Origin of the sequence: Collinsella sp. AF36-3AT (genome assembly GCF_003475205.1) — a bacterium.
In the GTDB taxonomy this organism is placed as follows: Bacteria; Actinomycetota; Coriobacteriia; order Coriobacteriales; family Coriobacteriaceae; genus Collinsella; species Collinsella aerofaciens_AF.
In genome coordinates this window covers 115,343-335,922 of record NZ_QROZ01000002.1, presented here as the reverse complement: position 1 = coordinate 335,922, position 220,580 = coordinate 115,343, and the positions used below count along the sequence as shown (strand labels likewise).

General features: G+C 60.4%; 167 protein-coding genes, 8 tRNA genes and 1 other RNA gene (1 of these 176 cut by a window edge). 41 read left to right on the top strand and 135 right to left on the bottom strand.

Annotation, left to right across the window (positions count from 1 at the left end):
- Positions 1–54 precede the first annotated feature (54 nt).
- Positions 55–1,434: a hypothetical protein gene (locus DW003_RS03795; protein WP_147352178.1), complete on the top strand. Its 1,380-nt coding sequence runs from the start codon at positions 55–57 to the stop codon at positions 1,432–1,434.
- Positions 1,435–2,557: 1,123 nt separating this feature from the next.
- On the opposite strand, the gene guaA is transcribed toward DW003_RS03795, so the two are convergent.
- Positions 2,558–4,156, bottom strand: coding sequence for a glutamine-hydrolyzing GMP synthase (guaA, locus tag DW003_RS03785; protein ID WP_118387621.1), 1,599 nt, complete (start codon positions 4,154–4,156; stop codon positions 2,558–2,560).
- Between the two features lie 268 nt (positions 4,157–4,424).
- On the opposite strand from guaA, the gene DW003_RS03780 reads away from it, so the two are divergent.
- Complete coding sequence (locus tag DW003_RS03780) at positions 4,425–5,438, top strand: asparaginase (protein ID WP_118387619.1); 1,014 nt, start codon at positions 4,425–4,427, stop codon at positions 5,436–5,438.
- 22 nt (positions 5,439–5,460) lie between these two features.
- On the opposite strand, the gene DW003_RS10135 is transcribed toward DW003_RS03780, so the two are convergent.
- Complete coding sequence (locus tag DW003_RS10135; RefSeq protein WP_035136926.1) at positions 5,461–5,679, bottom strand: helix-turn-helix domain-containing protein; 219 nt, start codon at positions 5,677–5,679, stop codon at positions 5,461–5,463.
- A 76-nt stretch (positions 5,680–5,755) separates the two neighbouring features.
- Here DW003_RS10135 and DW003_RS03770 point away from each other — a divergent pair, with 76 nt between their 5' ends.
- A complete protein-coding gene (locus DW003_RS03770) occupies positions 5,756–6,145 on the top strand; it encodes a hypothetical protein (RefSeq protein WP_118387617.1) in 390 nt (129 codons plus the stop codon).
- A gap of 9 nt (positions 6,146–6,154) precedes the next feature.
- On the opposite strand, the gene DW003_RS03765 is transcribed toward DW003_RS03770, so the two are convergent.
- The 4 genes from DW003_RS03765 to DW003_RS03750 all read right to left on the bottom strand — a co-directional run bounded on the left by DW003_RS03765 (position 6,155) and on the right by DW003_RS03750 (position 10,859).
- Complete coding sequence (locus tag DW003_RS03765; protein ID WP_118387615.1) at positions 6,155–6,538, bottom strand: DUF1648 domain-containing protein; 384 nt, start codon at positions 6,536–6,538, stop codon at positions 6,155–6,157.
- Between the two features lie 11 nt (positions 6,539–6,549).
- Entirely contained in the window at positions 6,550–7,626 is a 1,077-nt protein-coding gene (gene ychF / locus DW003_RS03760) for a redox-regulated ATPase YchF (RefSeq protein ID WP_035136922.1), read from the bottom strand.
- 127 nt (positions 7,627–7,753) lie between these two features.
- A complete protein-coding gene (locus tag DW003_RS03755; protein ID WP_118384796.1) occupies positions 7,754–9,097 on the bottom strand; it encodes a 6-phospho-alpha-glucosidase in 1,344 nt (447 codons plus the stop codon).
- A gap of 154 nt (positions 9,098–9,251) precedes the next feature.
- Positions 9,252–10,859 carry an alpha-glucoside-specific PTS transporter subunit IIBC gene (locus DW003_RS03750; RefSeq protein ID WP_255413730.1) on the bottom strand — a complete coding sequence of 536 codons (1,608 nt, stop codon included), beginning with the start codon at positions 10,857–10,859 and terminating at the stop codon, positions 9,252–9,254.
- Positions 10,860–11,217: 358 nt separating this feature from the next.
- On the opposite strand from DW003_RS03750, the gene DW003_RS03745 reads away from it, so the two are divergent.
- Together DW003_RS03745 and DW003_RS03740 are read left to right on the top strand one after the other, a co-directional pair.
- Positions 11,218–12,243 (top strand): zinc-dependent alcohol dehydrogenase family protein, encoded by a 1,026-nt coding sequence (locus DW003_RS03745; protein WP_118387611.1) that lies wholly within the window; start codon positions 11,218–11,220, stop codon positions 12,241–12,243.
- Positions 12,244–12,308: 65 nt separating this feature from the next.
- Complete coding sequence (locus DW003_RS03740; protein ID WP_118387609.1) at positions 12,309–13,064, top strand: GntR family transcriptional regulator; 756 nt, start codon at positions 12,309–12,311, stop codon at positions 13,062–13,064.
- Between the two features lie 131 nt (positions 13,065–13,195).
- Here DW003_RS03740 and DW003_RS03735 read toward each other — a convergent pair whose 3' ends face one another.
- The gene (locus DW003_RS03735; RefSeq protein WP_118387607.1) at positions 13,196–14,449 is read right to left on the bottom strand and encodes a 4Fe-4S binding protein; all 1,254 of its coding nucleotides are present in this window, start codon (positions 14,447–14,449) and stop codon (positions 13,196–13,198) included.
- 153 nt (positions 14,450–14,602) lie between these two features.
- Between DW003_RS03735 and DW003_RS03730 the strand changes: the two genes are divergently transcribed.
- Positions 14,603–15,559, top strand: a complete 957-nt coding sequence (locus DW003_RS03730; protein ID WP_118387605.1) for a 2-hydroxyacid dehydrogenase — start codon at positions 14,603–14,605, stop codon at positions 15,557–15,559.
- A 132-nt stretch (positions 15,560–15,691) separates the two neighbouring features.
- Here DW003_RS03730 and DW003_RS03725 read toward each other — a convergent pair whose 3' ends face one another.
- Together DW003_RS03725 and DW003_RS03720 are read right to left on the bottom strand one after the other, a co-directional pair.
- Positions 15,692–16,792 (bottom strand): glycerol dehydrogenase, encoded by a 1,101-nt coding sequence (locus DW003_RS03725; protein WP_117563611.1) that lies wholly within the window; start codon positions 16,790–16,792, stop codon positions 15,692–15,694.
- Between the two features lie 83 nt (positions 16,793–16,875).
- Complete coding sequence (locus tag DW003_RS03720; protein ID WP_118256180.1) at positions 16,876–18,099, bottom strand: iron-containing alcohol dehydrogenase; 1,224 nt, start codon at positions 18,097–18,099, stop codon at positions 16,876–16,878.
- A gap of 498 nt (positions 18,100–18,597) precedes the next feature.
- On the opposite strand from DW003_RS03720, the gene DW003_RS03715 reads away from it, so the two are divergent.
- The 4 genes from DW003_RS03715 to DW003_RS03700 all read left to right on the top strand — a co-directional run bounded on the left by DW003_RS03715 (position 18,598) and on the right by DW003_RS03700 (position 23,117).
- On the top strand, positions 18,598–19,674 hold the full coding sequence (locus DW003_RS03715) for a hypothetical protein (RefSeq protein ID WP_118387603.1): 1,077 nt from the start codon (positions 18,598–18,600) through the stop codon (positions 19,672–19,674).
- Positions 19,674–20,717: a hypothetical protein gene (locus DW003_RS03710; RefSeq protein ID WP_118387601.1), complete on the top strand. Its 1,044-nt coding sequence runs from the start codon at positions 19,674–19,676 to the stop codon at positions 20,715–20,717. Before DW003_RS03715 ends, DW003_RS03710 begins: the two co-directional genes overlap by 1 nt.
- A gap of 45 nt (positions 20,718–20,762) precedes the next feature.
- Positions 20,763–22,940 carry a MurT ligase domain-containing protein gene (locus DW003_RS10055; protein ID WP_233545482.1) on the top strand — a complete coding sequence of 726 codons (2,178 nt, stop codon included), beginning with the start codon at positions 20,763–20,765 and terminating at the stop codon, positions 22,938–22,940.
- Between the two features lie 100 nt (positions 22,941–23,040).
- Positions 23,041–23,117: transfer RNA gene (locus DW003_RS03700), tRNA-Glu, on the top strand.
- Positions 23,118–23,312: 195 nt separating this feature from the next.
- On the opposite strand, the gene DW003_RS03695 is transcribed toward DW003_RS03700, so the two are convergent.
- Positions 23,313–25,400 (bottom strand): glutamine synthetase III, encoded by a 2,088-nt coding sequence (locus DW003_RS03695; protein WP_118387599.1) that lies wholly within the window; start codon positions 25,398–25,400, stop codon positions 23,313–23,315.
- A gap of 423 nt (positions 25,401–25,823) precedes the next feature.
- On the opposite strand from DW003_RS03695, the gene DW003_RS03690 reads away from it, so the two are divergent.
- The 6 genes from DW003_RS03690 to DW003_RS03665 all read left to right on the top strand — a co-directional run bounded on the left by DW003_RS03690 (position 25,824) and on the right by DW003_RS03665 (position 33,184).
- Positions 25,824–26,696 (top strand): methylenetetrahydrofolate reductase, encoded by an 873-nt coding sequence (locus DW003_RS03690; protein ID WP_117805959.1) that lies wholly within the window; start codon positions 25,824–25,826, stop codon positions 26,694–26,696.
- A complete protein-coding gene (locus DW003_RS03685; protein WP_118387597.1) occupies positions 26,696–27,484 on the top strand; it encodes a hypothetical protein in 789 nt (262 codons plus the stop codon). The genes DW003_RS03690 and DW003_RS03685 overlap by 1 nt, the downstream gene beginning before the upstream one ends.
- A 9-nt stretch (positions 27,485–27,493) precedes the next feature.
- On the top strand, positions 27,494–30,049 hold the full coding sequence (locus DW003_RS03680) for a homocysteine S-methyltransferase family protein (protein WP_187361888.1): 2,556 nt from the start codon (positions 27,494–27,496) through the stop codon (positions 30,047–30,049).
- Positions 30,050–30,157: 108 nt separating this feature from the next.
- Positions 30,158–31,522, top strand: coding sequence for a PFL family protein (locus tag DW003_RS03675; RefSeq protein WP_035136908.1), 1,365 nt, complete (start codon positions 30,158–30,160; stop codon positions 31,520–31,522).
- Between the two features lie 520 nt (positions 31,523–32,042).
- Positions 32,043–32,726: a hypothetical protein gene (locus DW003_RS03670; RefSeq protein ID WP_117736251.1), complete on the top strand. Its 684-nt coding sequence runs from the start codon at positions 32,043–32,045 to the stop codon at positions 32,724–32,726.
- 158 nt (positions 32,727–32,884) lie between these two features.
- Positions 32,885–33,184, top strand: coding sequence for a YhbY family RNA-binding protein (locus DW003_RS03665; protein WP_006234690.1), 300 nt, complete (start codon positions 32,885–32,887; stop codon positions 33,182–33,184).
- A gap of 69 nt (positions 33,185–33,253) precedes the next feature.
- Here the strand turns inward: DW003_RS03665 and DW003_RS03660 are convergent, their stop codons facing one another.
- From DW003_RS03660 to ssrA, 8 genes are all read right to left on the bottom strand, one after another.
- Positions 33,254–36,253 carry a BTAD domain-containing putative transcriptional regulator gene (locus DW003_RS03660; RefSeq protein ID WP_117805963.1) on the bottom strand — a complete coding sequence of 1,000 codons (3,000 nt, stop codon included), beginning with the start codon at positions 36,251–36,253 and terminating at the stop codon, positions 33,254–33,256.
- A 448-nt stretch (positions 36,254–36,701) separates the two neighbouring features.
- Positions 36,702–37,430, bottom strand: a complete 729-nt coding sequence (nagB, locus tag DW003_RS03655; RefSeq protein WP_055251013.1) for a glucosamine-6-phosphate deaminase — start codon at positions 37,428–37,430, stop codon at positions 36,702–36,704.
- A 272-nt stretch (positions 37,431–37,702) separates the two neighbouring features.
- The gene (locus DW003_RS03650) at positions 37,703–38,170 is read right to left on the bottom strand and encodes a PTS glucose transporter subunit IIA (RefSeq protein ID WP_316242808.1); all 468 of its coding nucleotides are present in this window, start codon (positions 38,168–38,170) and stop codon (positions 37,703–37,705) included.
- A gap of 101 nt (positions 38,171–38,271) precedes the next feature.
- On the bottom strand, positions 38,272–39,609 hold the full coding sequence (glmM, locus tag DW003_RS03645; RefSeq protein ID WP_118387595.1) for a phosphoglucosamine mutase: 1,338 nt from the start codon (positions 39,607–39,609) through the stop codon (positions 38,272–38,274).
- A gap of 123 nt (positions 39,610–39,732) precedes the next feature.
- Positions 39,733–40,128 carry a 30S ribosomal protein S9 gene (rpsI, locus tag DW003_RS03640; RefSeq protein WP_022094634.1) on the bottom strand — a complete coding sequence of 132 codons (396 nt, stop codon included), beginning with the start codon at positions 40,126–40,128 and terminating at the stop codon, positions 39,733–39,735.
- Positions 40,129–40,130: 2 nt separating this feature from the next.
- Complete coding sequence (gene rplM / locus DW003_RS03635) at positions 40,131–40,574, bottom strand: 50S ribosomal protein L13 (protein ID WP_022094635.1); 444 nt, start codon at positions 40,572–40,574, stop codon at positions 40,131–40,133.
- 157 nt (positions 40,575–40,731) lie between these two features.
- Positions 40,732–41,610 (bottom strand): patatin family protein, encoded by an 879-nt coding sequence (locus tag DW003_RS03630; RefSeq protein ID WP_118387593.1) that lies wholly within the window; start codon positions 41,608–41,610, stop codon positions 40,732–40,734.
- A gap of 678 nt (positions 41,611–42,288) precedes the next feature.
- Positions 42,289–42,652: a transfer-messenger RNA gene (gene ssrA, locus DW003_RS03625) on the bottom strand.
- A gap of 237 nt (positions 42,653–42,889) precedes the next feature.
- Between ssrA and DW003_RS03620 the strand changes: the two genes are divergently transcribed.
- On the top strand, positions 42,890–43,324 hold the full coding sequence (locus DW003_RS03620) for a hypothetical protein (RefSeq protein ID WP_118387591.1): 435 nt from the start codon (positions 42,890–42,892) through the stop codon (positions 43,322–43,324).
- A gap of 58 nt (positions 43,325–43,382) precedes the next feature.
- Here the strand turns inward: DW003_RS03620 and DW003_RS03615 are convergent, their stop codons facing one another.
- From DW003_RS03615 to DW003_RS03595, 6 genes are all read right to left on the bottom strand, one after another.
- Positions 43,383–43,898: a PIN domain-containing protein gene (locus DW003_RS03615; protein ID WP_158568512.1), complete on the bottom strand. Its 516-nt coding sequence runs from the start codon at positions 43,896–43,898 to the stop codon at positions 43,383–43,385.
- Complete coding sequence (locus DW003_RS09915) at positions 43,895–44,248, bottom strand: hypothetical protein (RefSeq protein WP_158573182.1); 354 nt, start codon at positions 44,246–44,248, stop codon at positions 43,895–43,897. Before DW003_RS09915 ends, DW003_RS03615 begins: the two co-directional genes overlap by 4 nt.
- A 142-nt stretch (positions 44,249–44,390) precedes the next feature.
- Positions 44,391–46,406: a heavy metal translocating P-type ATPase gene (locus tag DW003_RS03610; protein ID WP_233545480.1), complete on the bottom strand. Its 2,016-nt coding sequence runs from the start codon at positions 46,404–46,406 to the stop codon at positions 44,391–44,393.
- 78 nt (positions 46,407–46,484) lie between these two features.
- Positions 46,485–46,730 (bottom strand): DUF6110 family protein, encoded by a 246-nt coding sequence (locus DW003_RS03605; protein WP_055250999.1) that lies wholly within the window; start codon positions 46,728–46,730, stop codon positions 46,485–46,487.
- A 195-nt stretch (positions 46,731–46,925) separates the two neighbouring features.
- The gene (locus DW003_RS03600; protein WP_118387585.1) at positions 46,926–48,683 is read right to left on the bottom strand and encodes an ABC transporter ATP-binding protein; all 1,758 of its coding nucleotides are present in this window, start codon (positions 48,681–48,683) and stop codon (positions 46,926–46,928) included.
- Positions 48,684–50,507, bottom strand: coding sequence for an ABC transporter ATP-binding protein (locus tag DW003_RS03595; RefSeq protein WP_187361887.1), 1,824 nt, complete (start codon positions 50,505–50,507; stop codon positions 48,684–48,686).
- 120 nt (positions 50,508–50,627) lie between these two features.
- Here DW003_RS03595 and DW003_RS03590 point away from each other — a divergent pair, with 120 nt between their 5' ends.
- Positions 50,628–51,626, top strand: coding sequence for an AraC family transcriptional regulator (locus tag DW003_RS03590; RefSeq protein WP_118387583.1), 999 nt, complete (start codon positions 50,628–50,630; stop codon positions 51,624–51,626).
- 224 nt (positions 51,627–51,850) lie between these two features.
- Here DW003_RS03590 and gatB read toward each other — a convergent pair whose 3' ends face one another.
- The 15 genes from gatB to DW003_RS03510 all read right to left on the bottom strand — a co-directional run bounded on the left by gatB (position 51,851) and on the right by DW003_RS03510 (position 75,164).
- A complete protein-coding gene (gene gatB / locus DW003_RS03585) occupies positions 51,851–53,527 on the bottom strand; it encodes an Asp-tRNA(Asn)/Glu-tRNA(Gln) amidotransferase subunit GatB (protein ID WP_118387581.1) in 1,677 nt (558 codons plus the stop codon).
- On the bottom strand, positions 53,527–55,041 hold the full coding sequence (gatA, locus tag DW003_RS03580; RefSeq protein ID WP_118387579.1) for an Asp-tRNA(Asn)/Glu-tRNA(Gln) amidotransferase subunit GatA: 1,515 nt from the start codon (positions 55,039–55,041) through the stop codon (positions 53,527–53,529). The genes gatB and gatA overlap by 1 nt, the downstream gene beginning before the upstream one ends.
- Positions 55,041–55,352, bottom strand: a complete 312-nt coding sequence (gatC, locus tag DW003_RS03575; protein WP_055250987.1) for an Asp-tRNA(Asn)/Glu-tRNA(Gln) amidotransferase subunit GatC — start codon at positions 55,350–55,352, stop codon at positions 55,041–55,043. The genes gatA and gatC overlap by 1 nt, the downstream gene beginning before the upstream one ends.
- Positions 55,353–55,656: 304 nt before the next feature.
- Entirely contained in the window at positions 55,657–56,574 is a 918-nt protein-coding gene (locus DW003_RS03570; RefSeq protein ID WP_158573181.1) for a class C sortase, read from the bottom strand.
- A 1,040-nt stretch (positions 56,575–57,614) separates the two neighbouring features.
- A complete protein-coding gene (locus DW003_RS03560) occupies positions 57,615–59,324 on the bottom strand; it encodes an isopeptide-forming domain-containing fimbrial protein (protein ID WP_158573180.1) in 1,710 nt (569 codons plus the stop codon).
- A gap of 114 nt (positions 59,325–59,438) precedes the next feature.
- Positions 59,439–61,109: a SpaA isopeptide-forming pilin-related protein gene (locus tag DW003_RS03555; RefSeq protein WP_118387571.1), complete on the bottom strand. Its 1,671-nt coding sequence runs from the start codon at positions 61,107–61,109 to the stop codon at positions 59,439–59,441.
- Positions 61,102–64,185 (bottom strand): Spy0128 family protein, encoded by a 3,084-nt coding sequence (locus DW003_RS03550; RefSeq protein WP_118387570.1) that lies wholly within the window; start codon positions 64,183–64,185, stop codon positions 61,102–61,104. Before DW003_RS03550 ends, DW003_RS03555 begins: the two co-directional genes overlap by 8 nt.
- Positions 64,186–64,351: 166 nt before the next feature.
- Positions 64,352–64,546 (bottom strand): hypothetical protein, encoded by a 195-nt coding sequence (locus tag DW003_RS03545; protein WP_118387568.1) that lies wholly within the window; start codon positions 64,544–64,546, stop codon positions 64,352–64,354.
- 414 nt (positions 64,547–64,960) lie between these two features.
- Positions 64,961–65,872, bottom strand: a complete 912-nt coding sequence (locus DW003_RS03540; protein WP_233545479.1) for an HAD family hydrolase — start codon at positions 65,870–65,872, stop codon at positions 64,961–64,963.
- 206 nt (positions 65,873–66,078) lie between these two features.
- Entirely contained in the window at positions 66,079–67,359 is a 1,281-nt protein-coding gene (locus DW003_RS03535; protein WP_158573179.1) for an MFS transporter, read from the bottom strand.
- 288 nt (positions 67,360–67,647) lie between these two features.
- Positions 67,648–68,949 carry a molybdopterin-guanine dinucleotide biosynthesis protein B gene (gene mobB, locus DW003_RS10110; protein WP_118387565.1) on the bottom strand — a complete coding sequence of 434 codons (1,302 nt, stop codon included), beginning with the start codon at positions 68,947–68,949 and terminating at the stop codon, positions 67,648–67,650.
- A gap of 4 nt (positions 68,950–68,953) precedes the next feature.
- The gene (moaA, locus tag DW003_RS03525) at positions 68,954–70,009 is read right to left on the bottom strand and encodes a GTP 3',8-cyclase MoaA (protein WP_233545478.1); all 1,056 of its coding nucleotides are present in this window, start codon (positions 70,007–70,009) and stop codon (positions 68,954–68,956) included.
- A gap of 235 nt (positions 70,010–70,244) precedes the next feature.
- Positions 70,245–71,282, bottom strand: coding sequence for a hypothetical protein (locus DW003_RS03520; protein WP_118387563.1), 1,038 nt, complete (start codon positions 71,280–71,282; stop codon positions 70,245–70,247).
- 215 nt (positions 71,283–71,497) lie between these two features.
- Positions 71,498–73,396, bottom strand: a complete 1,899-nt coding sequence (locus tag DW003_RS03515) for an ABC transporter ATP-binding protein (protein WP_118387561.1) — start codon at positions 73,394–73,396, stop codon at positions 71,498–71,500.
- Positions 73,389–75,164 (bottom strand): ABC transporter ATP-binding protein, encoded by a 1,776-nt coding sequence (locus tag DW003_RS03510; RefSeq protein WP_118387641.1) that lies wholly within the window; start codon positions 75,162–75,164, stop codon positions 73,389–73,391. The genes DW003_RS03515 and DW003_RS03510 overlap by 8 nt, the downstream gene beginning before the upstream one ends.
- A 315-nt stretch (positions 75,165–75,479) precedes the next feature.
- Here DW003_RS03510 and DW003_RS03505 point away from each other — a divergent pair, with 315 nt between their 5' ends.
- Positions 75,480–76,826, top strand: coding sequence for an MATE family efflux transporter (locus DW003_RS03505; protein ID WP_118387559.1), 1,347 nt, complete (start codon positions 75,480–75,482; stop codon positions 76,824–76,826).
- 64 nt (positions 76,827–76,890) lie between these two features.
- Positions 76,891–77,730, top strand: coding sequence for a MerR family transcriptional regulator (locus DW003_RS03500; protein ID WP_070097163.1), 840 nt, complete (start codon positions 76,891–76,893; stop codon positions 77,728–77,730).
- A 57-nt stretch (positions 77,731–77,787) separates the two neighbouring features.
- On the opposite strand, the gene ligA is transcribed toward DW003_RS03500, so the two are convergent.
- The 5 genes from ligA to DW003_RS03475 form a co-directional block, all read right to left on the bottom strand.
- Positions 77,788–80,016, bottom strand: a complete 2,229-nt coding sequence (ligA, locus tag DW003_RS03495; protein WP_118387557.1) for an NAD-dependent DNA ligase LigA — start codon at positions 80,014–80,016, stop codon at positions 77,788–77,790.
- A 247-nt stretch (positions 80,017–80,263) separates the two neighbouring features.
- Positions 80,264–81,724 carry a S1C family serine protease gene (locus DW003_RS03490; RefSeq protein ID WP_118387556.1) on the bottom strand — a complete coding sequence of 487 codons (1,461 nt, stop codon included), beginning with the start codon at positions 81,722–81,724 and terminating at the stop codon, positions 80,264–80,266.
- Between the two features lie 208 nt (positions 81,725–81,932).
- Positions 81,933–82,595 carry a response regulator transcription factor gene (locus DW003_RS03485; RefSeq protein ID WP_118226216.1) on the bottom strand — a complete coding sequence of 221 codons (663 nt, stop codon included), beginning with the start codon at positions 82,593–82,595 and terminating at the stop codon, positions 81,933–81,935.
- Positions 82,596–82,645: 50 nt separating this feature from the next.
- Positions 82,646–83,983, bottom strand: coding sequence for a glutamine synthetase family protein (locus tag DW003_RS03480; RefSeq protein ID WP_117634197.1), 1,338 nt, complete (start codon positions 83,981–83,983; stop codon positions 82,646–82,648).
- Positions 83,984–84,116: 133 nt separating this feature from the next.
- Positions 84,117–85,139, bottom strand: a complete 1,023-nt coding sequence (locus tag DW003_RS03475) for a LacI family DNA-binding transcriptional regulator (protein WP_158573178.1) — start codon at positions 85,137–85,139, stop codon at positions 84,117–84,119.
- 235 nt (positions 85,140–85,374) lie between these two features.
- Here DW003_RS03475 and DW003_RS03470 point away from each other — a divergent pair, with 235 nt between their 5' ends.
- Together DW003_RS03470 and eda are read left to right on the top strand one after the other, a co-directional pair.
- Positions 85,375–86,409 carry a sugar kinase gene (locus DW003_RS03470; RefSeq protein WP_118387552.1) on the top strand — a complete coding sequence of 345 codons (1,035 nt, stop codon included), beginning with the start codon at positions 85,375–85,377 and terminating at the stop codon, positions 86,407–86,409.
- A gap of 254 nt (positions 86,410–86,663) precedes the next feature.
- On the top strand, positions 86,664–87,305 hold the full coding sequence (gene eda, locus DW003_RS03465) for a bifunctional 4-hydroxy-2-oxoglutarate aldolase/2-dehydro-3-deoxy-phosphogluconate aldolase (protein ID WP_117758206.1): 642 nt from the start codon (positions 86,664–86,666) through the stop codon (positions 87,303–87,305).
- A gap of 379 nt (positions 87,306–87,684) precedes the next feature.
- Here eda and DW003_RS03460 read toward each other — a convergent pair whose 3' ends face one another.
- Positions 87,685–88,377 carry a GntR family transcriptional regulator gene (locus tag DW003_RS03460; RefSeq protein ID WP_118387550.1) on the bottom strand — a complete coding sequence of 231 codons (693 nt, stop codon included), beginning with the start codon at positions 88,375–88,377 and terminating at the stop codon, positions 87,685–87,687.
- 463 nt (positions 88,378–88,840) lie between these two features.
- Here DW003_RS03460 and DW003_RS03455 point away from each other — a divergent pair, with 463 nt between their 5' ends.
- Positions 88,841–89,524 (top strand): YitT family protein, encoded by a 684-nt coding sequence (locus DW003_RS03455; RefSeq protein WP_118387548.1) that lies wholly within the window; start codon positions 88,841–88,843, stop codon positions 89,522–89,524.
- Between the two features lie 223 nt (positions 89,525–89,747).
- On the opposite strand, the gene DW003_RS03450 is transcribed toward DW003_RS03455, so the two are convergent.
- On the bottom strand, positions 89,748–91,001 hold the full coding sequence (locus DW003_RS03450; RefSeq protein ID WP_158548901.1) for an ATP-binding protein: 1,254 nt from the start codon (positions 90,999–91,001) through the stop codon (positions 89,748–89,750).
- 447 nt (positions 91,002–91,448) lie between these two features.
- Here DW003_RS03450 and DW003_RS03445 point away from each other — a divergent pair, with 447 nt between their 5' ends.
- Positions 91,449–92,258 (top strand): gluconate 5-dehydrogenase, encoded by an 810-nt coding sequence (locus DW003_RS03445; RefSeq protein ID WP_118387546.1) that lies wholly within the window; start codon positions 91,449–91,451, stop codon positions 92,256–92,258.
- A gap of 266 nt (positions 92,259–92,524) precedes the next feature.
- Positions 92,525–93,166, top strand: a complete 642-nt coding sequence (locus DW003_RS03440; protein WP_118270439.1) for an RpiB/LacA/LacB family sugar-phosphate isomerase — start codon at positions 92,525–92,527, stop codon at positions 93,164–93,166.
- A 138-nt stretch (positions 93,167–93,304) separates the two neighbouring features.
- On the opposite strand, the gene DW003_RS03435 is transcribed toward DW003_RS03440, so the two are convergent.
- The 20 genes from DW003_RS03435 to DW003_RS03340 form a co-directional block, all read right to left on the bottom strand.
- Positions 93,305–95,254 (bottom strand): NAD(P)/FAD-dependent oxidoreductase, encoded by a 1,950-nt coding sequence (locus DW003_RS03435; RefSeq protein WP_118387544.1) that lies wholly within the window; start codon positions 95,252–95,254, stop codon positions 93,305–93,307.
- A 197-nt stretch (positions 95,255–95,451) separates the two neighbouring features.
- A complete protein-coding gene (locus DW003_RS03430; RefSeq protein WP_118387542.1) occupies positions 95,452–96,669 on the bottom strand; it encodes an FAD-dependent oxidoreductase in 1,218 nt (405 codons plus the stop codon).
- Between the two features lie 103 nt (positions 96,670–96,772).
- Positions 96,773–97,678 carry a sugar phosphate isomerase/epimerase gene (locus DW003_RS03425; protein WP_158548902.1) on the bottom strand — a complete coding sequence of 302 codons (906 nt, stop codon included), beginning with the start codon at positions 97,676–97,678 and terminating at the stop codon, positions 96,773–96,775.
- Between the two features lies 1 nt (position 97,679).
- Positions 97,680–98,918, bottom strand: a complete 1,239-nt coding sequence (locus DW003_RS03420) for a glycoside hydrolase family 105 protein (protein WP_099432661.1) — start codon at positions 98,916–98,918, stop codon at positions 97,680–97,682.
- A gap of 107 nt (positions 98,919–99,025) precedes the next feature.
- Positions 99,026–99,694, bottom strand: coding sequence for an SGNH/GDSL hydrolase family protein (locus DW003_RS03415; protein WP_233545476.1), 669 nt, complete (start codon positions 99,692–99,694; stop codon positions 99,026–99,028).
- 68 nt (positions 99,695–99,762) lie between these two features.
- Entirely contained in the window at positions 99,763–101,928 is a 2,166-nt protein-coding gene (locus DW003_RS09910; RefSeq protein ID WP_158573177.1) for a pectinesterase family protein, read from the bottom strand.
- 131 nt (positions 101,929–102,059) lie between these two features.
- On the bottom strand, positions 102,060–103,655 hold the full coding sequence (locus DW003_RS03405) for a glycoside hydrolase family 28 protein (RefSeq protein ID WP_118387538.1): 1,596 nt from the start codon (positions 103,653–103,655) through the stop codon (positions 102,060–102,062).
- A gap of 114 nt (positions 103,656–103,769) precedes the next feature.
- Positions 103,770–105,329, bottom strand: a complete 1,560-nt coding sequence (locus tag DW003_RS03400) for an MFS transporter (RefSeq protein ID WP_157758022.1) — start codon at positions 105,327–105,329, stop codon at positions 103,770–103,772.
- A gap of 379 nt (positions 105,330–105,708) precedes the next feature.
- Positions 105,709–107,193 (bottom strand): UxaA family hydrolase, encoded by a 1,485-nt coding sequence (locus DW003_RS03395; RefSeq protein WP_117817686.1) that lies wholly within the window; start codon positions 107,191–107,193, stop codon positions 105,709–105,711.
- A gap of 78 nt (positions 107,194–107,271) precedes the next feature.
- On the bottom strand, positions 107,272–108,786 hold the full coding sequence (locus DW003_RS03390) for a tagaturonate reductase (protein WP_118387536.1): 1,515 nt from the start codon (positions 108,784–108,786) through the stop codon (positions 107,272–107,274).
- Between the two features lie 96 nt (positions 108,787–108,882).
- Entirely contained in the window at positions 108,883–110,310 is a 1,428-nt protein-coding gene (uxaC, locus tag DW003_RS03385; protein WP_118066407.1) for a glucuronate isomerase, read from the bottom strand.
- Between the two features lie 461 nt (positions 110,311–110,771).
- The gene (locus DW003_RS03380) at positions 110,772–111,851 is read right to left on the bottom strand and encodes a LacI family DNA-binding transcriptional regulator (protein ID WP_117563666.1); all 1,080 of its coding nucleotides are present in this window, start codon (positions 111,849–111,851) and stop codon (positions 110,772–110,774) included.
- Between the two features lie 145 nt (positions 111,852–111,996).
- Positions 111,997–112,197 carry a hypothetical protein gene (locus DW003_RS03375; RefSeq protein WP_035136858.1) on the bottom strand — a complete coding sequence of 67 codons (201 nt, stop codon included), beginning with the start codon at positions 112,195–112,197 and terminating at the stop codon, positions 111,997–111,999.
- Between the two features lie 175 nt (positions 112,198–112,372).
- Positions 112,373–114,700, bottom strand: a complete 2,328-nt coding sequence (locus DW003_RS03370; protein ID WP_118387534.1) for a ferrous iron transporter B — start codon at positions 114,698–114,700, stop codon at positions 112,373–112,375.
- A 123-nt stretch (positions 114,701–114,823) separates the two neighbouring features.
- Positions 114,824–115,045 carry a FeoA family protein gene (locus tag DW003_RS03365; RefSeq protein WP_006234774.1) on the bottom strand — a complete coding sequence of 74 codons (222 nt, stop codon included), beginning with the start codon at positions 115,043–115,045 and terminating at the stop codon, positions 114,824–114,826.
- Between the two features lie 39 nt (positions 115,046–115,084).
- Positions 115,085–115,327 carry a FeoA family protein gene (locus DW003_RS03360; protein ID WP_231500839.1) on the bottom strand — a complete coding sequence of 81 codons (243 nt, stop codon included), beginning with the start codon at positions 115,325–115,327 and terminating at the stop codon, positions 115,085–115,087.
- A 233-nt stretch (positions 115,328–115,560) separates the two neighbouring features.
- Positions 115,561–115,809 (bottom strand): HPr family phosphocarrier protein, encoded by a 249-nt coding sequence (locus DW003_RS03355; RefSeq protein ID WP_158573176.1) that lies wholly within the window; start codon positions 115,807–115,809, stop codon positions 115,561–115,563.
- A gap of 420 nt (positions 115,810–116,229) precedes the next feature.
- Positions 116,230–117,693, bottom strand: a complete 1,464-nt coding sequence (locus DW003_RS03350) for an amino acid permease (protein ID WP_118387530.1) — start codon at positions 117,691–117,693, stop codon at positions 116,230–116,232.
- Between the two features lie 153 nt (positions 117,694–117,846).
- Positions 117,847–118,302 (bottom strand): hypothetical protein, encoded by a 456-nt coding sequence (locus DW003_RS03345; RefSeq protein WP_117765414.1) that lies wholly within the window; start codon positions 118,300–118,302, stop codon positions 117,847–117,849.
- Between the two features lie 3 nt (positions 118,303–118,305).
- Positions 118,306–121,314 carry a glycoside hydrolase family 2 TIM barrel-domain containing protein gene (locus DW003_RS03340; RefSeq protein ID WP_118387528.1) on the bottom strand — a complete coding sequence of 1,003 codons (3,009 nt, stop codon included), beginning with the start codon at positions 121,312–121,314 and terminating at the stop codon, positions 118,306–118,308.
- Between the two features lie 376 nt (positions 121,315–121,690).
- Here DW003_RS03340 and DW003_RS03335 point away from each other — a divergent pair, with 376 nt between their 5' ends.
- A complete protein-coding gene (locus DW003_RS03335; RefSeq protein ID WP_118387526.1) occupies positions 121,691–122,707 on the top strand; it encodes a LacI family DNA-binding transcriptional regulator in 1,017 nt (338 codons plus the stop codon).
- Between the two features lie 305 nt (positions 122,708–123,012).
- Here DW003_RS03335 and aspS read toward each other — a convergent pair whose 3' ends face one another.
- Positions 123,013–124,800 (bottom strand): aspartate--tRNA ligase, encoded by a 1,788-nt coding sequence (gene aspS, locus DW003_RS03330; protein WP_118387524.1) that lies wholly within the window; start codon positions 124,798–124,800, stop codon positions 123,013–123,015.
- A gap of 256 nt (positions 124,801–125,056) precedes the next feature.
- Between aspS and serB the strand changes: the two genes are divergently transcribed.
- From serB to DW003_RS03310, 4 genes are all read left to right on the top strand, one after another.
- Positions 125,057–125,692, top strand: coding sequence for a phosphoserine phosphatase SerB (gene serB / locus DW003_RS03325; protein WP_118387522.1), 636 nt, complete (start codon positions 125,057–125,059; stop codon positions 125,690–125,692).
- A gap of 114 nt (positions 125,693–125,806) precedes the next feature.
- Complete coding sequence (larB, locus tag DW003_RS03320; RefSeq protein ID WP_099432648.1) at positions 125,807–126,589, top strand: nickel pincer cofactor biosynthesis protein LarB; 783 nt, start codon at positions 125,807–125,809, stop codon at positions 126,587–126,589.
- Positions 126,590–126,599: 10 nt separating this feature from the next.
- Complete coding sequence (locus DW003_RS03315) at positions 126,600–127,517, top strand: LarC family nickel insertion protein (RefSeq protein ID WP_118387520.1); 918 nt, start codon at positions 126,600–126,602, stop codon at positions 127,515–127,517.
- A gap of 2 nt (positions 127,518–127,519) precedes the next feature.
- Complete coding sequence (locus DW003_RS03310) at positions 127,520–128,059, top strand: TetR/AcrR family transcriptional regulator (RefSeq protein WP_118387518.1); 540 nt, start codon at positions 127,520–127,522, stop codon at positions 128,057–128,059.
- 323 nt (positions 128,060–128,382) lie between these two features.
- Here DW003_RS03310 and larD read toward each other — a convergent pair whose 3' ends face one another.
- From larD to DW003_RS03215, 19 genes are all read right to left on the bottom strand, one after another.
- Complete coding sequence (gene larD / locus DW003_RS03305) at positions 128,383–129,114, bottom strand: D/L-lactic acid transporter LarD (protein ID WP_118387516.1); 732 nt, start codon at positions 129,112–129,114, stop codon at positions 128,383–128,385.
- 49 nt (positions 129,115–129,163) lie between these two features.
- On the bottom strand, positions 129,164–130,441 hold the full coding sequence (larA, locus tag DW003_RS03300; protein WP_117778829.1) for a nickel-dependent lactate racemase: 1,278 nt from the start codon (positions 130,439–130,441) through the stop codon (positions 129,164–129,166).
- Between the two features lie 374 nt (positions 130,442–130,815).
- Positions 130,816–133,629, bottom strand: a complete 2,814-nt coding sequence (locus tag DW003_RS03295) for a phosphoenolpyruvate carboxylase (protein ID WP_370448108.1) — start codon at positions 133,627–133,629, stop codon at positions 130,816–130,818.
- Between the two features lie 258 nt (positions 133,630–133,887).
- A complete protein-coding gene (gene hisS / locus DW003_RS03290; protein ID WP_117645931.1) occupies positions 133,888–135,201 on the bottom strand; it encodes a histidine--tRNA ligase in 1,314 nt (437 codons plus the stop codon).
- 304 nt (positions 135,202–135,505) lie between these two features.
- Positions 135,506–135,775 carry a hypothetical protein gene (locus tag DW003_RS03285; RefSeq protein ID WP_187361886.1) on the bottom strand — a complete coding sequence of 90 codons (270 nt, stop codon included), beginning with the start codon at positions 135,773–135,775 and terminating at the stop codon, positions 135,506–135,508.
- Between the two features lie 262 nt (positions 135,776–136,037).
- Complete coding sequence (locus DW003_RS03280) at positions 136,038–137,333, bottom strand: M20 family metallopeptidase (protein WP_118387513.1); 1,296 nt, start codon at positions 137,331–137,333, stop codon at positions 136,038–136,040.
- 116 nt (positions 137,334–137,449) lie between these two features.
- Complete coding sequence (locus DW003_RS03275) at positions 137,450–138,433, bottom strand: DMT family transporter (protein WP_117634248.1); 984 nt, start codon at positions 138,431–138,433, stop codon at positions 137,450–137,452.
- Positions 138,434–138,766: 333 nt separating this feature from the next.
- On the bottom strand, positions 138,767–140,956 hold the full coding sequence (locus DW003_RS03270; protein ID WP_118387511.1) for a YhgE/Pip domain-containing protein: 2,190 nt from the start codon (positions 140,954–140,956) through the stop codon (positions 138,767–138,769).
- A complete protein-coding gene (locus DW003_RS03265) occupies positions 140,957–143,731 on the bottom strand; it encodes a YhgE/Pip domain-containing protein (protein ID WP_233545475.1) in 2,775 nt (924 codons plus the stop codon).
- Positions 143,732–144,130: 399 nt separating this feature from the next.
- Positions 144,131–146,155, bottom strand: coding sequence for a molecular chaperone HtpG (htpG, locus tag DW003_RS03260; RefSeq protein ID WP_118387507.1), 2,025 nt, complete (start codon positions 146,153–146,155; stop codon positions 144,131–144,133).
- Between the two features lie 202 nt (positions 146,156–146,357).
- The gene (locus DW003_RS03255; RefSeq protein WP_117637372.1) at positions 146,358–146,858 is read right to left on the bottom strand and encodes a GNAT family N-acetyltransferase; all 501 of its coding nucleotides are present in this window, start codon (positions 146,856–146,858) and stop codon (positions 146,358–146,360) included.
- Positions 146,859–146,897: 39 nt separating this feature from the next.
- Positions 146,898–147,548, bottom strand: a complete 651-nt coding sequence (locus tag DW003_RS03250) for a tyrosine-protein phosphatase (RefSeq protein WP_055250497.1) — start codon at positions 147,546–147,548, stop codon at positions 146,898–146,900.
- A 17-nt stretch (positions 147,549–147,565) separates the two neighbouring features.
- Positions 147,566–148,303: a CpsD/CapB family tyrosine-protein kinase gene (locus DW003_RS03245; RefSeq protein WP_117736214.1), complete on the bottom strand. Its 738-nt coding sequence runs from the start codon at positions 148,301–148,303 to the stop codon at positions 147,566–147,568.
- A 2-nt stretch (positions 148,304–148,305) separates the two neighbouring features.
- Positions 148,306–148,962 carry a YveK family protein gene (locus tag DW003_RS03240; RefSeq protein WP_118288828.1) on the bottom strand — a complete coding sequence of 219 codons (657 nt, stop codon included), beginning with the start codon at positions 148,960–148,962 and terminating at the stop codon, positions 148,306–148,308.
- A gap of 195 nt (positions 148,963–149,157) precedes the next feature.
- Complete coding sequence (locus tag DW003_RS03235; RefSeq protein ID WP_117634258.1) at positions 149,158–150,582, bottom strand: cell wall metabolism sensor histidine kinase WalK; 1,425 nt, start codon at positions 150,580–150,582, stop codon at positions 149,158–149,160.
- 3 nt (positions 150,583–150,585) lie between these two features.
- Positions 150,586–151,314, bottom strand: a complete 729-nt coding sequence (locus tag DW003_RS03230; protein ID WP_118387505.1) for a response regulator transcription factor — start codon at positions 151,312–151,314, stop codon at positions 150,586–150,588.
- Between the two features lie 64 nt (positions 151,315–151,378).
- Positions 151,379–152,254, bottom strand: a complete 876-nt coding sequence (gene pstB, locus DW003_RS03225) for a phosphate ABC transporter ATP-binding protein PstB (RefSeq protein ID WP_199665659.1) — start codon at positions 152,252–152,254, stop codon at positions 151,379–151,381.
- Between the two features lie 103 nt (positions 152,255–152,357).
- Positions 152,358–153,596 carry a sensor histidine kinase KdpD gene (locus DW003_RS03220; RefSeq protein ID WP_118387504.1) on the bottom strand — a complete coding sequence of 413 codons (1,239 nt, stop codon included), beginning with the start codon at positions 153,594–153,596 and terminating at the stop codon, positions 152,358–152,360.
- A 25-nt stretch (positions 153,597–153,621) separates the two neighbouring features.
- On the bottom strand, positions 153,622–154,317 hold the full coding sequence (locus DW003_RS03215; RefSeq protein WP_118387502.1) for a response regulator transcription factor: 696 nt from the start codon (positions 154,315–154,317) through the stop codon (positions 153,622–153,624).
- A 197-nt stretch (positions 154,318–154,514) separates the two neighbouring features.
- On the opposite strand from DW003_RS03215, the gene DW003_RS03210 reads away from it, so the two are divergent.
- Entirely contained in the window at positions 154,515–155,855 is a 1,341-nt protein-coding gene (locus tag DW003_RS03210) for a D-alanyl-D-alanine carboxypeptidase family protein (RefSeq protein ID WP_158573175.1), read from the top strand.
- Between the two features lie 130 nt (positions 155,856–155,985).
- Here DW003_RS03210 and DW003_RS03205 read toward each other — a convergent pair.
- From DW003_RS03205 to serS, 7 genes are all read right to left on the bottom strand, one after another.
- Positions 155,986–156,076, bottom strand: a tRNA-Ser gene (locus tag DW003_RS03205).
- A 92-nt stretch (positions 156,077–156,168) separates the two neighbouring features.
- Positions 156,169–158,610: a lipopolysaccharide assembly protein LapB gene (locus DW003_RS03200; RefSeq protein ID WP_118387498.1), complete on the bottom strand. Its 2,442-nt coding sequence runs from the start codon at positions 158,608–158,610 to the stop codon at positions 156,169–156,171.
- 374 nt (positions 158,611–158,984) lie between these two features.
- Positions 158,985–159,061 (bottom strand) — tRNA-Arg (locus tag DW003_RS03195).
- Positions 159,062–159,250: 189 nt separating this feature from the next.
- A tRNA-Arg gene (locus DW003_RS03190) sits at positions 159,251–159,327 on the bottom strand.
- 164 nt (positions 159,328–159,491) lie between these two features.
- Positions 159,492–159,568 (bottom strand) — tRNA-Arg (locus tag DW003_RS03185).
- A gap of 77 nt (positions 159,569–159,645) precedes the next feature.
- Positions 159,646–160,023, bottom strand: a complete 378-nt coding sequence (locus tag DW003_RS03180; RefSeq protein ID WP_117583806.1) for a hypothetical protein — start codon at positions 160,021–160,023, stop codon at positions 159,646–159,648.
- A gap of 171 nt (positions 160,024–160,194) precedes the next feature.
- Positions 160,195–161,478 (bottom strand): serine--tRNA ligase, encoded by a 1,284-nt coding sequence (serS, locus tag DW003_RS03175; protein WP_118387496.1) that lies wholly within the window; start codon positions 161,476–161,478, stop codon positions 160,195–160,197.
- A 111-nt stretch (positions 161,479–161,589) separates the two neighbouring features.
- Between serS and DW003_RS09990 the strand changes: the two genes are divergently transcribed.
- Positions 161,590–161,763, top strand: a complete 174-nt coding sequence (locus tag DW003_RS09990; RefSeq protein WP_168170424.1) for a DUF6724 family protein — start codon at positions 161,590–161,592, stop codon at positions 161,761–161,763.
- A 157-nt stretch (positions 161,764–161,920) separates the two neighbouring features.
- Here the strand turns inward: DW003_RS09990 and proC are convergent, their stop codons facing one another.
- The 25 genes from proC to DW003_RS03050 form a co-directional block, all read right to left on the bottom strand.
- Positions 161,921–162,691 (bottom strand): pyrroline-5-carboxylate reductase, encoded by a 771-nt coding sequence (gene proC, locus DW003_RS03170; protein WP_117655499.1) that lies wholly within the window; start codon positions 162,689–162,691, stop codon positions 161,921–161,923.
- A 74-nt stretch (positions 162,692–162,765) separates the two neighbouring features.
- On the bottom strand, positions 162,766–163,236 hold the full coding sequence (gene rlmH, locus DW003_RS03165) for a 23S rRNA (pseudouridine(1915)-N(3))-methyltransferase RlmH (RefSeq protein WP_035136824.1): 471 nt from the start codon (positions 163,234–163,236) through the stop codon (positions 162,766–162,768).
- A gap of 6 nt (positions 163,237–163,242) precedes the next feature.
- Complete coding sequence (locus DW003_RS03160; protein WP_117757556.1) at positions 163,243–164,181, bottom strand: SPFH domain-containing protein; 939 nt, start codon at positions 164,179–164,181, stop codon at positions 163,243–163,245.
- Between the two features lie 289 nt (positions 164,182–164,470).
- A tRNA-Leu gene (locus DW003_RS03155) sits at positions 164,471–164,557 on the bottom strand.
- Between the two features lie 43 nt (positions 164,558–164,600).
- Positions 164,601–165,518 carry a TatD family hydrolase gene (locus DW003_RS03150; RefSeq protein ID WP_118387494.1) on the bottom strand — a complete coding sequence of 306 codons (918 nt, stop codon included), beginning with the start codon at positions 165,516–165,518 and terminating at the stop codon, positions 164,601–164,603.
- Entirely contained in the window at positions 165,508–166,368 is an 861-nt protein-coding gene (gene rsmA / locus DW003_RS03145; RefSeq protein WP_118387492.1) for a 16S rRNA (adenine(1518)-N(6)/adenine(1519)-N(6))-dimethyltransferase RsmA, read from the bottom strand. Before rsmA ends, DW003_RS03150 begins: the two co-directional genes overlap by 11 nt.
- Positions 166,369–166,478: 110 nt before the next feature.
- Complete coding sequence (gene metG, locus DW003_RS03140; RefSeq protein WP_089572678.1) at positions 166,479–168,080, bottom strand: methionine--tRNA ligase; 1,602 nt, start codon at positions 168,078–168,080, stop codon at positions 166,479–166,481.
- Positions 168,081–168,149: 69 nt separating this feature from the next.
- The gene (gene rsmI / locus DW003_RS03135; RefSeq protein ID WP_089572680.1) at positions 168,150–169,028 is read right to left on the bottom strand and encodes a 16S rRNA (cytidine(1402)-2'-O)-methyltransferase; all 879 of its coding nucleotides are present in this window, start codon (positions 169,026–169,028) and stop codon (positions 168,150–168,152) included.
- 6 nt (positions 169,029–169,034) lie between these two features.
- The gene (locus DW003_RS03130; protein WP_055309641.1) at positions 169,035–170,096 is read right to left on the bottom strand and encodes a glycoside hydrolase family 5 protein; all 1,062 of its coding nucleotides are present in this window, start codon (positions 170,094–170,096) and stop codon (positions 169,035–169,037) included.
- A gap of 482 nt (positions 170,097–170,578) precedes the next feature.
- Positions 170,579–170,651: transfer RNA gene (locus tag DW003_RS03125), tRNA-Phe, on the bottom strand.
- Positions 170,652–170,774: 123 nt separating this feature from the next.
- Positions 170,775–171,059 carry a ribbon-helix-helix domain-containing protein gene (locus DW003_RS03120; RefSeq protein ID WP_117637384.1) on the bottom strand — a complete coding sequence of 95 codons (285 nt, stop codon included), beginning with the start codon at positions 171,057–171,059 and terminating at the stop codon, positions 170,775–170,777.
- Between the two features lie 324 nt (positions 171,060–171,383).
- Positions 171,384–171,743, bottom strand: coding sequence for a DUF192 domain-containing protein (locus tag DW003_RS03110; protein ID WP_233508931.1), 360 nt, complete (start codon positions 171,741–171,743; stop codon positions 171,384–171,386).
- Positions 171,740–172,216, bottom strand: coding sequence for a TadE/TadG family type IV pilus assembly protein (locus tag DW003_RS03105; RefSeq protein ID WP_118387488.1), 477 nt, complete (start codon positions 172,214–172,216; stop codon positions 171,740–171,742). Before DW003_RS03105 ends, DW003_RS03110 begins: the two co-directional genes overlap by 4 nt.
- On the bottom strand, positions 172,216–174,276 hold the full coding sequence (locus DW003_RS03100) for a hypothetical protein (protein WP_118387486.1): 2,061 nt from the start codon (positions 174,274–174,276) through the stop codon (positions 172,216–172,218). Before DW003_RS03100 ends, DW003_RS03105 begins: the two co-directional genes overlap by 1 nt.
- Positions 174,277–174,340: 64 nt before the next feature.
- Entirely contained in the window at positions 174,341–174,877 is a 537-nt protein-coding gene (locus tag DW003_RS03095) for a TadE/TadG family type IV pilus assembly protein (protein WP_089572690.1), read from the bottom strand.
- Positions 174,813–175,031 carry a hypothetical protein gene (locus DW003_RS09855; RefSeq protein ID WP_006235089.1) on the bottom strand — a complete coding sequence of 73 codons (219 nt, stop codon included), beginning with the start codon at positions 175,029–175,031 and terminating at the stop codon, positions 174,813–174,815. The genes DW003_RS03095 and DW003_RS09855 overlap by 65 nt, the downstream gene beginning before the upstream one ends.
- Before the next feature lies 1 nt (position 175,032).
- Positions 175,033–175,596, bottom strand: a complete 564-nt coding sequence (locus DW003_RS10040) for a hypothetical protein (RefSeq protein WP_147352177.1) — start codon at positions 175,594–175,596, stop codon at positions 175,033–175,035.
- On the bottom strand, positions 175,560–175,793 hold the full coding sequence (locus DW003_RS03085; RefSeq protein ID WP_089572694.1) for a hypothetical protein: 234 nt from the start codon (positions 175,791–175,793) through the stop codon (positions 175,560–175,562). Before DW003_RS03085 ends, DW003_RS10040 begins: the two co-directional genes overlap by 37 nt.
- A gap of 10 nt (positions 175,794–175,803) precedes the next feature.
- A complete protein-coding gene (locus DW003_RS03080; RefSeq protein WP_118066130.1) occupies positions 175,804–176,445 on the bottom strand; it encodes a type II secretion system F family protein in 642 nt (213 codons plus the stop codon).
- Entirely contained in the window at positions 176,442–177,368 is a 927-nt protein-coding gene (locus DW003_RS03075) for a type II secretion system F family protein (RefSeq protein ID WP_118066132.1), read from the bottom strand. The genes DW003_RS03080 and DW003_RS03075 overlap by 4 nt, the downstream gene beginning before the upstream one ends.
- On the bottom strand, positions 177,341–178,669 hold the full coding sequence (locus DW003_RS03070) for a CpaF family protein (protein WP_118387483.1): 1,329 nt from the start codon (positions 178,667–178,669) through the stop codon (positions 177,341–177,343). Before DW003_RS03070 ends, DW003_RS03075 begins: the two co-directional genes overlap by 28 nt.
- Positions 178,666–180,315 carry a P-loop NTPase gene (locus DW003_RS03065; RefSeq protein WP_117759579.1) on the bottom strand — a complete coding sequence of 550 codons (1,650 nt, stop codon included), beginning with the start codon at positions 180,313–180,315 and terminating at the stop codon, positions 178,666–178,668. Before DW003_RS03065 ends, DW003_RS03070 begins: the two co-directional genes overlap by 4 nt.
- Entirely contained in the window at positions 180,315–180,974 is a 660-nt protein-coding gene (cpaB, locus tag DW003_RS03060; protein WP_226790441.1) for a Flp pilus assembly protein CpaB, read from the bottom strand. The genes DW003_RS03065 and cpaB overlap by 1 nt, the downstream gene beginning before the upstream one ends.
- A gap of 251 nt (positions 180,975–181,225) precedes the next feature.
- The gene (rsgA, locus tag DW003_RS03055) at positions 181,226–182,179 is read right to left on the bottom strand and encodes a ribosome small subunit-dependent GTPase A (RefSeq protein WP_187361889.1); all 954 of its coding nucleotides are present in this window, start codon (positions 182,177–182,179) and stop codon (positions 181,226–181,228) included.
- 596 nt (positions 182,180–182,775) lie between these two features.
- On the bottom strand, positions 182,776–185,457 hold the full coding sequence (locus tag DW003_RS03050) for a cation-translocating P-type ATPase (protein WP_118387481.1): 2,682 nt from the start codon (positions 185,455–185,457) through the stop codon (positions 182,776–182,778).
- 442 nt (positions 185,458–185,899) lie between these two features.
- On the opposite strand from DW003_RS03050, the gene pyk reads away from it, so the two are divergent.
- Both pyk and DW003_RS03040 read left to right on the top strand, forming a co-directional pair.
- Positions 185,900–187,360 carry a pyruvate kinase gene (gene pyk / locus DW003_RS03045; protein WP_117637393.1) on the top strand — a complete coding sequence of 487 codons (1,461 nt, stop codon included), beginning with the start codon at positions 185,900–185,902 and terminating at the stop codon, positions 187,358–187,360.
- Positions 187,361–187,781: 421 nt separating this feature from the next.
- Positions 187,782–188,855, top strand: coding sequence for a hypothetical protein (locus DW003_RS03040; RefSeq protein WP_147352176.1), 1,074 nt, complete (start codon positions 187,782–187,784; stop codon positions 188,853–188,855).
- On the opposite strand, the gene DW003_RS03035 is transcribed toward DW003_RS03040, so the two are convergent.
- The 6 genes from DW003_RS03035 to pheS form a co-directional block, all read right to left on the bottom strand.
- Positions 188,852–189,700, bottom strand: coding sequence for a hypothetical protein (locus DW003_RS03035; RefSeq protein WP_118387477.1), 849 nt, complete (start codon positions 189,698–189,700; stop codon positions 188,852–188,854). The two genes, DW003_RS03040 and DW003_RS03035, sit on opposite strands and share 4 nt — an antisense overlap.
- 80 nt (positions 189,701–189,780) lie before the next feature.
- Positions 189,781–190,551 (bottom strand): energy-coupling factor ABC transporter ATP-binding protein, encoded by a 771-nt coding sequence (locus tag DW003_RS03030; protein ID WP_233545474.1) that lies wholly within the window; start codon positions 190,549–190,551, stop codon positions 189,781–189,783.
- 44 nt (positions 190,552–190,595) lie between these two features.
- Positions 190,596–191,432 (bottom strand): energy-coupling factor transporter transmembrane component T, encoded by an 837-nt coding sequence (locus DW003_RS03025; RefSeq protein WP_118387473.1) that lies wholly within the window; start codon positions 191,430–191,432, stop codon positions 190,596–190,598.
- Positions 191,410–192,495: a cobalt transporter CbiM gene (cbiM, locus tag DW003_RS03020; RefSeq protein ID WP_118387471.1), complete on the bottom strand. Its 1,086-nt coding sequence runs from the start codon at positions 192,493–192,495 to the stop codon at positions 191,410–191,412. The genes DW003_RS03025 and cbiM overlap by 23 nt, the downstream gene beginning before the upstream one ends.
- A gap of 244 nt (positions 192,496–192,739) precedes the next feature.
- On the bottom strand, positions 192,740–195,193 hold the full coding sequence (pheT, locus tag DW003_RS03015) for a phenylalanine--tRNA ligase subunit beta (protein ID WP_118387469.1): 2,454 nt from the start codon (positions 195,191–195,193) through the stop codon (positions 192,740–192,742).
- Between the two features lie 160 nt (positions 195,194–195,353).
- On the bottom strand, positions 195,354–196,430 hold the full coding sequence (pheS, locus tag DW003_RS03010) for a phenylalanine--tRNA ligase subunit alpha (protein WP_118387467.1): 1,077 nt from the start codon (positions 196,428–196,430) through the stop codon (positions 195,354–195,356).
- A 507-nt stretch (positions 196,431–196,937) separates the two neighbouring features.
- Between pheS and DW003_RS03005 the strand changes: the two genes are divergently transcribed.
- Positions 196,938–198,512, top strand: a complete 1,575-nt coding sequence (locus tag DW003_RS03005; protein WP_118387465.1) for a carboxypeptidase M32 — start codon at positions 196,938–196,940, stop codon at positions 198,510–198,512.
- 286 nt (positions 198,513–198,798) lie between these two features.
- Here DW003_RS03005 and glmM (DW003_RS03000) read toward each other — a convergent pair whose 3' ends face one another.
- The 3 genes from glmM (DW003_RS03000) to DW003_RS02990 form a co-directional block, all read right to left on the bottom strand.
- Positions 198,799–200,130 carry a phosphoglucosamine mutase gene (glmM, locus tag DW003_RS03000; protein ID WP_118387463.1) on the bottom strand — a complete coding sequence of 444 codons (1,332 nt, stop codon included), beginning with the start codon at positions 200,128–200,130 and terminating at the stop codon, positions 198,799–198,801.
- Between the two features lie 83 nt (positions 200,131–200,213).
- Positions 200,214–202,526 (bottom strand): DUF4012 domain-containing protein, encoded by a 2,313-nt coding sequence (locus tag DW003_RS02995; RefSeq protein ID WP_158573173.1) that lies wholly within the window; start codon positions 202,524–202,526, stop codon positions 200,214–200,216.
- Between the two features lie 149 nt (positions 202,527–202,675).
- Positions 202,676–203,698 carry a DMT family transporter gene (locus DW003_RS02990; protein WP_187361884.1) on the bottom strand — a complete coding sequence of 341 codons (1,023 nt, stop codon included), beginning with the start codon at positions 203,696–203,698 and terminating at the stop codon, positions 202,676–202,678.
- Positions 203,699–203,987: 289 nt separating this feature from the next.
- Between DW003_RS02990 and DW003_RS02985 the strand changes: the two genes are divergently transcribed.
- Positions 203,988–204,062: transfer RNA gene (locus DW003_RS02985), tRNA-Val, on the top strand.
- Positions 204,063–204,397: 335 nt separating this feature from the next.
- On the top strand, positions 204,398–205,084 hold the full coding sequence (locus tag DW003_RS02980) for a DUF5710 domain-containing protein (protein WP_118387459.1): 687 nt from the start codon (positions 204,398–204,400) through the stop codon (positions 205,082–205,084).
- Positions 205,085–205,403: 319 nt separating this feature from the next.
- Here the strand turns inward: DW003_RS02980 and DW003_RS02970 are convergent, their stop codons facing one another.
- Positions 205,404–205,973 carry a hypothetical protein gene (locus DW003_RS02970; RefSeq protein WP_117797210.1) on the bottom strand — a complete coding sequence of 190 codons (570 nt, stop codon included), beginning with the start codon at positions 205,971–205,973 and terminating at the stop codon, positions 205,404–205,406.
- Between the two features lie 11 nt (positions 205,974–205,984).
- Here DW003_RS02970 and DW003_RS02965 point away from each other — a divergent pair, with 11 nt between their 5' ends.
- On the top strand, positions 205,985–206,476 hold the full coding sequence (locus DW003_RS02965) for a hypothetical protein (protein ID WP_118387457.1): 492 nt from the start codon (positions 205,985–205,987) through the stop codon (positions 206,474–206,476).
- Between the two features lie 100 nt (positions 206,477–206,576).
- Here DW003_RS02965 and DW003_RS02960 read toward each other — a convergent pair whose 3' ends face one another.
- Positions 206,577–208,043, bottom strand: a complete 1,467-nt coding sequence (locus DW003_RS02960) for an ATP-binding protein (RefSeq protein ID WP_117816992.1) — start codon at positions 208,041–208,043, stop codon at positions 206,577–206,579.
- 544 nt (positions 208,044–208,587) lie between these two features.
- Here DW003_RS02960 and DW003_RS02955 point away from each other — a divergent pair.
- Complete coding sequence (locus DW003_RS02955) at positions 208,588–211,626, top strand: insulinase family protein (RefSeq protein WP_118387455.1); 3,039 nt, start codon at positions 208,588–208,590, stop codon at positions 211,624–211,626.
- A gap of 124 nt (positions 211,627–211,750) precedes the next feature.
- Positions 211,751–212,347 (top strand): 5-formyltetrahydrofolate cyclo-ligase, encoded by a 597-nt coding sequence (locus DW003_RS02950; protein ID WP_118387453.1) that lies wholly within the window; start codon positions 211,751–211,753, stop codon positions 212,345–212,347.
- Between the two features lie 218 nt (positions 212,348–212,565).
- Here DW003_RS02950 and DW003_RS02945 read toward each other — a convergent pair whose 3' ends face one another.
- Together DW003_RS02945 and metA are read right to left on the bottom strand one after the other, a co-directional pair.
- The gene (locus tag DW003_RS02945; RefSeq protein ID WP_147352175.1) at positions 212,566–213,528 is read right to left on the bottom strand and encodes a hypothetical protein; all 963 of its coding nucleotides are present in this window, start codon (positions 213,526–213,528) and stop codon (positions 212,566–212,568) included.
- Positions 213,529–213,983: 455 nt separating this feature from the next.
- Positions 213,984–214,910, bottom strand: coding sequence for a homoserine O-succinyltransferase (gene metA, locus DW003_RS02940; RefSeq protein ID WP_118387449.1), 927 nt, complete (start codon positions 214,908–214,910; stop codon positions 213,984–213,986).
- 211 nt (positions 214,911–215,121) lie between these two features.
- On the opposite strand from metA, the gene DW003_RS02935 reads away from it, so the two are divergent.
- Positions 215,122–216,099, top strand: a complete 978-nt coding sequence (locus DW003_RS02935) for an L-lactate dehydrogenase (RefSeq protein WP_117563734.1) — start codon at positions 215,122–215,124, stop codon at positions 216,097–216,099.
- A 133-nt stretch (positions 216,100–216,232) separates the two neighbouring features.
- Here DW003_RS02935 and DW003_RS02930 read toward each other — a convergent pair whose 3' ends face one another.
- The 4 genes from DW003_RS02930 to DW003_RS02915 form a co-directional block, all read right to left on the bottom strand.
- Positions 216,233–217,201, bottom strand: a complete 969-nt coding sequence (locus tag DW003_RS02930) for an SIS domain-containing protein (RefSeq protein WP_118387447.1) — start codon at positions 217,199–217,201, stop codon at positions 216,233–216,235.
- Positions 217,202–217,345: 144 nt separating this feature from the next.
- A complete protein-coding gene (locus DW003_RS02925) occupies positions 217,346–218,110 on the bottom strand; it encodes a GntR family transcriptional regulator (RefSeq protein ID WP_118387445.1) in 765 nt (254 codons plus the stop codon).
- A gap of 2 nt (positions 218,111–218,112) precedes the next feature.
- Positions 218,113–220,095 carry an ATP-dependent DNA helicase RecQ gene (locus DW003_RS02920; RefSeq protein ID WP_118387443.1) on the bottom strand — a complete coding sequence of 661 codons (1,983 nt, stop codon included), beginning with the start codon at positions 220,093–220,095 and terminating at the stop codon, positions 218,113–218,115.
- Positions 220,096–220,446: 351 nt separating this feature from the next.
- Positions 220,447–220,580: the 3' portion of a GntR family transcriptional regulator gene (locus tag DW003_RS02915; RefSeq protein ID WP_055252132.1), read on the bottom strand. The gene runs 586 nt beyond the window's last position; the window shows 134 of its 720 coding nt (coding positions 587–720); the start codon falls outside the window, past its right edge; its stop codon occupies positions 220,447–220,449.

The window sequence follows — 220,580 nt, the reverse complement described above, 5'->3', positions numbered from 1 at the left end:
GCTGGCCGCTGCGCGGCCAGCAGACTAAAGTCTTGAAAAATTAAAGCAGGCTGCGTGCATGACGTTGACTACGTCGTGGGCAACCCTCCTTGGGTCAAATGGAGCGACCTTCCTCGTCCGTATGCTGAATTCATCAAACCTCTCTGCGAACGAATGGATATTTTTAGCGAGGATAACTGGGTTGGCGGCATTCAGTCAGACATCTCCACCGTTGTCACATACCACGCCTTGGATAGGTTTGTCCGTCCAGGGGGATTGCTTGCATTCCTCATTACAGGAACGGTTTTCAAAAATGAATCGAGCCAGGGTTTCAGACGCTGGACTCTTCACCATGAAAATGGAACTTCAGAGAATATGAGCGTCGAACTCGTTGAAGACTACAAAGCGATTCGCCCGTTCGAAGGCGTAGCAAATTGGCCCTCACTTCTCATAATTAAACGTAATGGCGAAAATACAGCTTATCCAGTCACATATCGCGAATATCGCAAGCCTCAAGGGAAGCCAGTAGATGGCGAGCTTCTATCTATGCCCATACAGAAACAAGCCATTCCCATCCCCGGAACCATCGATGGCCCGTGGCTCGTCGGGTCGAACGGCCAACTCTCTGCTTGGTCGCAGATAATGGACGCCACCTCATCCGACAAGAGCTATTCCGCACGAAAAGGTGTCACAACAGATGCAAATGGCATCTACTTCGTAAGCACACATGCGACCAATGTGCCTGATGTTGTGAGGATATCGAACGATCCGAGAAACGGGAGGCGCAGCCTGCCCCGCATAACCGCCGATGTTGAGAGTTCCTATATCTATCCACTCCTTCGGGGTCGTGAAATATCGCGTTTTAACGCAACACCATCCCCTGGAAGCTGCGTCATCGTACCTCAGACGGGCATGTTTGGTGACGATAAGCTTCCCGCAACGTCACCTCAGCTTTTTCAATATCTCGCCCGCTTCAAAAATGTTCTTGAAACCAGATCCAGCTACCGCCGCTTCCAAAAAGGCAAGCCGTTCTGGTCCATATGGACCGTTGGTAAGTACACATTTGCTCCGTACAAGGTGGTTTGGAAGGAGATGTCAGGCTCCAGCTTCGTTGCGGCTTATATTGGCTCCGAGACGATGCCCGGTGGAACGATGAAGACGGTTGTTCCGGATCACAAGGTTTATTTCATCCCTGTGCAAACCGAACCAGAGGCTGCTTATCTCACAGCATTCCTTAACTCCTCTTTGGTATCGGGAGCAATCGGGGCGTATGCATCGGCGTTAAGTCTCGGAACGAGCGTAGTCGATTATCTCACTGTTCCAAAATTCGACGCCAACGATAAACAAATGGCTGAACTCAGCGAGATGGGAAAACGCTTTAACAGCGGCATCGAGCCAACAGCTGCCGATGAACAACGACTCGATGAACTGGTCACCCTCATCGTGTGCGGATAGAGACGACGAAAGCAAAAGCAGTGTAGGGACTTGAGTGAAGATATGCCGAAAGGAGCGGTCAATAAGGCACTATGGGATTTGCGCGGGTGCGCGCCCGTCGAAAGCACCCGCCTAGCAGCAGCGGCACGCCTCCGCATCACCATCTTCCGACTAAGAAAATGAGCGCGCGAAGGACGCGCTTCCATAAGAAACAGTCTATTCAAAAAGGTGCCCAAACTCGAGCGCACCGTCATCGAGAACAGTGTGATCGAGGGCGATTTCATAATTGTCCCAATGAGGCGCAGGAGGGCTATCCCGCGGTGCACGACGTGCAGGCGACGCCGCCTGAAACTACCGACAGGCTCACGCCCAGACGCTGGAGGGCACCCGCCCTCGACAACGCCCGCCAGCTACTAGTCAGGTGCTCGTATGGGCGTCTTTCTCCACTTCCCTCTTGTATTCAGCGCCAGCGCAGGCTATAAGGTTATTGGTGGCACATTAAGCTACCTCCAAGTGCCGGGGGAGTCCCCCGGCTTTTTTATTCCTTTAGGCGTCTCCATTGGCCAAGGAGCTCAGCATCTTTGTCGATGAGAGCAGTGACCGCGGCGGCAAGGCTCGTTACTATCTGCTCGCACTCGTCTACCGCCGTAGCCAGCTCAACGACCTGGTAAGGCTAATAGAACGCATGGGCGCGATATCTCCCCCGCCATCGAACTCGCCCTGGTCAAGTTCGATGGCGGGGAGGGCGGCGAGACGTACGGCAAGTTCTTCGGCGGTGTCGGCCCTTTCAAAAGGAACTGGCTCAAGCAAGCCCGCAGTAAGCAACTTTAGCTGGTTTCGAGACTCCAAAAGAACGGCCACCCCTCCTCCAGCGAGAAGACAGATTGCCGGCGAGGAACCCCTTGCGATGCATTTCGAGCGGCGAGGGCCGAAGCGCAGGCAAGAATATTGCAGGCACCGATCACAAGCACCACCACATATACAGCAGCGGCACAGATTCTATTGAAACCGTGCCCGCTATCTTGCATTATCAAATCTATATCGAACGTCTGCCCTACTATTTGAGGCAGCAGATCAATTCATTTATTAATGGGAGCATATCCTATAGGAAATCAAAATTCTACCCCCATAACTTAGGAATTTACTATTCCCACTCGATGGTCGCGGGCGGCTTGGACGTGATGTCGTAGCAGACGCGGTTGGCGCCGGGAACCTCGGCAACGATGCGGCCGGAGATGCGGGCCAGCACGTCGTAGGGCAGCTTGGCCCAGTCGGCGGTCATGGCATCGCTGGACTCGACAGCGCGCAGGATGATCGGGCGCTGATAAGTGCGCTCGTCACCCATAACGCCGACAGACTTGATGTCGGGCAGAACCGCGAAATACTGCCAACAGCTGTGCTCGGAGTTGCGCTCGCCGGTCTGCTCAAACAGACGCTGGTTGTAGGCGTCGAGCTCCTCGCGCACGATGGCGTCGGCGTTCTTGAGAATCTCGAGCTTCTCCTTATCGACCGCACCGATGATGCGGATGGCCAGACCCGGGCCCGGGAAAGGCTGACGGAACACGATATGACCCGGCAGGCCCAGCGCCAGACCAAGTGCGCGGACCTCGTCCTTAAAGAAGTGGTCGAGCGGCTCAATGAGGTCGAAGTGCACGCCCTCGGGGAACGGGATCAGGTTGTGATGGCTCTTGATGGTGGCCGTCTTGCCGCCCGTCTTGCGAGCGCCAGACTCGATGATGTCGGGGTAGATGGTGCCCTGAGCCAGATACTTGACCGGCTTGCCGTCGGTCTCGAGCTGCTGAGCAACCGCGAAGAACTCTTTCCAGAACTGCGTGCCGATGATGCGGCGCTTCTCCTCGGGCTCGGTCACGCCGGCCAGAAGCTCGGCATAACGGTCCTCGGCGTGGACGTGGATAAAGTCGACATCGAACTGCTTGGTGAAGACCTCCTCCACCTGCTCGGGCTCGCCCTTACGCAGCAGGCCGTGGTTGATGAACACGCAGGTCATCTGCTTGCCCACGGCGCGAGCGCCCAGCGCAGCCACGACGGAGGAGTCGACGCCACCGGACAGGGCCAGAATCACGCGGTCGTCACCGACCTTCTCGCGGAACTCGGCCGTCATGGTCTCGACCAGGTTGTCCATGCTCCAGTTGGGCTCCAGGCCGCAGATCTCAAACAGGAAGTTGCTCAGCAGCTGCTGACCGTACTCGGAGTGCTTGACCTCGGGGTGGAACTGCGTGGTGAAAATCTTGCGCTCGACGCACTCCATGGCGGCAACCGGGCACACGTCGGTGCTGGCGGTAACGGTAAAGCCCTCGGGCACCTCGGAAACGGCGTCGCGATGGCTCATCCACACGGTCTGCTCCATGGGCGTGGAGTTAAAGAGCTTGGCACCGGCCGTGCGCGTGATGGTGGCGCGGCCGTACTCGCCCACCTCGGAGTGGCCGACCTTGCCGCCGAGCGTCACGGCCGTGATCTGATGGCCGTAGCAGAAGCCCAGGACGGGAAGGCCCAGGTCAAAGATGGTGGGGTCGATGGACGGAGCGTCCTCGGCGTACACGGAGGCCGGGCCGCCAGAAAGGATGAGCGCAGAGGCGTTCATCTCGCGAATCTCATCGGCCGAGATGTCGCAGGGGACGATCTCGGAATACACGTTGAGGTCGCGGACGCGACGGGCAATGAGCTGACCGTACTGCGCACCAAAGTCGAGTACGAGGACCTTTGCGGAAGCCTTTTGATCCATGGTTTCCCCCTCTTGTTGGCGGGGAGCCGGTGCCCACCCGCGCGAATAAACGAAAACAGCTTACATAGTGTACACGTTATATGGGGCTTCTCGTCCCTCGCAGCCATCAGCGCACGGCAAACGCACGACCTGGGCCCCTATTTGACAACAATTGAAGTGTTACCAAACGTTACAGATGATGTAATACATTTGAACATTGGACGCCCTGTGCCACAATACTGACGAACGACTCCGCCTCTGCGGCGGCAAATACGATAGGAATTCCAGCATGAAGCGCATCCTTCTCATCGCCACGGGCGGCACCATCGCATCGACCGAGGACGGCAACGGCCTCTCCCCCGCCCTGACCGGTGAGGAGCTCGCCCAGAGCGTCCCCGAGATCTCGGGCCTCTGCGAGCTCGACGTGGTACAGCCCATGAACATCGACAGCACCAACATGCGCCCCAGTGACTGGATGCGTATCCGCGACGTCATCGTCAGAGGCTATACCGACCACGACGGCTTCGTAATTCTGCACGGCACCGACACCATGAGCTACACCGCGGCGGCGCTTTCCTATCTGATTCAGGACAGCCCCAAGCCCATCGTACTCACCGGCTCGCAAAAGCCCATGGGCAATCCCTTTACCGACGCCAAGCTCAACCTGTACCAGAGCCTGCTCTATGCGCTCGACGAACACTCGCACGATGTGTCGATTGTGTTTGGCGGCGTCGCCATTGCCGGCACGCGTGCCCGCAAGCAGCGCACCATGAGCTTTAATGCGTTCATTAGCGTCAACTATCCGCCCATTGCCTACATCCGCAACGACCGCATCGTGCGCAACGGGCTCCACGGCACTCGTCAGGGCGAAAACCCGGTGCGTTTCTACGACAGCATCGACCCGCGCGTATTTGTACTCAAGCTTACGCCCGGCGTAAACCCGGGCATCCTCGGCGCCCTTGCCGATAGCTACGATGCTGTAATCCTGGAGACCTTTGGCATTGGCGGTATCCCCGAGTTTGGTGAGTCGGGCGAGTCGTTCCAAGAGGCGATTTTCCGCTGGGTCGATTCGGGCCGCACCGTCGTTATGACCACGCAGGTCCCCGAAGAGGGCCTCGATCTGGGCGTTTATGAGGTCGGCCGTGCTTACGCCGATCATCCGGGCATTCTGCGCGGCGACGACATGACCACCGAGACGCTCGTGGCCAAGACCATGTGGGCACTCGGCCAGTCACGCGATGCCGCCGAGATCCAGCGCCTGTTCTACAGCCAAGTCAACCACGACCGCATCCCGATGGCGTAATCCGGTTGTCGACGGGTATCCCCTATTCGATACCTTCGAGAAGTTCTGACACCGTCATGCCGAGTGCGGGCGCGATCTTAAATAGAACCTTGAGCGTGAAATTTGCCGTCCCATCTTCGATTCGGTCGAGGTAAGGTCGGCTGATTCCTGTCGCCACACAAAAATCAACCTTGGAGATACCAAGGTCTCTGCGTGTCTCTTCGACCCGCCTGCCAAGAATCTGTTTCGCACGTTCGTCCATGCAGCCGAGTTTGAAATGGAGCCGAACATAAACGTAAACTATAGTTTACGTTTTGCCGAATACACAGGAGTTTTCTATGTCGGGTTCTTCGGTCCGCATGTACCGAGCCACGCTTCGCACAAACAGCGCGCCGCCCAAGCTCGTCGTCGTTGAAGCTGAATGTCTTTCGCCCGATGAGCGCACAGCATTTGCATTGCTATCAAGTCGCGTCTCCGCCGTTCTGGTCCCTTGCCCGGCGCAAGGTGAACTTGCCATCCAATGCCAGGCGCACAGTTGCTCGCTCAATCAGGCTGCCGTAATCGCAACCAGCCAACGCGGCCTGCCGCTCCTTTTAGAAGCCGGTATCGCACTCGCCCTTCGCGGCGCCGGATACGAAAACGAGGCCGCCGCCGACATGGTATTTAAACCACGATCGAGCGGCGGCCTCGCAGCAGCCATTGAATATGCGTGCAGGCTCGTTGCCTAAAAGGACAAGCTAAAAGCCCAAGCCAAAACCCGTTCCGGTAATCGCCGAGTACATAAAGTAAACGTTGATCACGTTGAGGAACACACCCGCGATGCAACCGTTGCGCAGGTAGCGCTCGCACGTAAGACGTGCCATCACAGCGGAGTCTTCGTTGTTCTTTGCTTGACGACCGGCAGTAAAATACGTCGCCACGCTCAGCAGCAGGTTGAGCACCGGCAGCGCCAGCAACTCGTAGCTCTTGCCCCAGCGCGTCACTTCGCCGGCGGCATTAAACTTTGTTGCCACCTCGGGACCAATGTTGGGGATAACACACGCTGCAACCACCAGCGGAATCACCGCAAGTACGAGCAGCGCAATACCCATGTAGCCAGCTTTTTTGCCATATTTAAACATATGCGTCGTCCTTACACGTTAAAGCGGAAGTGCACGACGTCGCCATCGGCCATGACATAGTCCTTGCCCTCAATACGCAGCTTGCCGGCGGCCTTGGCGCCCTGCTCGCCGCCGAGCTCGATGTAGTCGTCATAGCCAATGACCTCGGCCTTAATAAAGCCGCGCTCAAAGTCGGTGTGGATGACGCCGGCAGCCTGCGGGGCAGTCGCGCCCTGGCGAACCGTCCAGGCCTTGACCTCCATCTCGCCAGCCGTAAAGAACGACTGCAGGCCGAGCAGCTTGTAGGCTGCCTGCGCGAGCACGTCCAGACCGGGCTGCTCCAGGCCTAGGCTCTCCAGGTAGTCGGCGGCGTCCTCGGGATCGAGCTCGGAAAGCTCGGCCTCAATCTTGGCGCAGATGGGCAGCGGCTTGACGCCATCGATGGGCGCCAGGTCGTCGTTGAGCATATCCTCGTCCACGTTGGCCACATACAGGATGGGCTTCATGGTGAGCAGGAACAGGCCCTTGGCAGCGGCACGCTCCTCGTCGGTCATCTCCATGGACGCGGCGCGCTTGCCCTCGTTGAGCCAAGCGAGCAGGCGCTTGGCGACCTCAAACTTGGGCATGAGCTCCTTGTCGCGCTTGGCCTCCTTCTCGAGCTTAGGCAGCTGCTTCTCGAGCGTGCCCATGTCGGCCAGGATGAGCTCGGTCATGATGGTGTCGGCATCGCCGGCGGGATCGACGAACTCGCCCGTGCGGCCCACCTCACGCATGACGTTGGGGTCCTTAAAGTAGCGCACGACCTCGCAGATGGCATCGGTCTCGCGGATGTTTGCCAGGAACTGGTTGCCCAGACCCTCGCCCTCGTTAGCGCCCTTCACCAGACCTGCGATGTCGACGAACTCGACCGTAGCCGGCACAATGCGACCCGGGTTGACGATGTCGGCGAGCTTTTGCAGGCGGCTATCGGGCACGTCGACGATACCCACGTTGGGGTCGATCGTGGCAAACGGGTAGTTGGCGGCAAGGCCGGTCTTTTTGGTAAGCGCGGTGAACAGCGTCGACTTGCCCACGTTGGGCAGGCCCACGATACCGATGGAAAGGGACACGACAGCTCCTTTTGATACAGGTACTTCAAACTGCATAAGTATAGCGCCGCCGCAGCATCCGGGCGAATCCGGACACCGCGGCGGCGCAAATGAAGCAGAGATGCGTGAGAGTTCGAGACAGCAGTCCTTACTTAAGCTCGGGCCAGAAATCCTTGTTGGCCTCGATGAGCTCGTCCAGGATCTGCTTGGCAACGCTCGCCGAAGGAATGGTCTTGGAGAGCGTGAGTGCCTGCCAGAGCTTCTGGTAGCTGCCCTCGACCCAAGCCTGGACAACGAGCTTCTCGACGGAAACCTGCTGCTCCATCAGGCCCTTCTGGAACTGCGGGATCGGGCCCTGGCAGATCTTCTCAAAGCCGTTGGAGCCAACGATGCAAGGCACCTCGACCATGGCCGTCGGGTCGAAGTTGGGCACAGCGCCATCGTTGGGGACAATCAGCAGGAAGCGCTCGAGCGTGTTCTCGGCCAGCGCGCAGGCAAGGTCGACGATGTAGTTGGCGTGTACGTCGGGCTCAAAGCCGCCGTCCTTGGCAGTACCCTTGGCGATGATGTCGCGGCAAGCACCAAAGACCTTCTTCTCGCGGCCGTCCATAACCTCATTGGCGCGAGTGTAGTTGGGGTCAGACGTCTCGACAACATAGTCCGGGTACAGGTAGTACTTGAGGTAGGTGTTGGGAATCGTCTCGGGATCGACAGCATAGACATCCTTGGCCTTGCCGAAGGTGTGAATCCAGCTCTCCTCGACGTGCTGCTCCTTACCGGCCTCGTGCTCAATGCCGTCCAAGTAGCCGTTCTTTGCCATGTGCTCCTTGATCTGCGGCATGAGGTCGTTGCCCTCCTTGTCGTAGATCTTGCTCCACCAACCAAAGTGGTTGAGGCCGTAGTAGCTGTACTGCAGCTCGCGACGATCCTTGATGCCGCACATACGGCTCATCTTATCCATGAGGTCAATCGGCATGTCGCAGATGTTGATGATGCGGCTGTTGGGGCGCAGCACGCGGCAGGCCTCGGCGACGATGGCCGCGGGGTTGGAGTAGTTGAGCATCCAGGCGTTGGGGCTGTACTTCTCCATGTAGTCCAGGATCTCGATGACACCGCCGATGGAGCGCATACCGTAGGCGATGCCGCCAGCGCCGCAGGTCTCCTGACCAACGCAGCCGTACTTGAGGGGGATCTTCTCGTCGAGCTCGCGCATAGCGTAGAGACCCACGCGGATGTGAGCAAGGACGAAGTCGGTCCCGGTGAATGCGGTCTCGGGATCGGTGGTGTAGTTGAACTCAACCTCGGGAGCGTTCTCGTGGAAGTAGATCTCGCAGGCCTTGGCCACGGTCTCCTGGCGCTCGGCGTTGTTGTCGTAGAAGGTCACCTTGTTGACCGGGAAGCGGTCGCGCTCCTCAAGCAGCATCAGGGCAATGCCCGGAGTGAAGGTAGAGCCACCGCCGGCAATGGTCACGGCATAGTTTTTCTTGGACATGATGTCCTCCTCATTCTGGCCGCTTGCTCAATCCATCCCCGCACGCGGCCTGTACGGTTTGGAATTGTTACCTAGAAGTGAAGTTTTTATCTCTAGAATCGGCCCTGCGGTGCATACCGGCTCTGCAAGGCCGATTGTTTCGATGGACGATGGTTTACAGAAGACTCTCGAACTTCAGGAGACTCTCGAACTTCTCGCGAACCTGCGGGACGGTAAGGCCGATGATGACCTGGATTGACTGACCTTGGACCACCAAGCCATGCGTACCGATCGCCTTGAAGGAAGCCTCGGGTGCAACGACGCCCTTGTCCTTGACGTTAACGCGCAGACGGGTAGCGCAGTTAGTTACATCGATGATGTTATCCGCGCCACCGAGCAGATCGAGGATTTTCTCGGCAAGCACCAAGCGCTCATCATCTTTACTCTGGGCGACCGATTTGCCAGCAGCAGCACCGCCCTGCTTTTGCTTGTAGTCGGCCTTGGACTTGAGCTCGACCTCAACATCGTCATCCTCGCGACCGGGGGTCTTAAAGTCGAACTTGACGATCAGGAAACGGAAGACCACGACCCAAAGGGCGGTAAAGCACAGACCGACAAGGATGGAGATGGCGTACTGCAGACCGTGTGCGGCCCAAAGGGGCAGCCAGTCCCACGAGAGCATCGAGATGATGCCGCCGTCGAAGATGCCCACGACGCCAAGGAGGTTTTGAGCCATGCAGCCAAGCGCTCCGAGCACGCAGTGGACGACGAACAGGCCGGGCGCGATGAACAGGAAGGTGAAGTCAAGCGGCTCGGTAATACCGCAAAGCATAGCGGTAAGGGTGACGGGAATGAGCAGAGCCTTGACGCGCTGCTTGCGCTCGGGTTTGGCGGTCATATAGAACGCAATGGCGACGCCAAGCGAGCCGAAGACTTTAGTCCAACCAGGGCAGGTATAGGCAGCCCAGGGTGCGGCATCCTTAAGAGCAATGCTCGGATCGGCAGCCAGTTGGGGCAGGATGTTGGCCCAAGCAGCAAAGATGCCGCCGTTGACCGCCGCGTTGTCGTAATAGAACGGCGTATAGATAAAGTGGTGCAGGCCTGTAGGAATCAGCACGCGCTCGAAGAAAGCAAAGACGCCCACGCCAAACGTACCGGCGGAAAGGATGAATCCCTGGAAGGCGGAGATAGCAGCCTGAACATGCGGCCACACCAGGCAGGCGATAATAGCGACCGGAACCATAACGAAGAAACCGATCATATAAATGAACACGGAGCCCGAGAACACGCCCAGCCACTCAGGAAGTTCGGTGTCGAAGTACTTGTTGTGAAGCATCGTGGCGATACCAGAAATGATAAGCGCGCCCATGATGCCCATATCAAGCGTTTTGATGCTTGCGATAGTGGCAAGACCAGTACCGCTGCCCGCCTCGACAGAGTAGTCGACCCCAAAGACAGGGCCCCACTGCCCCAAGATTGTGCTTACAAAGTAGTTGAAGGTAAGGTAGATGGCCAAAGCCTCCATGCAGCAGCGAGCGTTCTGCTTGTTCGCGAGCGAGATTGGCAACGCTACGCAAAACAGCAACGGCATCTGGTTAAAGAGCGTCCAACCACCCTGGAGCAGCACATTCCAGCAATCAAACCAAAGATGACCCGCTGTGGCCATCTCGCCAAAGATCGCCTCGGTGGTAAACAACGTACCCAGGCCGACGACGATTCCGGAAAATGCGAAAAGAATTGCAGGCGTGTACATTGCACCGCCGAAACGTTGTATCTTTTGCATCATGACGGGGAATCCCCCTCTCTTCATTCGGAGCGCTGCGGTTTTGGCTTCACTCGAGACCGCAGACGCGCCGTTTGCGTGTACCTCGTGCAATAGGACGGGTGGGCCCGTGTCCCTGACTTCTTGCACTTACGTTTTATCACATCACTTATCTAGACAAGTTAGCATAAAGACTACGGTCGGTAAACGGTTGATTATTGGCCGTAAACGGTATATGTCCAGTATTTCACCTGCTAAATCTGACATAACTGATGGCTGCATTTTAAATTTCTTTTCTACTTGTCTAGATGTGCTTGTCTATATCTATATACATGCCTATACTTCATTACAACATTCACCGCCACGTTAAGGAGTCACCATGAAAAGCGCGGTCTTCTATGGAAAGCACGACCTCAGAGTCGAGGAATCGGCAAAGCCGGCCGTGGGCAGGCGCGACGTTCTGATCAACGTCAAAGCTTGCGGCGTCTGCGGTACCGACGTTCATATCTATGAAGGCGACAAGGGTGCGGCCGACGTTACCCCGCCCACGATCCTTGGTCATGAGTTTGCCGGCGTTGTCGAGGCCGTGGGCAGCGACGTCGCCGGCTTTAAACCGGGCGATCGCGTGTGCATCGACCCAAACCATCCCTGCGGCTGCTGTGAACCCTGCCGCGACGGAATCAACCACTACTGCGAGCATATGACCGGTTACGGCACCACCGTTAACGGCGGCTTTGCCGAGTACTGCTCCGTCGATATGCAGCAAGTCTACAAGTTGGGCGATCACACCAGCTTTGAGCAGGGTGCTATGACCGAGCCCGTCGCCTGCTGTCTGCACGGCATCGATATGTGCAACATCAAGCCCGGCAGCACAGTTGTCGTTATCGGCGGTGGCATGATCGGTCTGCTCATGATGCAGCTCGCCAAAAACGCCGGCGCCACCAAGGTTGTCTTGCTCGAGCCTGTCGAAGGCAAGCGCGAGGTTGCGCTCAAACTCGGCGCCGACCTGGCAATTGATTCCATCCACGAGGACGTCCCGGCCCGCCTGAAGCAGGAGGGCGTCGGCAACGTCGACGTTGTAATCGAATGCGTCGGCAAGCCCGTCACCATCGAGCAGGCCATCCAGATCGCCGGCCACAAGGCTACGGTCATGATGTTCGGCCTCACCAAGCCCGATGAGACAATCACCGTCAAGCCCTTCGAGGTCTTCCAGAAGGAGCTCGTGCTCACCTCGTCCTACATCAACCCTTACACACAGCGTCGCGCGCTCGAGCTCATCGACTCTGGCAGGCTCGACGTATCCTCGATGGTCGCCAAGGTGGCTTCCCTCGACGAGCTCGGTGCCATCCTGTCAGACCCAGCCCTGCGTGCCATGGGCAAATATATAATCGACCCCAGCAAGTAAATCGATTGACACCTGCGTGGGCGGCCCTCATCCGTCGTTCACGCACCCAGCTCTAGGAGACCGTCATGGCGCGAGCCATCTTCCAAACTATTTATGACAACGTGAAGCAGTCGATTGACGACGGCACATACGCTTATCAGAGCTATCTGCCTTCAGAGACTGAGCTCACGCAGCTGTTTGACTGTTCGCGCATGACGGTCCGTCGCGCCATCTCGATGCTTGCGGCAGATGGCTACGTGCTCCCCCAGCAAGGCAAAGGCATGCGCGTCATTCGCAACATCAATGACGAGACGAGTCGTGGCGGCGGCGGACTCGAGACCTTTAAGGAAATCGCAGCCAGTCGAGGCTTTGAGCTCAAAACGGTTACCACTGTCTTTGAGCTCCTCGTCTGTAACAAGGCGCTCTCCAAGATTACCGGGTTTCCTGAAGGCTGTGAGCTCACGCGTGCCAAACGCATCCGTTATGCAGACGGACGGGCCGTGTGCTCCGACGACTCCTATTACCTAAGCTCACAGGTACCGGGGCTGACACCCGAGATTGTCAACGACTCGATCTATCGTTACCTCGAAGAAGATCTTGGCATTAAGATTGCCACGGGCAAACGCGATGTAACGATTGAGCATCCCACGCCCGAGGATGCACGCGTGCTCGATCTCGACGACTTTAACGCACTCGCCGTTGTACGCGGACAGACCTACAACGCCGACGGCATCCTTATGGAATACACCGAGACAAAGCAGGTCCCCAGCTTCTTTTTACTCCACGAAACGGTCACCCGCCGCAATAACGGCAGCGAGACCCATCAGAGCAGTATGAGCTAACCATCTATTAGTTGCGGTGGGATAGTTCCTAGAATGGCCAGCTTAAGGCCAAAACGGGAACTATTCCACCGCAACTTTTTTGGCCGGCGGGGCAATACCTGTCCCGCCGGCCATCATTTACGCTCTTTTAGCTAGTCCGCGAGCTTTTCCACTTGGTCGAGCATCTTGTTGAGCTTTTCCTTTGCCTCGGCCTTGACCTTCTCGGCCTCTTCGTGAGCCTTCGCCTTCTGGGCGGCCTTTTCCTCGGCCTCGGGGTCGACGACGACCAGATTGGACGCGTCATGCTCAACCAACTTGAGCGCATGCTCGGGGCACACCTTGACGCAGGCCCCGCAACCTAGGCAATACGTGGACTCCAGTGCAAAGCGACCGCTTCCCACCAAATCGCAGGCAAACGTGGGGCACACGTTGACGCATTCGCCGCACGACGTGCACTTGTCAAAATCGCATTCCGGCGTGCTCACCTGCATGTTCTGGGCAAGCTCGGGGTGGTTCTGCAGCGTCGAGAGCACCAGCTGCCGCCCGTGCGTAAGCGAACGGCGACGCTTAGTCGTCGTGGTGCCGCACATGGTGTTGAGTGTGCGCTCGAGCTGCGTGATCTGGTGACGGTGGGCCTTCAACTTCTGCGTCACCGAGGCCAGTGCCGCAGTCGCCGGGTTGAGCTTAGTCACGGTTAGGCCCGTGGTGCGGGCGATCTTTTCCATATACTCCTTGCGCTCGTACTCGCGTCGCTTATGGCATTTGAGGCTCTTGGGGTCGACCTCCAGGCCCATGCCCGTACCGGCCCACTCCTCGGCAGTGGCGATGGCCTCGCCAAGAATATCCTCGCCACCGGTGTTGCGGCACTTATCGCACACGCCCAGTGGCAGGTAGACGCTCACGTTGGGATAGTCGGCCAGCACCGAGAACCAGGTCTCGGCAGTAATATCGCCCACGCAGGCAACGACAACCTCGTTCTCGCGCGGCATGCGCTTAAGGGCGCGCGTGCAGGTAACGTAGGCGGTTTCGTGACTCGTAGCCGCCGAGACAATGTCGTCGTAGACGTTTTTGGGCGCAAGGCGCGGAGAGATGATCGCCTCAGTCGGGCAGGCAGCGGCGCACAGGCCGCACTTGCGACAGGAGTCGAGGATCTCGATGGCGTCTTCTTCGACCTCGATGGCGTTGACCGGACACACGTCCATGCACACGGTGCAGCCGCTCTTTTCGTTTTTGCAGGTCAGGCACGGAATGGTGTTGCCGCGCGGGCGCTCCTTGTAGTCGGCAGGATTCCACTGCGGCGCCGACGGATCGAGTGCATCGGTCACGCCGCCAAGCGGGTTTTTAAGAAAGTCGAAACCCTTGCTGATCTCGATAATGTCATCAAACAGATCGTGTTCCTGCGCCATGCGCGGCCCCTCCCTGAGCAGTGCAAACAAGCAAGAGATAATGATACGCTATCGGCCCACACCTCGGGCAAATTACACGCGGTGCACCTTGAGGGAAATAGACCTACAATTTATTGCCAGCCTAATCGCCTAGGTTTATTGAGGAGTCACAAGATGAAGATTGTCCTGATCGAGCCGCTGGGAGTTCCCGAGCAGACCATCGACGAGCTCTCTGCACCCCTTAAGGACGCCGGACACGAGTTTGTCTATTTCGATACCAAAACCACCGATCCGGCCGAGCTCGCTCGACGCAGCGAGGGCGCCGAGGTCGTCATGATCGCCAACAACCCCTACCCCGCCGAGGTCGTCGCCGGCGCCGACGCGCTCAAGATGATCGCCGTCGCCTTTACGGGCATCGACCACGTGGGGCTTTCCGCCTGCCGTGAACGCGGTGTTGAAGTTCGCAACTGCGCCGGCTACTCCGACGTTTCGGTCGCCGAGCTCACCCTCGGCCTGGCCATCGACGTGTTGCGCAAGGTGAGCGCCGCCGATGCCGTCGTCCGCACCGGCAAGACGAGCGCCGGCCTTATGGGCACCGAGATCTGCGGCAAGACCGTGGGTATTGTGGGTTGCGGCAAGATCGGCTGCGCCACGGCTCGACTCTTTAAGGCCTTTGGTGCCCGTGTGCTAGGCTATGCCCGTCACGAACATCCCGAGGCTGCCGAGGCGGGCATTGAGCAAGTCTCACTCGAGCAGCTGCTTGCCGAGTCCGACATCGTGAGCCTGCACCTGCCCAACAACGACACCACGCGCAAGAGCTTTGGCGCCGAGCAGTTCGCTCAGATGAAGGACGGCGCCGTGTTTATCAACTGCGCCCGTGGCGCCATCGTGGACAATAACGCCCTTGCCCAGGCACTCAGCGACGATAAGCTCGCCGGTGCCGGCATCGACGTCTTTGATATGGAGCCGCCCATCCCCGCCGACTACGTGCTCATCAACGCCAAGAACTGCATCTTCACGCCGCATGTGGGCTTCCTTACGCACGAGGCCATGCAGCGCCGCGCCAGGATCGAGTTCGACAACGTCGTCGCCTACGTTGAAGGCCGCGCGCAGAACGTTTGCGAGCTGTAGGCAAACGAGGGCGGGGCAAAACCTCATCGCAGGCCTACCCCGCCCTCTTTGGTACAAAGTAACCTGACCCCTTTGCACCATAGCAAAAAGGGGCAAAGCCATCTGCTGGCTTTGCCCCTTCCTTAGCTTGATTTACTCATCCATAAGATAGTAGTGGCCCAGCGCGTCGGCACCCAGGATGGCGTTTGCGACCATCTCGGGCGTCACCTCAAACGGCATGTTGCACATGGTGTCATCGGGCGCGCAGGCGGCCTCGGCAACAATCATGGCCTGCTCGCGCGTAAGCTCGGCAACGCCAAGTTCCTTCATCGTAACCGGCAGGCCCAGCTCAATGCAGAAGCCCAAGACTTCCTCGAGCTTCTCGGTCGGGGCATCCTCGAGTACCAGCTGGACGATGGTGCCAAAGGCGACCTTCTCGCCGTGATACATTCCATGGCACTCAGGCAGCATCGTCAGGCCATTGTGGATGGCATGAGCAGCAGCAAGGCCCGAGCTCTCAAAGCCAATGCCGGAAAGCAGCGTATTGGCCTCGATGATATGCTCAACGGCAGGCGTGAGCGCACCCTTCTCCAGCGCGACCTTGGCCTTGACGCCATCGGCCATAAGCGTCTCGTAGCAGAGCTTGGCGAGCGCCAGACCAGCCATACCGCCCTTGCCGCCGGCGCAAGTGCCACCGTCGGCATCGTGCGTCGCCTGGGCCTCAAAGTAGGTTGCGAGCGCATCGCCCATACCGGAAACCGTCAGGCGCACCGGGCTCGCCGCGATAACCGTCGTATCCATCAGGACAATGTTGGGGTTTGCCTTAAGGAACAGATACTTATCGAACTGGCCGTCATCGGTGTAGAGCACCGAAAGTGCCGAGCACGGTGCATCGGTCGAGGCGATGGTGGGGCAAATGATAACCGGGGACTCCAGGTAGTAGGCAACGGCCTTGGCGGTGTCGAGGATCTTACCGCCACCGACGCCGACGATGATATCGCAACCGTTGTCGCGCGCGAGCGCCACCAAACGGTCGACCTCGCCCTTGGAGCACTCGCCATTAAAGTCCTCAAACAGCAGCTCGGCCTTAGCCTCGGCAAAGCCGCCCTCGATCTTGGCACCGACGCGCTTCTTGCCCGAAGGCGTCACGATGACGAGGGCCTTAGCGCCGAGCGGCTCGACATAGGAGCCGAGCTTGGCGAGCTCGTCCGGACCCTGAATGTACTTGCTGGGGCTATTGAAAATTGCAGCCATAACTATCCCATTCTCTAAAAGAAAAAAGAAAGGGGCTCCGTACGGATACGTGCGGAGCCCCTCGTTACGATAACAAGAGTCGATTAGAAATCGATGTCGGTGTCGTAGTAGCAGGCCTTGAGAATCTTCTCGAAGTCGGCAGCCTTGGTCTCACGCGGGTTCTCGGGCGTGCAGGCGTCCTGCTCAGCGTTCGCGGCAATCTCGGGCAGCTTGGCGAGGAACTCCTCCTCGGAAACCATCTGCGGGTTCTCGGCGTCGACCTTCACGCCGCCATTCGCGTAATCCTTGATGGACTGCGGAATGTTGAGCTGGTCGTTGAGGTCGCGAATCTTCTGGACGAGCGCAGCGATGAGTTCCTCGTTGGTCTCGCCGGGAAGGTGCAGGATCTCCTTGGCCACGTAAGCGTAACGCTCGGCAGCACGCGGGTCCTTGGAGTTCCACTGGATGACCTTGCCCAGGTACATGGCGTTAGCAGCACCGTGGATGATGTGGCCGTTCTCGAAGGCAGCACCGGTCTTGTGAGCCATGGAGTGAACGATGCCGAGCAGGCCCGAGGAGAAGGCGATACCGGCGATGCACTGAGCCTCGTGCATGTGCTGACGGGCCTCATGGTCGCCAGCATAGGACTTGGGCAGCCACTCGACGATCTCGCGGATGCCGTGCAGAGCGTTGGCGTCGGTGAACATAGAGGCGAAGGTAGAAACGTAAGCCTCCATGCAGTGGGTCAGAGCGTCCATGCCGGTGTGAGCGCACAGCTTGGCGGGCATGGTGTAGGTGAGCTCGGGGTCGACGATGGCGACATCAGGGGTGATGTTGAAGTCGGCCAGCGGGTACTTGATGCCCTTGGCGTAGTCGGTGATGACGGAGAAGGCAGTGACCTCGGTAGCGGTGCCGGAGGTAGAGGAGATGGCGCAGAAATGAGCCTTCTGACGCAGCTCGGGGAAGCTGAACGGCTGGATGATGTTATCGAAGGACTCCTCGGGATACTCGTAGAAGACCCACATGGCCTTAGCGGCATCGATGGGCGAGCCGCCGCCGATGGCGATAATCCAGTCGGGCTCGAACTCGCGCATGGCCTCGGCGCCCTTCATGACCGTCTCGATGGACGGGTCGGACTCGACGCCCTCGAACAGCTTGACCTCGAAACCGCCTTCCTTAAGGTCGTTCTCGACGTCCTGCAGGAACCCGCCGCGGCGCATAGAGCTGCCGCCAGAAACGATGATGGCCTTCTTACCCTTGAGGTTCTTCACCTCGTGGCGAGCGCCCTCACCAAAGTACAGATCGCGAGGATTGGTAAAACGTCCCATACTGTGCCTCCTAAACAAGCCCCTCTTAGACTTGCGTATATAACGGAGCACCCGATTGGCTCCGTTAGGACCATTTTGTGCGTCGCCGGCGATAGCGACGCAATGTCTAAACGTCTCAACGCTCAGACAAACACTATTTTACCGTTCTGGTTGGTCAGTTATTCACCTAAAGCCAACAATGATGAAACGTTTTTTCTATCCCTGAAGACCCTTGTGGGGCATTCATACTCCCAAGCTGGGCAAACGTTTTATCAGAGTTAACCACATATCCCGGGCAGGGCTGTGCCCCTCCAAAATGTGCCCCGTTCGCCGCCAAAAATCGACCGTTTACGGCACTGTGATACCACCCGCGCAACCGAGGTGCCGACATTTGTGCGACATCCGTCTTCGTGGTGCAAAGGTGCAAGTCCAAGTGCGGCACCCCCGGTGTGCCACATGCGGGTAAACTAGAAGCTTATATAGAGACATTTGAACCCTAACCGCAGCAAAGGAGGCCCCATGGCATTCGATCCCATTCAAGAGGATTGCCATCGCCTCGTTCTTGAGGCCTTGCGCCGCGACAATATCCCGCTCACCGACGGCACCGCCGTAGAACGTCTGATGGAACAATTCACCCGCAACCCCGCGCCGCTCATCGTGCACGACCGTGACCGCGCCGGGCATCTCATTGCCAAGGTGGTCGAGGCTGTCGACTACCGCATTCCCTTTATCCCTGACGATACCCAGGCAGAGCAAGAAGAGGGCGCTGCCGAGAACATGCTTCGCGAGGCAGCCGCGCTCGACCCCACCAACTGGGACGCCCAGCGCATGCTGACCGCCCTCACCGCCAACTCCAACGAGGAGTACGTACAGTACTTGGTATCTAAGCGCGATGAAGTCGAGCACGACCTGGCACTCAAAATCGCCTCGGCGCAGGACCCCTACGAGCGCGAGGCCGCTGGCGACCTTATGCGCCGCCCCTACCTGCGCTGGCTTGCCGCCCTTGCGTCGCGCGCCCTCATTAGCGGCCGCTATCGCATGTCGCTCGAAGCCGCAAACCGCAGCCTCGACTTTGCCCCCAACGATCCGGCCGGCGTCCGCCACACCGCGATGCTCGCCATGGCAAAGCTCGAATACCCCGCCGAGGAGCTCAAAAGATTTCGCTCCGCCCACTCCGTACCCTATCTCGCGAATACCCCGCTGCGCCGCCGCCCCAAAGATCCGGAGCGCGACTTGGACCCGTGGACGCTCATCGCACTGATGAGCGCAGCCTGGCGCGAGCTGGACTACGAGGGCGCCGAGCACTACCTGCGTATCCTTGCGCGCTCGTGTCCGCACGCGGCCGAGGCGCTCTACTTCCAAACCGAGTTTCCCGATGGCGTCTATGCCCGCGTCAACGTGGGCGTGGGCTCCACCGACGAGCTTGTCCTTGCGCTGTCCGAGGCGACGCCGGTACTGCAGGAGGGCCTGGGCGCTCCCGACAACGCCAGCTTTGCCGCCTGGGTCGCCACCAACGACATCGTGCGTTCCCAGATCGACGAGCGCATCCTGCGCGCAGCCGAGCAGGGGCTTCCATTTAAGGGAGGGGACCTCTAATGGATCCGAGCGTCTACATCCCCGCCTACTTGGAGCGCACCTATCTGGCGTCGCACCCCGAGCTCACCGATGCAGCACGCGAGCTTGTCCATAACGACATGAGCGCGAATCCCCAAAAGTATGCGCAGTCCGAGCATGCCCAGGCGCTGCTGTCCTATGCCGGTGTTCATCGCCACCTGCTCGACGAGCTCCATCGCATCGAGGACATGGGCAGCGACGAGGAGTTCGAGCAGACGCGCAATCGCCTGTTCGACGATATGCGCGATGAGCTGCTCAAGATCGTCCGCGTCGATGCACTGGCCGTCGACGCGCAGCTGCTCGCCATCATCCTGGCCGACACACCCGTTGACGCCTGCCTGGGCGACCTGATGAAGCTCGAGGCGAGCGCGGCCGACTACCTGCAACAGAGCGTGCCCGGGTTCGACATGGAGGCCCCACACTACTGGGCCAATAATGTTTTGGCCGACGGTGTCACCGCAGCGGACCTTACCGTGAGCGAGCCGGCCCTTATCGGGTGGCTCCACACACTCGAGGCCATCTCGCAGCTGTGCATGGCAAGCGCCCGCTACCGCGCTGCTGCCAACTACGCCCGCCGCGTCCTTAAGGCAGAAGGCTATCCCACCCGAGCTGCCGGCACCGTGTTGCTCGCTCTCGCTCGCCTGGAAGACCAGGACGGCTTTTTTGCCCTAGCCCACCAGCTCGAGGAACAGATGGGGGCAGACGCACTCGAAAACTCTCCTTGGTACCTGCTCGCCCGCACGATTCTGCTGTTCAAAACAAACAAGATGCGCCCGGCGACGCGCGCGCTGCGTGAGTTCGCTAACCGTTGCGAGGGCGGCGCGTTCTTTTTGCTGAACCCCATGTATCAGACACCGTACCTTCCCTGCCGGCCCGAACCGCACGACCCCTGGGACCTTTCGCATCAGGCAGTTTGGGAAGCCGACGGCATCATCTCGGACACCCCCGACTTTGCCCCCTGGGCCAACGCCTGCGAAGATGTATCGCAGCTTGCCCAGGAATTTGCGCGCCGTTACGGCTTTTAACGGCGCAAACGCCACGACCATGTCATTCACGTTAGGAACGGCTTCATGAACTTCCGCTCATCTCTCGCCTGTGCCTCGAGCGATATCGCCCGCTGGGGGCTGCGCTCCGTCCTTAAGCGCCAGGGCGGCGTACTCCCCGGCCGCATCGCCATGAAGATCGACCCCGAGCTGCTAAGCGACCTCGCGAGCCTGGTCGACCGCAGCGTGGTGATCACCGGCACCAACGGCAAGACCACCACCTCCAACCTCATCGCCGACGCCGTTGCTGCCAGCGGTGCTACCGTGGTGTGCAACCGTGCCGGCAACAATATGGAGCCTGGTGTGGTGGGTGCTCTGCTCGAGGCCCGCGGCGGCCTTAAGCACACCAGCAGTGGCAAGCGCGTAGGCGTTTTTGAATGCGATGAGCTCTACACTGTGCGCGTCCTGCCCAAGCTCAAGCCGACGTACTTCGTGCTGCTCAACCTGTTCCGTGACCAGCTAGATCGCTATGGCGAGATCGATCACACCCAGGAGGTCATCGCCCACGCGTTGGAGCTTTCGCCGGCAACGACGCTCATCTACAACGCCGACGACCCGCTGTGCGCCTCGATTGCCGCGCGCGTTCCCAACGCGAGTATTGCCTTTGGCATCGACGGCGCCACGGGCACCGAGTCCGACCGCATTAGCGACTCGCGCTTTTGCTCGCAGTGCAACGCCCCGTTGGAGTACGACTACGTACAGTATGGTCAACTCGGCGCCTACCATTGCCCCTCGTGCGGCTGGGCCCGCCCTGCGCTTGTCCGTCGCGTGACGGGCGTGGAACTCGGCTGCGACGGCTACGGCTTTGACCTTGTCTTTGGACCCGATACCGACGCACCCGCAACGCACATCGCCACGCGCTACAACGGTCTGTACATGGTCTATAACGTTGCCGCCGCCTTCTTTGCCACACACGAGTTGGGCGTGAACACGGCGCTTCTACAGCCTACGCTCGATGCCTATGTGCCTGCCGGCGGTCGTATGGGGCGCTGGGATATCGCCGGCCGCACCGTCGAGGCCAACCTGGCCAAGAATCCCGTAGGCTTCGATCGACAAATCCAGTCCATCAAGACGGCAGACGGCAGACTCTGCGCTTTCTTCCTCAATGACAACGACGCCGACGGCCACGATGTCTCGTGGATCTACGACGTCGACTTCGAGCGCATCGCCGATACCTCGGGGCTTGTCGCCTTTGCCGGCGGCACGCGTGCACACGATATGCAGGTGCGCCTCAAGTACGCCGGCATCGACGCCGCCATTATCTCGGACGTCGCGCAGGCAATTGGCGCCATGGCAGACGAGGCCGCCGATGACACCTTCTACGCCGTCGCCAACTACACGGCCTTCCCGCCGCTGGTCAAAGAACTCGACGGGCTCAAAGGCACCGATGCAAGTTCGGTCGCCTCCCACGCCGTAACGCGCGCCGATGGTAGCGCTGTCCCCACCGATATCGCGCCAGTCGAGCTCTCGCGCCCGCTGCGCATCGTCTACCTGTATCCCGATGCCCTCAACCTCTATGGCGACGGCGGCAACGTCATCGCCCTCGAGCGCCGCTGCGCCTGGCGCGGCATCCCCGTTCGCGTGGATGAGGTCCGCATGGGCGAGGTGCTCGATCTGCATGATGCCGATATCGTCATGATGGGCGGCGGATCCGATCGCGACCAGCTAGCCGTGGCACACGAGCTGCTCGCCCAAAAAGACAAGGTCGCAGCCTATGTTGAGGACGGCGGTTCGCTGCTCGCCATCTGCGGCAGCTATCAGCTGCTCGGCCGTTCGTACTATATGGGCGAAAATCGCATCGAGGGCCTGGGCGTCATTGCCGCCGAGACCGTACGCGGCTCCGACCGCCTGATCGGCAACGTCGCCGTCAAGACCGACCTGGCACCCGAGCCCTTTGTGGGATTCGAGAACCACGGTGGCCGCACGCTTTTGGACGCCGATGCCACGCCGCTCGGAACGTCCGTCGTCACGGGCACCGGCAACAACGGCGACGATGGCTTTGAGGGTCTCATCTACAAGGGTGTCATCGGCACGTACCTGCATGGCCCGGCGCTGCCCAAGAACCCCGAACTCGCCGACTGGCTCATCGCGCACGCCCTCGAGCGCCGTGGCGACACACAGGCCGCCGCCCTGCTGCCGCTCAAACCCCTCGACGACACCTACGAGCACGCCGCCCACGACGCCGCCATGAAGCTCCTCTCCTAGCACCTCACCACCACAAAGGGGACAGGCACCTTTGTGGTGGTTTTCCAGTTTGCCAACGATATACGCGCCGGCAAAAAAGTCTGCTATACTCTTCCCCGCTGTCCCCATCGTCTAGCGGCCAAGGACGCCACCCTTTCAAGGTGGATATCGCGGGTTCGAATCCCGCTGGGGGCACCACAAAATCTGAGAAGCCCGTTACCAATTCGGTAGCGGGCTTTTTGCTACCGATATGCCGGGATTCGAACCCGACAGGGTGCGGATCCCGGCAAATCGGCGGCAAAACGGACTCCAAAGCGTCCTTCGCAAACAAATAGCCGGGGCCCGCGCGATGCGGACCCCGGCTCAATACCGTGACGATATGTCAGTTACGCCCTACACGTAGAACAGGATGTCGTCGTAGGTCGGAACCGGCCAGTAGTCGGCTGCCACGATCTCCTCCATGGCATCCACGGCGGCGCGCAGCGTATCCATAGCAGGAACGACCTCGTGCGCGTACACGTTGGCCTGCTCCTGGCCATCGAGAGCCTCGGCCTTCTGATGTACGGCGTCGAGCGCCTTGATGGAGTCGTTGATGGCGGTGATGCCGTTGCAGAGCTTGTTGAGCGTGTTCTGCTCGCACTGCATGGCGGCCTCAGCACCGGCGGCACGAATAGTCTCAAGGCCCTTAGCGACCTTGGTGGCATAGGCGGTAATGACCGGACGATAGGTACGACGCGCCTCGCGAACCATCGTGGTGGCCTCGATGTTCATGAGCTTGTTGTACTTCTCGAGCTTGCAGTCATAGCGGCACTGGGCCTCGGCGCGGGTCAGAACGCCCGTCTCCTCAAAGAGCGCGATAGCCTTATCGGAAACAAAGGCGGGAAGAGCGTCGGCCGTGGTCTTGTTGTTGGCAAGGCCGCGCTTCTCGGCCTCGATGGGCCACTCGTCGGAGTAACCGTCGCCGGAGAACAGGATGCGCTGGTGATCGGTCAGCACCTTCTTGCAGTACTCGAGCGCGGCGTCCTGGAACTTATCCTCGGGCGTACCCTCGAGTGCGTCGGCGAAGGACTTGAGCGACTTGGCCACGGCGGCATCGAGCACCAGGTTGGAGTCGGAGACGTTCTGCTCGGAGCCGCAGGCACGGAACTCGAACTTGTTGCCGGTGAAGGCAAACGGGGAGGTGCGGTTGCGGTCGGTGTTGTCCTGCATCAGCTTGGGCAGGGTATCGGCGCCCAGGTCGAGCACGCCGCGCGTGGCATGGACGGAAGCCTTGCCATCGATGATCTTCTCGACGACCTCGGTAAGCTGGTCGCCCAGGAAGATGGACATAATCGCCGGAGGAGCCTCGTTGGCGCCCAGACGATGATCGTTGCCGGCCGAGGCAACGGAGGCACGCAGGAGCTCCTGATAGTTATCGACGGCCTCGATCACCGCGGTGAGGAAGACGATGAACTGCAGGTTGTCGAGCGGGGTGTCGCCCGGGTCGAGCAGGTTCTCGGACTCGGTGCCAAGCGACCAGTTGTTGTGCTTGCCCGAACCGTTGATGCCCTCAAAGGGCTTCTCGTGCAGCAGGCAGACCAAGTCGTGACGGGAGGCGATGAGCTTCATCTTCTCCATCATGACCAGGTTCTGGTCGATGGCCTCGTTCACCTCGCCATAGACAGGAGCGAGCTCATGCTGGCAGGGAGCGACCTCGTTGTGCTTGGTCTTGGCAGGAATGCCAAGCGCCCACAGTTCATCGTCCAGGTCCTTCATATAGGCCGAGACGGTGGGGCGGATAGCGCCAAAGTAGTGCTCCTCGAGCTCCTGGCCCTTGCAGGGGGCAGCGCCAAAGAGGGTGCGACCGGTGATGACCAGGTCCCTGCGCTTGCGGTAAGCGTCCTTCTTGATCAGGAAGTACTCCTGCTCATCGCCCACGGAAGGAACGACCTTCTTGGGGGTCTTGCCAAACAGCGCCAAAACGCGCTTGGACTCACGCGAGAGCGCAGTCATGGAACGCAGCAGCGGGGTCTTCTTGTCCAGGGCCTCGCCCGTGTAGGAGCAGAAAGCCGTGGGGATGCACAGGACATCGTCCTTGATAAAGGCGGGGCTGGTGGGATCCCAAGCGGTGTAGCCACGGGCCTCGAAGGTGGCGCGCAGGCCGCCGTTGGGGAAGCTGGAGGCGTCCGGCTCGCCCTGAATGAGGTTCTTGCCCGTAAACTTGGTAATGGCGGTGCCGTCGTGGTTGGGCTCGAGGAAGCTGTCGTGCTTCTCGGAAGTAATGCCCGAAAGCGGCTGGAACCAGTGCGCGTAGTGCGTAGCACCCTTGGAGATGGCCCAAACCTTCATGGCGTGAGCGACGGCGTTGGCCACATCCAGGTCGAGCGGCTCACCCTCCTCGAGGGTTGCGGCAAGGCGCTTCCAAATGTCCTTGGGGAGGTAGTCCTTCATGACTTCCTCAGAGAACACCATGGTCCCGAAGCGGTCAGTAAGATCGGCCATACGGAACTCCCTTCGTATCGGCACCGCGTGAGAAGCGGTGTTGATTACTAACGAACGAGTCATAGCTTAGGCTCGCCGTGTTTCCGCGACATTACCGTTGTGTTGCTGTCGCGAAACCAATCAATGAGGTTACCGCATCGCGGCAGTATTGCCACCCTTAACAGCCAATGAACTGTATAAATTGCAGACCTCCCCGCATGGTTTAAGGGTAGTCAATTTAGGACGGGGCTAAATTGACTGGTATTTCGCATCAGATACCAGTCTTTATAACCCCGCACCCAATGAGCTGCGTTGTTATAGGGAATGCCGATAGCAAGGCATCTTTGATTGGTATCCCTAGATAGCGAGTAAAACTCCACCGTGACACAGTGGTGCTGTAGAATCCTTACAATACATCGCACTAAATATCTAAAGGAGCACGATATGCGCGTCGACGAGGTTTTTAAGCAGGCAGCATCCCAGGGCACTGCACCCGTTTCGTTTGAGATGTTCCCGCCCAAGGGCGAGCTTACCCTCGACACGGCTCGCGAAGTGGCAGGCAATCTGTGCAAGCTTTCGCCGAGCTTTGTCTCGGTCACCTGCTCGGCTGGCGGCTCGGGCAACGGCGCCACCACCGCCCCCATCGCGCATATGATTACGAGCGAATTCGATACGCCCTCGGTGGCGCACCTCACCTGTGTGGGCCGTACCCACGCCGATATCGCCGCCAAGATCGATGAGTACCGCACCGCCGGCGTGGAAAACATCCTGGCCCTGCGTGGCGATCTCCCTGCCGGCGCGACCGAGGACGACAAGCCCGCCTCCGACTACGCCTACGCCCGCGACCTCATCCCCGAGCTCGTCGACGCCGGCTTTTGCGTGGGTGCCGCAGCCTACCCCGAGGGCCACATTGCCTGCGAGGATCTCAACCTCTCGGTCGAACACCTCAAGCAAAAACAGGACGCCGGCGCGAGCTTCTTTGTGACGCAGCTCTTCTTTGATAACGAGTGCTTCTATCGTTTTCGCGAGCTTGCCGACAAGGCCGGCATCACCGTGCCCATTACCGCAGGTATCATGCCGTTTATGGGCAAGTCGCAGATCAGCCGCATGGTCTTTATGTGCGGCGCGTCACTGCCCTCCCCCGTCATCAAGATTCTCGCCAAGTACGAGAACGACCCCGAGAGTCTGCAGGCAGCCGGTGTAGATTATGCCGCCCGTCAGCTTTGCGACCTTAAGGAGCACGGTGCCGCCGGTCTGCACCTGTACACTATGAACCGTCCTGCAATCGCCGCAACCATTATGGAGCGCTTGGGGTAATGGAAAAACCGCACATCGATACAACCGCTGTCGAAGTGCCGGCCGACCTTGCGTCGCCGGCGCTTTATCGTATCGATGATGCCCACCATCCCCGCGTCGATCGTGCCGAGATGCTGCGCTATCTGGGCTACGGCGGTCAGCAGATTGAGCCCGAGCTGTCGCAGCGTATTGAGCTTGTCGTTGAGCGTCTGGAACTGGACATTGAGCCCCGTGGCGTGCGCCGCGCATTTGCCATCGATGCCATGGGCGTGGACGAGCAGGGAGAGCCTTGCATTCGCTTGGTCGGCACCAACGTTGAGCTGCGTGGTCGCGATATCTATCGCCATCTCAAAGACGCCCGCTTTGCCGCGCTCATAGCATGCACACTCGGCATGGACGCCGAGCGTCGTCTGCGCACCACGGGAGCCCAGCAGCCCCTGGAGGGAGCCGTGCTCGACGCCGCATGCTCTGCCTATGTAGAAGCCGCCGTCGAGCAGATGGACCAGCAGGTCAAGGCTGCGGCCGCCGCACACGGACTCGCCGGTAACTGGCGCTTCAGTCCCGGCTATGGCGACTGCCCGCTTACGGCCCAGCGCTCAATCGTGAATGCGCTCAACGCCACGCGGCTCATCGGGCTTACCGTCACGCCGACCAGCCTGCTCATGCCCACCAAGAGCGTGACCGCGGTGATTGGTCTGTTTGACGGCGAAGTCCACGACGCCCAGAGCCGCCCCACCTGCAATATCTGCCGCATGCGTGAGCACTGCCGCTTCCGCGCCGCCCACACCACCTGCTATTCCAGCCATTAGGAGCCATCGATGTTTACTCCGCTTATCACTCATGATCTGGACGGTGCCGCGCTGGCGGCACCCGTTGATGCCGCACGCCGTAATGGCGCTGTATACAAGACGCGCACGATCGACGACCTTCGCATTAAGGACGATCGTCTGCGCGCCGCCATCAAGGGCACCGGACACCTGCTGTTCGACGGCGGCATGGGTACCATGCTGCAGGCGGCCGGCATGAAGGCCGGCGCCCTGCCCGAGCTGCTCAACTTTGAGGAGCCCCGAGTCATCACCGACATCCAGCGCCAATACGTCGAGGCCGGATGCGACGTGATCACCGCCAACACCTTTGGCGCGAACGCCCACAAACTCGACGGCGCCGCCACCGTGGCCGATGTCTTTGCCGCCGCCGTCGCCCGCGCCCGCGCGGCCGGCGCGGGCTATGTCGCCGGTGACATCGGCCCCATCGGCGCGCTGCTTCGTCCCCTGGGCACCCTGAGCTTTGACGAGGCCTACGACCTCTTTGCCGAGGAGGTGCGCGCCGGCGTCGCCGCGGGCGTGGACCTCTTTATTATCGAAACCATGACCGACCTAGCCGAGATCAAGGCTGCCGTCCTCGCCTGCCGCGAGAACTCCGACCTGCCCGTTTTTGCCACCATGACCTTTGAGGAAGACGGCCGCACCTTCCTGGGCACGAGTCCCGAGGTCGCTGCCATCACGCTCGACGCGATCGGCGCCGACGTCCTGGGCATCAACTGCAGCCAGGGACCGGCCGAGCTCCGAGGACTCGCCGCTCGCATGCTCACCGTTACGGACAAGCCCGTTATGGTGCAGGCCAACGCAGGACTGCCCCACGTGGACGACGACGGCAACACCGTCTTTGATATCCAGGCGCCCGAGTACGCCGTGGCCGTCGCCGGTATGATTGAGGACGGCGTAAGCGTCGTGGGCGGCTGCTGCGGCACCACGCCGGCGCACATGGCAGCGCTGCGCACGCTTATCGATAACCACACGCCCAGTCCGCGCCACCGCAAGCCCAGCATGTCGGTCACAAGCGCCCAGACCGTGGTGGACCTCCCCTGCGACGGCCACAAGATCGCCGTCATCGGCGAGCGCATCAACCCCACCGGCAAAAAGCGCCTGCAGCAGGCCCTGCGCGACGGCGACCTGGACTACGTGGTGAGCCAGGGCATCAGCCAGCAGGAGCAGGGCGCCGACATCCTGGACGTCAACGTGGGCCTGCCCGAGATCGACGAGGTCAAGATTATCCAACAGGCCACCGAGCAGCTCCAAGGCTCCACGCTGCTGCCGCTGCAGATCGACTCCACCGACCCCGCCGCCGTCGAGGCCGCCGTACGTCGCTACGCCGGCAAGCCCATCATCAACTCGGTCAACGGCAAGCAGCAGATCATGGACGAGATCTTCCCGCTGGTCGCCCACTACGGCACCAACGTTGTCGGCCTTACGCTCGACGAAGGCGGCATCCCCGATACCGCCGAGGCCCGCTTTGCCATCGCCGAGCGCATCGTGGCCGAGGCTGCCCGCTACGGCATCGGCCCGGACCGTATCCTCATCGACTGCCTGGTCATGACCGCCTCGACCAATCAACGCCAGGCCGAGCAGATCCTGCGCGCCATGTCCCTGTGCAAGGAGCGCCTGGGCGTCAAATGCGCGCTCGGCGTGTCGAACATCAGCTTTGGTCTGCCTGCCCGCCCGCTGCTGGGCTCGGTCTTTTTGGCCGCCGCCTTTGGCGCGGGCCTCGATGCCCCCATCATGAACCCGGGCTCCAAGCGCTTTATGGACACCGTCTACAGCTATCGCGTCCTGAGCGTTGAGGACGAGGGCTCGACCGGATACATCGAGCGCTACGCCGGCTGGACCGATCCGTATAAGATTGCCGCCAACCCGGCGGCCGCCCAGTCAGCATCGATCGATGCCGCGCCTACCGCAAGCACCACCGCAAGCGCCGATGACGACCCCATCCGCCACATGGTCGTCTCGGGACGCAAGGGCGAAATCGCGGCCGAGACCGAACGCCTGCTGGCCGACCACGACGCCATGGACCTCATCAACGACCACTTTATCCCCGCCCTCGATGAGGTCGGAGTCCTCTTTGACCAGGGCAAGTTCTTCTTGCCGCAGCTCATGGCCTCGGCCGAGGCCGCGCGCGTGGGCTTCGATACCATCAAACGCCTGATGCCCGCCGGCGAGATTGCCGACAAGGGTAAGATCTGCGTGGCCACCGTCAAGGGCGACATCCACGACATCGGTAAGAACATCGTCAAGATGCTGCTCGATAACTACGGCTATACCGTCTTTGACCTGGGCCGCGACGTCGATCCGCAGGAGGTACTCAAGACCGTCAAGGAGCGCGATATCAAACTCGTCGGCCTCTCGGCGCTTATGACCACCACCGTCGTCGCCATGGAGGAGACCATCAAGCTGCTCCATGCCGAGGTTCCGGGCGTCAAGATCATCGTGGGCGGCGCCGTGCTCACCCCCGAATACGCCAAGCAGATCGGCGCGGACTACTACGCCAAGGATGCCGCCGAAAGCGCGCGCATCGCCGAAGAGGTCTTTGGGCAGTAACACAACGGAAACAACCGAGCACCAAAACGTGCCGCATGCGCCACTTGGCACGTGCGGCACGTTAGAATAGATAAGACTATGCTCGTTTTGGCAGATAGGAGCGCAAGGATGGCGATCACGCCCGCAGAAATCGCGGAAACCCGCGGCATGGTTGAGGAGCAGAACCTCGACATCAGGACCATCACCATGGGTGTTTCGCTCATGGGTTGCGGTGACGAGAACCTCGACCGCATGTGCACGAAGATCTACGACCACGTGACGCACACGGCTGAGCATCTGGTCGAGACCGCCGAGAACCTCGAGCGCGAGTACGGTATCCCCATCGTCAACAAGCGCGTTTCCGTCACCCCGGTGGCCCAGATCGCCGCATGCTGCAAGGATGAGGACCTCACCCCCATCGCGCATGCCCTCGACCGCGCGGCCGAAACGCTCGGCATCGATTACCTGGGCGGCTTCTCCGCACTCGTCCAGAAGGGCATCGGCGACGCCGATCGTCGCGTTATACAGTCCATTCCGCAGGCGCTCGCCACCACGAGCCGCGTCTGCTCCAGCGTCAACGTCGCCAGCCTGCGCGCCGGCATCAACATGGACGCCGTGCTGATGGCCGCCCAGACCATCATCGATGCCGCTAAACTCACGGCCGACCAGGATTCCGTCGGCGCTTCCAAGTTTGTCTGCTTTGCCAACATGGTCGAGGACTCCCCGTTTATGGCGGGCGCCGTCCACGGCGGTGGCGAGGCCGACGCCGTCATCAACGTAGGCGTCTCGGGTCCCGGCGTTATGGCCGCAGCCCTGGAGACGCTGCCCGATTCCGCCTCGATGATGGAAGTCGCCGAAAAGATTAAGCAGACCGCCTTTAAGATCACCCGTGCCGGCGAGCTCATGAGCCGCGAGGCCGCCCATCGTCTGGGTGTCGAGAAGGGCATTGTCGACCTGTCGCTGGCTCCCACGCCTGCCATCGGCGACTCCGTCGCGCGCATCCTCGAGATCATCGGCGTGGGCACCTGCGGTGGCCCGGGCACGACCTGCGCGCTCGCCATGCTCAACGATGCCGTCAAGAAGGGCGGCGTCATGGCCAGCTCCAGCGTGGGCGGTCTTTCCGGCGCCTTTATCCCCGTGTCCGAGGACGCCGGCATGATCGCCGCCGTCGAAGCCGGTGCGCTTTCGCTCGAGAAGCTCGAGGCCATGACCTGCGTGTGCTCCGTTGGCCTGGACATGATCGCCATCCCCGGCGACACCCCGGTCGAGACCATCGCCGGCATCATCGCCGACGAGATGGCCATCGGCGTCATCAACAACAAGACCACGGCCGTCCGCGTGATTCCTGCCATCGGCAAGGGCGTGGGCGACTGCGTCGAGTACGGCGGCCTGTTTGGCCGTGCACCCATCATGCCGGTGAACCCCAACGCCGGCACTGTGCTTGCCCACCGCGGTGGACGCTTCCCGGCACCACTGAACTCGCTGAAGAACTAGCTGAGGGGTTCGGGCGAGGAGCCCCGGGGAGGGCAAATATATAAGGTCGCCTGCTCGGACAGTCCTGGCTCGCACGGAGAGCACATTAAGTGCTCTCCGGCTCGTGCGGAACTCGCGATCGACCTTATATATTTGCCCTCCCCGGGGCTCCCGCACAACGGGCCCTCGGTTGGGTTCTATCCCTTTGGCAGTCGCTTCGCTTCTGCCCTACTTTGCTGGTATGGCGGTTTGGCGTTGGATCGGTTCTTTCTGATATATGCTGGTTGCGGCTCTTCTTTTGGGAGGAGTCGCTTTTTTGTTGCTAGGAGGTTGGCCCGTGGTTGATGGGGAGATTCGTTCTGATCTGCTTTCTGCGGATTGGAATGGCGAATGGATGCGTCTGCAAGCTGATCGGCGGCGGGCTGATGATTCTTTTGAATGGGATAAGCGGGCTCGGCATTTTCGGCCGTTGGAGACTGCCCCGTATGCCCGGGACTTTATGAAGCTGTTGGCGTTAAAGCCTGGTGAATCGGTGCTTGATATGGGGTGTGGGGCTGGGTCGATTGCTATTCCGCTTGCTCAGGCTGGGCATCCTGTGATTGCAGCCGACTTCTCCCCCGCTATGTTGGGCACCCTTGATGCCGGCATTGAGTATTACGGGCTCGAGGGGCGCATAACGCCGCTTGAGCTTGCTTGGGATGATGATTGGGATTTGGTTGGACCGGTCGCGAAAGCGGTGGATGTTGCCTTTGCCAGTCGGTCGGTTACGACGACCAATCTAAAAGATGCGCTTGCCAAGCTTAATCGAACGGCTCGTCGGCGTTGTGCTGTCACGATGGTCGCCAACTCCAGCCCGCGCTATGATCTGCACTTGATGAACGCCATCGGCGCCTCGGTTACCTGCAGCAATGGCTTTGTGTACGCCTTTAACATTCTCATTCAGATGGGTGCCCTGCCGCAGGTCACGTACTTTGAATCGCCTCGTCGCGATACCTTCGATAGCCTTGAGGCAGGCGTGGCGGACTTTTCCCGCATGCTTGAGCATGGCAACGAGGATAAGGTCGACCGTCTGCGCGACTACATCGCCCAACACATGATCGAGAATCCCCATGCCGGTGAGCCGGGCTCCAAGGGCGTGCCGCAGGGGTGCTATATGCTCGACCATATCCGTAAGGTTCGCTGGGCGTTTATTGCATGGGAACCGGTCTCTGAATCCCGCTCGTAGCCCGTTCACAGCCCGAGCTGCCCATCACCTCGGCATCCGCATTCTTTGCGAACTGGGCAAACGCGCCCCACACCGCGCCGTTCCTGCGCTATCGTAGGACAGCTCACGTAGATTAAGGCCCCGTCGCGGGGCGCCCCATACATAGAAAGCGAGAACCCATGGCACTGACAGGAGCCCAGGTCAAGCAGCTTCGCAGCATGGCCCATCACCTCAACCCCGCCATCATCATCGGTAAGTCCGATGTCAACGAGGGCACCGTCGAGCAGACGGTCGCCTACCTGGAGAAGCACGAGCTCGTTAAGTGCTCCGTGCTCGATGGCTCCAGTCTTTCCGCCCGCGAGGCCGCCGAAGAGCTCGCTGAGCGCTGCCACGCCGAGGTCGTCCAGGTCATCGGCCGCAAGTTCTCGCTGTATCGCGAGTCCTCGCGCAAGGACATCGAGAAGATCAAGCTCGTCTAAGAGCCAATGATCCGGCGAGCCAACACATAGCAAGCTTACGGGTGCCCAAGTACTTCGGGCGCCCGTTTTTTATCGCTCGACCAGCACGCGATTGAGCCGTCCCTCCACCAAGCGCTCGTATAGACGCCGCGTCTCGGGCTCGGGCACGCCATTGACCTGCTCCCTCAGATGGTGCATATGCCCGCTGTACAGCTCGACGATATCGCGCCGCCGCCCCGCCGCACTGTAGACGCGCATGGCGCAGCGCACCATATCCTCACGCGCCGTTTCCTGCCGAAGCCCCGACTCCGCCAGCCAAATCGCCGACTGCAGGTCGTTTTCTTCTAGAGCGGCATTTGCCCCCTTAATCATGCAATCGATGTACTTTGACTGCATAATGCGCCGCATGCGCAAAAAGTAGGTTGGATTACAGCCATTGGGAACATACAGCGGTCCGGCATAAAGCTGCTCAATCTTAAGGCACAGCTCAACTAAATGGGGCCCGCGCGCACCCGTGCGATTTCCCAAAACCTCGCGGCTTATCTGGTCAAACAGCCGTACATCGGTCTTGACGTAGTCGCCGTTGAGTCCGATGCATTCATTTTGGATGAGCACACACGACTTGCCATCCGGCGTCGGTCCCAAAGCCGACCGCAAGCGCGATATCGTCGAGTACAGGTTGTTGCGGGCGCTATTGAACTCGGCATGGGGCCACAACTCCATTGCCAGCGTCTCGCGGTCGACGAGCGCATCCATGCCCAGTGCAAGCCGCTCGGCAAGCGTCGCCGCCTTCTTGCGGCGCCACATTTTGTCCGTGATGGGAAACCCGTCGCGCTCGGCGCGGAACGCACCAAACATGCGAATCTCGATATGGTCGATGGTATCAACGGCTTCAACCTCGCCAGCCTGGAACAGGCGCTCGCCCTCCCCTTCCAAATCGTCGCGCAGCGAGTACCGCGACAGCTCGCGCACGGGAAGCTTCTTGCGAATCCTGGTCGCCGGCTCGCCCAGACAATGCATGGCAAGGCGCGCAAAGAGCCGATACGATGGTTCCAGAATCCCCGCGCGATTCATGGACATCCAGGCCGCAAGATCGCTATCTCGCCCCGCGCAAGCCAAATGCAGCGCCACCATCCAGGCTTCTGCACCACCAACCTGCGTCTGGCTTATATCGAGCAACTCCGCTTCCTCGCGTACCGAAACCATCGAGGTGTTACGCAGATACGCCGCGCGCTCCAGCAGCAATGCGTTATCGCGCATGTACGCAATCGACTCCTCGGCAAGTTTGAGCACTTGGACCGCACGGAACTTTGCATTAACCGGCCGTCCCTCTGCCAGCGACTGCCAGCCTTCTAGCAACAGGCCAAACAGCTGAATCTGGTTGTCGCGCATGCGCACGGCAAAACGATCGAGCTCGTTGAACGCCGCGTCGTCGGTTACCGGCAGGCCGGAAAGGAGCCGCCGTGCCGCCAACACCATGCGCACCCAGATAGCCATCGCCTTAAGCCCACGCACGTCGAGCGCCTCCCGCACCACCGTCATCTCGTCGTCGCGCTCGTCGGTTCCCGTAAACGACCCGTCAAAGAGCTCCACCAGCATGCTATCGGCCCGTATAACAATCCCCGCGATGTCGAGCTCACAGTCGTAGGCCTTGCTCGTTTTGAGCTGCTGTAGAACGCCGCCGTCATCTCCCCGTTCGGTCAGGCATCGCTTGACCTCGATATGCGCGGACAGCATGTCGAGTGCGGTGTGGGACGTCTCTATTTCTGGCACGGCCAGGTTCGTAGGAAGCCCAAGCCCGTTGTCCCCATAGCAAACAGCCGTCAGTGTCTGGGCCACCCTCCATGAAACAGGGTCTATTTCGCAGGCCGCCCGTTCGCCCCCGCGCTCGATGACCGATGCCATATAGCGAGCGAGCTTTGTATTGGACACGCTGACCGCCGCCAGATATACGCCGAGCGCCTCAGCAGGCGTTGGCTCTGGAGCCGGATCGTCGGCATCGATCGTGCCCAGCGCTGCCCGGCAGATATCGGCCCCGTGCCCCGTCAGAGCCAGATCGACCCCATACTGCCCAGCAAGTTCAAGGACCGCTTCACGGTCCAAAAAGGCGTCCGCCAGGCCCATCGCCGCATCGCATCTACCCGCCTTAAGCAAAATCCGGGCCGCCCTCGGAACAAGCTCGGGGCGAACCTCGGCCACCAACTTGCGCAAGCGCAAGCGTCCGTTATCCTCCGTGCCCAGACACGTAAAACTCCGCTCGGCGGGATCCAAGCCAAAGATCGGGTAGTCGCGTACAAAGTAGGACTGGTCGACCATCGACAACCTCACCCCACAAGCCTCGAGTTCTGCGATATTGCCCTCGCCCATCAAAACCATGAGACATGCCACGCAAAACAGCGCATTATTGTCGAGCGAAGCCAGATCGACAAGTGCCGCGCCATATACGTTGACAATCTCGTTTTCGAGCAGACCGGCTACGTCGCCTTGGCCATACAGACCCGTCTGCAATGCCGAGACGAGCTCGGGCACGCCCTGCGTAAGCTGATAAAAGTCGAGCGATGTGCTGATCGAAAACGCCGATGCCCACGCCGAATACTCATAGGCATGCACCTTGAGCATCTGCGCATTGATCTTAACCGAATCGCCCAGCCCATGAATCAGCTGACGATTTGAAGGACGGCAGGAGATAAAGACCCCTATCCCCATAGCGCGCAGGCCGCGAATCCTGTCGATGAGGTCTTCGGTATCGTGCTGATCGAGGTTTGGCACATTATCAATCGCGATAAGGGAGTGCGGTTTGTCTTTGAGTTCTTCGGTAACCACCTCGAGCTGCATAAACACCTCGCGCCCAATGGCGCGATCGGCCTCGATAATCCGCACGGGGCCTCGCGTCGGGTCGCATTTAACCTCATGGGTGTACTGCAGCAGCACCGAGGTCTTCCCAAACCCGTCGGGCGCATAAAGAACCACGATGCCGGCTTTTCGGCCCTTGGCGATAAGCTCATTCATCAAGCGTTCGCGTCGCACCATATAGCCTCCGCCCAGCGGCATCAGCTCGAGGTCGTCTATACCGCTCAAATCGTTTACCATGCCCGCTCCTCAACTCGACCGTATGGACACTGTAACCGCAAGACCATACAAGCCGCGCTATGAATAGAGCGACCTTGCGTTTTAGGTTGTCTTTTGGTACGCAAGCGGCAAGTTTTTGTACAGCGAGGGCCGATTGTTATTAATCCCCCGACTAATCGGTCTTTAAGCAGGTAAATGAGCTTGTCAGCTTGTCCCATCTAAGCGGCAGTGTAACGCAAATGAACAAGGTTCAGCTATGTCATTCAACTCGCCTAGCACCCGCTACCGTCTACGACCTTTTGGTGGCATTTTTGCATAGAATCTGGTATGGAATGAATCAAACTGTTGGGCATCCGGCATTCGTCAAGCTTGCGGCAAGATTTTGGTCAAGCGGGCGGAGAGGGATAACAAAAAGGCCCCCGCAAAGCGGAGGCCTTAGGCAAGGCTATGTCGAGATGCAGGATTCGCGCTACTCGCAGAGCGAAAGGGCGGCCTCGTCGGCAACGACAACGCAGTTGGTGTGCAGCTGCAGGATCGAAGCCGGGCACGCGGGCGTAACCGGACCATAGCACATGTCATGCACGGCCTGAGCCTTGGCCTCGCCGTTGGCGACGACTAGGATCATGCGGGCATACATGATGGTCTGGGTACCCATGGTGTAGGCCTGACGGGGAACATCGTCGATGCTGTCGAACAGGCGGCTGTTGGCCTGAATGGTGCTCTCGGTGAGGTCGACGCAGTGCGTGCCCTTGGAAAAGTGGTCATCGGGCTCGTTGAAACCGATGTGGCCGTTGTTGCCAATGCCGAGCAGCTGCAGATCCGGGTAACCGGCGGCGGCGACGATCTTGTCGTACTCAGAGCAGGCAGCGGCGGCGTCGGGGTTGGAACCGTCGGGCACATGCGTGTTGTTCAGGTCGATGTTGATGTGATCGAAGAAGTTCTCACGCATGAAGTAGTGATAGCTCTGGGGATCGTCGTGCGAAAGGCCGCGATACTCGTCCAGGTTGTAGGTGCTGACCTCGGCAAAGTCGACGTCGCCCTTCTCGTACCAAGCAGCGAGCTGCTTGTAGGCACCGATCGGGGTGGAGCCGGTGGCAAGACCCAGCACGCAATCGGGCTTGAGGATAACCTGCGCCGAGATGATATTGGCGGCCTTGCGGCTCATATCCTCGTAGTCTTTAGCTTTAATGATCTTCATTACGCGTCCTTTCTCGTACAAGAGAGGCAAGGCTCCCCTTACAAGCACTTGCCCGCGGCCCGCGTCGGCCGCAACCAACGTGTGCGGCCACCAGGGCGAGGTCGCGTAATGTATGTGTCTCGTGTCTAGCCGCGTCGAGGCCCCTGCCCGTCCACGGTGACCCAAAGCCGTTTAGCTTCGGACAAATCCCATCTTGCCACGGAGGGCGCCCTCTTTCAAGGGCGCCCTCCATAAACGTGTTTGAATTGTAGGCTAATGGCCACGTGCACTTGCTAGCGCTCGCGAGCAACGATGAGCTGGTCCATCTCTTCGACATGCGCACCAACGGAGCCCTTGATACTCGAGAACTCAACGGAGTTGCACACCAAGATGGGGACCGTCACATCGTAGCCCTCGGCAGCAATTGCCTCACGATCGAACTCAATGAGTACATCGCCCTTGTGGACGATGTCACCCACTTGCGCATGTACGGTAAAGTGCTTGCCCTCGAGCTGAACAGTGTCCAAGCCAACGTGGATGAGCACGTCCAAGCCATCGACCGTGTTAAGCGCAACGGCGTGTCCCGTGGGAAAAATAGCCTCGACCTTGGCGTCTGCTGGCGCAATCACGCGCGTACCCGTAGGCTGAATCGCCACGCCCTGGCCCAACAGGCCGGTGGCAAATGTCTGGTCATTGACCTCGGACAACGAAATGACGTCGCCCGAGATGGGAGCATCCAGCGTAAGGACTCGACCACGCATACCAAAAGACCTTAGGACTTTAGTGAACATGCTCCCCCTCGGACATACCAATCGACCAAAATAGCCTTAACAGTTTACCACTTGGCACTCGTTTTTGACCATTAGGGAAGTTCGCGCTTGACAACCTCGACGATGTCGTCGACAACGCGCTGGGTCAGCTCGTGCGTCTCGGCCTCGGCCATAACGCGGACCAGCGGCTCGGTACCGCTCGGACGCACCAGAATGCGGCCGCGACCATTGAGCTCCTTCTCGGCGGCAGCGACGGCATCCCAGATAGGCTGGCAATCGTCCAGACCAGCCTTGTTGTCGGAATGCACGTTGACGAGTACCTGCGGGTACTTCTTCATGATGCCGGCAAGATCGGTGAGGGTACGACCGGTGCGCTTGAGCACGGCCAATAGCTGCAGTGCCGTCACCAGACCGTCGCCGGTGGTGTTGTGCTCCAGGAAGATGATGTGGCCGGACTGCTCGCCGCCGATGACGGCGCCATCCGCGAGCATACGCTCCAGAACGTAGCGGTCGCCCACGGCGGTCTGAACCATCTCGAAGCCCTGCTCCTTCATAGCGATGGAGAAGCCCAGGTTGCACATGACGGTCGAGACGATCTCGGAGTTGGCGAGCTTGCCGCGAGCGGCCAGATCGGAGCCGCAGATAGCCAGGATGTAGTCGCCGTCGATCTCGTTGCCCTCGCTGTCCACGAACAGCACGCGGTCGGCGTCGCCGTCGTGGGCCAGGCCGATATCGGCGTGGGTGCGCAGCACGAGCTCGCGCAGGGGCTCAAGGTGAGTGGAGCCGCACTCAACGTTAATGTCAGTGCCGCAGTAATCGGTGTTGATGGCATGGACCGTGGCACCCAGGCGCTGCAGCGCGGCGGGCGTAGTCTGGCAAGAAGCACCATGGCCGCAGTCGACGGCAACGACCAGGCCGTCGAGCCTCAGGCCATCAAGCGTATCGATGGCGTGGTCGACGTACGCCTTGCGAGCGTCCTTCATCTTGATGATGTGGCCCACGCCGGCACCGGTCGGCAGCGTATCGGCAGCCATGGCCTCCTCGGACATGACCCAAGCGCTGATCTCTTCCTCGACAGCATCGGGAAGCTTCATGCCCTTGCGGCTAAAGAACTTGATGCCGTTGAACTCCGGAGGATTGTGCGAAGCAGAGATGACGATGCCGCCGTCGAGCTCATTTTGGACAGTGAGCAGCGCCACGGCCGGCGTAGGGATAACGCCGCAGCAATGCGGACGGCCGCCCTCTGCCATAATGCCAGCGGTCAGAGCACTCTCGAGCATGGTACCCGAAAGACGCGTGTCGCGGCCGATGCAGATGTCCGGGCCAAGGAACTTGGTCGCCGCGCGGCCCAGGCGAAACGCGAGGTCGCACGAGAGGTCGGCATTGGCGACGCCACGGACGCCGTCGGTACCGAAGATGTTCTGGGGCATAGGATCGCTCCTTCCCTAGCAGGCGATATACAACCGCCCACCCTAGTCGAAAAAGAAAAGCGGGACCCGCCGAGGAATCGGCAGGCCCCGCTTGTACATTGTATCTCGAAAGGAGATAAAACCTTAGCGCTTGGAGAACTGGGGAGCGCGGCGGGCCTTCTTGAGGCCGTACTTCTTGCGCTCGACCACGCGAGCATCGCGCGTAAGGAAACCGGCCTTCTTGAGGTCAGCACGGTAGTCGCCAGCGTTCAGAAGAGCGCGAGCGATGCCCAGACGCAGAGCGCCGGACTGACCGGAGATGCCGCCGCCATCGCACAGAGCGATAACGTCGAACTGACCGGCGGTGTCGGTCACCTTGAAGGGAGCAAGGGCGTTCTCAACGAGCTGATGACGGCCGAAATACTGCTCGGCGTCACGCTTGTTGATGGTCACCTTGCCGGTGCCGGGGACGAGACGGACGCGGGCGACGGCGTTCTTACGACGGCCGGTACCCTGGTAGACAACGGTGTTCTCAGCCATCTTTAAGCCTCCAGCTCAATCTTCGTGGGGTTCTGGGCAGCATGCGGATGCTCGGCACCAGCGTAGACCTTAAGCTTGGTCATCTGGGCACGGCCGAGGGTGGTCTTGGGCAGCATACCGCGAACGGCGCGCTCGATGACCTTCTCCGGGTGCTTCTCCATAGCCTGGCGGAAGCTCTCAGCCTTGAGGCCGCCGTTGTAGCCGCTGTGGCGATAATAGGTCTTCGTGTCGGCCTTGTTACCGGTAAGCTGGACCTTATCGGCGTTGATGACGACAACGAAGTCGCCGCAGTCGCTGTTGGGCGTGAACTGGGGCTTGTTCTTACCGCGCAGGATCATTGCGATCTGGGTGGCAAGACGGCCCAGGACAGCACCATCGGCGTCGACGAGAACCCAGTTGCGCTGGACCTCGCCCTGCTTGGCGTAGTGAGTCGATTTCGAAATCACTTAGACTCCTCCATGTACAGTACGTGTTGTTACAGAGATTCACGGGGCTCTGCAAGTAACCCGTCCATATTACCCCGCTCGCCGCCCGAGTCAACAGGTATTTTGGCTCCGACCAGAGTTTCTGCACATGTCATCCACGAGCCGTGACGTTGCAGCGCTAGCGCTCGACAAATGCCTCGATATCTCCCAGCAAGCGCTTTGCCTCCTGGCGGCCCTGGATATACAGGTCGAGAAGCTTGGCCGGATCATGCTCGACATGGCCGACCTCGACCGGCTTTTGCGGAGCGATGACCAGCGCGCGGCCCTCGCGCTCATACTTCCACAGGTGCATGCGCTGGAGGTTATAGCGGTCGTGGCGCGTCTCGATAGCCTCGAGCAGGTAGGGGTAGTCGGCATAGCGGGCGCGCGCGGCAGGCATAAACTCGTAGGGCTTTTTCTCGTACGAGCGGTCCTGGGTGACGATGACGACCGCACGGTCGAAGCCCGCCTCCTCGAGCACATGCTCGATAGGAACCGAATCGGCCACGCCGCCGTCGACGTATTTGTGCCCGTCGATCTCGACCGGCGGCGTCACCAGCGGCAGCGAGGTGGAGGCGCGCACAGCATCGAGGTCGAGCACGGCGCTTTTGACCGGCAGGTAGGCAGCGGTTCCAAACAGCATGTCCGTCGCGACGGCGTACATCTCGATGGGGCTCGCGTCGAACGCCTCGTTGTCAAAGGGATCCAGGCGGTCCTGGATATCGTTGAAGATAAAGTCGTAACCCACGATGGAGCCCGTGGATGCGAAGGATGCGGCACCCATGTAGCGGTTGTCATTGCAGAAGGTCAGGTTGATGCGATTGACGCGACCGATCTGGTGTGACTTGTAGTTGACGCCGTTGAGCGCACCGGCCGATACGCCATATACCGCCGGAATTTCGACACCGGCCTCCATGAGAACGTCGAGCACGCCGGCGGTAAACTGCCCACGAAAACTGCCACCCTCCAAGACGAGCGCGACCTTGCCGGCGTTCTTTGCCTTATCTTCTGCAGTCATATTGACCTCCTGCGATTGCGTTTTGGCTTTCTTCTACCCAGTTTTGGGATGGAGGGCGCGCAGGTTTTTCGAGGCGGCAGGTGCAGCGGAAAGTGCGTCCCAGTTTGAGGCGGGATTACGGGATGCGCTTTCCGCTTGGACCGCCGTTGGGAAAGCGCGACCCGTTCTGAGCGCGGATTCCGGGATATACTTTCCGCTAGCCATTCATTTGGAAATTGCATCCCATTCCGAATGAAGATTCCGGGATGCAGTTTCCGCTTGAGGCGTCATCCGGAAACTGCACCCCAGTCTGAGCCGGAATTCCGGGATGGATTTTCCGCCTGGGCCGCCGTTAGGAAAGCGTGTCCCACCCTGCGTTGCCGTAGCGTTTGCTTAACGTCCGCGCCCTAAACAGAGTTCGATTCTCCGCGGATGAAGGGGATCTGTCGGCGCGGGGCACAGCCAGCAGAAATGCCGTCGGCAGCACATCTGTTTTGGCTGGGGCTTTGCGCGGAGAATCCGCGTATTTGCTTCGCAAATCCGCACCGGCTTCGGCCGCCTGCCGGCGTCCTCGCCCGCGGGCTAAAAACGCTTACGCGTTTTCTTTACGCCCGCGCCCTGCACAGAGTTCGATTCTCCGCGGTGCGGACAAGAAATAAAAAGGCAGGTAGATATGAGTATCTACCTGCCTGTTACTTATGGTGGAGGCGCGGAGAATCGAACTCCGGTCCACGAAAGCCCCCTGATTGGCATCTCCAAGCTCAGTCGCTGGTTTAGTCTCGGACGCTTTGCGCGCAGCGACACGCTCGCGGCGTCCTAACCGGTTCGGTCTTAGCCCGCGCCATACCGATTACGTGCGCAGGGGCATTCCCCTAACATGACGTCGCGCCGGTGTCGGGGAAATCACCGGGTTGACGCGCCGCTATAAATTAAGCAGCGAGAGCCATAGGCTCAAAAGAAGAGTTGTTGTCAATTCAATTTGACGGTACCCCTGTTTAACGAGGCGAGGAGACCTCGGCTTGCTTCCTCTCTCAGAGCTATCGTGTCGAAACCAGTCGCCCCCGAATGTTGGGAAAGTCTGGATGGCATTGGGCACGAGTACCCAACACCCGTCGACTTTTCAAGGAACATGCAGGGCAAGCCCCGCTTGTGGAGTGTTATCTTACCACGTTCTGAAAGCGGACAGCTGTTCTATGCACGAGCTGTGAAGACCCTAATGTGCACCATACTTCGCACTTTTGTTACCGATCGCGTCACGTATATTTTCGCCAAGCAAAATTGACCCGTCGAAAGGACCGTTATGGATACCAAGCAGCAACTCGTCAATGCCCTCGCAGGCCTGGGCTCAACCATTACCGAAGCTATGGATGTCATCGAAGGCTTTGTCCCCTGCGGACATCCCGCCCTCACGGTTTCGAACGCCCTTGTTGCGCTGGACGCTGACGATGATGCAGCACTCGCCCAGCAGCTTGAGACCGTCGAGGGCTTTATCGACCACGTGAGTGAGAACCGCGGCGTGGCCGCCTACCACGGCATCGAGGTCGAGCTCGCGGGTCCCAAAGCCGATCTGCTCGCAGCAATCCGCGGGGTAGGCGCCCTTATGCAGACCGCAGGCGTCAAGAACACCCAGGTCAACGAGTGGGTCTACCGCAGTCTGGCAGCACTCGACAGCTCCGACGAAAAGGCAGCCGAGCAGCTCGCAGAAAGTCCCGCCATCAAGGCCGAGCTTTTGTAAATAGCAGACGCGGGCCCCTTGGCGCATCGTCGTCCAAGGGGCCCGCAAACAGTTCGCGTCAACCGATAACCGCGCTGCCGCGTTTGGCCAAAGCAAGAATCGGCATCATTTGGCGCGGGGTCTTTGCTGCAAGATCGGCATGTTCGAGCAGCTTGCGATCGTTGGTCACCAAGTAATCGACCTGCGCGCGTTTGCATGCGGCGAGTACCAAGTTGTCCTCGTAATCGCGATGGAGCGCTAAGTATTTGTCGGCCAGCCAAAGGTCCGACGCATCTGCACCCACGGCCGTGGCGTTTTCGGTCATGTTCCGAACAAACGCCAGCGCCGCATCGCCAATTGCACGGGCAGATGCCTCGTCGAGCGCTCCCCCACTGGCAAGAACGCTACGCTTCAGCTCGTGTTGGACAACGTACAGCACGTCCTTGGCGATATGCACCGGAAAGAACATCAATGCCCCTGCCTCCGCCGCCTGCCCAATAAAGGCACGAGCAGCGAGCGACTCGGCATGGTCGGCGCAAAACGAATCGACCCAAACGTTGGCATCCACCATGATCTTAAGAGGGGCTCCGCTCACAGGATCATCCCCTTTTGGCGATAGCGCTCGTCCATGGCTTCGGAATAGATTGTGTCCCAATCGCGATCGTCGGATACGGGCGACGTAGCGATGCCCAGATCTGCATAAAGCCGGTCTGCCACCGCCCATGATGCGGCGAACGGAGTATCGGACGCGACGGTCTGCCGCCGGTCGCCGATGGCCGCAAGCACTTCCTCGCACTGCCCGCCGCCCTGCGCGACCTTGGCCACCACCTTTTTGATGAGCTCGGGCAGTGACCCGCCCGAAAGCCGCAACGCTTCCTCCGCATGGTCCTTGACCTGGCGATCCACGCGAACGTTCACCTGCGCCATGCCGCTAACAGCACCCACGTTGACCCGCTCCCTTCAATTGCTAGCCATGCTAGCACCACTATATAGAGAAGCTAGCACTTGGTCAAACGCAAAAGGCCTGCGCCCAGACGACACAAATGCCGTCTGGGCGCAGGCCAGATAACGTGGGCGAACACGTCTGCTAACGCAGGTAAGCCTTCGCGTTGCTCAGACTGTAGGCAATCGTCGAGCCGTTGTGCAGCAGCGACGACGTCTGCGGGGTAATCGCGCCGGTAATGCCCAGCGCCAGGAGCGCTGAGTTGGTAAGCATCACCTTAGAGTAGGAGCTCGTCAGACGATCAATGAGGCCCTGGCTCATGCGGCGCAAACGCACGATCGCGGCCAGATCCGTGTCGGTCAGGATGATATCGGCGACCTCCTTGGCGATGTCGCTTCCGCCACCCATTGCCAGCCCCACGTCGGCCAAACCGAGTGCCGGCGAATCGTTGACGCCGTCGCCCACCATGGCAACGTGGCGCCCCTCACCCTTAATGCGCTCCACATAGGCGTACTTGTCCTCGGGCAGCAGCTCGGCCTTAAACTCGTCGACACCCGCCTCGCGCGCAATGCGCTCGGCCGTGCGCTCCGAATCGCCCGTGAGCATAACGACATGCTTGACGCCCAGCGCATGTAGGTCGGCGATGGCCTCACGGACGCCGGGCTTGAGCGGATCCTCGATGCCGAGCACGCCGACGACCTTGCCGTCGACCGCCAGATACAGCGGCGACAGGCCCTGCATCTGGGACTCAATGCGCTCCTTAATGTCGGAATCGAGCTGCGCGCCCTCATCCTCAAACACAAAGTGTGCCGAACCGATAATCGCGCGACGCCCTTCGATGGAGGAAGCGATGCCGTGCGCCACGATGTACTCGACGGCGGCATGGCGCTCGCGGTGCTCGAGCCCACGCTCGCGAGCAGCGTTGACGACGGCGCGCGCCACCGGATGCGGGAAATGCTCCTCCAAGCAAGCAGAAAGGCGCAGGACCTCGTCCTCGCTCCAGCCGTCGGTGGTGAGCACGCAGGCAAGACGCGGCTGCGCCTCGGTGAGCGTGCCGGTCTTATCAAACACAATGGTGTCGGCCTTGGCAAACGACTCAAAGTACTTCGCGCCCTTGACCATGACGCCCATCTTGGCAGCATCGCTCATGGCAGTCATGACGGCGACGGAACCCGTGAGCTTGAGTGCGCACGAGTAGTCGACCATCAGCGCCGCCGAGGTCTTAATGAGGCTACGCGTGGTGAGAGCGACAAGGCCCGCGAGCAGGAAGTTCCACGGGACGATCTTGTTGGCGAGGTCTTCCATGTGCGACTGGCCCTCGGACTTGAGCGAGTCGGCCGTCTGCACGAGTGAGACAATCGAGCGCAGCTTGGTCTGTGCCGTGTTGGCGCGCACGCGCACCAGGATACTGCCGTCCTCCACGACGGTGCCGGCGAACACGTCGTCGCCCACGCTGCGCTCGACGGCAAGCGGCTCGCCGGTCAGGGTCGCCTGGTTGACCATGGCGCTCCCCTGCTCGACAACACCGTCGATGCAAATGGACATGCCGGTGCGCACGGCGACCAGATCGCCGGGCTCGAGCTCGGTCGCGGCAACGCTTACCTCGGTGTCGCCGACGATCTTTTGCGCCTTGTCGGGCACATCGAGCAGCGAGTTGATGAGCTCGTTTTCGCTCATGGCGCGGGTGTAGTCCTCGAGCAGCTCGCCCACGTTGAGCAGGAACATTGTCTGGCCCGCGGTGTCAACATCACGCTTGACGAACGAAATGCCGATGGCCGAAGCGTCGAGCACAGGAACGGTCAGGCGTGGCTGCGCCAGCTCATGAAGGGCAGCGCGCAAAAATGCCATGTAACCGGCCACGACAAACACCGCACGTAGAGGCGTCGGCAGGAACCAGCGACGTGCGTAATGGGCGCCGACGAGTGTCGCCAGGTCCATAACGAGTTTGTGCTTGCGCGGCTCGAGTTGCATCACGTAGCCCGACTTGGCATCGGCGATAGCTTGAGCATCGAGTGCGCCCAAGGCGTCGAGCACGCTCGCGCGGCGCGGCTCGTCGTACTCCAGCGCCATCTGGCCAATGCGGCCATACACGCGCACCTTGTGCACGCCGTCGATATCGCCGCTGAGCTTAAGAAGTGCATCGAGATCGCTCTCTGGCACAGGACCCGCCAATTGAAGACGGGTCCTGCCGGGGATCTCGCTAATAATCGAGAATCTCATAGTTTGTGCCTGGGAGCGTTACTCGGCTGCCTCGTCAGCAGCGGCCTCGCTCTGGGTGATGTAAGCAGCCTCGGCAACCATGTCGTCAACATTAGCCTTGGCCTGCTCGACCATGTCCTGGTAGCCGTTCTTGATGCGCATGCCGCACGCAATGCCCTGAACGCAGGCATTCTTGACCGGAGCGCTGGTAAGCAGCTTGATGCCGGCCGTGCCAAGCAGAAAACCGCCACCGACAAGCAGGGTATTGAACGTCGACTTCTTCATGTTGCTTCTCCCTTTTGCCGCATTGGACGCGGCATGGTGCTTCAGCACCCGAGTAAACAAGTTTGCTCGAGCACGCTTTTGAAATATCTCAATTTTATCTAACTATCTAGGTCAGCCATGGCTAACCTTTTGAAAATTAACGATGCGGAGTAACCGATTGTCAATGTGAGAAAGGGACTGTCCCTTTGCCCCTTCTTACAACTGCCAGGTAGCTGCTTCCTTTTGCAGCGCCACCATGCGGGCGAATTCTCCACCTGCCGCCTTGAGCTGCGCCGGAGTGCCCTGCTCGGCAACCACACCATCCTTGAGTACAACGATTTTGTCGGCATTTTCCACCGTACGCATACGGTGGGCAATAACGATAACCGTCTTGCCTGCGAGCAGGCGGGAGAGCGCCTGCTGCACCACGGTCTCGTTCTCCACATCTAAACTCGCCGTCGCCTCGTCCAGCAACACGATCGGCGCGTCTTTGAGCAGCGCGCGGGCGATAGAGATGCGCTGGCGCTCACCGCTGGACAGCTTGGAGCCGTTCTCGCCGATCATGGTGTCATAGCCCTGCGGCATGCGGCTCACAAACTCGTCGCAGTTGGCGGCACGCGCGGCAGCAAGCACTTCCTCATCGGTGGCATCGCGACGACCAAGACGGATGTTTCCCATCACCGTGTCGTCAAAGAGCAGCACGTCTTGGAACACAATGGCGTAGTCGCGCAGCAACACCTCGGGATCCACGCTCGCAACATCCACGCCGCCCACGGTGACCGTGCCTTCGGTGGCGTCCCAAAAGCGCGCGGCCAGGCGGCTCACCGTGGACTTACCGGAACCCGAAGGACCGACCAGTGCCGTGACCTCCCCTTCTTTGGCGGCAAAGCTCACATCGGTAAGAACTTTCTCGCCGGAGCGGCCGTCCTCGCCCGCACCATAACCAAATGCCACGTGATCGAACACCACGTCATGACCTACGGGCTCAAACTGCTCGCTGCCCCGCGCCACGGGCTCTTCCATGATGGAGCGCATGCGCTTGGCCGACGACTCGGCGGCAAACAGCTCGGACATCAGCATCAGTGCCTGATCGAAGGGCGCATAGATGCGGCTCACCATGAGCAGGAAGGCAAACATCACCAAAAAGTCGACCCGGCCGGAGGCGACCATCGCAGCGCCCGTGACCAACGTGGTGGCAATCCCCAGGCGCAGGATGGCAAAGGCGGAGTTGACCAAAAGCCCGTTGGCGAGCTCGCCTTTGGTGGTCTCGCGCTCCTCGGCATCGATCACGGCGTTGAGCCCCTCAAGATAATGGGCCTCCTGGTTGGTGGCGCGGATCTCGCGCACGCAGTCGAGCGTCTCCTGGATCGCCTCGGTGACCTTGACCTTCTCGGCGCGCACATGGTCGAACACCGGGGTCATGGGCCCGCGTGTCAGATACAGCACGACAAAGGCCACGGGCACGCTCCAAAACGCCGCAATCGCCAGCTGCCAGCAAAAGAACAGTGACGCCACGAACACGATGGCACTTGCGATGATGGCACCCCAAAGCTCTCCCAGCACGTGGCTGTAGGCGTGCTCCATGGCCTGGACGTCGCCCATGATGGTCTCGGTTAAATCGGCCAGATCACGACGGCCAAAAAACGACAGCGGCAGCTTGCGCAAGCGCTCGGCGATCTCCATACGCTGCTTGCCGCACTCCTCGTAAAAGATGCAGTAGGTGTAGTAATACTGCTGCCAGTTAGAGGCAAAGAGCAACACGAAAAAGACCAGGAGGCCGCCCACAATCGGCAGGGCATCCGGCAGGTCGGCACCGGTGGCGAGATGTTCGACAAAACCGGCCATGACCAGGAACAATAAGCCCATGCCGGCCATGGTAATGAGATTGGTGAGCGCGGTCCAGAAAATGCCGCGTTTTACGCCGGCGACGCCTTTATCGGATAGGAAATACTTCTTTTGGAATGAGGCGAACATTTAGGCCTCGCCTCCCTTCGTGACGGCGGCATCCGCGGCAGCAGTGATCTTCCAGCTCGCGGTCTGTTCGTATTCGGCCCACATCTTGGCGTATAGACCGTTTTGGGACAGCAGCTTGGCATGGGTGCCAGTCTCCTGCACGCTACCTTGGTTGAGCACCACGATCTTGTCGGCCCCCACCACGGTCGAAAGCCGGTGCGCGATCATAATGACTGTGCGACCCGCCGCCAGCTTGCTAAAGGCACGCTGGATGAGCGCCTCGTTCTCGGGGTCGGCAAACGCCGTGGCCTCATCGAGCACCACGATAGGCGCGTCTTTAAGGATCGCGCGGGCGAGTGCTACGCGCTGCACCTCGCCGCCCGAAAGATATGCCCCTCCAGCACCGAGCATGGTGTTAATACCCTGCGGGAGCTTGGCCACAATGTCGTCGCACTGAGCTGCGGAGAGGGCCGCACGCACTTCGTCGTCAGTGGCCGTGGGCTTGGAGGCACGCACGTTATCGGCAAGTGTTTGCCGGAACAGCTGGTTGGTCTGGAACACGAAGGCAACCTGGTCCATAAGCTCGTGCGGGTCCATGTCGCGAACGTCCACACCGCCTACGAGCACTCGACCCGAAGAAACATCCCAAAAACGCGGGATCAGGCTGGCGCAGGTTGACTTACCGCCGCCCGAGGGACCCACCAGGGCGAGGGTGCTACCCGCGGAAACGTTAAAGCTCACATGGCTAACGGCAGGTGCTTCGGCACCTTCGTAGGTAAAGCTCACGTCCTCAAAGCGCACATCGCTACCGGCGGAGTGCTTGGGCTGGGCAGGCACGGAGAGCTGTTTGGAACCCATGACGCTTCGAATACGAGCCAGCGAATCGGCACTCATCTGAGAGGCCTCGCCCACAAACATGAGCTTGGTCATGGCCGTCGGCACCACGGCCGAAAAGATCGCGTAAAACGTAAAATTGACCATAAAGTGCGCGAAGGCCGTCTCGCCCGGCGCCAGCAGCAGCGCCACAGGCAAAAGAAATGCCACAAGGCCGTTGAGCGCGGTAAGGTTGAGCACCTGCGGACCCCGGCAAAACGTACCCGCATAGTTTTGCGCCATATCGGCGTATTCGGCGATTGCATCGTGGAAAGCCTTAAAGGAGTAGACCGTCTGCTGGAATACCTTGACCACGGGGATGCCGCGTACGTATTCGGTGCCGGTCTTGTTCATCTTGACCAGCGCGCCCATGTAAGCCTTCATAAACTCGGCGCCCTTGCCGCTCATCATGGTGGCCATGGCACAAAACGAAACGACGACCGAGATTAAGCATGCCGCACCCAAACGCCAATCGAGGGCAAATAGCAGCACAAGCAGGCCCACGACCATGGCGGTGGCACCGGCGATATCGGGCAGCATGTGCGCGAGCAGCGTCTCGGTGGAGGCGGCGCAGCCGTCGACGATACGGCGCAGCTCACCGGTGGCGTGCGTGTCAAAGTAGCCGAGCGGCAGCTTAAGCAGATGCTCGCTCGTAGCCTTGCGGATATTGGACGCGCAGCGAAACGCGGACAGGTGCGTGCACATGAGTCCCACGAAATAAACCACAATGCTCGCCAGGGCAAAGCCCACAGCCCACCAACCATACATCGCGATGTCGGTGGCCTCGCTCCAGTTGGGCGCCACGGCGATAAGATCTCGCGCAACAAACCAGATGCAGACGTACGGGCCAAAGCCCAGCAGCTGCGAGAACGCCGAGAGGGCCATGCCCAAATACGTTAGGAATTTACGGTCACCGGCATATGCAAGCAGCTCGCCGATGCCGCCACCTTCCTTTTTTGATCCCTTTGCCATGAGATTCCTTTCTAACGGCTTGAGAGTTAACCGTAAGAAACTTATCATTGGCGTGTTAGCCGAGGCACACAATTGAGCCAGGCATGGACGTTTCCGCAAAGGAAGGGGACGCTTTTGAAAATGCGGCGGGCAGCAACCGATATAACCGAGCTCTACGCACCGCAGTTTGAGCAGTTTGGCCTGCAACTTTCCGGCAAGGGCGCCGTCTTTACCGGTGAGGTGGCAAACGATCGGGCGCACGGACGCGCATGGATCATGCCCCTCTCCCCCACTTGCATCGTCATGGAGCATTTCATTACCCCGATGCACAACATGCACCTAGCCGAATACACGCCCGAACCGTACGCGTGCGTGAGCGAGGTCAGCGCGCCCACGCTCATGTGCATGCCCGAAGCCGGCATAACGCCTGCGAACCTCAAGCCGCTGCGTGGGCCGTGGCCGAGCAGCGCAGTCTGCAGCTTTATCCAAGACAGCTGCGGCGAGGAGCTAAGCCCGCTGTTTGCAGGGCAGCTCTACCACTCGCGCTCGGTCCTCTTTTTGCCCGGTTATTTTGACGAGTTGGAGCATCGCTATCCCGCCGAGTTCGCGGGGGTCTTTGAGGCGTTTGCCGAGTCGTGGCACGAGGAGGCAGCATCTGCCATCTGCCACACACTACGTCGAATCAACGAGGACCGCGCTCGCGCCGTAGGCGGACACGTCTATATGCAAGGCATCGTGGAGACCATGGTCGCGGAGCTCGCCTGTTCGCGCGCGGCCCACAAGCAGGCGCAGCAGGCGGCAGACACACGCGCCAGCGTGACCATTGCCGAGGAAGCGACGGCGATGATTGAGTGCGCGCTCGACAAAGGCAGGCGTGTGGGTGTCAACGAAGTGGCCGAGAGGCTCTACACAAGCCGCTCCAAGCTATGCGCCACCTTTAAGGCCCAAACTGGCGAGTCCCTGGGCGCCTACATCCGCAGACGCCGTATGAAGCGAGCACAGGACCTTTTGGCCGACAGCTCGCTGACGATAGCGCAGGTGGCAGAGCGTCTAGGCTACCCTCAGCAGGCCGCCTTCGCCCAAGCCTTCAAGCAACACACCGGCACCACCCCCACCGCTTGGCGCTCCCAACATATATAAAGAATGAGGGCGCCATCGGCGCCCTCATTCACCAAATTCAATCCAGCCCACCTGACCCGAACGGCCGAGTCGTCTGGCCGGGGAAGCCCCGAGTCGCCGGGGTATTTCCTCCAAATGAGTTCCGCATGCAAAGAAGGCCACTAAATGTGGCCTTCGTCTTGCATAGGACTGTTTGAAATTTGGAGGAAATACCCCGGCGACTCGGGGCTTCCCCGGCCTCGCAGCTACGAGAGCGACGTTCTCAGCAACTCGTTGAAGAGCTTCGGGTTGCCCTTGCCGCGGCTCGCCTTCATGCACTGGCCCACCAAAAAGCCGATGACCTTCTGGTTGCCGTCACGATACTGCTGTGCCTGATCGGCACAGTTTGCCAGCACCTCGTCCACGATCGGCTGCAGCGCGCCGGCATCGCTCACCTGACGCATACCGCGCTCGTCGACGATCTTATTGGGGTCGTCGCCGGTCTGGGCCATGGCCTCAAAGACCTCGTGCGCCTGGTTGGAGCTGATGGCGTCGGTCGCCAGCAGCTTAGCCAGCGCTGCCACCTGAGCCGGCGCGATGCCGGACTCGGCGAGCGACACACCCGCTCCCTTAAGGTAGGCGATCATCTCGTTGACCAGCAGGTTTGCGACCGTCTGGGCCTCCTTGCCAGCCATACCGGCAGCGGCGGCCTCAAAGAACTCGGCAAACTCCGGGTCGCCGGCAATCTGCTCGGCGTCGGCCGTCTTAATGCCAAAGTCGGCCTCAAAACGAGCGCGCTTGGCATCGGGCAGCTCGGGGATCTCGCCACGGCAACGATCGATAAACTCGTCGTCCAGGTCGAACGGCGCCAAGTCGGGATCGGGGAACAGACGATAGTCGTCGGCCGTTTCCTTCACACGCATGACCACGGTGCGCTTGCGGCTGGGCTCCCAGTGGCGGGTCTCCTGATAGATGATGCCGCCCTCCTCGAGCACCTCGGCCTGACGGCAAATCTCGTAGGCAAGGCCGTCGTGCAGGCTCTTAAACGAGTTGAGGTTCTTGAGCTCGGTCTTGGTGCCCAGCTTGGTCTCGCCGCGGCGGCGCAGCGACACGTTGCCGTCGCAGCGCATGGAACCCTTCTCCATGGAGCAGTCCGAAATGCCCAGCGTCACAAAGATGCGACGGAGCTTCTCCATAAACAGGCGCGCTTCCTCGGGCGTGCGCAGATCGGGCTCGGTGACGAGCTCAATCAGCGGCGTGCCGCAGCGGTTGTAGTCGACGAGCGACTCGGCCGCGGCGGTAATGCGGCCCTCGGCGCCGCCCACGTGCACCATCTTGGCGGCGTCCTCCTCCATGTGGATGCGCAGGATGCGAATGGGCACCGTGTAGGAACCGTCCTCGCGGCGCTCGGGCATCTGCAGGTTGGACGCGTCATAGCTGGCCAGGTGACCGGATCGCTGGTTGCCCTCGCGCATGGTCGACGTCATGGACGTGGACAAGCCCTCGGCGTTGGCCGAAGCGCTCGCCAGACTCTGGGCCTCGGCCTCGCCAAACGCGCAATCGGGGCGCTCGGCGGCACCGCGACCGGTCACATCCAGATCGAGGTGACCGTACATGGCAAAGGCGACCGGACCCTGCGTAGTCTGGAAGTTCTTGGCCATATCGGGATAGAAGTAGTGCTTGCGGTAGAACATCGAGTGGCGCTGGATCTCGCAGTTGGTGGCGAGACCGGCCTTGACGATGCTCTCGATGGCGCGCTTGTTGGGCACCGGCAGCGCACCGGGCAGGCCCAGGCACACCGGGCACACGTTGGCGTTGGGCTCGTCATCGTGGCTAAGCTTGCAGTTGCAGAACATCTTGGTATCGAGTGCGGTGAGCTCGGTATGGATCTCCAGGCCGATCACGGCCTCCCAATCCTGCAGGACCTCGGAAAGCTCCTTCATTACAGCTCGCCTCCCTTCCCGGCAAAATCGGGCGCGACGGAAAGCGCGGGCGCACCCGTGGCGGCATCGGCAAAGCCGCGCTCCAAGGCGCGGGCAAACGTGAGCAGCTGACGGTCCTTAAAGGCCGGACCCACCAGCTGGGCAGAAACGGGCAGATGAGTATCCTCGCCCAGGCCCAGCGGCACCGAGATACCGCCGTTGCCGCAAATGTTGAGCGAAATGGTGTACAGGTCGGAGAGGTACATCTGCGTGGGGTCGCTGATCTCGCCAAACTTAAAGGCCGTGCGCGGCGAGGCGGGCATGAGGATGGTGTCCACCTTGGCATACGCGGCGTCGTAGTCCTGCGTGATGAGCGTGCGGGCCTTTTGCGCGGCGTAGTAGTACTTGTCGTACACGCCCGAGCTCAGCAGGTAGGCGCCGAGCATCTGACGGCGCTTGGCCTCGGCGCCAAAGCCGTGGGCGCGCGACAGCGAGCTCTGGTCGGACAGGTTGGCGCAGCCCTCCTCCTGGTAGCCGTAGCGAATGCCATCGAAGCGGGCCAGGTTGGAGAACGCCTCGGCCGGGCCGATGACGTAGTAGGCGGCGATGGCGGCATCCAGGTGCGGCAGGTCGACCTCGACCAGCTCGGCGCCCTGGTTCTGCAGCTCCTGGGCGGCGCGCTGAACGGCGGCCTTGACCTCGGGCGTCAGGCCCTCGGCCTCCATAAATGCGGGGATGATGCCCACGCGCTTGCCCTCGATGCTGTCGTTGAGATGCTCGGTAAAGTCGACGGCGCAATCCTGGCTGGTGCAGTCGTACGGATCGTGGCCCGCGCCGGTAAGCGCGTTCATGGCCAGCGCGACGTCCTCGACCGTGCGGCCAAAGGGGCCCACCTGGTCGAGCGACGAGCCAAAGGCAACCACGCCGTAACGACTCACGGCACCATACGTGGGCTTAAAGCCCACCACGCCGCACAGCGACGCCGGCTGGCGAATGGAGCCGCCGGTATCCGAGCCCAGCGAGAGCGCGACCTCGCCCGCGGCGACGGCGGCAGCGGAGCCGCCCGAGGAGCCGCCGGGCACGCGCTCGGTATCCCAAGGGTTGTTGGTGCGGTGGAACGCCGAGCTCTCGGTGGAGCTGCCAAAGGCAAACTCGTCCATGTTGGCCTTGCCCATGGGCAGGCAGCCGGCATCGAGCATGCGCTGGACGCAGGTAGCGGTGTAGACGCTCTGGTAGTCCCCGAGCATGCGAGAAGCGCAGGTAGTGCGCGTACCCACGAGATTCATGTTGTCCTTGATGGCCAGCGGCACGCCCACAAGCGGGGGCAGCGGCTTGCCTGCGGCACGGTCGGCGTCCACGCGCGCGGCGGCCTCGAGCGCAAGCTCGGGCGACACCTGCAGGAATGCCTGGACCCCGCCCTCGCGCGCCTCAATGGCAGCAAGGGAGGCCTGGGCCACCTCGGTAGCGGTAAATTCGCCGGCGGCAACGCCTGCGGCGATCTGGGCGGCGGTAAGGGAATCGAAGCTCTGAGCCATTACTCGCTCTCCCCCTCTCCCAAAATGGACGGCACGCGGAAGTAGCGGTCGCGCGCGCTGCCGGCGTTTTCCAGCGCAACGTCGAGCGGCAGGTCGCGCTCGGGCTCGCGTAGGTCGTCGCCCATCACGTTGGACAGGCTTCCGATAGGATGGAATGTGGGCTCCACGTCGGGTAAGTCATATTGCAGGACGGGCTCGAGCATCTGGACGGCGTCGTTCATGTAGGACGTCATCTGGGTGAGCTCGTCATCGGTCAGTGCGATCTTTGCGTACTCGGCGATGCCGCGCACGTCTTTCTCGCTGAGTGCCATAGGCGCTCCCTTCCGCATAACAGATAAACCGCTCTAGTATACAAGGCAACGCCGCTTGGAGCAGGTGCTTTACCCAAATGCAGCGAAAACGTAACGAGGGCGGCGGATTGGCGGGCGACGGGCTGGCAGCTCTGCGGCAAAACCGCACCGTCCATAGCGAAAACCGCGCCGTCCGCAACGAAGACCATCACAACATTCGACGCTTTTCGCCAAAATCGCGATTTTCATCGAATGTTGTGATGGTTTGGAAGTCCCGACCACCACAAAGATGCCTGTCCCCATTGTGGTGGTTCTGGAGAATGTCTTATGCCGAGGCCTTGGCCTTGCGGCGCTTGCGGACCGCGTGGATCACGATGTCCAGCAGCAACAGCACAATGGCTACGACCACGATAAGCACGGCAAACTCACGCTTGCCCCAGTGGCGGCCGGCCAGCGACTTTTGCTTGTCGACGTCCTTCTTGTTGTACTTGGTGCGCACGCAATGCACCAGCAGGCGATGGTCGTTCACACCGTAGGGCGTACAGGTGACGAGCGTCACCTTGTCGGCGCCGGGCTCGATGGTCAGTGACTCCATCTCCTCGGGCAGCACCACCTCGGAGTCCACCATCTTGTAGGCGAGCGTCTTGTTCATGGTATGCAGCAGCACCAGGTCGCCGGGCTCCAGCGAATGGATGTCGTCGAACATGCTCAGGTTGCGCATGCCCGAGTGCGCGGTGAGCACGCAGTGCGTCGAGGTGCCGCCCACCGGCAGGCTCGTGCCTTCCAGGTGGCCGACGCCCGCCATAAGGACTTCTTCGCTCGTGCCGTGGTAGATGGGCATGCTCACATCGATGGAGGGGATCTCGACCCAGCTCATCATGGGGTCGCGGTCAAAGATGAGCTGCTGAGCGTAGGGCTCGATCTGGTCGGCGGGAAGCTCGGTGGCCTCGCCGGCAAGCTGCTCGTTAAAGGAGCGCGCCTGGAGCAGGATGCGCTCGCGCTCCTCGGCAGACAGCGCGTCCACGGTGCTGGACACGGTGCTGATCTGGTTGAACACGCCCGAGGCCTCGAGCCGGTCCAAGATCCACGGCCAGGTCATTAGGCCCACGCCAATAAGGATGATAACGATGGTGATGAGGCGGTCGGCCCAGCGCGGCAGCCGCTTGCGACGGCGCTTGGGCTTTGGTTGAGGTTTGGGCTGGGGGCTTGAGCCGCCGTTGGCCGCGGCGTTATTGTTCTTCATATGTTTGGCGCCCTGCACCATCGCCGTTCACTCCTCTACAGCTCAAGTTGTCTAAACAAATAATAGCCGATTAGCAGGCTCCCCCGCCCGACAACACAGCTAGACCGCACCGTCCAGTCGAGGATAAGCCAGCATTTGAGTTTTCAAAATGTCCCGAATCGGCGGGGAGATTCGGGATACAATAGCTACAGGAAACGACGCACCCCGCGTAAGTGATCGAAAGCGCGGGCGACCAGTTTCCGGTGTTGTTAAATGCCCGGGCCTCTAACCCCGGGCATTCTTATTTGCGCTTGTTGCGGCGCAAATGCCTTCTACCGTCCGCACCGCGCGTGCGCCTACGGACCTTAAACCGAACTTCATACGAGTCAAGAAACGCGATGACGAACGAGCCCACCGCCGCGAGGGCGGCGAGCGCGTTAAGGAATTTCAGCATTTGGGGACCTCCGATCGAGTCGTCGGCCGCCCGCGCACGGGATGCGTCGCAAGGGTATTTTACTGCGAGTGCATGCACCCGCAGCTGCTAAACGCAATAATTGCAAACATTTGTTCGATAGTTACACACACGGTTCCTCGTCCAGCGGAGCCTGGCCGCATTGTCCGGGTTTGCCCGACGTGTTTGCGTTTTCAAATGTCCCGAATCGGCGGGGCGATTCGGGATACAATCGTTACAGGAAACGACACGCCCCGCGTAAGTGTTCGAAAGCGCGAGTGAGCAGTTTCCGGTGTTGTTAAATGTCCGGACTCCGAACCACGGGCATTTTAATTTGCACGCGCGGCGCAAATGCCTTCTACCGTCCGCACCGCGCGTGCGCCTACGGACCTTAATCCGAACCTCATACGAGTCAAGAAACGCGATGACGAACGTACCCGCATCGGACGGTGGAGGCTGGCTGCGTTGTCCCAAAAAAACGGGGCAGACTCCAGTGCGGAGTCTGCCCCGAAAAGAGAATGGCAAAGCAAGAACGTGGATGGACGAGAAAAGTGTCCGCAAGTCTCAAGGCCATCACATCCCACCTGCCAAAGGGATGGGTGAGCGAGCGTTACCCCTGCTCGGACTCCTCAGCCTGCTTACGGCTGCGGATGAGGTGCGCCACGCCGATGCACAGCACCGCGCCACCAGCAATCCAAGTGAAGGTCACGCCATTGAGACCGGTCAGCGGGAGGCCGGAGCCCTTCTTGTTCTGGATGGTGACAGGAATGGTCGCGTCATTTGTAGCACTGGAAGTAACCATTTCGGTATTGCTGGACGTTACATCGAGACTCTGCAGGCTACCGTCTGCGTTGTACTTCGGCTTCACCGTAATGGTAAACGGAGCAAGGGTGTTGTAACCAGCAGGAGTATTGCATTCGGTAATCTCATACGTTCCCTCAACAAGACCAGGGATATAAATCTTGCCAGTTTCCTTGTCGGTCTTGAATTTTCCGGCATCTTTCTCATTTTCGGTAATGCCGCCAGTTTGGGTCAGCCACCTATTAGTCTTAAGCGAAGTATCTCCCTCTTTGGTCATTTTGACTTGGAAGGTAGCTTCAAGTTTTTGATTCTGGTTGTCCTTTTCGACCTTGGTCACATCCAGGCGGAAGACATGGTCAGTAACTCGCTCCGGCGTGGAGGTGCCAGTACCTTCAACCATGGGGTTATTCGAATAGACGAGTTTGACATCATTGGTGTTGCCGGTGGCAGTGTATTCAGCCTTATCGGTCAGTTTTGCTTTATAGGTCACAACGACCTTAGAGTCGCCCCTAAGCGTCACGCCTGCAGCTGCTGCAGCATCCTTAAGATTGGAGAAGGAAATCGTCAGGTCTTGACCGCCAGTAAGGTTCCCAGAAGCGTTCTTAGTGTCCACAAGGTCTACCGTGTAGCCATTTGCAGGCTGGATAACTTGACCGTTAATTTTCACCTCAACGGAGCTCTTGATAGCCTCCAGTCCAACAGAAAGATGATCCTGGAACGTATATTCGTACTTGGTGAAGGTGTCGATGTTACTAGCAACGTGGCCAGTCAGTTTATATTCGACCTCCTCGCCAATATACGAGTCGCTTACCTTTCCCCAGTTACCGCCCTCGAGGACCTCCTTCTCAACGGTAGGAATGCTGGTCTTCTCGGTAACGGTCACGCTGCTACCGCCGACAACGGCGAAGATGGGCGAGGTGCCCGTGTTCTTCTTTGCCGCTTCGGAAGTGCTCAGTGAAGATTCATCGGTCAGGAACAGGTAGTAACCCGTCTTGGGGGAATTATTCTCATCGTTAGGCACAGTGAAACTATTGCCTGCCAAGAACGAACTGCCCGTAGCGGTAACGCCACTTTTCACAATACCGGCAATCTTGTTGAGAAGGTGATCCTTATTAACAGCAGTCTCAGCATTAGTACCGGTAACGTTCTTAGTCAACCAATCGGCCACGTCCTGGGCGGTAGCCTTATTGGGCAGCTTAGGATTAGAAGTCTCATACTTCGAATCCGCTTCAATAGCCGCGATAATGGCATTCTGAACACTCGGCTCCACGTCGTCTGCCCACTTGACGTTGGAGACGATCTTATCAGCCGTCCCCTCCTCAGTAGGATCTACGACATCGGCCTTAAAGATCTGATATGCCTTGAACGTAGTGGATGCGTTACCCTCCGACTGCGTAATGGTGATGCTGTTGTCGCCATCATCAGCAAACGCCATGGTCACCGGGGCCATAACGCCGCCGAAGCTCAGGGCTGCTGTGAGGCCGGCGGTTACTGCCAGGCGTGCGATGTTCTTGCTCATGCTCATCTTCTTTTCCTCCGTTTTCCGGTTGGTTCTCATTCGATCGGTCATCATCTGTCTGCGTCTTAGCATCTACTTCGCTACGTCTCGCCCCGCTCTCTGTGGGGCTGCCAGCTATTCTTTATGGCTGCCACCTCCCCGCTTGACCAGGAGCGCGACCACGATGAGCGCGGCTCCGGCGACCGCTGCGGCGGCCGCGGCGTACATTGCCATATCGCCAGTCGAGGGCATAAAGCCTCCGGTGGTAATGCTAGGGGGTGTGCCGGTGGGCGTGTTGATGAGCGACGCCTCCAGGCTGCCCGTCGACCCGTCCGCGCTGTCGGCACGCAGGGGCGACTCGGCCGTGATGGTGAGTTTGGGCTTGGCGGCGGCCACCTGGTCGACGTCCAGGCCCTCGGCCTTGACCGTCACGGAGCGCGTACCCTCAAAGGCGGTGTAGCCCTTGGGCGCCTTGAGCTCGCGGACCTCCAGCTTGCCCGAGTCCACGCCCGAGACGGTCACGCGGCCGTCCTCGCCCGTGGTGACGGTGGCCTTGCCCTCCGCATCCCACGTGCCGTCGGCCGACAGCGTGCGGCCGCGGTCGTCGGCGATGCTCAGGACCGCCCCGGCAAGCGGCTTGTCGCCGTCGCTGCCGCGCTTGGTGAGCGCGAGATCCCAGGTGTAGGCGCACGCGTCGTCGCTCGGCGTGCGGGTGAAGCCGGCATCGCCGGACTGGTCGGCAAAGGGAGAGCGCGGGTAGCGCAGGTAGACCTCGTTGGGGTTGCCCTTCGCGATGCCGTGGTTGCACGCGCTGTTGAGCGGCGCATTGTACACGGCGACCACGCGGGCGCCCGCGGTGAAGGCGTCGGCCCCGCCGAGCGCGGCGATCAGGTCGCCGGTGCGCACGGTGAAGGTCTTGCCGTCGGTCGCTACCTTGGTGGCGCACTGGGCCGTGATGTCGGTCCAGCCCTTCGCGGACTCGGTGCCGGCGCGGCCGTCCTTGCCGGCCGAGACGGCGTCGAAGCCGCCGTCCGTGCCCGCCGCCACGTACACGCGCATGCTCGCGGCAACCTTGGAGGGTTCGAGTCCCGCGCTCATGGTGTCGACGAACCGCACCGTATAGGTGTCGTAGGCCGTGAGCCCCGCCGGGACCGTGGCAGAGAGGCGCCAGTACAGGTCGTCGGCGACCGTGGCGTCGGCGGCCTTGCCCCAGGCGGCGGCGCTGTCCTCCAGCACGTGCTTGGCGACCTTGGGGGTCGCCGCCTTGGGCTTGACGGTGACGGCGCTGCCGCCGACCAGGGCCATGATCGGCGCGGTGCCGGCCTCGTTCTGGGAGATGGCGTCGTCTTTGGCGACGATGAGCCAGTAGCCACAGGGCAGATCGGCCGCCGTGCCCGCGTTAAGGGGCACAGACACGGCGCCAGAGCTCTGGAGGGAACGAGCGAGCTGTGCGCTCAGCGCGCTCGTGAGGTGGGAATCGGTGTTGAGCCACTCGGCAGCTTCCTGCGCGGTGGTCTGGGAATTGGGCATACCGGCGCTGTGCAGCACAGGCAACACGGCATCGCGCGCGGCGTCGCTTGCCCAGGCGAGGTCGGTGGCGATCTTGGCGTCGCTGTCGCCGTCGACGACGTTGGCGCTAAAGATCTGGTAGGCGTCGTAGCTGCTCGCCACGGTGCCGCTCACCGTGATGGAACCGGTCGAGGTCGGCGCGGCCTGCGCGGATGCGGGGAACACAACCGCGCAGGTGCCGATCAGGAGGGCAAGCAGCGCAAACAAGATCGGGAAGGAGCAAACTTTCTTATTCACGACGCTCGCCTCCCTTCGCATTCGCCTTGCGACGAATGTGCATCCAGGCCGCAGCAGCGCAAAGCACCGCCGCGCCGGCAAGGTACGTCAGAGTGACGCCCGACATACCAGAAAGGGGCAAAGAGGTGGAGTAGGTGTTGGTGAAGGTGGGAGTGGACTCGGTGAGGTCGTGGGGCTTGTCGGTGGTCACTGGATTGCCATCACGATCCTGAATCTGCTTGTAGGTCGCATTGACGTTGATATGGTGGTCAGAGTCGTCAGTCGCGTTGACCGTAATCTTATAAATCGACTTGTCGTACGTATAGTTCGTAAACGGCGTGGCTGGCTGCTGCTCGCGAACGTAATAAGTAAAGGTCTTGCTTGCACCGCGGCCAGTGGAGTCAGTCGGAAGTTTGTTGAGTTGATCGAGTTTGTACTCGATCTTGTCGAAGCTCAGGGTCTGGGACTTGCCGCCGTCGGCAGTGGTGATAATCTCGCCCTTGGGGTTGGTCACAACCGTCTTGGCATTTTTGAAGTCCGCGTTATCCGCAAACTCGAGCGTAAACTCCTTCATCTCGCCGCCCTTTACGACCTTGGTCACCTTAGGAGTCCAGGTGCCGGTAGAGGTGTACGGAGTGTACTTGTTGGTGAAGGTCTTTTCCCCGTCGGGACCGTTAATCGAATAATAGCCTTGGTCGTCCTTTTCCAGCGAGTTAGTTGAATCTCTCGGACTCACGCTTGTGATCGTGTAGTTGTGAACGTAAAGAGGAACGTCCGAGTTTGGATTTTCCCTGCTCGGCACCTTCATGAGTAGCGTTTGGTTGTCCTGAACCGTCACCACAATCTTGTACACGGCTGGGTCGTACGTGATGTCGAGATCATTGCCAGCATTTTCGACCAAGTAGTATGTAATCTTGTTAGCCTCAACAGTCTTATCAATGAACTGTTCGCCAAGGTCAAAGGTGATGTTACCGTCCGCATCATTCTTGGCGGTTCCGACCAAGGTGCAGCCGCCACTGTTGAATGTCTTGTCATTCCAAGAGGGCTCCGTCGCGCCATCCGAATCCTTACGGTAGACCGAGAAGGAGAACTGGTCTTTGGCGAGCGCTATGCTTTCCTCGGTCTGCTTATTTTTCATTTTCAGCGCCTTGGTTGCCTTCAGCTTAAGGCTCGGATAGACATACGTATCCGCAGGCACGCCCAAGTACAGGTCGCCGTTCGACATGATGCCGCCGCCATGGTTCCAGGAATAATTGCCCGTGATGAAGGTTGTCGCGGCTGTCTGCGCAGCAGTTGCCGCGGCGTCTCCAGCTTGAACACCCGAGCTCAGACCGATGCTGTTATATACCTGCACGCCACCGTTAGCAGGGATAGTAATGGCTTGCGTAAGCTCTTTACTTCCCGAGTATTCGGCGTCACCGCCGCCGAGCATTTTGCCAATCACCGCCGCGATTGGCTCGCGGTGACCCTCCGCTGCAAGGAAGAAATCGGCGTGACCGTTTTCGCGAAAGTCAGGACTATTGTAGGCGTCAGTATCCTGGTTCTTTTTGTGGACAAGGTCTTTGTAGCCACCAGCGGATAGGTGAGGGGTGCCTTCGTTGCCGCTATTATTCTCAGATTTATAATCATCTTTTGCGTCATGCTGATCTTTGGCAGACGTATTTCCAAAGATCGCTGTGCCGTAGGTGTTCGTCACCAAGGTCTTGCCCGTCGGGCAAACCGCAACGCCGCCACCGTAGCCACCGGCCTCATTGCTGCTTATATAGGAGTTATAGACAAATAGCCTGCCCGCATTAGATGCGGTATCCGAATCGCCCTGGACAAAGATACCGCCTCCGCCCCAGTCAAAGCGAGACATGCAGGAGTTATTAGTGATATAGACTGGAGTAGATTTTGACGCACCTTCTATCATCGCGTCAACCATCTGGCCCACGCGAATGCCAGCACCCTCGGAACGGTTGCTCACATTTGCGGCAATAGTTCCCCCCGTAATGTTGAGCCATGCCATTGTCTCGCGAGAACTCGCCCCGTGTCGATCGACATCGGTAATGTAAACGCCACCGCCAGCTTCCTCAGAATAGTTGCCCGTAATCTGGCCGCCCGAAATGGTGACATGAGTACCGTTTTTAGCGGCAAGTCCAGCACCGCCATGATCGCCATAACCATCTTGGCCACAGAACTTGGCATATTTATTGTTAGTGATGTAGCCGCCGGAAACAGTAGCGCTGCCGCCCGAAGCCATGATGCCGCCGCCGAAACCAGCACCAGAAGGAAGCGTGCTGTTGCCGGAGATTACGCCACCAGCTATGGTGACCGTGGAACCTTCAGCATACACACCGCCGCCATTAGGAGCACTGTTGCCGGCAATTACACCACCGGTCAAATTAAGGGTCGAAGCGTCGCCTTTCGCGTTGGATACCTTAATGCCCGCGCCCGCGCCCGAGCTAGAAGCGCCACAAACGTAGCCGCCGCTCATGTTGACGGTAGAGCCGTTCTCGGCAAAGACCAAGCTGCTAACGCTGCTGCCTTGTTTTTGCGTGATCACGCCGCTCACAAGGTTAAACGTGCCACCCTTGCCGTTGTTGTTATACAGATTGATGAGCTTTAGATTTGCGTTGCCGTCGCACGCCACGATGGCGCCCTTAATATCGACGTTATGTCTGACAAGTGTCTCGGTTGTACCTGTTCCGTTCGGGGACGATTCGGTCACGTAGTAGGTAAAATTAGATGGAATGTTATCGTTATCGTAAATCAGTTCGGCATTCTTGCCATAATTGGCGGCATTCAGGCTCTGCCCCTGATCAGCTAGCTGCTGGCCCTCGCTGACCGTCTCACCCACCTGTGCAGAATCCCTAATTGTAAGTGTCGCACCACCGGCAACATTGAATAACGGCTTGTCGGCGCTGGAGTGCTTAATCTTATGACCACTTAGGTCAAGGGTGATATTGCTGCCGCCTTTGTTAAGTGTGATTTCACCAGGAAAGTCAATATCAGCCGCAAGCGTAAAGCTGGCGGTTTGATTTTCCTCAACGCCTAGAAGCTTTGTCTGCAAATCATCGGCATTTTTGATGTCCGTGGCTACCTCTTCGCTCGCCACAGCCTCCTCGGCTGACGAACCAGCGGCATCGTCAATCGCTTCATTTTCTTCTGCCTGCGACTCGTCCTTGGGCTGCTCCTCCTGCTGGATTTCGTCGTCGCCCGCAGCATCGTCATTATCCTGGTTCTCGGCATCCTCGTTAGTAGTGTTGTCTACATCAGTAGACTCAGTTGAGGAACCCCCCCCCCATCACAGTTTCCTCGGTAGAAACCGTCTGGGCATCGTTGGCAATAGCCTGCGAGATCGGGGGCATGACGAGCGACAGTACCAGGCTCAAAACGGAGGCTCCGCACAAAACGCCTGCCAGTACACGGCGCGTCGCTTTATTACTCTGCTTAGATTTGTCCGAATTCGCTTTCATCGATGTCTCCTCCCCAAGAGACCGCGATCTTGCTCTTTCACCATCAAACGTATCTGCGCAATCTGTAATTGCGCTCGTTTAGTAATGCAATTATAACGATTGTTTAAACATCTGAGCAACAAAACCGACATTTTTGTAGCGAGTTCTCAATTCTCTTGACATTTGCTCAGATTTACCTTCGTTTATTCGCTATCTATTTTTTGTTTCTGCTGGTAATTTAGTTGCGTATTATTTTTTAATGGCATTAGATTTATTTGCACAACATTTTGCTCAAGAGCAAACATCCTGTGAACGGTCAAAAATCGACCGTGAGCGGTAGGTCATCAACCGGGATGAATATCCTACCAAACTGATGAGAATATCTTTAACCCATCGGTGGTTAGAAGCGTGATGTTTAAACGACGTTATTTGAATTTACGCGAAGATTTTAGGCATCAATTCGCCCAAATCGCCTGAGGCCACCGCAAAGGCGCCTGTCCCCTTTGCGGTGGTTCTCCCCCGGCGCCACAGCAGATGCTCCTCGATAAAGATCGCGATGCCGTCCTCGTCGTTGCTGGCGGTTACAAAATCGGCGGCGGCACGGGTGGCGTCGCTGCCGTTTGCCATGGCCACGCCCACGCCGGCGTCAGCCACCATGCAGGTGTCGTTGTCCGCATCGCCAAACACGCAGATGTTCTGGAGCTCCATGTCGTTGAGCTCCGCCACACGCACAAGGCCGCGCGTCTTGGACACGCGCGGATCCATGAACTCGTAGAGCCGCTGCGTGGTTTGCAGAGCCGCCGCCTTAACGGTGTCGTCGGCAAACGTCGATGCTCGCTCGATGACCTGCGGCATCACCTCGGGCGCCATGGTGAACATCACCTTGGGCTGCGGATCGCGCAAAAACTCGGCAAAATCGACCACCTGGTAGGGCACGCCGTCGACGCGCGACAGGTGCTCGACGCACGCGTTGCTCTCGGGCACGTAGAACACGCCGTCTCGGGGACAGACGGGCGTTGCCGGAAGGTCCGCCATGTGCTTGCAGATGCGCGCGATGGTCTCGCCCGGCAGCGGATAGCTCAGCTCGTTGATGTTGTGCGCGCGGTCGATGACCTCGGCACCACCGCAGCCCACGAGCACGTCCACCAGGCCTTCGATGCCCCAGAGCTCGTACATGGCCTCGGTCGCGTGGGCGTCGCGCCCGGTGCACAGGCCAAAGAGCACGCCGCGCTCGCGCAGGGCGCGGATCGCCGCCACGGTGCGCGGGGACACCGTGTGCTGGCTCGTGAGCAGCGTACCGTCGATATCGCAGAACACGGCTTTGATGTGGCTGAAGGTGGTGTCCATGGGGGCCTTTCTGGGTTGCGCGGCGGCGCTGGATGAATTCGTAAGCGGCGTACATGGTATACCAAGGTGCAGCCGCGGCCCGTCAAAGCAAAACCACCACAAAGGTGTCTGGCCCCTTTGTGGTGGCCTGGCCCGGGGCGCAAACCATCACAACATTCGACGTTTTTCGGCAAAATCGAGGTTTTCATCGAATGTTGTGATGGTTTTTACTGCTTTGCGGCACGATCCAAATGCCGGCGTCCAAACAACAGCAGCGCCGCGGGAACTGCCGTCACGACCATGCCCGCCCCTACGAGTGTCTGCTGCACGCCAAATGTCGCCGCCAGCCACGGGGCAATCGCCAGCGGCGCCACGCCGGCGAACATGTTGCCAAAGCCCATGACCGAGTTCACGCGACCGAGTTGCTCGAGCGGGGCCGTCGTTTGCACGATCGTGTTGTGGAGCGGGTTGACGATGCCCCAGGCCACGCCAAGGACAATCTGGCCGACAAGGGCCACGCCCACGTACGGCGTCCCCACATAGAGCAGGCTTCCCAGGCCCACGGACATAAGCGCCACGAGCAGTGTTTTAAGGTTGACTAGGTGCGGCGGCATCCGAAGCGCAACCACGGCGCCCAGCACCGCGCCCACACCGCAGGCCGACGAAAGCCAGCCCATCCACTCAACGCCGACGTGCAGGACATCGCGATAGAAAAACGACTCGAGCGGATCGAAGGCCCCGTAGCCAAAGTTCGAAAGAAAAATGATACAAAACAGCAGGGCAAGAACGCTGTTGGTAAAGACCGTCTTGATGCTGGTCGCGAAGGTGACGCGGGAGGATATGCTGGGGTTGGAGCTTTGTCCCGCACGCTCCCCTTCCTCTGCCGAATCGGCATCCACATGTCCGGCGACATGGCTGGCCTGCGGCCTAAAGCCCCAACTGACGACGAACGCCAACACGGTAAAGAGCATCATGAGCACGAACACCGCACGCGACGACGCAGCCGCCGCGACAAAGCCGCCCAGCGTGGGTCCGACGATAATGCTCACGTTTGAGAACATGGCGATGGCGGAATTGATGTCTTTGAGTTCGGCGGGGTCGTCGGTGAGGTAAGCCGGATAGGACGTGGCGATGGGTTGGGCAAATCCCATCGTAAAGCCTAGGAGCACCGCGCCGAGCAGGACAATGCCGGTCGCATCACCAAAGGCAATGATTGCCGTGCCGGTTACAAGCGTGCCGACGATGCTCAGCAAGAAATGACGACGCGGGCCCCAGGCGTCGAGCGCCGCGCCTCCCGCAAAGGACCCCAGGATCACGAAAACATTCATGAACAGGACGGCCAGCGATGTCGCGACGACCGAGGCATCGTCCGCATAGGTAAGCGTTCCGATGACGCCGATAAAGTAGCTGGTCTGAAACCCGGTGTAGATGAGAAAGCGCATCGCTACCAGGCGCTTGGCCTGCATGGACAGCGAAGGTTGAGGTTTTGAGAGAAGAGATGCGAGCATGGAGACTCCTTGTTTCATACGAATACGGGCGGTGGGTATTCGCCACCGTCTGTCAAATCAATCTATCCGCATGAAACATTAAGGACGCATCAGGACCCTTCTCTCCGTTTTTCGCTCAGTATGAACTACTTGGTAGATTGTAAGGCATGTCCCAACCATCTACCAAAGCAAAACCACCACAAAGGTGCCTGGCCCCCTTTGTGGTGGAAATGACGTTTGCCCAGATAAAACCTGCCAAAACAAACCTGTCCCTTTTTGGCAGGTTATGGCAGCGCAGCGAGCCGGCCCTTAAAGGTGATCTTGGATAAGATCGCAGATGGCTCGGGCGTCGTTGATGTTGATGGCTCGGGTCGCGAGGCCGGCGTCGAAGCCCTGACGTGCCAGGGCCTCGTTGCAGGCAAGGGCCAGCGTGTGGCCGTCGACCAGGTCGAGCGAGCTCTTGCCGCGCAGACGGTCGACACCCGAGCGCGCGACCACGATGTTGTCGAAGCCCTCGGTCTTGTAGCCCTCGATGATCACCACGTCGACATCGTTGTAGCGCGACAGCAGCTCGCGCGCGGGCATCTCGTCTTCCTCGCGCGTGTCGGCGTACTCCGCCCAGCGCGTAGCGCAGATGAGCCCCACGTGCTTGGATCCGGCCTGGTGATGGCGCCACGTATCCTTAGCGGGCACGTCGATATCAAAGCCGTGATGCCCGTGATGCTTGAGCGAGCCCACGCGCAGGCCGCGGCGGGTGAGCTCGGCAATGACCTTCTCGACGAGCGTGGTCTTGCCCGAGTTTTGGTAGCCGATAAACGCGATCGCGGGGACGGCTGGGGTGGGAGCTGCGGGCGTGACGGCGACGGGCGCGCTTGTGGGTGCGTTACCGTCGGCGGCCACGGACTCAACAGCAGCGGCCTGACGCTCTGCGCGATCCCACACGCCCGAGCGGCCGCCCTCCTTGTGCAGCAGGCGCACGTCGACGATCTCCATGCCGCGATCGACCGCCTTGCACATGTCGTAGATGGTCAGACACGCGGCACTCGCGCCGGTCAGAGCCTCCATCTCAATACCGGTCTTGCCCGTCACACCAGCTGTAACCAGTACGTGAAAGCCAACCTGCCCGTCCACGCGCGCCGGCGCCCAGCCCTCGGGCACGTCCTCGGCCGGCGTCCCCGCCGGAGCGATGGGCGCAATGTCGCACTTGCTCTTGGTAATGAGCAGCGGATGGCACATGGGGATGATGTCGCTCGTGCGCTTGATGGCCATGATGCCCGCCACGCGCGCACAAGCAAGCACATCGCCCTTTTTAGCGCGGTCCTGCAGCACCATGGCCTGCGTCTCGGGGTGCATGAGGATGGTGCCCTCGGCGATGGCAATGCGATGGGTCTCGGCCTTGTCGGACACGTCCACCATACGCACCTCGCCCTTGGCGTCCACGTGCGTCAGCTCGTCGCGACGGGCGTCACGGGCGGGCTCGGTGGCAGCACCGGCAGTCGGCTGCGCGGACGCGTCGGCGTTGCCAGCATTCGCCGCAGCCGTGACTTTGTGGGCAGACATCGCGGCCCTGCGAGCGGCCTTGGTGGCATCGGCGTACCTGCTCTTGGCCATATGATCATCCTCCGATTTGGGACATAAATCGTTGCGTGCCCTCAATTATCGCGTGTTCCTGCGGTTTGTGGGCGACGGCATCGCGCCAAATCGAAAGTACCTGCATATCATCACCACGGCGCAGGGCGTCGCGCACCGAATACTCGGCATCGCTGAACAGGCACGGGCGCACGTTGCCATCGGCCGTCAGGCGCAGACGGTTGCAGTTCGCGCAAAAATGGTTGGACATGGCGCTAATAAAGCCAACCGTTCCCGTCGCACCCGGAAAGTGCCAATAGCGCGCAGGGCCCGCGCCGGCAGGAGCGTCGTTGATGTCGAGCGGCTCGAGCTCGCCCAGTCCCGCCGCCGCGGCCCCGGCATTGATGCGCGCCCGCAGCTCGTCGCTCGGCACGGTGTCACTCGCGTCCCACAGCTCGGGATTGAGCGCGGGCGCATGCGGATCCACAGCGCAATGCGAGCTCGTATGTTCGTCGCCAATGGGCATGTATTCGATAAAGCGCAGGTGGATGGGGCGGTCGACGGTCAGCCGCGCAAGGGCCGCCACATCTTGGTTGAGCCGGCGCACCACAACGCAGTTGACCTTAACGGGCTCAAAGCCCCAAGCCAGCGCCGCGTCGATGCCTGCCACGGTCTGCTCGAGCCGACCCAGGCGCGTGATCTTTCCAAAGAGCGTAGGGTCGAGTGTGTCGAGCGAGATGTTGACGCGGTTAAGCCCGGCATCTTTGAGCTGTGGCGCCAGCTTGGGCAGCAGGGCGCCGTTGGTGGTGAGCGAGATGTCCTCGATCTGCGGGATCGCGCGGATGTCGCGAATGAGCGGAATGATACGGCGGCTGACCAGCGGCTCGCCGCCCGTCAGGCGCACGCGGCGAATGCCCTCTCCCGCCACCAAGCGCACAAAGCGGGCGATTTCCTCGGCACTGAGTAGCTCGTCGTGCGCGCGGGGCGCCACGCCATCGGCCGGCATGCAGTAAATGCAGCGAAAATTGCACTTGTCGGTAACGGCAATGCGCAGGTAGTTGATATCGCGGCCAAAGCCGTCATGTTGCACGTGCCCGTCCACGCAGCCCTCCCCTCACGCGGCGTTTTATTCTTCGGAAAACATAATACCCCACGGGAGAATCATGCCGACACCCGTACGACAGGACAGGTCGCTTCGAGCAAAACGGACTTTCCAAGCCCATCCTCAGCATACAAACCATCACAACATTCGATGCTTTTCCCGTTTTTGGCAAAAAACGTCGAATGTTGTGATGGTCTGCCTGCCCACGGCACCCCGCAGAAGGACCGGAACGTCCCTAAAGGCCGCCGTCCCAGTGTCGAATCACGAATTCTCGCAGGTCGTTCTGCCGCTTTTGGAACGCTTCGCTTCGGTCGCACTTAAGGCCCATCGCGAGTGCGATGGCGTTCATAGCCCGGTGCAATTGCAGCTGGTGGGCAAACTGAGTCCCGGTGAGGACGATCATCTTAAAGCCCAGCGCGCTCAGCACGGTCATACGCTCCGCATCAGATGCGCTGCGCTGTTTATCAAGATGGTCCGAGCCGTTGTATTCAATTCCCGTACCGCTCGCAGGCGCATATACGTCGATCTCGAAATACCCGGCCTTTGCGAGATACTTGAACTCGTTGGGAACATCGACCCGATGGTTGAGCTCAACCTTGACGTATCCTAGCCCGCCCTGAGAACGTTTTGCTACGACCATGATTGCGGTGGCCGTCTCCATGGGCGACCGTGCGCCATCGTGCACGCGCTTGAGCACGGCGGCCGCGCGTACAGCCCCCTGACGAGATCGGTTCTCATTACAATAAGCAATCAAGTCGGCAACGGTGTGCCTCTGCCCCATCTCGATATAATCGTCTGTCGACAGATGATTCAAATGGTATCGGGCGCAGATTTCGTAGCCATATTCCAACTGCTCGGGCTCACTCATCCACGAACCCGCCTGGACAAAGCACATGGCCTCATCAACCACCAGAAGGCCCTCTGCCACCTCGATAAGATGGCCTGGAGGTACCGGTGCTCCAAACACATGGCACCTAAATCCAGCCGGCGTCGAGCGCTCAAAATCGAAGTTGACGAGCGTGTCGATATGATCGAGCTCTTCTCGTGGAATACCAAGCGAAACCAGATAGTCGGTAACGATCCCAACTGCCGTTGAAGCCCTCAGCCCCTTGGCATCGAGCCCCAATTTGGGCAGGCTCGCGGTCGGCTCCGCCTCGCCAGCAAGCGAGTCCTCATCGTATAGGCTGCTTGCTCGCGAGAGCGGCTCGAACGGGCGCGCCACGTTGTGGTACAGCCAGGCAGTCTTATGGGACAGGACGATCGGCAGGTCCATGAGCCCTCCAATGGAGTCGGATAACCAACCTTATTCCCCTGCCCACGGGTCCGCACACCTTCGTGCGCAAGAAAGCGATTCCACCCGATCGAGTGGTAGAAAAACCATCACAACATTCGATGCTTTTCCCAATTTTGGCAAAAAACGTCGAATGTTGTGATGGTTTGAGGCGAGGTGAGGAGCATGGAGGGGTCAAAGCATCGTGCTCGAACAGGTTAATCCAGCTCTTTTAAGCCATGCGCCAGTTGCCAGTACTCGCCGTGCTGGGCGAGCAGCTCCTCGTGGGTGCCGCGCTCGATGATGCGGCCGTGTTCAAGGACCATGATGGCGTCGGCGTCGCGGACGGTGGACAGGCGGTGCGCGATCATAAACGTGGTGCGTCCGCGCATGATGCGGTCCATACCGCGCTCGATAAGCTTTTCGGTGCGCGTGTCGATGCTCGAAGTGGCCTCGTCCAGGATGAGCACCGGTGGGTCGGCGACGGCCACGCGCGCAATGGCGAGCAGCTGGCGCTGGCCCTGCGACAGGTTGGCGCCGTCGGCCGTGACCGGCGTGTCGTAGCCTCTAGGCAGGCGGCGGATAAACGAATCCGCGCAGGCAGCCTCGGCGGCGGCGCGCACTTCCTCGTCGGTCGCGTCGAGCTTGCCAAAGCGGATGTTCTGCGCAATGGTGCCGCTAAACAGGTGCGTGTCCTGCAGCACAATGCCGAGCGACCCGCGCAGGCTGGCCTTGGCAATGTGCTTGACGTCGATGCCGTCGTACGTGATCTCGCCGTCATCGACCTCGTAGAAGCGGTTGATGAGGTTGGTGATGGTCGTCTTACCTGCGCCTGTGGAGCCCACAAAGGCGATCTTTTGGCCCGGCTTGGCAAACAGGTTGAGATCCGTGAGCACACGGGTGCCTGGCACGTAGGAAAAGTCCACGGCATGGAAGCGCACGTCGCCGGCAAGTGGGACCAAGCCGCACGTGAGCTCGGTGCCGTCGGCAGCCACCGCACGGCCCGACTCATCAACGGCAGCCATATCATGCAGGTGCCCGTACGCGCCCACGCCCTGGCCCTCGGGAATCTTCCATGCCCACGCGGCGTCCCCCGTCTGCACCAGCTCCACGCAGCCCTCGTCCACCTCGGGCTTAAGGTCCATGGCGGCAAACAGGCGCTCGGCACCGGCCAGCGCGTTGAGCAAAAAGTTGCCCAGCTGCGTAAACTGGTTGATGGGCATGGCCGCCTGGCGTACAAAGACCAGGTAGCTTGCAAGCGCGCCTACGTCGGCGAGCCCCTTGATGCAGAGCATGCCGCCCGCCACGGCGACGATGGCGTAGTTGGCATAGCCGATCACCACGGTCATGGGCACCATGGAGTTGGCGTAGGCCTGCGCGGCACCACCGGTGCGGCGCAGCTCTTGGTTGCGTGCGTCAAAACCAGCCACATTGGCCTGTTCGTGATTAAAGACCTTGATGACCTTTTGGCCCGAGACCATCTCTTCGATATATCCGTCCAGGTCGCCAAGCGATGCCTGCTGGGCGGCAAAGAAGCGCTTAGAGCGCGCGCCCGAGTAGCGCGCGTACAGCACAATGGCCGCGTCGCACACGAGCGTGATAATCGTGAGCTGCCAGTTGAGGATGATGAGCATGGCCGTGGTGCCGACCACCTGGATGCTCGCCTGAATCACGTTGGCAAAGCTGTTGTTGAGCGCCTCGGAGACAGTGTCGACATCGTTGGTGAAAAAGCTCATGATGTCGCCCGAGCGCGTGCTGTCGAAGTAGCTCAGCGGCAGCATCTGGATGTGCGCAAACAGGTCGCGGCGGATATCGGAGACCACGCGCTGGGCCGCGCGCACCATAATCTGCGAGTAGCCCAGAGCCGAGAGCACGCCCGCGGCGTAGATGGCAGCGGTAAAGATAACCTGCTTAGCGAGCAGTTCCTCGCCGCCCGTTGCCAAACCGTTGACGATGGGGCGCACCATGTAGGTACCGGCAAGGCTCGCGATGGCCGCAACAGAGGCAAGCACACCCACTGCGAGCAGCGAGAACTTGGCGTGTCCCATGTAGGAGAGCAAGCGGCGGAGCGTCTGCGCCAGATTGGCGGGACGGGCCTGAGCGGATGTCTTAGGCATGGCGCTCACCCCCTTCCAAGGGCGATCCGCTGGGAACGCAGGAAAACGGATCATTCGCGCAGCCATCGTCGCAGCCGTCGCCGGTGTCCGCGTTCCCTGCAAATTCCATCTGCGAGGCGTAAATCTCCTGGTAGATGCTATCGCCCGCCAGCAGTTCCTCGTGCGTGCCCACGCCGTGGACACGACCGTCGTCCAACACAATAATGCGATCGGCATCCATGACGCTCGCAATGCGCTGCGCAATGACAATCACCGTCGTGTTGGGAATCTGAGCGATATGCTCGCGGATCTTGGCGTCGGTCGCCATATCGACCGCGCTGGTCGAATCGTCAAAGATGAGCACACGCGGATGCTTGAGCAATGTACGCGCGATGCACAGGCGCTGCTTCTGCCCGCCCGAGACACCGGCACCGCCCTGGCCCAGATAGCCGTCCAGCCCGCCGATGCGATCGAGGAACTCATCCACGCACGCCGCGCGGCAAGCCGCGAGGAGCTCATTGTCCGACGCCTGTGGATTGCCCCACTGCAGGTTCTCGCGCACGGTACCCGTAAACAGTACGTTCTTTTGCAGCACGATACCCACGGCGTCGCGCAGGGCGGCCAGGTCGTAATCGCGCACATCGCGCCCGCCCACGAGCACGGCGCCTTCGGTGGCGTCGTACAGGCGCGCGATTAGCTGCACAAGCGAACTCTTGCCCGAGCCCGTGCCGCCGAGCACGCCCACCGTGGAGCCCGCCTCAATGCAAAGGTCAATATGCTCGAGCACATCCTCAGCAGCATCCGCGCGGTACTTAAACGACACGTCGCGAAACTCGATGCTTCCGTCGGCCACCCCGTGCACGGCAGTGGCAGCGTCGGGTGCCTGGATAAGCGAACGCTCGTCGAGCACCCGCGAGATGCGCTCCACGCTGGCAAGTGCGCGGGTGAGCAGCAAAAACACGTTGGAGATCATCATGAGCGAGTTCATGATCAACAGCACATAGCTCATAAAGCCCGTGAGCGAGCCCACGCCGAGCTCGCCGGCAAGGATCATGCGACCGCCGATCCACAGAATGGAAAGCGCCGCCACGTACATCGACAGCTGAAACACCGGCAGGTTGAGCACGGCGTTGCCGAAGGTCTTGGTCGCCGTATGCGCGAGCTCGGTATTGACGGCGTCGAACTTGGCCTCCTCGTGCTCGGCACGCACGTACGCCTTGACGGCGCGCACGGCGGTGAGGTCCTCCTGCACCACACCGTTGAGATGGTCCATCGAGGTCTGCAGCTGGCGGTAGAGCGGACTGACGCGATAGGTGATAACGCCCAGCACGATCGCCAGCACCGGCAGGATGATCGCGAAAACGGTGGCGAGCGGACGCGACAGCACCAGCGCATAGACCAAGCCGACGATGAGCGTCACGGGGCCGCGCACCATGGGGCGAAAGCCGTTGCCGATGGCGTTTTGGATGACGGTGATATCGGTGGTCATGCGCGTGACGAGCGAGCTGGCATCGTAGTTGTCCAGATTGCCAAAGGCGAGCGTCTGAATCTTGCGATACTCCGCCTCGCGCAGGTTAGCGCCCAGCCCCGAGGCAACGCGGGCAGACGTGCGCGCATAGCCCAAGCCAAGTACCAGCGAAAATGCAGCGCATATCAACATATACGTGCCCTGCAACAGCATATAGTTGATGTCGCCCGCGGGCACGCCCACGTCGATGATATTTGCCATGATGACCGGGATAAACAGCTCGAGCGCCGTCTCGGCCGTCACAAAGAGCACGCCGAGCATGGCATCGCGGCGGTATGCCCCCAGATAGGAAAACAGAATCTTGAGATTGCGCACGCAGGTTCATCCCCCATCAAACGTTGTTCGCAAACCCACGTATTATGGCGCGCCGTGCGGCGGTGTCAAGTGTTCCGAAATCGATTTCTGCAAGGCTAGTGCAGGCACCAAGCTCGCAGGACGCGCCCCTGTATTCAATTGGAAATGAACGCGTGCGTGACTTTTTCGCCCCACCGCCAACACAAACCTTGACTCTACAATCGTTGTAGGGTTTTCACTACACTGGTACGTAAACGATCTAAGCCAGAAAGTGCCCCGCCCATGGAACACGACCTCACACGCGGCAATGTCCTCAAGACCATCGCGGTCTTTGCCCTGCCTTATATGCTCTCGTACTTTTTGCAGATGCTCTACGGCATGGCCGACCTGTACATGATGGGGCAGTTTAGCGGCGCCGCCGGCATCACCGCCGTGGGCAACGGCGCGCAGACGCTCTATATCATTACCGTGACGCTCGTGGGCCTGGCCATGGGAACGACGGTCATCGTCGGCCACGCCGTGGGTTCGCGCCGCTTCGACCGCGCCGAGACCGCCATCGGCAACACCATCACGCTCTTTATGGGTGTCTCGGTGGTGCTGGCCGCTATCTTGCTCGCACTGTGCCCGCAGATCGTGGCGCTCATTGGCACGCCGGCCGAGGCGGTCGAAGGCACCGCCGCCTACCTGCGCATTTGCTTTATGGGCATTCCGTTTATCGCCGCATACAACATTCTTTCGGCCATCTTTCGCGGGCTGGGCGATTCGCGCTCGCCCATGTACGTGATTGGCGTGGCATGCATCATCAACATCGCGCTCGATTTTCTGTTTATCGGCCACATGGGGCTCGGCCCCGTGGGCGCGGCGCTCGGCACGGTGACCGCGCAGACGGCCAGCGTTGCCCTCGCGCTCGTGTGGCTCAAGAGCCGCCGCACGAACATCCACGTTAAGCGCAGCGACCTGCGCCCCCAGCCCGAGGTGCTCGGTAGCATTCTTAAGATCGGCGTGCCCGTGGCCGTGCAGGACGGCTGCATCCAGGTGGCGTTTATGTTCATCACCGTCATCGCCAACCACCGCGGTCTGGTCGACGCCGCCGCCGTGGGCCTGGTCGAAAAGATGATCAGCTTTTTGTTCATTGTGCCGAGTTCCATGGGCGCTACCGTCAGCGCGCTCACGGCGCAAAATGCCGGCGCGGGCAAGGGCGATCGCGCGCGTCAGGTACTCAAGGACGCCATGACCATCTCGGTGGTGTACGGCTGCCTGATCACGGTGCTGATGTGGCTGGTGGCGCCGGCGTTTATCGGCTTTTTTGCCAAGGACGCTGCAGTAGTCGCCGCCGGTACCGGCTATATGCGCAGCTATATTTTCGACGCGATCTTTGCCGGCATCCACATTTGCTTTAGCGGCTTTTTCGCTGCGTATGGCAAGAGCTACATTGGCTTTGCGCACAACGTGCTGGCCGTGGTGCTCATTCGCGTGCCCGGCGCATGGCTGCTGTCGAACGCCTATTCCGACACGCTGTTCCCCATGGGCATCGCCTCGCCGTGCGGGTCGATTCTGTCGGCGGGCATCTGCGTGATTGCATTTACCGTGCTCAACCGGCGCGGGGCTTTTGACAAGCTGGTGGCGTAGCGGGGCGACGCAGGCCTAGCGCCTCTCCCCTGTTTTTACCGAAAGGAGCGGTCCTGTGACCGACATGCCAAGTGAACACACCGAGGGCCTGCTCCGCATTGGCGAGGTGGCGCGCCTGCTCAATTTAAGCGTGGGCACACTGCGTCATTACGAGCAGATGGGGCTGTTGGAGCCGGCATATGTCGATCCGGCAAGTGGGTACCGCTACTACGGATCGCGGCAGCTCTCCACCCTCAACACCATCGGCAACCTGCGCGTTCTCGACTTGCCGCTGGCGCAGATTCGCGAGTTTGTCACTACGCGCGATATGGATTTGATACAACGGCAACTGACCAAGCAACAGGAGTTAATTGAGCACAGGCGGCGTGAGTTGGAGCGCATGTCGCGCAAGATTGACCAGCGGCTTGCCTTGCTTCATGGCGCTTTGAATGCTGATCTCGACACCATTAGCGAAATCGAGGAACCCGAACTTCGCTGCGCCACGCTGCACGAGCGCGTCAATCCCACCGACGCCTATTCGCTGGGATGGCATATCCGCCAGCTTCAGCAGGGGCAGCACGAAACCTTTGCCTATCTGGGCAATCTGGGTGTGGGCATCGCGCCCGAACGCCTCGCCGCCGGCGACTTTGATGGCTACGACGAGGTCTTCCTGCTGCTCGATGACACCGATGATTACTTGGGCGACGTTGAGACGCGACCTGCCGCGCGCTGCCTGACCATAAGCTTCCGCGGCACGCACGGGCAAGCAGCCCCGCGCTATAAGCAGCTGCTCGGCTATATGCGCGAGCACAACCTGGCGCCCACCGGGCCTTCGCGCGAGATCGCCCTTATCGATGACATCATCAGCGACGACCCGGCAACCTACGTAACGCAGATCACGGTGCCGGTTGCCCCAGCAAAGTAAGAACCGCCCGGAAGGCATCGTGCTTCCGGGCGGTTCTTCAATTTGGCTATCGATGCCTTACGCCTCAGGCACCTCGCCAGTAGCCAAAATCTGCTCGAGTGCGTCCTCATCCAATACAGGCACGCCCAGCTGCTCGGCCTTGGTGAGCTTGGAGCCCGCTTTGGGGCCGGCGACCAGATAGCTCGTCTTCTTTGAAACACTGCCCGAGACCTTGGCGCCGAGCACCTTGAGCGCCGCGCCCGCCTCGTCGCGTGTGCGGTTGACGAGCGTGCCCGTGAGCACGAAGGTCAGACCCGCAAGCGGCTGTGCGTCGGCGAGCTCGCCCGCCACGTCAGCTTCGGCCGCGGCTTGCGCATGAGCGGCGCCCAAGTCGACCTCGAGCGAAAGGCCCGCTTGGCGCAGACGTTCCAGCACGGCGAGGTTCTCGGGCACGGCCAGGAACTGCTTGACGCTCGCCGCAATCTTGGGACCGATGCCCTCGCACTCGGCGATATCCTCTTCGCTCGCCAAGATGAGCTTGTCGATCGACAGGAATCGCTCGGCGATGACCTCGCCCACACTCTTGCCCACATGGCGGATACCCAGGGCAAACAGCACGCGACCGAGTGGCTGGCTCTTGGACTTGTTGAGCTCGGCGATGATTTTCTCGGCCGTCTTGAGGCCCACCGGAATGGGGTCGCCCTTCTTGACGCCCTTTTTGCTGTTGGAGCTGGCATAGGTGCGCCCTGTGTCCAGGCCGGCGATATCGTCGACCGTGAGCTGGTAGAAGTCCGCGACATCGTGGATAAGACCAGCGGCGATCATCTTGTCGACGATCTCGTCGCCCAGGCCGTCGACGTCCATGCAGCCGCGGCTCACCCAGTGGAGCAGGCGCTCCTTGAGCTGTGCGGGGCAGTCGATGGACACGCAGCGGTAGGCCACCTCACCGTCCTCGTGGACCACGGGGCTACCGCACACGGGGCAGACCTCGGGCATCTGCCAGTCAACGCTGTCGACCGGGCGCTTGTCGAGCACGGGACCCACGACCTCGGGGATCACGTCGCCCGCCTTGTGCACGATGATGGTGTCGCCCTCGCGCACGTTTTTGCGGCGGATCTCATCGATGTTGTGCAGCGTGGCGCGCGCGATGGTGGAGCCGGCGACCGTCACCGGGTCGAACTCGGCGACCGGCGTGAGCACACCGGTGCGGCCCACCTGAATGCGAATTTCGCGCAGGACGGTCTGCTTTTCCTCGGGCGGGAACTTAAAGGCGATGGCCCAGCGCGGTGCACGAGCGGTAAAGCCCAGGTCGAGCTGCTGCTGGAAGCTGTCGACCTTTACGACCACGCCGTCGATGTCGTAATCCAGGTCGCCGCGGTGCTCGAGCGCCTGGGCACAGAACTCGTGGACCTCGGACGGCGTGGCGCAACGAGCCACGTTGGGGTTGACGCTGAAGCCGGCGCTACGCAGCCAGTCGAGAAACTCGCGCTGGCTGTGGACGTGCAGCGGATCGGTATCGGCGATGGCATAGATAAAGGTGGCCAGGTCGCGGCGCGCCGTGACCTTGGGGTCCTTTTGGCGCAGGGATCCTGCAGCAGCGTTGCGCGGGTTGGCAAAGGGGTCGCGGCCCTCGGCATCGGCCTCTTCGTTTAGACGGACAAAGCTGCCCTTGGGCATGTAGACCTCACCACGCACTTCGATGGTACGCTCGCGATCGGCGCCCATGTGGGCGAGCGCCGGCTCGGACAGGTGCATGGGCACGTCCTTGATGGTACGGACGTTGAGCGACACGTCCTCGCCCGTGGTGCCATCGCCGCGCGTGGCGGCGCGTACGAAGGTGCCGTTTTGGTAGGTAAGCGCGACGCCCAAGCCGTCGATCTTGAGCTCGCAGGTATAGGTGACGCTACCGGCGCCGAGCGCATCCTCGGTGCGCTGGAGCCACGCGTCAAGTTCGTCCAGGTCCATGGCATCGTCCATGGAATACATGCGCGCCATATGCGTGACCGGCGTAAATTGCTCGCTCACGTATCCGCCCACACGCTGGGTATAGCTGTCGGGCGTCACCAGGTCGGGATAGGCCGCCTCGATCTGCTGGAGCTCAACGAGCATTTTGTCGAAGGCGGCGTCCGTGATCTCGGGCGCGTCGAGCATGTAGTAGCGATAGGCGTGGTAATCGAGCTCATGGCGCAGCTCGGCCGCGCGCGCTGCCGCCTGGGCACGGGCGTCGGCCGGTGCAGCGGCATCCGCGCTCGCGGGCGTTTCGGTATCGATGTCCACACCGTCACCAAACAGGCTCGATTGCTCCATAGCGGCACTCCTTCGCTCGATTTCAAACGGATACTAGAGTACCACCGGTCACCATGGCGCCGAATAACCCTTTCGAACCGCACCGAATCGGCAGCGGCCGGACCGGGGCGGATCGCGCGATCAACTCATGCCCTTGCCATTTCTAAATGATCCGTTTCCCCGTCCCCAACGGATCAATAAGAAAAGAGGGACTGTCCCGCGTTGGCGGGACAGTCCCCTCTGGCTTCGATATGTGCAATACGGTTCGTTAGAAACCCTGGCCATAGCCTTGGCCTTGGCCCTGTTGGCCCAGCAGCTCCTCCAGATACTGGCGCAGCTGCTCGTCGGTAATACCGCCGTTGCCGGTGTCGGTCGCGCTGTCGTCCTGCTGCTGGTTCTGCAGCTCCTCGTCGGAGCCCAGCTCGACGGTGACCTTCTTCTCTTCCTTGCCGCGCATGAGCGTGATCTCGACCTTCTCGCCCACCTCGTGGCTGCGCAGTGCGATGATCAGGCCATCGGCGCTCGTGATCTCGTCGTCGCCCAGCTTGGTGATGACGTCGCCCTCCTGAATGCCGGCCTTGGCAGCAGGACCATCCTCAACGACGCTCGCCACGTACGCGCCGCTATCGGTGCTCAGCTTGTTGGTGCGGGCGTTGAGCGCATTGACGCTCGAAAGCGTAGCGCCCATGTACGGATGCACCGGCGTCTTGCCGTCGATGATCTGGTCGGCAATGTTCTTGGCGTAGTTAACGGGAATAGCAAAGCCCACGCCCGAGCTGGAGCCCGAGTAGCTCTCGATGAGCGAGTTGATACCCACCAGCTCGCCGTTGTCGTTAACGAGCGCGCCACCGGAGTTGCCCGGGTTGATGGCGGCATCGGTCTGGATCATGTTGGCATAGATGGTGTTACCGTTGGTAGAGCTCATGGCCGTGGAGCGATACAGCGCCGACACGATACCCGTGGAGACAGACTGCTCGTTGCCGAACGGCGAGCCGATCGCCATGACCCACTCGCCCACGTTGAGCTTGGAGGAGTCACCGATCTCGATCGGCGTGAGCTTGGAGGCGTCGGCGTCCTTGAGCTTGATGACGGCCAGGTCGCTCGAGGCGTCGTTGCCCACGAACTCGGCCTCGTAGGTAGTGCCGTCGTCCATGGTCACCACGTACTGGTCATAGCCATCGACCACGTGGTTGTTGGTAAGGATGTGACCCTCGGTATCGAGCACCACGCCCGAACCGACGCTGCCCGAGTTGTCCGACTCGTCGGCAGACTGCGAAAGCGAGCCATTCTGGCTGCCGCTCGAAGTGGCGGTGATGGAAACCACGGAGGGCAGGGCCTTGGCAGAAACGGCCTCGGCCAGCGTGGTGTCCTCGGAATCAATCGTAATCTTTTGCGTCGACGAACCCGAAGCACCCGCCGTCACGGCGTTCTTGCCGCCGCCAATGTTGAGCGTGCCACTCATGATGAGCGCAATGACTAGCAGGGCGCCGCAGGCACAACCGGCGAGCGCCGTAATAAAGATCGGCAGCTTTTTGGTCTTGGTCTTGACCACTGTGTGCTTGTTTACAACCTGCTGGCTGCCCAGCGGCTTTCCGGTCTGCGTGTCGTAGGCCTGCACGTAGGGAATGTTGCTGTCGGCAGGCGTCGACTCCACCTGCACACGCGGCTGCTGCTGGGTCTCGCCGGCGTTGCCCGCATCCTGGGGACGCTGGGAATCGTTCTCGCTCATAGCTGCGATCCTTTCGTCAAATAACCAAAGGCCCGCCAAACATGTGGCGGGCCATCATTGTTCACGTTGAGTTGTACCCCAATATGCGGGCGTGCGTGTACGAGAACGCAATCTTTTAGGAAGGCTTAAGTTCTGTTGCAGATTCGAGAGGGACCCGCACCTGCGTCAAAACCACCACAAAGGTGCCTGTCCCCTTTGTGGTGGAAATCTAGTCCTTAAACAGATAGCCCACGCCGCGGACGGTGGTGATGTGCGCCGCGATCTGCGGGCCCACCTTGGAGCGGATGCGTCGAATGTGCACGTCGACGGTGCGCGTGCCGCCGCAGTACTCAAAGCCCCACACGCGGTGCAGCAGCACCTCGCGGCTGTAGGCGCGGTTGGGGTGCGTCGCCAAAAAGCTCAGCAGCGAGTACTCCATCAGCGTCAGGTCGATGGGCTCGTTATCGAGTGTCACCTGGTAGGTAGCCAGGTTAATCTCGAGGTTATCGATATTGAGTACATCGTCGGCGGTAACGGTCTCCTCCTCGCCCATCAGGCGCTGCGCGCGAGCCTTGAGCTCGTTGGGTGTCGCCGTGGGGCATACAAAGTCGGTATGCGCGTGATTGGGCAGGCGCAAGGTACCGAGTGCCTCGTCGTCAACGATCACCAACATGGGGACGCCACCACGATCGTCAAGCCACTTGGCAATCTGATCGATGCGGTCGCTGCGGATGCCATCTGAATCGAGAATCAGCAGGTCAAAGTCGTGCGCCGCAGTTGGCGAATCGGGGGTTGCCAGGCTCACCTCGACACCCAGGGTAGTCGTCAAGCTGCGGGCAAACTCGTGGAAGCGCGTCGTGCGCGCCATGAACAGGGCACTCTTTTCGGACATATCGGCCTCCAAAGAAATGAGCTCAATCGTACTGGAACAAGCCAGCGCGATTAGGAGTTCGCCAGGTAGTGCTTGATCTCCCACTCGGTGATCGTAGACTCAAACTTATGCCACTCGTCGCGCTTCTTTTTGAGGAAGAAGCTGTGGATGTGCTCGCCGAGGGCATCCTTCATAAACTGCGAGTCCTCAAACACGTCGAGCGCCTCTTTGAGCGAGCGCGGCAGCGGCGCGTAGCCGGCCTCGACCATCTGACGGTCGGTAAGCTTGAGCGTCTCGGCCGTTGCCTCGGGCGGGAGCTCCAGCTTGCGCTCGATGCCGTCCAGACCAGCCGCCAGCGTGACGGCGTTGACCAGGTACGGATTGGCCATGGGGTCGGGGCTGCGAAGCTCGATGCGCGTGGACAGCTGCTTGCCGGGCTTGTAGACCGGAATGCGGACCATACTCGCGCGGTTGCGCAGGCCCCACGTGGCGTACTGTGGCACGGAGTCGCCGCCCGTCGTGATGCGCTTGTACGAGTTGACCGTGGGGTTGGTGATGGCGCTGATCTCGCGGGCATGCGCCAGGATGCCAGCCATATAGTGCTTGGCGACGTCGGAGAGATGGTACTTCTCGTCGTCCTCGCCCCAAAACACGTTGTTGCCGTCGTGGTCGAATAGCGACTGGCACAGGAACATGGCACTGCCGTCCTCGCCCGCCAACGGCTTGGGCATAAAGGAGGCGTGGCAACCGCTCTCGTAGGCCTGCTGCTTAATGATGAGTTTGGCCGTAGTGATGGCGTCGGACATACTCAGGGCCTCGGCATGGCGCAAGCTCATGCCGTGCTGCGAGCGGCCGGCGGCGTGGAAGGTGTACTCCACGGGCACGGACATCTTCTCGAGCGTGAGGACCGTGTTGCGACGCAGGTCGCGGGCGGCATCGCTCACCGAAAGATCGAAGTAGCCCACGTTGTCGAGCGGCTCGGGGGTGTGCTCGTCGGGGAAGTAGTAATACTCCAGCTCGGCACCCACGTTGAGCAGATAGCCAGCCTTCTCGGCCTTGCGGAACATGCGGCGCAGGGCATCGCGCGGGTCGCCGGCAAACGGCTTGCGATCGGGAGTGCACACATCGCAGAACACGCGGGCGACGCCGTTGTGGCTCGGGCGCCACGGCAGTATCTGGAAGGTCGAAGCATCGGGGAACGCCAGCATGTCGGCTTCCTCGGGCGTGGCAAAGCCCTCGATGGCGGAGCCGTCAAAGCCAATACCCTCCTCAAAAGCGACCTCGAGGTCCTCGGGGCTAATGGCAAAGTTCTTGAGGCGGCCGAGAATGTCGACAAACCACAGACGCACAAAGCGGATGTCACGCTGCTCTACAGAGCGGAGTACGTAATCGATGTTCTGCTGGTTCATGTCGCTCCCCTTTCTTTCGGGCGGGTTTCGACTGATCTATATCGCAGATACTATCGCAGAAAAATGTTTCCGCAGGGTTAAAGCGTATCAAGCGCCCAAAAAACGTGTGCGAACAGGCCGTGAGGCCAAGAGACTAGCGCGAGGTCGAAGCGCGGTGTTCGATGTGGCCGGGGATCTCGATGCGCTTGGGGGCGAGCTTTGCGGCATCGCCCACCGTAGTGGTAACGATGTCGATGCGCTCGGACAGGCGCTCGACTACGCGCTCGGCAATGGTAAGGGTGTCTTGCGCGGCCGTGGTCACACCGCCAAAGAGCACGTGGTTCCAGGGATAGTCGTCAAACGTCGCAATCTTGAGGCCAGCCGGCAACGAGGGTCCCAACTGTGCCAGTGCCTCGGTCAGACGCAGAAAGACCAGACCGTTGACGGCAATGAGGCCGAGCTTTTTTCCCGCATACTCGCGGATGGTCTCGTCCAGGTGACTGACGCCCTCGACACCACCGTCGGCCAAGGTGACGACCTCGCCCGCAAGACCGCGGCGCGAAAGCTCGTCGGCAAAGGCCTCGGCACGCTCGCGACGCACAGGGCTGTCGTCGCTTGCCTCGGTGAGCAGGCACAGGCGCTCGCTGCCCGCAGAGGCCAAGGCGTCTACCAGGCCGGCGACCAGCTCACGGTTGTTGGAGGTCACCAGATCGATGCCACCGTCGGCAACATCGCGGTCGAGCAGCACGACGGGCAGGCGTCCCGCAGCCGCGGCAATCGCCTTGTCGTTGCCGCCACAGGTGTTGACGACCAGGCCGTCCACACCGGCATCGATAAGTCTGGTGAGCGACTCTGCTTCCTTGGCGGAATCATTGCCGCTAATGGCAGTCATAAGCGAGCAGCCGCGCGCGGCGGCACTAGCGGAAAGCCCTTCGAGCATGGCGCTGGAGAACGGGTTAGCAATGTCGGCCAAGATCACGCCGATGAGGTTGGTGCGCGAGCTGCGCAGATTGCGCGCGGCGGCACGTGGACGATAGCCGGTGCGCTCGATAACCGCCGCGATGCGAGCGCGGGTTTCCTCGGTCATCTGCCCGGGACGGTTGTTGAGATAGCGCGAGACCGTGGCCGGGCTCACGCCCGCCTCGGCGGCAATGTCCTTGATTCTCATCTGCGCCATAGCGCACCCCGTTTCCCAATTGTCGGCAGTCTGAGCCATTTTAGGCATTTTTTTAAAAATCTCGCTTGCAAAACGCTGTAGGTGAGTATACTACAACTCGAAACGAAACCGATTTCGTAAACCGATTTCGGCAAGCGTTGGCACGGAGGTGCAAAGATGTACCCTACCGTCTTGGCACCTCCGTGCCAACGCCATATCAAAGGTGTACGCACGAGTAAGAAGGAGCTGCGCGACCATGGGTAAAACGGTTCTTACCTTCGGCGAGATCATGATGAGGCTCTCGCCCAAAGACCATCTGCGCATTGAGCAGGCGACCGAGTTTGATGTCCGCTACGGCGGCGCCGAAGCCAACACCGCGCTTTCCCTGGCCTACCAGGGTGACAAGGCAGCTTACGTCTCCGTTGTCCCGGCCAACCGTCTGGGCGAGTGCGCCCTGCGTTCGCTGAAGGTCTACGACGTCGATACCTCGCGCGTCGTGCGCCAGGGCGACCGTCTTGGTTCCTATGTGTTTGAGGTCGGCGCCTCGCAGCGCGGCAACGGCTGCGTCTACGACCGCAAGTACTCTGCCATCAACATGGCCAAGCGCGACGTCTTTGACTGGGACGAGATCCTCAAGGGTGTCGATGTCTTCTACTTCTCCGGCGTGACGCCCGCCGTCTCCGACGAGATGGCCGCCGCCTGCAAGGATGCCCTCACCGCCTGCCGCGCCAAGGGCATCACCACCGTTTGCGACGTGAACTATCGCGGCAAGATGTGGTCGCCCGAGAAGTCGCAGGCCACCATGAAGGAACTCCTGCCGCTCGTTGACATCTGCATTGCCAACGACGAGGACGCTCCTGCCGGCCTCGGTATGACCTGCGTCTCCGGCTCCCTTGCCCACGGCATCGAGGAGCGCGACACCTACGTCGAGATGGCCCGTCAGATCTGCGCCGAGTACGGTTGCAAGAAGGTCGCCTCGGTCGTCCGCAACATCTCCTGCGTCGAGCGCTCCATTTGGATGGGCATGCTCTTTGACGCCGAGAGCGGCGAGCACTGGTTCTCCCCTGCTCACGACGTGCACGTGCTCGAGGGCGTTGCCGCCGGCGACGCTTTCAATGCCGGCCTCGTCCATGCCCTCATCAACGACTTTGCCCCGCAGGACGCCGTCAACTTCGCCATCGCCGCCTCGATCCTCAAGCTCACCATCAAGGGCGATTCCAACCTGGTGACCGCAGACGAGATCGCAGCCGTGGCATCCGCCGCCGACGGTGGCACCCGCGTCGCGCGCTAAGCCGTCCCCATTCCGCGGGCCGCAGCTTTTTATACCCATACCTCTGCAGCCCGCTCCCCGATTCCTCCGGCCAGGTAGAACCACTTAGTCCCATTCCGGTTTTGTCTGGCATTCCTTCACGACTGGCCTCGTAGCCGGTTCCGAAATTGCTTGTGACCCAAGCAGTGCCTCCGATAACCAATCCGGAACCGGCTCATGGCCAATCTTCTTTGGCAATCACGCGCCCGTGCGCGCCTCACATCGAAAGGAACACTATGTTCGATCAGTTCTACACCACGCTTGAATCCCTGGGCATCGTGCCGGTCGTCGTGCTCGACAAGGTCGAGGACGCCGCACCGCTCGCCCATGCCCTTATGGCAGCCGGCATGAAGTCCGCCGAGGTCACCTTCCGCACTGCCTGCGCCGCCGAGTGCATCGCCGCTATGGCCGAGGCCGAACCCGAGATGTGCGTCGGCGCCGGCACTGTCCTGACCGTCGAGCAGGTTGAGCAGGCCCGCACCGCCGGTGCCAAGTTCATCGTCTCGCCGGGTTACAACGAGGACGTCGTGAAGCACTGCATCGACATCGACCTGCCCGTCCTTCCCGGCACCGTGACCCCCTCCGAGGTCACTGCTGCCGAGAATCTGGGCCTCAAGGTCACCAAATTCTTCCCCGCGGCTCAGTATGGCGGCCTCAACACCATCAAGGCCCTCGCTGCTCCGTTTGTCGGCCATCGCTTTATGCCCACCGGCGGCGTGAACACTGCCAACGTCGAGGAGTACCTGAGCTCCTCCGCCATCATCGCCTGCGGTGGCACCTGGATGGTCAAGCCCGCCCTGTTCGCCGACGGCGACCTCTCCAAGGTCGAGCAGATTGCCCGCGAGGCCATGGACGTCGTCAAGAAGGTCCGCGGCTAGGTTTAGCTCTCTATCGTGAAAGGAGGCGTGTCCTAGACCTCGCCCCCTTTCTTTTAAAGCGGCTCGGAAGCGCGCCGTTTCCGTCACGAACAAGAACCGAAACCGTCTTGTATGCTGATAGAACGTGACGGAAGCGACACGCCCCCAAGCCGCTTTGCTTTCCCGGTCAATCAACCGACTCAACATAATCCAGTCCACCAAAACAGCTGCGGCGCCGTCTGGAGGAATGGACCCTTGCTTCCGGTCTTTTCCTCCAAGCGGCGCCGCAGCCTTTTCATGCCCCGATTGCACCCCCGCACTTGCGGTGAAATACGGACTGCCTACGTCGTCAAAGCCGCAAAACAGTCCCTATTTCACCGCAACTAATGTAGGGAACGAGTTAGATGGCCGAGTCTTTGGACAGCTCGAAATAGTCGGGATGCAAGACGATAACCGGGCCCTGCTCCTCGGGCATCAGATGCAGGTGCGTCTCTGCCAGGTAGCTCGCCGTGTCGGTATCGCCCTTTTTAATGGCCTCGAGAATCCGGCGATGCTGCCGACGAATCGGCTCCCAATCCAGATCCTGCGACACCATACGCAACCAGTTGTATCGCTCAAAATGCGTGTTGACGCTCTTCATCCAATCCCACAACATGTGGCGGCCGGCAATCTCAAAACATGTCTCATGGAACAGGTTGTCCAGATCGAAAAAGCGACGCGTTTCACGATGATCGAGCGACTCGGACTCGGCAAGAATCTGCTCGAGCCGATACTTTTGCTCGGGCGTGGCGGCAGAGCAGCATTTAATGAGCACGCTTCTCTCGAGTTTCTCGCGCAAGAAACAGGCGTTCTCAGCGCGCTCCATGCTGATTTTTGAGACATAGGTGCCGCTTTTGGGACGCGTTTCCACCAGCTCCTGTTCACGCAGACGCACAAAGGACTCGCGAATGGGCGTGCGCCCGATTCCCGTCTCCTTTTCCAGACCAATCGCCGAAAGGCGCGTGCCAGGCTTGAGCTCGGCATAGATGATCTTGGAGCGCAATGCGTTGTATGCCTGATCTTGCAGGCTCTGATAATGCTGGTGCTGTTCCATAAAGCCCTCGAATGAAGCCCACGGTTTGTCGAATAACTCCACGTAATACTATCGCATCCCCCATCCCACGGCGATGTTTGAGGGGTAGGGCCGGGATTCGGCTTTTGACCGATAAGTTGTTGCAATTAGGTGAACGTTCACCTAATTTCTTCTATTTCGCTTTGCAAATGGATTCCCATACGTATACTAAATCTCAACGAAACCGATTTCGTCAAGCCTGGGCAATAGGATGCTAAGACGCACCCTACCATCTTGGCATCCTATTGCCCATGCCATGCCATTTGCTTTCTTCCCGTCTCGTTGAGCCCTTCAGTCCCATTCCGGCACAACGAGACATTCCTAGACGACTGACCATGGGGCCGGCTTTTCTGCCGTTGAGGCAGTGCCTCCGATAACCCTCTTTTTGCCGGCCCAGGTCAGACATTTCTCTTTAAATATCCTTCAATCGAAAGGATGCAGCAGCATGCGACCGCTCATCATCATGCATGGCGAGAAGATCGACTGGCGTCATACCGTCATAAGAATGCTGATGTATCTGGCGGGCGTTGCCGTGCTGGCACTCGGTATGAGCCTCCAGACGGCATCTGGCCTGGGCGTCGCCGCGCTCACGTGCTTTGCCACGACCCTATCCATGCTCACGGGCAAGACGCTCGGCTTTTGGATTACAACTACCTATGTCGCTTACATCGCGGAGCAGCTCGCCATCTTGCGACGCGAATTTCAACCGCGCATTTTGCTCGAGCTTTGCTTTTCAACGCTAATGGGCGGCTTCACCGATCTGTTCATGGCGTTCAACCCGCTGCATCCCACGGCGCTCCCCGCGCAGGTTGCGACCATGCTGCTCTCCCTCGCTATCACCGCATTTGGCGTCAGTCTCGTCGTCAACATGGGCGTTGTCCCCAACGCACCCGACGGCTTGGTGCAGGTCATTGCGGAAAAGCTCAAGCGCCGTTTTGGAGACGTAAAGGTCATGTTCGATTGCTCGCATGTCGCCGCCTCGCTCACGCTGTCGCTGGTATGCATGCACAACTTAGGCGGCTTTGGCGTAACCACCGCCATCTCGGCACTGTTCTTGGGCCACATCATCAACTTCGCCAACAAGCTGTTTGCCCAGCGATTCGTCCGCATGGCGTTTGGCGCCAAATAGCGAACAGCCGCGGAGCAAACGAGGCTCGAGTGCCCGGCATATCGATGTCGCAAATAACGACGCACGCGCTATACGGACGATGAGGAATAGCCCGTCGCAAACCCCGCAAGCGGAGCTATATGTTGCTATAACTTGACATAAATTGATCCATTGCCAGCCGGCATGCAAAAGGCCCCAAGCCATTCGCGGCTTGGGGCCTGCCTGGTAACACAGGTCTTTCGGACTACGCTCGCTCGTATTTCGTGGCGCGGCCTGTCCCCTGTTTCATGATCGCGTTTCGGCTGAGCAGAGATTCGAGCGCGGACAGTGTTCGCGCACGGCTCAGCCCCGTCTGTTTCTCAATCTCACTTCGCGACATAATTCGTCCGCCCGACAAGGCCTTAAGAACCTGAGCCTCTTCTCCAGACCCTTCAAAGGCATCGGTAACGGGCAACGCGACAGCTACCACGCCGCCACGAATATCAAAGACCGGCTGATTAATCGAATCGCGATAGGCACGCCTAATGCGCGCAATTCCCGTTCCAAACTTCTCGATATAGTCCAACTTTAAGAAGACCTCGGCAACGATGGGATTTCTGAGCACGGATATCTGTCCATACAGGTATTGCTCCGTCGTCAAGCCAGCGGGCAACGACCCGGGTGAAGTCACAACGACGCGATCATCATACAGAGCAACCTGAACATTCGCTTGCACGTCCCACGTCCGATGCACTAGAGCGTTTGCAACTGCCTCGCGGAATGCCTCGAGGGGAATCCGGTCGGTCTGAACACGCTCGACACCTTCGATGCGCTCATAACGATAGTAGCGCGCGAACATGGCAACTGCTCTATCAACCTGCTCAATTGCAGACAGGCCCGTCGTCGTCTCACGATCTAAAAGCACGTCCTCGGTGTCGCCAAAACGAACGCAGTCGATGCCCGGAAATTCGTTGTTATCCGCCAATATCGCCGCGGCATTGGTATAGCCATCCTTGCCGAGCAGGCGAAGCGTTCGCATAATATCCGACGTGAGCTCAGAAATGCCTAGATGCTCGATGCACTTGTGTTCGAGCGTGTGAAAACTCAGGTCCTGGCGAGCCGAGGTGAGCGCATCGAACGTCAGATTGCTGCCTTCGAGCGTCAGCCTGCCGTACTCAAAACGGTCGACCTCTACCGTCGCCGAATCATTTCGCCTGTAGGCCTTCCCCTTGCTTCGATAGGGCTTGTCCTGCCCCTCGTAAACCGTAAGCGTTACAGTTCCGCGGTTCTCGTCGAGCTCGAGCGTGTAACGAGGCGCAGGATCCAGACTGTCATTAATCATGTTCTCGATGCGCAGACACTCCGCAACCGGGTCAGAAAGACCGACTGCAACACCACCGTCGTCAACGCCAAACTCTATCTTGCCCGTCCCGTAGTTTGCATAGGCGCTCACCGTTTTAAGAAACGTCGGCGTTACGCTTTCCTTGTATTCGACGGTAGGACTCTCTCTGACAACCATACGTACGGTCCTTCTCCTTTTCATGCTCATCTGAACCGTATTATAAGACGAAAAACATTTGCGTACGGCTTAGAACCAGACGCAAACTGTTTTCGTCTTATTTGCGTACGGAAACTAGATACAAATTTCACGTTCATACGACTATTTACCAAACGCATAGTGTTTTCGTCCGGCAATGCGTCCGTAATCCAAACAAAAAGGCCCCGAGCTCGTGTTGAACTCGGGACCTCTTGCGCCGCGCATCTATGAGAGGAGAAATGCGATGCGCACGGGCGCTACTCCATGTAGCAGATATCGCGACGAGCGGCTGCAACCGTTCACCTTTTAAAAGTGAACGTTCACCTGATTCTAGGAAAACCTGACTTTTAATTCCTCCGCTTCTCCTATACTGAACTTGTAATAGAAGCAAGACTTATATAGATGAACGTTTCTTTTGGAAGGATTGTAATGTCTAACCTTATGGACAGCTTCCGCCTGGACGGCAAGGTCGCGCTCGTGACCGGCGCCACCTATGGCATCGGCATGGCCATTGCCGAGGCGCTCGGAGAGGCAGGCGCCAAGATTGCCTTTAACGCCCGTCACGCCGACAAAGTTGCCGAAGCCGAGAAGCACTACCGCGAGCTGGGCTTTTATGCTCACGGCTATGTTGCCGACGTCACCGACGAGGCTGTCGTCGCCGAGCTCGTTGCCAAGATCGAAGCCGATTTTGGCACCACGCCCGACATCCTGGTCAACAACGCCGGCGTCATCCAGCGCACCCCGATGCTCGACATGAGCGCCGAGGACTTTCGTCGCGTCGTCGACATCGACCTCAATGCCCCGTTTATCGTGTCCAAGGCCTGCCTGCCGGGCATGATCGCCAAGGGTCACGGCAAGATCATCAACATCTGCTCCATGATGAGCGAGCTCGGCCGCGAGACCATCGTCGGCTATGCCGCCGCCAAGGGCGGACTCAAGATGCTCACCAAGAACATCTGCTCCGAGTTTGGCGAGGCCAATATCCAGTGCAATGGCATCGGGCCCGGCTACATCGCCACGCCGCAAACCGCGCCGCTGCGCGAGACGCAGCCTGACGGCAGCCGTCATCCGTTTGACCAGTTCATCATTGCCAAGACGCCCGCAGCCCGTTGGGGCACGCCCGAGGACCTGAAGGGTCCCGCCGTGTTCCTGGCTTCCGATGCTTCGAACTTCGTCAACGGGCACATTCTGTACGTGGACGGCGGCATACTCGCCTACATCGGCAAACAGCCGCAATAGGCTGCGGCCGCGCGGAGCACGGCACCTTGGCGCTCAAACCGTCGCTCGCGTACCGAAGTACGCTTCGCTCCTCTTTCACGCCAATCTGCCGCACTCCGCGCGCCCTCGCCACCGTCACGCACCAGCCAACACAGGCGCTTCGGTTTGTGCGGAACTCGCGACAGACTTAACTGCCGACCGCCCGCATAGCTCATCGCGGGTTGGCTTTGCCGCCGCCCGCGCACAGAAACAAAAAACTGGAAGATTTAGTTGAAAGGTTAACTCAAATGAAGATCGCTCTAATCAACGAGAATTCTCAGAACTCCAAGAACCCTATGATCGAGGCTGCCCTTAAGAAGGTTGTCGAGCCCATGGGGCACACCGTCTTTAACTATGGCATGTATGCCGACGCCGACTCCAAGCCCCTCACCTACGTGCAGAACGGCATTCTTGCCGCCGTGCTGCTCAACTCCGGCGCTGCCGACTACGTCGTGACCGGTTGCGGCACCGGCGAGGGCGCCATGCTCGCCTGCAACTCCTTCCCCGGCGTGCTGTGCGGCCATGTTGCCGACCCGCTGGATGCCTACACCTTTGCCCAGGTCAACGATGGCAATGCCGTCGCCATGCCCTTCGCCCTCAAGAACGGCTGGGGCCAGGAGCTCAACCTCGAGTACACCTTCGAGAAGCTCTTTGGCTTTGGCTCGGGCAACGGCTACCCCGCCGAGCGCGTTGAGCCCGAGCAGCGCAACAAGAAGATCCTCGACGGCGTGCGCGCTGCGACCATGCGTCCGCTCGTCGACGTCCTGGGCGAGATCGATCAGGATCTGGTGAAGGGCGCCCTCGCTGGTGAGCACTTCCAGGAGTACTTCTTTGCCAACGCCACCGACGAGGCCATCATCGCCAAGGTCAAGGAGATCTTGGGCCTGTAATAAGGCCCACGGGGCGCACCGACCCCCAACAAACCGCCAGACAAAAGGCGCCGCGACGATCCATGTGTCGCGGCGCCTTTTTAGATTGGCTATCGCTTAAGTCACCGCAAGGCGGCCGCTCCCCTATTTGCCAAGAGCCTACAGCTCGCAGGCGACCTTGTAGCCGTCGCCGATGGCGTCGCGGATGTTGCCGCACTTCTGGGCATCGCCCAGCACGTGGGTGGCAACGCCGGCAACGGCAAGGTCATCGGCCAGCTTGGTGTTGGGGCGGTAACCCATGGCAAGCACCAGCGTGTCGGCGTCGGCGATGGTGTGGACCTCGCCGTCCTTTTCGTAACTGATGGTGTCCTCGGTAATCTCGGTCACCTTGGCCTCGGTCAGCACGTGAACGCCCTTGGAAAGCATACGCGTGATGAGGACCGCGCGACCGGCGCCGCCCTCGTTGGCGGCGAGCGTCTTGGTCATCTCGATAACGGTGACGTCGCGGTTTGCCGGCGACAGATCGTTGACCAACGGGGCCAGGTAATCGGCCGTCTCGCAGCCAACGGTGCCGCCGCCCACAATGACAATCTTCTTGCCCGGGAAAGCCTTGCCGCCCAGCAGGTCATCAGCCGTCATGACCTGCTTAAAGCCCTGCATAAAGGCCGGGGCGATGGGTTCGGCGCCATAGGCCAGGACAACCTCGTAACCCGCGTAGTCGCGCTGGATGTCCTCGGCGGTCAGCTCGGTACCAAAGACGCATGTGACGCCGGCCTCGGCCAGGCGACGGTACTGATACTTGATCACGCGCGTGAGCTCCTGCTTTGCCGGCGGAACGGCCGCGATGCGCATCTCGCCGCCCGGCTCGTCCTGCTTATCCACGAGCACCACGTTGTGGCCGCGCTTGGCGGCAATGTAGGCTGCCTCCATGCCCGCAGGACCGGCGCCCACAACGAGCACGTTCTTGGCCTCGGCGGCAGGCTCATAGCCGGCCTCGTCGCGCTCCACGTCCGGGTTGACGGTGCAGGAGATGCGCTTGCCAAACATGATGCCGTTCAGGCAGCGCAGGCAGCCGATGCAGGGACGGATCTCGTCGGCGTTGCCGGCAGCCGCCTTGTTGCAGAACTCGGCATCGCACAGATTGGCACGGCCCATCATGCAGATGTCGGCGGCGCCGTCCTCGATCAGTTCCTCGGCAATCCATGCCTCGTTAATGCGGCCGACCGTGGCAACGGGAATGTTGACGTGCTTTTTGATCTCGCGCGAGCAGGCGGCGTGCGAGGCCTGCTGCGTGCCGGCGGCGGGAATGGCGGAGCCGCGCTTGATGGTAGTGCCGCCCGACACGTGGATCATGTCGACGCCGGCCTTCTCCAAGCGACGCGAGACATAGATCATGTCGTTGAGGGTCAGGCCGCCATCGGTGTACTCGTCGCCCGAGATACGGACGTCGATGATAAAGTCCTTGCCGCAGCGCTCGCGAATCTCGGCGATGACCTCGAGCAGGAAGCGCATGCGGGCGTCGAGCGAGCCACCGTACTCGTCGGTGCGCTTGTTATAGAGCGGGGTCAAAAAGCCGCCGAGCATGCCGTGGGCGTGTGCCGCATGGACCTCGACGCCGTCGACACCGGCCTTCTGCATGCGAACAGCAGCGTCACCAAACTGATGCGTGAGCTCGTGGATCTCATCGACCGTGATGGGGCGCGGCGCCTCGCGGGCATAGGACGGGCCCACAAAGGACGGAGCGATCAGGCGCGGCGTGCCCGGAATGTTAAAGGCCATGTAGGCGGGGTGGAAGAGCTGCGGCATGATCTTGCAGCCATACTCGTGGACGGCTGCGGCGAGCTTTTCCCAGCCGGGGATAAACGTGTCGTCGTAGCAGCACATGTCACCCGGCAGATAGGTATAGGTGGGCTCGACCGTCACGACCTCGGTAATGATGAGGCCCACGCCGCCCTTGGCACGGGCACGGTAATGATCAACCAAGTCGTCGGTCACATAGCCATGATCGGCCAGGTTCGTGGACACCGGCGGCATAAAGACGCGGTTCTTGACCTCGGTCGTACCGACCTTGATCGGGCTAAAGAGCATCGGGTAGGCGGAAGACTCCATACAGGGTTCCTTTCGTTTGAGCCGCTCGGCGGCAGTTGCTAACGTACTTATCGTATCAGTAACCGCGCTGTACCCGACCGTACACGCTCCCCCGGCTTTTACTCAGCCCACAAAAAGTTGCGGTGGAATACGGAGTAGATAAGGCCTTTGACAGCCAAAACAGTCCGTATTCCACCGCAACTGATGGGCGGGGTGGGTTAGAGGCCCAGGTAGCTCGTCATGCCTTCGACGGCGAGCTTGGCGCCGGCTACGGCATGGACCACGGTGAGCGGGCCGTTGACCACGTCGCCGGCGGCAAAGACGCCAGGCACGGTGGTCATGCCGCACTCATCGACCGAAAGCAGACCGCGATGGTCGGTCTCCAGACCGCCCGTCGTAAGCACCAGCTTGTCCTTAGGCACTTGCGAGGCCGCAATCACAACCGTGTCGGCGGGCACATGGTCAAGTTCTTCCTCGTAGCCCACCACGTTGTCGTCCTCGTCAAAGATAGCCGTCTCGAACACCGGACCGTTATCGTCGATGGCGCAGATCGCCTTGCCGCGCACGATCTCGGCACCGTCAAGCTCGGTCAGCTCCACCTCGTCATCGATGGCCGAGATATGGCGCGATCGGGCATACACGGTAACCTTGCGAGCGCCCGAGCGCAGGGCCGTGCGGGCAACATCCATGGCCACGTTGCCGGCGCCGATAACCGCCACGTTCTGACCGATCGCCACGCTCGTGGGATCGACCAGGTAATCGATACCAAACAGTACGTTACCACGCGACTCGCCGGGAATACCCAGCTTGCGGGCGCGCCAGGTACCGGTACCGACAAAGACCGCATCGTAGCCGTCGCGCAACAGGTCGTCGATATGCAGCGCGCCGCCAATGGTGGTCGAGGGACGGACGCGTACGCCAAGCGAGCACATCACGTGACGGTACTTTTGCACGAGAGCACGGGGCAGGCGAAACTCGGGGATGCCGTACTCCAGCACGCCGCCGATCTCGGGGCGCTGTTCAAACACCGTGACGGCACAGCCCAGCTGGGCCATCTTAATGGCCACGGTAATGCCGGCAGGACCGGAACCGACCACGGCAACCTGCTTGCCGCACGACGGCGCAGGCTTCCACTCCTTACGATCCAAATATGCCGTCGAGATATAGTTCTCGATACTCGAAAAATGCACCGGTGCGCCCTTGCGGCCCTGAATGCATGCGCCCTCGCACTGGCCCGAATGGTTACAGACCATGGAGCAGACCGCGCTCATGGGGTTGTTCTGGAACAGCAGCTCACCTGCCTCTTCCAGACGACGCTGCTTGAACAAGTCAATGACCTGCGGAATAGGCGTCTGAACCGGACAGCCTTTAAGCTGGCAGAACGCCCTTTTGCAACCTAGGCAACGATTCGCCTCTTCGATAATGTGGATAGCCACGCAACTCCCCTTTTTGATGTAATCCAATGAGGCGACGATAAAAACCCTTCACCGCCGCCCCCAGTCAAGCAAACTCAATATGCCGCCACGGCAAAAGCCAATGCTATATCTCGCGATGCGGAGCCCCGCAGCGAGCGGACATGCGCTCGAGTGTCGCCAGGCAGCTAGCCGCCGTCGCCGGCACGCTGTTCTCGACCACGCAAGGAATCCCCGAACAGGCGGCAGCCGCCCAGGCCACCACGGGCTCAAAGTCATAGCGGCCCGTCTCGCCCACGCCGTGGCACACCAGGCGAGAACCCGTACCGTCGCACCAGCCGGCTTCGTCCTCGTTGTCGACGACCTCAAAATCCTTGGCGTGCAGCACGCGAATCTTACTGCCGCATAAGTAGAGCATACGCGCGGTGATTTCCTGCGCCTCGCCAACGACGCTGGGATGCAGCAGCGACACCGGGTCGTAGATCACGCCGAGCGCCGGACTCGGGACGCGCTCCAGCACCTCACGGCAGCGATCTGGCGTGTTGACCGTCTCGTTCCAGCCGGGCTCGATCAGTATTTGCCCACCCACGGCCTCGGCGCACTCGCAGACGCGCGCGAGTCCATCCATAAACGCATCGAGTGCCTCGTCGGTCATACGGTCGTCAGCAACGCGGTTCTGCGCATTGGGACGACCGGTCTCGGTGCCAACCGGACAGCCGCCGAGCATCTGAGCAAAGTTCAAGCACGCCTCGTACTCGGCAAAGTTATCCGTGAGCTGTTGTCGATCGGGCGTCGCCAGATTCTTATAACAGCCGAGCACGGCGACCGAAACGCCCGCCTCATCGAGCACCGCACGCAAATGGTCGGCGAGCTCGCGGGTCAGACCGCATCGATCGATTCCCATTGATGCATAGAGCACCTTGCTCGGCAGCTGAATGCACGAAAAGCCCAGCTCTCCTGCCATGCGAATGCGTTCCTCGACGGTCCCCTGCGGAAGGTCGTGTAAACGCACGCCCGGAGTAATGGCCCCCACGCTATTCACGCCCCTTATGAGCATTGATGCCCGGCGTGTAGCCACCAAACGGGTCGTCGATGGAACACACGCCCGAGGGGGCGAGCGGGTCGCGCTTGCCGGCCAGTTTGTCGTGGTGCATGGTCTCGATGTAGGCGAGCACCAGCGGCGCCACGCCCTTTGCGTCGTTTTTGACGACGGGCTCGCTCATGTAGTAGCCAAACGTGCCCTCGCGGTGCGCGGTGTTGCCAAGACCCGCCACCAGGCAGATGTTGTCGAGCGCCAGCTGTCCGTCGCGCTCGGACAGGCACGTGTCGCAGATACCATCAAACGCACGGCGACCGTACTGGTAGTAGCGCTCGCCCAGCACGCCCAGGCGCACGCCCTTCATGATGGCGTTGGCGAAGATGGCGCTGCCCGACTCCTCCAGATAGTTGGGGGCGATATTGGGCAGGTTGATGACCTGGTGCCACATGCCGGTCTTCTCGTCCTGATACGGCAGCATGGCATCAATCAGGTCGTGGAACATCTTGCGGATCTCGTCCTTCTCGGCCGACATCGAGGGCGGCATGAGTTCCCAGGTATCGATGAGCGCCATGGCGAACCAGCCCTCGGCGCGCAGCCAGAAGTTGGCCGAAAGGCCGGTGACGGGATCGCACCAGAACTGCTTGCGGCTCGCGTCGTAGGCGTGATAGTACAGACCGTTGAGGGGGTTGCGCATCAGGTCATGCACGACCTGGAACATATGGAAGCTATCCGAGCAGGCACGGCGGTTGTGGAAGCTCAGCTCGTACTGCATGTAGAACGGCTGCGCCATGTACATGCCGTCGAGCCAGATCTGGTTGGGATAGACGGCCTTGTGCCAAAACACACCCTCTTTGGTACGCGGCTGGGTCTCGAGCTGGCGATAGATCGTGTCCATGGCGGCACGGTACTTGGGCTTGCCCACCAGGTCATAGAGTTTGTAGAGGGTTTTGCCCGCGTTGACGTTGTCGAGGTTGTACTCCTGGGGATCGTAATGCTTGATGGTGCCGTCATCCTGGACAAAGAAGTCGATATAGTCGTCGGCGAAGGTCAGATAACGCTGCTCACCGGTGATCTCGTACAGCTCGATGAGCGCCTTGATCATGCAGCCGTCAATGTAATTCCAGGTGTTCTCCTTGCCGGCGCGAAGCTTTTCGATGTTCCAGGCCGGCGCCTGAGGCGTAGAGGTCTCGATCAACTGCTCGATATAACGGTCCAGAATCTGATTGCAACCCATTGCTGTCCCCTCTGACGTTATTGATGGGTGAACGTTTCCCCTAGTGTAACGCGAACGGGGATTATAGGGTGAACGTTAACCCTATAATCCCCGTGAACGGCAAACTTTTAACGGCAAACGGCGGTGAGGCCCGCAGCGATGCGATGCGCCAGGCGCTCATAGCCGGCAGGGCTGTAATGCAGACCGTCCGGCATGTAGAGCTCGCGGTGCTCCGGCAAAAACGGGCTGACGCCGCTTTGCGCATACAGGTCGATCACCGGCACCGAGTAGCGATCGCAGACCTCCAGCATCGCGCGCACATAGGCGTCTTGCGTCAGGCCCAGATGGTTGGCCTCGTTACTTGCCGGAATATCCTTCTCGTGTTTGCCGCTCGTCTTGCACGGCGTCATAAACACCAGCTTTGCCTGAGGCGAGCGCGCCGTGATGGTGCGGATCAGGTAGTCGAGCGCACCGTAGAACTCGTGCACGTCCGTGCTGCCCAGCTCTCCCAGCGGCACGTTACGGCTAAAGTCGTTAACGCCGCCAAAGACGATGCAGATATCTGCCGTGTGATCGATGCCGTCCAAGCGCTCGACAAACGAATCGCTACGGTCGGCCTTGACGGCAATACGCGAACCCTTAATACCAAAGTTCTCGATCGTAGCGCCGCCCAGCAGCGCACCCAGGTGCGAAGTCCAGGAGATATCGTTGCCTCCCCCGCCGCATCCGTTATCGCCCCAGGTGGTCGAATCGCCAAAGCAGCAGATGGTCGATTCGCTCAAGTTTTTCGTTTCCATATTCTTCTCCTCACCCGCACACCGGCGGTCATACAGGTACATACCGTTCATTCGCAACATCCGAGGGGCTATGCGTGGGCGCATTCCGCAACTTGCGAATCGAGCCATTCGATATCCTCGGCAAGATGCGCCACGCCCAGGTGGTGTCCACCCGGGCAGACCTCGTGCAGAAGGTTTTCGTCCTTGCCCAGCAGCGCGTAGGCGTCGCGAACGATATCGAGCTGCTCGTCTACGTTCGCAAGCCCGCGGGCGCCGTTGAGATGGTCTTTCTCGCAGCTCTGAACCAAGAGCGGCCGTGGCGCGACAAGCGATGCAATGTCGCCCATGTCGAGCAGACGCCAGAGTCCAGACGTGTAATTGCAGCTGCAATTGCCGTTGAGGTGCAGTAGCGAATCATCAACGCCGTACAGATAGCCCGAGACGAACGCCTTGCGCACGCGCGGGTCGAGCGCGGACAGGTACAACGTCATGTAACCGCCGCCCGAAAAACCAAAGCAGCCCAGGTCGTCCATGGCAATGTCACCGCGTGTCTCCAAGTAATCAATCAAGCGCATGTTGTCCCAGGCGTTGAGGCCCGCGACCGTAAGACCCAGCGGCTCGGCCATACGTGCTTGGTTCAGACACGTACCGCGCAGATAGCTGTTCTCGTCGTCGCCCTGACCCTTCCAGTCACGACGGTATCCCCAACCACGCGCATCGGGGCAGACGGTCACATAACCCATGCGCGCCAAACGCAGACCGTAGTCGTAATTGAACTTACGCACGGCATCGTCGACCGCCGGCACGCCCGCAACGCCGGCTATGCTTGCAGCACCCGCCCCCTGGTGACCATGCGGGCAGATATAGCAGCGCTTGAGTCCCCGCTCGTCAAGCTTGGGGCGGGACGGCTCCAACAGGTAAAACGGCATCCACACATCGTGCTCAACCTGCAACACCGCATGAGTACGCACGATGCCGCCGGCAACCCGCACGCGATTGAGCTCACGAATCTCAATCGGGGCGCGGTCCATAAGCGAAAGACCCAAAATATCGTACAGACGAGTCCTGGTCGCAGCCTTCCATGCCTCAAAGTCTGTGGGAGTCTTGCCCGTAAATGCGGCCGAGCGCCCTTCGCGCTTCAGTCGGGCGCGCAGCGCAGGCTCGTCCTCGTAGTACGTCTCGATGTGCACGGTGCGGCCATTGGCAGATAGCCCGGCCGTCTCTACCGCATCACCGTCGCCGCCCTCGGGATCCCAACCATCCGTGCCGGCAAGCACTCGGTCACGCGTATAGCGTTCGGAATCCTGACCGGTCAGGCAATGCGCCCACGGCACCCAAGCGGCAGTATCACCCGCCGGGCCAAACAGGGTACCGCCGGCATACAGGGTGCCGTCATGTGCCGCTGGCTTATTCCAATCCCACCAACCCTCGAGTGAAATATGGGAGCCCAGCCAGCATTCGAGCAAAACGGTCTGGGCCCACTCGCGCCATGGACGACCCAGATAGACCGATCCGGGGGCAATGCCCTCATCGGCTGTAAACGAACAGCCATGAAACACAAATCCGTATGGCTCGCCCTGAGGCGTGGAGGCTGCCGTTACATACCCGTTGACATCCATATCGCGGTTGAGCGAGCGAATCTCACACCCCTCAAAGTAGGCACGCGCGCCGCCAAAGATAAAGTCGACATCGCCCTCGATCCGGCAACGTCGAAAATACTGCCGCCCCACCCGGCGCGGGGCAAACTGCTTGGGGCCTATAAAGCCGCCCGGCTTGGCCTCGCGCGGCGGCAGCGGCCCCAAAAAGAGCGTGTCCTGGTGTCCCTTAATGCAGCAGGCATCGACAACCAGGCGGTCACCATCGACATACAGGGCAATCGCCTGACCGACCTCGCGCCCATCACCGGCGTTGTTTTCGATTGTTAGACCCGCAAGCGTCACGTCGTCGGCATCGACCAGCACCGTGTACGTACGGAAGGTGCCGAGTCTTCCATCCTGGCCGCTACCGTCTTCCGAAGGCATCTTGGCACCCAGGCCTCCCACGATACGCACGCTGTCGGCCGTCTCGCCCTCGAGCGTCACATGCGGACGACGAATTTCGACCCGTTCGCGGTACTCACCCGGCGCCACCAGCACGCGCACCGGCACGGTCGCATCGGGCACACACCGCTCCGCCGCCTCGAGCGCCGCCGAAATGCTGCGATACGCGCCTTCGCGTTCGAGCGATACCTCAAAGAGCTGTTCTTTACCACTCATCTGTCATTACGCTTTCTGTCACAGAACACCCACCATGCAATACCGGCACCTATAGATTGCGTGCGACAGCCGGGCAGACCCGACCGTCGCACGCCTCAACATGCCGTATTCACTTGTGCAGGAGCACTACCCTACGCGCGGATAACCTTGTCGACGTTTTGCAGCTGCAGCTCGTCGCCATCCTGACCCTCGATGCGCACGTTCTGCAGGTCGAGGACTTTCACGTTCTGCGCGATGATGCCCTGGCGCACCATGGGCTCCACGCCGCAGGCCATGGCCGGCACAAAGGGCTCGGCATCGGCGGCAAAGGTCACATGGACATCCTGGAACGTCAGGCGCGTCACCTTGCTCTCGGGAAGGCCCGTGGTATAGGCCGCGGCCGCATGGCAGTTGGTGGCCTCGATATCGCAAAACGTCGTGGCGCCAAAGCCGGGCGTACGGTCGTCGACGGGCAGCGCCTCGCGAGACTGCACGTAGTCGGTCTTGCCGTCCTTGTCGCAGAAGTAGAACGAGTTGACCACGAAGGGCGTGAGCACCTTATCCATGCGAATGTGCTCGAAGGTGATGCCCTCGTTGACGGCGTCCTTGCCGCGTCCGCGGCGTGTCTTGACGCGCAGGCCGCGGTCGGTGCGCTCAAAGAGGCACTTGCTCACGGTGAGGTCCTTGATGCCGCCGGCGGCCTCGGATCCCAGCACCACGGCGCCGTGGCCGTCGTGCATGTAGCAGTGCGAGATCAGCACGTCGTGCGTGGCGGGACGGAGCTCGGGTTCAATGCCCAGTTTGCCGCTCTTGATGGCGATGCAGTCGTCGCCCACCGAGAACTGACAGCCAAGGATGCGGACAAAACCGCAGCTCTCGGGATCGAAACCGTCGGTGTTGTGGGAGTTCTTGGGACCCTCGATGGACAGGCACAGGGCATCGACGTGCTCGCACAGAATGGGATGGATATTCCACGCCGGGCTGTTGCGCACGGTAAAGCCGGCAAGACTCACGTTTTCGCACTCGGACAGGAAGATCATGCGCGGGCGGGCGATCTCGCGGCCCTCCTCGGGACGGAAGATGTTCTTAAAGTCCTTGTTCCACCAGTTGTCCTCGGCAAAATCGGTCTGGCCGTCGATGGCGCCGCGGCCATAGATGCACACGTCGTGCACGCTCAGGCCCGTAAAGGTCGAACAGTAGGTCGAGAAGCTCTCGCCCTCCCAACGGCCCAGGGGCAGCATGTCGGTGCCGGCGTACCCAGCCCCCTCGTCACCCGTGACCGTGCCCGGAATGTAGGCAAGCGCGGCGCGGTCGTGGCGGGCCAGCAGCACCGCGCCCTCGGCAAGCTCGATGTTGATATTGCTCTTAAGGAAGAGGGACTTGATGCGGTAGTTGCCGGCGGGGATCAGCACGCGCCCGCCCTTGGGGCAGGCCATGATGGCAGCCTGAATGTTGGTGGTGTCATCGTGCTCGGCATCGCCCTTGGCTCCGCAGTCGCGAACGTTGATGGTAAAGGGCTCCGCCGGCGTGGTGACGCCTACGCTCAACTCGCGCTCGCCGCAGACAAAGCGGATCAGGTTGCGCTTGCCGGGAGTCAGGCCATCGACATAGGTCTCGACCGTATTCGTGGTACCGGCGGGCTCATCGTTGACAAAGATCTCCCACGTATCGGCACGGGTAAAGTAGCCGCCATCGTCGAGCTCGATAACGGCCGCGCGGGCATTGCGCCAGATAACGTTCGTCTCCATGGGTCTCTCCCTCAAATGTAATCAGAAGTTCATACTAGTCGTTTTTAAAAAAGGGCCGTACCCGCCGGTGGATCTCCGGTGGCACGGCCCTGTGGTTTGGACGATGCGCCTGCCCTACTCGGCGGGAATTACGCTGCCGTCCTGGAAGCCAACATTGTTGTGGGCGAAGCAGTCCTCGTACTTAAAGCCGGAGAGCTCCTCGCAAAGCGCCTTGACCTCGGGCTTGACGTCGGCCATCTTGCCACCCTCCTTGACACGGTGGATCTCGTCGCAAAGGATGTCGCACTGCTCCTTGTCAATCTTGATGCCGCGGGCAAGGACGGCCGCGAGCAGGAAGAAGCCAGCGCAGCCGATGAGCATGTAGCCGCAAATGTACAGAGGCACGGTGGCGGGCTGGGTCACGGCGTCGCTGTTGCCGGCGGTCTGAATGAAGCCGGAGGCAGCAAGGACGATAGCCCATACGTTGACGGCAACAGCCTGGGCGATCTGCTGGCAGAGCTGCTGTGCGGAGCTGTAGATGCCCTCGCGACGACGCAGGGTGATGAGCTCATCGACATCGGGGATGTAGTTGAGCAGAACATCGGGCAGATACTGGAAGCCAACGTAGAAGAACTTCCAGATGGCGAAGATGATGGGGTAGGCGATCATGGCGATGGCGACCGTGGAGGTGCCGTTGATCTGACCAAAGGCGAAGTAGTTGTAGGCGATGATGCACGCGGCGCAACCGACGTTTGCCAGGTACCAAGACTTGTGGAAGCCCTTCTTGGCCATGAGGGCGACCCAGATGGCGGTGCAGACGATAGCGACGACCTTGCCGGGCATCTCCATCACGGACTCGTAGGACTTAGGAATCTGCAGACAGTAGACGATGAAGAAGGACAGGCACGCAGACCAGCAGGCAGCGGCGAGCTTCGTGGAGACCTGCGCATACAGGACCTTGCGGAAGGACTTGTTGCGGAAGGTAGAGATAACGTCGATGAAAAACTTCTTGATACCCTCGCCGACGCTCTCGATCTTCTCCTGAGCGACCTCCTCGGGGGTGTGCTCCCACGTGGACAGGTACACGCAGAGCAGCGAGATTGCCATGACCGAAGCGTTAATCGTAGCAATAATGAAGTAGCTGAACGGGTTGGTCTCGCCGAAGGTGCCAAAGCCAAAGCCGACGAGTGCTGCCATCAGGAAGCCGGCGGCGTTACCAAAGAGGTGCTTGTAGCCGGTGAGGTACGTACGCTCCTTGAAGTCATCGGTCATCTCGATGGTAAGCGGCGACAGGTTGGCGGTGCAGAACGTGTACGCGACGTTGTAGATCAGGTACAACACAAAGTAGTACGGGAAACCAAACGGCGTAGCCACAAAGATGAGCGGCTCGGCGACCATCATCGGGATAGCCAGCAAGATCCAGAAACGGCGGCGGCCAAAGATGCGGCCGATCTTGGTAGCGTAGAAGTTATCGGCCACAAAGCCCATGAGCGGGCACAGAATGGCGTTGAGATAGATGGCGAACGAGCTGATCAGCGCAGCCTCGCCTGCGGACAGACCGCACTCCGTGGACAGGAACAGCACCATGTAGCTGTGCGTAAAGCTCAGGGCACCGGAGTTGAGCATGCCGCCCATACCAAAGCCCAAGCGCGTCCAAAATGTGATCTTGCGCTTTTTACCGATCTTGTTAGTCATCGAGCTCCCTCTCTTTTCTCGATTGTCTTGTAACAAGACATTGGAGTCCATACCGATGTCTGTCTGCATATCGCCCACTCGTAGGGTGAACGTTTAGCTAGATTATGCGCGATTGCATATGATAGGTGAACGTTCACTTGTATATTATCCTTGAACGGTCGTTTTTTGCCGTTAAACGGACATCTGACTTGAAAAAAATCACGATTACATGGGTATTGAGTGGGTTTAAATTTGAGGTCGATTAGGTGAACGTTTATTGTTTTCGCCGCTCCCGTACCCTCAGAAAGACACGCCCGAACAGACAGAACAAACATGGCCCCGCCGGGAACACTCCCGACGGGGCCATGGTCAATAGCGCCCTATGCGAACCCATTTACCGCTACAGGCAGACGCCGTCCTTCCAGATGCTGATCTCGTGACAGCCGCGGCGCTCGGCACTCGTAAGCTTGCCGCTCGCCGTCTCTAGCACCAGCTGGTACAGGTCGTGGGCAGCCTCGTCGAGCGTACGCTCGCCCGTGGCGACCACGCCGGCGTTAAAGTCCATCCAGTTGGCCTTGTGGTCGCACAGACGCTGGTTGGTGAACACCTTGAGTGTAGGCGCCGGTGCGCCAAACGGCGTGCCGCGGCCGGTCGAGAACAGGATTACGTGGCAGCCGGCAGCCGTCAGGGCCGTGGTGGATACCATGTCGTTACCCGGGCCGCACAGCATGTTCAGGCCATGCTTGGTAGCCTGACCGGCATACGGCAGCACGTCGACGATGGGGGCAGATCCGCCCTTTTGCACGCAGCCGCAGCTCTTGTCCTCGAGCGTGGTAATGCCGCCGTCCTTGTTGCCGGGGCTCGGGTTCTCATAGACGACCTCCCCGTGGCTGATAAAGTAGTCCTTAAAGCCGTTGAGCATGTCGGCAGCTGCGTTAAAGACGTCCTGGCTCTCACAGCGATCGAGCAGAATGCTCTCCGCGCCAAACATCTCGGGAACCTCGGTGAGCACCGACGTGCCGCCGCGGGCGACGACCATATCGCTCACGCGACCGATCGTGGGGTTGGCGGTAATGCCCGAAAGACCGTCAGAGCCGCCGCACTTAAGGCCAATGACCAGCTCGGAGGCAGGAATGGGCTCACGCTTGGCCTGCTTGGCCAGGTCGGCAAGCTCGGACAGGATCTTGTGACCCTCGACCTGCTCGTCGGCTACATCCTGGCAGGCGAGGAATCGAACGCGCTCGCGATCGAAGTCACCGAGCTCGTCGAGTACCTGCTGGTGCGTGCAGTTTTCGCAACCGAGGGACAGGAACAGCACACCCGCAGCGTTTGCGTGACGCGAGAGCGCCACCAGCAGACGGCGCGTCTGGGCATGGTCGGCACCGGTCTGCGAGCAGCCAAAGGGATGCGGGAAGTAGTAAACGCCCTCCAGCGAGCCCTCGACCAGATCCTGAGCCTGCTCGCACATGGCACGTGCGACCTCGTTGACGCAGCCGACCGTGGGGATGATCCACAGCTCGTTGCGCGTGGCGGCGCGGCCGTCAGCGCGGCGGAAACCCATAAAGGTCTCGGGCTCAACCGGCTCAACGACCGGATGCGTCGGGTTGTAAGCGTACTCGACCTCGCCCGAAAGGTTGGTCTTGACGTTATGCGTATGAAGCCACTGACCAGGCTGGATGTCGCCCGTCACGTGACCGATAGGAAGACCGTACTTGACGACGTCCTCCCCCGCCGCAATGGCACGCACGGCCATCTTGTGGCCCTGCGGAATATCCTCCGCGGCAACGACCTCGCCCACCCCGGGAACCGCGACGGCGGTGCCCTTGGCAAGCGGCGACAGCGCGACGATCACGTTGTCGGCCGGATTGATCTGGATAGTATTCATTACAAAGAGTCCTAACCCTACAGGTTGAGCAGAAGTCAGCGGGCGCCCACCAGTTGCCCGGCGGGCGCACAGAAGGATTTAGGCCTGGGCGTTGGCAAATGCCTGCTTGGCGCCCTCGGCGCGCACAACGGCAAGCGCGTTGACGACAAACTCCTCAAGGCCGGCGATCTGCGTAAGGTCCTCGCCCCACATCTGCTCGTTGCTGAGCACGTCGTGCACCAGCTCGGCATCGTCTGCACCGGCGTGGGCGGCGTAGAAATCGAGCACGAAGGCATCGTCCTGAGCGGTGTACTCGGTGCCGTCGGCGCGGCGCAGGTGCAGGCCGTCACCCTCGCGAGCAACGAGCTCCTGCGTATAGAAGGCAATGAGCGTAGCGAGGCTCGTCGCCAGGCACTTGGGCAGGCTGCCGGTCTCGGCAACATAGTCCTTGAGCGTGGGCAGGTCGCGAGCACGCCATTTGGCGGTTGAGTTGAGGCAAATGGAGAGCAGCGCGTGGTCGATAAACGGGTTGTCGAAGCGGTTCTCGACGGCGGCGGCAAAGGCCTTGCAGTCCTCGACATCCAGATCGGCGGCAAGCGTCGGGATGACCTCGTCGTAGAGCATGGTGTTCATGAAGCCACGGACGGTCTCGTCGTGCATGCAATCGCGCACGATGTCAAAGCCGGCAACCCAGGAGCCCGGAACAAAGGCAGTGTGGGCGCCGTTGAGGATGCGGACCTTGCGCTTCTTGTACGGGGTGACATCGGGGGTCACAAAGACGCCCGGCAGGCCGGCCTTCACGAAGGGAAGCTTCTCGGCAAGCGACTCGTCGCCCTGGATACCCCACATCTGGAAGGGCTCGCGCACGGCCAGGAAGGGATCCTCGTAGCCCAGGCGCTCGGCCACGGCAGCGGCCTCCTTGGGGTCGCGGATGCGGCCGGGGACGATAGTGTCGACGAGCGTGGTGCAGACGGTGCAGTCGTTGGCCATCCACTGCGAGAACTCGTCCTCCCAGCCCCAGTCGCTCACGTACTGGTTCATGATGCGCAGCAGCTCCTCGCCGTTGTGATCGATGAGCTCACAGGCGAGCACGATGACGCCCGGCTTGCCGGCGGCCCAGCGGGTGTGGAGCACCTGGGCAAGCTTAGCGGGGAAGCTCGCGGGCGGCATGTCGTCGGCCTTGCAAGACGGATCGTAGGCAATGCCGGCCTCGGTGGTGTTGGAGACGATAATCTCCAAATCGTCGGAGACGGCGACCTCCATCATGGCGCGGTAGTCGTCCTCACGATACGGATTGAGGCAGCGGCTGCAGGCGCTGATCACACGGGACTCGTCGACCGTGTTGCCGCTCTCCTTGCCGCGCACCAGCACGGTGTACAGGTCGTCCTGGGCATTGATGCCGTCGGCAAAGCCAAAGGCGCCGCTGATGGGCTGCACCATGACAACCTTGCCGTTCCAGCCGCTTGCCTCGTTGCCCATGTCAAAGAAGCGGTCGACAAAGGCGCGCAGGAAATTGCCCTCGCCAAACTGCAGAACCTTCTCGGGCGCGTCCTTGGGCAGCAGGTAGCCCTTGTAGCCGATCTTCTCGAGCGTCTCGTAGCTGATGTTCTCCATCGATGTCTCTCCTTAGATAGCCGTTAGCGTGCAGGCAAAACGGGGGCGCCGCGTGTGGCAACGGCGCTCCCGAGTTCGGTGTGATTCGATGCGGGTTTAGGCCTCGACGGTATCCAGGTCAAAGCCAAAGTAGCGGACCGCGTTGTTGTAGCTGATGTCGCGCACGATGGCTCCCAGCAGCTCCATGTCGGCCGGATACTTGCCCTGCTCGACCCACTCGCCGATCACGCCGCACAGCACGCGACGGAAGTACTCGTGACGCGGGTAGGACAGGAAGGAGCGGGAATCGGTAAGCATGCCCACAAAGTTGCCCAGCACGCCCTCGTTAGCCAGAGCCGTAAGCTGCTCGCGCATACCGATCTCGTTGTCGTTGAACCACCAGGCAGAGCCGTTCTGGATCTTGCCGGCGGTCGGAGCCTCCTGGAAGCAGCCCATCACGGTATCGATCATGGTGTTGTCGATGGGGTTCAGGCTGTACAGGATGGTCTTGGGCAGACCCGTGGACTCCTGGATGGAGTTGAGGAAATCGGCCAGCTGGTCGGACGGCGTGTAGTTGGAGATGCAGTCGTAGCCGGTATCGGGACCGAGCTTGGCGAACATAGCGCGGTTGTTGTCACGCTTGCAGCCAAAGTGCAGCTGCATGGCCCAGCCAAGGCGGACATACTCGCCGGCGACGAACTGCATAAAGGCCGTCTTGTACTTGAGGACCTCGTCCTCGGTAAGCGGCTCGGCGGCAAGGCCCTTGGCAAAGATAGTCTCGATCTCGTCGGCGGTAGCCGGAACGTACATAACGTAGTCGAGCGCGTGGTCGGAAGCGCGGCAGCCCAGCTCGTGGGCAACGTCGTAGCGCTTGGAGATGGCAGCCTTCATGCCCTCGAAGTCGCTGATCTCAACGCCAGCAACCTCGGAGAGATGCTTGCAGTAGTCGGCGAACTCCTGGCCACGCTCGATGCGCAGGGCGGCATCGGGGCGCATGGCGGGAACGACCTGAACGTCAAAACTGTCGTCGGCGGCAATCTTCTTGTGCCACTCAAAGCTGTCGGCGGGGTCGTCGGTAGTGCAGATCATGCGGACGTTGGACTGCTTGATCAGGTTGCGGCAGGTAAAGCTGGCCTCAGCGAGCTTGGCGTTGGCAAGGTCCCAGACCTCCTGAGCGGTTTTGCCGTTCAGGACGCCCTCGTAGCCAAAGTAACGCTTAAGCTCCAGGTGGCTCCACTCAAAGACGGGGTTGCCCACACAACGGCCCAGGGTCTCGGCCCACTTCTGGAACTTCTCGCGAGCAGGGGCATCGCCGGTAATGAAGCGCTCGTCGACGCCGTTGGCACGCATCAGGCGCCACTTGTAGTGGTCACCGCCCAGCCAAACCTCGGTGATGTTCTCAAAACGCTTGTCGTCCCAGATCTCCTTGGGAGAAATGTGGCAGTGGTAGTCAACGATGGGCATGCCCTCGGCAAAGTTGTGGAACAGCTCCTCACCGGTTTTGGTGCTCAGCAGGAAATCCTGATCGTCCATGAAGTTTTTCATCAAACAACCCCTTTGTTGGCGGAGCGGGCGCACGATGCGCTCGTTATCCTCTAGGTGAACGTTCACTATACTAATTCATTGCGACTTAAAAGGTGAACGTTCACCTAACCACCATGGGGTGAACGGTCGATTTTGTCCGTTCAACGGTTGTTGGAGCCGTGACACGCATGCATTGCGGATGGACTAACGTCCCCGAACACCGAACCTGGGCGTTTTTGCTCAGGTGGGTCATGTCTCGGCGTACATTTTTGGGAATATTCAGCATCGGGGCGTACTGCGCACCGTCCTCGACGCCCTATTTGATGCGCATATCGCGCCCGATCGGCATAAAAAAGTGCCTCCGATGGCGATTTACGCCATCGGAGGCACTTAAAACAGTCGTTCTGAGCCTCTTTCGGAACACGCCATTGCTGAATACTCCAAAAAATGCACGTCGCAAGAGGGGGTACCTGACCAAACGGCTAAATTCCCGCAAGCTCGCAGTAGCGGTCGACGTTGCTGGCAAACACCATCTCCACAGCACCCTTCTGCACGGGCTCCGCCGGAGTTTTACCCCACAGCAAATACTCGCCCAAGGTCTTGGCACCACGGTAGGCCAAGCTCACCGGGTCCTTATAGACGATATTGGTAAAAATGCCACGGCGTAAGGCCAGGGCGCTCTCGGGGAACAGGTCGTTGCCGATCACCATGACCTTGCCGGCCTTGCCGCTCGAAACAAGCGCGTCAGCGACCACCTCGGAACCAACGGCAAAAACGCTACAGATGAGCTCGGGAGCATCCGGCGCACTCAAGCGCTGCTCAAGCTCGCGCTCGAGCTGTTTGACTTGCGCATGGGCACCGGCAAGGTCCTCAACCCGCCATGGAATATCGTGCTCGCGCAGGTAATTATGAAAGGCGCGGGCGGTCAGATAGTGCGAGTCGGTATAAGGGTCGCCCGCCAACAGGAGCACGCGGGCGTCAGCCCCAGAAGCGTGGACCAGGTTAGCCGCCTGCTCTGCCATAAGACTGCCCGCCGCGGAATAGTCCGCCAGACTGGCACCCAGGCGATCGAGGTGCGGTCGGTCGCCGTCGACGAGCTCGATCGCCACACCCGCCTCGGCAATCTGCCTCAAGAGTTCGGTTGCGCGGTCATCGCCCGGAACATAGGCAAGCAGACCGTCAATCTTCTCGCCTACCTGCAGACGCTCATCAATCTGCTCGAGCGCATCGGCGTAGCCGCCCACGCCAAATTCTACGCGCTCAACCGTAATGCCCTGATCGATGACCTCCTGCTCAAAGCGGTTGCAGCCTTCCCAAAGGTAACGGAAAAAGTACGCCCCCTCGCGCGATGCGCGGGGCAGGCAAAACACCAGGTTGATATCCTTGCGCCGCAGGCTTGAGGCACTTGTGTTGCGATGGTAGCCCATGGCCTCGGCCTTGGCATTCACCTTGGCACGCACGGATTCGCTCACGCCGGCCTTGCCCGTCAAGGCCTTATGCACGGTATTGATGGAAACGCCAAGCTCGGCGGCTATGTCCTTCATGGTTACGCGAGCGCTCATGGGGTTACTCCGTTATAGATAAGTTGCCAATTAACAGTACAGGTAACGATACCCCAAAATCACTCTTCAACTCGCCGCGCTCTCCCCCAAATGTGCAAAGCGCCCCGCGAACGGATGCTCGCGGGGCGCTTGGGTGCCTGGACCTTTATTTGATACCGCGGCCCAAGTCTTCGGCGATTTTGTCTACGCCCTTAAGTGCGGCGCAGGTCTTTTTGTTGGAGCAATGTCCTGTGCAAACGCCACCTTGAGCGCAGTCGGCGCAGGTGCCCTTGCGATAAATGCGCACGCACACGGCGACAAACGCAATGCCGATAACAGCCAGTACAACAATATCGATAGGTGCCATAGCAAGCCTCCTCTAGTTAACCACCACTTACTTTACCCCATTCTCCACCTGCCAAAAAGGGACAGGTATATTTTGGTCGGTTTTATCTGCGGAAACGCCACATCTCCCTCACCAAAAAGCCCGAGTGTCGCTGGGACACCCGGGCTCGTGGAAAGGGGCTAATCCTTATTCGGACTTAAGCGGAAACTGCGGCGGAAGCAGTGTTGGTCTCGTCCTCGTCGGTCCATGCATGCTTGGGCATGGGACGGAAGATCTGGAAGAGCATCGCAACCAGCAGCACGATGGCTACAATCGTCCAAATACCAAACTGGCCCAACACAAACAGGTTGTAGAACTGGTTGATGAACAGGCCGATCACCCAAGCGAAGGCGCACTCATAGCCGATGGCAATCGCGGTCCACTTGCCGGAGTCCATCTGGTTGCGGATAGTGCCCATGGCGGCAAAGCACGGAGCGCACAGCAGGTTGAAGGCACCAAAGGCCACGCAAGCACCCATGGTGGGGAACATGCCCGCAAACGCGGTCCACAGGCTCGGGTCGGTCTCGCCAGCATCGGCGACGGAGAGCAGCGAGCCGGCGGTAGCGACGACATTCTCCTTAGCCACGAGGCCGGAGACGGTCAGCGCGGTGGCCTGCCAGGTGCTAAAGCCGAGCGGGGCGAAGATCCAAGCGACCAGGTTGCCGAGCATGGCGAGCACGGAGTAATCCATGAACTCCTCGGGGATGCCGTCCATCGCAGGCAGGAAGCCAAAGGAACCGTTATAGCTGCCAAAGTTGGAGAGGAACCAAACGACGACGGTGGACGCGAAGATGACCGTACCGGCCTTCTTGATAAAGGCCCAGCAGCGCTCCCACACGTGCAGCGCCCAAGAACGGATCGCCGGGAAGTGGTAGGCAGGAAGCTCCATAACAAACGGCGTCGGGCGACCGGCGAAGAGCTTGGTCTTCTTGAGCATGAGGCCCGAAGCAATGACGGCAAAGACGCCCAGGAAGTAGAAAAGCGGGCTGATCCACGCGGCGGTGGTGGAAGAATCGCCGATGATGGAACCCATGAGCAGGGCAATGATCGGCAGCTTAGCGCCACAGGGAATAAACGTGGTGGTCATGACCGTCATACGGCGGTCCTTCTCGTTCTCGATGGTCTTGGTGGCCATGACGCCGGGGACGCCGCAGCCAGAAGAGACGAGCATCGGGATGAACGACTTACCGGACAGGCCAAAGCGGCGGAACACGCGGTCCATGATAAAGGCGACGCGGGCCATGTAGCCGCAGTCCTCCAGGAACGACAGCATCACAAAGAGCAGGAACATCTGGGGCACAAAACCAAAGATGGCGCCCAGGCCGCCGACGATGCCGTCGCAGACCAGCGAATCGACCAGGCCACCATCCTCGGTGCCACCCGCCACAAGGGCGTCGTGCACCACGGTGGTGATACCCGGGACATAGGGGCCGTACTCCGCCGGGTCAATCGAATCGGCGTCGTCGCCCGCGGCCTCGACAGCCTCATCGTAGGCGTCGCGGCCCTGACCGAGTACGTACCAACCGTCGGTGCCGAAGAGCTGGTCGTTGGTGAAGTCGGTCACCGTGCCGCCCAGGGTAGAAACGGCGATGTAGTACACGCAGAACATGATGACCACAAAGATCGGCAGGCCCAGGATACGGTTGGTAACCACGCGGTCGATCTTCTCGGAGGTGCTCATCTTGGCAGGAGCCTTGGTCATGCACTCGTCGATAATGTGGGCAATCACGCCATAGCGCTCGCCGGTGATGATGGACTCGGCGTCGTCGTCGCAATCCTGCTCGCACTGGGCAACCAGCTGCTCAACGCGAGCGGCCTTCTCCTTGGTGAGGTTGATGAGCTTGCAGGCGTCCGCGTCGCGCTCAAACAGCTTGACAGCGTAGTAGCGACGCTTGTTGGCGGGAACGCTCGCCGGCAGGTTGTTCTCGATGTGGTCCAGAACGTCCTCGATAGAGGAATCGAACTTGTGCTCCGGCACCTGGCCCTTGGAAGCAGCGGACTTCTTAACCTGCTCGAAAAGCTCCTTGATGCCCTTGTTCTTAAGGGCCGAGATCATCATGACCGGGCAACCGAGCTTCTTGGACAGCTTGTCGGTGTCGATCTTGTCGCCGTTCTTCTCGACCAAGTCGGCCATGTTGAGGGCGACGACCACGGGCAGGCCGGTCTCGATAACCTGAAGCGCCAGGTACAGGTTGCGCTCGAGGTTGGTGGCATCGACCACCTGGACGACGACATCGGGCTCGCCGCTCATGAGGTAATCGCGCGAGCACTGCTCCTCGGGGCTGTAGGGGGAAAGCGAGTAGATGCCGGGGAGGTCCGTAATCGTGACGTTCTTGTCACTCAGGAGCTTGGCTTCCTTTTTCTCAACCGTGACGCCGGGCCAGTTGCCAACGTAGCCGTTGGCGCCGGTGATCAGGTTGAAAAGCGTGGTCTTGCCGCAGTTGGGGTTACCCGCCAGCGCGACATGGATCTGAGAATCCGCCATTCAATCCTTCTTCCTTGTGTGCCTGCGCTGCTTTCTCCGCGCGGGCTGGATAATGTGCTTCAACGTTGCAAGTTTAAGTTAGAAAATCCTAACTTTATCTGCAGAAATATTCGCCGTCGGCCCTTACTGGACCTCGACGACGGCAGCCTCCTCCTTGCGGATGGAAAGCTCGTAGCCGCGCACGTTGATCTCGACCGGATCTCCGAGCGGTGCAACCTTAACGACCTTGAACGAAGTGCCCTTGATGAGGCCCAGGTCCATAAGGTGACGGCGAAGCGCGCCCTCGCCGTGAAGCTTGACGATGGTAGAGCTCTCGCCCACCTTAACGTCACCCAACGTCTTCATATTCTTTTCCCCCTTTCAGCTTTTATGAAATGCTGCGAACTAACCGACGGTCATGATGTGCATGGCGACCTTGGTATCGATACCAAAGCGTGCGCCCAGCACGGTGACGATGATATTGGCGCCACTCGAGCTCACCACGTGAACCTCACTGCCCTCGACAAAGCCGAGGTCCTTGAGGTGGTGCTTCATGTCCTCATTGCCCTTTACACGAGACACGTGCACGGTTTCGCCCGCTTTCACCATCGAAAGCGGCATGGCCGGCATCTGCGGTCCGCAAGACATGAGTGTGCTCCTAACGTCAGTTCGTCCTCAACATCGACGCAGCAAAAGTTAACCACGTCTATGTTCGCTACAGTAAACTAGCACGTGGTTAACTTTTTGGAAAGGGTTCCTATTCAGTTTTCGGAAAAGTTTCCCATACGAAACAAAGGCACCGCAAAGACCGTCTCTTTGCAGTGCCTATTGATACCAATTTATGTAACAGAGGGGACTGCCCCTTTGTCACATTGTTGAGGTTAGAGCGAGAGGTTTCTGATCGATGTGACGCAGGAGGCCTCATCCACGCCCGAAACGCGAAAGACGACACTCTCGCCACATTCGCCGTAAAGCGCCATGAGCCCCATTACATCGCGGCCGTCGGTATGGCGATCGCCGATGCTGACCGATACGTTGCTACGATGCTTGGCAATAATGTCATAGAGCAGCGCAACCGGGCGGGCATGCAGTCCCAACGGATCTTTAATCGTCTTTGTAAACTCGACCATGTCCCCTCCCACGGCATCGCACATTCGGCCGGCAAACCCAGCCACGTGGTAGTTATTGTAGCGTTAGATGCTTGTCGAGAGCTCCTCTGAACACCTCGTGGGCAAAAAGTGGCAAATATGAGTACTGTCACCAATTTAGTAGCAGCAAAATCGAGAGCAAATTGCCTCCTTTGAGCGATTCGAAGAGGTTGAAAGCCGTCAAACGCCCTTTAAAGGGGGTTATATAAATTGATTTTGAGCCCGTTTTGCTCAGAACAGGCCGAAAAATATGACACCTCTTTTGCAACAATACTCATATTTGGCATTTTTTGACCACGGGGTCCAAAACCATGCCCCAAAACACAAAAGGAGGGGCCTCGTAAGGCCCCTCCTTAGGAAAGGGAATCGATTTATTCCACAGCCGTAGATTAATCCTAGCCGCTACTCCATCATGTCGAGGACGGAGGGGCGCAGCTCGCTCTCGGCGGCCTCGGGATCGGTCTCGCGCAGGCGGTTGATATAGCGGTTGTACCACATCACGGCAAGGCCCAGGAAGACAACCACACCGCCAACGTTGTAGACCAGCGTCAGCCACAGCGGCTGATCGAGCGGGATGGTGCCGCAGACAAGCACAAAGCAGAAGACCACAAGCAGGAATGCGGCAACGACCAGACCAAAGCTGCGCGAGCCCATGCGGAAGCCACGGGGAGCGGCGTCGAAGTTCTTGCGCAGCATAAAGTAGGCAAGCAGGATCAGCAGCGGCGGGAGCAGAGCAGTGGCAGCCGTCATGTTGGTGACGATCATGAGCAGGTCGTCGAGGTTACCAGAGCCCAAGGCCGGGATGATCAGGATGGGGACGACGATGGCGAACTGCAGCCAAGCGGCGCGGGCGGGAATGCCGTGCTCGTTGAGCTCGACGATCTTGCTACCAAAGACGCCCTTGGGGATCTCGGTGAAGAAGACCTTGATGGGAGCAGAGGTCCACATCATGAGGGAGCCCAGCGTGGCAGCGAGAAGGATCAGGCCAATGACGCGCGTGGACACTTCCATGGGAATGCCAAAGTGGGCAAAGACAGCGCCGAATACGTCGAAGATACCGGTGGAGATGGCAACGCCGCCCTCGGGAATGAACAGGTTGACCAGCAGCGAAGCGCCTGCGTACAGAAGGCCGATGGTCAGGCCGGCGATAACGACGGTGCGCACGAAGGCCTTGACGCCACCCTTAAGGTCGTTAGGGAACACGCCGACAGACTCAGCGCCGCCAACGCCCTGGATGATCCAGGCAAGCGTACCGAAGAAGCCCCACATAGTTGCGAAGTTGCTCGTGTCGGGAGCCATGTTAGCGGGGGTAGGAGCCGTAGCGAACTCGACGCCGCCAAAGGCAGCAGCCAGGGACAGCAAGATGAACACGGCAGTCAGGCCGAGAGCCGCGGTCGAGCCGAAGGAGGAAATGGAGCCGATCCACTTAGCACCCTTGGTCGAAACCCACGTGGCGATAGCAAAGACGACGATCTCGATAATGGTGATCCACAGCTGCGAGAGCTCGGCATTGGCACCAAAGAACACGTAGCTCGCGTAGATGATGACGTTAGGCAGGACGGACGCAAAGTAGAACAGGTTAACGAACCAGTAGCTAAATGCCGTCAGGAATGCCCAGCGACCGCCCATCGAGGTCTTGACCCAGGCGTACACGCCCGACTCGGAGTCCTTGTTAAGGCCGACGAATTCGGCGGTAACCAGGGTATAGGGGACAAAGTACAAAAGCGTAGCGAAAAAGAACGACGGCGCAGCTGCCAAGCCGATGGCCGCGTTGTTGTTGATGATGTTCTTGATACCGAACACGGCGGCGACCGTCATGCCCAGCAGAGCGAACGAACCAATCGTTCCTCGTTTTTCAGAGCTCATAAGCCCTCCCAATCATCCGTTATATCTCATCTAAAACCGTCCGGACTGCAAGCGCAATCGTGGACGGCGCACCTGCTAAGGGGAATGGGGAAAAGGGAGTCAACAAAGCCATCCCCCTTAACGGCGCGAAGCAAACGTCCAAACGGACGAATACTACTTGTTGGGGAAGGAATAACCTTCAACCGTCACGTGCAGTACCACGACGCGGGAATCCGCGGCATCGGCCACGACACGGTAGGCCTCGTCAATTTCAACGACGGCAACGCCGCCGGCGGGAATCGTCACGGTCTCCCCCGCACCCTCAAAGCGCTCGCGATCATCGATATCGCTGTAAGCACGGATGCAGGTGAGGTCTGCCTTGGGGGCAACCTCGACGGTCAGGTCGCCGTCGAGCGGAGCGAGCACGGCATGGTAGCGACGGTGACCGACCAGATCGGCGGTAGCGGCCTCGCGGGCATAGACCCACCAGTACACCAACGAGTCGCCGATGGAGTAAGCCACGTCGTGCTGCAGGTCGGCAACGCCATCGAGCGCCTGACCGGTGCGCATCCACTTCTTGACGGACTTCATCTGAGCGTCGAAATCGGCGCGCGAGTTAAAGACATGCATGACTTATGCCTCCTTAATGGGTGCCAGCGCCTGAGCCAGATCGGCAGACGTCAGCGGTCGCAGGGACACCTCAAAGCTGAAGCTCTCAAAACGGGTGCGGTAGGAATCGAGCACCTCGGAACCCCAAGAGTTCGAACCAAGGCCGAGCAGCTGGTCGTTGATATTGACCGTAACCGTGTCGCCCTTGACAAGGTCGTAGACGTGCTTGGCGTTATCTATAGCCTCGCAGCTATAGGGCCATGCCGAGAACGAGAACGGGTTGGAGGCGGCGTCGCTCGGACGCGTCACGACCAGACCGTCACCGTGGCTAGAGCGCAGGGCGACCCAACGGGTGCCCTCGCGGTTAGCACAATCCTGAGGCATAACGTAGGGCGTGAACATGTCGTCGACCGTAGTGCGGTAATGACCGACCGGGTTGGCGCGCAGCGAGTCCGGATAGTTCTCGCCCGGGCCGTGGCCATACCACTCGACGGCACGATCGCAACCGGGGACCTCGAAGGAGATGCCGATGCGCGGGATGATATCCGAGTAATCGCCGTAGGGCTCGCCGGAAACCTTGAGGTCGACGCGACCGCTCGGAAGCACGGTGTAGACGAGCTCGACGCGCATGCCGAACGCGCGGACGGGAGGAGCGATACGCTGGCTCACGGTAACGACGACCGCATTGCCATCCTGCTTCCAAGAAACCTTGCGGGTAGACGTCTGCATCACATCGATGAAGTTGTCCTTCCACAGTGAGTCATACTCCTGGGCATGGTTATCGACGAGCGGATGCCAAAAACCAACCTGGGGACCAGAGGCCATGACGTCGCGGCCGGATGCCTTCCACTCGCTCACGGTACCGTTGACTTTGCTGAAGGTCAGCTCGCCGTTGAGGGAGTGGATGCGGATCTCCTGCTCGGTCTCCTCAACCGTAAGCTCAGGACGAGCGGGGGCCACGATGGCCGGCGCCGGATGGTTTGCGATGGCAAACTGGCTAGCGCCCAGCTGGAACATCGGCTCGCACCAGACGTGAGCGGCCATGGTGTAGGCGCGCACGGTCAGCAGGGTCTCGCCCACTGCGGCCTCGCGAATCACCAGTGGCAGCTGGACGGACTCGCCGGGGGCAACCGCGCCGGGCATGAGCGTCTTGCGGCAGACCACGTCGCCGTCCACCAGGGTCTCGGCCGACAGGCAGACATCCTCGAGGGTGGTGAACCAACGCTTGTTGGTGACGGTCAGCTCGCCTGCCTCGGCGTCATAAGCCATGCGGACCGGGCAGATAACCTGGCCGTACTCGGTAAGGCCCGGACTCGGCTGCTGCCAGGGGAACACCATGCCATCGATGCAGAAGTTGCTGTTGTTGGGGTAATCGCCGTTGTCGCCACCATACATATCGTAGGCAACGCCGTCCTCGGTCACAGCAGCCAAACCGTGGTCGCACCATTCCCAAATGAACTGGCCCTGGATGCAATCCCAACGATCGAAGACCTCCTGGTACTCGGACAGGCCTCCGGGACCATTGCCCATGGAGTGACCGTACTCACAGTTGATGCGCGGCTTGGGGAATGGGTGCTCGCCAAAGTCGTTCATCTGCGAAACACGGGAGTACATCGTGGAGATAACGTCGACGGTATCGGCGTTGCGGTCCTCCTCATAATGGACCGGACGATCATCGAGCTCGTGAGCCTTGGCGTACATCGCGCGGATGTTGCAGCCATAGCCGCTCTCGTTGCCCATCGACCACATAATGATGCAGGCGTGGTTGCGCTCCTGCATCACCAGGCGCTCAATGCGGTCGACGTAGGCCGGCTCCCATGCCGGATCGTCGGTGACCAGGGCGATGTTGCCGATATTCTCGAAGCCGTGGCTCTCCATATCGGTCTCGGCGACCAGCATGATGCCATACTCATCACACAGCTCGTAGAAGCGCGGGTCATTGGCATAGTGAGAGGTGCGCACCGCGTTGATGTTGTGCCGCTTCATGAGCTCCAGGTCGCGGCGCATGCGATCGAGGCCCACGGCGCGGCCCTTGTGATCGTCGTGATCGTGGCGGTTGACGCCATGCATCTTAAAGTAGGTGCCGTTGAGGTAGATATGATTGCCCTCGACCGTCACCTCGGCAAGACCCTGGCGATGCGGAACGTACTCGCTGGCCTCGTCGCCATCGTAGACCTCAAACGTAAGGTCATAGAGGAAGGGGTCCTCGGGATTCCAGAAGTGGGCATCGGCAACGCTGCACTCGGCATGGCCGTCGACGCACTCACCCGTAGCCACCACGTTTCCGCCATCGCTGAGCGTATACACAACGCGGGTAGCGCCCTCGGCCACCGTATCGAGCGTGATCAGAGCGGCATCGCCCTCGCGGTGCGTGCGGAACCTAAAGTCGACCAGGTGCGCGGCGGGACGCTGCATAAGGTACACATCGCGGAAGATGCCCGAGGCCCACCACATGTCCTGATCCTCGATATAGCTGCCATCACTGTACTGCAGAGCCTTGACCGCAAACAGGTTGTCGCCCTCGACGAGCGCGTCGGTCACGTCAAACTCGGCAGACAGGCGCGAACCCTTGGTCATGCCGATAAACTGACCGTTGACGTACAGCTCACCATAGCTCTCGATGCCGTCAAAGCGAATGATCTCGCGAGCGCCGGCAGGCACGGCGGGAAGGTTGACGATGCGCTGGTAGACGCCCGTGGGGTCGTCGGAGGGAACGAACGGCTGATCCACCGGGAACGGGAAACCCTCGTCGGTGTAGGCAAGGTTGCCATAGCCATCCACCTGCCACAGGTGCGGAACCTCCACGTGATCCCACTCGGGCTCGTACGTGGAGAGCTCCTCGTTGGAAACGGCAGCAGGCCCCTCAAAGAGGCGGAACTGCCACGAGCCGGACAGCTGGACAAACCCGCGCGACAGCTCGCGGCTGTACGTAGCGGCGAGATCGGCGGTCTCGTAACCCATAAAGTACGCATGGGGTGCCAGGCGGTTCCTGTGGGTGAGCGCTTGGTTTTCCCAATCGTTAATGGCGTCCATGGTGATGCTCCTTCGTCATCGTAGTGATTCTTGTGCAACCGGTTGTCCTTATCTTACGGGCGATGCAAAAAATTGTGCAACCGGTTGTCCGCTGAACGGTCGATTTGGTCGGATTAACGGTGCAACCGGTTGTACAGCTGCGACACTTATGTCACCCTGAGTATCGAAACTCAGCGCAAAACATCGTTCTTAAGCTCGTAGGCAACCGCCACGCCCGCTGATATCTCACCCACACGAGACGTATTCGATTGCGGCTTGGTTGCAAAACGACACCTGTCACCGGATATCATGAACGCTGTTCAGGTGCACTATAGTAAGCTGTATCCGCACCAGCCCGTATCAGTGACAACATCGACCGCATTTTCCAGGAGACGCCATGACCCAACCAGTTCGCACCGCACCTACGCTTGCCGAGGTTGCCGCAGCTGCCGGCGTGTCGCGCTCCACGGCATCGCGCGCCCTCAACGATTCGCCCCGCATTAGCGAGGAAACCAAAAAGCGCGTCCGTGCGGCGGCCAAGAAAGTCAATTTTGTCCCCAATGCCCGTGGCCGAGCGCTCGCTGTCGGGCGCACGGAAATCATCGCCGTGCTCGTGACCGAGCCCCTGAGTGAACTCTTCAGCGACCCCACCTATAGCGAGTTTTTGAGCGGTATTACCGAGGAACTGTCGGAGTCGTCCTATCTGCCCGTTATCTTGCAGGCGTCTTCTACGCATGAGCGCAACCGCGCACGCGAGCACTTTGAGCGCCGCTCGTTCGACGCCGTGATCGACGTCTCCCCCTACAAGGGCAGCGAGCTGCTCGAGGTGCTGCGCGAGCTGGGCGTACCCACCGTGTTGTGCGGCCAGCTCGAGGGCCACCCCTATCGCGATGTGTTCTCGACGGTCTACTCTGACGACGAAGAGGGCGGACGCTTTGCGGCACACGCCATGAAGGAGCGCGGGCGCAAAGATATCGTCGCCGTGTTGGGACCGCAAGACAACCCCGCTGTTGTCGACCGCCTGCGCGGCTACCGCGCCGTCTTGGGCGAAGACCTCCCAGACGCAAACGTTATCTATACCGGCTGGAACAGCGGAGACGGCTATCAGGCCATGCGCCAGATCCTCGCGCGCAAGATTGCTTTCGATGGCGTGCTCTGCGGATCGGACCGTATCGCGGCTGGCGTCATCACCGCACTCAACGAGGCAGGCCTATCTGTTCCGGCGGAAGTTTCTGTCGTCGGCTTCGACGATCACGAGATTGCGACGCGCTGCGTCCCCGCACTCACGACCGTCCGCCAGCCCCTGCGCGAAGAAGGCCACATGGCCGCCAACATTGCGCTCGACATGATCAAGGGTGCCGAGCCCGCCACCACCGTCATGCACATGCAGCTCGTTCAGAGAGACTCGCTGTAGGAAACTGGGCCGGGCTTTCCGCCAGACAGTTGCTGTGGAAAGCCCGGCCCGTTTTGAGCGCTCATTCTGGGGCACAGTTTCCGTTAGACAGCTCAACCGGAAACTGTGTCCCATTATTTTGCCGAATTCTGGGTCGCGCTTTCCCAGAGGACCCCCTTTGGGAAAGCGCGACCCGTTCTGGACGCAGATTCCGGGACGCACTTTCCGCGACGCCCGGTCATCCCATGCCCTCACAATCTCGGCGCATAAAAAACGAGGGAAGGCACGCGTCCTTCCCTCGTTGCGGGCAATATGTAGCCGCTCGCTTACATCAGGCGCAGGCTGACATCCTTGAGCTGGGCGCCGGAAACGGCACTCGGGGCGCCCGACATGAGGTCGGAGCCGCTGGCCGTCTTGGGGAACGCCATGACGTCGCGAATGGAGTCGGAGCCGGTGAGCAGCATGCACACGCGGTCCAGGCCCAGAGCGAAACCGCCCATCGGGGGCGCACCAAACTTGAGCGCCTCCATGAGGAAGCCGAACTGAGACTCGGCGCGCTCCTCGGTAAAGCCCAGAAGCTTGAGCATGGACATCTGCATCTCGGCGTTGTGGATACGCATACCGCCGCCACCGGCCTCAAAGCCGTCCATGACAAAGTCGTAGGTGCAAGAGCCGGCTGCCAGCGGATCTGCCTCGATCTTGGCGATGTCGGTCTCGGTCGGCAGGGTGAAGGGCTGATGCTCGGCTGCATAGGCCTTGCGATCCTCGTCCCAGTGGAACAGCGGGAAGTTGACGACCCACAGGAAGTCGTGGCCCTCGCGCTTGATCTCGAGCGCGTTAGCCATGTGGGAACGCATGCCGCCCAGGATCTCGTCGGAGAGCAGGCGCGGGCCGGCGGCGAACATCACAAGGTCGCCGGGCTCGACGTCCATGCGCTCGCGCAGGGCGGCCATCTCCTCGTCCGAGAAGAACTTGACGATGGGGCTGTTGATGGAGCCGTCCTCGCGGAATGCGATCCAGGCCAGGCCCTTGGCGCCAAACGTGGAAGCCACGCCGGCAAGCTTATCGATCTTGGCGCGAGCCCAGGCACCGGCGCCCTTGGCGTTGATGGCCTTGACGACAGAGCCCTCCTCGTTCGCGGCAGTCGCAAAGACCTTGAACTTGGAGTTGGCGAAGATGTCGGTCAGGTCGACCAGGTGCATGCCATAGCGGGTATCGGGCTTGTCGGAGCCATAGGTGTCCATGGCCTCCCAGTAGTCCATGCGACGCAGCGGCGTGGGCATCTCGACACCCATGCGGCCGAAGGCATCGGCCAGGACCTCCTCAAGCGCGCTCATAACGTCGTTCTGGTCCACGAAGGACATCTCGATATCGACCTGGGTGAACTCGGGCTGACGGTCGGCGCGCAGGTCCTCGTCGCGGAAGCACTTGGCGACCTGGTAGTAGCGCTCGACGCCACCGACCATGAGCAGCTGCTTCAGGAGCTGCGGGGACTGCGGCAGAGCGTAGAAGTTGCCCGGCTGGATGCGGCTGGGGACGATGAAGTCGCGGGCGCCCTCGGGCGTAGACTTGAACAGGGAGGGCGTCTCGACCTCCATGAACTCACGGTTGTGCAGCGCCTCGCGAATGGCAAAGGTAAAGTCGGAGCGCAGCTTGAGGTTGGCCATCATCTCGGGACGACGGAGGTCCAGATAGCGATAGCGCAGACGGGTGTCCTCGCTGGTTTCGATGCCGTCCTCAATCTGGAACGGCGGGGTGACGGATGTGTTGAGCACCTCGGCGTGGTCGGTCAGGACCTCGATCTCGCCGGTCGCGAGCTTGGTGTTGGTGGTCTCCTCGCCACGGGCGCGCACGACGCCGTGAATCTTGATGGGCCACTCGGGACGCATGGTCTCGGCGATCTTAAAGGCGTCGCCGTCGGAGTGCTCGGGGTCGAAGGTGAGCTGCGTGATGCCCTCGCGGTCGCGAAGGTCGCAGAAGATAAGGCCGCCGTGGTCGCGGCGACGGCTCACCCAACCGGTGAGGGTGACCTCTTCGCCCACGTTCTCGCGGCGAAGCTCGCCGCAGGTACGGGTGTGCATGGAATGCTCGTCGATGGGACGGGTCTGGCTCATACCAGTGATCCTCCTTTATGGATCTGTGCCGCCCCGTGTCGTTCCGGGCGGCGTCGTACAGATTTGCCCGGCCTGCGTAAACCGCGCAGCCAGACATGGCGTTCTATCTTATCGCACCATTGTCGATGTGCCGCGAAAAAGTAGCTCTTGCCCAAAGACTTGACGGAGACGAAACAATTGACACGCCGCGGCACCCGCCCGCACTCGTCACGTGCGACAATATGCCCCAATAAAACAGCACTCGGAAAGGCCCGCCATGACTGCACGCCTCATCGTTATGGATATCGACTCCACGCTCATCAACCAGGAGGTCATCGACCTGTTGGGCGAAGAGGCCGGCGTGGGCGAGCAGGTGGCACAGATCACCGAACGCGCCATGCGCGGCGAGCTTGACTTTAAGCAGGCGCTCGAGGAGCGCGTGGGGCTGCTCGCCGGCCTGGACGAGAGCGTGTTCGAGCGCACCTTTGAGCGCGTGACATTTACCCCCGGCGCGTTGGAGCTTGTGCGCTCAGCGCACAGCAAGGGCTGGAAGGTCGGCGTGGTAAGCGGCGGCTTTCACGAGGTCGCCGACAAGATCGTGGCCGCCGCGGGCATCGATTTTTGCCTGGCCAACCGCCTGGAAGTCGTGGACGGCAAGCTCACCGGCAAGCTGGCGGCCGACATCGTGACCAAGGAGTCCAAGCTCATCCAGCTGCTAGATTGGGCAGTTGAGTGCGGCGTCGATATGACCCACACGGTCGCGATCGGCGACGGCGCCAACGACATCCCCATGATTCAGGCCGCGGGCACGGGCATCGCGTTTTGCGCCAAGCCCAAGACGCGCGAGGCGGCCCCGTTTGCCATCGACGAACGCAACCTGATGCTCGCCATGGACATCATCCTGCGCGACTAGTCAATCCATCTAACAAGTGAATCAGTCTGTCCTATAGTTTCCGAACAATTTTGTCTTAGTGTTCGGAAACATACCCTTTGAGTGCTAGACTTTGCGCCGTCGAAGGGAACATATATGGATAAGCGAGATCTTGAGCAATTGCTGAGCGATGTTGCCGGCGGAGCAGTCACCCCTGCCGACGCCCTCACGCGCATCCAGACGGCTCCGACCGCCGATTTGGGCTTTGCGCAGCTCGATCTTTCGCGCGGGGTGCGCCAGGGAGCCGGCGAGGTTGTCTACGGGGCCGGTAAAACCGCCGATCAGATTGCCGCCATTATCGAAGCACTGCGCGATGCCGGCCAGGAGCGCATCCTGGTCACGCGCTTGGATGCCGAAAAAGCCGCGCGCACCGCTGAGCTTCTCGGCAACGGCATCGACCTGGGATATGTCCCGGACGCCCAGCTCGCCCTCGTGGGCGGCAAGCCCTCCCCCACCGGCAACGGACGCATCGTCGTCGCCTGCGCCGGCACGAGCGACCTGCCCGTCGCCGAAGAAGCCGCGTTGACGGCCGAGTTCTATGGCAACGAGGTCGACCGCCTCTACGACGTAGGTGTCGCCGGCCTGCACCGCCTACTCGCGCATGCCGAGGAGCTTGCTCAGGCGCAGGTGGTCATCGCCATCGCCGGCATGGAGGGCGCACTGGCGAGCGTTATCGGCGGCCTGGTGAGCTGTCCGGTCATCGCCGTTCCCACCAGCGTGGGTTACGGCGCGAGCTTTGGTGGCGTAGCCGCGCTGCTCGCCATGCTCAACTCCTGCGCCAGCGGCGTTTCGGTCGTCAACATCGACAACGGCTTTGGTGCCGCCTACCAGGCAAGTCTTATCAATCATCTGAGCGCCGGCACGCCCTGCGCCCGTTAAGGAGCATTCCATGTCCAATCATCAGCACACGCTTATCATCGACGGCACCTCGGGCATCAGCGGCGATATGACCGTCGCGGCCCTGCTCGACCTAGGCGCCAGCGAGGAGCACCTGCGCGAGCAGCTCGCCACGCTGCCGGTCGACGGCTTTACGATCGCCGTCACACGCGTAAGCAAGCATGGCATCAACGCCTGCGATTTCGACGTCCAGCTTGCAGAGGAGCTCGAGAACCACGATCACGATATGGCCTGGCTCTACGGCAACGAAGCAGCTGCCGAGCACACGCACGAGCATGAGCACCACCATCATGATCATGGCGAGCACGAACACGAGCACTGCCACGAGCATGACCATGAGGGCCACGGTCATGGCCACGAGGGTCACCATCACGCCCACCACCACCATCACCGTTCTTTGGCGGACGTCACCGCCATCATAGATGGCTCGCAGCTAAGCGATGGCGCCAAGCGTCGCGCGCTCGCCATCTTTACCGCGCTCGCCGCCGCCGAGGCCAAGGCCCACGGCAAAACGCCCGAGACCGTCATGTTCCACGAGGTGGGCGCCGTCGATTCCATCGTCGACGTCTGCTCTGTCGCCATCTGCCTCGATGCCCTGGGCATTGAGGACATCGTGGTCGAGTCGCTCTCCGAGGGTCACGGTACCATCCGTTGTGCCCACGGCCTCATGCCCATTCCCGTCCCCGCTGTCGTCAACCTGTGCCAGGCGGGCAATATCGCCCTCACGCCTGCACCGGTCGCCAGCGAGCTCGTCACGCCCACGGGTGCCGCCATCGTCGCCGCACTGCGCACGTCCGAGCACCTGCCAGCCCGCTACCGCATCGAGGCCGTCGGCTACGGCGCTGGTAAGCGCCCCTACGAGGGCTGCTCCGGCACGCTCCGCTGTCTGCTCGTTCACGCGGACGCATAGCCATGGATGCCCGCAAGGAAAAAAGCCGCGCCGCCATCGTCGCAGCATTCTCCGAGCTCCTGCGCGAGGAGGACTACAGCAAGATCACCGTCGGCGACATCATCGCGCGCGCTCACGTAGGCCGCGCGACATTCTACGGTCTCTTTAAGAGCAAAGACGACCTACTGTCCGAGCTCGTGAGCGACATCTGCACCCACGCTCTCGACGACGATGGCACACCGCTCGACGACCCACTCGTGCAGGTCGAGCATATCCTCAACAACCTCTGGGAACGCCGTCAGGGCGTGAGAGCCCTCGTAGCCGGCGCCGGCTCACGCGTCTTCGCCGACTGCTTACGCAAGACCATCATGTCACGAGCAGCCGAAACCGTCCCCAACGGCCCCCAAGGGCCCGCCGGCACCATGGACCGCAGCTTCCTATTACACCACATAGCCTCAAGCTTCGTAGGAATGGTCCAATGGTGGGCCTGGCACAACTTCCAAGCAGATAAGGCCGAAGTAGCCAAAGACTACCTATCAGCCATACAGCCCCTCTTCACCTAAGTTAGCCTCTCATTCCAAAGTCTCACCCCCATCTCAGGGCACCAAAAAGCAAAGTGCCCATCCCATCCCCAAGTCACGCTTTCTTGTAAGGGCACCCAAAAACAAAGCGCCCCTCACATCCAAATTCAGATATATATGTTGGGTTGCTTGTTCGAACACAGCCAAGAATGCCCAGGGCTCGGCAAGGGTTTACTTTCCAACGCATTCCGCAGGACGCAAAAAGGCTCGCCGCACAAAGTGCGCAGCGAGCCTTTTTGCATGTCCGAGGACGCGTTGGAAAGTTAACCCTTACCGAGCCCGGACCTTATAGAGCCGTCCTTCGACTAGAACATGCCCAAGAAACCATGCACAAACAACGCAGCCACGATGGCACCGACAAACGGAGCGATGCCAGGAACAAGCAGGCCGTACTTCCAATTGTTGTCGGCCTTGTTCTTAATCGGCAGCACCTGATAGGCCATGCGAGGACCAAGGTCACGTGCCTGGTTCATAGCGAAGCCGGTGATGCCGCCCATGCCCATGCCAACAGCCCAAACGATCAGGCCGACGCAGATGGCGAGCATCAGAACGTTCTCGCCGGCGCGGCTAGCAGCAGCAAGGATGGCGCTGATGAACACGAAGGTGCAGATAGCCTCGCAGAAGAAGTTACGAGCATAGTTCGTGCCCTCGGTGGTGGGGTTGGTCGAGAAGATGTTGCGCTGGGCAATGGGGTCGACGACGCCCTCGGAAGCCTTGAACTCATCGGCATACATCAACCAAGCGATTACGGCACCCACAAAGCCGCCGAGCATATCGGCAATCATGAAGGGGATGCAGTTGCCCCACGGCACCAGGCCTACGATGCACTGGGCAAGCACCATGGCCGGGTTCATGCACACGGCGCCGCCAAAGACAAACAGGCAGACCGAGATGCCAAAAGACCAGGTGGTGATGGCAAACATGTGGCCAGAGCCCTGATACTTGGTGCCCTTGAGCACCGTATCGCAGTGCACGCCCACGCCAAAGATGATCATGAGGGCCGTTGCGCCGAATTCGCAGAGGAGTTTGGTAAGCATAAAACCTTATCTTTCTTGTCGGTTAAAAACGATTCGTTTAGGCCGCGTGCTAGTGCTGCGCGACGACAACGCCCAGGCCATCGGGAATAACGGCAACCTTGGCATCGGCACCCTTCATCTCAAAGGCGAGCTTGAGCGCCTCCTCGATAGTGTTGACCGGCGTCATGTGCATATCCTTGAGCATCTGGTGATCGCACAGGTCGGTGACCATGATCACGGGGTGATGCGCCAAGATGCGGGCAAAGATCTGGCTCGTCCACTGATCGGGCAGGGTCTCGTCCTTGGGACGATCGATGCAGGCACGCTCAAACTCTGCCGGATCGTTGTCGGCGATGTTATGATAGAAGCCCTCGCCACCGTGGCCGTCGGCACAACCGGCGACATCGATGATCACGCCGCCCTCGGGAAGCGTGGCCTCGGCAGCGCACATGCCCTTCACGGCCTGATAGATGTTCTGATCGAGCGGGTAGCCACCGTTGGTGGTGATGGCAATCTCGCACTCGACGGGCTCAACGCCGGCAAGGCTCTTCACGAACTCGCAGCCAGCCTCGTGCGCCTTGTGGATGTCGCCGGCAAAGGAGCCAATGACCTCGTGCTTGCCGTTGAGCACAACGTTGAGCACAAAGGCAAGGTGAGCCATCTCGGCGGCGGCGAACATGTCCTCGCTCACGTGGTTGTGGCACAGGTTTCCGGCACGCGAGTGGGAATCGTTCACAAACTGACCGTTGTGGTTGTACATGATGGTCTTGTAGCTGGCGATGCCAGGCAGGACGGACTTGCGGCTACCAGAGAAACCGGCAAAGAAGTGCGGCTCAATAAAGCCCTCGGCAAGCAGCAGATCGCAATCGGCGGCAATCTTGTTGATGATGCACTCGCCACCAGAAGGCAGGGTGCCGATCTTTTTCATCATGCTGTCGTCGGTCGCGACATGCATGACGATCTCCTCGTTAGCGACGATCTCCTCGCCGTACTTGTTAACGAGTTCCTCGTGCGTCGAGGGGCGATGCATGCCGGTCGCGACCAGGATGCGCACACGTGCCTCAGGAGCGGCAGCGTGGATGTGATGCAGCAGAATAGGCATCGTCACACGCGAGGGAACGGGACGCGTATGGTCGGAGCTAATGATGACGATATCCTTCTTGCCAGCACAAAGCTCCTCGAGCGAAGGTGAGCCATAAGGGTTGGCAAGTGACTCCTCTACCAGCTCTTCCTGAGATTTTGTAGTCTTAAACTCGTTTTGATGACCTTCCATCACACCCGCGAAGTTCTTATCCTCGAGCTCCAGATGCAACGTTTTGTGGTCAAACGGCAGTTCACATTCAAACAATGATGAGCGCCCTCTTCCTTTCAACTGACACACTAGATAAACCGTTGGAAGGATACGCCGCTCACCGAAAAACACCACCGTCCACCGACTCATTAACACAACGTTCATATTTGACCCACAACAAAACGGCCACGATCCCAAACGGAGCCGCGGCCGCTACAGTCGTAAGTCGAGAAGCGCGCCATTATTCCCCCAGCCAGTAATCCACCGAAGACCGGACATCGTAGGGCCCGCCATCAGCTTACTTTTAGGCACACTCCGCAGGACGCAAGAAGCCCTCGCCGCACGAAGTGCGCAGCGAGGGCTTCTTGCATGTCCGAGGACGTGCCTAAAAGTAAGCTGATGGCGGGCCCGGACGACTACAGGGCTATCGATTACCCCGTGTTCTGCAATCCTGCCGAGACGCCGGTCACAGTCGAAAGAATCAGGCTCATGTACTCGGCCTTCTTCTCCTCGGCCATCTCGTCCTGGTTCATACGCACCTCGCGAAGGGCGCGGACCTGAGCGATGGACAGGGCGTCGACGTAGGGGTTACGCACACGAACGGCGCAGCCGAGCACGCGGCGACGCTGCAGCGGCCACTCGTCACCGACGATGGCAAGGACCCACTTACGGGTGAGCTGCATCTCGGTGAAGACCTTCTCGGACAGATCCTGGCGATCGCCCAGGTGCAGGTACATCTTGGCGATGCGCTGATCGGTCTTAGCGATCGACATCTCGATGTTGTCGATAAAGGTGCGGAAGAACGGCCACTCCTGGTAGGCAGCCTTGAGCTGGTCAAGGTCGCCAAACTGCTCGCAGGCGGTGCCCAGGCCGTACCAAGCGGCCAGGTTAATGCGCGCCTGGCTCCAGCTGAAGATCCACGGAATGGTACGCAGGTCGTCGAGCGACTTGGCACCCAGACCGCGCTTGGCCGGGCGCGAGCCAATCGGCAGCAGACCGACCTCGGTCAGCGGCGTCACGGTCGAGAACCACGGTGTAAAGTCCTCAGTGTTCAGCAGGTCCAGATAGCGCTCATGGCTTACTGCGTTGAGCTTCTCGGCCATATCCCAGAACTTCTGCGTGGTCTCGGTGTTGGTCTTCTCGACGCTCGGAGCCGACTGCAAAAGCGTTGCGGCGGCAACGGACTCAACATGGCGCTGAGCCAGCGTGCGGTTGCCGTAACGGGCAAAGATGACCTCGCCCTGCTCGGTGAGCTTAAAGAAGCAGTTGACCGAACCCTTGGGCTGCGCCAGCACGGCCTTGTTGGCCGGACCGCCGCCACGGCCCACGGCACCGCCGCGACCGTGCATGAGCACCAGATCGATATCGTTTTTCTCGGCCCACTTGGCAATGCGCTCCTGCGCGGAGTGCAGCGCGAGCATGGCCGTGGTAGGACCGGCATCCTTGGAGGAGTCGGAGTAGCCCAGCATGACCTCCATGCGGCGGTTGGTCTGGGCAAGGCGCTTTTGCACCACGGGCAGCGTAAGCATCTGGTCGAGCACGTCGACGCAGCCCTCGAGGTCCTCGAGCTGCTCAAACAGCGGGATCACGTCGAGCTCGGGGACATCCTCCTCGTGTGCAAAGGACAGGTGGGCAAGCTCAAAGACGTCGGCCACATGCTGGGCGCTCTTGGTGAACGAGATGATGTAGCGGTGCGCCATCTTCTTGCCGTAGCGCTTTTGGATGGAACCGATGGCACGGAAGGTATCGATGACCTCGCGCGTCATGGGCTGCAGGTCGCCATGGATACCGTTCTCGTGGATATCCTTGAGGGCGCGGGCATGCACCACGGAGTGCTGACGGAACTCCATCTCGACCATATGGAAGCCGAAGGACTCGACCTGCCAGATGATGGTCTGGACCGGGCCGTAGGCAGCACGGACGGCACCGCAGGCGGCCAGGGAGCGCTGAACGACACGCAGGTCATCCAGGAACTCATCGGCGCTGTGATACATGGTATCGGTGATACGGCGCACGGTGGCGTTGAGTCGGTCTGCCATGACGAGCATGACGGCGCGATGCGGCTCGTGCTCGGAGATCAGCTCGGCGCGGGCCGTGTACCGAGGGCTCATCTCGACCTGATGGTTCCACAGGTTGATGAGTTCAGCAGAAGGCTTGCTGTAGGTGGCCTCGAGCGTGAGGTTGCGGCCGATGCGGCGGCACTTGTCCTCGAGCTTGAGCACCATGTGAGTGAAGTACTTGGCGGCGACCTCACGGCTCACCTTGGCGGTGACGTTGGGGTTACCGTCGCGGTCGGAACCGATCCAGCTGCCGGGATGGAAGAACGCCGGGCACAGCGGCGGCACGGTACCGGCCTTGTCGCCCAGCACCCAGTCGTCAAAGCGACGATAGATGACGGGGATGACGTCGAACAGCGTGTTATCGAAGATGTCGATGATGGTATCGGCTTCCTCGACCGGCGTGGGCTTCTTGAGCGCGATGGGGCTCGTACGCACCAGGGCGTCGATCTCCTGCAGCATATGGCGCTCGTTCTCCACCAGGTCGGAGCCGCCCAGACGCGGACGCTCCTCCAGCAGATTGGAGATACGGCGAATCTTGCCCTCGACGGCCTTGCGACGGGCCTCGGTGGGATGTGCGGTAAAGACAGGGTGGAACTCGAGCTTGCCGAGCAGCTCGTTGGCGCCCTCGACACCCATCTCGTTTACCAACTGGTGATAGGCGACGGTGAGCTCGTTGGCGGGATCGACCTCGGTATCGGTCGATGCGCCGGCCTCGCACTCGCGCAGCTGCGCCACACGGTAGTTCTCCTCCGACAGGTTTGCCAGGTGGAAGAAGCTCGTAAAGGCGCGAACGATGACCTGCTGCTTATCGAGCGGCAGACTGTCGATCAGATCGACGACCTCACGGAATGCCACGGCGGTGGGCTCGTCGGCGGTGGGCACGCCCTGCTCGTCGACGGCCTCGTCGGCAGCACGGGCGCCGGGGTTTCCGGCATTGGCCACAATCTCGGCCGTCAGGATCTTGTCGAACAGGTCCGCGATCTCGGGATCATACTCGCTAAGCACACGGCGCTCTAGGCGCAGGAACAGCGCCAAGTTGTCGCGCAGCTCCTCGGGGATCTCGATCTCGGCGAGACGCTCCCTGGACTCGGCATTCGAGCCGATTCGGTTAACGAGGCGGTTGACCACGGCAGCGACGCGCGCCGCGGCTTCGGGTACAGACTGGTTGCTTAGGTTCTCAGCCACGTTTCCTCCCATTCCTCCTTCTATGCACGTAACATGCGGTATTCATTATAGGCACTCGGCAAAAACTTTCGGCGCTGATTGCGCTTTACCACACAAAAGTATTTTCTGCATTGCAAGGGTTTTTGCCCTAAATGGTCGTATTTCTCGGTGGGCGGCATACGTAAATGGGGGCATTCCGCATAAAAGCGAAACACCCCCGTAACAATCGCTCGCAATGAGCTGGGCACCTCAGCGGCACTACAGCTCAAAAATCATGCGCTACAGGCGCTCGCGAACCGCCTCGACCACGTTGGCCAGATCGACGAGGGCCTCGTCATGGCTCTCCATGTCGCGCACCTTGACCTTGCCGGCGGCAAGCTCGTCGCCACCCAGGACCAAAATGAGCTTGGCGCCAACCTTGTCGGCCTGCTTAAACTGAGCTTTGAGCGAACGACCCTGGTAGTCGGCCTCGGTCACGATGCCAGCGGCGCGAAGCTCCTGCGTGATGGCAAAGACGTTCTGGCGCAGCTCCTTGCCGGCATTGGCGACGTAGACGCACGGGGCCTCCTCGGCACCCAGGTCGCTGCCAAAGGCCTGCAGGGCCAGCAGCGCACGCTCAAAACCGACGGCAAAGCCGACGCCTGCCGTGGGCTTGCCACCCTCGAGCTCGACCAAGCCGTCATAGCGACCGCCGCCACCGATGGAGCCGACGCCGGCGCCGGGAGCCTCGACCTCAAAGACGGTACGGGTGTAGTAGTCCAAGCCACGCACCAAGGTGGGATCCTCGACATACTCGATACCCGCCGCATCCAAATAGCGCTTGACCTGCTCGTAGTGCTCGCGGCACTCATCGCACAGGTTGTCGCCCATCAGCGGTGCGTCGGCCATGATCTCGCGGCAGTGGTCGTTCTTGCAGTCGAAGGCACGCAGCGGATTGAGCTCGGCGCGCTCGCGGCACTCGTCGCACATCTCGTCGGCGTGATCGAGGATAAACTGCTTGACCTGCTCGCGATAGGCCGGACGGCATTGGGCATCGCCCATCGAGTTAATGAGCAGACGGAGCTTGGAAAGATCGAAACCAAGGCGCTTGTAGAACTCCATGAGCATGATGATGCACTCGGCGTCTGCTGCCGGATCGGGAGCGCCGAGCCACTCGATGCCCACCTGGTGGAACTGGCGCAGGCGACCCTTCTGGGGACGCTCGCCACGGAACATGGCCTCGGCATAATAAGCCTTAAACGGCGTGGAGCCCTGGGGCACCAGGTTGTTCTCCACGACGGCGCGCACCACACCGGCCGTGCCCTCGGGACGAAGCGCCAGGCGCTGCTTGGGCTTGAGCTTGCTATCGGTGCCCTCAGCAAAGACGCGCTCCAGGTTGGCGCCGCTAAAGACGCGGAACATCTCCTTGCGCACGACGTCGGTCGACTGGCCGATGCCGTGGACAAAGACGTCCACCTGCTCGATCGCGGGCGTCTCGATGGGCTTAAAGCCAAACGGCTCGAATACGCCGGCCGCAATCTGCTGCATCTTTTGCCAAGCGCGCATCTCGGCGCCGATAAGGTCGCGGGTTCCCTCCGCCTTCTGTGCCTGCATGGGCAAACACCTTTCTTTTGTATCGCGTCATAGATAGTGGTCATTATACGGCACAAACACAAACAGCGGCGGTGCATCTGACCGAACGAGGGTATGGGGACTCGTTCGGCCAGATGCACCGCCGCGGTGTGCAATCTGCAATCCTTCCGCCTCTTCGGATCACAAAATCCGTTGGACGGAAAGACTTCGGGTCATCTCTTGAGCCCGTGGCTGCATGGGAAACCGAATGACGGTACGAGCATCCATTCGGCTTCCAAGGCAGCCACGGACAAAACGGGGCAAAGAGCTACGAGCGACGTCGTCCCTACTCCCCCGCCACGCTCGCGCGCAGCTTAGCCGCGATGAGCTCAGACGCCAGCAGGAACACCAGCATTGCCACCGAGCACGCCAGGCACACGATCCATGTGCTCGTAAAGGAGCCCGTGGCATCGAACAGTATTCCCGAGACGATGGCGCCCACCGTGCCGCCAACCATCTCGAGCGAGGTGATGGTGCCCGTTACCTTGCCCAGGTCGGCCATGCCAAACTGCTTGGACGCGGCGATCGTGGGCGTTGGAGATGTTGTACTGCGCAAGGGAAATGCCCAGGTCGCTGACGATCAACGGCTGGAACAGGCTCATGCAGTTGACGAAAATCGTGTAGCACGTGGCCATGATCACGAAGCCAGAGGCCACCACGAGCCAGCCGGGGAAGAACTTACGCTGCTGGGACATACTGCTCCTTATTTAACAAACGAATAGCCGGCGCCGGGCGCCGGTAGTGCCCAAGATTGCCTTGAAAGACAAGGGCATAGGCCTTACGGCCATGCCCGCAGGCTTGAAAGGCAAGGTTGGGTGCTACCGGTGGTCGGCGATATAGCCCAAAGCGACGGCGGTATAGGCCGCGGCACCGAGCGGCAGTTCGGCATCGTTAAAGCGCGCCTTGGGATGATGCTGAGCAAAATGCTCGTCCGTATCAGTCACGGCAGCGCCCACGGTAAAGTACGCACTCGGGATCTCGCTCGAGATCAACGCGAAGTCCTCGCTCGCCATGGCGTGGAACAGCGGCAGGAAGGCGGACTTGGGCAGCACCGCGCCCACGTAGCCAAGCGAGGCCTGGGTCATATCGCTGTCGAGCACGAGCGGCGGAACGTCCGAAAGCGTCTCGATGGCTGCCGGCGTACGATATGTTGCGGCAACGCCGTTGACGACCTCCGCGATACGCTCCTTGAGATGAGTCATGAGCTCGACATCGAAGCCGCGCAGCGTTCCCTCGAGCACACAGGTGTCGGGGATGACGTTGGCCGCCAAGCCGCCAGCGAACTTACCAACGGTAAGTGCGACTTCCTTGGCCGCTGGCACCTCGCGGGAGATAAGCTCCTGAAGCGCCAGATGCACATGGACGCCGGCCGTAATGGGGTCGATGCAGATCTCGGGGCTCGAGCCATGACCGCCCTTGCCCTGCAGCGTGATGCGGAAACCGTACACGCCCGAGAGCGCCGGACTGCCGTAAAGCACCAGGCCAAGCGGCGACTGGCTATTGACATGCATGGCAAAGGCGACCTGAGGGCGCGGGTTCTGCAGCAGACCGTCGGCGATGGCGGCGCGGGCACCCTCAAAGGTTTCCTCGCCCGGCTGGAACAGCAGCTTAACCGTGGCGTTGGCATCAACAAGCTCAGTCTCGCGCGCTTTGAGCATACGAGCCGCGCCAAGCAGCGCCGTCGCGTGCATATCGTGACCGCAAGCGTGCATGCAGCCGTTGGTGGATGCAAAGGGCTCGCCGGATTCCTCGGCAACGGGCAGGGCGTCCATGTCGCCACGAAGCATGATGACCGTACCAGCCTGCTCATTCGTGCAGACGCCATTGCCTTGGGCCGCGGCGGCACCGGCGCCGACAAGGCCCACAACGCAGGAACCATCAACGAGCGTGGCAAATGGGATGTCCATCTCAGTCAGGCGCGCTTGGATATACGCAGAGGTCTGTGGGAGGCTATTACCCAGCTCGGGCATCTGGTGGAGATCGTGTCGCCACGCAGCGAGCTCGTCTGCAAAAGCCTGAGCTTCTGCAACGAGACCGTCACCGATAGCGGTCTGCGCCGCTGCGGTGGCCTTGGGCGCTGATTGCGGTTGAAGATCGGACAAAGCTGGTGCCATAGATGCCCTCCAGTATCGTTTTTGCAGCAAGCACTTTGATAGCGTAAAGTGCAAGGTACTACTTTAAGGGCGAGGCATAAAAAATGCCGCCCCGGGAGGGCGGCGCAACAAGTTGTTTACAATTGCGGGCGCGGCTTTCGACGCAAAAAATCGAAGTGAGTCTCGCTCAAGATAATCGACAGGAAGATGAGCGCGAAGCCGGCGAGCAGGCGCGAGGTGAGCGCCTCCCCCATCAGCAGCACCGAGAACAGCACACCCGAAGGCGACTCCATCGAAAGGAGCAGCGAGCCCGTCGAGGCCGGGACATGCGCCAGGCCGACGTTTTGGATGAGCAGAGCCGCGCATGTGCAGCCCACCGAGAGAAACGCCATCGCACTGATAAAGCTCGGCGTCCACACGGACAGAGGCGCTTGGGTCTCGAATAGCAGCGACGTTGCCAGGCTCAGCACGCCGTTGCCCACAAACATCCAAAACGTGATGACGTTGATGTCCATTTTGCGACCGTACTTGGCAGTCACCGCCATCTGGATGGCGAAAAAGGCCGCACCCGCCAGCGTAATGACGTCACCAATGTTGAATTCAACGCTATCGAGTGCGACGAGGCCAATGCCCGCTAGGCACAGCAGCGCGGCACCCAAGTTGTAGCGCGTGAGCTTTTCGCCGCTCAGGAAATAGCTCGCGAACGGCACAAGGATGCAATACGTGCCCGTCAAAAAAGCATTCTTGCCCGCCGTAGTATGTGCCAGACCGACCGTCTGCAACGCATAGGCCGCCCACATGAGCACGCCCATACTCAGGCCAACGATCAGGTTGCGAGCGTTGAGGTGCGCGATGATGCGCTTGTGGAAGACGGCAAACATGACCAACGCTGCGGGCAGAAAACGTACATAGAGCAGCGCGAACACCGGAATGGTGCCGAGTGCGTCCTTCATAGTGGTAAAGGAGTAGCCCCAGATGACCGCCACCGAAAGGAGCAGAACCTTCCAGAACAGCGGAGAGCGTGCGCCGGCGCCCCGGGGAATACCGCCCGCGCCCAAATCCTCACGGGCTACTGGGCTATCGGGCAAGTTTTCGATTTCGTTGGCAGCGTATTGGGCCATGGAACATCCTCACACTCAATCTGGGCGTGGTGTCCGCACGCGTATGGCTGCGTGCCGCCTCATGGTCAAATAAAAACGGGACGCGCCGGACCCCCGGCACGCCCCGCTACTGTAGCAACAACCAACGTCACACCGCAATCCAGCCCACTAAAGTACCGGCAGAGTAAACCTCGATGCTCCGGCAATATCAGCGAAAACGACCCCAAGCGAGCAAGGTGACGTGAAATGAAAGGGCGCTGACCTTCTGGTCGCGCCCTTGAAATTGAACGTCAGATTGCCGCTTGGGGCCGTTTGCAGCGTCGAGCCGTTACGCGGTTTGGTAAAACCGCGTAACTAAATAAGCTTCGTGCTTTCAAGCTTTTCGATGATCCAGTCGTTGGCCTTGATGACCGGGCGGCGGAAGACGACGCCCAGGCCCAGCGACGGAATCAGATAGCTCGCCAAGATACCCAGCTCAACCCAGTACTCCATATGGTAGGCGCCAGCCATGGCGGCGTGCATGGCGTTGATGCCGTGGGTAAACGGCAGGAACGGGTAGATCGCCTGGAACACAGGGCCGGTCATCTCGATGGGGAACGTACCGCCTGAACCGCCGACCTGCATGACCAACAGCACGACAGCGAGCGCCTTGCCGATATCGCCAAACGAAACCGTGAGCGTGTAGACGATATTGGAGAACACGAGACTCGCGACCCAGCCCGCCAGCACAAACTGCAGCGGGTTGTCGCATTGGATGCCAAAGAACAGGATGTCGCCCGCGCACACGAGTGTCGCCTGCAGCAGGGCCAGACCTCCAAAGAACAGGTAGCGGCCCAGGTAGATCTCGTGCAGGCGCACGGGGATCAGCTCGTTGATGAGCTCATCGTCAACCGATACCTTCATCATGGCCGCCAGCACGATCGAGCCGACCCACAGCGACAGGATCGTATAGAACGGCGCCATGGCCGAACCGTAATTGCGGATCGGATAGACCGGCTTGCGGTCGAGCGCGACGGGGCCGGAAAGCGACACGGCCAAACCCTCGGGATCGTTGCCGATCATCGTCTTGATCGTGGCAAGGTCGTCCGACATCAGGGCGCCATCGAGCTCGTCCTTAAAGGCGCTGATCTTGTCCGATGCCTCACCCAGCTGATCGGAAGCCTTGTTGACCAGCGTCGCAGCCTTGGAGAGGCCCTTTGCGAGCGAGCCAGAGGCGTCGGTCAGACCGCTCACGGCGCTATCCAAGTCACCCGAGATACCGTTCAGGGAATCCAGAACGCCCGAAATGGTCTTCTTGAGCTCCTTGGCCTTAACCGAGAACGTGGAATCGTAGTCGGACTTGGCTCCCGAGATACCCGCCTTGGCATCGGCGATGGCCTGGTCGACCTCGGCACGCGAGTTGTTGACCTCCGCCATGCCGTCCGAAAGGGACTTTGCGGTCGCCGTCAGGTCCTTCGCATTGTTACGATACTCCGTCGCGATCCTGCCCAGCGATGTCGCCACAGACTTAAGACTGTCCTGGAGCTTTTCGTCACTCACCTGCTCGGCAAAACTGCGGAGCTGGTTAGCCACGTCATCGATATCGTTGGCACGCGATTCGAGTGCCGACGCGGCTTTGTTGAGCTGGGTCACCGTAACGTCGACATGCTGGTTCGCGGCATCGAATGCCTTCGCAAGCTCGGCGGACACGTTGTCGAACGAGCCCGCGCTTCCGTCAATCGCCGCGTCAACGGCATCGTTGGCGGCCTTGAGCGCTTCCTTGGAATCATTGATGCCACTCTTGGCGTGCTCCATCAGCTGCTTCGTCGACTCATCAACGGTGCCCGTCTGCTTGAGCATGCCGCCCGCCGATGTCAGTGAATCGGACGTGGAGCTCAAAATGCCCGCGAGCGACGTCGCACTCGCCTGAACGTCCTGCAGGTCCTCGACCGAATCGCCCAGCGTCGAGGACAGATTGGCGATAAAGTTGCTCACCTGGTCGGTACTCATATAGTCGAGCAGGCTGGACACGGTCTTAAGGCCGATGGTCGTGATGGTCTTGGTAAAGGTCTCGTTGACCTGACTCTGGACGGCGCTCGAGCCCTTTTCAGTCACGATCTGTGCGATGGCGTTAGCCTTCTGGTTCTCGTAGAACTCGATATCGGCGTGCTTCACCTCGGTCGAGAAAAGCGTCATCATGTCGGCGCTAAACGTTTTAGGGATAACGACGGCAGCGTAGTACGCGCCCGACTTGACGCCATCGATGGCCTTATCGCGATCGTTGAGCACAACCCAGTCGAAGTTCTCGTTGCCGCGCAGAGTGGCGGTTACGTTTTCGCCCACGTTGACCTCGACGGGAATCAGATCGCTCTCGTAACCCTCATCAGTGTTGACCACGGCGATCTTAAGGTTGCCGGTGTTGCCGTACGGATCCCAGCTTCCGGCGATGTTAAACCATGCATAGAGACATGGCACGATGATCAGGCCCATCACGACGACCATGCCGATCACGGAGCGAGACACGTTTTGGACATCGCGCTTAAACAGGTGCAGGATGTTTTTCATTTATGCCTCACCTCCTTTAGAGTGCTTGCCAAGCGAGGTGGTGTCCCCGTCGTTTCCGTTTACGTTGTCAGCGCCGTCGGCATCTTGAGCCTTACGATGCGCACCGATATGCGACAGACGGCTCGTAGGCTGTTCGTCTCCCTTGGCGCCACGCTCGCTGGCGTTGAGACCAAACATGCGACGGGCGGCAGGGATGGCAGCCGTGTGCTCGCGCATCTCGCGGCGAAGGTCCTCGTCCGAAAGCGCCGAGATACGCATCTGGGTATTGAGGCTCGCACGGATGTATTCGATGTTGATGAGCCAGCCGCAGATGGCGATAACCGAAATGATCCAGATAACGAGCAGGATGATCTTGCCGTTATTGTCGATATCGAGCACCGTCGAAAGCACAAAGAGCAGAACCTGCACGCCTACCACGGCGGCAAAACCGCCCTTGATGTAGTACGGGTAGCGATGCTCAAACGCCACGGCATGATCGAGCAGCTCGCGACGGTACGAATCCGAATCGAGCATGACGCGCATGGCCGTGCGCAGCGAATAGCGCTGGCGCGGTAGGTCGTTGGACTCGCAGATCATTAGGCCCGTCGTGGAAAGCTGCTTATCAAAGAGCAGATTGAGGTTGAGCAGCAACGGGCGCAGCTGCAGACCGATAAAGAGCGCGATGGCAAGGAACACGCCCAGGATGCACAGGTTGAACAGGTAGTTGAACGAATACATGCCACCGACGGTCTCGCGCAGCAGGTTGATGCCATAGGTGAAGGGCAGCAGCGGATGCAGCCATTGGAAGAAACCTGGCATCATCTCGATGGGATACATGCCCGACGAGCCGGGGATCTGCACAATGACGAGGATGACGCCAATGGCTTTACCGATATGCTTAAAGGTGGTGGACAGCGCATAGATGATGTTGACGTAGGTGAACGAGATAGCGATGCCGCCCAGCACAAAGAGCAGCGGATTGACGCACTGAACGCCAATGACCAGGTCGCCCACCGTAACGATAATGGCCTGGAACGCGCCCAGGATCACCAGCAGCAGCCAGCGGCCAAAGTAGCCCTGACGCGCCGTAAAGCTACCGATGCCCTCGCGGTCGACCTCGAGCTTGTAGATGGCGATGAGCACGTAGCCGCCTACCCACAGCGCCAGATTGGTGTAGAAGGGCGCGATGCCCGAGCCAAAGCTCTTGACCGGATAGATTGACTTGGATGTCAGCTCAACCGGAGATGCCATGAAATCTGCCACGTCATTGACGTCGACGTCCATGAGGTCGGCTAACTCGCCCATAGACTCAGAGGTCTGCAGCGCCGCAATGTCATTGGCGGCGGTCGCGAGCTTGTCCTGAACCTTGGCAAGGGAGGCGTCGGTTTGGGACAGCGTGGTCTTTGCCTGCTTGAGCGTGGCGTCGAGCTGCGCCAGCGTGCCGCGCGCGCTCGCTATCGTGGGGGTCATGCCCGACACAATGCCGGTCAAATCGCCCGAAACGGCGGCAAAGGAGTCAAGCGCGCTCGAAGCCTTCGGCAGCGCGTTTTGACCCAGATCTGCCTGGGCCTGGCCAAGGTTGGTCGCCCCGGTCTGAATTGCGTTATTGATAGCGTCGCTGGCACCCGAGACAGCCGCGGCATCATTTGCCATGGCGCTCGACTGCGCGGACAGACTGTTCTTGATACTCTGCAGCTGGTCGTTCTGCTTCTTGAGCGTATCGATCGTCGAGGCGATCAGTGCGTCGATCTGATCCGATCCCGTCGAGGTATCGCCGGCAAGAATCTGCAGGTGGCCGATAACTGCGGTGTTGTGATCGATCGTTGCCTGGAGAGACTCGAGCGAGTTGTCGATGCGGGTGGTCGTAGATGTGACCGTGCCCGTCAACTTGCCGATGGCAGCATTCGCGGAAGCCGACGTCTTGGTTAGCGCAAGGCTGCCCTCCGAAAGTGCCTTGGAGAGCGAGGTGATGGACTTGCCAGCCGTGGTACGAGCTTCGACCAGCAGATCATTACCCTGAGCGATTGCCTGCGTTAGCGAAGGCGCCTGTCCCTGCAGGCCCGCCAACGCAGCATCGGCCGAAGCAATCGAGCTGCTCGTCTTGTCGATGGCGGTGTTCATGTCGCCGATGGAATCACGTACCTCGCCCAAGGTATCGGATGCCTCGGACACCGAGCTTGCCAGCGAATCCTGCGTCTGGGTTGCCTTGTCCTTTAGATCGACTCCGGCATCTTTGGCAATGCCGGCAACGGTCTCGCCCACCGTAGAGACAAATTCCGAGTTTATCTGCTCCTCGATGGTGTTGGCACCGGTATCGGTAACCTTGGGCGCAATGGCGCTCTTTTTCTCGTTGACGTAATAGGTGAGCTTCGGCTGATGGTAATTGCCGTCGAGCATCGAGACGAGATTGTCAGAGAAGTTCTTGGGAATCACGATGGCAGCATAGTATTCGCCACTTTCGACGCCCTCTTTGGCATCTGCCGCCGAGTCGACGAAGGTCCAGCCAAGCTGGTCGTTCTTCTTGAGCTGGTCGACCACCTTATCGCCTGCGTTGAGCTCGCCCACTAGGTCGTTCTGGGTGCCCTGATCGTTGTTGGCGATGGCGATCTTGATGCCCTGGGTGTTTCCATACGGATCCCAGTTGGCCACGATGTTGTACCAGGCATACAGCGAGGGAATCACGCACACGCCCAGGGTAACCACCAGGGCGACGGGGTTCACGATCAATCGCTTGATGTCGCGTTTAAAGATTGCAAAGGAAACCTTTGCATCGGATAGTTTGCTGCCGAGACTCACGCTTGGACCATCCATCCTATCGTTTAGCCGAATCATGCTATTAACAACCATTGTACGGAGGCACTTTAGCGTGTCGCGGCACAATGGTGCTGAGTTTTGCGGGTAGCAATATACTACGAAGATAAGTTAACGTACAGATGTACAGTATCTCAAATTCCCGCAGCTCCCAAAACCACAACCCGCACAAACTAGCAGTTCGACTAGTCGTTGGGGACGTTCTTAAACGACCAGTCAAACAAGAACGTCCCCAACGACCAGTCATTTAAGAACGTCCCCAATGACTACTCCGTACAAAAGCAAACGAGAGTGGAAAATCCCCCACTTCAAGCCCGCGTTCGAGCCAAAAGTGGGAAATTATCCACTCTCGTTCTAATCTGGTTACGGTGCCGTATCCCCGAACTACATCAAGTTACAAACAGCTGCCGCGAAGGCTACGGGGTCCTCGGGGAGGATGCCCTCGACGAGCAGGGCCTGGTCGTAAAGCAAGCCGGAGTACTGCTTGATCTTGTCGGCGTCGCCCGCCTTCTGGGCAGCGACGAGCTTGGCGAAGACCGGGTGCTTGGCGTTGAGCTCGAGCACGCGCTGGCTCTTAGGCATACCGTCGGGCGCGCCCTCGGGGCCCTTCTGAAGCACTTTCTCCATCTCGAGCGAAAGCGGACCCTCGGTGGTGATGCAGACGGGAGCGTCAGTCAGACGCGCAGAGACGGCAACCTTCTCGACCTTGTCGCCGAGCGCCTCCTTCATGGCGTTAAAGAGGTCCTCGTTCTCCTTGGTGGCGTCCTCGGCCTCCTTCTTCTCGTCATCGGTCGCCAAGTCAAGATCGCCGGTCGCGACGTTCTTAAGCTCCAGGTGACGATCCTCGACCTCAGGCTCAGCGCCATCGGCAACTGCCTTCTCAGCAGCCTCGCGAGCAGCGTCATCCTCGTAGACCTTGGGCATATCGGCAGCCACGTACTCACGCATGGCCTGGAAGGTGAACTCATCCACGTCCTGCGTCAGCAGCAGTACATCGTAACCGCGGTCGAGCACGCCCTTCACGACGGGCATCTTGGCCAGACGCTCGCGCGAATCGCCGGCGGCATAGTAGATTGCCTTCTGGCCCTCGGGCATGCCCTTGGCATACTCGGCAAGGGTGATCATCTTCTGCTCCTTGGCAGACCAGAACAGCAGCAGGTCGGCGAGCTCGTCGGCCTTCATGCCGTAGCTCGAGTAGATGCCGTACTTCAGACCGCGACCAAAGTTCTCAAAGAACTTCTCGTATGCCTCGCGGTCGTTGTCGCGCATGTCCTCAAGATCGGCAGTGATCTTCTTCTCGACACGCTTGGCAATGGCCTTGAGCTGACGGTTCTGTTGCAGCGTCTCACGCGAGATGTTGAGCGTCACGTCGGCAGAGTCCACGACACCGCGCACAAAGTTGTAGTAGTCGGGCAGCAGGTCGTCGCACTTCTCCATAATCAGCACGTTGGAACTGTAGAGCGCCAGGCCCTTCTCGTAGTCCTTGCTGTACAGATCGAACGGGGCGCGACCCGGCACAAACAGCAGCGCATCGTACTCAAGCGTACCCTCGGCATGGAAGCTGATAGTGCGCGCGGGATCGTCAAAGTCGTGGAATGTGGACTTGTAGAACTCGTTGTAATCCTTCTGCTCAACGTCGGAGCTGCGCTTTTTCCAGATCGGCGTCATGGAGTTGACGGTTTCGAGCTCCTGGTAGTCCTCGTACTCGGGCTTGTAATCGTCGCCAGCATCCTCGGGCTTGGGTTTCTGACGGCTCTTGGACACCATCATCTGGATCGGGTAGCGCACATAGTTGCTGTACTGCTGAATCAGGCTCTTGAGGCCCCACTCGGTCAGGAAGCGATCGTAGGTCTCGGCCTCGCCGTCGGCGTCGAGTTTCTCGTTCTCGCGCAGCGTCAGAATGACATCGGTACCGTGCTCGGCACGCTCGCCATCCTCGATGGTGTAGCCCTCAAGACCGTCGGACTCCCAAACGTGGGCGGTATCCTCGCCATAAGCGCGGCTGACGACCTTCACATGGCTGGCGACCATAAAAGCCGAGTAGAAGCCCACGCCAAACTGACCGATGATGTCGACATCGGAGCCCTGCTGCTCGGCGTTCTCGGTCTTAAACTCCTCGGAGCCGGAGTGGGCGATGGTGCCCAGGTTGCGCTCGAGCTCCTCAGCGGTCATGCCGATGCCGTTATCCGAAATCGTGATGGTGCGGGCATCCTTATCGAAGGAGACGCGAATGGCCAGGTCGCCCTGGTCGAGCTTAACGCTCGGATCCTGCAGGCTCTTAAAGTTGAGCTTGTCGACGGCGTCGCTCGCGTTGGAGATAAGCTCGCGCAGGAAGATTTCCTTATTGGTGTAGATGGAGTTGATCATGAGGTCGAGCAGTTTTTTGCTCTCGGTCTTAAATTGACGCATGTGCAGTCCTTTCGCGCTACCCCCGTCCGCAAAAACGGCCCGGTTGCCCGAGCCGCATCGCAGACCTGCTATGTCCAGACTTAGATTTTATAACCCATTAGCGCGCATATATACATACGGAATCGAAAAACTGTATGTCCAAACGCTCTGATACGCCAATTGCCAAGGAGTGTCCCCGACTGCCGGCAGGAAATGAACGTCCCTATCTGCCATCTACGCGCTTGGCCATCCAAGCATGGGGCTGGCCCTCGTCTTCGTAGTCCACCGGGGCAATCTGCGTGTAGCCCGCCTTGGCATAGAGCGGCAGCACGTATTCCTGCGCATGCAGCTTAATGAGCTTGGCGCCGGCATCACGCGCGCACGTATCACTGGCCTCGACAATCTTGCTCGCCAGACCGCGACGGCGCATGCTCGGCAGCACAGCCACGCGCCCCATAATGTAGGTCTCCCCCGCCGCGACGCCTTCGTCCAAGTCGCACGCCGGCGACACCGGAGCCTCCGCGTCAGCCGCACGCTCAAGCTCTTCGGGAAACACGCGCGAGCAACCGGCAAGCTCGCCGTCTACATAGAGCGTCACATGAATGCAGTTCGGATCCTCGTCGATAGCGTCAAACTCGTTCTCGTAGCCCTGCTCGTCCATAAAAACGACGCGGCGCACCAACGCCGCGTCATCAAAGCATCCCGTCTTAAGTTGGATATCCATGGCTGCCCTTTCATTCAATGCGAACGTTAGGGACAGATTTTAGCGAAAATGAGCTCCGCGCACGCTAAACTTCGCGCGAGCCTTCGCCAGGCAGTCGTAATGACCCACGTTATGGGCATCGCTCGCGATGAAGCTGTACAGGTTCTGATCGAACAGGCGCTGTGCCGGCTTTTTCTCGCGACCAAAGCGACCGCCGGCAATAAAGTCCGCCGAAGCCTGCAGCTTGCAGCCCATATCGACCAGGCGCTCCGCCACGCTTACATCCTTTTGAACCGCACGATAGCGCTCAGGATGAGCGATGATCACCTGGTAGCCACGGCACTGCAAATCGTAAATCGTGTTCTCGTACTCTCTAAACGCATACGCATCGGCATGCGTCGAAAGCTCGAGCAGAAACTCGTTGGTCCCATCGAAATGCAAGTGATCCGCGGCATCGATACCAAGCTCAACGAGCTTTCGATGGTTGACCTCGAAGCCCATCTGGAGCGGAAAACCGTCAGCGTTATCGCGCAGCAGCTCAAAGGCATCCCACATCTTGTCGTAATCAAAATAGGGATCACGGCAGTGAGGAGTGCAAACGATTCTGGTTACACCGGCCCGCTTGGCAGCCTCGAGCATCGCCAAGCTCTCTTCGAGATCGGCGGCGCCGTCGTCTACACCCGGCAAGATATGGCAATGAATGTCACGCATAGGTCAGCCTTAATCAACTAAACGTTTGCTCGGTTGGTGAAGATGCCCTTTTTGGAAGTGCCCTGATCGTCGGAGCCCTTCTTAACCTTCTTACCGTCCTTGGTGTAGTAAGAATAGTAGTACTCGCTGGTCTCGGTCTCACAGTAATTCATGACGGTACCGATGAGCTTGACCTTCTCGGACTTCTTAAGCTGGGCGATAGCGTTGAGCGCCTCTTCGCGCTTGGTAAAGTCCTCGCGCACCACGAACAGCGCGCCGTCGGTCAGGCTGGCAATCTCGGCAGCATCGATGAAGGTGCCGACCGGAGGAGCATCGAAGATGACGTACTGGAACTTAGCAGACAGTGCCTTGACCAGCTTGGCAAAGCGATGGGAGACGATGATGTCGGCAGGATTGGGAATATGCGGCTCGGCATCGAGGAAGTAGAAATTCTTCTGACCTGTCTCGACAATCGCCTGGTCGATAGAAACCTGCTCGGACAGGACTGCATAGAGTCCGCCGCGGGAGCGGACGCCGAGCATATCGGCAAGGGACCTGCGACGCATATCAGCCTCGACCAGCAGGACACTCTTGCCGCTCGTGGCGATTGCCTGAGCAAGGTTAATGGAAACCGTAGACTTGCCCTCGTTGGGAATCGAGGAGGTAACGGTGATGGTGCGAATGGGGTCATCCACGCTCGCAAAGCGGATGTTGGCCAGAAGGGTCTTGGCGGCATTCTGTACAACGAGCTTATCGGTGTTCTTTGCCTTAGCCATGCCTATTTACCACCTTTCATAGCCGGAATTCGGCCAACAACGGGAATACCCAGGAGCTCTTCTGCCTCTTCAGCACCGCGGATGCGGGTATTGAGCATGTCTGCCAAAACGACATAGGCAACTGCGATAAAGATACCGGCGAGGAACGCGACGGCAATATACAGCGTGCGCTTGGGGCCGCTGGGGGCTTCGGGGGTCTTAGCCTCGTCGATAACGTTGATGCTCTGGGCAGCGCCGACGTTCTGAGCGACCGTACTCACCGAGCTGGCCATGGCCTTTGCGACCTTAGCCGTCTCCTTGGCATCGGTGCCGGTAACCGAAAGCGTAATGACACGCGTGGTGGTCTCGGAGGAAACAGACACCTTGTAGTCATCCAGATCGGTGAGGCCCAGTTCATTGGCTGCACCGCTCTTAACGCTATCGCTATCCAGCAGCGTGGCGATATCGTTGGAAAGCATCTGGCTCGCCGAGAGATCGTTGTAGCTCATCTGACCGCTATCGTCGGTCTTGGCGAGAATGTACATGCTCGTCGTCGCGGTGTAGGTGTTGTCCATCGCAACGAAGGACACGATGCCCATGGCGATCGCGCAGACCACCGGAAGGGTGATGACCAGCTTGAGGTGCTTTTTGAGCAGCTGGAACAGTTCGAGAAGGGTCATGCAGCTTGCCTTTCATTTCCCCAGTTCGGATTGACAAAACTGTCCGTATGTTATCGCATCTTTTTACCGAGACCAAACTCTATACATAAGAAACAGGCTCTCCTGTAAAAATGTCGGAAGCAATCGTAAAATTGCACAACAACGCCGCACCCGAAAGTCAAATGCGGCGTCTATATCAATATCTATGTTGTATCGCTATGCGAATGGCTCGTCCTGCTGTATGGGAAACGTCACCGTAATGGTGGTCCCCACACCCAACTCGCTCGACAGATCAAGCGTGGCGTGATGATACAGGGCCGCATGCTTGACAATGGCAAGCCCCAGGCCGGTTCCGCCGCGTGCCTTGGACCTACTCTTGTCCACGCGATAGAACCGCTCAAATACCTTGCCCTGTTCTTCAGGCGCGATACCGATTCCCGTGTCGGCGACAGCGAGGAACGGATGGCCTTCGTCGTTGGTGCCGCACTGCAGCGTAACCGTACCTCCGGGCCGATTGTAGCGGATGGCGTTGCTTGCCAGATTATAGATGAGCTCGTCGACCAAGCGCGACACGCCTTCGATGACCACAGGCTTGGTCTCATGACTTATCGTCACATTCGCCTGACGGGCAACCTGTTCAAGACGCTGTTCAACCGCGTAGATCGCACGCGAGAGCTCAATAGGCTCCGTGGACCCAATGGGCACCGCCTCGCCCTCAGTTGCACGTTCGGCCTCGTCCAAGTTAGACAGCGTAAGGATGTCGTTGACAAGCGCTGCCAAGCGGCCCGCCTCACGATAGATGCGACCGCCAAAGTTGCGCAGGTCGTCCTCGCCCTCGACCATGCCATTTGCGATGAGCTCGGCATAGCCCGAAATCGCCGTAAGCGGCGTCTTGAGCTCATGGGTGATATTCGCCGTGAACTCGCGGCGCATACGGTCGTTGTCCGCTAGCACCGCCATTTGGCGCTTGAGTTCCTGGCGCTGCGACTCGATACGCTCAAGCATGGGGACCATCTCGGCATAGGCGTGCTCATAGCTACGGCGTGGGTGATCCAAATCCACCTCTTGCAACGGCGCGATGATGGCACGGGACTCACGGCGCGCCATAAAAAACGAGAGCACTGCACCCGCTGCTGCGATAAGCAGCATCGGCGCCAGCATCGACAGCAAAATCGCCGCAACACCAGGCTGGGCCTGCGCCAAGCGAACGACCTGGCCGTTATCAAGGGTGACGGCGCGATACAGCATAATCTCGTCGAGTGTAGAGCTTGCGCGCTCCGCGGAACCCGAACCACTCTCAAAGGCCTCGATGACCTCGGGGCGATCGCCATGGTTGGGCAGTGTGGAAGGCGACGCCTCGTTGTCGTAGGCAACAGATCCGTCCTTATTGATCAGCGTGATACGAAGATCCTCGCGATCGAGGCTTCGCAAGAACGGAATGGGCTCCTGCTGCTCGTCGAGGGCGGCAGCAATGAGCTCGGTTTCCTGCGCCAGATTGGCACTCGTGGCATCCGCCAAAGTGTTTTGCACAAAGAACGCACCCAGCACCGTAAACGCCACGATAACCGCCATGGCGCAGACAAAGATCGTCACAAAAACGCGGTGCGACAGCGTATGTTTTCCCTGGGGGGCGAAGACCACGGGTTACTCCTCCGATGCGGTGGCCGCGGTGTCGTCGCCTTCGGCACCACCACCGGCAGAAGGCTCGGCCAGGCGATAACCCACGCCACGCACGGTCTCGATGGCGCTGGCATGCTCGCCCAGTTTTTGGCGAAGCGTCTGCACGTGCACGTCAACGGTGCGCGAACCGCCGTCGAAGTCCCAGCCCCACACGCTCTGCAGCAACGACTCGCGGGTAAAGACCACGCCGGGCTTGCGCATGAGATACTCAAGCAGGTCGAACTCGCGCAGGGTGAGCTTAAGCAGCTCGCCGGCAACGGTCACCTCGCGATGGCTGGGCGAGAGCACGATGTCGCCCACACTGAGCACATCGCTCGCCTGCTTGACCATGCCGCCGCGACGCAGCAGTGCGCGGCAACGGCTCGCAAGCTCCATGAGCGAAAACGGCTTAGTCAGGTAATCGTCGGCACCGCCATCGAGCGCCATCACCTTGTCGAGTTCGGTGTCCTTGGCGGTAAGCATCATGATGGGCACCGTCGCCGTCAGGCGATCGGCACGCAGGCGGCGCATAATCGCCAAGCCATCGGTGTCGGGCAGCATGATATCGAGCAGCACAGCATCGGGCACCCGTCGCGCCACGGCAGCTTTAAACTCGCCATCGCACGAAAAGCCCTCGGCCTCGATTCCCTGCTTGCGCAGCGCGTAGACCGTCAAATCCCTGATGTTGTCATCGTCCTCGACGTAATAGATCATGTTGAACCCCTTTGCGGCCGATATGACCGCATCTTAACCCTAAAAGCACCTGTAAAAGACAGCGTCAGCCAAAACGCCCCGTCAAATAATCCGCCGTGCGCGGATCGGACGGATTTTTGAAGAGTTGCGCGGTAGGCGCGTGCTCCACCAGCTCACCCAGCAAAAAGAACGCAACCGAATCGGAAATACGCGCGGCCTGCTGCATGTTGTGCGTCACGACCACCAGCGTGCAGGTTTCCTTGAGCTCGCAGGCAAGCTGCTCCACCACGAGCGTCGACACGGGGTCGAGCGCCGAGGTCGGCTCGTCCATCAGCAGAATGTCGGGCTGCACGGCAAGTGCGCGGGCGATGCACAGGCGCTGCTGCTGTCCACCCGAAAGACCCAGGCCCGGCTCCTTGAGCTTGTCCTTGACCTCATCCCATAGCGCAGCGCGACGAAGGGAGTCCTCGACCAGCTCATCGACCACGGCGCGGTCGCGCACACCCATACCGCGAGGACCGTAGGCGACGTTGTCGTAGATGCTCATGGGAAATGGGTTGGGGCGTTGGAACACCATGCCCACGCGCTGGCGCAAACGGCAGATGTCGCAATCGCCCAGGATATCTTGACCATCGAGCGCAATCTTGCCCTCGATGCGGCAATCCTTGATGCCGTCGTTCATGCGGTTAAAGCAGCGCAGCAACGTGGACTTTCCGCAGCCCGAAGGCCCGATGAACGAGGTGATCTGCTTGTCGCGGATCTTGATATTCACGTCCTTGAGCGCATGGTGGTCGCCATAGAACAGGTCGATGCCCTCGACGTCGATGCGCGTCGGCGAGGCGGCAAGATCCTCTGCCGTGGGGCGAGTCGCATCCCCAACCTCGCGCTCATGCGCGGCCTCGGCCTGCGCTTCCATGAGTTCTTCAAGCTCCGTGGGCTCCACAGCCGCAGCAGCCGTCATACCGCACACCTCCATATCGATATCAATTCAGCAGTATCGATAGTAGGAATCGCGGCTCATACGCACGTGAGCACATTGTCAAGTGTTTGTAAGGGCACGCTAGCTATGCGGCGGGCAGCTCGATGGTGAATATCGTGTGTTCGGGCGTCGATTCGCATGCAACGGTACCGCCGTGTGCCGCGATGATCTCCTTGGCAATAGCAAGGCCCAAACCGGCACCACCGCGATTGGTCGCACGCGCCGCATCCAGGCGATAGAACTTCTCAAAGATCACCTTGAGCTTAGCCGCAGGGATAGGATCGCCCTGATTGATAAAGCGCACGCGCACGCCGCCGTCGTCCCGGCGTCTGGCCTCAATCGTGATAGTCGAGCCCTCATAGCTATAGGCGACGGCGTTTTTCATGATGTTGTTGAACACGCGAGCCATCTTGTCGCCATCCACGAGCACCGTCAGGTCCTCGCGAATATCAACTTGGGCTTCCTTATGCTGCTCGTTGAGGATGGGGTAGAACTCGTCAGCTACCTGAGCCAGCAGCAACCCCAGATCAACATAGCCGCGCGTGAGCACGATATCGTGGAAGTCAAAGCGCGTGATATCGAAGAACTCTTCGATGAGCGCATCGAGCCGGTGCGCCTTGTCGAGCGCCACGCCCGTAAAGTGCGCACGTTGCTCAACCGGCAGCTCAGGAGCCTCTTGCAGCAGCGAAAGATAGCCCACCACACTGGCAAGCGGGGTGCGTAGGTCATGTGCCAAGTACGTGACCAGATCGTCCTTGCGATGCGACTCGTCACGCAGAGATTGCCGCACCTTGCGCTCACGGTCACGCACGCGGTTAAGGGCGCCCTCGACCTCCAAGAAGTCGCCGTCAATGTTGTCCCAGGTGTTGGGGTGAACGATCAGGCGATCTTGAATACGAGCGGCCAGCACACAATCGGCATGCTGCTCGCCCCGCTCGTAGCCCTGGTAGTACAGAGCACGGCCGCAAAAGAACAGCACGCACACGGCAAGCGCCAGCACAAAGCCAAGCATGTTGAATACAAAGCCGGCATCGAACAGCACCGGCCCTTCGATGCCGCCGAGCGCCATGGCGCCAATCGCCAACGTCATGGCCCACGCGGCACCGCCAATCACCACGCAACGGCGCACGATTTCGAATCGATCGATCAGCAAAAAGCCGACAAGCAGCACCGCTAAGATTCCGGCGATGTTGTCGATGCCAATCAGCAGCAGGCTCAGCAAAAAGAGCAGCACCGTCGCAAGCGCGCGGTTGTCGACGACTGCCCGTACGTATTCAAAGAGTCGATCGGGCACCTCGAATGCCTGCCTATCGTCTTTTGTCATATCCACTTCCCCACCATCAAAGGCGCTATTCGATTATGTAGCCGACGCCCCAGACGTTTTTGATAAAGCGCGGCTTTTGAGCGTCGTCGCCAATCTTTTCGCGCAGGTGGCGAATGTGCACCATCACCGTATTGTTGGAGCCGGGCATAAAATCCTCGTTCCACACCGCGCGGAACAGATCCTCCACGGCTACCACGCTGCCGCGATGCTCAACCAGATACAGCAAGATGGAATACTCGATGGGCGTGAGGCGCACCGGTGCACCGTCTACCGTTACGGAACGAGCATCGCGGTTGATCTCCAGGCCGTCGAGCTGGATGGTCGGCGACTCGGCCGCCTGCGAGCGGCTACCGTAGCTGGTGTAGCGGCGAAGCTGAGCGCGCACACGCGCGATGAGCTCCAGCGGACGGAACGGCTTAACCACGTAATCGTCCGCGCCAAGCGAAAGGCCCTCGATCTTGTCTTGCTGGGCATCGCGCGCCGTCAGCATGATCACGGGATAGGTATGGCTGGAACGGATCGTACGCAGTAGCTCAAAGCCATCGATATCGGGCAGCATGACATCCAACAGTGCCAGATCGAACTCCTGCTCCAGGATTGCCTTGGCAGCATCGGCCCCGCTATAGGCAATCTGGACATCAAAGCCCTCTTTTGTAAGGTAGATACCAACCAAGTCGGCGATGGCCTTCTCGTCATCAACTACCAAAATGCGCTCGTTCATGCGTGCTCCTCTCGCGCTCCATTATGCCCGAGGCGACGCACGCCACACACAACAAGCGTGGGTGATTAAGTCGGCCTTAAGCACCCTTGTGCCCGTTCGGGCGCGGATGTGGGCCACGCACGCACGCGATGATCGCCGACGCCGGCAAACGATATACTCTAGTTCCAGAAGAGACCATCCCGTCGAAAGCGAAATCCGTGAAGTCCCTCACCTCTTTTGCAAAGCGCTCAGCCCAGCTTGCCGCCGGCTTTGTCTGCGCTATCGCCCTTGCCGCTGGCGTGCCCACCGTCGCCGGCGCCCAAGTACTCACGACCGACAATGTTTGCGGCAAAACCGCCGATGCGCGCGGCATCACGGCCGAAAACCTGCCCGATATCGATGCGACCAATGCCCTCGTCATGGGCAAAGACGGCACCGTCTACTATGCCCGCGGCGCCGATGAGCAGGTCAAGATTGCCTCGATCACCAAGGTCATGACCGCAATCCTAACCGTCGAGAATTGCAAGATGGACGAGAAGGTCACGGTGAGCAACGCCGCAGCCACCGTGGGCAATTCAACAGCCGGCCTACTCGAAGGCGACGAGCTCACCGTGAAGCAGGCACTGCGCGGCCTGATGATTCCCTCGGGCAACGATGCCGCCATCGTGCTCGCCGAATATGTGGGCAAGAAGATCGACCCTAAGACCAAAGACGCCGAGGCAACATTTGTGAAAGCCATGAACGAGCGCGCTAAGAAGCTCGGTTGCACCGGCACGCTTTTTGAAAACCCGCATGGTCTGGACTTTGATGAGTGGGCTGGCGATATGCACTCAACCGCACACGACGTAGCGCTGATGATGCAGGAGGCCATGAAAAACGACACGATCCGCGAGGTCGTAGCGAGCGAAGATTCCTGGATCGAGGTCACGGGCGCCGACGGCACCGACCATTCGCATTCCATGGACACGCATAACTATTTGCTAGGCCAAGATGGCAACATCGGTGGCAAGACCGGCACCACCGATGATGCAGGCTATTGCTTTACGAGCGCCTACAACCGCGATGGCGACGAGATCTACACCGTCGTTTTGAACTCCACCACCACCGACCAGCGCTTTACCGATACCGCAACCCTTGCCAATTGGTACTACGGTCACAAGGTGACGGTCGCAATCGCCAACACGCAGGAAAAGACCGCCAACGGCAACCCGCTTATGGCGCGCATTGGCCAAGCCGACTGGACGGATAAGACGATCGACGCCACGCTCGCCGATCCTACGGCGCAAGCGACCGTGTTTTCCCTTGCCGGCGAGGTGACCGAAAAGGTTAGCTACGACGATCTTTCGGGCACGGTGCATGTGGGCGACAAGGTGGGCAGCGTTACGCTCAAGCAGGATGGCACCAAGATCGCCGTCATGGACCTGGTTGCCGACGAGGAAGGCGCAGGGCCGAATCCCATTGAGTGGCTACTCGTGAAGCTCGATCGCTTGGGCCGCCGCATCGACAACCGCCCGCTCACGGCAGAAAGCGAGACCGTCGCCAAGGCGCCCGAGGTGTAGTGCGCAAGAATAATAAGCCCACTGAAGGGAGGCGTCCGAAAGGATGCCTCCTTTTTTGAGGTTCGAATCCCCAGCCGCCATTCTTGATAATAAAAAGGGCCCCAAATGGGACCCTTCTTCAAATTCGTACTGGCGGAGAGCTGGGGATTCGAACCCCAGATGCCCTTTTGGGGCATACTCGCTTAGCAGGCGAGCACCTTCGGCCTCTCGGTCAGCTCTCCGTAACAGCCGTTCTATAGTAACCAAACAGCCAAGGATGAGCAAGAGGAAATTTTCTAATTGCCTAGCAGCCTTTCCTTCTTGAAAGCTTCGCCTACCCCAGCGAGCGGTTGAGGGAGCCGAGCTCGTCGTTGCCCATGGTGCGCCACATTTGGAAGATACAACCGCGCGCCAGGAAAAAGAAACCGTTGTCGACCAGTTGCACAGCGGCATCTGCCAGCTGATTCGTCACGGCGGACACTGGCGGCAGCTCTAGTCCAGCCTTGTGGATGGTCTCGACCGCTTCCTCGAACGTCGGAGGCTCGCTGACACCCATCTCGTTCATAAGGCCCTGCATTTCTTCCAGCGCGCTGCTGCCCGACTCCTCGCCGCGCGGCACCAGACGGTAACAAGCCAGCGCCAGGTCGAGCTGATCGCAATTCCAATAGGCAAACGCCAAGCGATAGAACAGGTAGCCGATTGCAGAACGATCGCTGGCAATACGTAGGCCGTGGCGCGCCACCTCGATAATCTCGTCAAAGCGCTCCAGACGCGCGAGCACGTTGATGAGCGCAAAGTGCGACTGCATGGACGAGCGCGCCAGATCGTAAAGATGGCGCACCTCGGGCAGTGCTCGTTCAAAGTCCTCTTGCTCGGCGTAAAAACTGCAGATCTCGTGCTGGGCAAAGTACAGCGCATCGGGCGCACGAAGGATTCGCACAGAGCGGTCTTCTTCCAACACCGGTAGCACCATGCGCACCAGCTGGTTATCGCAAAACTGCGTTTGAACCGGACCTGTCGCCAAAAGCTCGGCGACGGCGCACTTAGCCTCCAACTCCTCGACAAGACGGGAAAAGCCTTCAAAAGCACCTGTACGGTCGACTTTTGCCTGCTCGCGCAATTCAACAACACGGGCCACGTATGGGTCGTCGTCCTCTTCCATGACCTCCAACTCGTCAGCCGTATCGGCAAGCAGCAGATCGCGCAGCGCCGGCGGCAGCGTGCGATGGTCATCACGCGGACGAGCATGAACCTCCGCAGGCTCAATCGTCTCCGGAGCGGTTGACTCATACGCCTCAAGTACACGCTTGCACGGCATATCGTCCATGTCCATGCTCTCAAGATCCTTGACGACAGGCACGCAATCGGCCAGATAGGCCGCGCGCCCAAAGAAATACGTTGCGACAACGCGCTCGCCCTGCTCACTGCCGGGAGCAGCAATCTGCACATAGCAGCGCGTGATGCAGGTGCCCGCGGCAAAACACGCTGCTGCAAGCGTGAGTGCCACGCGCGCATCGTGCTCCGCGGCCCAGATCGCACGCGCGTCCTCGTCCAACTCGCGCCAGGCGTCATCTTGAGCGTCGTATTCACGTTGCGGCATGGCATCAACGACAGACTGCCCAAACCGAACGAGCATGATCCCCTCGGCAACGTTTGCCCGATAGGTATAGTCGAGCCGCGTGACCACGTTAAGTGCCTCGACAATACGCGCGAAGCGGGTACGCACATCCCACTCACCGCCCGGCTGGCAAGCCACCGTACCCGGTTTGCCCCACGGGTTATCGCTCGAGGCCGTATCGAGCAGTCGAGGAACATCGTTGGTCGTCTTGGCGATATGCCACGCATCAAAGAGCGCGCAGCCCTCAAGGCTCGGCGAGGATGCCGCAGGGACCAATCCGGCCCCGATGTGCTCAAGGATGCCGGAGAGACGGTTAAGACGGCACTCGATGGCAAGCAGCATGTCAATCTCGTCCTGGTCCAGCAGGCTGCGATCAAAATTGAGATAGAAAAGCTTTGAGCGATCGATGCGAGCCAGGCTCATCTCGGACTTAGCGGCGATGGTGCGCAAGCGGGGCAAGTCAATTTCACTCATAAGGGCGGCGGCATAGCGCTCGATACCGCTCGGATTCTCGGCATGGTCAACGCGGTAGAGCAGCGTCTCGATAGCGTCAGGGAGCGGTGCCGTGTTAAAGCCCAAAAACACCTCGACCGGCTCGGGCAACTTTACGAGCTTGATCTTGTCGACAACGTTTTGCATACCCTCGTCGAGTCCGTCGGCGTCCGCCGTGCTCGCAATGGTATTTTCGGAGTCAGCGAATATCACGTAGCGCAGGAACATCGATGCCATGAACTCACCGTAAGGAAGGGAGCGGGTCGAATTCCATGTCTCGTGATCGGACTGTTCGCGCATGGGGCCTTCGGGAGAGCCGACGGTTCGCGCGCACGCGCGCATCGTGCCGTTTGCTCCCCTCACCATAATCTCACCAATACCGGAGTCCGACTCGTCAAGGACCAGTTCCATGTCGGGATCGTTGGGCAGCGGAGCCTCGCTAACGGGGCGGTCCACCTTGTACACCTCACCCGAAACGCTTACGTAGCCCAAAAGCGACACATGGCTTTTGCCAACGAATTCGACGACATAACAAGATTCATGCTGATCCTCGCCAAAGAGTTTCCAGACCACGCCATATGAGCGTCCCGCAGGCTGCTCGGACATCGCCGGAAAGCGCTTCTTGGGATCGAGAAACCTGAGCTTGTATGTCGGACGCTCTGCCACGAAATATCACCCTGATCGGTCGCTTGAGAAGGAGTGGTCGCGAATAAGTCGCGACATCTACTCGGAATCTTACACGAGTCGACAGGAAATCGTCCGCTTTACGCCCGCGCCTCGACCGAGGTTCGAATCAATGCGGTGTTTACGTAAAAGAAAAGCCCCCGTTGCCGGGAGCTTTAATCTCAAATGGTGCGGCGTATAGGATTCCGCGCATCCGCTGCGCGGATCCGCACCGGCTTCGCCCGCCTGCCGGCGTGCTCGCCCGCGGGCTAAAAACGCTCCGCGTTTTCTTTACGCCCGCGCCTCGACCGAGGTTCGAATCCATGCGGTGTTTACGTAAAAGAAAAGCCCCCGTTGCCGGGAGCTTTAATCTCAAATGGTGCGGCGTATAGGATTCGAACCTATGACGTTCTGATTCGTAGTCAGACCCTCTATCCAGCTGAGGTAACGCCGCGACTTGTTGATTATTATGCACAGGGACTGAATAATGGTCAAGCATTTTTTCAAAAAAAGTTATCGAATTTGATTTTTAATCATTTGATGCAGTCGATCGACTCGATACTTTCAAACACGGCGAAAGCAACTCCTCAAGTATGTCGACATATAAGAAAAGCCTCCGTTACCGGAGGCTTTAAAGTTCAGTTGGTGCGGCGTATAGGATTCGAACCTATGACGTTCTGATTCGTAGTCAGACCCTCTATCCAGCTGAGGTAACGCCGCAACGCACGGATTATTATGCACGCGAGCCCCCGATGGGTCAAGCGACAATTAGAAAAAATTTTACGGAGTGATAATTAAGTTGTTCGTGCCTCGACCGAGGTTCGAATCCATGCGGTGTTGCCATAAAAGAAAAGCCCCCGTTGCCGGAGGCTTTCAATTTCAATTGGTGCGGCGTATAGGATTCGAACCTATGACGTTCTGATTCGTAGTCAGACCCTCTATCCAGCTGAGGTAACGCCGCAGCGCAAGACATATAAAACCACTTTAGCTTATTGGAGTCAAGCACAATCTCAAACTTTTTTGTGGTACGCAGTTTTGTCATGCTGCTCCGCATATACCGTCGTTCCCCGTACGATCGATTGGCTTTTCGATCACGTCAAACTTAGCATCAAGTTCCCTCAGGAGCGATCTCACCCGCTGGGCACAATCATAATCGGCAAACGAGATACTCAACATGCGAGCAACCTGGTTAGATGTCCGGACCCCATAGAAATGCTCCAGGGCCACAAGCCCCTCGTGCGCCACAAACGTCTCAACCACATGCGGCGACTCCTCGTAGCACCATTGGGTCAACGGACCCTCGCTCGTCTGTCGAACCACCAGGCCACCCATGCCAGACGGCTCACACGTCACAAGCAGGTACTCCCCGCCCTCGTCGCTCTCAAACAAAACCACCCGATCATCAAACAGCTCCATCGCGTCCCCTTTCTCTCGCTCTTATTTAGCAAAAGCATAGCAGGTAGATGGCTGTATACAGAACAGTTGTTCGTGTGTTTTCTATTGAGCTGTCCGCACAGCATGGTATGGCCGCACACAAAAAGGGCACCCCAAAAAGGAGTGCCCTAGCAAATCGCTTATGCAGCCAATCTACGCGACCGGCTCGATCTTCTCGAGGCCACCCATGTAGGGACGCAGAACCTCGGGGATCGTGATGGTGCCGTCAGCGTTCTGGTAGTTCTCCAGAATGGCTGCCATGGTACGGCCAGCCGGCAGACCGGAACCGTTGAGGGTGTGCAGATAGCGCGAACCCTTGAAGTTCTCGGGGTCGCGATACTTGATGTTGGCGCGACGGGCCTGGAAGTCACCGCAGTTGGAGCAGGAGCTGATCTCCTTGTAGGCGTTGTAGCTCGGCAGCCAGACCTCGACGTCGTAGGTCTGACGGGCGGAGAAGCCCAGGTCGCCGGTGCACAGGCTAATCACGCGATACGGAAGACCCAGCTGCTGCAGCAGGAACTCGGCCTCGGCGGTCATGCTCTCGAGCTCCTCATCGGACTCCTCCGGCTTGGCAAACTTTACCATCTCGACCTTGTCGAACTCGTGCTGGCGAATGATGCCGCGGGTATCGCGACCAGCGGAGCCGGCCTCCTCGCGGAAGCAGGGGGTGAAGGCGGTGTAGCGGCGCGGCAGGGTATCGGCGTCGAGGACCTCACCGGCGTGCAGGTTGGTGAGCACGACCTCGGCGGTGGGGATCAGGAAGTTGTCGCCCGAGACGTGATAGGCGTCGTCCTCGAACTTGGGCAGCTGGCCCGTGCCGAACATGGTCTGACGCTTGACGACGATGGGCGGCCACCACTCCTTAAAACCACGGCTGGTGTGCGTATCGAGGAAGAAGTTGATGAGGGCGCGCTCAAGACGGGCGCCGGCGCCACCGAGAACGGTGAAGCGGCTGCCGGAGAGCTTGTTGCCGCGCTCGAAGTCAAGGATGTCGAGGTCGGTGCCCAGATCCCAGTGCGGCTTAAAGTCGAAGTCGAACTCGCGCGGGATGCCCCAACGACGGCGCTCGATGTTCTCGTCCTCGTCCTTGCCGTACGGCGTGGCCTCGCAGGGAATGTTGGGCAGGTGAGCCATGAAGTCGTACTGCTCCTGCTCGAGGGCGGTGCGGCGCTCGGCCAGACCGTCAATCTTCTCGTTGACGGCGCGCACGGCCTCCTTGGCGGCCTCGGCCTCGTCCTTCTTGCCCTCCTTCATCAGGGCGCCGATCTTCTTGGACTCGGCATTGCGCGTGGCTTGAAGTTCCTCAACCTCGGTGATGACGGCACGACGCTCGTCGTCGAGCTCAAAGAACTTCTCGCGATCCCAAGACGTCTGGCGGTTAGCCATGGCGACATCGATGGCATCGGGGTTCTCGCGAACAAACTTGATATCAAGCATTAGATCCTCCGGCGATATACATTCCATTTAGGTTGCAACCTTGTACATGTATGGGCAAGTATATACTTATGAGCGTTTACGACCCAACTCAACTACGCAAGAAGGCACCCAATGGACGCAGTTTTTTCCTTTTTGTTTGGCACCCGCACCGGTTTTGCCATCCTTTTCGCCGGCGGCATCCTGCTGTTTGCGATTATTGCCTTTGTAATGGAGAAGCGCACCCATAAGATGTATGTCGACCGCGGCCCCAAGTCCGAGGACGAAGAAGACAGCTTCTGGGACTAACCTGCCAAAAAGGGACAGGTTTATTTTGGTCGGTTTTATCTGGGCAAACGCAAGTGCCCCGCAACTGGAATTGAGCCAGTTGCGGGGCACTTTTCGCTAAAAGGACAAAACCGCAGGAAAAACCTGCCAAAATAAACTGTCCCTTTTTTGGTCGGTTTTACTGGAGGGTTGCGTCGATTGCCTTGACCAGGGCGCTGCGCATGCCGGCGTCCTCGAGTGCAACGACGCCCTTGATGGTGGCACCGCCGGGCGAGCATACGGCATCCTTCATCGCCGCAGGATGCTGGCCAGTTGCAAGCTGCAGCTTTGCCGTACCCAGCACCATCTGGCTCACAATGCGATAAGCATCCGCACGCGGGATACCGTGCTTGACCGCCGCGTCGCCCAGGGCCTCGATTGCCATGGCGACAAACGCCGGAGCGCAACCACCCACCGTGCCGCCCACAAACAGCAGGCTTGTGTCGAGCTCGACGACAGCGCCAAGCTTACCGAGCAGGTCGAGCACCACAGCACGCTGCTCGTCGTTAAGCGTCGAAGCCTTCTCGCAGGCGATGACGCCCTCGCCCACCGAAACCGGCGTGTTGGGCACCGTCGAGATATGCGCGACGCCCGGCAGGACCTGCTCCCACTTGGCACTGTCCCAGGTCCAGGCAACCGACAGAACGACCTTTTTGGCAAGAGCATCCTTGAGCGGGGCGAATACCTTCTCGATCATGTACGGTTTGACCGCAGCGACCACGATATCGGATGCGGCGACAACCTCGGCGGCATCGTGGCAGGCGACCATGCCGCGCACCTCGCAACGCTCGACCAAAGCATCGTAGCGGCCTGCGCAGGCGCACATGTCGCCCGCGGCCACGCCGGCGGCAATCCAGCCATCGGCCATAGCACTCGCCATATTGCCAAAACCGACAAATCCGATCTTCATATCACACAGTCCTCTCAGATGCGTTCCTCAAAAACGAAAGTCATTGTCCCACGCTATTGTTTCGTATTGCCGACCTACTTGTGATACGGCTCGCCACGGCTAATCTTGCAGGCGCGGTAGATCTGCTCCAGCAGCACCACGCGCGCCAGGTTGTGCGGCAAGGTAATGCGCCCAAAGCTGAGCATCTCGTCGGCGCGGGCGCGCACCTCATCACTCACGCCGTCCGAACCGCCGATTACAAAGGCAATGTCGCTACTACCTCGCAGCATAAGATCGTCGAGCCTCGCCGAGAGCTCCTCACTCGAACGCTCCTTGCCCTCAATGGCCAGCAAGATCACATGCGCTCGAGACGGCAAGGCAGCAAGAATCGCCGCCCCCTCCTTGTCACGCGCAGCATCCACACCGCCCGCCTTAGCCGGGTCGATATCGGCCACCTCGCGGATATCCACCTTGGCATAGGCACCCAGACGCTTGGTGTACTCAGCGCACGCGTCCTTCCAAAAGCGCTCCTTGAGCTTACCAACACAAACGACGGTGTATTTCACGCGCGCCTACTCCTTCGAATCGTTTTGAACTTTGCCGGCAGCCAGCATCTGCTCGAACATAGAGGCCGACTGCGAGAAGTCGCTCGGCAACACGACCGTCGAGTTTTTGCCCGTACGTGCGAACTCCGTCATCATCTCGGTCCACTGCGTAAACATGAACAGCTGGTTGGCCTCATCGTTGCCAACGCCTGTCTCCTGGATAATCTCGAGCGAATCCTTGATGCCCAACGCGATAGCTTTGCGCTGGTTGGCGATGCCTTCGCCTGCCTTTTCCATCGCCTCAGCCTCGGCGGTCGCCTCGGTGACGCGCTTGATGCGGTCTGCCTCGGCGAGCTCCTGTGCCGCAGCGCGCTTGCGCTGGGCGGCGTTGATGTCGTTCATGGAGTTCTCAACCTCGGTCGGCAGTGCGATTTTGGTGATGAGCGTCGACACGAGGGTGAAGCCGTAGGCGGCCATCTGCTCGGAAACGGTAGCGTTGACATCCTTGGCGATGTCATCCTTCTTGGCAAAGACCTCATCGAGTGTGTAGACAGGAATCGAAGAGCGCAGGGCGTCGGTGATGAAGTCGCGCATCTGGTCGACGGGCTCCTGCAGCATATAGTAGCTCTTGTAGATGCCCGAATCTGCCGGGCCGGCGCCCATGTCATAGCTCACGTGGTACTGAGCGGAGACCTCAAGGCCAATGGTCACGTTGTCCTGGGTCTTAACGTCGATGCCAAAACCATTTTTCATGGTGCGCAGACTCACCGTGGCGGCCTTGCGGTCAATCACGGGCACCTTCACGTGGAAGCCCGCGTTGACGATACGATTGAACTTACCCAAGCGCTCGATGATCACAGCGTGCTGCTGCTCAACGACGTAGCAGGCGTTGGGGAGCAGCAACAACAGGATGATGATGGGAATCAAAAGGCTGGTAAGGGCGGCGATGATACCGGAAAACAGCATGGTCTCTCCTCTGATAGGCACACATTGGCACTAGGATACCCGTCCAAGGAGATCGTGCATAACAAAAAAGCTCCCATTGCTGGGAGCTCTTTCATTTAATGGTGCGGGCGAAAGGACGTCCGCGTATCCGCTTCGCGGATCCGCACCGGCATCGGCCGCCTGCCGGCGTCCTCGCCAGCTCGCTAAAAACGCTCCGCGTTTTCTTGACGCTCGCTCCTTCGCAGGTTCAAGTCCCCGCGATGGGCCCATAACAAAAAAAGCCCCCATTGCTGGGAGCTCTTTCATTTAATGGTGCGGGCGAAAGGACTTGAACCTTCATGGGGTTGCCCCCATACGGACCTGAACCGTACGCGTCTGCCAATTCCGCCACGCCCGCGTGCAGGAATTAGAATAACGGAGCGCCACCGCGAACGCAAGAACTATTTTTGAAAAAGTTTGCAGGCATTTTCCCAAGCGGCATGCGCGATTGTTTCGGCGTCCTCACCAGTGCGATCGACACGGTCGTTAACCAGCGCGTTTGCCGTAATGGAGATCATTGCGGGCTCGCATTCAAGACCGCGGATGGGCTCCGGAGCCATATACGGGCAATCCGTCTCGAACAAAATTCGATCGAGTGGGGTTGCCGCAAATGCCTCGCGCACGTCTTCGTTGCGCTTAAAGGTGGCCGCACCACCATAGGCGATATAGCAGCCCAGCTCCACAAAGCGCTCCATCGTGGCGCGGTCCTCGCCAAAACAGTGCAGCACACAACCGGCCTGGGGCACGCCCACCTCACGAAGCACGTTGTAGGCGTCCACGTGCGAGGTACGCTCCTGGTCCATGTCCTCGTGACGCAGATGCAGCTCCACCGGCACGTTACGACACACGGCAAGCTCGAGCTGGCGCGCCATGCAATCAATCTGCACGCTGTGGGGCGCCGGCGTGATGTCATCGTCGTAATCCATGTGGTAGTCCAGACCGATTTCGCCAATACCGGCACACAAAGGGTCATCAAGCGCAGCAACAACCTGCGCGTGAATGTCGTCGGTATAGTCCGGCGCGCCATACGGATGCACGCCGGCAAGATACTTGATCTGCGGGATATCCTGCATCGGCAGAATTTCGCGCACGAGCCAGTCGCTATAGTCCGTCACGCTGCGCTTGTCGGCGATAGGGTCGAAGACCGTCACCAACAGGTCGATGCCTGCCGCCTTGGCACGCACGAGTGTCTCGGGCACATCCTTGCCCCAGAACGAAAGCAGATGCGCATGCGTGTCGGCAAGCGGTGCCAAGGGTACGGGACAAGCAACCGTCTTCTTTTTCTTGGTAAACGTCACGCGTTCGGCATTAAGCGTCATGGGAAAGCTCCCGAGCCAGGCACACAAAGTCGGCGACGCCGAGCGTCTCGGCGCGCGTGGTGGATGCGATACCGCAAGCCTCAAAGGCGGCATCGAGCACGTCCTTGGCAAAGCCGTTGGCGCTCATGGAATTGCGGATGGTCTTGCGACGCTGAGCAAACGCGGCGTCGATCACACGAGTCACAAACTCGCGGTCGAGGCCCTCGGGTACCACGCCGTCAACGCGATCGATACGCACGACGGCCGAGTCCACGTGCGGTGCCGGCATAAAGCAACGTGGCGGCACCTCAAAGCGACCCGTAACCTGCGCATACAGGCCGAGCTTTGCCGTGTAGCCGCCATAGGTCTTGTTACCCGGCACCGCGGCAATGCGATCGGCAACCTCCTTTTGAACCATGACCACAGCACGCTTGAGCGCGGGCATCGTCTGGAAGAACTGCAGGATGATCGTCGCCGCCACGTTATAGGGCAAGTTCGCGACAAATACCGTCGGCTCACCGCCCGCAGCCTGCTCAATCTGCTCCGGGCCCACCTTAAGCGCGTCGCCCATGATAAAGCGGAAGTTGGCATAGTCGGCGGCGTGGGCATCGAGCACCGGCTCAAGCTCGGGATCGGCCTCAATGGACGTAACGCACGCCGCTTCCTGCAGCAACGCAAGTGTCAACGTACCGCAACCTGGACCCACCTCGAGTACGCGCTCGTCACCTGCAAGCTCGGCAAGCTCGCAGATACGTTCGATCACATGATTGTCGATTAGAAAGTTCTGGCCCAGGCGATGCTTGGTCGCAAGGCCAAACTCCTCCAGCAGCTCCCTTGTTGCCGTGGGGTTTGCCAAAGGCGAAGTTGTCATAGTTGCCTCCTTAGCATGATGGCGGCGTCTTGAAACGAAAGGGCATGGACCGTTGCGGCCATGCCCTTACATCTAAACAGCAAATTGCCGATATGGCGCTCGTGCGGTCTCTACGCCAGACGCGGGAACAGCGGATCGCCCTTCTCGACGGGCTGACCACCAGCAAGCAGGCCCCAAGCGCAAATGCCCTTGAGGTCGTCGGTCGCGGCCTCGTTCTCGCAGGACAGGCGGCGCAGGGCCTCGGCAGAGGTCTGAGGCATGAGCGGCATCAGCAGGTGAGCGGCAATGCGGATGGCCTCGAGCAGGTTGTAGATCACAAACGCCAGCTCGTCAGCCTTGGCCTCGTCCTTGGCAAGTGCCCAGGGCTCGGAGTCCTCGATGTAGTGGTTGGCGGCGTGGATGAGCTCCATGACCTCATCCTTGGCTCCGCCGTAATCGAGCACGTCCATCTTGGCCATGTAGCGGTCGACCAGGCCATCGGCGATCTTTGCCAGCGGGTTGTCGAACGCATCGAACGATGCGGGCTTGGCGGGCGCGCAACCGTCAAAGTACTTGCCGCTCATGTTGAGCGAACGCGAGATAAGGTTGCCCCAGCTGTTGGCCAGGTCGGCGTTGTAGACCTGCTCCATGCGATCGAAGCTGATGGCGCCGTCGGTACCGGGAACGACATCGGTCATAAAGTAGTAGCGATAGCCCTCGACGCCCAGCATGTCGATAACGTCCTGCGGAGCGATGGCGTTACCGCGGCTCTTGGACATCTTCTCGGCCTTGCCGGTCTCGGCATTGCGCACGGTCAGGAAGCCGTGGGCAAAGACGTGCTCGGGCAGGGCCTCGCCGATGGCCATGAGCATGGCGGGCCAAATGACGCAGTGGAAGCGGATGATGTCCTTACCCACGATGTGGAACTGCGCGGGCCAGCGATAGGCCAGCTCGGCACGCGCCTCGTCGGTGTCGACACCGTAGCCGACGGCCGTCATATAGTTGAGCAGCGCGTCAAACCATACATAGGTCACATGGCCCTCGTCAAACGGAACCTGGATGCCCCAGTCAAAGCTCGTGCGACTCACAGAAAGGTCGTTGAGGCCGCCCTCGACAAAGCTGCGAACCTCGTTCATGCGGAACGCAGGCTCGACAAAGTCGGGGTGCTCGTCATAGAGCTTGAGAAGCTTGTCCTGGAAGGCGGAAAGCTTAAAGAAGTAGGACTCCTCCTGGACGCGCTCAAGCGGACGGTGGCAGTCGGGGCATAGATGCTGGCCGACGCTGCCGTACTCCTCGTCGCCCTTCTGGACCTGCGTATCGGTGAAGTAGGTCTCGTCAGGCACGCAATACCAACCGTCGTAGCTGCCCTTATACAGATAGCCGGACTCCTTCATGCGCTCCCACAGGTACTGCACGGCATGATGCTGGCGCGGCTCGGTGGTGCGGATGAAGTCGTCGTTGGAGATCTCGAGCTTGCTCCAAAGCTCCTTGAAGTGCGGAGCCTGGCTGTCGGTCCACTCCTGCGGCGTCATGCCATGCTTGGCTGCGGCCTCGGCGACCTTCTCGCCGTGCTCGTCCATGCCGGTCAGGAACTTGACGTTATAGCCGGCGGAGCGGCGATAGCGAGCCTGAACGTCGGCGATGATGGTGGAATAAGCCGTGCCCAGGTGCGGATCGGCGTTGACGTAGTAGATGGGCGTCGTGATAAAGAACGAAGGCTTGCTTTGATCCATGGGGTTTGTCCTCCAGAAAAACGTTGCATACAGGGGATGATTCTAGCGCAAGGGCTGGATATCCTCCATCTATTGCATATCGAGCACCATGGCATAGACATCGCGCTTGCGGCGCGAATACTTCTGAGACAGGCGCTTGGCCACCGCAGAGGCGGGCTCCCCCTCCTCGAGCGCGGTGCGGATATCCTCGCGCAGGGCATCGTCGGGATCCGCTACCGCAGCGCCAACCGGCGCGATGCCGGCCTCCTCGTCCTCGCTCGGCGGCGCGATGACCAGCGCAATCTCGCCCTTTACCTCGCCGCGAGCACGCAGCTCCTCGGCAAGCTGGTCAGCGGGCCCGCGCAAGACCTCCTCGTGCAGCTTGGTGAGTTCGCGGCAGACGGCAAGCTCACGCTGGGGAAAGACCTCCGCCACGGCCTCGAGCGTCGCCACGATGCGATGTGGAGACTCGTAGAAGATGAGTGCGCCGGGCACCACGGCAAGGCGCTGCAAACGGCGCACACGGTCGCCGTGCTTTCGGCCCAAAAAGCCCTCGAAGAAAAAATGCTCGCAGGGAATGCCGGACGAAACGAGTGCCGTGACGCAAGCAGAGGGTCCGGGAATAACTTCGACAGGCACATCGGCCTCACGCGCCGCCTCGACCAGCGCCTGGCCGGGATCGGACACGCTCGGCATGCCGGCGTCCGAGGCAAAGGCGAGGGTCTCCCCCGCCAGCAGACGGTCGACCAGGCCGGCAGCGCGGCTAGCGATCACATTCTCGTCGCAACGGACAAGCGGCTTGGAAATACCCAGGTGCATCAGTAGCTTTGACGTCACACGCGTGTCTTCGCAGCAAATGGCATCGGCGGCGGCAAAAGCCTCGCCAACGCGCGGGGACAGGTCGCCTAGGTTGCCGATGGGCGTGCCGACCACATAGAGTTTGCCCGTATGGGCGCTGTTTTGCGTCATATCAACCTATTCAATCATGCCGCGCTCGAGCGTACCGAGCGCCGCGCGGGCGTCCCATGCTGCAATGCGCTTCTCGGTCTTCCACGTTTGGAAGAACCAACCGGCAGCCGGCGCAAACGAAGCCAGCTGGTTGGCGATAAACACGCGCTCGTAGGCATTGCGGCCCTCGGGCGTAACCGACGAGTTAGCAAAGATCGCCGCGCCCGACCATTCGCCCACCAGCACGGGGAACCCAGTCGAAATCGCCTCTTTAAGCTCGCGCTTGTTACGCGAAATCGCCGTCGTCAGCCCGCGGGGGCTCGTGATGTCGAGCGCATACTCGTCGCGGTAATGGTACAGGTGAAGGTCCATGTAGACGTTCTTGTACTTGGCGCCGCGCATAAAATGCTTCCACTCGCTGGGATGCCCCGACGACGAGAAGACGACGATCTTATCCTCGGGCATATACGAACGGACGAGCTCGTAGGCATCGCGATAGAAATTGCGCAGGTAGTGAGCGGGAATGCCATCCGTCATGGTGAAGAGGCTCTTGCGAACGCTCATCTGCGGCGTGTCCAGCAGCTCAATGCCCAGCAGGCTCTCGGCCTCGCCATAGCGATCGGCCAAGCGCTCGAGCACGTCGAGTGCGACATGACGGCCGTTGGTGGACGAATGCCACTCGGCAACAGCCTCCGGCGTGGTGGGCGAATCGTTGGAATCGCCCTGGCCACCGGGCACGGTTGCCAGATCGAGCAGCACGCGGATGTCGTACTTGGCAGCCCACTCAATTGCGCGGTCGATGTAATCGACAACCGATATGTAGGAGGCATCGGACTCCTGTGAGCCAAAGGCATACCAGGGCACCGGCAGACGCACGGCATTGAGACCGATCTGCGCCATGCGACGAAAATCGTCCTCGCTCACAAACGTCTCGTAATGGCGGCGCATGCGCTCGTTATAGGCGGCGGTACCCATGGCCTCCTGTAGCTCGGCCGCGTTGGATGCACCGGTCGCCGCGTACAGCGACGGGGTCACCCAAGGCTCGGGAATAAACCAGCCAGAGAGATTAACGCCGAGTATCCTCTCCATCACTGCCCCCTTCGGATCATGCAGGTCGAACCCGCATCGTATTGCATAGGATAAGTATCGTTTTGAGTATACCCGCGTGTGCGGACAGGCGACCGAACGGTCTGCAAAGTGACGCGAAAGTGGGAGGAATGTCTGGGGCGGGCGGGCTCGGAATGGTGCGATGAGGTGTGTACGCGCGCCGGAGGCAGGCACCGGAAAGTGTGTCCCGTTCTGAGCCCTTATTCTGGGACGCAGTTTCCGCAGAACCCTACATAAAAGAAAAGGACCCCTTTGCAGAGGTCCTAGTCAATTCAAGGTGGCGGGGAAGGGAATCGCGTCCGCGCGCTGCGCGGACGGACCGCTGCGGCGCTTACGCGCCTTGCGAGCTGCGCTGGCAAACGCTTACGCGTTTACTCAGCTCCGCGCCCTCACGGGGTTCGATTCCGTGCGAGGGCTACATAAAAGAAAAGGACCCCTTTGCAGAGGTCCTAGTCAATTCAAGGTGGCGGGGAAGGGAATCGAACCCCTGACACGAGGATTTTCAGTCCTCTGCTCTACCAACTGAGCTACCCAGCCATTTGAGGTGTGCCTTGTTTCAAGGCTTGATTAGTATAACCAAGGACGCGTTCCGGTCAACCGAGAATTTTAAAAAAGTTTTTGAGCACAGCCTCGGTTCTATAAATCGGCACGTCAGAGGCATCAGCCGGCAGCAAGAAGTTTTTCGCTCAGAGCCGCACGGGCAAACTCACTTGGCGTCATCCCCTCGGCAGCCGCCCGTCGACGAATGGCCTCCTTCATTCCCAGAGGAATCTTGACCGACAGCGTTGCCGTCCCCTCACCTGAGAGTGGGGGCCGTCCATGCACGATCCCACCAACGGTGTGTTCGCCATCCGGAAACTCTCCGCGCTCGTACGACTCGCACCACGCGTCAATCGTTTCATCCGTTACAACCTGACCATTAGCGGCCGTATACGTCTTGCCCATCATCGACCCCTTTGCCGAGCCTGTTCAATCTCCTGCCAAAATTTCTTCTGGACTGGAGACAAGGCATGAATGATAAGCCACCCACGGACAAGCTCGACCGCGACAAGCTCCACGCTTCGTCCGTCTGGGAGCCATCCAATCGCAAGCCATCTCGGCGGCTCGTCCTTCGACTCGCGACGAATGCACCCAGTAACCGCAAGCCAAGCGCTAAGCACCTGCTTTTCCGTCAGGTGCTTTTTAGCGTTGGGATGGATCTCAACATCCATGCATCTTCTCCTCCATCTTACCCAATTTCGTATGACGAAAGTCCGCTGTCGCCAATTCTTAAGCCGGCACGCGTTGGAGAGCAGGGATCGAAACAATGATTGAAGGACGCTCTAGTACGGCCCAGGCGCCGGGGCAGGAGCACGTGCGCCAAGGACGAACGCTTTCGTAGCGCGCGAGGATATTGCCGTCGCGATCGATGAAGGCGATGTCGATGGGATAGGCCATAAAACACGTATGGACCGAAGAGCAGCGTGGAAACGCCATGACGAGCGGCAGACCGTTGGCGGCAACCGGACACCGTCCCAGCATGCCGCGCAGGCGCACGGCAAACGACTCCGCCACCACAAACTCGGCCGGCGTCCAACCCAGCCTGTTGAGCGCCCGCGCGTACGCGATGTAGGACGAGACCGCGGTCACATGACCACCCCCGGACGCCATGGATCGACCGTCACCGCGCGCTCGTGCGACAACGTTGTCGGCGCCCCCAGCGGAACGCCAGCGATGCTGAGAGAAGTCGGCCACGGCTCATAGTGCATGGTGCAGGTGTAGGTCCTAAACGTACCGGATAGGGAGAGCAGGCCACCATCCGATGCCTCCGCGCCTTGCTCGCTCGACACTTCGATCTGCAAGCCATAGCCTTCCATGGCATTCAGAATTTGAGTCTGAACCGTCGCCGAGGCATCGGCAGAGCTTTCGTCGCCCTCCCCCTCCGACGCCACGGCGTGCGCCAACACGATGTCGGGCACCACGCGGTCGAAGCGCGCGACAGCGCTGGCAAAGATCATGACGTTGTACACGATGAGTGCCAGCACCAGCAAAACGGGCGTAACCACTGCCATCTCCACCGTCGCTTGGGCGCGCTCCTCGCGCAGACGCATGCGGATACTCATTACGACCCACCGCCCAAAGCGCCAACCAGCGTGGCGACATCGACGGTGAGCGGGATGGAGCCGCCGCCGGGCAGAGGAATCTCCGCAAGCGTGAACACCGTACCGCTAATGGTGCGTTCGACTTGATATTCCAACGCCTCGCAAAGCGCCTTGGGATCGGTCACGCCCAACGGAATACTTCGCAGCTTGTCTTGCGCTTGAGAGAGACCGGCAATGTCAGACCCCGGACTCTTAATGACGTTGGCGGAATCGGTCAGCACCGGCTTTCGCAGGCGCAAGTCGCACGGTTCCAGACCCAACGCCGCCACGGACGCCGAAACGGTATCGCCGAGCCACGATGCGATGGAGCCCAACGCGCCGCTGCCCCCTCCTAGGCCTTTAATCATCTCGCCCATAAGTTCGTCGGCCGAACCTTGGATATCACCGTATCCCACAAGCAGCCGTCCCCAGACATCCATGACGCCGTCGAGCACGCCGGCAACGCCGCCCGAGCGTTCCTTCAATGTCGAGAAAAATCGCGAAAGCACGTTGTTTTGCGCCGTCGCCCCATCGGGCGCCAGCACCGCGGCAGAGATGGCACCGCGATCGCCAAGTCTGACTGCCGTGTTAAACGAAGAGTTGAGTTCATCGGAGCTCGAGATGGCACCCGAAACCGCAAAGGCAACCACGCCGTTGCGACCGGGCGGAGCGATACGCGGACGCTCACCGGAAAGTTCTTTGATGGCGGTATCGAACGCATTGCCCGCACGGTCGGCTTCGTCCTCGGTCTGACGCTCGAGCTCGAGCTCCTTGTTGCGACAGTCGACGTAGTCCTCCAGGGCGTCTTTAAACTTGTCAAAGTGATACTCGAAGCCGTTTTCGATAGAGGTTGAAGGCGCCGCAACAGCACCAAGCGACAAAACGCCAAAATGGCATTTGCTGCATTTATCCTGTCCATCGTAATCGGCAACCGAAGCAAATCCGCTCGGCGTCCCTTTCTTATAGTTGGGGCAGGTCGTCCCGTAATGCAGATACGCCTTGTCATCGTTTACGCTCGTCGGCCACACCGCATCGGTATAGAGTTCCGTCGCCCGAACCTCATCAGAGTTGCGCGGCAGCAGCGGAATATAGGAGGAAACCCTGTCTCCGTTCTCGGTTATATATGCCCGATCGACCTCCGCGTTCGCATAGGTATAAAACGCCTTACGCGCCGCAGACTCTGCCTTCATCTCGACACTCGAGCCCTGGGGCTTCTCATTTGTCAGACGCCAATGGTAGTAGTCCTTCGCGCGATCAAGGGCAACTTGAGGCTCCCACGTAACGCTCGATGAGTAATGCGGATTTTGAACACCGGAAAGATCCGTTAGGCTTTTTGCGCGCTCCCACATACAAGAACAGCTGCCGACCGAGCCCTTGTCAGACCCACCACAATCCGCCAGCCAAGCGCGCTCCTTTGCCTTCGCCGTCTCCTCCGAGGCCTTCCGCAGCTCCTCGGCCGCACGCTCTAAATCATCTGATGTGTCTTTAATGGTATCGGTCGAGATCTCTGACCCTTTGAGCGCAGCAAAGTCCGACTCGGATGTCCTGGGTACGGCAAGCGCCGTACCGGTATAGGTCACACTATCGGTATCCTGCGCCGACACCGCCTGCGTGGCACGCGCGGCGATCAGATACGGCAGAGCCGTCTCGATTTTCTGTAAGCCTTCCGATGCGCTTTTGGCAAACTTGTTGCGCGTTTTAATGATCTCGATCCCGGTGTCGACCATATTGCCGGCAACCGGCTCGGCACCCGGGATGAGGATGGCGACCAGGCCCGTCCCGATCGTGGCAAACCCCGCCAGCCCCAGACTCAAGATACTCGCATCAACCACCGTGGCAGCCGTGTGATAGGACGACACTACGTTGGCACCCGCCAGCGCGCCGCTATCGGCCGCCACCTGGGTGTCCCCGGCACGCGACATGCTCCATATCGCCGCGGTCGACGAAAACAACAATGTGAGCACCACTAGGATGACCACGGCAGAAGAAAGCGTGGTATAGGCGCCGTCTTCGATAAACAGATCGACACCGGCTCGACCCATAAAGCCGCCTCGCTTGCAATGGCAGCTCGGACGGCGCGTCAAAACGCGTCTAGACCAGAAACGCTTAATCCCATGTAGCAATCCACGAATCATAATCTCCCTCCAGCCATTCGGGACGCGATTGATACGAGACATCGACCTTGAGCTCAACGTAGCCGCCCTCGGCGGCACCACCCATAGCCTGCGCAAACGCACCGATCACGGGCAACGGCTTGACCTCGCCGGAAACGGACACGGACGAGACGCCACCCGCACCGGCCCGGCCAAGCTCGATATCCCACGACAGCGGCCCGCCGGCATGAAAGATCGAAACGTTGGGCACTGCGGCAAGCCGGCGGCGGGTGAACTCCTTAAGATCGTCGTCCTCCGCCGTCGTCGTGGTCATGAGCCGCGCGGTCTCGGCGGCGGCAGACTCCATGACCGCGCGCGTATAGAGCAGGCACACCGGTTGCAGTGCGAGAAGGATGAGCGTCAGAAACGTCGGCAGCAAAAAAGCGGCCTCGACCGTAGACTGCGCCCGGTCCTCGCACGCGATATCAATACAACGCGATGTCCTTAGCGCCCGCAGCGGCGTCGATAACCGACATCGAGGCAACGCCATGGGATGCCGCCCGCTCGACCAGCGCCGCCAAGCGCCCATCGGTGCCAGCACGCCAAAGTCCCGCAATCGCCAGCACGATCGATAACAGCGCCACCGTGACGATGGCGTATTCCACAGTCGCTTGGGCAACCTCTTCACGCAGAACGCCATGCATTTCACGATCCCTCCTTTGAGTTTATTGTTTGCGGGACCAGGCGCACGGCGCGCAGACGACACGAAGCATCGCCAGTATCCGCGGCAACCGTCACCATATCGACCCAGCCGCGTCCGTCGCGCACGATAGCGCCCCACACGTTGCCCTTGATATCGAGATAGCCGCTCAGAGCAAGTTGTGCCGTGGGTACCTCGTGATAGGCACGCAGCATATCCGCTGCCGCTTCGGTCATCGGTCGGTCCTCGGACCATGCAAGCCGGACCGCAATCGCGTTGCCCTCAGGCGAATCCGTCGCAGTGCCAGACCGCTTGTCGAGCGCCCGCAGAAAGGTTTGCGCCGTGACAGCGACATCCGAATCGTCCGTATCTCGCATCTCATCTTTTTGAGACGCTACCGCCGAATCTGAGCCCAAATCGGAGGCGGTCCCAGGACGCTGCTGCCGCGCGGCGTTAAGCCCCCAAAGCACCACCGCTATCGCCACGGTCAGGCAAGCAAACACCAGCAGCACCCCGATGGGGCGCTCGCCCTCTACAGGCTGTTGATGCCCTCGCTGATAGCGTTCCATAGATCTTGGACCTTGCCCTTAAATGCGACGATGGCGATAATCGCGATCACCACGAGCACGCCGACCAAGATGGCATACTCAGTGGTACCCTGTGCACTCTCCTCCTGCAATAGTTCCTTGGCGCGCTGACGAACATGTGCCGCCCGGCAAAACGCCCAGCCCTGGACCTTGCCAGCAGCGTCAGTCATCGTGTTCATGTATTCCTCCCTACATCATCCCGCCTGCTCCCAGCAGCGGGCCCAATATGGACAGAAGCAACGCCGGCAAGATGAGCGTGCCGGTGGGAATCAGCAGCTTGACGGGCGCACGTTCGATCTCGCGCTCGACCGCAGCGCGATGAGCCGCACGGATCTCGCGACTTTGAGCGGCCAGCGTCTCGGCAAGTGGGGCACCCAGGGCGAGCGCCTGCCCCACCGTGATGGCAAAGGTCTCGAGCGCTCGCACGTCCAGGTCGCGCGCGGCGGCCAACAACTCGTCCTCACGCGTGCCCACGCCCACCTGCCACGCCATGCAGGCGCGCTCAAGGCGAAGAGCCAGCACTGACCGGCGGTTGGCGCAGAAAATCTCAAGCGCCGCATCAAACGAAAGACCGGCCGAAAGACCCAAGCGCACAACATCGATCATCTCGGACACTTCGCCGAGCGACACTCGCGCCGGGCCGCCCGCTCCAACCGCGCCCTTCACTCGCGCGGTCAGAGCATCGACCACCGAGCAACCCGCAGCAGCGACCAGCACCGCCTCGCGCTTGCAGGCCCCTGCGATCTTGCGCGCATCCACCCGATCCAAACCCGTCGCGACAAATACACTCAGGGCGCACAGGCAAGCCGCAACTGCAACCAGGGCGCTCATAGCTCCACCCTCATAATGCGCCGGATAACCACCAGGGCAACGGCGTTGAGGGCAAGACCCAGCACCACAGCGCCCGCGCCGGCAGGCGTCGCAAGACCGCGACGAAAATCTGCCGAAAGCAGCGCCAACACCGCGCACATGCCCGCCGGCATCGCCGCGACCATATGCGCAGACATGCGAGCCTGCGACGTCTTAACATCCAGGCGGCGCTTGAGCTCAATGCGCTCCCCCACCATGCTCGATGCCTCGGACAGTAAGTCGGCAAGCGGAGCGCCGGTGCGCTGAGACACCTTAAGCGCCAAGGTCACAAGCGAAAGACCGGGGGCGTCGATACGCACGAGCAAGTCATCGAGCGCGTCGGTCGCCGAGATGCCGCAATCGATCGCCGCCGCCACCCGCAAAAACTCGTTATGCACTGGCTCTTGCGCATGAGCGCCCACAAAGCGCATGCCCTGGGCCAGCGAATGTCCCGAGGCAAGCGACATGGAAAGTGCGGTAAACGCCTCGGGCATTGCCTCTTCTGCATCGTGTTGCTCGCGCCGGCTCTCAAAGCCATCCCGAGCGGCACCAACGGCAAACGGAGCAACAAGTCCCAAGGCAAATCCGAGGGGCGATAACGACACCATCGTTAGTAAAACGCAGCAGACACCGCTCGATAGCAGCAGAAACGCCAAACGTCCCGAAGCATCTTCGATCACGAGGCCAAGGCGATGCGCCGGAGCCAGCGATGCCCACGAACGGGCGATCTTTTTCAGCAGATCGTTTTCCACCAGCTCACGCGGCAGCTTCTCTGCCACCGTCTCGAGCGCCTGACGTGCCAGCTCCGCCGGCGGTACCTGCGGCACACGAGGTTCCGCCCCGCACGCCGTCGCGACAGAAAGCCCTGCCAAGCCCCCTACGACGAGGGGCACAGTGATCTCCATTCGTCCACCTCCTCTTGTGTGAGCATCCCCGACCGCAGGCCTTCTGCGATAAACGGCGGCTCGCGGTCAAGCGTCCAGGTGCGCTCGGCGGCATCGAACGTCACATAGCGCTCGAGCTCTACGCCGCCCGAGGCGGCGCGTCGCACCCCCGAATACGAGGAGACGAAGCGCCTGCCATCGGCGTGGCGCTCGGACATCACGATACCGTCGAGCGCCATGGCAATCTGCTCCTCGATGAGCTCACTCGGCAGGTCGATGCCATAACGTGCAAGCAACGTCAGACGCACCACGGTCTCCTGTTCTGAACCCGCATGAAGTGTGGTGAGCGACCCGTCGTGGCCCGTGTTCATGGCCTGCAACATGTCGCAGCACTCGGCACCGCGCACCTCGCCCACCACGATGCGGTCGGGGCGCATGCGCAGGGCATTAGTTACCAGGTCGCGGATCGTCACCGCGCCTTCACCCTCAATTGAAGCCTCGCGCGCCTCTAGGCGCACCACGTGCGGATGATGCGCAAACTTGAGCTCGGCAGAGTCCTCGATCGTCACGATGCGCTCGCCGGTGGAAATCTCACATGACAACGCGTTGAGCAGGGTGGTCTTACCAGATCCCGTGCCTCCCGCAACCGCCAGGTCCTGTCGCAGCGACACCGCGCACGACAGCAGCTGCGCATACCAAAGCGGCAGCGACCCCAGCCCCACAAGCTCGTCCAGCGAGCAGATACGGTCCGAGAACTTTCGGATGGTGAGAATCGGTCCGTCAATCGCCACAGGCGGAATCACCGCGTTGACGCGATAGCCCGTTTTGAGGCGGGCGTTGACGATGGGGCTGCGCTCGTCGATACGGCGGCCAAGTGGCGAGATGATGCGGTCGATAAGCACACGGATCTGCTCATCATCCTCAAACGCATGCTCGATGGGGTACAAGACGCCGCCGCGTTCAAAGAAAGCCGAGCGGCAGCCGTTGATCATGATCTCGGTAACGGTGTCGTCCTCGATGAGCGGCTGCAACGGCCCCAAGCCCACCACGTCATCCAAAATCTCGTCGATGATGGTTTCGCGCTCGGGCGTCGCGAGATCGGTCGGCTCCTCAACATTGAGCGCCGCCTCCACCGCAGGACGCAATTCCGAGCGGGCAAGTGCCGGGTCGATATAGGCGCTGATACGCGCCACTTCGTCGTAACCCATGCGGTCCATCACGGCGCGCTTGGTGCGTCGTTTCACCGCGCGGCGACGCCCCGCATCTACAGGCGCTGCCGCCGCTGCAGCGCCGGCAGCCTTAATCCTCGTTTGCAGGCTCATCGCTGATCACCCTCGCGCAACCAGGGAAGGCGGATACGCGGGCGTTCGGTACGCGTTGCACGGTCGGCGACCATATCGCCCCAAGGGCCGACGGCGCACCCCAGTTCCACGAGCATCTCGCGCGTGGCCTCGCGCATGCTAGTCGCAAAAGCACTGGTCTGCCCCACCGCCTCGTCAGCGCGCCCAAACGCCATGAGCGCGGCGAGATCCTGCCCGCCATCGGCGATACGAATCTTGGAGCTCAACGCACAGGCAATCTCAAAGCGCATGGCGACGTCCTCGTCTGCCCCGCGCGCACCGAACCGGTTGAACACGGCGCTCATGCGCGTGCGCGGCACACCTACTCGACTTGCCAGTTCGATGACGCGCGACGCCGATGTCGCGGACGACACCGCCGCATCGCCAACGACCAGGCAACGGTCGCTCGCCGCCACCGCAGCCGCCACGGCGTCGCCCCAAAAGACCGAGGTATCGATAAAGACCACGTCGGATTCACGACGCAGAACATCAAGCAGTAGCTCCACCGGACGCGCCATGAGCTCAGCTTGCTCGGGCGCCGCGACGGGACCCCAGAGCGTAACGCCCGGCGCCACGCGCATCGATGTGGCTACGATATCCGGCTCGGTGAGCGTGCCCGCCGCCGACGGCTCGATAAGTGCCGCCATATCGCGCGGAGCATCGACGCCTAACAAGTCGTAAAGGTTTCCAAACATCAGGTCCAGGTCGAGCACGGCGGCACGCAAGCCCAACAGCGACGATGTGTGTGCCATGGTGGCAACGATCGTCGACTTGCCGCAACCGCCCGAACCCGAAATAGCGCAGATGACCGGAGCTCGATGCGGCGGAGCGGCAGCGTCTGCCGGCGGCATCGGAGGCGGCGGGGCGGGCGTCGGTGGCAGCGCCCCCGTCTCCCCCGCCGCAACCACACGCTGCGTCCAAGCCGGCATGGCAGCTTGTTCGGTCTGCGAGGCAGGCTCGTTCTGCGCAATCTGCTCATGCTGCATTAGCGACAACTCGCCGCACCCGGCAAAGCCCTCAACTTCGTCGAGTTCATCCACCAGATTCACGCCGTGCACGTATCCCATATCTACAGCCGGGGAGTCGCCAGCATGCTGCGCCGGCCCTCCAGCGTCATCGCATACAAGGGGGTTCCGGGGGCGCCGACCATGCTCGGCTTCCGCTTTTCCATAATCATCAACACGCGGGCCTCTTGTAGCGCGAGGCGCCCCGGGTTCCCTATCAACAAAAGCATCGGGCTCAATCGTCATGCGCCGATCGGAATCAACCGCTCCCTCGCCCGCACGCCCGTTGCCGCATATACTGTGCGCAGCGATGACCTCGGTCGCCCCCGCGCGAAACAGCCCCTCGATATCCGACGGATCGAGCGCTTCTATCAACACGACCACGCGACTCACGCGGCCTTCGGCCGTCAGGCGCGCAACAGTCTTGCGCACATCTTCGGTATCAAACAGAGACGCCGCGATGATGGCAGCCCCGCGGCGCGACGGAAACGCCCGCGCCATGGAAACCAGCCCGTCCAGGTCACCCACGCGAAGCACCTGTGCACCCGCATCACGGCCCTCGACTTCCCGCTGCAACAGCCCGTAATCGCCGCACGCGCAGCACGCAAGCCAGATCGCCTTCATCACTCGTCGCCTCCGCTCTTTTTGCCGCGCGCCGTGGCGGGAATCGTCAAGCTGACCGTTCCCTTGCCCGAGGCTCCCAGCAGTTCCTTGACGTCTTCGGGGTCAGCCGCCAGCGTCACCCATTCGATCTTGCCCTCGCGCGTGGCACCGGAATCCTCACTGGTATCGATCACGTACGCGCCGCACAGCCGATCGGTCACGCCGTCTTTTTGCACATACACATCCACGTAGCTGCCCACGCCCGTAGCACCGCCGACCGAGTGCTCGGCATCGACCGCCACCGAAACGGCGACCTTGCCCTTAGGCACCTCGAGCTTGCGGCTCTCGACCTTGGTGTAGACATTGCAGATCACGGCGTTTTTGGGAATACGCGAAGTCGTCACGTCGCCGCGCACCTGGCGCAGCTCGGTCGCCGCGTCACGCGGCAGCAGACTCGTCAGCCACTCCTGGGTTATGACATTGGTCTCATCGAGGGTCTCGCCCACATCGATATCGCGCGCCGCGACGCATACCTCGACGCGATCGCCACCGTACTTGGCCAAGGTCTCAGCCTGGACCTGTTCGGCTTGTGAGCGGATCGATGAGCCGTAAACCATGCAGAGCAGAGCAGCGAGCACGCCCGCGACCAGACTGATGGCGATGCGCTTGCTCTTGTTCACGGCCGCTCCTCTCATGGCAGTGCCGGGCGAATGCCCGTACCACCATTGTCTGGGCGGTCAGAGTGCAAAGCGGCGCAATCGCAATCTTGGTTTTCGATGTCAAACCAATCGCTGACCAAAAGCTGACCAGCCCGTCAAGCTCGTGGCAAGGTTTTGGTCAGCACGTCAGCAAACTGCATGTTTCGAGGCTTTTCCGCAGCAAAAAGCCGTCTCCCGAACAGTTGGGAAACGGCTGTCATAGGAAAAATCAATTACAGATGGACATCGGGATCGAGCATTTGAGCACTCACGCGCATGGATAACGCCAGGTTTTGGAACGTTTCCAGACGCAGGCTATCGATCTGCCCGGCGTCCTCGGCCTCGCGAACGGCGCAACCCGGCTCATGGGTATGCGTGCAATCGCCAAACCGGCACGCGCGCGATGCCTCGACAATCTCGGGGAAGGCGCGGGCCAGTCCCCGCTCGTGACCCACGAGCGGTAGGCTGCGCAGGCCCGGGGCATCGGCGATCACGCCGGCGTCGCCCGGCAGCGTCACCATCACGCGCGCGACGGTAGTGTGACGGCCCTGGTCGTCGCGTTCGCGCACACCGCCGGTCGCCAACGTATCGTGGCCCAGCAGCGCATTGAGCAGCGTCGACTTGCCGGCACCCGACTCGCCCAGAATCATGGCGCAGCTCCCGGCAGGCACGCAGGCACGGACCTCGTCCAGGCCGCGGCCCTCGGCAGAGGACGTCACGATCACGCGCACGTCCGGACCCACCAGGCGGCGCACGCGGTCCAGATCGCGCTCGAGTTCCTCGGCATCGCAGCGGTCAGCTTTGGTGAGTACCACCACCGGCTCGGCATCGCAGTCGAGCGCCAATACCAGCGAACGCGCCACACGGTCGAGCAGCACCTCGCCGGCACCGAGCGCCTGCACGATTAGCACGCTATCCACGTTGGAGCAGAGCACCTGGCGCTCTCCGCGGGCACGGCCGCGCCAACGCTCAAAGCTCGTACGGCGCGGCAGCACGCATTCAATCACGCCCATATCGTGCCCGGGAGCGCGGCGCACCGCCACACGATCGCCCACGGCAGGCAGCAGGACCTCGTCCCCACCGCGCGACTTGGCAAATCCCACGGCATGCTCGGCGCGGAAGGTATCGTCGGCAGTCGCCACCAGCGGAAACCCACGATCCAAGCGCACCACGGCGCCAAGCTGCATCTGCTCGGGCTCCTCGGCATGTGCGCAGAAATCATCAAAGGCAGCCTGCTGAGCTTCATCGACCGGCAGGTCATCAAACGCCGGAACATCCTGCAGCGCGTCAAGCCCCGGCACGCTTGCCAGCAGTTCCTCGGCAGACGCGGGAGCTTCGGTCGCAAGCTTCCGACGACGATCGCGCTTAGCCCGCGCCCCCGTCGTCTTTTTCTTCGCTTTAGCCTTAGCCTTGCCCACAGATGCCTCCCAGCACAAAACCACACAACTGAGCAGGTATTTTACCCACAAAAAAGAGTCGGTCGAGCAATTGCTCGCCCGACTCACACACTTTCCCTCAGCTTATGGTCCCGAGAGGTTATCCGAAGGCCCGACCGCCGGGAGGGGTTTCCTAAGGGCACATCCTTTATTTCAAAACGAGCGGCCGAGCAATTGCTCGGCCGCTCGCCTTCTTTCCCTCAGCCCTTTTTCATCCGCACGGGAGAGAAGCCAGCAAGGATAGCGCAGGGCCCGCCCCGGAAGCCCTTTCTCCCGAACGATCCCGCAGCGCGAAGCGCGAGGACCAGTGAGGGAGAAAGGGCGTGGGGCGGGCCCGGACGAGAGCGTTACTCCTTCTCGACCGCGCGCATGATCGCCTTGTAGATCTCCATCAGCGGGATGATCAGGAAGGCCAGGCCCAGCGCGGCAAGAACGCCCTTGAGCTCAAGCGTCACGGGGCCAAAGAACATCTCGGCAAGCGTCGGCTGCACGGTTACGATCACCGTCAGCACCAGCGCCAGCGCGGCGGAAGCCCACAGCCACTTGTTCTGCTTCTTCATGGTGAACAGCGACGCACGACGGCTGCGCATATTGAAGCAGTGGAAAATCTCAACCATGTTGAGCGTGATGAACGCCATCATCACGCCTTCCTCGTCGGCATTGCCGGCGATCATATCGGCGATATGGATGTAGCCCATGTCAAAGTACACGCCCACAAAGAAGCTCGCCAGCACCAGCACGGTGATGATTAGGCCCTGGACCACACAGTCCAGACCCATATGTCCGGCAAAGACACCGTCCTTGGCGTTGCGCGGCTTGCGCTTCATGATGTCGCCCTCGGCATCCTCCATGCCCAGCGCGAGCGCGGGGAAGCAGTCGGTGACCAGGTTCACCCACAGCAGCTGCACCGGCTGGAAGATGGTAAAGCCGATGAGCGTGGCGATAAACACCGAGAACACCTCGGCAAGGTTGGCCGAAAGCAGGAACTGGATGACCTTGCGGATGTTGTCGTAGATGCGACGGCCCTCTTCGCAGGCACCGATGATGGTGGCAAAGTTATCGTCGGCGAGCACCATGTCGGCGACGTTCTTGGTGACGTCGGTACCAGTAATGCCCATGCCCACGCCGATGTCGGCGCGCTTGATGGACGGGGCGTCGTTGACGCCGTCGCCCGTCATGGCCACGATCTGGTCGCGCGACTTCCAAGCCTCGACGATGCGTGTCTTGTGCTCGGGTTGGACGCGGGCGTACACGCCGTAGTCCTCGATGTGCGCGTCGAGCTCCTCGTCACTCATGCGATCGAGGTCGGCACCGGTGATGGCATGGCTGCGATCGGTGACGATGCCCAGCTGCTTGGCGATGGCCACGGCGGTGTCGATGTGGTCGCCCGTGATCATGACGGTGCGAATGCCAGCGTCGTGGGCCTCGCGGATGGCTTCGGCGACCTCGGGGCGGACCGGGTCGATCATGCCGGACAGGCCGCAGAAGACCAAGTCGCGCTCGAGCGCAGCGGGGCTGCAGTCGCTCGGGACCTCGGTGTAGGTGCGGCTTGCCAGCGCCAGCACGCGCAGAGCCTCGTCGGCCATGGCCTTGTTGGCGGCCACGAGCTCGGCGCGACGCTCCTCGGTCAGCGGGACGACCTTTTCGCCCTCGTAGATATGGGTGCACAGGCCGATCACCACGTCGGGCGCGCCCTTGGTGTACTGCTCGTACTCGCCATCCAAGGTCTCGACGATCACGGACATCATCTTGCGGCCCGAGTCGAACGGGGCCTCGCCCACGCGCGGATGCTCGGCAGTCAGGCCGGTGAGGCCAGCCTTGCCGGCGTCGTTGACGAGCGCGCACTCGGTCGGCTCGCCCACGGCCTCGCCCAGCTCCTCGTCCCACTGAGCATCGGAGCACAGCGCCATGCCGGCCAGGAACTTCTCCTTGGGCGCAGCGAGCTCGTGCTTGACGACGGTCATCTTGTTCTGGGTAAGGGTACCGGTCTTGTCGGAGCAGATGGTCTGTGTGCAGCCAAGGGTCTCGACAGCAGAGAGCTTGCGGATAATCGCCTGGCGCTTGGCCATCTTGGTCACGCCAAGCGAAAGGACGATGGTCACGACGGCAACAAGGCCCTCGGGGATGGCGGCGACGGCGAGCGAGACGGCAACCATAAAGGTGTCGAGCAGGGCGGTCGGGTCGGTAAGAACGTTGCCCACGCCGTGGCGGATGATATCAACGCCAAAGATGACGACGCAGATGACGATAACCATAATGGTAAGGATGCGGCTGAGCTCGGCGAGCTTCACTTGCAACGGCGTGAGCTCTTCCTTGGCCTCGGCTAGGGCGCCGGCGATCTTGCCCATCTCGGTGTTCATGCCGGTGCCGACCACGACGGCGCGACCACGGCCGTACACGACGGTGGAGCCCATATAGCACATGTTCTTACGGTCGCCGAGCGGCACGTCATCGGTGCCCGCAGCGAGCTCGATCACGTTGGCGTGCTTCTCTACGGGCACGGACTCGCCGGTGAGCGCGGCCTCTTCGATCTTCATCGTGGCGCTCTCGAGCACGCGGCAGTCGGCCGGGACGGAGTCGCCCGCCTCGAGCATGATCACGTCGCCGGGCACGAGCTCGGCGCTCGGCAGGTGCACGAGCTTGCCGTCGCGCAGCACCTTGGACTGCGCCGCACTCATCTCCTGCAGGGCCTCGAGGGCCTCCTCGCTCTTGGCTTCCTGGACCACGCCCAGCACCGAGTTGACGATAACGACGAACATGATGATGGCAACATCGGCAAAGTCGGGCTCGCCCTTGACCATGCCCGTGAGCGCACTGATGACGGCGGCAACGATCAGCATGATGACCATGGGGTCGGCCATCTGCTCAAAGAAACGCTTCCACAGCGGTGTCTTCTCGGCTTCCTCGAGCTTGTTAGGGCCTGTCTTGGCGAGGCGCGAAGACGCCTCGTCGTTGCTCAGGCCGAGGTTCTCATCGACACCTTGGTCGCTGAGCACCTCCGCCGCGGCGGACAGGTATTCCTTTTGCATATAGAGTCCCCTCCTGGGATTCGGGCCACTCAGCAGATTGATGCCCGATCATAATTCCCAGGAGAAGGGCAAGGGCTCATCAAGGCTGCCGTGCTGAGCGGCAGTTGATAGTGGAGCTATGGTACCCCAAAGCGACGCGTCTAGCCAAAACAATCGGTTTGGAAATATGGTCCGCACGCAACGGTGCAGACCGTGTGATGCTCAACATTGGTAAAACGTTTTTTCTTCGGCACATCGCCAAACTGACATATCTCCCAGATAGCAGCGGTTGGAGTGGTTGGTAAAGATTTTTCATATACCGTTTTTCTCGCAAAAAATGAACTTCCATTTCGGCATACGGTCGATTTTTTGGGGTATTCGGTCGGCATTTCGTTATAATCATTTCGGTTTTATTTCTTATGGTTTATCTATCAGCGCAAGACGATGTCAGATGGAGGTCTGAATGTACAAGCGCACCAAGATTGTATGCACCATGGGTCCCGCCTGCGATAGCGACGAGACCATCCGCGAGATGATCAAGGCGGGCATGAACGTCGCCCGTTTTAACTTCTCGCACGGATCCTACGACGAGCACCACGGTCGCATCGAGCGCGTCCGTCGTATTTCCAAGGAGCTCGGTCTGCCCGTCGGCATCCTGCTCGACACCAAGGGCCCCGAGGTCCGCACCGGCCTTCTGGTCGATGGCAAGAAGGTTGCCGTCAAGACCGGCGACAAGATTGTCGTCACCGCTCAGCCCACGTCCGAGGATTTCCACGGCACCGCTGAGCACATCTCCCTCGACTACCTGGCTCTGCCCTCCGAGGTCGAGAAGGGCTCCCTCATCCTGATCGATGACGGCCTGGTTGCCCTCGAGGTCGAGTCCGTCAGCGGCCAGGACATGACCTGCGTCGTTAAGAACGACGGCCTGATTGGCGAGCGCAAGGGCGTCAACATGCCCAACGTCAACATTTCGCTGCCCGCCATCACCGAGCGCGATCGTCAGGACATCCTCTTTGGCCTGACCGAGAACATCGACTACATCGCCGCTTCCTTCATCCGTGACGGCGAGTCCGTCCGCGGCATCCGCAAGCTTTGCCGCGAGAACGGTGGCGAGCACGTGACGATCTTCCCGAAGATCGAGTGCGCCCTGGGCGTCGAGAACTTCGACGAGATCCTCGAGGCTTCCGACGGCATCATGGTCGCCCGTGGCGACCTGGGTATCGAGATCAAGCCCGAGCTCGTTCCGCACATCCAGAAGGAGATCATCGCCAAGTGCAACGCGGCCTACAAGCCCGTTATCACCGCTACGCAGATGCTCGACTCCATGCAGCAGAACCCGCGCCCGACGCGCGCCGAGGTTGCCGACGTTGCTAACGCCATCTACGACGGCACCGACGCCGTTATGCTGTCCGGCGAGTCCGCTGCCGGTAAGTACCCGGTCGAGGCCGTTAAGATGCAGGCCAGCATTGCTCTCGAGACCGAGAAGTACCTCCCGGCCCACGCTCCGCTCGAGGTTCCGGCCGACGCTCACGGCACCCGCGTCGTCAACAACGTTGTGGGTATGTCCGCTGTGAACATGGCCACCACCGTTGGCGCCAAGTGCATCACCGTGCCGACGACCACCGGTCGTACCGCTCGCCTGATCTCGCACTTCCGCCCCAACATGCCGATCTGCGCGTTCTCCCGCCACGAGTGGGCCGTCCAGCAGATGATCATGTACTGGGGCGTTATCCCGCACCAGGCCGAGATTACCCAGGGCACCGTCAACGGCACGATCGTCAAGGCGATCGAGACCGCTAAGGAGCTCGGCTACGTCGAGGCTGGCGATTTGACCGTCGCTACCGCCGGCGATCCCCGCATGAGCGTCCAGCTCGAGGACAAGGTCTCCTCGACCAACGTCGCTTACGTCGCTCAGGTGCGTTAAGTCGTACTTGCAAGCATGTTTGCATTGCAAAGGGCCCGGAAGGCTTCGCCTTCCGGGCCCTTTTTCTGTGTCAATGCCGGCACACGGCAAAACACACACCCATTTCTTTACCAAAAGCGCGAAATCCACCTTTCGAGGCCCAAAAATAAAGTCCCAAGCGCTAAAAGTGTTCGCCCGATGGCGAAACCACACCTTACCCGACGCTGCTAAATCGTTTTAGCAAAAGCCAGATCGACCGCGTTTTCGGAAGTATGCGGCAAATTCTGAGACCTCCGAGCACACCCCGTTTTTTCGCAACAAAATGCCTGATAAACTGGCCTCAAAAGCCAGGTCTGCTCACAGGGTTCAGATTTTGCCGCATACTTCCGAATTGACGCTGGCATCGCACGGTCCAAAAGCACATTTCGACCAGGAGGATATCATGGACCTGACGCTATGCGGTCAATCCGCTTTTTACTATCACCGTATCCCGCCGCAGGTATTAGGGCTTTACCCCGCCATTAGCCTTGGCAATATGGATCGCAGATGTTGCGGCCTCGGAAGTCATGCAGTTGTAAAAGACCTACTTCACGCACCGCTTCACAGGTTTGTATTCACTCGAGCACAATCCGGGTCGCGAAGCCTGTTTAAATCGCACCTCCTGACCCAAGAGCCGCCTCCCGGGTCGTTTAGGCAAACTGAACATGGATTTGATGTCACGTCGCCCGAGTTTACGCTGCTCAGCCTTGCTACGCAGGTCTCACGCAACCAGCTACTCATGGCTTGCTACGAGATGTGCGGCTCCTTTGCAGTGTTTAAGCCCTGCGAGCGAACGCAACAACAACTTGATGAAGCTATTTCGCTTAAGCTCATTCCACCCAACTGCTGCTGGGAGCGTGTTGTCGACACCAAGGGCAATGACACCAATTTGTGGAAGCGCCCGCCGCTCCTCAGCGCGGCGGATATCGCCGCGTTCGCCAAGCAGGCTGCAGGCCTGCGCGGCGTTAAACAACTGCGCTGGGCGGCCGAGCACATGACGGGGCAGACCGCCTCGCCCTTCGAAGTACAGGCCTCTATGCTTGTCTCGCTCCCCCGCAACGAGGGCGGCATGGGCATCAACATCGCAAACAACGTGCGCATCCCACTCAGCGACGCCGCGCGCTCACTGTATGACAAAACCTGCTGCTACGCCGATATCCTCATCGAGAGCAACAACGACAGCATGGGCGTCATCTTGGAATGCCAAGGCCGCTCCGCCCACGATGGCGAAGCCGCAAGTCTCTCCGATGCCGAGCGCACCACCGCCCTCACAAGCATGGGCTATGACGTTATCCAGATAACCTATGAGCAAATCAAAGACACGAAGAGCTTTAACAACATCGCCGAACTCATCCATAAAAAGGCAGGGCTCCCCTACATCCCAAAGACCGATCAGGAACGCACCACCGAAGATGCCCTGCGGCGGGAGCTATTGGTCGATTGGGATGAGCTGTTCGCCGTCAAGCCGGCCAGCTAGCAGCTAGTGATCAGAGGGACTGCGGGGACGTCAGAAGCGGCAACGCGAGTCGCAAAGCCCACCTCGGTCAGCTCGATGACCTCGGTAAACGTTGCATCGAAAAACTCCTCAGTTAGCAGGCGGTATGGCGGATGATCGGGCTCACCGGGGTTTTCGCGCACAATCTCGTGCATAACGCCGATGGTCTTGAGCACATACTCCTTATGGATGGGATACTGCCCAAAACGCGTCGCCGCAGTATACAGACGATTGGTCGCACGCGGGATGGAAACAATGCCGAGCGTCTTACCAAACCAGTCAAAGTCACCTTGCTTTTTAATGCGGAATTCCTCGCACGGCTTGCCGCCGTGCGCCTCCAGGTACTGATTCACGCGCGTATTCCATACGGTATCGGCCACCAGATGCGACCAGACGCCCAGCGTTAAATCGAGCAACGACTGCGCCACATCTTCGGACGCAAGCGAGAACTCACAGGCGCCGGGACCGACAACCGGCTCGGCATCCCTGTAGCGCTGGGGATAGTGCACGCGATTCAGTCGCTCGCGTTCCTCGATAATCGAGGTCGCCGCGGCCGGCGCACCGGTGGGCGAACTTTTAAGCAACGGTGCCACATAGGTATCCCAGAACTCATGCTCACGAGGCTTAGGGATAGGCTCGGGCTTGGCAAAGTGCGTAATGCGGTACGGGATGGGATCGGCAATGCCGGGAACCATATAGCCCACAAAAATGTCCGGAACCACGCAACCAAACAAAAAGGCATTGCGGTCACGCACGCTATCGGCAAGCGCACTGGTGCGCCCCAGCAAACGCTCCGTCTGAGCGATATGAATGTTCCAGCTTGGCATAGCCACCCCCATAAAAAACCTGGATAACTATACCATCACGGCAGAGTCGCACAGGCGGCCATACATACCCTACGCAGCAACTATTCCGCAGCACCGCTTTCGGTTCCATACGACGGCACGGGCGCCTCGACCACATGGTGATATCGATCGATATAGATGGCACGGGCCTCCAGGCGGCGCACCAAATCTTGATGGTGCGTACTCATCAAAACCGTCTTACCGGCAGCAACGTAGGCCAGCAAAAAGTTGACTACGATGTCGCACGAGTCCTCATCGAGCCCGTTGGTGGGCTCATCGAGCACTAGGATATCGGGGTTCATCGACACGACGGCAGCCAACGCCACGCGCTTCTTTTGACCGCCCGAGAGCTGATAGGGAGAGGCGTCGGCAAGGTCGGCAACCTGGAACAGCCCCATGGCATCGCGGACGCGGCGCTCGAGCTCGTCTGTCGGCAGCCCCATCTGCGCGGGACCAAAAGCAACTTCCTCGCCCACCGTGGCACAGAACAGCTGGGCGTCGGCATTCTGGAACACAAAGCCCACGCGCTGATGAAAACGCTGAGCGGCTGCGGAATCCTTGAGATATGCCGCATCGACCACGCGCCCATCGAACAGGTACGCACCCGCGTCCGCTAGTTCAAGACCGTTGATAAGGCGCATAATCGTCGTCTTACCGCAGCCGTTGGGACCGAGTAGGGCAACGAGTTCACCACGATCGACCTGCAGCGACACACCATCGACAACCGTATGCCCCGCATAGGAGAACACCACGTCGCGAAACTCGATGAGCGGCACGCTCTTGGCGCCAGTAGCACCGCTCGCGCCCATCACGCCATTCGTATCGTTTGCCAAAACGTCGCCCTTCCCTATCCACATCGACGGCTCGGCCGCCCGCGCTACAGCACCGCGCACAACACGGCGAGCAGCACCACGACGGCCGCATAGACCGCATCGCGCCAGCCAAACCCGGCGCGCGCGGGCGCCGGATACGCACCGGCAAAGCCGCGGCAAAGCATAGCCTCGTCCATCGCGTGGCTACATTCCATCGCCTTGATAAACGTCATGCCCATGATACCCGCCAGCGAGTCGGTGCGCGAAAAACCCGCAGGCGCACGACCCACACTGCGCAGCATGACCGATTCGCACAGATCGTGCGCCGTGCGTCCCAGCACTTCGATATGCTTGAGCGTCATATCAAACGTAAAGATGACCTCGTCGGGCAGATGCAACGTCTTGAGCGCCGCCGACATGCGGCTCCAGGTAAGCGTCCATGAAACGCCCAGCACAAGCGACACATTAATGAACGTCTTGAGCGCGATCTTGAGCATGGCGCCCGCGGCAGAAGCGCCCAGCAGCAGGGCAGGCAGCGCCAAAACCACCGCGAGCCCCGCAGCGCCAAGTGCCGGCACAAAGGTTGCCCGCAGCCCGCGTACGGGGCGCACGGCAACGAGCACCAGCGCGATAGCCGCCATCAACATCAGATACAGCGGGCTTTGCGTCAGGCACACGCACAGAACGCAGACGAACATCCCCACCAGGCGCACCGGAGCCGAAACGCAAGAAAGGGCGCGGTCGACCATCGACCCGCCCTCGTGCGCGCCTCCACCCAGGCGAACCCGCTCAAGCAGGCTCGCCAGGTGTAGGACATTCTTTTGCATCACACGATGCCGAGCCCCCGCGGGCTCGTATCGCTGCTCGACCGTAAGCCAGCTAGGCAGCTCGGCTATTGCCATGAGCACCGCTTTCCTTGACCGTCAGCGAGACCAGGCGGAATGCGATGGTGAGCACCGCCACGCCAATCACGCCCGAAAGAATATACATCGCGGCCTGGCCGGCAAAGCCAAGGCCTTGCTCCTCGGAATAGGCCTGCAGATAATCGCCCGTGGGCAGGGCATCGGCAAAGGTCGGGGTATCGAGACCGACCGAAGCCTGCAGGCTGTCGTCACCAGCCTCCTGAACGGCGGTCGCGGCGCCTTCAGCGTCCCACTCGCCCCAAGCGTCACCCGTGGCCAGCAGGCCCAGCGGCGTGGCTACGACAAGCACGGCAACCAAGATGAGCGTGGGGACCAGCGAGGTCTTCTTGGCAGCAGCGTCCTCGGCAGCAAGCTGGCCATCGACAGCCTCGGGGCCGACGATAATGCTCGGCGCCGTCTTCTTAATGAAGCCGTAGATGGCGGCCGTCGCCACGCCCTCGATCACGCCGGCAACCAGCATATGCGGGATCAACATGGCCGGAATAGCCACGGACAGCGGGAAGGGGCAGTACAGAGGGGCGCCCGAAGCGTTGGTGAAGAGCATCGGCTGAATACCAAACTCGATTGCCGCGCACAGGGCCGCCAGGCACAGGCCGACCCAACCGCTCACGATGGCAGAAACCGAGGTGCCCCAGCTCTTGTCGTGCAGACGGCTGTTGAGCGCACGGAACACGATAGCAGCGACAAACGGCAGCACAAAGGCCATGTTAAAGCAGTTGGCGCCAAACGACAGAACGCCGCCGTCGCCAAACAGCAGCGCCTGCAGCGCCAGCGCGACCGAGACAGCGATAGCCGCGGCCTCGGGGCCCAGCAGCAGCGCGATGAGTGCGCCGCCGACGGCGTGACCAGTGGTGCCGCCGGGCAGCGGCACGTTGAACATCATGAGCAAAAAGGAGAACGCAGCGCAAATACCCAGAAAGGCCATATGCTCGCGATCGAGCGTGGCGCGCACTTTCTTGATGCAGTGAACCCATACGGGCACCATCGCCACCGCCATAACGGCATCGGTCTGCGGGGACAGGTAGTTATCTGGAATGTGCATATACGCCTCCCGGTTGCCGGCACATGGGATTGCAGCGCCGCTTGAACCATTTCATCAGTGTTACGAGCTAGATGATTCGTAACACGCCGCAGGCTATGATAGCAAAACGGCGCGCCGCCACAAAAGCAGCACGCCGTTATGTAATGCGCGTGTCATATATGCAGGCTCAGCGATGCGTTATACCGAGCATAGCAGTCACGCAGGATCGGCAGCAGCCACCGCTGACCTATACCCATCGCAAGCCCTAGCCGCGGACCTCGCCGTTTACGCCTTTGCATACCTTGGTGACAATCTTCTGGTGCGCTTTCTCGACCTCTTCGCTGGTGAGCGTGTGGTCGTCGGAGCGATACGTAAGCGCAAAGGCCATGGACTTTTTGCCCGCTCCGATGCGGATGGGATCGCGGTAGACGTCGAACAGGCGCACGCCCTCGAGCAACTTACCGCCGGCGCTCGTAATGCGGCGCTCAAGATCCTCACAGGTCACGGAGTTGTCGACCACAATGGCAAGGTCATGCTCAACAGCCGGGTACTGCGAGAACTCGCGATAGTTCTCCTGGTTGCGGGCGCCCTTGATCAGCTTGTCCAAGTCGAGCTCAAAGGCAACGACGACCTCATCGATGCCCATCGCTTCGCGCGCCTCGGGGTGAATCTCGCCGACCCAGCCCAGCACGGTTCCGCCGGACAGAACCTCGGCCGCACGACCCGGCTGCAAGAAAGCGTAGCCCTCGCCCTCGACGGGACGGAAGCGAACCTTCTCGATGCGCAGCTGGGCGAGCAGCTCCTCGACAATGCCCTTGCCAAAGAAGAAGCGCAGCTTACGGTACTTCATGTTCCAGGACTGCTCGCTCCACTGGCCCGAGAGCACACCCGCCACGGACTTGGTCTCCTTGGGCAGGCTGGCGTTCTCGCGACCGTGGAACAGGCTGCCGACCTCGTACAGGTGCACGTTGGGCGTACCGTGCGCCTCGTTGTAGGCCACGGACTGCAGCAGGCCCGGCAGCAGCGAACGACGCATCTCGGTCTGCTCGGCCACCAGCGGGTTCATGAGCACCACGGGGCAACCGCGGCCCTCGGTGGACATACCGATCTTCTCCAGGTCGCCCGGGGCGGCAAAGCCAAAAGTCGTGGTCTCGTTGAGGCCGCAGGCGCGCAGGATCTCACCGACCTTACGGGTGAGCTTCTGCTCGCGGGTCAGGCCGCCGATGTGGTTCTTGGCAGCCGGGATGGTCGCCGTCACGCGGCCCATGCCCCACAGGCGCAGGACCTCCTCGATCAGATCGATCTCGCGCGGCAGGTCGGGGCGGAAGCTCGGCGGAGTGACCATAAAGTCCTCGCCGTCACGCTCGACGGTGCAGCCCAGGCGGGTGAGCGAACGCTCGATAAAGTCGGGCTCGATGTCGGCACCGCAGATGGCGTGCACGCGGGCCAGGCGCAGCTTAATGCTGTCGATGGTCTTGGGCGCGGGGAAAACATCGACATGGCCGGGGGCGACCTCGCCGCCGGCGATCTCCTCGATGAGCGCGCAGGTAACGTTGGCGACATCCACGCAGCCAGTCTCGTCAACCTGGCGCTCAAAGCGGATGGAGGCGTCGGAGATCAGCGACAGGTCACGGCTGGTGTGCGAGGTGCGACCGGCGTTGAAGCAAGCGCTCTCGACCATCACGTCGACGGTATCGTCCTCGATCTCGGAATCCATGCCGCCCATGACACCGGCCAGCGCCACGGGACGCTCGCCGTCGGTGATGAGGCCCATGCCGGCGTCGAGCACACGCTCCTCGCCATCGAGCGTCGTGAACTTCTCGTCCTGCTGGGCGGCGCGAACCACCACGCGACGGTGGCCATCGCGCTCGGCAAAGGTGTCGAGGTCAAAGGCGTGCAGCGGCTGGCCGGTGAGCATCATCACGTAGTTGGTGATGTCGACGATGTTGTTGTGCGGGCGCACGCCCAGGGCGTTGAGGCGCTTGACCATCCAGTCGGGCGACGGGCCGACCTTGACGTTGCGCACGATGCGGGCAACGTAGCGGTCGCACAGGCCCTCGTCGGCGATCTCGACCGAAAGCTCGTCGTCGGTCGCGCGGCCGGTCTCGACCTTGATGGCGGGCAGCTCAACGTGGAAATCGCGGTCGAAGATGGCACCGGTCTCGCGGGCCATGCCGATCATGGACAGGCAGTCGGGGCGGTTGGGCGTGATCTCGCAGTCGAGCACGGTATCGCTCGAGCCCACATACTCGGCAAACGGCATGCCGCAGGGCGTGTCCTCGGGCAGGATCATGATGCCGGAGTGGTCGCCGCCCAGGCCGAGCTCGCGCGCGGAGCAGTTCATGCCCATGGACACGACGCCGCGAAGCTTGCTCTTCTTGATCTTGACGTCGCCGGGCAGGACAGCGCCGATCATGGCCGTGACGATGTGATCGCCGGCCTCGAAGTTCTGCGCGCCGCAGACGATCTGCAGCGGAGCGGGGTTGCCGTCAGCGTCGAGGTTCTTGTCGCCCACGTCGACCGAGCACACATACATGTGGTCGCTATCGGGGTGCGGGGTCTTGGTGAGCACCTGGGCGGTCACCACGTGGTCGAAGGACTCGCCCACGGTATCGATCGCCTCGACCTCGGTGCCGGTACGGACATATTCGTCCGAAAGAGTCTTGGGATCCTCCGGAATATCGATCATGGTCTTGAGCCAGTCGTAAGAAACGCGCATCTAACTGGTCTCCTTTCATAAATGCGGCTTTGAGCCAAAAACTGCAACGGAGACGGGTTTTCCAAGTGCCGCAGATTGCCTTGAAAGAGGAGGGCCGCGTACTTAGGTACGCAACCGACGATTGAAAGGCAAGGTGCGGTGCTTGGGAAAGCCGCCGGGCCTAGAACTGATTTAAGAAGCGCATATCGCCCGTCATGAGCGTTCGCAGGTCGGGCAGGTCGTAGCGCAGGGCCGCGACGCGCTCGGCGCCAATGCCAAAGGCGAAGCCGGTGTACTTCTCGGGGTCGATGCCGCAGTTGATGAGGACGTTGGGGTCGACCATGCCGCAGCCCAGGATTTCGATCCAGCCGCTGTGCTTGCAGAAGTTGCAACCCTTGCCGCCGCACACGTGGCAGCTCACGTCCACCTCGCAGCTGGGCTCGGTGAAGGGGAAGAAGTGCGGGCGGTAGCGCGTCTTGCGGTCCTCGCCAAACATGCACTTAACAAAGTAGTCGAGCGTGCCCTTAAGATCGCCAAAGGTGATGCCCTCGTCGACGACCAGGCCCTCGATCTGGTTGAACTGCGGCAGGTGGCAGGCGTCGGCCGTGTCGGGACGGTAGACGGTGCCCGGGCAGATCATGTAGATGGGCGGCTTCTGCGACTCCATGGTGTGGATCTGCACGCCCGAGGTCTGGGTGCGCAGCAGCACGTCGGACTCGCCGTGGGCGTGAGCCTCGGGGTGCGTGACGCTGCCGGGGTTGTTGTCGACCACGTAGAACGTGTCGCGGGCCGAGCGGCTCGGGTGATCCATGGGCGCATTGAGCGCGGTGAAGTTGTAGTAGGAGGTGTCGACCATGGGGCCGGACTCGACGGTGTAGCCGATGCCGCAGAAGATGTCCTCGGCCTCCTCGATGATCTGCTTGATCAGGTGCTGATGGCCGATCTGCGGACGGATGCCCGGCAACGTGATGTCGACGGCATCGTGCTCGAGCGCATGCTTGAGGGCGGCGGCCTTCATCTCGGTGGAGCGCTCGTCGAGCATGCCCTCGATCAGCTGGCGCATCTCGTTGGCGCGCTTGCCCATGACGGGACGATCCTCGGGGGCGAGCTTGCCCATCATGCGCATCAGGCCGGTGATGCGGCCCTTGCGGCCGAGCAGCGCGACGCGCGCGGCCTCGAGCTTCTCGGCGTCGTCGGCGCCTGCGACGAGCTCCTTGGCCTCTTCCTCGAGTTTGACCAGATCATCAATCAGACTCATGTCTTCCCTTTCGTCTCTCGCGCATCCGCTTGCCGGGGCGGCTGGCACCGCCCGACGCTTACGGATGTGCGGCCCGGTTCGGTAACAAAAAACCGTCCTCGGGCATGTGCATTGCCCAAGGACGGTTGAATTCCGCGGTACCACCTTGTTTGACCCGGCGGATGTCTGACCCGCCGCGCCCACTCTTTGCCCCTTTTCGCGAGGCTCACGGCTTCCCTACTGGAGACATCGCCGCCGCGTGGCCGCGCGCCCGTTGAGGTCGCTGCTCGGGAGTGAACGCTTGGCCCTTGCCACCGCAGGAAGGCTTGCAGCCCATGACCTTCCCTCTCTTGCCGGCGACGCGGCGGGCAAAACCCTCTCCGTCAACGCATTGGGCTATAGGATAACACATTCTGCGAGCATATCGCCGCGTTCCGTTTTGTTCGCACTGGGTACAAGGCAGGTAGCTGTGCAAACTGGCCGTACGCCCACCCGTGGCGTCCGGTCTGCGAGATCAAGGATATAGGTATGGGAAAGAACAAGGATAAGATGGCCAAGCCCGCAGCGGATAAGACGCCCAAAGGCATGAAGGTCGATAAGGCTGTCAAAAAATTCCGTAAGCTCGAGGGCAAGCTGTGGACTCGCGAGTACCTGCTCAAGATTGCCGAGTTTGACGGCGCGACCATTGCTCCCGCCAACGGCGCCGCGGCCCGCGCCGATGCTATGGGCACCCTTGCCGGCGAGCATCACAAGCTCCTGACCAGCAAAAAGTCTGTCGAGCTTGTGCACTCGCTGGCACGCGAGACGGTCGCCGGCGGCAAGATCGACGACCCGCAACTGCTCAACGAGATCCGCGTGCTCGGCCGCGACCAGCGCGAGGCGAGCGTCATTCCCACCGAGGAGGCCGAGGCTTGGACCAGGCTCACCTGCGAGGCCGATGCCGTGTGGCACAAGGCCAAGACGGCCAATGACTGGGCGAGCTTTGAGCCCTATGTGGATAGAATCGTCGCCCAACTTAAGCATCAGGCCGAGCTCATGGATCCCAAGCGCGATCCGTACGATGTTTGGCTCGACCAGCACGAGCGCGGGCTTTCCGCCAAGAGCTTCGATGCGTTTTGCGATGAGGTCAAGGCCACGGTCGTGCCGCTCGTGCACGCCATCGGCGAGCGCGGCCAGCAGCCGGCTGCCGACTTTTTGCACGCCCACGTGCCCGAGGCTGCCCAGCGCGCCATGAGCTTCGACTTGATGAAGCTTGTCGGCCTGAACCTGGACGACACCACGCTTGCCTTTACCGAGCACCCGTTTAGCGAGGGCTTCTCGGTGGGCGACGCGCGCATCGCCACGCACATCTACGAGGACGACTGCATCTCCAACGTCTACAGCATCATCCACGAGGCGGGACACGCCATGTATGAGCTGGGCGTCAATCCTGCCTATGCGCGCACCTGTCTTGAGGGTGGCACCTCCATGGGCATCCACGAGAGCCAGAGCCGCTTCTTCGAGAACACCGTGGGTCGCAGCCGCGCCTTTATGGGACCGCTGCTCGAGGTGCTGCGCCGCCACGCACCCGAGGTCTACGGCGACGTCGACGAGGACACGCTCTACCACGCCGTGAACATCGCTCAGCCGTCGCTGATCCGCACCGAGGCCGACGAGCTCACCTACCCGCTGCATATTATGGTGCGCTACCAGATCGAGCGCATGCTGTTTGCCGGCGAGGCCACGGCCAAGGACATCCCCGCGCTTTGGAACCGCTTTATGAACGAGTACCTGGGCATTCCCGTTCCCGACGACACGCACGGCTGCCTGCAGGATACGCACTGGAGCGGCGGCTCGTTTGGCTACTTCCCCACCTATGCGCTGGGCAGCGCCTACGATGCCATGTTTGTGCCGGCCATGTGCCGCGACGGTGTCGACCTCAACGGCGCCTGCGCGAGCGGCGACTTGGCACCCGTCCGCGCCTGGCTCGGCGGGCACATTTGGCAGTGGGGCCGCGCCAAGGACGCGCCGGAGCTCATCAAGGGCGCGTGCGGCATGGCCTTTGACGCCCGCTACTACTGCAGCTACCTGCAGGACAAGTTCACCACGCTCTACCAGCTGTAAGGCCTTGAAGGCCGGCAGTTAGGGACGTTCCTTTTCTGCCGGCAGTTGGGGACAGTCCTTGCCCATCCGGCCAGCAAACCGGCCAATCGGTAAAGACTGTCCCCAATGAGTAGCTCGTTGACGCTAATGTCTTGGCAACGTCAGAGAAAACGACCCCAAGCGAGCAAGATAACGTGAAATGAAAGGGCGCTGGCCTTCTGGTCGCGCCCTTGAAATTGAACGCCAGATTGCCGCTTAGGGGCGTTTGCAGCGTCGAGCAGCTACGCGGTTTGGTAAAACCGCGTAGCTATAAAGCCTCGAGCGCGTTGGCGATGCGCTTCATGGCAGCATCGGCGGATGCTTGGTCGGGCGCTTCGGCCAAAACGCGAATCACCGACTCGGTTCCACTTTTGCGCACGAGCACGCGGCCCTCGCCTGCCAGCGCAGTCTCGGCCTCGGCGATGGCGTTCTGCACGCCCATGTTCTCGAGCGCGGCGTCCTTATCCGCTACGCGCACGGCAACCTGCGCCTGCGGCAGCAGCTTGCACGGTGCCGTGAGCTGCGAGAGCGTCTCGCGCTCGGCGCGAATCACTTCCATCACGCGCAGCGAGGTCATAATGCCGTCGCCCGTGCGCTCGATATCGCCAAAGATCGTATGGCCCGTCTGCTCGCCGCCCAGGCTGTAGCCACCCTCGCGCATCTTGGCATACACGTGACGGTCGCCCACGCCGCTGGTCACGGCGCTCAGTCCGGCAAGCTCCAACGACTTGATCAGGCCAAAGTTGCTGGCGATCGTCGGAACCACGGTACCGCCCGAAAGGCGACCGTGCTTGTTCAGGTACACGCCGCACACGTACAGGATCTGGTCGCCATCGACCACGCGGCCGCGCTCGTCCACGGCCAGGCAGCGGTCGGCATCGCCGTCATAGGCAAAGCCCACGTCCAGGCCCTGCTCCACCACGTGGCGCTGCAGGCGCTCCATATGCGTGGAGCCGCAGTCGACGTTGATGTTAAAGCCATCGGGCGCGGCGTTGATCACGCGCACGTCGGCACCGAGCGCGTCAAACACCGGCTTGGCCACCGAGGAAGCCGAGCCGTTGGCGCAGTCGATGCCGATCTTGACGCCCTGCAGCGAAAAGTTCGCACTTGCAATGAGCGAAGCAATGTAGCGGTTGCGGCCCTGCATGTAGTCCACCGTGGCGCCGATGTGGTTGCCCGTTGCCAGCGGCACCTCGCTCTTGCCATCGATGTAGTCCTCGATGAGCTCCAGCACGTCCTCGTCCATCTTAAAGCCGTCGCTGTTGACGAGCTTAATGCCGTTATCGCAAAACGGGTTGTGGCTCGCGCTGATCATGATGCCGCAATCGAAGCAGCCCTCCACGGTCTGATGTGCCACGCCCGGCGTGGGGATCACGTGCAGCATATAGGCGTCCGCACCGCTCGCGACCAGGCCGCTCACCAGCGCCGCCTCGAACATATAGCTCGAGCGACGAGTGTCCTTGCCCACGATCACGCGCGCCTTGCGCTCGCGGTTGGCGCCGTAATACCAGCCCACAAAACGGCCAATCTTATAAGCGTGCTCTACCGTCAGCCCAACGTTGGCCTCACCGCGAAAGCCGTCGGTGCCAAAGTACTTCATGCGCTCTCCTTACAAAATAGGGGCGGACAGATTGCCTGTCCGCCCCAAAATGGTACTCGATTATCTGCGCTACCAGAAAAACCCTACGCCGACGCGCTGTCGCGAGCCGCCTGGCATGTAGGAGTCTGACGCAGCGTAAGCGGCTTGTCCCCCGCCTCGGCCGACGTGGTCAGCGTATACGTGATCGTCGTCGTCTCGCCAGCATGCAAGTCAACGGTGCCCGAATAGAAGGGGATTCCATGCCACGTAGCGGCACCAAGACCAAACTGGGTGCCCTCGACGGTCAAATCAGTAATGTTGCCGCCCGTCGGGGCAAACAACGAGACATTCAGACGCTCGTCGTCGCGCGCGGCATCGGGCGCGCTCGCCGCGACGTAGTCGGGCAGCTTGCCTGTCTCCTCCTGCGTCATGATGTTCGTCAGGGTAACGGTGATGCGATACGAGCACGTGCCGTCGCCGTTCTTGACGCCCTGGCCAATCTGCGTGTCGGCGTTCAGATACCAGTCGAGCTTGGAAAAGCTCAGGTTGTTAAAGTAAACGCCGGCAACGGGATCGGCACTCGGATCATCCGGATCGGGCAGCGAAGCGTCAATGCCCGTCTCTTTGATGGCATTCTGCTCGTCATCGTTTTTCATCCAAGCAATCAGACGACCCTCTTCGGCACCGCGCTCAACGGCGCTGACAAGCTTTGTAACGTCGACGTCACCGATGCCACCGAGAATCTTGTCGAAGGCAGCGCTGGCGACGGATGCAAAGATGCCGTCCGACTCCTCGACCGGATAGTTCCAGTACACATCGTGCATGAGGACCTTTGCGGCGTTGGTGCCGTCGACAACCGTTCCGTCGGGCAGCGACACGTTACCGACCAGGCCCAGCAGATACTGCAGGAACACCGGGTCGATACCCACGACGCCGTCAACGTCCTGGCCATATTGAGATTTCCACAGGGCTGCGACACGCTGCGAGTTGCGGGGCCAATCAGGCGAATAGGTATTGCCCGAGTTGTACAGGTTACTGTGGTTGCCGAACAGCGCCTCATCCTCTTCGTCGACGCTCTCGACTGCCTCATCCTCGCTGAGTCCAATGCGGGGAACAAACTCGCCAATCGACATCTGGCCGTCGGTGACCGAAATCAGGCCCTGCGAACCGCCAAAGCCGCCGCAGGCACGAATCTCGACGTTGTTCATGGCGTACATAAGGTAGTTGCGCGTCTGGCCGTTGGCGCCGAGCATCTGGGGAAGGACGGGGGCGACCTTCTCCGCCGCGTCAACCGCGCCGTTGAGGGTGGCAAAGCCGTCCTTGGCCTTATCGACCAGCTCGGTCACCTGGGAAATATGAGTATCGCCAATGCCCTGGATCTTCTCGTTGGCGCTCTTGAACACCTTCGAGCTGCTGGAAAGCGAATCGGCGACCGCCTGCAGCGCGGACACGTTAATCATGCCGTCCTGAAACAGCTTGCCGGGCGTGGCCTGCGAAAGGTTATCGGCCATGGGAACCAGCGCATTGCTCGAGACATCGGACAGGGCGTCGATCATGGTGCGGGCCGCATTGATGTCGCTGCCATACACCGGGATAAACGAAGCCGCCGTCCACAGCGGGCTCGAGGTCTCCGCCTTCATGCTGTCGCAAAGCTCATCAATCTTCTTCGCGTCGTCAGGCAGCGTCGAAAAATCGCCCGACGTGACCTTGTCCTTAAGGCCACCGACGATCTCGACAGCCTCCTTCGCTTCGCTCTTTACGGTCTTTGCCGAGTTAAGCAGCATAAAGCCGCTTGCGCCAAGCGCAACGAGAAGCACCGCGACTACAGCGGCAATAATGGCGCCAGTGTGACGCTTTTTGCGCTCGCCTTTGCGATGGCGATGACGGACCAGACCGTCAGAGGTCGAACTCGACGAAGCGTCGCTACCGTAGTTCAAGCCAAAATCGTAATAATCTTCCTTGGAACCCGAGCCCGCAAACTGGGCACCGCCATCATCCAGGCGGGCGAACGTGCCAGTCTCGGAGGCGCCGGTGTAAATCGTGCCAAGGTTACCCGTAAGCCCCGCGCCACCGGCAGAGGGAGTATTGTTGGCGGCCTTGCCGGCATTAACGTTGCCGGCGGTATTCGCGGCGTTGGCAACACCTGCGTTGTTCGCAGGTGCCGAAGGAGCCCCGCTCGGCTGCGACGTGGAGGTTGCACCGCCCGCAAAGACATTCCCTCTTGCACGGCCGGTCTTTTTTGCCTTTTGAGACTGCTCGTACAGAGCGGTAAACATCGCCGTCTCGCCCGGGGACACGCGCTTACCGGAACCGCCCTGTCCAGCGCCGCCCGGCGTGCCGGCCTTACCAGCCCCGTTCGGACGCGGCGGAACTGCAGGACGGCCGCTATCGCTGCCCTTAAAGTGATTACCAGCCATAAAGAAATCCTCGCAATTGAGTCGCAATGAAAAAGTCCATAACATTACTAATTTATGGCATTTTGGGCATCGACAGCTAAACTCCAGACACGGACATCAATTGGCGAAAATGTGGCACAACACCTTTTCTGTCTTGGCAGTGGCGCCAGCTACACCGTGAGGAACATCATCACGATGATCATGGCAAAGCCGATAAGGTCGGTCGGCAAAAACACCGTGCCCAGCATAACGGCGCTGGTGATGGTCGCCGAAACCGGCTCCACAGTTCCGATGAGGCTCGCACGCACCGAGCCGATGTCCTTAACGCCCTGCATATAGAGCATGTAAGCAAAAAACGAGCCGATAACCACGAACACCGCGAGCGCCTCGACGCCGGCAGCGTCGAGCGCCGGTATATGCGCCCAGGGCTGCACGAAGACGCACGAGACCACGCCCGCCGTGAGCATTGCCGAGCCCGTGACGATGGGGCTGCCGTATTCGGGCAGGATCTTGGCGGGAATCACCGCCATACACGTGGCGCTGACCGCACACATAAGACCTGCTGCCAGGCCAAGCGGCGAGATATTCAGGCTGGTGGGGTCGCCGCCGGTGGCGATTAAAAAGGTTCCACCCAGAGCCAGGCCAATGCCGATAACTTCGCGAGTACGCGGCATGCGGCGATCGGTCACGCAGGTGTAGCCCATGATGATAACGAGCTGCAGGCATTGGAGCACCGTCGCGGTTCCGGCGTTCGTCAGGCGCACGGCCGAAAGATAGCAAAACTGGTTGAACAGCAGACCAAAGGCGGTAAAGAGCAGCAGCTGCTTGCGATCGGCGGGTGTGGTCCAGAGCTTAATCAGGCGCTCGCGGTCGCGCGTAACAACCACGGCCATAAAGAGTAGACCGGCGAGAATCTGACGCACGCTCATAAGCCACAAGGTGTCGACGTGGTAGGTATCGAACAGAAAGCTCGCGCTGGTGCCCGAGAAGCCCCAAAACGAACCGCCCACCAACGTAGCCAAGACGCCCGTGATCATCTTGCGCGTCGAAGCGCTGTTCAGGCGCTCGCGCCAAGCGCGGCGGGTGCTACGGCTGAGCTCATCGGTGCCCTCGGGCACATCAATGTTCGATATATCGGTCATCGGCACCGAAGCCCCTGCGCCTTCGACCTGCTCGACACGCTCTTTGCTCATTCCATTCCCTCGAAGCAGCCTGGAAACAATTCGGCTTACCTTACCACGGCGAAGGCACCAGCCGAAGGCTTGTCCGCTTATCGGTAGGACAATTCCGCAGACGTCTTTCCATAGCTCGATACCGCAATGGCCTTGCATTATGCGACAGTCAAATCGCGGCAGCAGGCTCTTTTGAAATGGATATGACAAAGCCCCCGAATTCCACAATGTAAGCGATTTTTAAAAATGTTCTTGCCACCGAGTTCAGGCTCCGTTATATTATCCCTTGCGCGCTTGCGCACCCTTGATCGGGCGTTTAGCTCAGGGGGAGAGCGCTTCCCTGACACGGAAGAGGTCAGAAGTTCAAATCTTCTAACGCCCACCAAATGTTCGCAGCTCAGAGGCTATGTCCTCTGGGCTGTTTTGTTTTATGTCGCTAAATCCGCTGGCAGTTCCAACCGTCATCGCAACGTAACATCAATTCACCTGACGAATGGCAGCCAAATATATTCAATACCCCAACATCAACAATAGCCAGGCACAAAACTGCGCCGCAAGCTGCTCCAACCGCCCAACTGGTCAAAAGCCGACCATCTACTTGCCAATTTATCTAACGGCGTAACCAAGCAGTCCGCGCCGCAACTTCTCAACAAAACGCCGCGATGTCTGCGCCCTGCGGTATCCTTGAGCCACTCGCACCTGCAGCACCAAGGAGCCGCCATGCGCACCGAGCTCGATGTCCCCTTTTCGCACAAAGAAGAAGCCAAGGCGCTGGGCGCCAAATGGGACCGGACCAAGAAGATCTGGTATGTACCCAGCGGCGTCAACCCCGAGCCCTTTGCCGAGTGGCTGCCCGGTGTTGACCGATCCGACCCCTCAGCGCCGTATATATATCTAGTACTGGGCAAGCGCGAGTGCTGGAAGTGTCACAAAGAGACCTCGGTCGCGGCCTTCGGCATTCCCTATCGAACCGATGACGACAAGGGCATCGCCATCGCGCACGCGCCCAACGAAGCCGGGCACATTACCATCGACACGGCCAACGCCAACGCGCTCGCCATTGTTCCCGCTCTTGGCTGCGTCCCGGGCGAGATCCGCGACTATCTTTCTAAGCGCTGTGGCTACAAACCCGTAGGCGCACGAGCCTCCAAAGCCCCGTCGCTCGGCAACACGTGCACCAGTTGCGACGCGCTGCAAGGCAGCCACTATCTGTTCGAAGAACCCACGTCCCCGTTTGCCCTCACCGCCATCAACAAGCTGCCGGCACTGGAGTTTGTGCGTGTCGAAGTTGCCGGCGTCTTTGGCGTCCCGGCCACGCGCACCGACTTTGACCAGGCGCTCTTTACCTGGGCACGCGACCATCACGCCAAGTTCCACAAGCAGCTCGGTGAGGGGATTTATTTATAGGGACAGAGATGCCTTCACAGCCAGCTCCTCCGCATCACCTATCCCTCGTCGCCGGCGTCGTACACGATATCGAGGCCACAAACAGGGCATTTCTCCTGATACACCGGCATATGAACGCCTGTCCGTTTTCTCACTTCGTCGCTAAGTCTGTCGCACGCATCGATGAACCGAATGTCGAGGCACGGTATTTGCGAGCCGCAGCAAGGACAGGCGACGACAAACGACCCGCAATCAACTTCTACGCTCGGAAACATTTTGTTGTCTATAAGGGCGCACGGCAGTTTTCCGTACTTCCCCATCGCAATATCGCCTCGCCAGCTCACGTTCGCTCCCCTCTCGCTATACAAATCAGGAAGAGCATGCACCGGCAGGCGTGTGCGAGATTGCATCGCCACGCGATCCGATCAAACAGCACGATCGTAAAAGACCGCCAAAGCCAAATTTCATCGTCGGTCGCACCCTGTCCGGCAAACTCAATATCGACGGGTATGTGCTTCAGATAACTCATGTCGGGCGCAAAACGAGGGTCCGGTCCGCCTTTATGAACAGGACCGTGCAGAACAAACCATCCGTTTTCGGGCTCGAACCGCTCAACAAACGCAAGGCCGAGCACCTTATAGCCCACCTCGGTTGCAAATATGACTCCGACTGGGACGTCACATTCCATGCAGTTGAGCATTTTACGGTTGTAATTCTGGTCTCGAAAACCAACGGTACCCGGCGCTTGAACCGAGTACTTAATGACCCACGTACCATCGTCCAAATAGAGCGGAGGCACATTGTTGATGCTCTCGGTTTGCCGCTGGCGCGCTTGTACCCCGCTACCCCACTCCCCTGTATACTGATGTAGCACGTGTTTCATCCGGGCTTGTTGGGCCGGATTGTTCATGGGAGGGTCTTATGGCTGCTTCGAATCCGCCTAAGGGGAGCGTTTCTTCTTCGTCCATCAAGCCGGTTACGCGCAAGGCCGTGCGTTGCCAGCGCGAGGTCGCCTGGCTTGTCACACAGGCGGCGGGCAAACTCGTGGCGAACACGGAAGACGTCAATGCGCCCACACCGAGCTTTGTGCTGGCAGCGGCGCTGGATCGAGTACGCCAGCTGGAACTCGCCGCACAAGAAGACGGCAGCCACCTTGACTACCAGAACGCCATGGCGCCCGACCTGCAAACGTTCTGCCACATGGCCAAGTTGCCCGCCGCGCCCAATGCGCTTTCGGACGCAGGCTACATGTTTACGCTTTCGGGCGCGGACCTTATCCGCGACATCTACGCATACTGCAGCGAGCTCGCCGAGCGCAGCGTCTTTGGCACGGCAGAAATCAAACCGGGATATGTCATCAAGCTGGTTCTTAGGCTGTTCTTGATGGACGGGTTCGGGGCCATGCCGGCGTAAGCCGAGTCTTTAGCATCACCGTCGACTGGGCAACAACCGCTTTACCTTAGTGGGCGCCAATCGAGGGTCGATTATTGGGTCGCCTCGTCCACTAACGCATTTATTCCACGCGCTCTGACAGTCGATATTTGCGGTTGCGGCTTGTCGACGGCGCCGTGGGCTCAAGCTCGCCTTGAGCAATGAGCGCGTTGACGCGCGACCTAACCTGGGAAATTGTAAGCCCCGTGCGTTTTGCCAGCTCACGCGTCCCCAGCTCGCCGTAGTGTTTGAGTGCCGTCACAATTAAGCCTCCGCCATGATCGACCGGCTCGATCTTTGAACGGTAAAGTACGACCTTGAACCGATCGAACCCCGGGCAGAACAGGGGCTCGGCCAGACCATGCGCGCGCATGGCATCGATCATCATCGGGATGCCCGAGCCATTGCCCTCAGCCGGCGAACCTGCGCCATCCGGAAGCGGGACAATCGACATGAGTTTCACGAGCGTCGCGTTACGGCATCGGGAGCTGCCGTCAAACAAGTTCTCTCGAGTCTTTCCCCCGTAAAGGCCGCCAGGATTCGTCACCTCGACACGATCGTCAAAGACGTCGACGGCGATCGATTGCCCACAGAACCGATCCCCGTATTCCCTGTGGATAACCGCGTTGGCGACTGCCTCGCGCAGGACCTCCTCGGGGATCTCCAGCGAGTCGATACGCGAGACGCCTTGGACGGTCGAGATGCGGCGCAGGTTTTTGGCGACAGCTGCGACGGCATCCGAAATCATCTCGCCTAGGGTGCCCTCGCAGACTGTGCGGTCCATAAACCTTAGTGGCCCCGCAGCTCCCTTTTGAGTTCCCACGTGGACAGCCACATCAATGAAGAGCTTGGGATAGAACTGCTGAGGGTAAACGCCCGCGGCAAGGAGGCCGGCCTTGGTAACATTGCCCTGGAAGTCGAGGAAATTCAGACGCTCCATCTTTGTCTTCTTGTCCGCCGCACCGCGCATCGCTCGAGGCGTCAGCGAATAGGCACGCTCTATCGTGCGGTCGACCATCGACTCGTCGAGATCGCCCACACTCGTACCGGGCACCGCATCGCGATCGCTAGGACTCGTCCGTTCATATGACGACAGTGCCAAAACCTCGGTCGACGAAAGCGGGACATCTTTGTCATCGATGCGTTTGTAGCTGCCACCTTGAGCGCCCCGCTCTATGACATAGCAAGGCTTGCTCGACGGGTCGAGCTCCTCAATCGTGATGACCAGAACCACGGTGCCCTGGAGCTCCACGCGCTCAATGGTGTATTTGGGCGGATTGGCCAGCTTTCCACGACCGCCGGCATCGCCCATGCCCGCCACGAATTGGTTGAGCACTTTCTCGGTCTCAAAGTTTGTAACTGGGACAAAACCCGCGTGCTCGCTCACTCCGAGTACGATGATGCCGCCGGCGGTGTTTGCGAAAGCGCTGACCGTTTCCCATACGTCGCGGGAAAGTGTCGTGGCGCTCTCCTTGACCTCGACGTTAAGATCGTCCGAGCCCATGCGCCTTAAAGACTCGAGCAGACCGGTCAGTTCGTTTTCGTTCATCTGCACGTCCTTTCGCTCGGTTCTGCGAAGAATGCCGCGGATAGATTTCCCTCGTCTCTCAGTTATCTCTCGTAATTATCTCTCATCTTTCTGTTATCTCTCATATTAGAGATGAGTGAGAGATGAAAGATAAGATGTCTGTCATCTGTTTCATTTAAACATGTTGTTGCTGGTAAAACAATCTATATTGAGACAATACCATGGTTGCCCGTCTCTTTGCAGCATTGTTATCTCTCATATTTATCTCTCATCTATCTGTTATCTCTCGTATTAGAGACGAATGAGATATGAGAGTTGTGCGGGCGGCGGATGAGCGTGGATTATGAACGGTCGGATATCGAGAGTGGATATTTGGACGGTTTTTGGGCTTTTGGCGGCCGATTTCGTCCGAAAATCCACGCTCATTCGGCATGCGTCCGGAAATCCACGCTCGTGTGTCCGAAAATCCACGCTCGTGCGGCAGATTGGTCGAAGGCCCCATATGGGTATACTCTCGGGGATTCGACTCGATTCGCCCCCGCTGGGGCGTCAAAGGAGACTGCATATGCCCACCACCTCAACCGACCCGCGCGCCGCTGCCGCCGCGCTGCTAGTGCCCGGCACTACCTGCCACGGCTTTGCCGTCGAGCGCTGCGAGACCGTGCCCGAGCTCGACTCGGACGCCTATGTGCTGCGCCACACCGCCTCGGGCGCTCGCCTGCTGTACCTGGCATGCGATGACGAGAACAAGGCCTTTGCCATTGGCTTTAAGACGCCGCCGGCCGATTCCACCGGCGTGTTCCATATTCTTGAGCACTCGGTGCTGTGCGGGTCGGCCAAGTTCCCCGTCAAGGAGCCGTTTGTCGACCTGATCAAGAGCTCCATGCAGACGTTCCTCAACGCCATGACCTACCCCGACAAGACCATCTACCCCGTTGCCACCACCAACGAGCAGGACCTGTACAACCTGATGGACGTGTACCTGGACGCGGTGTTCAACCCGGCCATCTATACCAAGCCCACCATTTTTGAGCAGGAGGGCTGGCACTACGAGCTGGACCTGCCGGAGAGCGCCGAGGGCGAAGGCGACAGCAGCTCCGCGAGCCTGCGCGAGGGCACGCTGCGCTATAACGGCGTGGTGTTCAACGAGATGAAGGGCGCGCTGTCCGACCCCATGAGCGTGCTGGACGACGCCGTCAACGCCGCGCTCTATCCCGACACCGCCTATGCGCACGAAAGCGGCGGCGACCCGCGCGCGATTCCCGCGCTCACCTACGAGCAGTTCCTGGACACGCATGCGCGCCACTACAATCCTTCCAACTCCTACATCACACTCTACGGCGACCTGGACGTGGACCGCGCACTGGCCTTTTTGGACGAGCGCTATCTGTCGCAGCCGAGTGCCGCAAGCCGCCGCATGGACGCAGCCGTTGCCGCCGGCGAGGACCCGTCCGCGCTGGCGCCCAATCCGCTGGGCGTGCAGGCGCCCGTGACCTGCGAGTACAAGCACGTCGAGATGGCCACTACACCCGAGAACGCCCTGGTGGGCCTGGGCCTTGTGTTGGGCAGCGCGCTCGACCGCAAGCGCACGATCGCGGCGGATATCCTGTTTGAGGCACTGCTGGGCTCCAACGAAGCACCGGTTAAGAAGGCCATTCTGGCCGCCGGCCTGGGCGGCAACGTGGTGAGCTACACCGCGGCCGAGAGCCTGCAGCCCTACGAGTTCATCATGCTGCAAAACGCGCAGCCCGGCGTGGCGCGCGAGCTGCGTCGCATGTTCCAGAACGCCTGCCGCGACCTGTGCGAGCACGGCGTTCCGCGCGAGCGCCTGGAAGCCATCATCAGCAGCAACGAATACGATCTGCGCCAGCGCGACTACGGCATCGCCGACGGCGTGGCCATTGCGTGCGACGCGCTGAGCACCTGGCTCTACGATGACGACGCCGCGACGCTGGCACTCAAGTACGGCCCGGTGTACGAGGAGCTGCGAGGCGAGCTGGACGGCAGCTATTTTGAGGACCTGCTGCGCGAGCTGGTGCTGGAAAACGACCATATGGCGCTGGTCGAGCTGGTGCCGGTGGACGCCGCCGAGGGTTCGGAGAGCGCCGAGGCCGCAGAGCTGGCAGCCAGGCGCGATGCCATGACCGATGTCGAGCTGGCCGACGTGGTCGAGCGCACGGCCGCGCTGCGTGCCGCGCAGGAAGCCGAGGACACGCCCGAGGACAAGGCCACGCTGCCGCGCCTGCGCGTGTCCGACATTGGCGAGGCGCGCCCCGAACCGTCACTGGTCGTGGACACGACTGCGCCCATCCCCTGCCTGCGCCACGGCATCCCCACCAACCGCCTGGCCTACGCCATGCAGTATTTCGACCTGAGCTGCGTCGTGTTTGAGGACCTGCCCTATGTGACGCTGCTCTGCCGCCTGCTCAAACAGCTGCCCACGAGCGAGCACTCGGCCGAGGAGCTCGACAACTTACTTGCCGGCGAGCTGGGCTTTTTGAGCTTTACGACCGAGGTCATGACGCAGCCCGACGTGGACGGTGTGCGCCCCTACCTGCTGGTGAGCGCCGGCGCCCTGTCCGAGAAGATCGATGCGCTGGCGAGCCTGCCGCGCGAGGTGTGGTCGAGCACGCTTTTGCTCAATGCCGACGCTGACCGCGTGCGCGACGTGCTCACGCAGATTCGCATTGGGCTTGAGCAGGGCTTTATCAACAACGGACACTCGGCGGCGCTCGGTCGCGCGATGAGCTACAGCTCGCCTTCGGCCGTGGTGCGCGAGCAGCTTTCGGGCGTGAACTTCTACCTGTTCCTGCGCGATCTGCTCGAGCACTTTGACGAGCGCCTGGACGGCCTGCGCGCCAAGCTTGCCGAGCTGGCGGAGCGCATCTTTGTGGCCGATGGCTGCATGGCGAGCTTTACCGGCAGCGACGAGGACTTTAACGCGTACTGGGATGCTGCGGGCGACCTGGGGCTGGGCGCTGGCGACGGCGCTGCCAGCGGCACGCTCGTGGTGCCGGAGCCGCGCGACCGCCACGAGGCTTTCGTCATCCCCAGCGACATCTGCTTTGCGGCGCGCGCGTGCGACCCGCGCCGCCTGGGCATTGACGTGACGGGTGCTTGGGCGGTTGCTGCCAACGCGCTCTCCTACGACTACCTGTGGAACGAGATTCGCGTGAAGGGCGGTGCGTACGGCTGCGGATTCCGCGCAGCCGGCGAGCGTCAGGCGGCGTTCTACACCTACCGTGACCCGGCAATCGATCCCTCGATTGAGCGCGTGGCGCGCGCAGGCGAATGGCTCGGCAGCTTTGAGCCCGACGAGGCCGCCTTCGAGGGCTTTATCGTAAGCTGTGTGAGCGGCATGGACGCGCCCGTGAAGCCGTACGCGCTCACCAAACGCCGCAACACGACCTACCTGGCCGGACTCGATCCGCATGCACGCGAGGAGCGCCGCGCCCAGATGCTCGCCACCACGCCCGGTGAGCTGCGCTCGCTCGGCGCCGACGTGACGCGCATCGCAGCCGAGTCGCCAACCTGCGTCTTTGGCGGCCGCGACGTCATCGCAAAGAGCAACGCCGGCTTTAACGTCATCGACCTGCTGGGCTAGCCACAGCAAGCAAAACCACCACAAAGGGGACAGGCACCTTTGTGGTGGTTTCGACATTTGCCCAGATAAAACCTGCCAAAAATAAACCTGTCCCTTTTTGGTAGGTTTGGGGGAGGGGGCTAGGATGGATAAGGCTGAGTTGCGGCGGGCGGTAATTGCTCGGCGCGATGCGATTGATTTGGATGTTCGGAAGGCAAAGTCTGCTGTCATTTGCACGCGGCTGGCTGAGCTGCTGGGCCGCTTGGATGCCGCGGCGCCGCGCACCGTTGCCGTCTATGCCGCGATGGGTTCCGAGGCAGACCCTGCCGCGTTTGCCGCTGCGGCCGCCGCGCGCGGCTGGCGCGCAGCCTATCCGTGCATGCTCTCGGCAGCCGAAGCCGCAGCTTGTGGCCAGCGTATGTGCATGCGGGCAGTTGCCGCCGACGATGCGTCCGCGGCTCCGTTTATCACTCATCCCACGCGAACCTTCGCTGCCGCGGACATCGGCAGCAACCGCTTCCCCATCGTGCCTGCCGAAGCACTCGACATGATTGTTGTGCCGCTCGTGGCCTTCGACCAAACCGGCGCGCGCCTGGGCTACGGCGGCGGCTGCTACGACCGTTACCTGTCCATGCTCTCGCCCGCATGTCAAATCGTCGGCATCGCCTTTGACGAACAGCGCATCGACCACGTCCCCACCGATGCACACGACCTGCCGCTGCCCAACACCATCAGCGCCTAAATGTCGTTGTATCGCACCCGCAAGATAAGCGTGGAAAATCTCCCACTTTGGGACTGTTCGGGGGCAAAAAACGGGAGATTATCCACGCTCATTATTCAAACGTCCGATAATCCACGCTCGTATGTCTGAAAATCCACGCTCAATCAACGCGCGTCCAGATTTCCGCGCTCGTGTGTCCGATTATCCACGCTCGTGCAGCTTAACGCCCCGCAACCGCCTCAACATGCACGCGGCACGCCGGCAACTTTGAGCTTGCGATCGAGCTTTGCCGGATCCCTCAGATCATCCCAGCACAAGCGCACGATCCTGCAGTTATCAAGCAGCGAAAGCCTCGACTCGCGCTGGCGCTCATCAAACTGCGCCTTTGCGAGCTTGCCCTCCTCCGCTGCCTTCTCGCTTTTAACGAATCCGTCAAATTCCCCGATGATCAGCCGATCTTCCACGCGCCACAAGTAGTCGACGCGATACGGCCGTTCCGGCTCAACCGGGTCGAACAGCTCAATTTGCAGCTCCGGCGTCTGCCAGCCGCGCTCGATCATCAGGGCGCGCGCCTTGGACTCGCCACCGCTTTCCGACAGGCCATCGGCATACCGTGCAACCCTGCGCGCCGTCACAACACCGCGACGATTTAAGCCAAGCTTGTTGACTGCCTCAACAAGGTGCTCCTTCGACAAAAGCTGCTCATGGAGCGCCGAGTCCGCAATGATCAGCCCTTCGACAAACGATGCATCGACCAGGCAATCCGCAATCGTTTGATCGATATCGGTCACGGCAATATCCATCTCGCTGGCCCGTGTCCGATAAGCATACCGATGGCGAACGACTTGAGAGCCTGGCGTCGTCGATTGCGCCGGCATCGCGGCGATATGGATGTGCGTCAAATTGGCATGCGAAACCGAAAGGCCATAGACAACGGCCGCCGTATAGGAGCAAAACGTCCAGTCGGGGTGCTTTTGCGCAAGCGCCCGCACCCGATGCAGATAACGCTGCCGAAACTTGAGCTCGGACCAGTATTCCGGACGCGCATACAGTCCCGGCATGACCACCTTGAGACTTCCCGCCGCCACCCGCCGTTCAATCTGCTTTGCCTCCGCCGTCGTGCGCGCGTACACGCAGCTCATCTGCTGCTCGCATGCTTCAATGTGACTTGTGAGTCTTTGATTCGCCGTCATGTTTGCCATGTCGCCCCCAAACTCTTGGAACGGCGCAAACGTACCAGACGGTTTCATGCGAAGTCTGACCAAATGCTGTCCAGATGCTGACCAAATGCCTGACGGTTTTGGATGTTTTAGGCCAATGGCTTATATCTGCAGGTAGAACGGTTGTCGAGAGGTCCCTGTCTCCACATTTTGAGCCTCAAAAGCCACCGACTTCATTGAAAGAAAATATGCTGTGGCTCGAAACTACCTAGTTTGCGATGTAGTCCGCATGTACTCAACGTGTGATGATGCCGACGGTACGGCAGCTGCAGAAAAAATGAGCGTGGAAAATCTCCCGCTTTGAGACCCCTTGTGAGCCAAAAACGGGAGATTATCCACGCTCACGTTGCAAACGTCCGATTATCCACGCTCGTGTGTCCGGATTTCCACGCTCGTCACGCGGCGGCCACGGCGGCAGTCACGGCCACGGCCGCGACCTAGTGCTCCTCGCCGGCGCGGGCCAGGTCGTAGGGTGTGGTCTGGTAGACGTAGTAGTTGAGCCAGTTGGTGTAGAGCAGCTGAGCCTGGCTGCGCCAGACGTTGAGCGGCTCGGCCGAGGGGTCGTCGTTTGGGAAGTAATGCGCCGGCACCTGAGGGTTGAGCCCGCGCTTCACGTCGCGCTCGTACTCCAGGCGCAGCGTGTCGGCATCGTACTCGGGGTGGCCAAAGACAAAGAAGCGACGGCTGTCGGTCGACTTGACGATGTACAGGCCCACCTCGTCGGACACGGCCACGACCTCAAGCTGCGGCTCGGCCTCCACGTCCTCGCGGCGCACATCGGTGTTGCGTGAATGCACGGCATAGAAACGGTCGTCGAAGCCGCGGACCAGCGGGCTTTGCGGCTTCACTAGATAATGCTCGAACACGCCGCTCGCCTTTGCCGGCAGGTCGTACTTCTGGATACCGTAATGATGGTAGAGCCCCGCCTGCGCGCCCCAACAAATGTGCAGCGTAGAGTGCACGTGTGTGGTGGACCAATCCATGATCTGGCAGAGCTCGGGCCAGTAGTCGACCTCCTCGAACGGCATCTGCTCCACCGGCGCGCCCGTGATGATCAGGCCGTCGTAGTGGATGTCGCGGATGTCGTCGAACGTGCGGTAAAACGTCTCCAGGTGGCCGGCGCTCACGTGGGTTGCCTCGTGCGTTTTGGTGCGCAGCAGGTCCACCTCCACCTGCAGCGGCGTGTTGGAGAGCTTGCGCATGATCTGCGTCTCGGTGGCGATCTTGGTGGGCATGAGGTTGAGGATGAGCACGCGCAGCGGACGGATGTCCTGGTGCAGCGCGCGGTACTCGGTCATGACAAAGATGTTCTCGCTCTCGAGCTGCGCGGCGGCAGGGAGGGCGTCGGGAATGCGAATGGGCATGGATGCTCCTTACGAGTCAGTTGCAGTTATGGTACAACGAGCGGCCCCATCCGCGCGAGTACATCGCTCCGAGACACCGCCAGCGGCCCAAATCACTCCAAAAGTAGAGATTACGGCATGTCCCAAAAATCTATGGCGCTTTAGTCTGGCAAAGTGATAGCAGGAGGCTACAATGGTTCGACGCGAAAAACTCGGCCGAAAGGATACATATATGTACCAGACGCGTAAGATCGGTGTGGTCGGCCAGGGCCACGTAGGAGCACATGTCGCCAACAGCCTGCTCATGCAGGGCATTGCCGATGAGCTGTACCTGTGCGATATCAACGAGGCCAAGGTGACGTCCGAGGTCCAGGACCTGCGCGACTCCCTTTCGTTTGTCCCGTACAACACCAAGATCGTCAACTGCTACGACCACTACGAGGAGCTGGCCTGCTGCGACGTCATCGTCAACGCCGCCGGCAAGGTCGCGCTGGCCGCCGGTAACCGCGACGGCGAGCTGTTCTTTACCACCGACGCCGCGCGCACCTTTGCCAAGCGCATTGTCGACGCCGGCTTCGACGGCATCTTCGTGAGCATCTCCAACCCCTGCGACGTCGTGTGCACCGAGCTGTGGCACCTGACCGGCTACGATCCCAAGAAGATCATCGGCTCGGGCTGCGGCCTAGATTCGGCCCGCCTGCGCACCGAGATCTCCAAGAAGGTCGGCGTGAGCCCCAAGTCCATCGACGCCTACATGATTGGCGAGCACGGCTTTAGCCAGCTTGCCGCCTTTAAGGCCGCGACCATCGCCGGCAAGAGCCTTAACGAGCTTCAGGCCGAGAATCCCGACAAGTACGCCTTCGACCACATGGAGGTCGAGGAGCTCGCACGCAAGGGCGGCTACGTAACCTACCAGGGCAAGCAGTGCACCGAGTACGCCGTCGCCAACTCCGCCGCGCGCGTCTGTGCCGCCGTGCTGCACAACGAGCACGCCGTGCTTTCGGCCTCTACGCTTATGACCGGCCAGTATGGCGAGGAGGGCATCTTCACCTCCCTGCCGTGCGTGATCGGCGCCGAGGGCGTCGAGGAGGTCTACACGCTCGACCTTTCCGAGCACGAGCTCGAGGGCTTCCACAAGAGCTGCCAGCACATCCGCGACAACATCGCCCAGCTCGACTGGTGGGATGCCGAGGCCTACGACGCCAAGTAAGCGTCGGTTGCCGCGACACCTCGCGAATCTAAGCGCGATACCAAGCGGGCCGCGCCGGAAATCCCCGGCGCGGCCCGCTTTTTTGACTCGCGCTGCGCCCTTGCGAATCGAAGGTGAATGGTTTTCCCGTTACTTAGTACTGCTCGATGCCCATGTAGCGACGAATCTCGGGGCTGTGGTCGAACGCCTTACCGCGGGCTGCGCGCAGCTCGCAGCTCATCGCGTAGAAGAAGATTGGCTCCAGGTACGAACGCACGCTGGCAGGCACGTCGCCCACGCCGTACTCGAGTGCGTCGAGCACCATGATCGTGTCGGTGTGCGTGTTGAGGAACGCCAGCGCGCGCTCCTCCATGGGGCGACACTCGCCCGATCCGAGCTGCACAAAGTAGAACACGCCGGGCTCGGTAGCCTCGAACGGGCCGTGGAAGTACTCGCCGGAGTGGATGTAGCAGCAGTGCTGCCACTGCATCTCCATGAGCGAGCAGATGGCCATGGCATAGGTCTGGCTAAAGTTGGGGCCGGATCCCAGGATATAGAAGAACTTGTGCTGCTGGCAGAGCTCGGCAAAGTGATCGCCCAGCTCGGCGTTGACCTTCTCGCGGGCGGCGGGCAGCAGCGCGTCCATCTGCTTAAGGCCGGCGTAGATGTCGGCGAGCGCCTCGTAGCCCTCCTGCTGGTCGAGCAGCTCGGCAGCCATTAGCACGCCAATGCCCTGCGGGACCTCGGCCTGCGACTCGCCCTTGCCCCACGGATAGACCCAGGTGGTCCACTTGCCGTTGTCGATCTTGGAGCCCGCGTAGTCGGTCATAGTCACGACCTCGGCGCCGGCAGCCAGCGCCATCTCGCAGGCATCGACAACCTCCTGCGTATTGCCGCTGTGGCTGCAGGCGACGACGAGCGACTTCGGCCCCAGGCTCTTGGGCGCCATCAGGCAAAACTCGCGTGCCGTGTAGACCGTCGAGGCAAACGTGGTGGCCTCGCGCTTGAGCAGCTCGTTAGCCGGCATCAGGTCGATCATCGAACCACCGCAGGCGATCCAAAAGACGTTCTCGATCTTACCCTTGCGCTCGATAATTTCCTGAATCAGATCGTGTGCGTTCATGGTGATGCCCCTCCTTTTGTGGCGGTTTTGAACGACGATGGCTCGTACCTGCGGTCGTTCTATATTGTTCTATTTATAGCACGCACAACGACGCTCGTGAAGCCATTTCGCCAAACTTGTTCTATGTTGTTCTATCTGTGGACGTTAGATGTCGAAGACGTAGCGCGAGCCCACGATCTTTTGGCGTCCGAGCAGCAAGGGCCGCTCGTCCGCATCGGTAAAGTACGCCTCCATATAGAAGAGCGGCTCACCAACCGGTACCTCCAGCAGCGGGGCTGCCTGAGCGTCGGCAAGCGCAATCTCCACGGTGCAGGGATCGGACTTGAGCGGCGCGCGGCCCGAATGCTCTGCAACGAGCGCAAAGATGGAATTGTCCGTGAGGTCCTCGTCGCGCATCGTTTGCAGATACGGGTGGTCGGCCAGCACAAAGGCGTTGTTCTCGAGCATGACGGGCACGCCATCTGCCGTGCGCACGCGCTCGACCACGATGAGCTCGCAGCCGGGTTCCACCCCAAAAAACGCCGCATCCTCACGCGTCGCCGCAACCACCGTGCGCGACACCAGGCGCGCTCCGGCCACCATGTCGTTGGCGGCGCAACCCTCGGAAAAGCTCTGAACGTCGCCCTTCTGGCGAATCTTGCGCTTGAGCTTGGGAGCGCACACAAAGGTGCCCCTCCCCTGCTGGCGGTTGAGATAGCCCGCACGCGACAGCTCCTCGATGGCGCGGCGCACGGTGACGCGACCCACGCCGTAGGACTTCGCGAGCTCCATCTCGGAAGGAATGCACGAGCCGGCTGTGTACACGCCGCGCGCGATCTCGCCCTTTAGGTCGTCCATAACCTGCTGGTACAGAGGCACGGCGGAAACCTCGGCGCGCTCAGAACGTTCGGTCTTGTTATCGGTTGCCATCGTTACGCTCCATCCCGCGCATGCTCGGACTCAAATTCTTCAATCGCCGCCATAAACTGCTCGCCAAAGGCGTCGGCCTTTTTCTCGCCGATGCCGTTGACCTGGATCAGCTCGTCGCGCGTCTGTGGACGCAGGCGGCACAGACCGCGCAGGGCCTTGTCGGAGAAGACCATGTACGGCGCCATCTCCAGCTCGGTCGAGATTTCCTTGCGCAGGACGCGCAGACGCTCGAACAGCTCGGCATCGTCGCCCACGCGCGGGCGCTGGTCCAGCTCGGCCTCCTCGCGCAGCAGGTCCACCGCACGGCGAGCGCGGGCCGAGGTCTTGCGCTTGGACGCGCGGCGCTTAACGGTAAAGGCGAACGCCTCGTCCTCGACCTCGCCGGCACGCGGACCCAGGCCCACAACCGGGTACTGCCCCTGCGAGGTGGCCAAATAACCGCGGCCGCACAGCTGGCCGATGATATCCTTGATGCGCCCAACCGATTCGCTCGAAAGCTCGCCATAGCCGCGATCCTCGTCCAGATGCATCTGGCGAATGCGCTCGGTGTTGCCGCCGTGGAGCACGTCGGCGATGAGCGACTTGCCAAAGCGCATGGGGCGCGTGGCCACATAGCGCACGGTGGCGCGGGCCATATCGGTGACGTCCTCGACCTCGAACTGCGTAAGGCAGTTGCTGCAGTTGCCGCAGCCCTCGGCCTCGTCCGTGGCGGTGCTGCCCGCACCAGCCGCTGCCGCATGCTCGGCCGCGGCCTCGTCGCCAAAGTAGCGCAGCATGTATTCGCGCAGGCAGCCGGTGGTATTGCAGTAGCCCTCCATCTGGCTGAGCAGACGATATCGGTTCTGGAGCGCCCACGCGCGCTGCTCGTCGTCGAGCGTCTCGTCGGCCGCATCGCCGCGGTCAATCAAAAAGCGGCGCATGCGAAAATCGTTGCCGTTCCACAGCAGGTGGCAGCTGGCCGGATCGCCATCGCGGCCGGCGCGGCCCGCCTCCTGATAGTAGGCCTCGATGCTCTCGGGCACGTTGTTATGGATGACGTAGCGCACGTTGGGCTTGTCGATACCCATGCCAAAGGCGTTGGTGGCAACCATCACCTGAATATCGTCGTCGATAAAGGCGCGCTGGCTTTGGCGGCGGGCGTCATTACCCATGCCGGCATGGTAGCGGCCAACGCGAATGCCGCTGGGGCCCAGAGCCTCGGTAAGCTCTCCTGCCAGCGCATCGACGGTCTTGCGGGTCGAGCAATACACGATGCCGCTCTCGCTCGAATGCGCAATCACATAGTCGCGCACCCACGCGATCTTAGCCTTGTCGCCCATCTCCTCGCAGCCAAAGTAGAGGTTCTTGCGATCGAAGCCCGTCACCACCGTCGCCGGGTTTTGGAGGCCGAGCATCTGCTGAATGTCCGCACGCACGCGCTCAGTCGCTGTAGCGGTAAAGGCCGCCACGATGGGGCGCTGCGGCAGGGAATCGATAAACTCGCGAATCTGCAGGTAGGCGGGGCGGAAATCCTGACCCCATTGGCTCACGCAGTGGGCCTCGTCAATGGCCACGAGCGGAACGCCGATGCCGCCTTCGGCCGCAGCTTCCTGCGCAAAGGCCAGAAAACGCGGCTCGAGCAGGCGCTCAGGTGCCACATACATAAGCTGGTAGCGACCCTCGCGCGCCCGCTTGAGCACGGTATTTTGCTGAGCCGGCGTAAGGCTGGAGTTGAGATAACTGGGTCGCGCACCCGCCGCGAGCAACGCACGGGTCTGGTCCTCCATAAGCGACAGCAGCGGACTCACCACAAAGGTGATGCCGGGCAGCATGAGCGCAGGCACCTGGTAGCAAATGGACTTGCCGGCACCTGTGGGCATAACGCCGAGTGCATCGCGGCCGGCAAGGATCGCATCGACCATGCGGTCCTGCCCCGGGCGAAACGAGGTGTAGCCAAAATAGGCGCCGAGCGTGTCGAGCGCCATCTGCTGCATGCTATCGGTCATGGTTTCCTAACGTCAGAATCATCTGCCGCCGATTATACGCCGCCACGCGGACCAGCGCCGAGCTGCCGCCAGCCACGGGCTACGCGGTCCGAAGGGACGAGCGTGGATTTTTGGACACTTTCCGGATGAGCGTGGAAACGTCGCTGGTTGAGCATGAGTCAGCGAAAACGCCCCTAAGCGAGCAAGGTGACGTGAAAGAGGAGGGAAGCGTACTTCGGTACGCGACCGACGATTGAACGTCAGATTGCCGCTTAGGGGCGTTTGCAGCGTCGACCGGTCCGCCGTTCGTTAGAACGGCGGAACCAAGGGCGCAGCGTCGGCCCGTTACGCGGTTTGGTAAAACCGCGTAACTTACATCACCATGACGTAGCGGCTGCCCACGTAGTACTGCTTACCCATCAGGACCGGCTCGCCATTGGGGCCGGTAAAGCCGGCGCGCAGATTGAGCAGCGGATCGTGCGGGGCGATGCCCAGCTCTGCTGCCT

Excerpts from the sequence above, each read along its gene's own strand:
- guaA (WP_118387621.1), bottom strand. The coding sequence starts at position 4,156 with ATGGATCAAAAGGCTTCCGCAAAGGTCCTCGTACTCGACTTTGGTGCG.
- DW003_RS03780 (WP_118387619.1), top strand. The coding sequence starts at position 4,425 with ATGAAGCGCATCCTTCTCATCGCCACGGGCGGCACCATCGCATCGACC.
- DW003_RS10135 (WP_035136926.1), bottom strand. The coding sequence starts at position 5,679 with ATGGACGAACGTGCGAAACAGATTCTTGGCAGGCGGGTCGAAGAGACA.
- DW003_RS03770 (WP_118387617.1), top strand. The coding sequence starts at position 5,756 with ATGTCGGGTTCTTCGGTCCGCATGTACCGAGCCACGCTTCGCACAAAC.
- DW003_RS03765 (WP_118387615.1), bottom strand. The coding sequence starts at position 6,538 with ATGTTTAAATATGGCAAAAAAGCTGGCTACATGGGTATTGCGCTGCTC.
- DW003_RS03755 (WP_118384796.1), bottom strand. The coding sequence starts at position 9,097 with ATGTCCAAGAAAAACTATGCCGTGACCATTGCCGGCGGTGGCTCTACC.
- DW003_RS03750 (WP_255413730.1), bottom strand. The coding sequence starts at position 10,859 with ATGCAAAAGATACAACGTTTCGGCGGTGCAATGTACACGCCTGCAATT.
- DW003_RS03745 (WP_118387611.1), top strand. The coding sequence starts at position 11,218 with ATGAAAAGCGCGGTCTTCTATGGAAAGCACGACCTCAGAGTCGAGGAA.
- DW003_RS03740 (WP_118387609.1), top strand. The coding sequence starts at position 12,309 with ATGGCGCGAGCCATCTTCCAAACTATTTATGACAACGTGAAGCAGTCG.
- DW003_RS03735 (WP_118387607.1), bottom strand. The coding sequence starts at position 14,449 with ATGGCGCAGGAACACGATCTGTTTGATGACATTATCGAGATCAGCAAG.
- DW003_RS03730 (WP_118387605.1), top strand. The coding sequence starts at position 14,603 with ATGAAGATTGTCCTGATCGAGCCGCTGGGAGTTCCCGAGCAGACCATC.
- DW003_RS03725 (WP_117563611.1), bottom strand. The coding sequence starts at position 16,792 with ATGGCTGCAATTTTCAATAGCCCCAGCAAGTACATTCAGGGTCCGGAC.
- DW003_RS03720 (WP_118256180.1), bottom strand. The coding sequence starts at position 18,099 with ATGGGACGTTTTACCAATCCTCGCGATCTGTACTTTGGTGAGGGCGCT.
- DW003_RS03715 (WP_118387603.1), top strand. The coding sequence starts at position 18,598 with ATGGCATTCGATCCCATTCAAGAGGATTGCCATCGCCTCGTTCTTGAG.
- DW003_RS03710 (WP_118387601.1), top strand. The coding sequence starts at position 19,674 with ATGGATCCGAGCGTCTACATCCCCGCCTACTTGGAGCGCACCTATCTG.
- DW003_RS10055 (WP_233545482.1), top strand. The coding sequence starts at position 20,763 with ATGAACTTCCGCTCATCTCTCGCCTGTGCCTCGAGCGATATCGCCCGC.
- DW003_RS03695 (WP_118387599.1), bottom strand. The coding sequence starts at position 25,400 with ATGGCCGATCTTACTGACCGCTTCGGGACCATGGTGTTCTCTGAGGAA.
- DW003_RS03690 (WP_117805959.1), top strand. The coding sequence starts at position 25,824 with ATGCGCGTCGACGAGGTTTTTAAGCAGGCAGCATCCCAGGGCACTGCA.
- DW003_RS03685 (WP_118387597.1), top strand. The coding sequence starts at position 26,696 with ATGGAAAAACCGCACATCGATACAACCGCTGTCGAAGTGCCGGCCGAC.
- DW003_RS03680 (WP_187361888.1), top strand. The coding sequence starts at position 27,494 with ATGTTTACTCCGCTTATCACTCATGATCTGGACGGTGCCGCGCTGGCG.
- DW003_RS03675 (WP_035136908.1), top strand. The coding sequence starts at position 30,158 with ATGGCGATCACGCCCGCAGAAATCGCGGAAACCCGCGGCATGGTTGAG.
- DW003_RS03670 (WP_117736251.1), top strand. The coding sequence starts at position 32,043 with ATGGGGTGTGGGGCTGGGTCGATTGCTATTCCGCTTGCTCAGGCTGGG.
- DW003_RS03665 (WP_006234690.1), top strand. The coding sequence starts at position 32,885 with ATGGCACTGACAGGAGCCCAGGTCAAGCAGCTTCGCAGCATGGCCCAT.
- DW003_RS03660 (WP_117805963.1), bottom strand. The coding sequence starts at position 36,253 with ATGGTAAACGATTTGAGCGGTATAGACGACCTCGAGCTGATGCCGCTG.
- nagB (WP_055251013.1), bottom strand. The coding sequence starts at position 37,430 with ATGAAGATCATTAAAGCTAAAGACTACGAGGATATGAGCCGCAAGGCC.
- DW003_RS03650 (WP_316242808.1), bottom strand. The coding sequence starts at position 38,170 with ATGCGTGGTCGAGTCCTTACGCTGGATGCTCCCATCTCGGGCGACGTC.
- glmM (WP_118387595.1), bottom strand. The coding sequence starts at position 39,609 with ATGCCCCAGAACATCTTCGGTACCGACGGCGTCCGTGGCGTCGCCAAT.
- rpsI (WP_022094634.1), bottom strand. The coding sequence starts at position 40,128 with ATGGCTGAGAACACCGTTGTCTACCAGGGTACCGGCCGTCGTAAGAAC.
- DW003_RS03630 (WP_118387593.1), bottom strand. The coding sequence starts at position 41,610 with ATGACTGCAGAAGATAAGGCAAAGAACGCCGGCAAGGTCGCGCTCGTC.
- DW003_RS03620 (WP_118387591.1), top strand. The coding sequence starts at position 42,890 with ATGGATACCAAGCAGCAACTCGTCAATGCCCTCGCAGGCCTGGGCTCA.
- DW003_RS03605 (WP_055250999.1), bottom strand. The coding sequence starts at position 46,730 with ATGAAGAAGTCGACGTTCAATACCCTGCTTGTCGGTGGCGGTTTTCTG.
- DW003_RS03600 (WP_118387585.1), bottom strand. The coding sequence starts at position 48,683 with ATGTTCGCCTCATTCCAAAAGAAGTATTTCCTATCCGATAAAGGCGTC.
- DW003_RS03595 (WP_187361887.1), bottom strand. The coding sequence starts at position 50,507 with ATGGCAAAGGGATCAAAAAAGGAAGGTGGCGGCATCGGCGAGCTGCTT.
- DW003_RS03590 (WP_118387583.1), top strand. The coding sequence starts at position 50,628 with ATGCGGCGGGCAGCAACCGATATAACCGAGCTCTACGCACCGCAGTTT.
- gatB (WP_118387581.1), bottom strand. The coding sequence starts at position 53,527 with ATGAAGGAGCTTTCCGAGGTCCTGCAGGATTGGGAGGCCGTGATCGGC.
- gatA (WP_118387579.1), bottom strand. The coding sequence starts at position 55,041 with ATGGCTCAGAGCTTCGATTCCCTTACCGCCGCCCAGATCGCCGCAGGC.
- gatC (WP_055250987.1), bottom strand. The coding sequence starts at position 55,352 with ATGGCACTCAGCGAGAAAGACGTGCGCGGCATCGCCGAGTACGCAAAG.
- DW003_RS03570 (WP_158573181.1), bottom strand. The coding sequence starts at position 56,574 with ATGAAGAACAATAACGCCGCGGCCAACGGCGGCTCAAGCCCCCAGCCC.
- DW003_RS03560 (WP_158573180.1), bottom strand. The coding sequence starts at position 59,324 with ATGAGCAAGAACATCGCACGCCTGGCAGTAACCGCCGGCCTCACAGCA.
- DW003_RS03545 (WP_118387568.1), bottom strand. The coding sequence starts at position 64,546 with ATGAAAGCGAATTCGGACAAATCTAAGCAGAGTAATAAAGCGACGCGC.
- DW003_RS03540 (WP_233545479.1), bottom strand. The coding sequence starts at position 65,872 with ATGGACACCACCTTCAGCCACATCAAAGCCGTGTTCTGCGATATCGAC.
- DW003_RS03535 (WP_158573179.1), bottom strand. The coding sequence starts at position 67,359 with ATGCTCGCATCTCTTCTCTCAAAACCTCAACCTTCGCTGTCCATGCAG.
- mobB (WP_118387565.1), bottom strand. The coding sequence starts at position 68,949 with ATGGCCAAGAGCAGGTACGCCGATGCCACCAAGGCCGCTCGCAGGGCC.
- DW003_RS03520 (WP_118387563.1), bottom strand. The coding sequence starts at position 71,282 with ATGGACCTGCCGATCGTCCTGTCCCATAAGACTGCCTGGCTGTACCAC.
- DW003_RS03515 (WP_118387561.1), bottom strand. The coding sequence starts at position 73,396 with ATGCCTAAGACATCCGCTCAGGCCCGTCCCGCCAATCTGGCGCAGACG.
- DW003_RS03510 (WP_118387641.1), bottom strand. The coding sequence starts at position 75,164 with ATGCTCGGCGTGCTCTTTGTGACGGCCGAGACGGCGCTCGAGCTGTTT.
- DW003_RS03505 (WP_118387559.1), top strand. The coding sequence starts at position 75,480 with ATGGAACACGACCTCACACGCGGCAATGTCCTCAAGACCATCGCGGTC.
- DW003_RS03500 (WP_070097163.1), top strand. The coding sequence starts at position 76,891 with ATGCCAAGTGAACACACCGAGGGCCTGCTCCGCATTGGCGAGGTGGCG.
- ligA (WP_118387557.1), bottom strand. The coding sequence starts at position 80,016 with ATGGAGCAATCGAGCCTGTTTGGTGACGGTGTGGACATCGATACCGAA.
- DW003_RS03490 (WP_118387556.1), bottom strand. The coding sequence starts at position 81,724 with ATGAGCGAGAACGATTCCCAGCGTCCCCAGGATGCGGGCAACGCCGGC.
- DW003_RS03485 (WP_118226216.1), bottom strand. The coding sequence starts at position 82,595 with ATGTCCGAAAAGAGTGCCCTGTTCATGGCGCGCACGACGCGCTTCCAC.
- DW003_RS03480 (WP_117634197.1), bottom strand. The coding sequence starts at position 83,983 with ATGAACCAGCAGAACATCGATTACGTACTCCGCTCTGTAGAGCAGCGT.
- DW003_RS03475 (WP_158573178.1), bottom strand. The coding sequence starts at position 85,139 with ATGGCGCAGATGAGAATCAAGGACATTGCCGCCGAGGCGGGCGTGAGC.
- DW003_RS03470 (WP_118387552.1), top strand. The coding sequence starts at position 85,375 with ATGGGTAAAACGGTTCTTACCTTCGGCGAGATCATGATGAGGCTCTCG.
- eda (WP_117758206.1), top strand. The coding sequence starts at position 86,664 with ATGTTCGATCAGTTCTACACCACGCTTGAATCCCTGGGCATCGTGCCG.
- DW003_RS03460 (WP_118387550.1), bottom strand. The coding sequence starts at position 88,377 with ATGGAACAGCACCAGCATTATCAGAGCCTGCAAGATCAGGCATACAAC.
- DW003_RS03455 (WP_118387548.1), top strand. The coding sequence starts at position 88,841 with ATGCGACCGCTCATCATCATGCATGGCGAGAAGATCGACTGGCGTCAT.
- DW003_RS03450 (WP_158548901.1), bottom strand. The coding sequence starts at position 91,001 with ATGGTTGTCAGAGAGAGTCCTACCGTCGAATACAAGGAAAGCGTAACG.
- DW003_RS03445 (WP_118387546.1), top strand. The coding sequence starts at position 91,449 with ATGTCTAACCTTATGGACAGCTTCCGCCTGGACGGCAAGGTCGCGCTC.
- DW003_RS03440 (WP_118270439.1), top strand. The coding sequence starts at position 92,525 with ATGAAGATCGCTCTAATCAACGAGAATTCTCAGAACTCCAAGAACCCT.
- DW003_RS03435 (WP_118387544.1), bottom strand. The coding sequence starts at position 95,254 with ATGGAGTCTTCCGCCTACCCGATGCTCTTTAGCCCGATCAAGGTCGGT.
- DW003_RS03420 (WP_099432661.1), bottom strand. The coding sequence starts at position 98,918 with ATGGGTTGCAATCAGATTCTGGACCGTTATATCGAGCAGTTGATCGAG.
- DW003_RS03415 (WP_233545476.1), bottom strand. The coding sequence starts at position 99,694 with ATGGAAACGAAAAACTTGAGCGAATCGACCATCTGCTGCTTTGGCGAT.
- DW003_RS09910 (WP_158573177.1), bottom strand. The coding sequence starts at position 101,928 with ATGAGTGGTAAAGAACAGCTCTTTGAGGTATCGCTCGAACGCGAAGGC.
- DW003_RS03405 (WP_118387538.1), bottom strand. The coding sequence starts at position 103,655 with ATGGAGACGAACGTTATCTGGCGCAATGCCCGCGCGGCCGTTATCGAG.
- DW003_RS03400 (WP_157758022.1), bottom strand. The coding sequence starts at position 105,329 with ATGACTAACAAGATCGGTAAAAAGCGCAAGATCACATTTTGGACGCGC.
- DW003_RS03395 (WP_117817686.1), bottom strand. The coding sequence starts at position 107,193 with ATGAATACTATCCAGATCAATCCGGCCGACAACGTGATCGTCGCGCTG.
- DW003_RS03390 (WP_118387536.1), bottom strand. The coding sequence starts at position 108,786 with ATGGAGAACATCAGCTACGAGACGCTCGAGAAGATCGGCTACAAGGGC.
- uxaC (WP_118066407.1), bottom strand. The coding sequence starts at position 110,310 with ATGAAAAACTTCATGGACGATCAGGATTTCCTGCTGAGCACCAAAACC.
- DW003_RS03380 (WP_117563666.1), bottom strand. The coding sequence starts at position 111,851 with ATGAGCGCTCGCGTAACCATGAAGGACATAGCCGCCGAGCTTGGCGTT.
- DW003_RS03375 (WP_035136858.1), bottom strand. The coding sequence starts at position 112,197 with ATGGCACCTATCGATATTGTTGTACTGGCTGTTATCGGCATTGCGTTT.
- DW003_RS03370 (WP_118387534.1), bottom strand. The coding sequence starts at position 114,700 with ATGGCGGATTCTCAGATCCATGTCGCGCTGGCGGGTAACCCCAACTGC.
- DW003_RS03365 (WP_006234774.1), bottom strand. The coding sequence starts at position 115,045 with ATGAAGACGTTGGGTGACGTTAAGGTGGGCGAGAGCTCTACCATCGTC.
- DW003_RS03360 (WP_231500839.1), bottom strand. The coding sequence starts at position 115,327 with ATGTCTTGCGGACCGCAGATGCCGGCCATGCCGCTTTCGATGGTGAAA.
- DW003_RS03355 (WP_158573176.1), bottom strand. The coding sequence starts at position 115,809 with ATGGTCGAGTTTACAAAGACGATTAAAGATCCGTTGGGACTGCATGCC.
- DW003_RS03350 (WP_118387530.1), bottom strand. The coding sequence starts at position 117,693 with ATGAGCTCTGAAAAACGAGGAACGATTGGTTCGTTCGCTCTGCTGGGC.
- DW003_RS03345 (WP_117765414.1), bottom strand. The coding sequence starts at position 118,302 with ATGCATGTCTTTAACTCGCGCGCCGATTTCGACGCTCAGATGAAGTCC.
- DW003_RS03340 (WP_118387528.1), bottom strand. The coding sequence starts at position 121,314 with ATGGACGCCATTAACGATTGGGAAAACCAAGCGCTCACCCACAGGAAC.
- DW003_RS03335 (WP_118387526.1), top strand. The coding sequence starts at position 121,691 with ATGACCCAACCAGTTCGCACCGCACCTACGCTTGCCGAGGTTGCCGCA.
- aspS (WP_118387524.1), bottom strand. The coding sequence starts at position 124,800 with ATGAGCCAGACCCGTCCCATCGACGAGCATTCCATGCACACCCGTACC.
- serB (WP_118387522.1), top strand. The coding sequence starts at position 125,057 with ATGACTGCACGCCTCATCGTTATGGATATCGACTCCACGCTCATCAAC.
- larB (WP_099432648.1), top strand. The coding sequence starts at position 125,807 with ATGGATAAGCGAGATCTTGAGCAATTGCTGAGCGATGTTGCCGGCGGA.
- DW003_RS03315 (WP_118387520.1), top strand. The coding sequence starts at position 126,600 with ATGTCCAATCATCAGCACACGCTTATCATCGACGGCACCTCGGGCATC.
- DW003_RS03310 (WP_118387518.1), top strand. The coding sequence starts at position 127,520 with ATGGATGCCCGCAAGGAAAAAAGCCGCGCCGCCATCGTCGCAGCATTC.
- larD (WP_118387516.1), bottom strand. The coding sequence starts at position 129,114 with ATGCTTACCAAACTCCTCTGCGAATTCGGCGCAACGGCCCTCATGATC.
- hisS (WP_117645931.1), bottom strand. The coding sequence starts at position 135,201 with ATGCAGGCACAGAAGGCGGAGGGAACCCGCGACCTTATCGGCGCCGAG.
- DW003_RS03280 (WP_118387513.1), bottom strand. The coding sequence starts at position 137,333 with ATGGCACCAGCTTTGTCCGATCTTCAACCGCAATCAGCGCCCAAGGCC.
- DW003_RS03275 (WP_117634248.1), bottom strand. The coding sequence starts at position 138,433 with ATGGCCCAATACGCTGCCAACGAAATCGAAAACTTGCCCGATAGCCCA.
- DW003_RS03270 (WP_118387511.1), bottom strand. The coding sequence starts at position 140,956 with ATGAAAAACATCCTGCACCTGTTTAAGCGCGATGTCCAAAACGTGTCT.
- htpG (WP_118387507.1), bottom strand. The coding sequence starts at position 146,155 with ATGCGTCAATTTAAGACCGAGAGCAAAAAACTGCTCGACCTCATGATC.
- DW003_RS03255 (WP_117637372.1), bottom strand. The coding sequence starts at position 146,858 with ATGGATATCCAACTTAAGACGGGATGCTTTGATGACGCGGCGTTGGTG.
- DW003_RS03250 (WP_055250497.1), bottom strand. The coding sequence starts at position 147,548 with ATGCGTGACATTCATTGCCATATCTTGCCGGGTGTAGACGACGGCGCC.
- DW003_RS03245 (WP_117736214.1), bottom strand. The coding sequence starts at position 148,303 with ATGGCTAAGGCAAAGAACACCGATAAGCTCGTTGTACAGAATGCCGCC.
- DW003_RS03240 (WP_118288828.1), bottom strand. The coding sequence starts at position 148,962 with ATGACCCTTCTCGAACTGTTCCAGCTGCTCAAAAAGCACCTCAAGCTG.
- DW003_RS03230 (WP_118387505.1), bottom strand. The coding sequence starts at position 151,314 with ATGATCTATTACGTCGAGGACGATGACAACATCAGGGATTTGACGGTC.
- pstB (WP_199665659.1), bottom strand. The coding sequence starts at position 152,254 with ATGACGGCTGCTGCGGCTGTGGAGCCCACGGAGCTTGAAGAACTCATG.
- DW003_RS03220 (WP_118387504.1), bottom strand. The coding sequence starts at position 153,596 with ATGACAAAAGACGATAGGCAGGCATTCGAGGTGCCCGATCGACTCTTT.
- DW003_RS03215 (WP_118387502.1), bottom strand. The coding sequence starts at position 154,317 with ATGAACGAGCGCATTTTGGTAGTTGATGACGAGAAGGCCATCGCCGAC.
- DW003_RS03180 (WP_117583806.1), bottom strand. The coding sequence starts at position 160,023 with ATGGAGCTGTTTGATGATCGGGTGGTTTTGTTTGAGAGCGACGAGGGC.
- serS (WP_118387496.1), bottom strand. The coding sequence starts at position 161,478 with ATGCTTGATATCAAGTTTGTTCGCGAGAACCCCGATGCCATCGATGTC.
- DW003_RS09990 (WP_168170424.1), top strand. The coding sequence starts at position 161,590 with ATGGACGCAGTTTTTTCCTTTTTGTTTGGCACCCGCACCGGTTTTGCC.
- proC (WP_117655499.1), bottom strand. The coding sequence starts at position 162,691 with ATGAAGATCGGATTTGTCGGTTTTGGCAATATGGCGAGTGCTATGGCC.
- DW003_RS03160 (WP_117757556.1), bottom strand. The coding sequence starts at position 164,181 with ATGCTGTTTTCCGGTATCATCGCCGCCCTTACCAGCCTTTTGATTCCC.
- DW003_RS03150 (WP_118387494.1), bottom strand. The coding sequence starts at position 165,518 with ATGACGCTTAATGCCGAACGCGTGACGTTTACCAAGAAAAAGAAGACG.
- rsmA (WP_118387492.1), bottom strand. The coding sequence starts at position 166,368 with ATGACAACTTCGCCTTTGGCAAACCCCACGGCAACAAGGGAGCTGCTG.
- metG (WP_089572678.1), bottom strand. The coding sequence starts at position 168,080 with ATGGATCAAAGCAAGCCTTCGTTCTTTATCACGACGCCCATCTACTAC.
- rsmI (WP_089572680.1), bottom strand. The coding sequence starts at position 169,028 with ATGACGCAAAACAGCGCCCATACGGGCAAACTCTATGTGGTCGGCACG.
- DW003_RS03130 (WP_055309641.1), bottom strand. The coding sequence starts at position 170,096 with ATGGAGAGGATACTCGGCGTTAATCTCTCTGGCTGGTTTATTCCCGAG.
- DW003_RS03120 (WP_117637384.1), bottom strand. The coding sequence starts at position 171,059 with ATGGGCAAGACGTATACGGCCGCTAATGGTCAGGTTGTAACGGATGAA.
- DW003_RS03105 (WP_118387488.1), bottom strand. The coding sequence starts at position 172,216 with ATGAGTATCCGCATGCGTCTGCGCGAGGAGCGCGCCCAAGCGACGGTG.
- DW003_RS03100 (WP_118387486.1), bottom strand. The coding sequence starts at position 174,276 with ATGGGTCGAGCCGGTGTCGATCTGTTTATCGAAGACGGCGCCTATACC.
- DW003_RS03095 (WP_089572690.1), bottom strand. The coding sequence starts at position 174,877 with ATGGCGTTGCCTCGATGTCGGTTATCGACGCCGCTGCGGGCGCTAAGG.
- DW003_RS09855 (WP_006235089.1), bottom strand. The coding sequence starts at position 175,031 with ATGCATGGCGTTCTGCGTGAAGAGGTTGCCCAAGCGACTGTGGAATAC.
- DW003_RS10040 (WP_147352177.1), bottom strand. The coding sequence starts at position 175,596 with ATGGAACGCTATCAGCGAGGGCATCAACAGCCTGTAGAGGGCGAGCGC.
- DW003_RS03085 (WP_089572694.1), bottom strand. The coding sequence starts at position 175,793 with ATGAACACGATGACTGACGCTGCTGGCAAGGTCCAGGGCTGGGCGTTT.
- DW003_RS03080 (WP_118066130.1), bottom strand. The coding sequence starts at position 176,445 with ATGAGCGCCCTGGTTGCAGTTGCGGCTTGCCTGTGCGCCCTGAGTGTA.
- DW003_RS03075 (WP_118066132.1), bottom strand. The coding sequence starts at position 177,368 with ATGGAGATCACTGTGCCCCTCGTCGTAGGGGGCTTGGCAGGGCTTTCT.
- DW003_RS03070 (WP_118387483.1), bottom strand. The coding sequence starts at position 178,669 with ATGAGCCTGCAAACGAGGATTAAGGCTGCCGGCGCTGCAGCGGCGGCA.
- DW003_RS03065 (WP_117759579.1), bottom strand. The coding sequence starts at position 180,315 with ATGAAGGCGATCTGGCTTGCGTGCTGCGCGTGCGGCGATTACGGGCTG.
- rsgA (WP_187361889.1), bottom strand. The coding sequence starts at position 182,179 with ATGCAGCTTGGCGCCGTGGTGCGCTTGGATCGTGGGTTTCCGCTGGTG.
- DW003_RS03050 (WP_118387481.1), bottom strand. The coding sequence starts at position 185,457 with ATGCAAAAGGAATACCTGTCCGCCGCGGCGGAGGTGCTCAGCGACCAA.
- pyk (WP_117637393.1), top strand. The coding sequence starts at position 185,900 with ATGTACAAGCGCACCAAGATTGTATGCACCATGGGTCCCGCCTGCGAT.
- DW003_RS03040 (WP_147352176.1), top strand. The coding sequence starts at position 187,782 with ATGGACCTGACGCTATGCGGTCAATCCGCTTTTTACTATCACCGTATC.
- DW003_RS03035 (WP_118387477.1), bottom strand. The coding sequence starts at position 189,700 with ATGCCAAGCTGGAACATTCATATCGCTCAGACGGAGCGTTTGCTGGGG.
- DW003_RS03025 (WP_118387473.1), bottom strand. The coding sequence starts at position 191,432 with ATGGCAATAGCCGAGCTGCCTAGCTGGCTTACGGTCGAGCAGCGATAC.
- cbiM (WP_118387471.1), bottom strand. The coding sequence starts at position 192,495 with ATGCACATTCCAGATAACTACCTGTCCCCGCAGACCGATGCCGTTATG.
- pheT (WP_118387469.1), bottom strand. The coding sequence starts at position 195,193 with ATGCGCGTTTCTTACGACTGGCTCAAGACCATGATCGATATTCCGGAG.
- pheS (WP_118387467.1), bottom strand. The coding sequence starts at position 196,430 with ATGAGTCTGATTGATGATCTGGTCAAACTCGAGGAAGAGGCCAAGGAG.
- DW003_RS03005 (WP_118387465.1), top strand. The coding sequence starts at position 196,938 with ATGGGAAAGAACAAGGATAAGATGGCCAAGCCCGCAGCGGATAAGACG.
- glmM (WP_118387463.1), bottom strand. The coding sequence starts at position 200,130 with ATGAAGTACTTTGGCACCGACGGCTTTCGCGGTGAGGCCAACGTTGGG.
- DW003_RS02995 (WP_158573173.1), bottom strand. The coding sequence starts at position 202,526 with ATGGCTGGTAATCACTTTAAGGGCAGCGATAGCGGCCGTCCTGCAGTT.
- DW003_RS02990 (WP_187361884.1), bottom strand. The coding sequence starts at position 203,698 with ATGAGCAAAGAGCGTGTCGAGCAGGTCGAAGGCGCAGGGGCTTCGGTG.
- DW003_RS02980 (WP_118387459.1), top strand. The coding sequence starts at position 204,398 with ATGCGCACCGAGCTCGATGTCCCCTTTTCGCACAAAGAAGAAGCCAAG.
- DW003_RS02970 (WP_117797210.1), bottom strand. The coding sequence starts at position 205,973 with ATGAACAATCCGGCCCAACAAGCCCGGATGAAACACGTGCTACATCAG.
- DW003_RS02965 (WP_118387457.1), top strand. The coding sequence starts at position 205,985 with ATGGCTGCTTCGAATCCGCCTAAGGGGAGCGTTTCTTCTTCGTCCATC.
- DW003_RS02960 (WP_117816992.1), bottom strand. The coding sequence starts at position 208,043 with ATGAACGAAAACGAACTGACCGGTCTGCTCGAGTCTTTAAGGCGCATG.
- DW003_RS02955 (WP_118387455.1), top strand. The coding sequence starts at position 208,588 with ATGCCCACCACCTCAACCGACCCGCGCGCCGCTGCCGCCGCGCTGCTA.
- DW003_RS02950 (WP_118387453.1), top strand. The coding sequence starts at position 211,751 with ATGGATAAGGCTGAGTTGCGGCGGGCGGTAATTGCTCGGCGCGATGCG.
- DW003_RS02945 (WP_147352175.1), bottom strand. The coding sequence starts at position 213,528 with ATGGCAAACATGACGGCGAATCAAAGACTCACAAGTCACATTGAAGCA.
- metA (WP_118387449.1), bottom strand. The coding sequence starts at position 214,910 with ATGCCCATTCGCATTCCCGACGCCCTCCCTGCCGCCGCGCAGCTCGAG.
- DW003_RS02935 (WP_117563734.1), top strand. The coding sequence starts at position 215,122 with ATGTACCAGACGCGTAAGATCGGTGTGGTCGGCCAGGGCCACGTAGGA.
- DW003_RS02930 (WP_118387447.1), bottom strand. The coding sequence starts at position 217,201 with ATGAACGCACACGATCTGATTCAGGAAATTATCGAGCGCAAGGGTAAG.
- DW003_RS02925 (WP_118387445.1), bottom strand. The coding sequence starts at position 218,110 with ATGGCAACCGATAACAAGACCGAACGTTCTGAGCGCGCCGAGGTTTCC.
- DW003_RS02920 (WP_118387443.1), bottom strand. The coding sequence starts at position 220,095 with ATGACCGATAGCATGCAGCAGATGGCGCTCGACACGCTCGGCGCCTAT.